The sequence below is a fragment of the Streptomyces sp. NPDC001410 genome (assembly GCF_042895235.1).
Lineage (GTDB): Bacteria > Actinomycetota > Actinomycetes > Streptomycetales > Streptomycetaceae > Streptomyces.
Window position 1 is genome coordinate 223,221 of sequence record NZ_JBIAWE010000009.1, and the last position, 201,386, is coordinate 424,606.

The following is a 201,386-nucleotide window of genomic DNA, read 5'->3' on the forward strand; positions in this document are numbered from 1 at the left end:
CAACGCGGCCGTGTGCTGCACCGAGGGCATCCTGCGCCTGCTCGACGAACGTGAGCTGCGCGGGGTCATCGGCCACGAGCTGAGCCACGTCTACAACCGCGACATCCTGATCTCCTCCGTGGCCGGCGCCCTCGCCTCGGTGATCATGTTCCTGGTGAACTTCGCCTGGCTGATCCCGGTCGGCCGCTCGGACGACGACGACGGCCCGGGCCTGCTCGGCCTGCTGCTGATCATGATCCTGGGCCCCATCGCCGCCTCCCTCATCCAGCTGGCCATCAGCCGCTCCAGGGAGTACGAGGCGGACGCCTCGGGTGCCCAGATCACCGGCGACCCGCTGGCCCTCGCCAGCGCCCTGCGCAAGCTGGAGGTCGGCACGCAGCAGCTCCCGCTGCCCCCTGAGCCCCGCATCGAGACCGCGAGCCACATGATGATCGCGAACCCCTTCCGGGCGGGCCAGGGACTGTCCAAGATGTTCTCCACGCACCCGCCGATGGCGGAACGCATCGCCCGGCTCGAGAAGATGGCAGGTCGCTACCAGTGAAGACCATCCTGAACGTCATTTGGCTCGTCCTGAGCGGCTTCTGGCTGTTCCTCGCCTACCTGCTCGCCGGCGTGCTGCTGTGCATCACGATCATCGGCATCCCGTTCGGAGTCGCAGCGTTCCGCATCGGCGTCTACGCCCTGTGGCCCTTCGGGTACACCACGGTCGAGCGCCGGGACGCGGGCGCGCCCTCGTGCATCGGCAACGTGCTGTGGCTGATCCTGGCCGGCTGGTGGCTGGCCCTCGCCCACATCACCACCGGCATCGCCCTGTGCCTGACGATCATCGGCATCCCGTTCGGCATCGCCAACTTCAAGATGATCCCGGTCTCCCTGCTGCCGCTGGGCCGCGAGATCGTCCCCACGGACCAGCCGTTCGCGACCCGCTGACCTACCGCCCGGAAGCCTCGTCGGCCGCATCGGCCGTGCCGGAGTGGCGCCCCGCCCACCACCGCCGTACGCCGTAGGCCACCACGCCCACGGCCAGCACGCCCGCCCCGACGGCGACCGAGGTCGCCGGGAGGGCGAACGCCAGCGTCGCGCAGCCCAGCAGCCCCACGGCCGGCAGGAGGCGTGCCGACAGGGCCGGACTCAGCGTCCAGGCGGAGGCGTTGGCCACGGCGTAGTAGGCCAGCACGCCGAACGAGGAGAAGCCGATCGCGCCGCGCACGTCCACCGTCGCGGCCAGCACGGCGACCACCGCGCCCACGGCCAGCTCCGCCCGGTGCGGGACCTGGAACCGTGGATGTACGGCGGCCAGCGCCCGGGGCAGATGGCGGTCGCGGGCCATGGCGAGCGTGGTCCGGGACACCCCGAGGATCAGCGCGAGCAGCGACCCCAGCGCGGCCACCGCGGCCCCCACCCGGACCACGGGTGCGAGCCCCGGCGCCCCGGCCGCCCGTACCGCTTCGGCCAGCGGCGCCGCCGCGTGCCCCAGCCGGTCCGCGCCGAGGACGGCGAGTACCGCCACCGCCACGGCCACGTACACGACCAGCGCGATCCCGAGCGCCAGCGGGATGGCGCGCGGAATGGTGCGCGCGGGATCCCGCACCTCCTCGCCCAGGGTCGCGATGCGCGCGTACCCGGCGAACGCGAAGAACAGCAGACCGGCCGCCTGCAGCACCCCGCCCACACCCGACGACACCCCGAGGCCGAGGCGCCCGGCATCGGCCTTTGCGGAGGTCAGGCACACGACCACCACACATGCGAGGACGGCCAGCACCACGGCCACGATCACCCGCGTCAGCCACGCCGACTTCTGGATGCCCCCGTAGTTCACCGCGGTCAGAGCCACCACGGCGGCCACCGCCACCGCATGCGCCTGTCCCGGCCACACGTACGCCCCCACGGTGAGCGCCATGGCCGCGCAGGAGGCCGTCTTGCCGACCACGAACGCCCAGCCGGCGAGATACCCCCAGAACGCGCCCAGCCGCTCCCTGCCGTACACGTACGTGCCGCCGGAGGCCGGATAGAGAGCGGCCAGGCGGGCCGAGGACATGGCGTTGCAGTAGGCCACCACGGCCGCGACGGCCAGCCCGACCAGCAGCCCCGGCCCGGCGGCGCGCGCGGCCGGGCCCAGGGCGGAGAAGACGCCGGCCCCGACCATCGAGCCGAGGCCGACGATCACGGCGTCCCGCACGCCCAGGGTGCGGCGCAGGCCGGTGTCGGCGGATGTCATGACCCGCACCCTACTGATCGCCGCAACCGCGTGGTGGACCGGTGACGTCCTCTTCATCGACACGGCACGAACACGCGCGCGACGGACAGCCGATCCTCACCGGATTCTCAAGGGCCGGACAGTGCGGACACAGCGCGGGAGGGCAGGTTCACGGCATGAGCATCATCGGTTGGATCATCCTGGGGCTTCTGGCCGGAGCCATCGCCAAGGTCCTGCTGCCGGGCCGCGACCCGGGCGGCTTCATCGGCACGACCCTCATCGGCGTCGCGGGCGCGTTCATCGGCGGCTGGATATCGGCGCGCTGGCTGGACCACCCGATCAGCAAGCACTTCTACGACGGCGCGACCTGGGCCGCAGCGATCGGCGGCTCGCTCGTGCTGCTGATCCTCTACCGCATCCTGTTCGGCAACTCGCGCGACTGACGGACGCACACCGCGTGCGAAGGAAGGGTGGGCACCGCACGGTGCCCACCCTTCCTGCTCGTCTCCCGCCGGTGTCCTACCGGTAGTTCACGAACTGCAGCGCGAAGTCGAAGTCCTTGCCCTTGAGCAGCGCGATCACGGCCTGCAGGTCGTCGCGGCTCTTGGAGGTGACCCGCAGCTCGTCGCCCTGGACCTGGGCCTTGATGCCCTTCGGGCCCTCGTCGCGGATGATCTTCGCCACCTTCTTCGCGTTCTCCTGGGAGATGCCCTCCTGGATGGACGCGAAGATCTTGTATTCCTTGCCGGAGAGCTGGGGCTCGCCCGCGTCCAGCGCCTTGAGCGAGATGCCGCGCTTGATCAGCTTGGACTGGAAGACGTCGAGGACAGCGTTGACCCGGTCCTCGGAGTTCGCCTCCATGAGGATCTTGTCACCGGACCACGAGATCGAGGCACCCACGCCCTTGAAGTCGTAGCGCTGCGAGATCTCCTTGGCGGCCTGGTTGAGGGCGTTGTCGACCTCCTGCCGCTCGACCTTCGAGACGATGTCGAAACTGGAGTCGGCCATGTCCTGTGGCTCCTTGTATCGGGTGCGAATCGGGTGCGTGGCGGCGGCCGCCTAGCCCGGTGTGACACCGGGCCGCATCCGCACCAGCCTAGCCACCCCGCGACCTCAGGGGCGCAGATGAATCGAGTGGCGAAGCACCCCTCGGCATCGGGTATTGTTTACGTCGTTGCCAGGGAGCACCGCCGAAAAGCGGTTCGAACGGCAGCAACCCCGGCGGTGTGCCCGAGCGGCCAAAGGGAGCAGACTGTAAATCTGCCGGCTCAGCCTTCCCAGGTTCGAATCCTGGCGCCGCCACGCTGAGTGAAACCCCCTCTGATCAGGTTATTTGCCTGGTCAGAGGGGGTTTCTCGTTGGCTCTCCCTGTTCGATTCGTTGTGGACGGGACGTGGACGTGTCTCACCTCGTATCGCCCGTATCCCACTGTTGATCAGTGCGTGTCCCCCAGGCGTCCCCCGGGGGAGAGCTTGATCACTCCGGCTCGTTCCACTCCCGAAGGGCTGCGTCGATCCGGCTGTTCGCGCGCTCCCGCGTCTGGTCAAGCACCTTGGCGTACACCGTGTGCAGCACCGCGATGCTGTGCCCGGCACGGCGGGCGCACTCCATCGCATCCACCCCGGAACTGAGCCAGAACGACACCCCGGCGTGTCGGAGGTCGTAGGGACGGCGGGCCAGCAGCGAGGCCGTTTCCGCCTCGCTCAGTACCTCCTTCCGGGCCTTGGCCCACACCTCCCCATAGCCGGTCTCCTGTAGCAGGCCATCGCGGTTCGTCCGAAAGAGCCGGCCATCGGGTGCCGTGCCGTGCGTGGCGATGTGCTGCCGCAGCAGACGGACGAAGTGCGGCGGGATCGGCACCGGACGGGAGTCCTTCTTGGCGCGGGCCTTGAGGTGGCGTGTCTCATGCGCCGTTCCGTCGTCGGTCCAGCTCCGTCCGGCCCGGACAACTCCTTGCCGCAGGGTGAGCATCCCCCAACCCGTCTCCGGGAGGTGACACTGGCTCACGCCCAGTCCGGCGGCCTCGGCGGGACGCATGGCCGCGTAGTACAGGCACCCGAAGAACGCTTCCAGGTGCCGCCCACGCGGGCCCTGCTCACGAACCCCTGCCAGCAGCGCGCGGACCTGGCGAGGGTTGGCGACGCTCTCGGGGTCCACCGCTTCCACCGACTTCGGGGCGGTCCACTTCACGGCCGTGATCGGGTTGACCGGCATGGTGAAGTACTGCTCTTCCACGGCGAGTCCGAGAACGTCACTCAGGCAGGCTCGCTTGCGCTTAGCGGTGCGCGGCGCTGCCTCCTTCCCGTCCAGCCGTAGGGACAGTGCGTCCAGGGCCAGACGTACGGTCGCCGGGTCCTCCAGCGCGGAGACCGGCATGGAGTGCTTTGAGATCCAGGCGAGGGCGCGGGCCACATCGTCCGGCGGGGTCTCGTCCCAGCGGTTTCGGTTGTACGCCCAGCCGTACAGCGCGCGCCGCATGAGCGCGGTCTCGGGCATTCCCGTCTTCGTCTTCACGAGCGCGGGGGTGATGGTTGCCAGCGCATCGGCGTAGTTCTTCCGCGACTTCGCCGGGGCCAGCGCCCACTTGCGGTCGATGTACGCGCGGCTGTGCTCGTACCACGTGATGGAGCCCTGCTTGGCGCGCAGTTCGGAGACGGGCAGGCCCGTTTCCTCGTCGAACTGGTCTCCGCGCCGCACGGCAGACATGAGTTCCGAGCGGCGCCCCTCGGCCTGGACCTTGAGCGTGTAGCTCTTGGAGTGCTTGCGCTCCCCGACCAGCCAGCGCAGACGGTAGGGCTTCGGGCGATCCTTGCGGACCTCGATGGAGTAGAGGCGAACGTCGTAGGTCAGTGCCATATGAACTCCAGAGGGGCCCGCCGGAAGCGGGCCCCTCGTGTCTCGTGTGTGCGGGGAGGTGGTCAGGCGGCAGCGTCTTCCATGGACGACCACCACGCGTCGAGGTCGGCGCGCCGGCAGCGGAGCTGACCGTTGGGGAGCTTGATGAGCTTCGGGGCCTTGCCGCGGGCGCGCATGCGGTAGAACGCGGCGCGGCTCATCTCGATCTCTTCGAGGACTTCGGGGAGTTTGAGCATTTTGGGGCGAGCCATCTTTGCTACTCCTCGTTTGGCTTGGCCTTGGGGTGGGGGCGTGTGTCCGAGGTGTGGATTTCTGCGTCACCGCGTCACCTGCGTCATTCAGGCTTTTGACCTGCGGGTTTTGTGTGACGCAGAGGGGTGGGGGTGCGTCACGCGTGACGCAGGCTGTCCGTCACGCGTGACGCAGGTGACGCGGCGTGACGCAGCCGGAGGCCGTCTGCGTCACGCCCCTCTGCGCAGGTCAATCGCCGTTTTCGTGGGCCCCGTGACGCGGTGACGCAGCGTTCCCCTACTTAGGAAAAAGAGGGGTGTCTGTGGTGGTGTGGTGCGGCTCAGGGCGTGAAGAAGGAGCCGCTGCGCGGCGCGTCCATCGCAGGGCGGCGCTGCCGCCGAACAGCAAGAGGAGCACGCCTGGCCGGGGGTGCTCCTCTTGCTCGTACGGGCGGGCGGCGCCGGTCAGAACGCCCGCTGTTCGTGCGAGGGCGCGCCCGGTGAGCGGGTCATCTCGATGTAGCGGCCCTCCCGGGTGCGGCCCGAGTCGATGAGGACGCCGCGGGCGGCAAGGGTCGGCTGAAGCCGCTTGAGACGGTCGGAGAGCACCTTGCCCGTGGTCGGCCAGCCCTTGGGCAGGGGACGGAAGTCCTCCCCGGTGTAGACGCGGCTGAGGCAGTGCAGCCACTCCGTGGAAGTCATCCGCTGCTCTGCGCCCGCTTCGAGATTGGCGGCGTGCTGCAACACGGTCTGTGCCAGGAGGTCGCCTTCGATGACGTCGTCGTTGAGGTCGTCCAGGCTGGCCCGGTAGGCGGTGAGCGCTCCGAGGCCGGTTGCCGCGTCGAGCTGCGCGCACAGGTGCGCGAAGTCCGCCATCCGCAGGTCGGTCGGGGTCTCCGCCTCAACCGCGCGGACCTTGACGGTCAGGTCCAGGAGCGAGCCGAGGACGACGGGCAGCACCTCCGCGTACTCCGTCCACAGCTCATCTTCGGTGCGCCGCACCCGGGGCCGCTCCAGACGCAACGGCAGCAGCCGTTCCGCCAGGTCGGGGCGGATGACGCCCACGTCGATACCGGTCAGGAGCAGGGGGCGGCGGTAGCCGACGCGGAACACGTCCCCGTCGGTGAACAGGGCACGCTTGACGTTCTCGGCTCCGGTGACGATGCAGCACATCGCGTCGGACAGATCCGGGCTCATGTGGGAGAGGTTGTCCAGGGCCGTGACCCATCCGGCCGCCACGGCAGCGAGCAGGTTCTCTTCATCCTTCGGAGCGCGGCGCAGGTCACCGGTCATGCCCTCGATGATCCGCACGAGCATCCGGCCGCCGGTGGACTTGCCGGCGCCCTGCGGTCCGGTGAGGAACGGCGCGGGAACGGGCACGGACGGACCGAGGCAGCCGACCAGCCACGCGATGGCCAGGCACTCGGTCTCCGCGTTGGCGAAGTTGCACAGCCTCAGCAGCAGATCGATGCCCTTGCCGTCCGTGTTCTTGACCGGCAGCGGCAGTTCGCCCGTGAGCTGGGTGCGGCGCCAGCACACCTCACGCGGATCGGGGACGGCGATGTCCCAGCCGGTGGGGTGGATGCGGACGGACTGCCCGTCGGCGCGGCCCAGGTCCAGCCACGTCGCACCGTCGAACCCCGGGGCGACGCGGATGTGTACGGGCTGCACGTCCTCGGTGAGCGCGAGCGCTTCGATCAAGTCGAGCGCCTCCTTGAGCGCGGTCCCGTTGAACACGCCCACTCCGTCCCTGAAGAGGCCGACCATGAGTTCCTGGCGGTGGCTGCCGGTCGTGCCCTGGGAGCGGATCGGGCGAGCCACGGGGTGGCCGTTCCTCTGCGCGTACACGGTGCCGTCGGCGGTGCGGAAGTAGCGGAAGTGCGCCTGTGCGTAGTCGGTGATGACCTTGCGGGCGGGGTTCTGCTCGTCGTCGGCCATGGTCACAGTCCCAACGTGGTCAGGGCGTTGGTCCACGCGTCGGTACAGTGCCTCGGGGATTCGCCCTTGGCCTGCGCGGCGGTGAACAGCCGTGCGATGTGGGCGTCGGTGAGGCAGCCGCACCGGCCGTGCGTCGACAGCACCGCGAGGAACGTGCGGTACACGGTCGCGTGGATGGCGCTACGGGCCTCGCTGATGCGCTGCACGGCCATAGAGATGCCACGGTCCAAATAGGCGGGCGTGCGGTGGCGGCAGTCCCCCTGCCCGCCCCTCAGGGGCACTGTGGGCGTCTGTGGCGCCATGCGAGCCGTGGTGGGCTCCTTTACTGCCAGCGCGCGCACTGCGTCCGGGAGAGCGGCTGTGGAGCCGGTGCCGGGGCCGAGCCAACGGGCATAAGCCATCGTGGACTTGATGTCGACGCCGGGGCGGACGGCGTTCACGGACCGCATCGCGCCCTGGTAGATCCAGTGCTCCCCCCGCGTTGTCGGCACAGTGCGCGTGGTCGGCAGGGTGGCGCGCGCCCAGGCGACTGCCGCCGCGTCGTCCAGGTCGACGACGGTCACGCCGGCGCCACCGGGGTGGTACGCGACGGCGGCGGCCCGACGCCACGCCGTCCCCCATGCCGAGGAGTTGAGGACGTCCGGATCGGTGGTGGCGGCAGCCCACGCGTGGCAGACGCCGGGGCACCGGCAGGGGCCGGGGTTCTTCATGTTCGGCCGTCCCCCGCACGCGTTGCCGGTACAGGCGGGACAGTTGCCGAACGGCACCTTCCCCGCCCGCAGAGGCATGGGCGGGATGCCGTGCGCGGCGAGCATGAGCGCGGTCTCCAGCAGGGCCGTGGCGGCGGTCATGCGGCGGTCCTCCCTTCCAGGGTGAGGAACTGGGTGGCGATCCAGTGGGTGTAGGCGGGGGGTACGGCTTTGCGGGCTTCGAGGTTGGTCATCCAGGTGCAGCCCATGGCGTCGGCGTAGGCACGCTCGCCCTTGTGCTCGAACGCCAGCAGTCCCTTGCGGTGCCAGCACGGCGGGACCAGGTACCCGCCCCCGGCCCACGACGTCTCGAAGACGCGGTGACGGCGGACGTTGAGCCCGAACTGAGTCCCGCAGAGCAGGTAGTCGGGGCGCAGGACGCCCGCGGCTGCGGTCTCGGAGACGTTCTCCATGACCCACGGCCGCCCGGTCGCCTGCATGACCTCACGGCCGGGGCCGATCAGGTCGGGGTGGTCGTCGGGGTTGCCGCGCCACCTGGTCACGGTGGCGTACCGCTCGCAGGGCCAGGACCCGTGGATCAGGTCGAAGGTGTGGCCGTGGGCGGCGGTGTAGTCGATGCCGTCGGCCTGGACGAAGGGGAAGGGGTAGTTGGGCTGGGGGCGGATGTCGACGCCGAGGACGTCGAACCCGGCGAGGTAGTAGCCCATGGACAGTCCGCCGGCGCCGCAGCACACGTCCAGGACCCGCAGGCCGTTCGGCCGCCTCAGCGGCAGCACCCGCGCGTTCACGCGGCGACCTCCAGCGTGAGGGCATGGGAGGCGGTGAGGAACGCGCGGCCGATCCATTCGGTGTAGGCGGGCGGGAGCGCCTCACGGAGCCGAAGGTGATCGGTGGACCAGTCGATGCCCTTGGCCTCGCGGATCTCGTCCACGGTGGCCTTGCCCCCGCCCTTGCCGTAGGCGGCGACGTACGGGCCGTCGTGCCACTCGCCGTGTCGCCACCCGCGCACCCTGCCCCGATGCTGGGGATGGGCCGGCTGCACGGCCGTCCAGCCACCCAACTCGAAGTAGCGGTGCATGAGCACGCCGAGCCCGAACTGTTCCCCGCACAGGCGGACGTCCTTGCGGACCTCGGAGCCAGCCACGTTCTCCATCACATACGGCCGTCCCGTCGCCTCCAGGGCTTCGCGGGTCGGGACGATGAGCCGGGGGTAGATGCGGCCGATGGCCGCGTTGCGGGCGGCGTTCGTGCCCTTGGTCGGGGCGCCCTCGCCCTGGCAGGGAGGAGACGCGTGGATGAAGTCGAACTCATGGCCGTAGGCGCGGATGAACTCCACTGCGTCGCCTTGGTGGAAGGCGTCGCCGCAGTAGTCCGGCTGTGCCTGGATGTCGACGCCGGTGATGTGGCAGTTCTTGAACGCGCGCCGGTAGCCCTTCGTGCCGCCGCCGATGCAGCAGTAGGCGTCCAGTACCCGAAGGGGCTCGATCCGGGAGAGTAAGGCGAGGACTCGCCCGACGGTGATGGGTTGCGTCATGCTGGATGACCTCCAACAGGTCAATTGCTGGCTGGTTGGCAAGGGCGGCCCCGGACTTTGGCGAGACGGGGGCCGCCCTTGGCGTAGCTACTGGTAGAAGCGGTTGCGCTTGATGACGGCCTTGCGGATGTTGACCGTCGTCCCGCCCTCGCCGTGGCCGCGTCCGCCGAAGATCTGCACGGCGATCCATCCGCCGAAGATCACGGCGGCGAGGGTGATGAGCTGGGTGATGAGCGCGGTCAGGGCCGTGATGAAGGTGGTGAGCAGGAGCAGTCCGCCGCACACGGCGAGGAACCCGACGCCCCCGAGGGCGACGTTGACCGCCGCGCGGGACACGGGCGGCTTGGGCGCGACGGGTTCGGGCTGCATGGGGTTGATGGCGTAGCCGGTGACGACGCGGCCGTCGGGCAACACGATGCTCGCGACCGCCGGAACGGTGCCCGGCTGCACTGGCACGACCGGGGCTGGCATGACGGCGGTGGGGGTGATCGGGGTGGGCTGGTGGACGTCGAGGGCCCGTCCGGTGGGCCCGTTGCGGGTGGGTTCGGGGTGCATGCGGAATCCCTTCCGGTGACGGTTCAGGGAGGCGGAACCACCCCCTTGCGGAGTGGCTGTGGAGGGGGTTTCGGGGATGCTGACCAGCGCGCCTCCCTGACTCCCTGGACGATCATTCGTGCAGGTCAGAGCGAGGGAGGCGGGCCAGGGAGGGGTTCAGGGAGTTCTCCCTGCCTCCCTGGCCCGCGCGGGGTGTTCCTCCCTGGTTCAGGAGGTGGAAGCGGAACTGTCGCCGTCGCGGTTGGCGAGAGCGCGGGCGAGGCGGTCGCGGCTGATGACCATGACGCCGTCGGACTTGTACGGCTCGGCTCCGGTGCCGTCCAGGACGCGGGTGAGGTCGAGGAACGACCAGCCGCCGTAGGCGTCGGCGTTGAGCGCGGCGAGTCGGCTGAGGACGTCCTTGGTCCGCACCCGGGCCGCGTTCCCGAGGACGCTCGCGATGTCGGCGAGCGGGTCGCGGTCGGCGCCCCGCTCGATGACGTGCAGGGTGGTGATGCCGTCGCGCAGTGCCTTGGCCCGCTGTGCGATCACCTTCGCGTCGTCAGTGCTGATGTAGTGCGTGCGCACCGTGATGGACGACTGCCCCTTCGGGATCTCGATCCCGTCGGACGCGACGACCAGCGTTCCCTTGTCCAGGCCGGGCCGCAGCAGGTTCGGGGCCGCGCCGCCGTCCACGGCCTTGTCCCCGAGGGCCATACGGGCCTGCGACTCCGTGCCCAGCGCGAGCGAGGCACGGGTGTGGGCGCCCTCGCGCACGAGCTTGGGAAGGTTCTGGTCGGTGGGGTCCTGCGTGCCCTGGAACAGCAGCACGTTGACCGCACGACCCTGGTTGTGGATCTTGCGGGCGGCCATGAAGTACCGGGAGGTGGAGGAGGAGCCGCCGTAGGGGCGCTTGTCCTCGTCCTTGACCGGGCACATGAACGCGACCTGTGCTTCGTCCACGATGACGATCAGCGGCGGGAACTCCGTCCCGGGCGGCGCCTGCAGACGGCGGTTCATCTCCTCGACGGCATCCTCGACCATCTCGGTGACCTGGATGACGTGCTCGTCGGTGGGGCCCTGGATGAGTCGGGTGGCGAGTCCGTCGAACATGTTCCAGTCGCCGGCGCCCTTGAGGTCGCCCAGCCAGAACTCCACCGACCGGTCCAGGGCCAGCCACAGCGCGAGGGAGCGCAGGGCGGCGGTCTTGCCCTGGTTGGACAGACCCGTGATGAGCAGGTGCCGCTGATACACGCTCAGGGCCGCCGCGTCGCCGCGCAGGTCCTGGCCCCACGGCGCCTTGCCCTCGGTGTAGTCGGCGGTCAGCGTCTCGTCCGTGACCAGCGGAGACGGACCGATCGGCTCATCCAGCGCACCAGAGTCGGCGATCCACAGGCGCACGGTCCGTGCGGCCTGCGGGATGGTGATGAACACCTCGTGCTCATGCCGTCCCAGGTTCTCGGCGAGCTTGCGTCGCTTCGTCTGGACTTCGGGTGTCGATACCCCCGACGGCAAGGTGACGTCGACTTCCACGCCGCATCCGGCGATGACGATCGGGGACAGCATGGAGGCGCCGGCATCGCCCATCTCCTGGATGGCCTTGCGCAGCGTGGGCACCCCCAGGTCGCGCAGGGCCTTGACCACGATCGACGGGGTGATGGGTTCGCCCTCACCGTTGCGGACGTTGGCAGGAAGCGCCCACTGCGGCGCGGCCTGCTGCTTGCTGCCGACCGCCCACAGCGCGAGCAGGGCCAGGAACGGGCCGATCGTGATGGCCGGTCCCCAAACCACGCGCACGATGGTGAGCATCAGGTTGATGAACTTGATGACCGCCATCAGCGGGGTGACGACGTCGGTCGCGTCCTTGGTGGCAACGGCCATGGCGATGCCGAGCAGGACCAGTCCGCCGATGCCCATCCCGGTGGTGACGGCCGCGCCCTTGGCCGCGTCGACCGGGGAGTGCAGGAGGTCCATGCGGCGGCGGTGGCGGGCCTCGCGGTAGCGCTGCCCGCGCTCCTCCCACTCGGCCGCAGCCTCGAAGTTCCCCGCGGCTTCCGCAGTGCGCATGTAGCGCTCGTAGCGGGCGGCGGTGCGGCCGTCCCACGCGCGGCGGGCCACGATCCGGGCGCCACCTGCCACGTAGAGGGAGTGCCGGGCGATGGTGCGGGCGGTCGTCTTGGTGGTGTCGTGGGTGGCGGCGGTCTTGATGGCGCGGCCGGAGCGCACCCACAGCGGCACGGGCGGAGCGGTGGGCGGGTCGGGGACCACGGTCAGCCTGGTCACGGCGGACGGTTCGGCCGGGGGGTCGGTGTCCTTGTGCAGGTGAACGACATTGCCGCTCATGGCGGTAAGACTCCTGTCTGCCCCTGGCAGGGCTGGAATGTTGAGGAGGAGTTCGGTGGCCCCGCCCGGCACGAGCGCGGGCGGGGCTTCGCGCGATTCAGCGGTCGTGCCGGGCGCGGTTCTCGGCGTGGCTGAGCTGGGACGGCTCGGTGCGCGGGCCGTCGAACTAGCAGAACGGGCGGATACCGTCGGCGGCCGTGAACACCCGCAGGGCGGCGCCGGCCGGGGCGTCGGGCAGGGCGTAGACGCGTCCGCCGTCGAGGGAGGCCAGCAGCCGGGCGGCGTGGTGCTCACAGCCGTCGGCCCCGGCGTTGATGGTGTCGAGCACGGTCACGGCTACCGGGCCGGTGCAGGGGGTCGGGTCGTCCGGGTGGGCGGCGGGACAGCGGGTCTTCATGCTCACCACCAGCCGGAGGACTTCTTCGCGGCCCGCTCGGCGGCGGCCTCGCGCACGACGCGCTGCCGCTCGGCCCGCAGGGCGGCGAGTTCCGTGATCAGGCGGGTCTCGGCCGACTGCCACGCGGTGTCCAGGTTCCGTTCCGCGCGGGCGGGGCTGTTGCCCCGGACGATGCGGTAGGAGCCGGAGGCCAGCGCGGCCAGCACCGCGCGGCGCTCGCGGCCGTCCAGCGGCCACGTCTCGCGGTTCCTGACGGCGTCGAGCTTGCGGTTGGTCTGCTGTATTGCCTTGTCCAGGCGGCGGGTGTCGGGCTTGCCCATGGTCAGGCACTCCTCGGGGAGTCGGAGGAATGGGGAAGGTGCAGGCCACGTCCATGCCGGTAAAGTTCGGGCATGGGCGGGGAAGCAGATGCCGGGACGGGAACCCGGCCGTGCAAGTGGTGTGGGGCACCGGTCAAGCAGCCCAAGAGCCGTTGGCGCCGGCGTCGTTTCTGCAGCCGGAAGCACCGATGGAAGGCACTGCTTGCTGTGGGCGAGTTTTTCGACGCCCTCCCGTAGCCGGTCAGCCAGCGCGCTGTTAGTCCGGGAAGGCGCAGGGGGCGCAGGTGCCGAGCGAGGCGGGGATGACATAGCCCGCGTCGCGGCGGCACTTCGGGCAGGTGCTGCGGGCGGCATTGGCCTTGGCCAGAGCCGTCCACTTTGCCGGCGTCATGGGTCGTACCGGCTTGGCGCCGTCGATGCGGCAGGCAACCAGCGGCGGCGAGCCGTGGCGTGGCCGTTCGAGCTGGGCGACCACGCCCTGACCGCCGGTCCGCAGGCCGCGAGCCGCGGGCCCGCAACTATCGGTAGGTGGCGTAGCCGTCCGGGGCCAGGCGCCACCGGAACACCGGCAACGCCCCCACTACGCGACCACGCGCTTCCACGCGGCCCGCAGGCGGACCTCGGATGCGGAGTGGCCGGCAGCCCGGAAGCGAGCGGCCATCTCGCGGTAGGACAGGGCGGGGACCTCGCTGTGACGGATCTCGTCGACCAGCGCGTCCAGCGCCTCATCGGTGAGCCCCGGTCCCCCGGGCGGGAGCGCCGCAACCGGCTCCATGGGGCCCCACACCGGCAGCTCCCAACGGGGCGTGACACCGGGCGTGACGCAGGCCGTCACGCTGGTCAGCGCCCTGCTGGTCTCCTCGCCCGCCCGCGCCGTCTCCAGCGTCGACCACGCCCCCGCGAGGGTCTGTGCAGTCTTCGCCTGAACGCGTGCGACGCGGGCCCCGGCCCCCGTCACGGCCTCCAGGCGGGTCTCCTCACTGGAGGCCTGGGCTCGCAGCCGGGCACGCGCCACGGCCGCTTCGTCGCGGGCCTCCTGCTGGATGCCTCGGATGGCGTCCAGCGCCACCGGGGTGAGTGCGGTCCGCTCCCACAGCCCGTGCACCAGCCACAAAGCCTTCGCCGCGATCGGCAGCCACGCCACGGCCAGCCACGCCCCGGCAGAGCCCCCGGTGGTGAGCGCGTGCGTCACCAGAACACCGGCCGCCAGAATGCCAAAGCACCAGCCGACACCGGTCACCACATGACTGCGGTCGCCCTGCGCGGCCAGGCGCCGCTCATAGGCGAGCGTGGCCAGCCATCCGCCGTCGATGCCGAGACCGACGACGAGCGCGATGGGCCACGGCACTGCGGTGCCCAGCCACATCACGACCACGGCCAGCGTGAGGACCATCGACACCGCCGTCATCGCAACGGCGGGCAGGACGGTCTTGGCCTTCATCGGCTGGCCCCCTCGTCGTTGTCGAGGTCCCCCGGCTCCCAGATGAACCCGCCGCCGGACCATTCCTCGTCGTCGCCCCAGTCCGGCCCCATCACGAGCGGGGCGTGCGGCTGGGAGGGGAAGAGGTGGTCGATCAGGCGCCGCAGGGCGCGGCGGATGCGTGTCATGCGGCACCGCCCGGCAGGCTCGCGGCGGCGGTGCGGTTGGCCAGCGCCGCCCGCACGGCGAGCACTCGGGCCAGCGCGCGACGTGTGCGGCGGGTGTCCAGCTCGGTCGGCGTGCGGTCCAGGGTGATGATCTGCGCGTCGAGGAGGTCGACCTCCGCCAGGATCAGCGGCATCTCGTCCTCGATCGCGTCCAGCTCCGCACCGGTCGGCTCCATCCAGTCCTCGAACGCGGTAACAGCGTCCTGAACAGTGACGATGTGCTCCATGGGTCGTGGTCTCCCTAGTAGAGGAAACGGCCCGAACAGCACCCCCCGGATGGCCGTCCGGGGGGTGCGCGCCGTTGTGGGTGAAACCGCGCAACGCGCGGTGCGGCCGCCGTTCTGCGGCCAGAGCGCCCCAACCGGGAGTCGAACCCGGCCTGCGACCATCGGGGCTGTTGCGCTGTACCGCGCGCGGGGCGGAACCCACGCGCGCCGCCCGCTTGCTTGCGGAGGTGGGACGGCTTACCTCAGGCACGCTGTTGAGTTCTCAAGGAACGACTAGCAAGGGGCTCCTGCGGGAGCGAGCTATCCCGAACCGGCGCGGCCTGGAAGCAGCCCAAAGAGGACCCCTTCGGCTCGTTGTCCTAGGACTGCGAGCGGCCTGAGATGACAATGGCACGCAGTCCTAGGACTGTCAACAGTCCTAGGACTGTGCTTCACTGGTGTGCGTCGAGAGGAGTTCTGCGTGGCACCGAAGTGGCGCGACCTGGCGGACAGGCTCGCGGAGCAGATCAGGAACGGTCGGTACGCACCGGGCGCCCAGTTGCCCCAGATCAGAGAGCTGGTCGAGGCAGGGGAAGGCTCGAAGGCCACTGTCCATCAGGCCTACAAAGCACTGGAGGCTGAAGGCCTTGTGACGTCGACGCGCGGACATGGCACGGTCGTGCGTTCGCGCGCTCCCCTCAAGCGGCTCGGCATTCACCGGTACGACAAGGTGAAGTGGCGCGACGGCGACGAGGTCGCATTCATCGCCGACCGCGTTGCCTCGGGCCGTGCCTACAAGCGCGACGAGCAGACTCAGACCGTCAGCCGCGTTCAGGCAAGCGATCTTGTGGCCGAGGGGCTAGGTGTCCCGGTTGGCTCCGAGGTGTACGCACGCGCTCGCCTAGTGAAGGAAGGAACGCAGCCGACCCACACCCTGACCAGCTACTACAGGCCGGAGCACGTCGAGGGAACCCGCATCGTCGATCCGACCCCAGGCCCGGCCGGCCGTGGTGGTGGCTACCGCGTTCTGTACGACGCCGGGTACGAGATCGACCACATGAAAGAGGCTCTGTTCGCCCGTGTCCCAACCGCAGATGAGGCGCAGCTTCTCCAGCTCCCCGTTGGGGAACCCGTGGTGGAACTGCACCGGACGACGTACACGGCGGACGGTACGGTCGTCGAGTTCGCCGTCGGTATCCACTCGGCCTCACGCTTCGCGTGGGAGTACGAGTTCAGGGTCCCCGACTCCGCCAACGACAACGGCGCGGAGGATTCAGCTTGATCTCCGAACAGGACTGGCAAGACACTCAGCTCTTGTGGGACTACCAACAGATGCGCCACGAGCCGCGCCCCTGCTCGGTCGGCATCGGCCTTGGCAGTCACGATCTCGGCGTCGCCGATACCACCGTCGACCTGTACCGGCGCGGCATGATGCCGCTGATCGTCTTCACCGGTGCCACCAGCCGGACCACGCAGGATCGCATGCCGCGCGGTGAGGCTGAGCATTACCGGGATCGCGCCTTGGAGCTGGGCGTGCCGGCAGACGTCATCCTCGTCGAGCCGCACGCCCGCAACACCGGCCAGAACATCACGCTGTCCCGCGCTCTGCTCGAAGAACGCGGGATCGACGTGTCGTCAGTTCTCCTCGTCAGCAAGCCATACGAGGAGCGCCGGGCGTATGCCACCGCTCGGAAGCTTTGGCCGGAAGTTGAGTTCGTCAGCGCATCGACGTCCATGACGCTCTCCGAATACGTGGACTCGATCCAGGACGCGCGGCTGGTCGTCGACATGCTGGTCGGATCCCTTCAGCGGCTGCTCATCTATCCCGAGCAAGGCTTCATGATCGCGCAGGAGGTGACCACGGAAACCGTGCAGGCGTACGAACGTCTGGTTTTCCGTGGCTTCACAAGCCGGCTAATTCCCGAGACCGCTGGAGGGGCTCCCGGCAGGCGAGCGTGACTTTGGTAGGTCGGTGCCGCAGGTTCTGTCCTTGAGGTGGTGGCACACGATGACTGCACTCGTATCTAAGCCTGCGGGAATCTCAGAGTAGGTCCGGAGTGGCCCATACGACCGGCAATTCACTCTTATTTCGTTCGACGAGTGGTTGATTGGCTTTGAATGAGCGCGGCATAGAGATCCGCCATGCAGTATCTCGATCGGCGTACTTCTTGACAGCCCTTGCTACTCCTTCCAGCCTCTCCGAGTACCCTCCTTTCACCTCGTCCAAGAATCTAAGGGAAATGCCTGCGGAGAGTTCTACCTTATCTTTCAAGATTTGGGCGTCGCCATCTCTCAGCAGTCGGGCCGCTCGGCTGGCCAAGAGATCGAACCCGATCGCGATGGCCAGAGCTTTTTCGCAGAATCCCTTCAGGTCGGCAGGCTGAGTATTTGCCGTGGGGCTGTGCGCTGCCGCGTGCCTAAGTTGCGCAGCGGAGTCATATTCCGCCTTTAGGGGAATACCGCCGAACCCCGCCCTCTGGGAGATTGTAGTAATCTGATTCCATGCATTCTTGACGTTGAGACAGCTTAGTATTTCTGCGATCTCATGACTACTCACGTTCGAACCGCTGTAGCCCAGGCTATAGCGACTGATTTGAAGCGCCCCACCCTTGGTACTTGCGATTTCATGTGCCGCGTCCTGCAGTATCGCAAAAGGGTCAGTGCCCGACCTTTGTGCCATGCGTGCCCGGTCTTGCACTGCTTTCATGGCTCCGAATGTTGCAGCCATGCGCAATGAGTCAGGGAAGTCCTCAAATTTCACAATCGATCGGCTCACGCAAGCGAGCACTTCACCTGTCCTTGCCCTGATGAAGTCCTCAAGGCTGGTAAATGCCACTACCATCAGGCCGTTTCGGAGTAGGCGTGCTCTGCCGTTGTGCGCGGTATCGGTTAGTGGCCCATCTACCAACAGCGGCTGATCGGCCGCGTCGGCAATGCTTGCCAATCGATCACACAGATTCTGTCTGGAAACAGCGATTGAGTTCACGCGGCAACCGCCAATAGAGCATTCCTCATCTCCGTAATTCGCAGGGCGATCCGGGACGGGGTGTTGGTTGCTACCCGAACAGCAGCTTCGAAAGACGTGCGCTCGAACAGCTCTCGCGTGGTATTGAGCACGTCATTGCGCCGACGCGCTAGGCGCTTAATCTGTTCATCGGAGAGTTGATCGACAGCGACCATCTGGGCGTCGAACATGCCTGCCAGCATTTGATCTCTCCAGCCGTCACGGTCCGGTCGCTTGAAGGCTTTACTGCCCCATAGAGATTCACAGGCGGCAATGGATCGCTGAAACGCGTGTGAGTATTCATCCAAAGTGGAGCTGTCGGCCTTTGCGTGCCGCTCCATGAAGTGATCCATAGATGATCTAAGATCGCCAGAGAAGCTGTTCCATGTTTCGCGCAGGGTGAGAAATCGCAACACCATCTCAACATCGGCCATAGCCCGGTAGGCCGGAGATCGGGTGTCACGAATCTTCAACTGTGATTCGAGGAATCTATTCGCCGACAAGTCCATGACCAAATCATTGAGAGGTCCTCGATAGATCACATTTCGGATCTCCTGTGCGTTGAGCGGCTGTCCGGCTGAGTTGAGTCGATGAAATACCTCGTATTTGGTATCCGAGTCCGACTGCCTAAGGATGGTGATCGCTCGGATGTACGGACGAACAGCAAGTGCGTTGCGCAAGCTCGCTGGCAGTTCTTTGTAGCGGTAGCCTTCAATGTCCCTGAAGCGCTCGAGCCCTGAAAGGTGATACTGATTTCGCATGAAGTCGCGTACGGCCGTGATTCGCTGCTTGCCGTCGATCACGGAGTAGCTGCCAAATTCCTCCTCAGCCAGGTAGACGGGAGGAACCGGGATGTTCAGGAGGAATGACTCAATCAGTGCAGATTGTCGACTAACATCCCAGCGGTCGCGCCGTTGAAACTGGGGGCCCACGTCGATTGCGGCACTGTCGACCATTGAAGCGATCGTTTCGAGGGACAGGTCTGACGCTTGTAGAACAAGTGCATCCTGTGCTTGCTCGAATTTTTGCACAATGTGCTTTTCGGCGCCCGCCATGACTTCCTTGTCGTTATTGTGTGACTCAAATCTTTTGAGAAGGTTTACCACATCGGACGGGCTTGTGGGCCCGAACGAGTGTGCCGGGGAGCGCAGGGCGCCGACCTTGTGCCGCGCCAGCCAGCCCGCGGCTGGTGTCGCTCGAGCCCGAACGCCGGTTGGGCCTGGCACGGCTTGCTGGCCTAGTGGTGATTCAGAAGCGTCGCAGCGGTTAGCGTGGTCTCACTTCTGGTCTCAGTGTCACGGATGTCCAGGCGAGTCTCTGGCAGTCCACGACTGTCTGTGAGGGACTCTGGCCTGCATGTTCACGGCGTCGCCGGACAACCATGGACACCCCCGGACCAAGATCGCACAACTCGTAATGCGTAGTCCGCCAAGGGCGCGGTGCGTTGAAGCCCCTGCTCACCGAGTGCGGGCAGGGGCTTCAATGGCCGCGTTACCTGGCCAGCATGACGGTAATCGGGACATCCGGGCAGCGACTCATCGTTCCGATCCTCCTCATGGGCCAACAGCCGAGCCCGTACCGATGCTCCCCAAGGCCGGGCTACGGGTCGGCCGGCCAGGTCGTCAACACGGTGCCGGTCTCCTCGTCGGTGAGGGTGATGCGTGCGCCGGGCAGGGTGCCGCGCTCGCCGACCCAGGCGGAGAACTGGCGGCGCGCGGTCGTCTCGCTCCCCCACCAGCCGTGCATCATCGCCCGGCCGTCGGCGGTCAGGGTGAGGTGGTAGCGGCCGGGGTTCACCGCTCCCACCCGGCGATCATGCAGTCGCGGCACGAGTCCTGCCATCGCAGGCCCAAGCCGGGGACCGTCCGGCGGCAGGTTGCGACAGCCGGCGCCCCGCAGGCCGAGCACGGGTAGCGGCCTGGCGGGGTGATGCGGTCGCGGCCACCGGAGAATCGCAGGGGCCCGTCGGGGGCCGGGTCGAGGCGGGTGGGCTCGATGCCGAGGGCTTCGAGGATCTGCAGGTCATCCCGCATATTCGCCTCCCTGCTGCCCGCCCCCTTCTGGTGCCGGAGGGCAGCCTACCTCCTAGAATCGAACACGTGAACGATCCCGCTCTGTCCCGCCTCGACCTGCTCCGCTTCCTTGAGCGCGTGCAGGAGGGCGACCTCGCGCGCACCCGCCGTTGGATCGCCGACGAGGAGCGTAGGGAACGGGAGCGCCAGACAGGCGAGGCGGCGCGGCCGGCGCCACCCGACTGGCTCCTCGAATACGGGCTCAACAAGGACGCGATGCCCAACGCCGTGCACGTCGGCGGCTGTCACATGGCGGGGAAACGATCGAAGGGCGTGGACAGCGACACGGTCAGGCGGGCGCTGGCGGCCGGGGTGAAAGCGTGCACGCACTGCCGGCCGGACTCCGAGCTGGGCATCCTCGACTAGGCGCTGTGAGGGCGGCGCCCAGACGTCTTCCTCGCGGTCGTCTTCTTCGCCGTGGCCTTCTTGGCTGGCTGCTTCTTCGCGGCCGCCTTCTTCTTCGGCTTCGGCATCTCGTGCACCTCGGCCGGCTCGCCGCGGGCGGCCTTCGCCTGCTCGACGCTCGCGTTCAGGGCGGCCATCAGGTCGAGCACCTGGGCGGGCTGTTCCGGCTCCGGTGCCTCGGGGAGCGGCTTGGCCTCTCGCTTCGCCTCGATGATCTGGGCCATGGCCTCGGTGTAGTGGTCCTGGAACTCCTCCCCTTTCAGGGAGTCGGTGGTCATGGTGTCCATGAGGGCGAGCGCGCCCTCGATCTCCTCATCACTCACCTGGACCGGGGGTGGCAGCAGCTCGGCGGGGTCGCGGATCTCGTCCGGCCAGCGCATCGCGTGGAGCACCAGGACGTCGTCCTTCACGCGGAGCAGGCCGAGCCGCTCGCGGCCGGACCATGCGTACTTCGCGACGGCCGCCTTGCTGGAGCGGCCGAGGGCCTGCACGAGCAGCTTGTACGGCTTGGCGGCGACCTGGCTGGACGGCTGCAGGTAGTAGCCCTCGCCGATGCGGATCGGGTCCACCGACTCCAGCGGCACGAACGCGTCGATCTCGATGGCCTTCGCCGTGGGTAGCGGCAGGTTGCTCAGCTCGGCGTCCGTGATGGGTATGACCTGCGTCTTGGTCAGCTCGTAGCCCTTGCCGATCTCGTCCTGGGAGACCTCACGGTCCTCCAGTTCGCACACCTTGCGCACCCGGACGCGGCCCATGTCCTGAAGGTGGTACTGGTGGAAGCGGATGCTGTGATCCTCGGTCGCGCTCACCATGTTGATCGGCACGGTGACCAGCCCGAAGGAGATGGCGCCTGACCAGATGGTTCGGGGCATGGCACACCTCCGTGGTAGCCCCGAGCACCATCAGGCTATGGCTGCCACGCTGCTGGCGCAGCACACCGGGCGCCCCTTCCGGCTCAGCGGGTAGAGGGCGCCCTCGCGCCACAACACCGTTGCCGGGGAGTTATCCAGAAGCCCTCGGCGTCGCCGGGCGCAACGTCGTACGGCGCCCCTTCAAGCTAGGGGTGTCTTTCCCGCCTTCCCCCGCCAGTAGGCGAGGCTGTGCCGGATGACCCTGATGTTGCGGTGGTCTTCGCCCAGCACCCGGACGGCGTGGGGCAGTAGATCGGCCAAGGCGGCTGCGGCACCGGCTGCGTCCCCGGCCTTCCCCCGCGAGTAGGCGAGGTTGTAGCAGGTGCCCAGCGTGTCGGGGTGGTCCTCACCCAGCACCCGAACTCGGTCGGCCAGCAGCTGTTCGAACGCCGCTGCGGCGCCGGCTGCGTCTCCCGCCATCCCCCGCCAATAGGCGAGGTTGTTGCGGGTGGTCAGCGTGGCGGGGTGGTCCTCACCCTGAAGCCGGACTAGGTCGGCCAGCATCTCCTCGAATGCGGCTGCGGCACCGGCCGCGTCCCCGGCGTTCCCCCGCCAGTGGGCGAGGTTGATGCGGGTGGCCAGGGTGTCGGGGTGGTCCTCACCCTTCACCCGCAGCTGGTCGGCCAGCAGCTGCTCGAACGCTTCTGCGGCACCGGCTGCTTCCCCGGCCTCCCCCCGCCAGTGGGCGAGGTTGCTGCGGGTGTTCAGGGTGTGGGGGTGGTCCTCACCCTGAAGCCGGACTAGGTCGGCCAGCAGCTCCTCGCACGCGGCTGCGGCACCGGCCGCGTCTCCCGTCTCCCCCCGCCACCGGGCGAGGTCGTGGCGGGCGGTCAGGGTGGCGGGGTGGTCGGGGCCGAGATGGTGGCCGGTGGTCTCGGTCAGGCGATGGAAGTGGGCTTTGGCGGTGGTGACCTGGCCGGCTTCGCCGAGGCTTCGTCCAGCCACGTACAGCACCCTATGCGCGTCGGGCTGGTACAGGGCGTCTTCGGCGGTGCGGGTGAGGGTGGTGGCATTGGCGCGCAGGGCCTGGGCGAGTTCGGTGTCGCGTTCGATGGCGGGCCAGGCGGCCAGGAGGGCGTCGGCGGTGGTGCGGGCGAGCTGGTCGTACTGGTCGGGGGTGAGCGTGTCACGGACGCTGCGCTGGATGAGCTGGTGGACGCGGATGGCTTGGTGGGAGTTGGCAGGGGTGTGGTCGATGAGGCTTAGCCGATCCAGCGCCCGCAGAGCACCGACCGCCTCATTCGCAGTGACGGATGTGGGAGTCCTGTCCTGTTCTTCTGGCCGCGACATGTGCTGGGGCGTTGCCTGCGAACCGTCTTCGGTGCGGTGCCCGGTCAGGTGGGCGAGGGCGGGAGCGCTGGTCAGGACGGTTTCCGGGATGCCGTTGGGGCTGAGGAAGGCGGCGAGCTGGAGCATCGGGCGGGCCAGGCCTGCAGGGCGCAGAGCGTCGGCGCGGTCGACGGACAGCGACCAGGCTGCCGCCGCGGTCTGGGTCTGGCCGTCGGGCAGGACCTCGGGGGCGGCATCCGCGAGCAGGGTGGCACGGTCGGCCAGCAGCCCTCGGTAGGCGGCGGCGCTGATGCCGGCGTCGATGAGGTAGGCAGCGGCTTGCGACAGTGCGAGCGGCAGGTGCCCTAAATCCTGGGCGAGCGCGGTGAGCTGTTCATCGGGCTCGTGGCGGTTACGGGCGCCGAGCGCGGCGGTGAGGTAGGCGAGGGATTCCGCCTCGGTGAACAGTCCGACCTTGATCAGACGGCCAGCCAGGGCGGCATCCTGACGGCGGGTGGTGACCAGGGTCCGGCCGTGCGGGCCGGCCGGAGGCCACAGACCGTTCAGGTCGGCCGGGTCGGTGACATCGTCGAGGACCACCAGCCACCGGCACGGCGTCGCGTTCGCCTTGGGCTCCAGCCAGGCCAGGAACGCACGGGCGGCAGCTTCCCGGTCCGCGGGGTCGGCGCCCAGGATCTCCACGGCGGCCTGCGCATACACGGAGGCAGCAGCGGTGGCGTTGCTCGCAGTGATCCACACCAACACGTCCAGCTCACCGGCCAGCCAGGCGGTGCGGGCGTAGTCGGCGGCCAGCTGGGTCTTGCCCACCCCACCCATTCCGGCCAGCACCTGACCACGCACCGTGTTCTGCCCCACCAGGACCGCGGCCCGTCCACCCGTGAGTGCTTCACGTAGCCGAACCACCTCGGCGCGGGTCTGGAAGCAGCCCGCCCGCGGCGGGATCACCCCCACCTGATGCGGCCACGCGGCCCTGGCCCGCCGGGCCCCGTAGTAGTGATGGTGGTCGCCCTTGGCCGTGACCGGGCCGTTGAACACGCCGTCACGGAAGTCGACGTGATCCCCGCCCTCAGCGCCGTACTGCGCCTCCCCGCCCGCCACCAAAACCCCCTCGAACACGGTCGGATCCAGCACCCCGACCGTACCCGCGCACCCACCCCGGCCACCGGCTGTTCGCGACACAGAGCAGACCTCGGAACAGACCCCGATTCCCCCAGGCATCCCCCAGCAGCAGCACTCAGCGGCAACCCTGCAGGTCACGGACAGCGGACTTAGCCCGCTGTAAATCTGCCGGCTCAGCCTTCCCAGGTTCGAATCCTGGCGCCGCCACACTGGGGATGACCCCCTCCACTCTGCGGAAACGCAAAGTGGAGGGGGTCTCTTCGTTGTGCGGCGGGCACACTGGCGGCATGGCCTCCCGTCGTAGAACCTGTCCTGTGTGCCGTCGCGAGATCGCCGTAGTCGCGGGGCGCTTCGCGCGGCACGACCCGCCCGGGGCGCGGGAGGGCGGGGAACTCGTCTCGTGTTCCGGATCCCGACGGCAGGCCCAACTCGGGGCGGTCCAGCCGGCGTTGGACGGGTATGCCGTGCCGGACTTTCCCGGGCAGCTGCCGCTGTTCTGACGGTGTGACGGGTGAACGACCGGCGGCCGGCCTCAGTTCCCGGCGACCGACTTCACCGCGACCGACACCGGCGTCGACCCGCCGATCAGCTCCAGCGTCAGGCCGGCCGTCGCCGAGGTGTCCACCAGCTCCGCCAGCACGGCTGCCACGTCGTCCCGGGGGATCGCGCCGCGCCCGGTGTGGGCCTCCAGGCGGACCTGGCCGGTGCCCGCGTCGTTCGTCAGCGCACCAGGGCGCAGGATCGTCCAGTCGAGGGCGTCCTGACGGGTGACGTACGCGTCGGCCATGCCCTTGGCGCGCAGGTACACGTCGAACACGTCGTCGCCCTCGTGCGCGGGGTCCGCGCCCATCGAGGAGACCACGACGAAACGGCGTACGCCCGCGCGTACGGCCGCGTCCGCGAACAGCACCGCCGCACCCTTGTCCACCGTGTCCTTGCGGGTCGTGCCGCTGCCCGGGCCCGCGCCCGCCGCGAACACCGCCGCGTCCGCGCCCTGCAGATGTGCCGCGACCTCCTCGACCGAGGCGGACTCCAGGTCGAGCAGGACGGGTTCGGCGCCGGCCGCCCGCAGATCGTCGCCCTGCTCCACGTTGCGGATGATCCCCGCGACCTCGTCCCCGCGCGCGGAGAGCACTCGCTCCAGCCGCAGCGCGATCTGACCATGACCACCAGCGATGACAATGCGCATGATTCCGACCGTACGCCCGAAGAAGCGCGTCCGCCGCACGGGTTCACACCGGGGCGTGCTGTGGCTCGGGGGCGCGCCGGAGCATGGTCAGGGGCGTACGGCGGCTTGAGAGCGCCTGGGAGCGCGATTCGGGCGCGCAGCCCGGAATGCGCGCCCCTCGATGCGAACATGCGCCCCCGAGTCGTACGGACGACCCGGACGCCGACGGGCGCCCCGACGCGACCAGTGCCACCTCACGACAACTCCTTCCGCCCCTGCCGCGGCAGCCCCAGTTCCGCCGCAGCCGCCGAGTTGCAGTACTCGCGCACCGCGCTCGTGCGCGCCACCACCCGCCCCCGGTGCACCACGATCCGGCTGTAGGCGAGGGAGAGGGCGCCGGACAGGTGGTCGCCGCGCACGGCGAGGAGTTCGGCGGGGAAGCCGGCCTCCACGCGGACCTCGGGCAGGCCCAGGACCGCGCGCGCCGAGGTGCTCACCGCGTCGTAGGCGTCCTTGGGGCGCAGGCCGTGGGCGGAGGCGAGGAGGTAGGCGGCCTCCAGGGGGTCGCCGCGGCCGACGGGGTTCGAGACGTCCCGCAGGGCGCCGCTGCCGGCCGCCACCCGCACCCCGGCCGCGCGCAACAGCCGTACCGGGGCCGTGCCCCGCCGGTCCACGCCCCCGCAACCGCCCTGGGGCAGGCACACCACCGTCACGCCGGCCGCCGCGAGTTGGTCCGCGAGCCGGGAGGCGGCCTCGGTGTCCAGGCGCGCGAGACCGGCGCACGGGCCGATCGTCACGCCGGGGCGCAGACCACCCGCCATGGCCGCGAGCCGGGACAGCCGGGCCGGGTCCGCCGCGTCCGTGTGCAGATCCACCGGGCAGCCGTGCTCCGTGGCCACCTCCAGTACGGCCTCCACGTAGCCCGTGGGATCCGGGTCCAGGTCCGGGCAGCCGCCCACCACGGAGGCGCCCATCTTCAGCGCGTCCCGCAGCATGGCGAGCCCGTCGGCCCCGGCCGCTCCGGTCAGCAGGCGCGGCATCGCCACCGTGGTCAGTTCCGCGAGCCCCCGCAGCGAGCGCCGTGCCTGCAGTACGGCGCCGAGCGAGCCCAGGCCCTGGACGTCGCCCACGCGCACGTGTGCGCGCAACGCGGTCGCCCCGTGGCCGAGTTGGAGCAGGGCCGCCTCCGTGGCCCGGCGCTGGACGTCCTCGGGGGCGTACGAGACCGGTCCCGGATGCTCGGCGGAGAGCGCGGTGTCGCTGTGGGCGTGCGGTTCGGCCGGGGCCGCGAGGAGCAGGTAGCCGCCGAGGTCCACACGCGCGGCGCCCTTCCGGGCCGGCCCCAGGGTCAGGCTGCCGGCCGTGCCGACCGCCTCGATGCGCCCGCCGCCCAGCCGCACGTCCACGGTCCGGCCGTCGGTGAGCCGAGCCCCGCACAGCAGCAGGGCGGCCGGGTCGGGCTGCCCGGAGGACCCGGACGGGTTCGACGACGAGGGTGGCTGCGGCTGACTGTCGGGCATCGGACTCCAGGGGTCGGGCCGGGGGCTCGGGGCAGGGCCGCGACGGACCCAAGATCACGCAGAGTGAGTCGAGCCTAGGGTGGCGAACGGTGCGCGGCGCGGAGGAGCGCAATAGTCGTACCGGCGTGGTCCGCCCCTGGCGGTACGCGCTTCGCCCGCCGGTGTGACCAGCGCTCATGCGTGCGCGCGCCGCGCTTCGCGGCCGTTCGTGACCTGTGTTTCACGCGCGCGTGCCCGCGCCGCCAGGGGACTCGCGAGGTTTCCGGGAGGCCCGGGAACGGCCCGCGAACGAGCCTGTGGCGGACGGCCGGATACGGATTTGGGTGAACGGCGGCGGACCGTGTAATGTCTTCATCGCTCGCCCCAATAGCTCAGTCGGCAGAGCGTCTCCATGGTAAGGAGAAGGTCAACGGTTCGATTCCGTTTTGGGGCTCTGGTGTGAGAGGTTCCCGTCGCGAGGCGGGGGCTGATCTCATCAAAGCGGTGTAGCTCAGTCGGTAGAGCAAGCGGCTCATAATCGCTGTGTCACCGGTTCAAGTCCGGTCACCGCTACTGACAGTAGCCGATTGCGGGGTCGGTCCTTCGATCGGCTACTCTTTATGCGTTAGTTCAGTCCATCCGTTCGTCAAGGAGCACTCACGTGGCTGCCACCGACGTCCGCCCGAAGATCACGCTGGCCTGCGTGGAGTGCAAGGAGCGGAACTACATCACCAAGAAGAACCGGCGTAACAACCCGGACCGTCTTGAGATGAAGAAGCACTGCCCGCGTTGCAACGCGCACACCGCGCACCGCGAGACGCGATAAATCAGGCTCGTACGTAAGGCCGCCCCCGCAAGCATGGGGGGCGGCCTTACGTCGTTTCACACGCTGCCGAGACCAGGAGGTGCCGGGCCATGGCGCTCGACCAGTCCTTCGTGGGACGGACCTATCCGCCCACCGAGCCCTACGAGGTGGGCCGGGAGAAGATCCGCGAGTTCGCCGAGGCGGTCGGGGAGGCCAACCCCGTGTACACGGACCAGGAGGCCGCCAAGGCGTTCGGGCACCCCGATGTGATCGCGCCGCCGACGTTCGTGTTCGCCATCACCTACCGGGCGGCCGGGTCGGTCATCCAGGACCCGCAGCTCGGTCTCGACTACAGCCGCGTGGTGCACGGCAGCCAGAAGTTCGCCTACACGCGCCCGGTGCGCGTCGGCGACCGGCTCACGGTCACCTCCACCATCGAGGCGATCAAGTCCCTCGCGGGCAACGACGTGCTGGACATCCGCGGTGAGGTGCACGACGAGGCGGGCGAGCACGTGGTGACCGCCTGGACCAAGCTCGTGGCCCGTGCGGCCGAGGAGGCGTGAGACAGCGATGACGGCGAAGATCGCGTACGACGACGTCGAGGTCGGCACCGAACTGCCGGCGCAGACCTTCTCCGTGGACCGCGCCACGCTGGTGCGTTACGCGGGTGCCTCCGGGGACTTCAACCCCATCCACTGGAACGAGAAGTTCGCCAAGGAGGTGGGCCTGCCGGACGTCATCGCGCACGGCATGTTCACCATGGCCGAGGCGATCCGCGTGGTCACCGACTGGACCGGCGACCCGGGCGCGGTCGTGGAGTACGGCGTCCGCTTCACCAAGCCGGTCGTCGTGCCGAACGACGACAAGGGCGCGGTGATCGAGGTCAGCGGCAAGGTCGCGGCCAAGCTGGACGACAACACGGTCCGCGTGGACCTGACCGCGACCAGCGGGGGCGAGAAGGTGCTGGGCATGTCCCGGGCGGTCGTACGACTGGCCTGACGGCAGAACCGGGTAAGGGGCGCTGACCATGGGTGGGCGCCCCTTACGCATGGGCCGGGGCGGTCCCCCTTGACTAGTTAGTGATTGAGTACTAACTTTCTCGCATGGTCAGGATGAGCGCAGAGGAGCGACGCGAGAGCGTCATCCGCGCGGCGATCGCGGAGTTCGCGCAGAGGGGCTACTTCGGCACCTCCACCGAGGCGATCGCCAAGCGGGTCGGCGTCTCGCAGCCGTACCTCTTCCGGCTCTTCCCGGGCAAGAAGGCGATCTTCGCCGCCGCATCCCTCCGGTGCATCGAGGACACCTGCCGGACCCTCGAGGAGGCCGCCGAGGGGCTGGAGGGCGACGAAGCCCGGCACGCCATGGCCAACGCCTATGTGCGCCTGCTCACGGAGCACCCCGAGACACTCCAGATGCAGATGCAGACGTACATCACGGTGGCAGCCGCCGAGGCGGAGGGTGACCACGCGTTCGGCGAGGCCGTGCGGGCCGGCTGGATGAAGCTCTGGGACACCGTGCATCTGCCGCTCGGGGCGGACGTGAGCGACACCACGACCTTCCTGGCGTACGGAATGCTCATCAACACCCTTACCGCCATGGGCTTTCCGCCGGAACATCAGGTCTGGCAGGGGATGTACCCGTCGGCCCGGATCACCGGGCGGCTGGAGAAGTAGCGCAACGGAGAGGGGAGTCCTGCCCGTTCTTCATGCCCTCCAAAGTTAGTCAGCAATAACTAATCAATGGCAGTGATCACCCTCTGGGGGAGAGATGTCACAGCAGACCGCACGTCGCGGGGGCGCCGTCTGGGCCCTCGTCATCACCAGCGTCGCCGGGTTCATGGCGGCCCTCGACAACCTCGTCGTCACCACCGCCCTGCCCTCCATCCGGGGGGACCTCGGCGGCGCGCTGGACGACCTGGAATGGACCGTGAGCGCCTACACGCTCACCTTCGCCGTCCTGCTGATGTTCGGAGCCGCGCTCGGCGACCGCTTCGGGCGCCGCCGGCTCTTCCTCGCCGGACTCACCGTCTTCACCGGCGCCTCCGCCGCCGCGGCCATGGCCCCCGGCATCGACTCCCTCATCGCCGCCCGCGCGGTCCAGGGCGTCGGCGCGGCCGTGATGATGCCGCTCACACTGACCCTGCTGACCGCGGCCGTGCCCGCCGCCAAGCGCGGTATGGCGTACGGCATCTGGGGGGCCGTCAACGGCCTCGCCGTCGCCTCCGGGCCGCTCATCGGGGGCAGCCTCACCGAGCACATCTCCTGGCACTGGATCTTCTGGCTGAACGTCCCGCTCGGCGTGGCCCTGCTGCCGCTCGCCCGCCTGCGCCTCGCCGAGTCCCACGGCGCCGGCGCCCGGCTCGATCTCCCCGGCACCCTGCTGGTCAGCGGCGGGCTCTTCGGGATCGTGTACGGACTGGTCCGCGGCCCGGTCGACGGCTGGACCGGCTCCCTCGTGCTGACCGGCCTGATCGCGGGCGCCGCGCTGCTCGCCGGCTTCGTGTACCACGGCAGCCACAACAAGCACCCCATGCTGCCGATGCGGCTGTTCCGCTCCCGCGCCTTCTCCGGGATCAACGCCGCGAGCCTGCTGATGTTCCTCGGGATGTTCGGCTCGATCTTCCTGCTCAGCCAGTACATGCAGGGCGTGCTCGGCTACTCGCCCACCGAGGCGGGCCTCAGGATGCTGCCGTGGACCGGCATGCCGATGCTGGTGGCACCGATCGCCGGCATCCTCTCCGACCGCATCGGCGGCCGCCCGGTCGTCGCCACCGGCCTGTTCCTGCAAGCCGCAGGGCTCGGCTACCTGGCCTCCGTGGCCACCGCCGACGTCTCCTACGCCGCCCAGCTGCCCGGCCTGATCATCAGCGGCATCGGCATGGCCCTGTTCTTCGCGCCCGCCTCCAACCTGGTCATGTCCAGCGTCCTGCCCACGGAGCAGGGCATCGCCTCCGGCGCCAACAACGCCCTGCGCGAGGTGGGCGGCGCGCTCGGCATCGCGGTCATGTCGTCGATCTTCTCGGCCCAGGGCGGCTACGAGAGCGCCCAGGCCTTCGTCGACGGACTGCGGCCCGCGCTGGTCGTCGGTGCCGCCGTGGTCGCCCTCGCCGGGGTCGCGGCCCTGCTGATCCCCACCCGGCGCCGCACGGTCCTCGCCACCGGCACGACCGAGCCCGCGCCGGTCCTGGAGACCACCGCCCACTGAGCGCACGCCGCCCGGCGCCGGCAGCCCGGCTCGGTGCACGAACACCGCCCAGCACGCGCACGCGTACGGCCCCGTCCTCGCCGACGGGGCCGTACGCGTGCGCGTGCCGGGCCGGAGGGACGGTCCCGGCCGGGCCGAGTCCGTGCCGCCTCGCGGCGCTGTCCGTGCCGTCTCGTAGTCTTGGGCGCGTGCAGGAACTCCACGACGCCCCCCTCGCCCCGCTGACCACCTTCCGGCTGGGCGGCCCCGCCACCCGACTGGTCACCGCGACGACCGACGCCGAGGTGATCGCCGCCGTCCGCGAGGCAGACGACACCGGGACGCCACTGCTGGTCATCGGCGGCGGATCCAACCTGGTCATCGGCGACAAGGGCTTCGACGGCTCCGCCCTGCGCATCGCCACGACCGGCTTCGAACTGCGCGGCAGCACGCTGGAGCTGGCGGCCGGCGAGATCTGGACCGACGCCGTCGCCCGCGCCGTCGAGGCCGGGCTCGCCGGCATCGAGTGCCTGGCCGGGATCCCGGGCTCCGCGGGCGCCACCCCCATCCAGAACGTGGGCGCCTACGGCCAGGAGGTCTCCTCGACGATCACCGAGGTGATCGCGTACGACCGCCGGGCCGGCCGGACCGTCACGCTGACGAACGAGGAGTGCGCCTTCTCGTACCGGCACAGCCGCTTCAAGGCCGACCCCGAGCGCTATGTCGTGCTGCGCGTCCGCTTCGAGCTGGAGGACGCGGACGGGCTGTCGGCGCCCCTCAGGTACGCCGAGACGGCCCGGGCACTCGGTGTGGAGCCGGGGGAGCGGGTGCCGCTCGCCGCGGCCCGCGAGACCGTGCTGAAGCTGCGCGCCGGCAAGGGCATGGTCCTCGACCCCGAGGACCACGACACCTGGTCCGCCGGGTCCTTCTTCACCAACCCGATCCTCACCGACGAGCAGTTCGCCGCGTTCCACGCGCGCGTGCGGGAGCGGCTGGGCGAGGGCGTCGAGCCGCCCGCCTACCCGTCGGGTGAGGGCCGTACCAAGACCTCGGCCGCCTGGCTGATCGACAAGGCGGGCTTCACCAAGGGCTACGGCAGCGGACCGGCCCGTATCTCCACCAAGCACACGCTCGCCCTCACCAACCGGGGCGCCGCCACCACCGAGGACCTGCTGGCCCTGGCCCGCGAGGTCGTCGCCGGGGTCCACGAGGCCTTCGGGATCACACTGGTCAACGAGCCGGTGACCGTCGGTGTGAGCCTGTAGCCAGGTTCAGTACGCGACCCCCACCCCCTGCTTCACCGTCCCCATGTCGTCGATCATCGACAGCATCGCGTGGGCGACGTCCGCGCGCGCGATGAAGCGGCCCCTGGGCGGGAAGCCGCCGACGACCGTGCGGTAGCGGCCGGTGAGCGGCTTGTCCTGCAGGCGCGGCGGCCGTACGGACGTCCAGTCCGTGCCGCTGCGCGCCAGCTCGGCCTCCATCTCGCGCAGGTCGGCGTAGACGTCCTTCAGGATCGCCGAGACCAGTCCCCGCATCCCGCGGTCGAGGAAGCCGTCGTTCTCCGGCTCCGGTCCGACCGGGCCGGCGCTGACCACCAGCAGCCGCCGTACCCCCTCGGCCACCATGGCCCCGAGCACCGTACGGGTGAGCCGGGCGGCCACCCCCGCGTCCTTGCGGCTGCGTGCGCCGAGGCCCGACAGGACCGCGTCCCGGCCGGCGACGGCGGCGCGCAGCTCCTGCGGGTCGGTGAGGTCTGCGCGGAACACCTCCAGGGCGTCCCCGGTGACGTCCAGCCGGGCCGGATCGCGGACGACGGCGGTCACCTGGTGACCTGCGCCCAGCGCCTGACGGACGATCTCCCGGCCGATGCCGCCGGTGGCGCCGAAAACGGTGAGTTTCATGGGGACTCCCGCCCTCCCGTAAGGTGGGTGAGCGTTCACTCACCCGGGTTTCTCCTAGAGTGGGTAAGCACTCACCCACCCGTCAACCCCGATTGGACGTCCCATGGAGACGAAGCCGGCGCGTGTCCGCATCCTCGACGCCGCTCACGAGCTGATGCTCACCGTCGGACTCGCCCGCGCCACCACCAAGGAGATCGCCAGGGCGGCCGGCTGCTCCGAGGCGGCGCTCTACAAGTACTTCGACAGCAAGGAGGAGCTGTTCGTCCAGGTGCTCGCCGAGCGCCTGCCCCGGCTCACCCCGCTGCTGAGCAGTCTCGCGGCCGAGCCGGGCCGGGGCACCCTGGAGGAGAACCTCACCGAGATCGCCCGCCAGGCGGCCCTCTTCTACGAGCAGAGCTTCCCGATCGCCGCCTCCCTGTACGCCGAGACGCAGCTCAAGCGGCGGCACTACGAGGCGCTGCGGAAGATCGGCTCCGGCCCGCACACGCCGATCGAGAGCCTGGACGCCTATCTGCGCGCCGAGCAGGCCGCCGGCCGCGTCCGCGCCGACGCCGACACCTTCTCGGCCGCCTCGCTCCTCCTCGGCGCCTGCGCCCAGCGCGCGTTCGCCTACGACGCCACGGAGAGCGGCGAAGGACCGCCCGTGGACGCGTTCGCCGCAGGGCTGGCCCGGACCCTGCTGGGCGGCGTGGCCGCGTAAAACCCCGTTGCGCGGGACGGCGGCCGGTCGCCACGCTGACGCCATGAGGCATCGCACATGCGGCTGAGGCTGCGAGAGTTCCGGTTCAGGACGGGGCCGCACGAGCACCGTGTGGTCCAGCCCTGGCAGCCGCTGCGGCACACGTCACTGCGCGACCCAGCGCCGTACGGCGTCCTGACCGGCGACCACGACGGGCTCAACCGGCTGGCCGGCCTGTTCTCCTTCGCCGCCTACTCGCGGCACACCGTCGTCCACATCCCGCTGCGCGACACCGTCACCGCGCACCACGGAGGCGGCGGCGAGCCCGTCGACCTGGTCCTGGCCCACCACACCTACGGGCTGCGGCCCAGCAGATGGCCCGAGCTGCGCCGCAGGCTGGCCGGGGGCACCCCGTTGACCGTCCGCACCGACGAGGCGCGCACCGCGCGCGACGCGGCCGCCTGGGAGCGGCGCAGCCACGACAGCGGCTTCCGGGACGAACTGCGTCACACCACCCACGCGCGGACGTTCTTCCTCATCGGCAGCCGTGACGTCTTCGCCGGCACGGCCATGGAGTGCGCCTCGGCGGCGGGCTGGGGACCGCGTCAGAAGCGGATCGTGAAGGGCGGCTCCGCCCTCATGGGCTGCATCCGCGGTCTGGAGTCCGAGGCGGACCCGTGGCGCAGCCCCGAGGTGCTGATCTGCTTCCAGGCGTATCCGCCCTACGCCCACTTCAGACGGCCGGGCGAGTCAGCCACTCGTCCACGCCGGCCAGCAGCCGCGCCCTGACGTCCTCGGGCGCCGCCGAACCCCGCACCGACTGCCGGGCCAGCTCCGCCAGCTCCGCGTCCGTGAAGCCGTGGTGCTGGCGGGCGATCTCGTACTGGGCGGCCAGCCGGGAGCCGAAGAGCAGCGGGTCGTCGGCGCCGAGGGCGAGTGGGACGCCCGCCTCGAAGAGCGTGCGCAGCGGCACGTCCTCCGGCTTCTCGTAGACACCGAGCGCCACGTTCGACGCCGGGCAGACCTCGCAGGTCACGCCCCGGTCGGCGAGCCGCTTCAGCAGCCGCGGGTCCTCCGCCGCGCGCACACCGTGCCCGATCCGCGAGGCGTGCAGGTCGTCCAGGCAGTCGCGCACCGACGCCGGACCGGTCAGCTCCCCGCCGTGCGGGGCCGACAGCAGGCCGCCGTCGCGTGCGATGGCGAAGGCGCGGTCGAAGTCCCGCGCCATGCCCCGCCGTTCGTCGTTCGACAGCCCGAAGCCGACCACGCCCCGGTCGGCGTAGCGCACCGCGAGCCGGGCCAGCGTGCGCGCGTCCAGCGGGTGTTTCATACGGTTCGCCGCCACCAGGACCCGCATCCCGAGTCCGGTCTCCCGCACCGTGGTGTCCACCGCGTCCAGGATGATCTCCAGGGCCGGGATCAGACCGCCCAGCCGGGGCGCGTACGACGTCGGGTCCACCTGGATCTCCAGCCAGCCCGAGCCGTCCTTCAGGTCCTCCTCGGCGGCCTCCCGGACCAGCCGCTGGATGTCCTCCGGCTCCCGGAGGCAGGAGCGCGCCGCGTCGTACAGCCGCTGGAAGCGGAACCAGCCGCGCTCGTCGGTCGCGCGCAGCTTCGGGGGCTCGCCGCTGGTCAGTGCCTCGGTCAGGACCTCGGGCAGGCGCACGCCGTACTTGTGGGCCAGCTCCAGGACGGTCCCCGGCCGCATCGAGCCGGTGAAGTGCAGGTGCAGATGGGCTTTCGGCAGCCCCCGGACATCTCGAACTGTCTCCATCAACTCTCCGTATGCGCTAGGCTCCGCTCCGTGCCGAGAGGTGCCGGGCAGGGCTTGTCCGCCGCTGGGCGTCAGCCGAGTGGGAAGCCCGCAAGGGCGGAGTCACCCCAGGATCCTGCCGCAACAATCCTGGCCAGGCAGCGAGTTTCCCGAACGGGCGCGTGCCTGAACGCACAAGCGGGCCCCCGGTCCCACCGGAGGCCCGCTTGTGCGTCGTATGCGTCAGTCCCGCGCCTCCGCGAGCAGCTTCTGCATCCGGCTCACGCCCTCGACGAGGTCCTCGTCACCGAGCGCGTACGACAGCCGCAGGTAGCCCGGGGTGCCGAAGGCCTCACCCGGGACGACCGCGACCTCGGCCTCCTCCAGGATCAGCGCGGCCAGCTCGACGGTGTCCTGCGGGCGCTTGCCGCGGATCTCCTTGCCGAGCAGGCCCTTGACCGACGGGTAGGCGTAGAACGCGCCCTCGGGCTCGGGGCACAGCACGCCGTCGATCTCGTTGAGCATCCGCACGATGGTCTTGCGGCGCCGGTCGAAGGCCTCGCGCATCTTCGCCACGGCCTCCAGGTCGCCGGAGACGGCGGCCAGGGCGGCCACCTGGGCCACGTTGGAGACGTTCGAGGTGGCGTGCGACTGCAGGTTCGTCGCGGCCTTGACGACGTCCTTCGGGCCGATGACCCAGCCTACGCGCCAGCCGGTCATGGCGTACGTCTTCGCCACACCGTTGACCACGATGCACTTGTCGCGCAGCTCGGGCAGGAGCGCCGGCAGCGAGGTGAACTTCGCGTCGCCGTAGACGAGGTGCTCGTAGATCTCGTCCGTGAGGACCCACAGGCCGTGCTCGACGGCCCAGCGGCCGATCGCCTCGGCCTCCTCCTGGGGGTAGACCGCGCCGGTGGGGTTCGACGGGGAGACGAAGAGCACGACCTTCGTCTTCTCCGTGCGGGCTGCCTCCAGCTGCTCCACGCTCACCCGGTAGCCGGTGGTCTCGTCGGCGACGACCTCCACCGGGACACCGCCCGCGAGCCGGATCGACTCGGGGTAGGTCGTCCAGTACGGCGCCGGGACGATGACCTCGTCGCCCGGGTCGAGGATCGCGGCGAACGCCTCGTAGATGGCCTGCTTGCCACCGTTGGTCACCAGGATCTGGGACGCGTCGACCTCGTAGTTCGAGTCGCGCAGCGTCTTCGCGGCGATCGCGGCCTTCAGCTCGGGCAGGCCGCCGGCCGGCGTGTAGCGGTGGTACTTCGGGTTCTTGCAGGCCTCGACGGCCGCCTCGACGATGTAGTCCGGCGTCGGGAAGTCGGGCTCACCGGCGCCGAAGCCGATCACCGGACGCCCGGCGGCCTTCAGGGCCTTGGCCTTGGCGTCCACGGCGAGGGTGGCGGACTCGGAGATCGCGCCGACTCGGGCGGAGACCCGGCGCTCGGTGGGAGGGATTGCAGCGCTCATGGGCCCATCGTTCCAGACCGGAAACGACCCCGGCACGCGGGTTTCACGGACTGAACAGCAAGGGGTCGAGACATGAACAGGGATCCGAATCCGGCCCCCGGCCAGGACGATCTTCGGTCCGGTGACTCCGGACAGGCACTTTCTGTTCGACGCCGGGCCGCGGACCACGTACACTCTCACCTCGTTGGCCTTCAGCAGCCGCTCCGCAACCGGTGCACACCGAGCACCCGTCCGGATGCGGTACGTTGGGGGACACGCAAAGGGTCGTAGCTCAATTGGTAGAGCACCGGTCTCCAAAACCGGCGGTTGGGGGTTCAAGTCCCTCCGGCCCTGCTACACACACCGCAAAGATGTGTGCACATGTACGTACAGCGATGCACCGCCGTGCGGCTCAGACCGGGCGCGGCACGGCCACGACCCGGAATCAGGTGAGGACGAATGACGGACGCCGTGGGCTCCATCGACACGCCTGATGCCCAGGACGAGGCGCTGGAGACCAAGAAGAAGGCCCGCAAGGGTGGTAAGCGCGCCAAGAAGGGCCCGCTGAAGCGCCTCGCCATCTTCTACCGACAGGTCATCGCGGAACTCCGCAAGGTCGTCTGGCCGACGCGCAATCAGCTGACGTCGTACACCACCGTGGTGATCTTCTTCGTCACCATCATGATCGCCCTGGTGACCGTGATTGACTATGGGCTCAACCACGCGGCCAAGTACGTCTTCGGCTGAGCCAAGAGCGAAGGGCGCCGTGGTACCGGCGCCCGTTTTCGCATGTTCTACCCCTATGTATCCAGGAAGAAGCAGCCATCGTGTCTGACCCGAACCTGAACGACGCCATCGAGCCGGACGAGACGGTGGACGACGAGCTCGACATCGTCGAGGGCGCGGACGAGCAGGACGAGTTCGAGGCTGCCGAGGCCGAGGCGGGCGAGCCGGCCGAGGAGGCCGCTGTGCACGTCGAGGACGAGGACGAGGCCGAGGAAACGGTCGAGACCGAGGAAGAGGTCGAGGCGGAGGCCGCCGCCCCGGTCGACCCGGTCGAGGCTCTGCGCGCGGAGCTGCGGTCCCTGCCCGGCGAGTGGTACGTCATCCACACGTACGCCGGCTACGAGAACCGCGTGAAGACGAACCTGGAGCAGCGTGCCGTCTCGCTGAACGTCGAGGACTACATCTTCCAGGCCGAGGTGCCGCAGGAAGAGGTCGTCCAGATCAAGAACGGCGACCGCAAGACGATCAAGCAGAACAAGCTGCCGGGTTACGTCCTGGTCCGCATGGACCTGACCAACGAGTCCTGGGGCGTCGTCCGCAACACCCCCGGCGTCACCGGCTTCGTGGGCAACGCCTACGACCCCTACCCGCTGACCCTGGACGAGATCGTCAAGATGCTCGCCCCGGAGGCGGAGGAGAAGGCCGCCCGCGAGGCCGCCGAGGCCGAGGGCAAGCCCGCCCCGCAGCGCAAGGTCGAGGTCCAGGTGCTGGACTTCGAGGTCGGCGACTCGGTCACCGTCACCGACGGCCCGTTCGCCACGCTCCAGGCGACCATCAACGAGATCAACCCCGACTCGAAGAAGGTCAAGGGCCTGGTGGAGATCTTCGGCCGCGAGACGCCGGTCGAGCTCTCCTTCGACCAGATCCAGAAGAACTAGTTCCTTCTGGAGCAATTGCTTCCGCGCAGGTCAGGCAGGCTCTCGCTGGGGGGTACCCCCGCTTGCGGGGGACAGTCTGACCTGCACGGTTTTTGGCCGCACATCCATACCCGTTATCGTTGTGCGGTATGCCTGCGTCCGGGTGGCCCCCGGATGCCGGCAGGACCCGAATCGAAAGGACCCGGAGAGCTATGCCTCCCAAGAAGAAGAAGGTCACGGGGCTCATCAAGCTCCAGATCAACGCCGGTGCGGCGAACCCGGCCCCGCCGGTCGGCCCCGCGCTCGGCCAGCACGGCGTCAACATCATGGAGTTCTGCAAGGCCTACAACGCCGCGACCGAGTCGCAGCGTGGCTGGGTGATCCCGGTGGAGATCACGGTCTACGAGGACCGCTCCTTCACCTTCGTCACCAAGACCCCGCCGGCCGCGAAGATGATCCTCAAGGCCGCTGGTGTCGAGAAGGGCTCCGGCGAGCCGCACAAGACCAAGGTCGCCAAGATCACCGAGGCGCAGGTCCGCGAGATCGCCCAGACCAAGCTTCCCGACCTGAACGCCAACGACCTGGACGCCGCGTCCAAGATCATCGCTGGCACCGCCCGCTCCATGGGCATCACGGTCGAGGGCTGAAGCCCACCTTCGTAGAACCACCGTGGTAGGGCCTGCTCGGCCCGTACACCACGACTCCTCTCAGAACACACAGGAGCAGTTGTGAGCAAGCGCAGCAAGGCTCTCCGCGCTGCGGACGCCAAGGTCGACCGGGAGAAGCTGTACGCCCCGCTCGAGGCCGTCCGTCTCGCCAAGGAGACCTCCACGACCAAGTTCGACGGCACCGTCGAGGTCGCCTTCCGTCTGGGTGTCGACCCGCGTAAGGCCGACCAGATGGTCCGTGGCACCGTGAACCTCCCGCACGGCACCGGTAAGACCGCCCGGGTCCTGGTCTTCGCGACCGGTGACCGTGCCGAGGCCGCGCGTGCCGCGGGCGCCGACATCGTCGGCGCCGACGAGCTGATCGACGAGGTCTCGAAGGGCCGCCTGGACTTCGACTCCGTCGTCGCCACCCCGGACCTCATGGGCAAGGTCGGCCGCCTCGGCCGCGTGCTCGGTCCGCGTGGTCTGATGCCGAACCCGAAGACCGGCACCGTCACCCCCGACGTGGCCAAGGCCGTCACCGAGATCAAGGGCGGCAAGATCGAGTTCCGCGTCGACAAGCACTCGAACCTGCACTTCATCATCGGCAAGACGTCCTTCGAGGACACCCAGCTGGTGGAGAACTACGCCGCGGCGCTCGAGGAGATCACCCGTCTCAAGCCGTCCGCCGCCAAGGGTCGCTACATCAAGAAGGCCGCCATCAGCACCACGATGGGCCCCGGCATTCCGGTCGACTCGAACCGCACCCGCAACCTCCTCGTCGAGGAGGACCCGGCCGCCGTCTGAGCCCCGCGCTCACCCCGGTAGCCGCGTCAGGTACGCGTAAGCAGAGGGCGGGCCCTGGAACCTGAAAGGTTCGGGGCCCGTCCTTTCTTTGTGCGACTTTTCGTACGACTGTCAGTGGCCTGGGTTACGTTGCAGGCACAGGACTCGCATAGGGGTGGGACTACATGAAGAGCACGACCGTACGCCGGGTGACCCTTTCCGTCGCAGTGGTGACCGCGCTGACCGGTGTGGCCGCCTGCGGCTCGCAATCCGGGAGCGACAAGACGGTCGGCAAGAGCGTCACGCATGTCAGCCCCCTCGCCGCCCTGCTCTCCGCCGAGAAGTCCACGGACAAGGCCGAGTCGGCCAAGGTGCGCTCCAGCACGACCCTCGGCGACACCATGTCGATGACGGCCGACGGCGCCCTCGCCTGGGGCAACGGCCTCAAGGGCAACCTCACCATCACGTACACCGGCGGCAAGATGGCCGAAGCGATGCGCAAGGCCGGCACCACGTCGATGCAGGCCCGCTATCTGCCCGACGCCTACTACGCGAAGATGAGCGAGAAGTTCGCCGCGCAGTTCGGCGGCAAGCACTGGATCAAGTACGCGTACGACGACCTCGCCAAGCTCGGCGGCGGCTCCGGCGCGTACCTCAAGGACCAGATGCAGAACACCACGCCGAACCAGTCGGTGAAGCTGCTGCTGGCCTCCGGTGACGTGAAGAAGGTCGGCCAGGAGAAGGTCTCCGGCGTCGACGCCACGCACTACTCGGGCACGGTCGACGTCGCCGACCTCGCCGGCAAGAACAGCAACCTCACCGCCGACCAGCTGGCCGGCCTGAAGAAGCAGCTCAGCCAGGCGGGCGTCACCACCGAGACCATCGACATCTGGGTCGACGGCCAGGACCTGCTGGTCAAGAAGATCGAGAAGGCGGACATGGCGACCGGCACCATGACCAGCACGGCCTACTACACCGACTACGGCGTGAAGGTCGCCGCCGAGGCGCCCCCGGCCGCCGACACCAAGGACTTCACGGAGCTGATGAAGGCCGGCGGCCCCGGGACCGTGTCGGGCAGCAGCACCAGCACCGCCTCCTGAGGCCTGCACCCAGAAGGACCGGGGCGGCCCCGTAGGGCCCGATTTGCTCGACACCGCCCCGGTCCCGTACTCTCCTACCGAAGCCAAAGACCGCTGGTCGTTGCCGCGCGCTCTAACGAGGGTGCGGTGGCCGAAGGATCCGCTGCAAAGTGGGCGACCCGCGCAGGTGACGTGGAAGAACTCCCGGAGCATACGCGCTCATGCGTGTGCGGCCGGTCGAGTCCGCCCCGAGCGCCTGCGCCGGGGCGTTTGTTTTACCCAGTCCTCCTTCGGGTCCGCGCGGTCCGAATCACCCGGAAGGAGGCCGAGGCTCTATGGCGAGGCCCGACAAGGCTGCCGCGGTTGCCGAGCTGACGGACAAGTTCCGCAGCTCCAACGCCGCCGTGCTGACCGAGTACCGCGGTCTCACCGTGGCGCAGCTCAAGACGCTGCGCCGGTCGCTCGGTGAGAACGCCCAGTACGCCGTGGTGAAGAACACGCTGACCAAGATTGCGGCCAACGAGGCCGGGATCACGCTGGACGACCAGCTCTTCGCTGGTCCGACGGCCGTCGCCTTCGTCACCGGTGACCCGGTGGAGTCGGCGAAGGGTCTGCGTGACTTCGCCAAGGACAACCCGAATCTCATCATCAAGGGCGGTGTCCTTGAGGGTAAGGCGCTGTCCGCCGATGAGATCAAGAAGCTTGCGGACCTCGAGTCCCGCGAGGTTCTGCTCTCCAAGCTGGCGGGTGCCTTCAAGGGCAAGCAGTCGCAGACTGCTCAGCTCTTCCAGGCGCTTCCCTCGAAGCTCGTCCGCACCGTGGACGCGCTTCGTGCCAAGCAGGACGAGCAGGGCGGTGCCGAGTAACTCGGCTCGCTTTCTGATCCTCGCCGCATGAGGTGAGGGTCGATGCGGGCCCGACGTACGCCCGCCTTACCCAGTACACCCGGCACCCGCCGATTTAGTGGAAGGATCGCCCATCATGGCGAAGCTCAGCCAGGAAGACCTGCTCGCCCAGTTCGAGGAGATGACCCTCATCGAGCTCTCCGAGTTCGTGAAGGCCTTCGAGGAGAAGTTCGACGTCACCGCCGCCGCCGCGGTCGCCGTTGCGGGCCCCGCCGTCCCCGGCGCCCCGGTCGAGGCTGCTGAGGAGAAGGACGAGTTCGACGTCATCCTCACCGGCGCCGGCGACAAGAAGATCCAGGTCATCAAGGTCGTGCGTGAGCTGACCTCGCTGGGTCTGAAGGAGGCCAAGGACCTCGTCGACGGTGCCCCGAAGCCCGTCCTCGAGAAGGTCGCCAAGGACGCCGCCGAGAAGGCCGCCGAGTCCCTCAAGGGCGCCGGCGCCTCCGTCGAGGTCAAGTAAGACCTCTCGGAGTCCCCGCGACTCTCTCCGCGCGCTGAGTACGGCCTCCTAGGGCTGTAACGCGAACGCACCGAAGAGCGATCATCCATCCGGGTGGTCGCTCTTCGGTGTATCCGGGGGTCCGGCCTCGGTTGCCTTGCACCCGTGGTGGCGGCGGGTATGGTGATCTTCGTCGTGTCTCCGGACGGTCCCGTTTGGGCTGGGGGGCCTTGACGAACCGCACGCAGCGCGCAATTCTCAGGACGCGTCGTCACAAGGATCCGAATCCGAGGCATGGATCGACGACGAAGAGGGCAGTATCAACGTGCGTTGAGGGCAGCATGCCGAGGGCGTTGACAAGGGTGTTGAGCACAACGAGGGTCTCGAAAAACCCGCACTGGACATCAGTGTGCCAAGTGGCTACACTGACCCTTTGCGCTGCCTGTTAGCTGTCCCCTGCCCGTCACCAGGGGTCTGCCCTCACTCCAGCATCGATGACCGAAGCTCCCTTGACCTGGGGTTTCTGTCTCTGTGTACGGAGAGGGACCGGCACGCGCGTAGTGAGTCCGAGCCCTCGGAAGGACCCCCTCTTGGCCGCCTCGCGCAACGCCTCGACCGCGAATACGAACAACGGCGCCAGCACCGCCCCGCTGCGCATCTCCTTTGCAAAGATCAAGGAGCCTCTTGAGGTTCCGAACCTGCTCGCGCTGCAGACCGAGAGCTTCGACTGGCTGCTCGGCAACACCGCCTGGCAGAGTCGGGTCGAGGAGGCTCTTGAGAACGGTCAGGACGTCCCCACCAAGTCCGGTCTGGAGGAGATCTTCGAGGAGATCTCCCCGATCGAGGACTTCTCCGGGTCGATGTCCCTGACGTTCCGGGACCACCGCTTCGAGCCGCCGAAGAACTCCATCGACGAGTGCAAGGAGCGCGACTTCACGTACGCGGCTCCGCTCTTCGTCACCGCCGAGTTCACCAACAACGAGACCGGCGAGATCAAGTCCCAGACCGTCTTCATGGGCGACTTCCCGCTCATGACGAACAAGGGCACCTTCGTCATCAACGGCACCGAGCGTGTCGTGGTGTCTCAGCTGGTCCGTTCCCCCGGTGTCTACTTCGACTCCAGCATCGACAAGACGTCCGACAAGGACATCTTCTCCGCCAAGATCATCCCGTCCCGGGGTGCCTGGCTGGAGATGGAGATCGACAAGCGCGACATGGTCGGTGTCCGCATCGACCGCAAGCGCAAGCAGTCGGTCACCGTGCTGCTCAAGGCGCTCGGCTGGACGACCGAGCAGATCCTCGAGGAGTTCGGCGACTACGAGTCGATGCGCGCCACCCTGGAGAAGGACCACACCCAGGGCCAGGACGACGCGCTGCTCGACATCTACCGCAAGCTGCGTCCGGGCGAGCCCCCCACGCGTGAGGCCGCGCAGACGCTGCTCGAGAACCTCTACTTCAACCCGAAGCGCTACGACCTCGCCAAGGTCGGCCGCTACAAGGTCAACAAGAAGCTGGGCGCGGACGCTCCGCTCGACGCGGGCATCCTGACCGTCGAGGACATCATCTCGACGATCAAGTACCTGGTGCAGCTGCACGCCGGCGAGACCGAGACCACCGGTGACAACGGCGACACGATCGTCGTCGAGACGGACGACATCGACCACTTCGGCAACCGTCGTCTGCGCAGCGTCGGCGAGCTGATCCAGAACCAGGTCCGTACGGGTCTCGCCCGTATGGAGCGTGTCGTGCGCGAGCGCATGACCACCCAGGACGTCGAGGCGATCACGCCGCAGACCCTGATCAACATCCGGCCGGTCGTCGCCTCCATCAAGGAGTTCTTCGGCACCAGCCAGCTGTCCCAGTTCATGGACCAGAACAACCCGCTGTCGGGTCTCACCCACAAGCGCCGTCTGTCGGCTCTTGGCCCGGGTGGTCTCTCCCGTGAGCGGGCCGGCTTCGAGGTCCGTGACGTGCACCCGTCGCACTACGGCCGCATGTGCCCGATCGAGACCCCTGAAGGCCCGAACATCGGTCTGATCGGCTCGCTCGCCTCCTACGGCCGGGTCAACGCGTTCGGTTTCGTCGAGACCCCGTACCGCAAGGTGAACAACGGCCAGGTCACCGACGAGGTCGACTACCTGACCGCCGACGAGGAGGACCGCTTCGTCATCGCGCAGGCCAACGCCACGCTGAACGACGACCTCCGGTTCGTCGAGGCGCGTGTCCTGGTCCGCCGCCGTGGCGGTGAGGTCGACTACGTCAGCCCCGAGGACGTCGACTACATGGACGTCTCGCCGCGCCAGATGGTGTCGGTCGCGACCGCCATGATCCCCTTCCTCGAGCACGACGACGCCAACCGTGCCCTCATGGGCGCGAACATGATGCGTCAGGCCGTTCCGCTCATCAAGTCGGAGGCCCCGCTCGTCGGTACCGGCATGGAGTACCGCTCCGCCGTCGACGCCGGCGACGTGGTCAAGGCCGAGAAGGCGGGTGTGGTCCAGGAGGTCTCCGCGGACTACATCACCACGGCCAACGACGACGGCACGTACATCACGTACCGCCTGCACAAGTTCGCCCGCTCCAACCAGGGCACCTCGGTCAACCAGAAGGTCGTCGTCAACGAGGGCGACCGGATCATCGAGGGCCAGGTCCTCGCCGACGGTCCGGCCACCGAGAACGGTGAGATGGCCCTCGGCAAGAACCTGCTCGTGGCGTTCATGCCGTGGGAGGGTCACAACTACGAGGACGCGATCATCCTGTCGCAGCGCCTCGTGCAGGACGACGTCCTCTCCTCGATCCACATCGAGGAGCACGAGGTCGACGCCCGTGACACCAAGCTCGGCCCCGAGGAGATCACCCGGGACATCCCGAACGTCTCCGAGGAGGTCCTCGCCGACCTCGACGAGCGCGGCATCATCCGCATCGGTGCCGAGGTCATCGCCGGTGACATCCTCGTCGGCAAGGTGACCCCGAAGGGTGAGACCGAGCTGACCCCCGAGGAGCGCCTGCTGCGCGCGATCTTCGGTGAGAAGGCCCGTGAGGTCCGTGACACCTCGCTGAAGGTGCCGCACGGTGAGACCGGCAAGGTCATCGGCGTGCGCGTCTTCGACCGCGAGGAGGGCGACGAGCTGCCGCCGGGCGTGAACCAGCTGGTCCGCGTCTACGTCGCGCAGAAGCGCAAGATCACCGACGGTGACAAGCTCGCCGGCCGCCACGGCAACAAGGGTGTCATCTCCAAGATCAACCCGATCGAGGACATGCCGTTCCTGGAGGACGGCACCCCGGTCGACATCATCCTCAACCCGCTGGGTGTCCCGTCCCGAATGAACCCGGGACAGGTCCTGGAGATCCACCTCGGCTGGCTCGCCAGCCGCGGCTGGGACGTCTCCGGCCTCGCGGACGAGTGGGCGCAGCGTCTGCAGGCCATCGGCGCCGACCAGGTCGCCCCCGGCACCAACGTCGCCACCCCGGTGTTCGACGGTGCCCGTGAGGACGAGCTGGCGGGTCTGCTGCAGCACACCATCCCGAACCGCGACGGCGAGCGCATGGTGCTCCCGTCCGGCAAGGCGCGGCTGTTCGACGGCCGTAGCGGTGAGCCGTTCCCGGACCCGATCTCGGTCGGCTACATGTACATCCTGAAGCTGCACCACCTGGTCGACGACAAGCTGCACGCCCGTTCGACCGGGCCGTACTCGATGATCACCCAGCAGCCGCTGGGTGGTAAGGCCCAGTTCGGTGGCCAGCGCTTCGGCGAGATGGAGGTGTGGGCCCTCGAGGCCTACGGCGCCGCGTACGCCCTCCAGGAGCTGCTGACCATCAAGTCCGACGACGTCACCGGCCGCGTGAAGGTCTACGAGGCCATCGTCAAGGGCGAGAACATCCCCGAGCCCGGCATCCCCGAGTCCTTCAAGGTGCTCATCAAGGAGATGCAGTCGCTCTGCCTGAACGTGGAGGTGCTGTCCAGCGACGGTATGTCCATCGAGATGCGTGACACCGACGAGGACGTCTTCCGCGCTGCGGAGGAGCTCGGTATCGACCTGTCCCGGCGCGAGCCGAGCAGCGTCGAAGAGGTCTGACGGGAGTCCGGCGGGGCCCTTACCCACAGGGCCCCGCCGACCCCCAGGCCCCCGTTTCAGACCACAGACTTACGACCCTGAGAGGGATTGACGCATAGTGCTCGACGTCAACTTCTTCGACGAGCTCCGGATCGGCCTGGCCACCGCGGACGACATCCGTCAGTGGAGCCACGGCGAGGTCAAGAAGCCCGAGACCATCAACTACCGCACCCTCAAGCCCGAAAAGGACGGACTCTTCTGCGAGAAGATCTTCGGTCCGACCCGGGACTGGGAGTGCTACTGCGGCAAGTACAAGCGCGTCCGCTTCAAGGGCATCATCTGCGAGCGCTGTGGCGTCGAGGTCACGCGCGCCAAGGTGCGCCGTGAGCGGATGGGCCACATCGAGCTGGCCGCGCCCGTCACGCACATCTGGTACTTCAAGGGTGTTCCTTCGCGCCTCGGCTACCTGCTGGACCTGGCGCCCAAGGACCTCGAGAAGGTCATCTACTTCGCGGCGTATATGATCACGTACGTCGACGAGGAGCGCCGCACCCGCGACCTGCCCTCCCTGGAGGCGCACGTCTCGGTCGAGCGCCAGCAGATCGAGAACCGTCGCGACTCCGACCTGGAGGCCCGCGCCAAGAAGCTCGAGGCCGACCTGGCCGAGCTGGAGGCCGAGGGTGCCAAGGCCGACGTGCGCCGCAAGGTGCGCGAGGGTGCCGAGCGCGAGATGAAGCAGCTGCGCGACCGTGCGCAGCGCGAGATCGACCGTCTCGACGAGGTGTGGAACCGGTTCAAGAACCTCAAGGTCCAGGACCTCGAGGGCGACGAGCTGCTCTACCGCGAGCTGCGTGACCGCTTCGGCACGTACTTCGACGGCTCGATGGGTGCCGCGGCGCTGCAGAAGCGCCTGGAGTCCTTCGACCTCGAGGAGGAGGCCGAGCGTCTCCGCGAGATCATCCGTACCGGCAAGGGCCAGAAGAAGACCCGTGCGCTCAAGCGCCTCAAGGTCGTCTCCGCGTTCCTGCAGACCAGCAACAGCCCCAAGGGCATGGTGCTCGACTGCGTGCCGGTCATCCCGCCGGACCTGCGTCCGATGGTGCAGCTGGACGGTGGCCGCTTCGCGACCTCCGACCTGAACGACCTGTACCGCCGTGTGATCAACCGCAACAACCGCCTGAAGCGCCTCCTCGACCTCGGTGCGCCCGAGATCATCGTGAACAACGAGAAGCGCATGCTCCAGGAGGCCGTCGACGCGCTCTTCGACAACGGCCGTCGTGGTCGCCCGGTCACGGGCCCCGGCAACCGTCCGCTGAAGTCCCTCAGCGACATGCTGAAGGGTAAGCAGGGTCGATTCCGTCAGAACCTGCTCGGTAAGCGAGTCGACTACTCGGCGCGTTCCGTCATCGTCGTCGGCCCGCAGCTGAAGCTGCACCAGTGTGGTCTGCCCAAGGCCATGGCGCTGGAGCTGTTCAAGCCGTTCGTGATGAAGCGCCTGGTCGACCTGAACCACGCGCAGAACATCAAGAGCGCCAAGCGCATGGTGGAGCGCGGCCGCACCGTCGTGTACGACGTCCTCGAAGAGGTCATCGCCGAGCACCCGGTGCTGCTGAACCGTGCTCCCACCCTGCACCGCCTCGGCATCCAGGCCTTCGAGCCGCAGCTGGTCGAGGGCAAGGCCATCCAGATCCACCCGCTCGTCTGCACCGCGTTCAACGCGGACTTCGACGGTGACCAGATGGCCGTGCACCTGCCGCTGTCCGCGGAGGCGCAGGCCGAGGCCCGCATCCTGATGCTGTCCTCGAACAACATCCTCAAGCCGGCCGACGGCCGTCCGGTGACGATGCCGACCCAGGACATGGTCCTCGGTCTGTTCTTCCTCACCACCGACGGCGAGCTGCGGGACACCAAGGGCGAGGGTCGGGCGTTCGGTTCCACCGCCGAGGCGACCATGGCGTTCGACGCCGGCGAGCTGGCGCTCCAGTCCGCGGTCGACATCCGCTTCCCGGTGGGCACCATCCCGCCGCGCGGCTGGACCCCGCCGGTGCGCGAGGAGGGCGAGCCCGAGTGGCAGCCGGGTGACACCTTCCGTCTGCGGACGACCCTGGGCCGTGCGCTCTTCAACGAGCTGCTGCCCGAGGACTACCCGTTCGTCGACTACTCGGTGGGCAAGAAGCAGCTCGGCGAGATCGTCAACGACCTCGCGGAGCGCTACCCCAAGGTCATCGTGGCGGCGACGCTCGACAACCTGAAGGCGGCCGGCTTCTACTGGGGCACCCGCTCCGGTGTCACCGTGGCCATCTCCGACGTCGTCGTCCCCGAGGCGAAGAAGGCGATCGTCGCGGGCTACGAGGCGCAGGACGAGAAGGTCCAGAAGCAGTACGAGCGCGGTCTGATCACCAAGGAAGAGCGCACTCAGGAACTCATCGCGATCTGGACCAAGGCGACCAACGAGGTCGCCGAGGCGATGAACGAGAACTTCCCCAAGACGAACCCCATCTTCATGATGGTTGACTCGGGTGCCCGAGGAAACATGATGCAGATGCGGCAGATCGCCGGTATGCGTGGTCTGGTGTCGAACGCGAAGAACGAGACCATCCCGCGTCCGATCAAGGCGTCCTTCCGTGAGGGCCTCTCCGTGCTGGAGTACTTCATCTCCACGCACGGTGCCCGTAAGGGTCTGGCGGACACCGCCCTGCGTACCGCCGACTCGGGTTACCTGACCCGTCGTCTGGTGGACGTCTCGCAGGACGTCATCATCCGCGAGGAGGACTGCGGCACCGAGCGCGGTCTCAAGCTCCGGATCGCGGACCGCGCGGCAGACGGCACGCTGCGCAAGACGGAGAACGTCGAGACGTCCGTGTACGCGCGCTGCCTCGCCGAGGACATCGTGGTCGACGGCCAGGTGCTGGCCCCGGCCGGCACCGACCTGGGCGACGTCCTCATCGAGGAGCTGGTCGGCCGTGGCGTCGAGGAGGTCAAGACCCGCTCGGTCCTGACCTGCGAGTCCGCCGTCGGTACCTGCGCGATGTGCTACGGCCGTTCGCTGGCCACCGGCAAGCTGGTCGACATCGGTGAGGCGGTCGGCATCATCGCCGCCCAGTCCATCGGTGAGCCCGGTACCCAGCTGACGATGCGTACCTTCCACACCGGTGGTGTGGCCGGTGACGACATCACCCAGGGTCTGCCCCGTGTCGTCGAGCTCTTCGAGGCCCGTACCCCGAAGGGTGTCGCCCCGATCTCCGAGGCCTCCGGCCGCATCCGGATCGAGGAGACCGAGAAGACCAAGAAGATCGTCGTCACCCCGGACGACGGCAGCGACGAGACGGCGTTCCCGATCTCGAAGCGTGCCAAGGTCCTGGTCCGCGAGGGCGACCACGTCGAGGTGGGCCAGCAGCTCACCGTGGGTGCCACCAACCCGCACGACGTGCTGCGCATCCTGGGTCAGCGTGCCGTCCAGGTCCACCTGGTCGGCGAGGTCCAGAAGGTCTACAACTCGCAGGGTGTGTCGATCCACGACAAGCACATCGAGATCATCATCCGGCAGATGCTCCGCCGCGTGACGATCATCGAGTCCGGCGACGCCGAGCTGCTGCCCGGTGAGCTGGTCGAGCGCTCGAAGTTCGAGACCGAGAACCGTCGTGTGGTCCAGGAGGGCGGTCACCCGGCCTCCGGTCGTCCGCAGCTGATGGGTATCACCAAGGCCTCGCTGGCGACGGAGTCCTGGCTGTCGGCCGCCTCCTTCCAGGAGACGACCCGAGTTCTGACGGACGCGGCGATCAACGCCAAGTCCGACAGCCTCATCGGCCTCAAGGAGAACGTCATCATCGGTAAGCTCATCCCGGCCGGTACGGGTCTGTCCCGCTACCGCAACATCCGGGTCGAGCCGACCGAGGAGGCCAAGGCCGCGATGTACTCGGCCGTCGGCTACGACGACATCGACTACTCGCCGTTCGGCACCGGCTCCGGCCAGGCCGTTCCGCTGGAGGACTACGACTACGGTCCGTACAACCAGTAAGCGAGCAGCTTGAACTGAAGGGCGGTCACCCCGTGGGGTGACCGCCCTTCGGCGTTGTTCGGGTCTTTCGTTCGAGTGATCGCTCCGTGTCGGCTACGTCCGTCCACGCTTCCCGGCCGGCCGGTGTGCGAGGTTGTGCCGAACCCGGCCGAGCGGAGGCGTAGGTGGCGACGTCATGACTTCAGCGACTGCCCGGCGTCTTGTCGTGGCGGCGGCGCTGGCCGCGCTGGCGACGACGGCTGCCTGCGGGGGCGGCGGGCCGACGCCGCCGGTGCCCATCGAGACCGAGTCCACCGACACGGAGGAGAACGGGTCCGAGACGCCGACCCCGGACGAGACCGTGACGACCTCGAACCCGGCCGAGTCGGACGCGGACGTCTTCCTGGACGGTGACAACGAGGAGTCCACGGCGTCGGACATCAAGCTGTCGAGGACGCAGGTGGGTGAGCCGGTCCAAGGGGAGGTGGAGATCACGGTGTCGCAGGAGCGGCCGCCCCCGCCCCTGCAGGATGTCAGGGGCGAGATCAACGGTGAAGAGGTCGAGATCGCCGAGGGGTGTCAGGGCGAGGTGCCGGCGGACGGCTGCACGGTGACCTTCCGGTACACGCCGACGGAACCGGGGCCGTACGAGGGGGAGTTGACCCTCACGATGGCCGACGGTTCCACCGTCACCGCCCCCATCCACGGCGAGGCGGACGAGGCCTCGACCTCGGACACGGGTCCGACCACCCCGGGTCCCACGACGTCCGAGCCCGTCACCACCGAGCCGGAGACCCCGCCCGAGGACGAGACGCCGGAGCTGCAGACGTAGCGCCCGGCGTTCTCCCGGAGGCGCGGATCTCCAGCCAGGCGGTGCCGTCGTCGGGCAGCACCACCACACCGTCCCTGTAGTGCGCGGTGTGGGAGATCAGATAGAAGCGTGCCGGTGCCTTCGCCAGGAGGCGGAAGCCCCGGTACTCGTACCGGTACGGCCCGTTCGCGCTGCCGTGGTCCTTGAACTCGATGTCCCTCGCGTTGTGGGTGAGGGGCACCCGGGAATGGATCACCACGGCCGGCAGCCGCTTGTACCCCTGCTTCGCGTCCAGCTTGGCGTTGCTGTGGCCGACGACCGCCGCGTACTGCGCCATGTCGAAGAACAGGCTCACCGTCAGGAGCCCGATGAGCAGCGCGCCGATCGCCAGCCACACCCGGTCGCCGTCAGGGGCCCGTCGCCGGGCCCGTAGGCCGGTGCTCTGGTTGAGCCGCAGATGGACCGCGCAGACGGCCAGCGTGGACCCCACGGCCACCAGCACGGCCGGCATGAACACGCGTGGCCAGCCCGCCGGGAAAGGGACCACCGGGTCCGCCACGAGAGCCGGGAGGCCCAGGAACACCATGGCGATGCCGACGGCGAGCAGCAGGATGATCGCCGCACGGCGACGCACGGCATGCTCCGGCCCGGCCAGCGCCTGTTCCAGCCAGCCGAACACCAGGAACATGATCAGCCCGCCGGCCAGCAGGACGCACAGCGGAAGGAAGATCGCGCTCGTGCTGGTGGCCATGACGTTCTGGATGGACATCCCGAGGTCCTCGGGCACCACGCCGAGGGTGGAGTAATACTCCCTGATGTAGATGCTGCCGAAGTAGTAGAGCAGAGCGAGTGCGATGGTCCCCGGTGCCGCGACGAGCGCCGCCTTCTCCACGAACGTCGACACGGGAGAGCGCCCGGGCGGGGGCTGGGGGCCGGCCGGCGGCTCCTGCGGCGCGGTCATGGGTCTCAGTCTGTTCGCGCGCCGTCGGGCCCGCACGCGGAGACCCTCCGCCCGGCTGACCGTTCCCCGCGAACCGGTCGTCCTGACATGCGTCGATCGCCGATTCGAAGATCACGTAGGGTACAGCGGCTTGACATCGCCCGCAGCTCGGGGCCGCCGGACTCCATTTGTTTTGACCACAGCGAATGAGGTAGGTACGCTCAGACCTTGTGCCTGGGGTGTGCCCTGGCTCTCGTGCGTGCCTTCAACCGCATGGCGAGCCGACACCGGCCACCGTAATCTGCGCCCTTTTCGCCTTGCGGCAAAGGTCCGCGAGATTCGACACACCCGACCGCGTGGGTCGGCGACGTTCCAGGTTAGCTTTACCTATCGGCACACAGAAACCGGAGAAGTAGTGCCTACGATCCAGCAGCTGGTCCGCAAGGGCCGGCAGGACAAGGTCGAGAAGAACAAGACGCCCGCACTTGAGGGCTCTCCTCAGCGTCGTGGCGTCTGCACGCGTGTGTTCACGACCACCCCGAAGAAGCCGAACTCGGCCCTGCGTAAGGTCGCGCGTGTGCGTCTGACCAGCGGGATCGAGGTCACCGCTTACATTCCGGGTGAGGGACACAACCTGCAGGAGCACTCCATCGTGCTCGTGCGCGGCGGCCGTGTGAAGGACCTGCCGGGTGTTCGCTACAAGATCATCCGTGGTTCGCTCGACACCCAGGGTGTCAAGAACCGCAAGCAGGCCCGCAGCCGCTACGGCGCCAAGAAGGAGAAGTAAGAATGCCTCGTAAGGGCCCCGCCCCGAAGCGCCCGGTCATCATCGACCCGGTCTACGGTTCTCCTCTGGTGACCTCCCTGATCAACAAGGTGCTGCTGAACGGCAAGCGCTCCACCGCCGAGCGCATCGTCTACGGCGCCATGGAGGGTCTGCGTGAGAAGACGGGCAACGACCCGATCATCACGCTGAAGCGCGCGCTGGAGAACATCAAGCCGACCCTCGAGGTCAAGTCCCGCCGTGTCGGTGGTGCGACGTACCAGGTGCCGATCGAGGTCAAGCCCGGTCGCGCCAACACCCTCGCGCTGCGCTGGCTCGTCGGTTACTCCCGCGCCCGTCGCGAGAAGACCATGACCGAGCGTCTGCTCAACGAGCTCCTCGACGCCTCCAACGGCCTTGGTGCCGCTGTGAAGAAGCGCGAGGACACGCACAAGATGGCCGAGTCCAACAAGGCCTTCGCGCACTACCGCTGGTAGTCGCTACCCACATCGAGACCGAGAGAAGACTGAAGCCTTATGGCTACCACTTCACTTGACCTGGCCAAGGTCCGCAACATCGGGATCATGGCCCACATCGACGCGGGCAAGACGACCACCACTGAGCGGATCCTGTTCTACACCGGTGTGTCGTACAAGATCGGTGAGGTCCACGACGGCGCTGCCACCATGGACTGGATGGAGCAGGAGCAGGAGCGTGGCATCACGATCACCTCTGCTGCCACCACCTGCCACTGGCCGCTGGAAGACGTCGACCACACCATCAACATCATCGACACGCCGGGCCACGTCGACTTCACCGTCGAGGTGGAGCGTTCCCTGCGCGTGCTCGACGGTGCTGTGACGGTGTTCGACGGCGTCGCCGGCGTTGAGCCGCAGTCCGAGACCGTGTGGCGTCAGGCGGACCGTTACGGCGTTCCGCGTATCTGCTTCGTCAACAAGCTCGACCGGACCGGTGCCGAGTTCCACCGCTGCGTCGACATGATCTCTGACCGCCTGGGCGCTCAGCCGATCGTGATGCAGCTCCCGATCGGTGCCGAGGCCGACTTCAAGGGCGTCGTCGACCTCGTGACGATGAAGGCCCTGGTCTGGTCCGCCGAGGCCACCAAGGGCGAGATGTACGACGTCGTCGACATCCCGGACACGCACACCGAGGCTGCCGAGGAGTACCGCGGCAAGCTGCTCGAGGCCGTGGCCGAGAACGACGAAGAGATCATGGAGCTGTACCTGGAGGGCACCGAGCCTTCCGTGGAGCAGCTGTACGCCGCGATCCGTCGCATCACCATCGCGTCCGGCAAGTCCAAGGACACCACGGTCACCCCGGTGTTCTGCGGTACCGCGTTCAAGAACAAGGGTGTTCAGCCCCTGCTCGACGCGGTCGTGCGCTACCTCCCCTCCCCCCTGGACGTCGAGGCCATCGAGGGTCACGACGTCAAGGACCCGGAGACGGTCGTCAAGCGCAAGCCGTCCGACGAGGAGCCGCTGTCGGCTCTGGCGTTCAAGATCATGAGCGACCCGCACCTCGGCAAGCTCACCTTCGTCCGGGTCTACTCGGGCCGCCTGGAGTCCGGCACCGCCGTGCTGAACTCCGTCAAGGGCAAGAAGGAGCGCATCGGCAAGATCTACCGCATGCACGCGAACAAGCGTGAGGAGATCGACTCGGTGGGCGCCGGCGACATCATCGCCGTCATGGGTCTGAAGCAGACCACGACCGGTGAGACGCTGTGCGACGACAAGGCCCCGGTCATCCTGGAGTCCATGGACTTCCCGGCGCCGGTCATCCAGGTCGCCATCGAGCCCAAGTCGAAGGGCGACCAGGAGAAGCTGGGCGTCGCGATCCAGCGCCTGGCCGAGGAGGACCCGTCCTTCCAGGTCCACTCGGACGAGGAGACCGGCCAGACCATCATCGGTGGTATGGGCGAGCTGCACCTCGAGGTGCTGGTCGACCGTATGCGCCGTGAGTTCAAGGTCGAGGCCAACGTCGGCAAGCCGCAGGTGGCGTACCGCGAGACGATCCGCAAGGCCGTCGAGCGCGTCGACTACACGCACAAGAAGCAGACTGGTGGTACCGGCCAGTTCGCCAAGGTGCAGATCGCGATCGAGCCCATCGAGGGCGGCGACGCCTCGTACGAGTTCGTGAACAAGGTGACCGGTGGCCGTATCCCGAAGGAGTACATCCCTTCGGTGGACGCCGGTGCTCAGGAGGCCATGCAGTTCGGCATCCTCGCGGGCTACGAGATGACCGGCGTGCGCGTCATCCTCATCGACGGTGGCTACCACGAGGTCGACTCCTCCGAGCTCGCGTTCAAGATCGCCGGTTCGCAGGCCTTCAAGGAGGCCGCGCGCAAGGCCAGCCCCGTGCTCCTCGAGCCGATGATGGCCGTCGAGGTCACCACGCCCGAGGACTACATGGGTGAGGTCATCGGCGACATCAACTCCCGCCGTGGCCAGATCCAGGCCATGGAGGAGCGGGCCGGTGCCCGCGTCGTGAAGGGCCTCGTGCCCCTCTCGGAGATGTTCGGTTACGTCGGCGACCTGCGCAGCAAGACGTCCGGCCGTGCGAGCTACTCCATGCAGTTCGACTCCTACGCCGAGGTTCCGCGGAACGTCGCCGAGGAGATCATCGCGAAGGCCAAGGGCGAGTAACGCACCGCGTTCACACGCTTTAGGCTTGACTCCGGAGCCTCAAGGGGCAAACACCCGCATTCCTGGATGTTTGCCCCGGGTTCCGGGCTTTCCAGCAAAGATCACCTGGCGCCGATGAAGCAAGGCGTTCAGAACCACTCCACAGGAGGACCCCAGTGGCGAAGGCGAAGTTCGAGCGGACTAAGCCGCACGTCAACATCGGCACCATCGGTCACATCGACCACGGTAAGACGACCCTCACGGCCGCCATTACCAAGGTGCTGCACGACGCGTTCCCGGACCTGAACGAGGCCTCGGCGTTCGACCAGATCGACAAGGCTCCTGAGGAGCGCCAGCGCGGTATCACCATCTCCATCGCGCACGTCGAGTACCAGACGGAGACCCGTCACTACGCCCACGTCGACTGCCCCGGTCACGCGGACTACATCAAGAACATGATCACCGGTGCTGCCCAGATGGACGGCGCCATCCTCGTGGTCGCCGCCACCGACGGCCCGATGCCGCAGACCAAGGAGCACGTGCTCCTGGCCCGTCAGGTCGGCGTTCCGTACATCGTCGTCGCCCTGAACAAGGCCGACATGGTGGACGACGAGGAGATCCTGGAGCTCGTCGAGCTCGAGGTCCGTGAGCTCCTCTCCGAGTACGAGTTCCCGGGCGACGACCTGCCGGTCGTCCGTGTCTCCGCGCTCAAGGCCCTCGAGGGCGACAAGGAGTGGGGCCAGTCCGTCCTCAACCTGATGCAGGCTGTGGACGAGAACATCCCCGAGCCCGAGCGTGACGTCGACAAGCCGTTCCTGATGCCGATCGAGGACGTCTTCACGATCACCGGTCGTGGCACCGTCGTCACCGGTCGTATCGAGCGTGGTGTCCTCAAGGTCAACGAGACCGTCGACATCATCGGCATCAAGACCGAGAAGACCACCACCACGGTCACCGGCATCGAGATGTTCCGCAAGCTGCTCGACGAGGGCCAGGCCGGTGAGAACGTCGGTCTGCTGCTCCGTGGCATCAAGCGCGAGGACGTCGAGCGCGGCCAGGTCATCATCAAGCCGGGCTCGGTCACCCCGCACACCGAGTTCGAGGCGCAGGCCTACATCCTCTCCAAGGACGAGGGTGGCCGCCACACGCCGTTCTTCAACAACTACCGTCCGCAGTTCTACTTCCGTACGACGGACGTGACCGGCGTTGTGACCCTCCCCGAGGGCACCGAGATGGTCATGCCGGGTGACAACACCGAGATGAAGGTGGAGCTCATCCAGCCCGTCGCCATGGAAGAGGGCCTGAAGTTCGCCATCCGTGAGGGTGGCCGGACCGTGGGCGCCGGCCAGGTCACCAAGATCAACAAGTGATCTTGAGCTGATCCGGCCCGGGTCTTCGACCTGGTAGCTGTCGGAGGGGCCCGTACGACTTCGGTCGTACGGGCCTCTTCGCTGTTCAGGTCGTTATGCAGGGGAGATTCACGGACGGGCAGGCGGGTGACACACTCCCGTACGACGCCGAAGTGACCTGGACCACCCATGAAGAAGCGCCACAGACCGAAGCGCCACAGACCCCTGCTGTCGGCTGCTGCGATCCTTTCCGTGGCGGCGCTCGCCGCATGCGGCCCCGCCGAGCACAGCGATGCCGCGGCAGACCCCACCCCGGCCAAGGCGTCCCCGACACCCCGCCGGTCGACTCCGCCGCCCCCGGCGCCTTCTCCCAGCGCATCGGTGTCCTCCTCGCCGAAGCCCGCCCGCACCACCCCGTCCGCGTCTGCGACACCGACCCGCCCCGTGTGGCCGCGCGTGACCTTCGCCCGGCTGTCGTTCGAGAGGCCTCCGGGCTGGACCCTGGTCAGGTACGGCACGGACGCCTGTCTCGAACCCGTGCAGCGGGCCGGACTTCCCGAGATGTTCGGTTGCGCCGGCCTCGACATCAAATCCGGCTACCTCCCCGGCAACGAGAACCGCGCCTACGAGGCCGGCCAGCCCGGCGGCTGGTACTCCGCCACCGACGTGCAGCCCTGCCCCGTCCAGCCGCGTCTGGCGGACGGCTCCCTCAACGGCGTCAGCGGTACGTCGACGCCGCCCGTGGCGTCCGGCCTGCGCGCCGTGGGCACCCACCAGGCCTGGTACGACCGCTGGAACGCCTCCTGTGGGAACGGCTACCGCTTCTCACCCCAGGCCTGGTACCTGCCGGTGTCCAAGCTGCTCTTCCTGGACTACACCGGGCACGCGGAGACGGCGCGGGTACTGCGGTCGGTGCGGTTCCCTTGACGGATATGGCTGTGTCCGTGAGTGGCTGAGATCGAGTTCACCAGCGTGAGCTCATCCCCGTACCGATTCCGTCACGCGTTCCGCACGATCCCCACAGCGCCCTGTGCACGGCCTGTGGTGGCGAGCACGGTGTCTACCGTTGAGTGATCTTGTGCGGTGGGGGCCGTACGCCCTTGCCGTTCTCGTGCTTCCCCGTCAGCAGGACGACCATGTGCGGCTCAAGAAGAAGTCCGAGGGCGGCGGGCGACGGCGGTGGCGCAGGCGGGCGCCGGAGCCGCAGCCCTGGAGTCCGCTGGGGTGGCGGACCGGGCCCGTGTGGCCGGGGAGGTGCTGACCGTCGCGCTCGCCCTGCGCCGCACGAAGGAGTTCCTGGTGGACACCAACCCGGATCCGGCGGTGCTGCGTGGCGGGCTGCCCGACAAGGCCCTGGCACTGCTCGATCCGAAGCAGCCGGCAAGGACGGCCTGGCTGCTGCGGTCGCTGGCCGCGCCGACGAGCAAGCACGATCCCACCGGTGTGGTGAGCCGTTTCGATCCGGACGAGGCGCGCCTGGCCGGCGATGTCGTCAAGGTGCGTGGCCATATGACGGTCGCCGCCGCCCGGCGGGGTGAGGTGCGGGTGCACGCCGATTACACCTTCGTCTACCCGCTGGTGGAGGCCCACGGGCCCAGCGACGTGGTGGCGCGCGCCATCGTCCGCCGCGACCTCACCGTGACCCTGTCGAATCCCCGGCAGTGGATGACCACCGAGGGCAGGCTCTGTTTACCGGAAGCCCGCATCTCCATGTACTCCTCCGTCGGCGGGAAGGTCGGAGCGAAGTGGGCAGCCGTTCCGTCGTGTGGGACGACGATGACCGAAGAGAACGGGGCCGCGGCAGGGGCACCCGTCTCCAAGTGCTCCTTGAAGTCGAAACGCACCGTCCAGCCGTAGATGAATTCGATTGCCGTGTCCGGAAGCATGACCACGGAATCAGCCCGGTCGGGATAGGCGAAGGTTTTCAGGTATGCGGCGGCCGCCGCCACCGCTTCATTCTTGGGCAGCATTATCCAACTCCACTATCGATACGGAATGTAGCCGATACGCGAGACGCCCTGCTCCAGTCTTCCGAGGGCTCCGCTTTGGCCGTTCAGGAAAACTCCGTGCCCTGTGCTCACGGCGCAACTCCGGAACTGGGGGCTCCCGTTGGACGCGGCGCAGCGCATCGTGGCCGAGCTGGCGGCCAATGTACCTGGCGGCCGGCCTGTTCGCCGGACGACCCTGGAGCGGATGGTTGCTGCTCGCATGGCCCGGAAGTCCGTCTTCGAGCGGTCGCCCGCACCGGAGCTGAGTTTCGTCCAGGAAGAGGTGACGCTGCGCCGCCCGATCGGGGACGCAATGGTGTTGCGCCGACAGCTCGAACACATGCTGGAGGTGGCCCGGTTGCCGTTCGTGGAGCTACAGATGATGCCGACCGTCCGCGCGACCATCCCGGGACGGGTGGTGTGATCGAGGTGCTGAAGTTCGTGGATGGGACGGGGGTTGGCCGTACCGATGATGACTTCGCGGGCCGCCCGGTCTCGAACCCGAGCCGGCTCCGGGTCCTCGATCTGCGCCATGGCATCATCCGGGCGCAGGCGCTCACGCCAGAGGAATCTCTGGTCTTCATCGAGCAAGCGCTGGCCGACTTCGTCACGTACGCCTCACGGATCGCCTAACCCGCAGTAAAGGAAACGGCAAGGCTGCAGCTCAACTCCCCGATAACGCAAGGTCAGTTGTTAGCGTGACGGGGACACGCCAGAGTTGCAGACGGGGGTTGGCATCATGGCAGGAAGCAGCGGCGAACACGCCGTGAGTATGCGGCTCAACCAGTACCCGGCCGACCCGGGCGGTGGCGGATCGACGGGTGGCGGCGGGCCCGACCTCGCGTCCTCTCCCGCCGAGAAGAAGGCCGCGGCGGATACCCTCTACAACGAGATCGAGCCGCACACCACGACGGCGGGGGCCTGGGCGGACGACGAGACGAGCGCGGTGGTGAAGGCGTTCGACGCGAAGGACGGGCATGGCTGGCTCACTTCCGGTGCTGTGAGCAAGGCCCACACGACCTGGAGCGAACAGGTTCAGAACCTGGTGAAGCAGCTGGTGCATGACGAATCGGCCCTCCGGAACAACAACACCTTGCTGAGCGGTACGGATTTCGGAGTGGGCGCCGGCGCGCGCAAGGTGTCCGTGCTGGACACGTACTCACTGCCACCTGAGCAGTGACAGAGACAGCCGCGCCCTCTCGCACGCCATCGGAATCAACGGGGACCCCATGCCGACGTACCACGAGATCCTGACGACCGACCTGTCCACGCTCACCACGGCCGCCGAACGCTGGGACGGCATGGCGAAGGAGCTCCACAAGCAGGAGACCGCCTACCGGCGGGACGTGCACGGCATCACCCTGCGCCCGACCTTTGCCGGTGAGAGTCGACAAGCCGCCAACGCGCGCTTCGGAATCAGGCTCACGGAGTTCATGAACGCCCAGACCGAGGCCAAGGCGATCGCCTCCCTCCTGCGCGATGCGCACACCCAGTTCGTGGACCTGCGCAAGAAGCTGGAGTCGGCGCGGGACGACGCCATTGCCAAGGGGATGAAGGTGTCGGACCAGGGCGTGGTCTCGTACGACCACGAGCGGCTCAGCCAGGGAGATCGCCAGGAACTTGCGCATGATCCCGACTACCAGGAGAGCGTACGCAAAGCCGTCGCCTCCTGGCAGGCCCGCATCGACCAGTGCGTGAAGGACGTGGGCGACGCCGACACGGGCGTCGAGGTCGCCTTCACCGCTGTCGTCAAGGGCCCCGACACGGGCCTCGGCAAGGTCCCCGACTTCAACGGCAAGGCCCAGGGCGACATCGAGAAGTACGAGGCCGACGAGGGCAAGGACATCGCGCAGCGCGTCAACGCCGGCAAGGCCACGGCGGCCGACTACCGGGAGCTGCAGCGCCTCTTCCACGACAACTCCGGCGACAAGGCGTTCAGTCAGACCCTGCTGGACGAACTGGGTGCCAAGGGCACGCTGCAGCTCTCCAACAGCCTCGACGGGCTTGCGTACCACGACGACAAGCAGCACAGCGGCCAGTACCTGGACATCCAGAAGGGTCTCGCCACCACGCTGGCGACCGCGACCCAGGACCCGCACTCGGACTTCTACAAGGACTTCCGCGAGGACATGCGCAAGGCCGGAACCGAACAGTTCAAGGTCGACGGCCTCAGCCCCATCCCGGACGAGAAGGTCCGCGGCTACCAGAGCCTCGTCACGCTGATGCAGCAGGGGCACGGCTACAACGGGCAGTTCCTGGAGGACACCGCGGACGACATCCGGCACGCGGAGGAGTCGTACACGTCCAAGGACGGCAACCCGACCGAATCCATCTGGGCCCTACGGGACAAGTTCAGCGGCAAGGACCGGGGCTGGTTCGCCAACGACCCGCTCGACGGCGTGCTCGGCATCATGTCCCACGATCCCAAGACCAGTACCGAGTACCTGGATCCGGCCCACAACGACAACCTGGAGTACCTGCTCCACGGGCGGGACTGGGACACCGTCGTGGACCACTTCGCGACCCCGCCCGGCGGCACGACGACCGGCATACCCGTCCTGGCGGAGGACGGTGACGCCCGCAAGGGGTTCGGTGCGCTCCTGGAGGCCGCCACGACTGGCGACGCGCCGGGCGCCTATCACGCGATCGGACAGCACACCGAGCCGCAGGCCCGCATCCTGCAGCACACGATCAACACCTTGTACACGGACAAGCATGCGGAGCACCTGCCGAAGAACCTCTCCACGCCCCTGGCGCACATCCTGACGTCATACACGGCCGATACGCACGAGATCTACGCGGCCTCCGACTCCAAGTACGACATCGACTGGAACAGCGAGGGCGACGTCTGGAGCGGCAAGGATGGGGCGCACATGGCGGTGGGGCACCAACGCCTGGCCGCGGTCATGCGAGGTGTCGCGGACGATCCGGAAGCCTTCGGCCATCTCTACGGAGCCGAACAGCAGTACTCGCACCACGTTCTGGACGGCATCCCCCAGGACGCCAGTAAGACGACGATCCAGAACCGTATTGTCGAGTCTTCACGCGCCATGGGCGCCTACGACGGCATACGGTCGGACATCATTTTCGACGAGCGGTTCAAGAAGACGCAGTGGGCCGCCGACTTCAACCACGGGCTCGGCACGTCCCTCAGTACAGCGCTGATGTTCAATCCCGTGTCCGATCTCAGCCCCGTCGGAGACCTCACCTCGAAAACGCTCGACGTGTGGTCGTACGAGTCCAACAAGGAGCACGTGGCCGAAGCGAACCTGGAGGCCACCCAGCAGAACGCCGAGTCCTACGATGCCGGACTGCACGACGTGGACCACATGGTCAGGGCATGGGCGGACAGCCGCGGCCACGGCATCGACAGTGACTGGACCAAGTCCTTGGTCCACTCTGGTCAGGACCAGTACGACCTGGGCCGCAACCGTACGCTCGACACTCTTCGCAGCGACCGCTGACGCACCTACCAGAGAACGGCCACGGCAGAATGAGCGCGACGCAGAAGAAGCCCGGTCTCCGAGGCATACACGCAGGCTGGTACGCGGGAGTATTCGTTCTGGTCCTGGGGCTCGTGGCTCTGGCCCTGTACGGCTCCGGAGCGTACGACTCCTGGCGCGACGGCCGCTCGCTGGACGAGGCCTGCGACGGCACGCTCGCGCAGGGTGGGCTGGCATCGGCGATGGGCTCCTCGCACCTGCGGGCCGAACAGGACGACGGCGGAAGCTCCCTGGCCCAGTGCTTCGTGAAGACCGCCCGCTCCGGGACGGGACGCGCCGTGCAGATCACCCTGCGCTGGAGCACCGCAGGACCCCCCTCCGACACCCTGGTCTGGTACAACGCGGACTACAACGGAGTGAGGGCGCAGGCGGCACCGCTCGGAAACGGCTGGTCCGGCGTCGTCCGGTACGACGGCACCTGGCAGATCATGGTGGCCCTCGACTGTGTGAACCAGAAGAACAAGGCGCTGGTCGCCTACGGCGACCTGTTCGGTGCGTCGAACGGCACCGCGCTGACCGGGCTCGGCAGAGTGACCAGCGAGACCGCCCAGAAGGCTGCCGAGAAATACGGGTGCCAGGCGGAGGCCGGCAGGCGGCTCACCAGTGTGTCCACGGCCCTTCTCGGCAAGCCCGGAACGGCGAAGCCGCTGGGGCAGGCGCAGGGATCCTGTGTCGCGCTGCGCGGTACGACGGCGCCGCAGAACAGCACACCCGAGATCATGGAGTACCCGGCGGACACGGACGCTCCTCAGACCAACTGCTATCTGGTCACGAAGGCCCAGAAGCCCGGCTACGGTCTGTACGCGTACTACGGTGCCGCCGCCAAGGACTTCGAGTCGGTCGGGTTCACTCACCCTGACGACGACTACGCATGGGCGACCGCCACGTGCCCCCGGTCCACACAGAAGGCGGTGTTCGTGATCTACCGCCTCTATGACAGGGACGCCGACACCTTCCCGGTCGCGCACTACTCGAACTCTTTCGCCCGCTCGGCCCTGAAGGCATTCGCCGATCACGAGGCGAAGCAGCGCGGCTGCACGGGCGTGCGGCTGGCTGACCGGTCTTGAAGTGATCTGAGCTGCTCCGAGCTGGGAGAGGTGTGGGTCGAACCGCGCACGGCAGCCCGTTGTCTTAGTGCGGTCGCTGTCGGCCTGGCGGTGCCGTCGCAATCGGTGCCGGCTCGGACACCGTCAACGCGACGGCGACGAAACACACCGTGACGAAGATCGGCGTCCACCGGTTGAAGTTCTGGATGGTGGATCCCACGGTGGTGCTGCAACGGCTCGTGATCGAGACGGGAGGGCTGTCGGCGCTGTATCTGGGTCCGCTGGAGAGTCGACGGCTGTAGTACGGCGATACGGCGAGGGGTGGACGGTGGGCGCGCGTCTGGTTGGTGGCCATGGGCCGAAGGGGCTGGTGTCCTCGCCCGCCGAGAAGCGGGCGGCGGCCCGCGCGATCCAGTCCCACATCGAGTCGCAGCCCCGCAAGGCCGGGGACTGGGCGGACGAGGAGACCGCGGCGGCGGTCAAGGCGTCCGGCGCGCGGGACGGGGACGGCTGGCAGACCTCGGCGGCGCTGCGGAAGGCCCACGAGACCTGGGGCGACCAGGTGAAGAACCTGATGGACCGGCTGGGCGCGGAGAAGGACTCCCTGGGTAGCACGAACACGGTACTGACGGGCAGCGACCTGGCCGTCGGATCACGGCTCCGGCAGGTGTCCGCGCTGGACCGGTACTGACGGGGCACGGTCGGGGATGCCGACCTACCACGAGATCATGAGCGCCGACCTCTCCGCGCCCACCTCCGCCGCCGAGCGCTGGGAGGGCATGGCGGGCGAGTTCGCGCAGCAGGAGAGGGCGTACCGCCGGGATGTGTACGGCATCACGGTGGGGCCCGCCTGGACGGGCATGAGCGCGGAGGCGGCGCACGGGCGCTTCGATGTCACGCTCAAGGAGTTCCAGTACGCGCAGACGGAGGCGAGGGCGATCGCCTCCCTGCTGCGGGATGCACACGCCCAGTTCGTGGAGCTGAAGGGCCGGCTGCCGGCGGCGCGGCGGGAGGCGGTGGCGGCGGGGATGCGGGTCTCGGAGCGCGGCCTGGTCAGCGCGGACGGGGAGCATGACGCCGACGCGGAATCCGCACGGGCCTGGCAGGACCGGATCGACAAGGTGGTGCGGGACGTGACGGACGCGGACACCGGCGTCCAGCTCGCGCTGACGGCGGCGGTCGTCGCCTCGGACCCGCTGGTCGGAGGACGGGGCTTCAACGGCAGGGCGATGGGGGACATCGAAGGTACGAGGTGCTGGAGGCGGAGGGGGCGCTGGAGAAACTGGGCCGCGGCGCGCACCTGTCGGGGCGCGAACTGACAGAACTGCAGCGGCTGTTCCGCGACAACTCCGACGACGAGGTGTTCTCCCGCACGCTGCTGGACGACCTGGGTGCGGCGGGCACGATCTGACTCGAAGTACTCCTCGCACTGCTCGGCTGACATTCCGCTGCCGTCGTCCTCGACGCGGATCCGTTCCACGCCTCCGAGGTCGTTGCGCTCCAGCACGACGACGACACAGCCTGCATCGGCATCGAGGGCGTTCCAGACCAGTACCTCGACAGCGCCAACGGGGTCCCGCAACCGGGCCAACTCAGCGATGTGCTCGCGACTGGTCTCGAGCCGTACCTTGACCATGACGAGGGCTCTCCTGCCGTGTCTCTCCCGGGTTGGGGAGGTCAGTCTGCCTTTCCTATGTCGCCTGACGTGCGGAATAGCTCTGAAATCACTCGATGAGGGCGCCCAGCGGCCGGTAGGCAGGGCCCGCGCCCCAGGGCTGGTCAGGCGGCCGAGGTCACCGTCCCGGTCTGCCGTGCCAGGGCGGGCGGCTCGGGCAGGGACGGCCGTTGCCGGTCGTGTGCCGTGATGGCCCGTCGCAGCCGGGTCAGGAGGGCACCGCGGCCCGCGCCGAGTTCGGGGGCCTGGCCGGACGGGGCCTCGGCGATGGCCGACTCGATGGCGATGCGGGTCTTCTCGGGCTCTCGGCGGTAGCGGACGCCGGAGACGTTGATGCGGTTGGTCACCTGCATCCACGTGATGTCCTGGCCCGAGTGCTCGACCCGCAGGAGCTTGGCGTAGAGCCACTCACGTCTGCTCCTGCCGACGAACAGCACCCGCTGGGCGGTGACCACCAGCGTTCCGGAGTCGCGCACGGCGATGTCCTGGCCACCTGCGGCAGGCTCCGCCATCTCGGCGTCGGTCATCCACCACACCGACTCGCCACGCTTCCGCTTGCCCCAGTCCGCCATCCATCCATCGCGGGTTCCCTCGCCTGAACCCAACTCCGCCGCGAATTCCGCGAGTTGGACCAACCTCTCGCGCTCTTGCTCCCATGCTCGCAGCTGGCGTTCGTACTGTTCGGCCGCGAGCCTCGCCCTCCGGGCCTCGCGGGCGGGTCGAGTGCGGCGGTGGATGTACCAGGCCGCCACGAGCAGTGCGAGGACGAGTAGCACCTTCACCAGCAGCACCAGCCACTCGCCCGTGGTCAGCTGGTCGTCCACCGCGACGCTGAGTTGCTTGGTCGTGGTGTTGCCGTACGCGTCCGTGGCGGTGGCCCTGACCCGGTAGGTGCCCGGGGGGAGCGCCCTGGTCACGGTCGCTGCGTGCCCGGTCGAGGTGAAGCCGTCGTGTGCGCCCGAGCCGTACGTCACCGTGACCTTGGCACGCTCCTCGGCGGTCACGGCGAGCGACAGATCCCCGTGGGCCGCGCGATCGCTGTCCGACGTGACCTTCAGTGCCGGAGCGGCGGTGTCGACGACGAGCTTCCGGCCTGTCGTACGGCCGGTCCGTCCGTAAGGGTCGGCGACCGTGACGACCGGCGCCGGGTAGCGTCCGTCCGCCATCCGTGCGTCGATCGAGGCCCGGCCGTCCCTGTCCGTCGTGAAGGTGCGGTCCACTGCGGCACCGATCGTGAGCCGGCCCTTGCTGCGCGGCGGAGCGGTGACGGTGAACCGTACGTGGTCCGAGCCGTGTGTCCGGTCGGCGCTCATCCGTGGGGTGAGGCCATCGAGGTCCACGCGCACGCTCTGCTCCGCGCGACCGACGTTGCCCGCCTCGTCGGTCACCTCCACCCGGACCGTGTAGCTGCCGTTCGGGAGGACCAGACCTTCGTCCAAGACGTCGCCGTCGCTGCCCACGGTGCCGGTGATCCGCTCCTTGCGGCCGGGGACGGTGAGCTCGTACGACGCACCCGCCTCGGTGACGAAGTTGACCCGTGAGGTGGCGGTCGCCGCGTTCGGATCCGCGACGGAGAAGCCACTGATGGTCGGAGCCTCGGCGTCGACGTCGAGTGCGATGTCGTCGGACTCGTCACTGGTGTTGCCAGCAGCGTCGGTGGCCGTGGCGGTGTACCTGTGCGAGCCGCTGGAGGCAGTGAACGTGACCGTCTGGGCGCTTCCGGTCGCCGTGGCCTTCGCGACGGTTCGATCGACGGTGCCGTACTCGTCGGTCTCCGCGACGTCGATCCGCGCCCCCCGCTCGGCGGTGACCGTCAGGCTGACCCGGCCGCCCTTGCCCGCGTGCGGCCGGGAGACCTTGGGCTGCCGGGGCGCGGCGACGTCCACGGACGCCGAGGGCCCGCTCTCGTCCGTCCCGCCGCAATACGTGTAGTAACCCAGATCTCCACACACGTACGAGCCGGTGTCCGAAGGACACGAATGCCAGCGGTGGCATCCATCGCGGTGTGCCTCGGCCGTGACCGGAAGCAGCCCCAGCAGTAGTACGGCGGTGCCGATGACCACGCTGGTACGCGGCAGCCATCTCCCGGATCTGCGCAGCCTCGATGCCATGTTCTACCCCCACCCCAGCGCGTCCCCATGCGCTCCGTGCTCAACAGGTGGCACAGAGTAGACCCGAGATCGATTGGGCGACTACGGCCGAGACATTGTTATCGAGGTGAGAGCGGCTGGTGGGGCCTTCGAGGCTGCTCCGAGCGTCGCGCTCACGCCCCCGGGTTTGACCCACGTCACCCCCCGGGTATTCTCTCCGCCCCGATTGGCCAGCCCCCCGCCCCATATGGCAGACTGTCGGAGTTGCTCGGTCGAGTGTTGATGCTGCGCGCCTCCCGCCGGGAGGACCGGAAGCGAGTCCCACAGTACTCGTCGCCCTAACTGCCTGCGGGCAGCACTGGGGCGGACGTACGGGAATCTTCCGGGAAGTGTGGTGCGGCACCGACCAGGCGCCCGGTGGGCCTTCCGCCCCCGGCTTGCGGTTCCGGAAGGGCCGTGTGCATTCCCCGCAGGGATGTTCGAACAAGGGACATCTGTGTCAGCGGGAGCGCGACACGCCCGACCGCGTGGGTCGGAGAAGGAAGTCAGGAACGCCGGGTTCCAGAGCGTTGAAGAGACAGGACTACTGAGTAGCCATGGCGGGACAGAAGATCCGCATCCGGCTCAAGGCCTACGACCACGAGGTCATCGACTCCTCGGCGAAGAAGATCGTCGAGACGGTGACCCGCACTGGTGCGTCGGTCGCGGGCCCGGTGCCGCTGCCCACTGAGAAGAACGTGTACTGCGTCATCAAGTCGCCGCACAAGTACAAGGACTCGCGCGAGCACTTCGAGATGCGCACGCACAAGCGCCTGATCGACATTCTCGACCCCACCCCCAAGACCGTTGACTCTCTGATGCGACTCGACCTCCCGGCCGGTGTCGACATCGAGATCAAGCTCTGAGGGTCGGTGAGCTGAGAATGGCTAAGCAGATCAAGGGCATCCTGGGCGAGAAGCTCGGCATGACGCAGGTGTGGGACGAGAACAACCGCGTTGTTCCGGTCACCGTCGTCAAGGCCGGCCCCAACGTCGTCACCCAGGTCCGTACGAACGATGTCGACGGCTACGAGTCCGTCCAGATCGCTTTCGGCGAGATCGACCCGCGCAAGGTGAACAAGCCCCTCAAGGGTCACTTCGCCAAGGCCGACGTCACTCCCCGCCGCCACCTCGTCGAGATCCGTACCGCTGACGCCAGCGAGTACACCCTCGGCCAGGAGATCACCGCCGAGGTGTTCGAGGCCGGCATCAAGGTCGACGTGACCGGCAAGAGCAAGGGCAAGGGCTTCGCCGGTGTCATGAAGCGTCACAACTTCAAGGGCCTCGGCGCCGGACACGGCACCCAGCGCAAGCACCGCTCGCCCGGTTCCATCGGTGGCTGCGCCACCCCGGGCCGCGTGTTCAAGGGCCTCCGCATGGCGGGTCGCATGGGCAACGAGCGGGTCACCACCCAGAACCTGACCGTCCACGCCGTTGACGCGGAGAAGGGTCTGCTGCTCATCAAGGGCGCGGTTCCCGGTCCGAACGGCGGCCTCGTCCTGGTCCGCACCGCGGCCAAGGGGGCCTGAGGTAACCGATGAGCACTGTTGACATCCTTTCGCCGGCGGGCGACAAGGCCGGTTCCGTCGAGCTCCCCGCGGAGATCTTCGACGCCAAGGTCAGCGTTCCGCTGATCCACCAGGTCGTCGTCGCGCAGCTGGCCGCTGCCCGTCAGGGCACGCACAAGACGAAGACCCGTGGCGAGGTCCGTGGTGGTGGCAAGAAGCCTTACCGCCAGAAGGGCACCGGTCGCGCCCGTCAGGGTTCGACCCGCGCGCCGCAGTTCGCCGGTGGTGGCGTCGTGCACGGTCCCGTGCCGCGTGACTACTCGCAGCGCACCCCGAAGAAGATGAAGGCCGCCGCCCTGCGCGGTGCCCTCACCGACCGGGCGCGTCACAACCGCATCCACGTCGTCGCCGGCGTGGTCGAGGGTGCGAACCCGTCCACCAAGGCCGCGAAGAGCCTGTTCGGCAAGATCTCGGAGCGCAAGAACCTGCTCCTGGTCGTCGAGCGCGCCGACGAGGCCGCGTGGCTGTCCGCCCGCAACCTGCCCCAGGTCCACATCCTGGAGCCGGGCCAGCTGAACACGTACGACGTTCTCGTCTCGGACGACGTGGTCTTCACCCAGGCCGCTTTCGAGTCCTTCGTGTCTGGCCCCAAGGCCGCTGACACCGAAGGGAGCGAGGCCTGATGGCTACGCGTCACCCGAGCATTGCCTCGAAGGCTGCCAAGGCCGCCAAGGCCGCGCGCGTCGCCAAGGCGCGTCGCCACGCCACCGAGGGCAAGAACACCGTCGAGACCCCGCTGAGCAAGTCGTACACGGACCCCCGTGACGTCCTGCTGAAGCCGGTCGTCTCCGAGAAGAGCTACGCGCTCCTCGACGAGAACAAGTACACGTTCATCGTCGCCCCGAACGCCAACAAGACCCAGATCAAGCAGGCCGTCCAGGCGGTCTTCTCGGTCAAGGTCACCGGGGTCAACACGATCAACCGCCAGGGCAAGCGCAAGCGCACGAAGACCGGTTTCGGTCAGCGTGCCGGCAGCAAGCGCGCGATCGTGACCCTCGCCGAGGGCGACCGTATCGACATCTTCGGCGGTCCGACCGCCTAAGGGCGGTCCGGATCGTCCGATATCGGACGAGGACTGAGAAATGGGAATCCGCAAGTACAAGCCGACTACGCCGGGCCGTCGTGGCGCCAGCGTCGCCGACTTCGTCGAGGTCACGCGGTCCACGCCGGAGAAGTCGCTGGTCCGCCCCCTGCACAGCAAGGGCGGCCGTAACAACGCCGGTCGTGTGACCGTTCGCCACCAGGGTGGCGGACACAAGCGCGCCTACCGTGTGATCGACTTCCGTCGTCACGACAAGGACGGCGTGCCGGCGAAGGTCGCGCACATCGAGTACGACCCCAACCGCACCGCGCGCATCGCGCTGCTGCACTACGCCGACGGCGAGAAGCGCTACATCCTCGCCCCGCGCAACCTGCAGCAGGGTGACCGCATCGAGAACGGTCCCGGGGCCGACATCAAGCCGGGCAACAACCTGGCCCTCCGCAACATCCCGGTCGGTACCACGATCCACGCGATCGAGCTCCGTCCCGGTGGCGGTGCCAAGTTCGCCCGCTCCGCCGGTGCCTCCGTGCAGCTGCTCGCGAAGGAGGGCTCGATGGCCCACCTGCGCATGCCGTCCGGCGAGGTCCGCCTGGTCGACGTCCGCTGCCGCGCCACCATCGGTGAGGTCGGCAACGCCGAGCAGAGCAACATCAACTGGGGTAAGGCCGGCCGTAAGCGGTGGCTGGGCGTTCGCCCGACCGTCCGTGGTGTGGTCATGAACCCGGTTGACCACCCGCACGGTGGTGGTGAGGGCCGGACCTCCGGTGGTCGCCACCCTGTGTCCCCGTGGGGCAAGAAGGAAGGCCGTACTCGTTCGCCCAAGAAGGCGTCGAACAAGTACATCGTCCGCCGCCGCAAGACGAACAAGAAGCGCTAAGGACGGGTTGAGATGCCTCGTAGCCTGAAGAAGGGGCCCTTCGTCGACGACCACCTGATCAAGAAGGTGGACGCCCAGAACGAAGCCGGCACCAAGAACGTCATCAAGACCTGGTCCCGTCGCTCCATGATCGTCCCGGCCATGCTGGGCCACACGCTCGCGGTGCACAACGGCAAGACCCACATCCCGGTGTTCGTCACCGAGTCGATGGTCGGCCACAAGCTCGGCGAGTTCTCGCCGACGCGCACCTTCCGGGGTCACGTCAAGGAAGACCGGAAGTCGAAGCGCCGCTAGTAGCGGATCGCATTCAGACACGTAAGTAACTGAGAGGGACAACCATGGAAGCCAGGGCCCAGGCGCGGTACATCCGCGTTACGCCCATGAAGGCCCGCCGCGTGGTGGACCTTATCCGTGGCATGGATGCCACGGAGGCTCAGGCTGTTCTGCGATTCGCTCCGCAGGCAGCCTCCGTGCCGGTCGGCAAGGTGCTCGACAGCGCCATCGCCAACGCCGCGCACAACTACGACCACACCGACGCCGACAGCCTCTTCATCTCCGAGGCGTACGTCGACGAGGGTCCGACCCTGAAGCGGTTCCGTCCGCGCGCCCAGGGCCGTGCCTACCGGATCCGCAAGCGGACCAGCCACATCACCGTGGTCGTCAGCAGCAAGGAAGGAACCCGGTAATGGGCCAGAAGGTTAACCCGCATGGGTTCCGGCTCGGTGTCACCACGGACTTCAAGTCCCGGTGGTACGCCGACAAGCTGTACAAGGACTACGTCAAGGAAGACGTCGCCATCCGTCGGATGATGACGTCCGGCATGGAGCGCGCCGGTATCTCGAAGGTTGAGATCGAGCGCACCCGTGACCGCGTGCGGGTGGACATCCACACCGCTCGTCCGGGCATCGTCATCGGCCGCCGTGGCGCCGAGGCCGACCGCATCCGCGGCGACCTCGAGAAGCTCACGGGCAAGCAGGTCCAGCTGAACATCCTCGAGGTCAAGAACCCCGAGACCGACGCTCAGCTGGTGGCCCAGGCCGTTGCCGAGCAGCTCTCCTCCCGCGTCTCCTTCCGCCGCGCCATGCGTAAGAGCATGCAGTCGGCGATGAAGGCGGGCGCCAAGGGCATCAAGATCCAGTGCGGTGGCCGCCTCGGCGGCGCCGAGATGTCCCGCTCGGAGTTCTACCGCGAGGGCCGCGTGCCCCTGCACACGCTCCGCGCGAACGTGGACTACGGCTTCTTCGAGGCCAAGACGACCTTCGGCCGCATCGGCGTGAAGGTCTGGATCTACAAGGGCGACGTCAAGAACATCGCCGAGGTCCGCGCCGAGAACGCTGCGGCCCGTGCGGGTAACCGCCCGGCCCGTGGCGGTGCCGACCGCCCGGCCCGTGGTGGCCGCGGTGGCGAGCGGCGCGGTCGCAAGCCGCAGCAGGCTGCCGGCGCCGAGGCCCCCAAGGCCGAGGCCCCCGCCGCTCCGGCTGAGAGCACCGGAACGGAGGCCTGACCGACATGCTGATCCCCCGTAGGGTCAAGCACCGCAAGCAGCACCACCCGAAGCGCCGCGGTATGGCCAAGGGTGGTACGACGGTTGCGTTCGGCGAGTACGGCATCCAGGCCCTCACGCCGGCGTACGTGACCAACCGCCAGATCGAGGCGGCTCGTATCGCGATGACCCGCCACATCAAGCGTGGCGGCAAGGTCTGGATCAACATCTACCCGGACCGTCCGCTCACCAAGAAGCCCGCCGAGACCCGCATGGGTTCCGGTAAGGGTTCGCCGGAGTGGTGGATCGCGAACGTGCACCCGGGCCGGGTCATGTTCGAGCTGTCTTATCCGAACGAGAAGATCGCGCGTGAGGCCCTCACTCGTGCAGCCCACAAGCTGCCGATGAAGTGCCGCATCGTCAAGCGCGAGGCAGGTGAAGCGTGATGTCGGTCGGTACCAAGGCGTCCGAGCTGCGCGAGCTGGGCAACGAGGAGCTTCTGGCGAAGCTCCGCGAGGCCAAGGAAGAGCTGTTCAACCTCCGCTTCCAGGCGGCGACGGGTCAGCTCGAGAACCACGGCCGTCTGAAGGCGGTCCGCAAGGACATCGCGCGGATCTACACCCTGATGCGCGAGCGTGAGCTGGGCATCGAAACGGTGGAGAACGCCTGATGAGCGAGAAGAACGTGACTGAGAACGCAGAGGCGCGCGGCTTCCGCAAGACCCGTGAGGGTCTCGTCGTCAGCGACAAGATGGACAAGACCGTCGTCGTCGCTGTCGAGGACCGCGTCAAGCACGCGCTGTACGGCAAGGTCATCCGCCGTACGAACAAGCTCAAGGCGCACGACGAGCAGAACGCCGCGGGTGTCGGCGACCGCGTCCTCCTCATGGAGACCCGGCCGCTGTCCGCGACGAAGCGCTGGCGCGTCGTCGAGATCCTCGAGAAGGCCAAGTAGGTAATTCCCGCAAGGGAATTCCAATAAGCACGTTCCTGCGGGGCACCCCTCGCAGGACAGTTCCGCCAGGCTCCGGGGGCCGCTCACTGAGCGGCCCCCGGGGAACCGGCAGACACACAGGAGATAGACGTGATCCAGCAGGAGTCGCGACTGCGCGTCGCCGACAACACTGGTGCGAAGGAAATCCTTTGCATCCGTGTGCTCGGTGGCTCCGGTCGCCGCTACGCGGGCATCGGTGACGTCATCGTCGCCACCGTCAAGGACGCGATCCCCGGTGGCAACGTGAAGAAGGGTGACGTCGTCAAGGCGGTCATCGTTCGCACCGTCAAGGAGCGCCGCCGTCCGGACGGCTCGTACATCCGCTTCGACGAGAACGCCGCCGTCATTCTGAAGAACGACGGCGACCCTCGCGGCACCCGTATCTTCGGCCCGGTCGGCCGTGAGCTGCGCGAGAAGAAGTTCATGAAGATCATCTCGCTCGCGCCGGAGGTGCTGTAAGCATGAAGATCAAGAAGGGCGACCTGGTCCAGGTCATCACCGGTAAGGACAAGGGCAAGCAGGGCAAGGTCATTGCCGCTTACCCGCGCGAGGAGCGTGTCCTGGTCGAGGGTGTCAACCGGGTCAAGAAGCACACCAAGGCCGGTCCGACCGCCAGCGGTTCGCAGGCCGGCGGCATCGTCACGACCGAGGCGCCGATCCACGTCTCCAACGTCCAGCTGGTCGTTGAGAAGGACGGCAACAAGGTTGTCACGCGTGTCGGTTACCGCTTCGACGACGAAGGCAACAAGATCCGCGTTGCCAAGCGGACGGGTGAGGACATCTGATGGCTACCACCACCACTCCGCGTCTGAAGCAGAAGTACCGCGAGGAGATCGCGGGCAAGCTGCGTGACGAGTTCAAGTACGAGAACGTCATGCAGATCCCCGGCCTCGTCAAGATCGTGGTCAACATGGGTGTGGGCGACGCCGCCCGCGACTCGAAGCTGATCGAGGGCGCCATCCGCGACCTCTCCACGATCACCGGCCAGAAGCCGCAGGTCACCAAGGCCCGCAAGTCCATCGCGCAGTTCAAGCTGCGTGAGGGCCAGCCGATCGGTGCCCACGTCACGCTCCGTGGCGACCGCATGTGGGAGTTCCTGGACCGCACCCTGTCGCTCGCGCTGCCGCGCATCCGCGACTTCCGCGGCCTGTCCCCGAAGCAGTTCGACGGCCGTGGCAACTACACCTTCGGTCTCACGGAGCAGGTCATGTTCCACGAGATCGACCAGGACAAGATCGACCGTGTCCGGGGTATGGACATCACCGTGGTCACCACGGCGACCAACGACGCTGAGGGCCGCGCGCTCCTTCGTCACCTCGGCTTCCCGTTCAAGGAGGCGTGAGCGAGATGGCGAAGAAGGCTCTGATCGCTAAGGCTGCTCGCAAGCCCAAGTTCGGTGTGCGTGGCTACACCCGCTGCCAGCGCTGCGGCCGTCCGCACTCCGTGTACCGCAAGTTCGGCCTGTGCCGCGTGTGCCTTCGTGAGATGGCTCACCGTGGCGAGCTGCCGGGCGTGACCAAGAGTTCCTGGTAATCCCCGCTTTTAGGGATTCCTGAAGCTCTCGGTAAGCATCTGGGTCGGCAGGGGCCCTTCTCCGCATGCCGTAGGCTTGTGGGGTTGGGCGTCTGCCGCGCCCGTACGACTTACTACGCCGTAGGTCCACCGCGCCGCACCCGTCCCGTCTCGGATCGGGGAGAGGGATGGCGCACCAGGAAACCCCGGCGAGAGAGGCCGAAGGCCAATTCATGACCATGACTGATCCGATCGCAGACATGCTTACGCGTCTGCGGAACGCGAACTCGGCATACCACGACTCCGTGACGATGCCGGCGTCCAAGATCAAGTCTCACATCGCGGAGATCCTCCAGCAGGAGGGCTTCATCACGGGCTGGCGCGTCGAGGACGCCGAGGTGGGCAAGAACCTCACCCTCGAGCTGAAGTTCGGCCCGAACCGTGAGCGCTCCATCGCGGGCATCAAGCGGATCTCCAAGCCCGGTCTCCGGGTGTACGCGAAGTCCACCAACCTGCCCAAGGTGCTGGGCGGCCTCGGCGTGGCGATCATCTCCACGTCGCACGGGCTCCTCACCGACAAGCAGGCCGGCAAGAAGGGCGTGGGTGGGGAAGTCCTCGCCTACGTCTGGTAGCGGAAGGGAACGGAGGAAACAGCTATGTCGCGTATTGGCAAGCTCCCCATCACGGTTCCCGCCGGCGTGGACGTCACCATCGACGGCCGTACGGTCTCGGTCAAGGGCCCCAAGGGCACGCTGACCCACACCGTCGTCGCGCCGATCGACATCGTCAAGGGTGAGGACGGCGTTCTGAACGTCACCCGTCCGAACGACGAGCGTCAGAACAAGGCCCTGCACGGCCTGTCCCGCACGCTGGTGGCGAACATGATCACCGGCGTGACCCAGGGTTACGTGAAGAAGCTCGAGATCAGCGGTGTCGGTTACCGCGTGACGGCCAAGGGCTCGAACCTCGAGTTCGCGCTCGGCTACAGCCACCCGATCACCGTCGAGGCGCCCGAGGGCATCACCTTCAAGGTGGAGACCCCGACCCGCTTCCAGGTCGAGGGCATCGACAAGCAGAAGGTCGGCGAGGTTGCGGCCAACATCCGCAAGCTGCGCAAGCCCGACCCGTACAAGGCCAAGGGCGTCAAGTACGAGGGCGAAGTCATCCGCCGCAAGGTCGGAAAGGCGGGTAAGTAAGCCATGGCATACGGGCAGAAGATCCTCAAGGGCGACGCCTACAAGCGCGCCGCGATCAAGCGCCGTCACATCCGGATCCGCAAGCGGATCGCCGGTACGGCGGAGCGTCCCCGTCTGGTCGTGACCCGCTCCAACCGCCACATCGTGGCGCAGGTGATCGACGACCTCAAGGGCCACACCCTGGCGTCCGCGTCCACCCTGGACGCGTCCGTCCGCGGTGGCGAGGGCGACAAGTCCTCGCAGGCCAAGCAGGTCGGCGCCCTGGTCGCCGAGCGTGCCAAGGCCGCCGGTGTCGAGGCTGTCGTGTTCGACCGTGGTGGCAACCAGTACGCCGGGCGCATCGCCGCCCTGGCGGACGCCGCCCGCGAAGCCGGGCTCAAGTTCTGAGCCTGCCGTAGCTAGCGGAAACAGAGAGAGGTAATTCCAATGGCTGGACCCCAGCGCCGCGGTGGCGGTGCCGGTGGCGGCGAGCGGCGGGACCGGAAGGGCCGTGACGGCGGCGCTGCTGCCGCCGAGAAGACCGCGTACGTTGAGCGCGTTGTCGCGATCAACCGCGTCGCCAAGGTTGTGAAGGGTGGTCGTCGCTTCAGCTTCACCGCGCTGGTCGTGGTGGGCGACGGTGACGGCACCGTGGGTGTCGGTTACGGCAAGGCCAAGGAGGTGCCGGCCGCCATCGCCAAGGGCGTTGAGGAGGCCAAGAAGCACTTCTTCAAGGTCCCCCGTATCCAGGGCACCATCCCGCACCCGATCCAGGGTGAGAAGGCTGCCGGCGTCGTGCTGCTCAAGCCCGCGTCCCCGGGTACCGGTGTTATCGCCGGTGGTCCGGTGCGTGCCGTGCTCGAGTGCGCCGGTATCCACGACATCCTGTCGAAGTCGCTCGGCTCCGACAACGCGATCAACATCGTGCACGCGACCGTGGAGGCCCTGAAGGGCCTGCAGCGTCCCGAGGAGGTCGCGGCCCGCCGTGGCCTGCCCCTCGAGGACGTCGCTCCCGCGGCTCTGCTGCGTGCGCGTGCCGGGGCGGGTGCGTGATGGCTCAGCTCAAGATCACGCAGGTCAAGTCCTACATCGGCAGCAAGCAGAACCACCGCGACACCCTGCGCTCCCTTGGTCTCAAGGGCATCAACACGCAGGTCGTCAAGGAGGACCGCCCCGAGTTCCGCGGCATGGTGCACACCGTCCGCCACCTCGTGACGGTCGAGGAGGTCGACTGATCATGGCGGAGCAGAACCCGCTCAAGATCCACAACCTCCGTCCCGCCCCGGGCGCCAAGACCGCCAAGACCCGTGTCGGTCGTGGTGAGGCGTCGAAGGGTAAGACGGCCGGTCGTGGTACCAAGGGTACGAAGGCCCGTTACCAGGTTCCGGAGCGCTTCGAGGGTGGCCAGATGCCGCTCCACATGCGCCTCCCGAAGCTGAAGGGTTTCAAGAACCCGTTCAAGACCGAGTTCCAGGTCGTGAACCTCGACAAGCTGGCAGCGCTCTACCCCGAGGGTGGCGAGGTCACGGTCGAGGGTCTGGTGGCCAAGGGTGCCGTTCGCAAGAACAGCCTCGTCAAGGTCCTCGGCCAGGGCGAGATCTCCGTGGCGCTGCAGGTGACGGTGGACGCCGTCTCCGGCTCCGCCAAGGAGAAGATCACCGCCGCCGGCGGTACGGTCACCGAGCTCGTCTGATTCCTTCAGGCGCCTCGATGACGTAGACGATCCCGACCGGGGATACCCCACAATGGGGTATCCCCGGTCGGTCGTTCCGGGGGAGGCAGTGTCGCCGGTAAGGTGGCCTGCACTGTTCTTTTTCTGTATCCGTCGTTCAGTATCCGTCGAACCTCAAGACCGTCACCCTTGACGCAGTTGCGCGGGGGTCGCAGGAGGCACCGTGCTCACCGCGTTCGCCCGGGCGTTCAGGACGCCCGACCTGCGCAAGAAGCTGCTGTTCACGCTGGCCATCATCGTGGTCTACCGGGTCGGTACCCACGTTCCGATCCCGGGCGTCAACTACAAGGCCGTCCAGCAGTGCATGGACGAGGCGTCCGCCAACCAGGGCCTCTTCGGTCTGGTCAACATGTTCAGCGGTGGCGCACTGCTGCAGATCACGATCTTCGCGCTCGGGATCATGCCGTACATCACGGCGAGCATCATTCTGCAGCTGCTGACCGTGGTCATCCCGCGCCTGGAAGCCCTGAAGAAGGAGGGCCAGGCGGGTACGGCGAAGATCACCCAGTACACCCGGTACCTGACGGTGGCGCTGGCCATCCTGCAGGGCACGGGTCTGGTGGCCACCGCCCGCAGCGGCGCGCTGTTCAATGGCTGCCAGGTGGCCAGCTCGATCGTCCCTGACCAGGCGATCTTCACCACCATCACCATGGTCATCTGCATGACCGCCGGTACGGCCGTCGTCATGTGGCTCGGTGAGCTGATCACCGACCGCGGCATCGGCAACGGCATGTCGATCCTGATGTTCATCTCGATCGCCGCGACCTTCCCGTCCGCGCTGTGGGCCATCAAGAAGCAGGGCTCCCTGGCCGGCGGCTGGATCGAGTTCGGCACCGTCATCCTGGTCGGCCTGGTCATGGTCGCGCTCGTCGTCTTCGTGGAGCAGGCCCAGCGCCGCATCCCGGTGCAGTACGCGAAGCGCATGATCGGGCGTCGTTCCTACGGCGGTACGTCCACGTACATCCCGCTCAAGGTGAACCAGGCGGGTGTGATTCCCGTCATCTTCGCCTCGTCGCTGCTCTACATTCCCGCGCTGGTGGCCCAGTTCGCCGGGGGCAACTCGGGCTGGAAGCAGTGGGTCGAGGGGCATCTGACCAAGGGCAACCACCCGATTTACATCGTTTCGTACTTCTTGCTCATCGTTTTCTTCGCGTTCTTCTATGTGGCGATCTCCTTCAACCCCGAGGAAGTCGCCGACAACATGAAGAAGTATGGTGGCTTCATCCCGGGCATCCGGGCTGGCCGACCGACCGCTGAGTACCTGAGCTACGTGCTCAACCGGATCACCTGGCCGGGTTCGCTGTATCTGGGAGTGATCGCTCTCGTGCCGACAATGGCGTTGGTGGGCTTCAATGCGAGCGGGAACTTCCCGTTCGGCGGGACCAGCATCCTGATCATTGTGGGTGTCGGTCTCGAGACGGTGAAGCAGATCGAGAGCCAGCTCCAGCAGCGCAATTACGAAGGGTTCCTCCGCTGATGCGTATCGTCCTCGTCGGGCCGCCCGGTGCCGGTAAGGGAACGCAAGCCGTCCGGCTCGCAGAGAAGCTGGCCATCCCGCACATCTCCACCGGTGACCTGTTCCGGGCCAACATCAGCCGACAGACGGAGCTGGGCAAGCTCGCGAAGTCCTACATGGACGCCGGCAACCTCGTACCCGACGAGGTCACCATCGCGATGGCCAAGGACCGCATGGAGCAGGCGGACGCGGAGAACGGCTTCCTGCTGGACGGCTTCCCGCGCAACGTCTCGCAGGCCGAGGCGCTGGACCGGCTGCTGGACGAAGAGGGCATCAAGCTGGACGCCGTCCTGGACCTGGAGGTCCCGGAGGAGGAGGTCGTCAAGCGGATCGCCGGCCGGCGCATCTGCCGCAACGACTCGTCCCACGTGTTCCACGTGACGTACAGCCAGCCGAAGCAGGAGGGCGTGTGCGACGTCTGCGGCGGTGAGCTGTACCAGCGCGACGACGACTCCGAGGAGACCGTCCGGACGCGGCTGGAGGTCTACCACACGCAGACCGAGCCGATCATCGACTACTACAAGTCGCAGGGCCTGGTCGTGACGATCTCCTCCCTGGGCCCGGTGGACGAGATCACGCAGCGGGCGCTGGAGGCGCTCAAGCGCGAGAAGGCCGAGAACAAGTAGATCGCGGTCCTTCCGGCCGCGGTGCCCTCCCCGGGCGCCGCGGCCGTAGTGTTGTGTAGGTAACCCAGTCGACGTGAGTGACGGAGAGCGCAGGCCCCCCATGGTGCAGATCAAGACCCCCGAGCAGATCGCCAAGATGCGTGCGGCGGGCCTGGTCGTAGCCGCCATCCACGCGGCCACTCGCGAAGTCGCCGTCCCCGGCGCCAGCACCAAGGACCTGGACGAGGTCGCCCGCAAGGTGCTCGCCGAGCACGGTGCCAAGTCGAACTTCCTCGGCTACGGCGGCTTCCCCGCGACCATCTGCACCTCGGTCAACGACGTCGTGGTCCACGGCATCCCCTCCGACGACGTCGTCCTGAAGGACGGCGACGTCATCTCCATCGACTGCGGCGCGATCGTCGACGGCTGGCACGGCGACGCCGCGTACACCGCCTTCGTGGGCTCCGGTCACGCTCCGGAGCTGATCGAGCTCTCCCGGGTGACCGAGGAGTCCATGTGGGCCGGCATCGCGGCCATGAAGCAGGGCAACCGCCTGGTCGACGTCTCCCGGGCCATCGAGACGTACATCCGCCGCCAGCCGAAGCCCGGCGGCGGCCGCTACGGCATCATCGAGGACTACGGCGGCCACGGCATCGGCACCGAGATGCACATGGACCCGCACCTGCTGAACTACGTCGACCGCCGCCGCGGCAAGGGCCCCAAGCTGGTCCCCGGCTTCTGCCTCGCGATCGAGCCGATGGTTTCCCTCGGCACCCCGCGGACCGAGGTCCTCGAGGACGACTGGACGGTCATCACGACCGACGGCAGCTGGTCCTCCCACTGGGAACACTCGGTCGCGCTGACCGAACAGGGCCCGCTGGTGCTCACCGCTCCCGACGGCGGCAAGGCGAAGCTGGCCGAGTACGGGGTGACGGCGGCACCGGATCCGATGGGCTGATGACGGCCGCGCCACGAGCCGCCGGTCGGAGGCCGACGCAGCCCCGCGAAGCTTGTGAGGCGCCCCTGGCGCCGAGCCCGCGAGCGGGGCGTCGAGGATCGGTCGACTGGACGGTCATCACGACCGACGGCAGCTGGTCCTCCCACTGGGAACACTCGATCGCGCTGACCGAACAGGGCCCGCTGGTGCTGACGGCCCCGGACGGCGGCAAGGCCAAGCTCGCCGAATACGGCAACACGGCCGCCCCGGACCCGCTGGGCTGATGTCGGCCCCCGCCGGGACCGACGGCAGCTGTTTCCTCCCACCCCTTGCATGGCGATCTTCTGTGTGGGGCAGGTTTCCTCGATTCGTGTTTCCGGGTGCGCTGACGTAGACTGACTCGTCGGCTCTCGTGCACCCGCATGTCCGCATGCGCCCGTAAGGGAAGTAAGAGAGTCGATCAAGGTAGTCGATTCGAAGGGCGAAGCGTGGCCAAGAAGCAAGGTGCCATCGAGATCGAGGGCACTGTCGTCGAGTCTCTGCCGAACGCCATGTTCAAGGTCGAGCTCCAGAACGGCCACCAGGTCCTGGCACACATCAGCGGCAAGATGCGTATGCACTACATCCGCATCCTCCCTGACGACCGGGTCGTGGTGGAGCTGTCTCCGTACGACCTGACGCGTGGCCGGATCGTCTACCGGTACAAGTAGATCTTGCCCGTATCCCGCTCCGGCGGGGTGGTGGCACTGACCCGGAGAACCTCAATCCCATGAAGGTCAAGCCGAGCGTCAAGAAGATCTGCGACAAGTGCAGGGTGATCCGCCGTCACGGTCGGGTCATGGTCATCTGCGAGAACCCGCGCCACAAGCAGCGCCAGGGCTGACGCACGACCGATCCCTCTGCACCCGCAGAGATTCGCGCGACGCAAGCTGAATATGTTCATACGCAGAGCCCGAGCCATCCAGCTCGACACCCCCGGTTCGGAGGCCGGGGACCCGGTTCGTACCTCGTACGGCGGCCGGGAGCCGGCTTTGCGGAAGACCTCCGAAGATCACCAGGAGCCATTGAATGGCACGCGTTTCCGGTGTTGACATCCCGCGCGAAAAGCGTGTGGAAGTCGCCCTCACCTACGTGTTCGGCATCGGCCGGACGCTCTCCCAGCAGACGCTGGCCGAGACCGGTATCGACCCGAACACCCGCGTTCGTGACCTGAGCGAAGAGCAGCTGGTCGCGATCCGCGAGTACGTCGACAACAACATCAAGACCGAGGGTGACCTCCGTCGCGAGATCCAGGCCGACATCCGCCGCAAGGTCGAGATCGGCTGCTACCAGGGTCTGCGGCACCGCCGCGGTCTGCCCGTCCGCGGTCAGCGCACCAGCACCAACGCCCGCACCCGCAAGGGCCCGCGTCGCGCCATCGCCGGCAAGAAGAAGCCGGGCAAGAAGTAGTCCTCAGCGGACAACGCTTCATCAGCGGTCTTCGCTGTAGGACCGACCACCTCCCCGTAGGAGTTACTAGATGCCCCCCAAGGGACGTCAGGGCGCTGCCAAGAAGGTGCGCCGCAAGGAAAAGAAGAACGTCGCTCACGGCCACGCGCACATCAAGAGCACGTTCAACAACACGATCGTGTCGATCACGGACCCGTCCGGCAACGTGATCTCCTGGGCCTCCGCCGGCCACGTCGGCTTCAAGGGCTCCCGGAAGTCCACGCCGTTCGCCGCGCAGATGGCCGCCGAGTCGGCTGCCCGCCGCGCCCAGGAGCACGGCATGCGCAAGGTCGACGTGTTCGTCAAGGGCCCGGGCTCCGGTCGTGAGACCGCGATCCGCTCCCTGCAGGCCACGGGCCTCGAGGTCGGCTCCATCCAGGACGTCACCCCGACCCCGCACAACGGCTGCCGTCCGCCGAAGCGTCGTCGCGTCTGACGCGTCGCCTTCGCGGCCTGCGGTTCCGGGCGGTACCACCCCTTCGGGGTCGTACCGCCCGTACCCTTGCAGTACCCCGTGTTGCGTGAGCGGCACGGTCCGTCGGGCGTCAAATAGCGGGCGTCCACGAATGAAGGATCTGATCCACACATGCTGATCGCTCAGCGTCCCTCGTTGACCGAAGAGGTCGTCGACGAGTTCCGCTCCCGGTTCGTGATCGAGCCGCTGGAGCCGGGCTTCGGCTACACCCTCGGCAACTCGCTCCGCCGCACCCTCCTGTCGTCGATCCCCGGCGCTGCTGTCACCAGCATCCGCATCGACGGCGTCCTGCACGAGTTCACCACCGTGCCGGGCGTCAAGGAGGACGTCACCGACCTGATCCTCAACATCAAGCAGCTGGTCGTCTCCTCGGAGCACGACGAGCCGGTCGTGATGTACCTGCGCAAGCAGGGCCCGGGTCTGGTCACCGCCGCCGACATCGCGCCCCCGGCCGGTGTCGAGGTGCACAACCCCGACCTCGTCCTCGCCACGCTCAACGGCAAGGGCAAGCTGGAGATGGAGCTGACCGTCGAGCGCGGTCGCGGCTACGTCTCCGCCGTGCAGAACAAGCAGGTGGGCCAGGAGATCGGCCGTATCCCGGTCGACTCCATCTACTCGCCGGTTCTGAAGGTCACGTACAAGGTCGAGGCCACGCGTGTCGAGCAGCGCACGGACTTCGACAAGCTGATCGTCGACGTCGAGACCAAGCAGGCGATGCGTCCCCGTGACGCCATGGCCTCCGCCGGTAAGACCCTGGTCGAGCTGTTCGGTCTCGCCCGCGAGCTGAACATCGACGCCGAGGGCATCGACATGGGTCCGTCCCCGACGGACGCCGCGCTGGCGGCCGACCTCGCGCTCCCCATCGAGGAGCTCGAGCTGACCGTCCGCTCGTACAACTGCCTCAAGCGTGAGGGCATCCACTCCGTGGGTGAGCTGGTCGCGCGCTCCGAGGCCGACCTCCTGGACATCCGCAACTTCGGTGCGAAGTCCATCGACGAGGTCAAGGCGAAGCTGGCCGGCATGGGCCTGGCCCTCAAGGACAGCCCGCCCGGATTCGACCCGACCGCCGCTGCCGACGCCTTCGGCGCCGACGACGACGCGGACGCGGGTTTCGTGGAGACCGAGCAGTACTGATCGGTTCCACCTCCGGGGGTCTCACCGAGACCCCCGGATCTCCGACAGACAACCGTCTGCTCGGATACTGACCCCGGTACCTGACACGGCCGGGGCAGACACACAGGAGAAGAACAATGCCGAGGCCCACCAAGGGTGCCCGTCTGGGCGGCAGTGCCGCGCACGAGAAGCTGCTCCTCGCGAACCTCGCGAAGTCGCTGTTCGAGCACGGTCGTATCACCACCACCGAGGCGAAGGCCCGCCGCCTGCGCCCGTACGCCGAGCGTCTGGTCACCAAGGCGAAGAAGGGCGACCTTCACAACCGCCGTCAGGTGCTCCAGGTCATCACGGACAAGAGCGTCGTCCACACGCTCTTCACCGAGATCGGCCCGCGGTACGAGAACCGTCCCGGTGGCTACACCCGCATCACCAAGATCGGTAACCGCCGTGGCGACAACGCGCCCATGGCTGTCATCGAGCTGGTCGAGGCGCTGACGGTTGCCCAGCAGGCGACCGGTGAGGCCGAGGCCGCCACCAAGCGTGCGGTCAAGGAGGCCGAGGAGGCCAAGGAGACCCAGGTCGAGGAGACCGAGGCTCCGGCCGAGGAGTCGAAGGACGCCTGAGGCTCTGCCTGACGCTGGAAGCGGGTTCGCCCTTCGGGGCGGGCCCGCTTTCGCGTTTTTTTGAAAGGGATGTGTCCTGAGAGGATTCCCGCGTGAGTGACGAAGTACAGCCCGGGTACGTCCGTGTCCGCCTCGACCTGTCCTACGACGGCACCGACTTCTCCGGGTGGGCCAAGCAGGCCGGTGGCCGGCGGACCGTACAGGGCGAGATCGAGGACGCACTGCGCACGGTGACGCGGTCGCGGGAGACGTACGAGCTGACCGTCGCGGGACGTACCGACGCCGGGGTGCACGCGCGCGGCCAGGTGGCGCACGTGGACCTGCCCGAGGGGGTGTGGCGCGAGCACCACGAGAAGCTGCTCAAGCGGCTCGCCGGGCGCCTGTCCAAGGATGTGCGGGTGTGGGCTCTCAGAGAGGCGCCCAGCGGCTTCAACGCCCGTTTCTCGGCCGTCTGGCGGCGTTATGCATACCGGGTGACGGACAACCCCGGAGGCGTCGACCCGCTCCTGCGCAACCACGTCCTGTGGCACGACTGGCCGCTCGACGTCGAGGCCATGAACGAGGCCGCGCGGGCGCTGCTCGGCGAGCACGACTTCGCCGCGTACTGCAAGAAACGGGAGGGTGCGACGACGATCCGTACGCTCCAGGAGCTGAGCCTTGCGCGGGGTGCGGACGGGATCATCACCGCGACCGTGCGGGCCGACGCGTTCTGCCACAACATGGTGCGCTCGCTGATCGGCGCGCTGCTGTTCGTCGGCGACGGCCACCGGGGCCCCGAGTGGCCCGGGAAGGTGCTGGCCGCGGGGGTGCGCGACTCCGCCGTGCACGTCGTACGACCGCACGGGTTGACCCTGGAGGAGGTCGGTTACCCCGCCGACGAGCTGCTGGCCGCCCGGAACAAGGAGGCCCGGAACAAGCGCTCGCTTCCGTCGGCGGGGTGCTGCTGAGACCTACTGGTTCGCTGCGGCCGAGGCCTGGACCTCGCCGCGGCGCCAGATCTGGCGGAAGGTGAACTCCTGAAGGTCGTCGCTGACCGCGAAGGCCTTGGTGTCCTTCTTGGTGACGTTCTTGCCGTTCGTGAAGCCGGTGATCGTGAAGTAGCCGTAGCGGCCGACGGCGTTGCGGGTCGAGAAGCAGATCGCGCCGTCGCAGAAGGACTTGACGCCCTTGCCGGACAGCGAGCGCACGATGCTCTTGTCGTCGGTCTGGGACTTGGCCTTCGCGGTCTGAGCCGCGGTGTCGAAGACGGCGACGCCGACGGTGACCGCGATGCCGTCCTTGGTGTAGGTGGCGCGGATCAGGCGGGTGCAGCCGTTCGCGGTGAGGATCTTGGGCAGGGTCGCGTCGGCGGCGGAGGCACAGTTCTTGGTGTCCGCGGTGGCGCCCTTCTTGTACACCGCGCTGCCCATGGTCAGCTGGGTGCCCGGGAACAGCGTCTCGGGGCTCAGCGGCGCGGTGTCCTTCTTCGCGCTGGATATGAAGTCCTTCGGGTCCAGCGGCGGCGGGGCGCTGGTGGGGGCGAAGGACGGTGCCGTGGCCGTGCCGCTCGGCAGCGAGGCGCTGGCGGGCAGGTTGGTGGGGTTGCCCGAGGCCTTGTTGTCGCCGTTCGCGGACACGACGGCCATCGCGACGGCGGTGCCGACCGCGATCGTGGCGAGCGCGCCGCCGCCGATGAACAGCAGCCTGCGACGCTTGTTCCGGGTCTCCGAGGCCTCCGCCAGCGCGGCCCAGTCCGGAGTCCCGTCGTCGCCCCCGCTGCTCCACGGCTGCTGGGAATTAGGTTTCCAGGGATCCCACTGAGACTGGGGTCCCCCCTGCCCGTAACTCATGGGGCGCATCTTAGACGGGGGGCGGGGGGTGCTGGAGTGCCTCGGTCGGCATGCCTTGTTTGTCCGTCGACATGAGGGGGAAGAGCCTCGTTTTGACCCTGCCGGGGGCGCCCAGGTATTCTGCCTCTTCGTTGTGTATTGGCTTGCTCATTCTCACGGGACGGGCCCTTACACCGGTCCACCGGGCCGATGACCAGCGATCAGCACGCGGTTTGCGTCACCGTGGTGCGGTCGAGGCTGTCGTGATCGTTTCGGTGACCTGTTCAGGACCATTCACTCGAAGCGAAGGCTACGAACCGTGCGTACGTACAGCCCCAAGCCCGGCGATGTGACGCGCCAGTGGCACGTCATCGACGCTCAGGACGTTGTCCTGGGTCGTCTCGCCACCACCGCCGCCACCCTTCTGCGGGGCAAGCACAAGCCGATCTACGCGCCGCACGTCGACGCTGGTGACTTCGTCATCATCATCAACGCCGACAAGGTGCACCTGTCCGGCAACAAGCGGACCCAGAAGATGGCGTACCGCCACTCCGGCTACCCGGGTGGTCTGCGCTCCGTCCGTTACGACGAGCTGCTCGACAAGAACCCCGAGAAGGCCATCGAGAAGGCCGTCAAGGGCATGCTCCCGAAGAACACCCTCGGCCGTCAGATGCTGTCGAAGCTGAAGGTCTACAAGGGTGAGCAGCACCCGCACGCTGCCCAGCAGCCGGTGCCGTTCGAGATCACCCAGGTCGCGCAGTAAGTCCGGCCACCCCCTAAGACTGAACAGAATCTGAGGAGAATCGTGGCCGAGACCACTGCCGAGCAGCCGCTCGAAGAGCTTGACATCGACAGCTACACCACCGAGTCCGAGGTTCCGGTGGAGGGCGAGTACACCTCCGAGTCCCTCGCCTCGCGCTTCGGTGAGCCCCAGCCGGCTGCCGGCCTGGGCCGTCGCAAGAACGCCATCGCCCGCGTCCGGATCGTTCCGGGCACCGGCAAGTGGAAGATCAACGGTCGCACCCTCGAGGACTACTTCCCGAACAAGGTGCACCAGCAGGAAGTCAACGAGCCCTTCAAGGTGCTCGAGCTCGAGGGCCGCTACGACGTCATCGCCCGCATCGCGGGTGGCGGTGTCTCCGGTCAGGCCGGTGCGCTCCGTCTCGGTGTCGCCCGTGCGCTGAACGAGGCCGACGTCGACAACAACCGCGGCCCGCTCAAGAAGGCCGGCTTCCTCCGCCGCGACGACCGTGCGGTCGAGCGCAAGAAGGCCGGTCTGAAGAAGGCCCGCAAGGCTCCGCAGTACAGCAAGCGCTAATCAGCAGCTGCCTGCTCGTACTCCGAACGCCCCGGCGGCACGCCACATGTGCCGTCGGGGCGTTCGTTTATCCCGGCCAAGGGCGTATAACGACACAAGACGCTCAAAGGCTGGTGTGATCGGATGTTCAGCCGTCTGCCATCATTCCCGGCAGCAATGACGCTTCCCTTGGAGGACACGTGGGACGACTCTTCGGTACGGACGGCGTGCGCGGTGTCGCCAACGCGGACCTGACGGCCGAGATGGCGCTCGGCCTGTCCGTGGCGGCGGCGCATGTGCTGGCCGAGGCGGGCACCTTCGAGGGCCACAGGCCGACGGCGGTGGTCGGACGGGACCCGCGTGCGTCCGGAGAGTTCCTGCAGGCCGCCGTGGTCGCGGGCCTGGCCAGTGCCGGCGTCGACGTGCTGACCGTGGGCGTCCTGCCGACGCCGGCGGTGGCGTACCTGACCGGCGCGCTCGGCGCGGACCTGGGCGTGATGCTCTCCGCCAGCCACAACGCCATGCCGGACAACGGCATCAAGTTCTTCGCCCGCGGCGGCCACAAACTCGCCGACGACCTCGAGGACCGGATCGAGGCCGTGTACGACTCCCACCGGCACGGCGAGCCCTGGCAGCGGCCCACCGGTGCCGGGGTCGGCCGCGTGCGGTCGTACGACGAGGGCTTCGAGCAGTACATCGACCATCTGCTGGCGGCGCTGCCGAACCGTCTCGACGGCCTGAAGATCGTCCTGGACGAGGCGCACGGTGCGGCCGCGGGGGTCTCGCCGGAGGTGTTCTCGCGGGCCGGCGCCAAGGTCGTCACGATCGGCGCCGAGCCGGACGGGCTCAACATCAACGACGGCTGCGGCTCCACCCACCTGGACGAGCTGAAGGCCGCGGTGCGCGAGCACGGCGCGGACTTCGGCATCGCGCACGACGGTGACGCCGACCGCTGCCTGGCCGTGGACCACACCGGCGAGGAGGTGGACGGCGACCAGATCCTCGCCGTGCTCGCGCTGGCGCTGCAGGAGCGCGCCGAGCTGCGCTCCGACACCGTGGTCGCGACCGTGATGTCCAACCTGGGCTTCAAGCTGGCGATGGAGCGGGCGGGGATCCGCCTGGTGCAGACCGCCGTGGGCGACCGGTACGTGCTGGAGGAGATGAAGGAGCACGGGTACGCCCTGGGCGGTGAGCAGTCCGGGCACGTGATCATCCTCGACCACGCGACCACCGGTGACGGCACGCTGACCGGGCTGCTGCTGGCGGCGCGGGTGGCGCAGACCGGTCGTACGCTGCGGGAGCTGGCCGCCGTCATGGAGCGGCTGCCGCAGGTCCTCATCAACGTGCCGGACGTGGACAGATCCCGCGTGCAGACGTCCGCCGACCTGGCAGCCGCCGTCGCCGAGGCGGAGCGGGAGCTGGGCTCCACCGGGCGGGTGCTGCTGCGTCCCTCGGGCACGGAGCCGCTGGTCCGCGTGATGGTCGAGGCGGCGGACATCGAACAGGCCCGCGCGGTCGCCGGCCGCCTGGCCGATGCCGTGAAGTCGGCCCTCGGCTAAGCGGCTTCCCGCTGCTGCCGCTGTCTGGCCCAGAGCCATTTCTGGGCCAGCAGGGTGAGCATGCCCGCCAGGACGATGCCCAGGAGGTTCAGCAGGAGCTGGACCGTGGAGCCCCAGGCCTGGCGGTACTCGGTGTAGGCGAAGGCCACGGCCGCGTTGGCCGCTGCCGGGACCGTGGTGACCGAGATGGCCACGCCCACCAGGGCACCGGACTTCGCCGAGGTCAGGGAGAGGGTGCCGGCGATCCCGGCCAGGACCGCCACGACGAAGGAGAAGGCGTCGGGGCGGTAGATGAAGTTGGTGTTGGGGCGTTCCGCCTCCAGCCGGACCTTGGTGAACAGGTCGATGCCGTCCATGGCGTAGGTGAAGCCGACCGTCACCAGCATGGCCACCGCGAAGCCCACCAGCAGCGCGGTCAGTGAACGCAGGGCGAGGCGTGGGGTGCGCTGCACCAGGGCCGTGCAGATGCCGGCCAGTGGCCCGAACTCGGGGCCGACGGCCATCGCGCCCACGATCAGGATCGCGTTGTCCAGCACCACACCGCAGGCCGCGATCATGGTGGCGATCGTGAGGAAGGCGACGTAGGTGACCGACAGCGTCGACTCCTCGTGCGTGGCCTCCCGCAGGTGCTCCCACAGCACCGCGTCCGCGCCCTCGCCCGGTGCCTCCTCCTCGGCCTTGTCGGCACGGCGGGACAGGGTGAGGTCGATGTCCTCCACGGCGATCGAGCCGGTCTCGTCCAGCCCCAACCGGCGTAGTCCGCCGATGAGTTCGTCCCCGGCCTCGCGGGCCGCGTCGCACATGACGACGTCCCCGGCGGGGTTGCGGGCGGCCTTCGGCAGTACGACGAGGTGGGTGGTACCGACCGTCTGCTCGATCAGCCGCACCACCTCGTCCGTCTTCTCGGCGGGAGTGATCAGGCGCAGATGCAGCATGGCGCCTTTCTAACAGGCGTCCATGAACGGGTCACAGCTTGCGCAGGCGCAGCCGCTGGACCTTGTGGTCCGGGCCCTTGCGTACGACGAGGGTGGCGCGGCCGCGGGTCGGGGCGATGTTCTCGACCAGGTTGGGCTTGTTGATGGTGCGCCACTGGGTGCGCGCGTAGTCGAGGGCCTCCTCCTCGGAGACCTGGGTCCACTTGCGGAAGTACGAGGACGGGTCCTGGAAGGCCGTCTGGCGCAGCTTCTTGAAGCGGTTGAGGTACCAGCTCTCGACGTCGTCGGCGCTCGCGTCGACGTACACGCTGAAGTCGAAGTAGTCGGCGAGGCCGACGCGGGTGCGGCCGTCCTTGCCGGGGAGGGCGGGCTGCAGGACGTTCAGGCCCTCGACGATCAGGATGTCGGGCCGGCGTACGACGAGCTTCTCGCCCGGGACGATGTCGTAGATGAGGTGGGAGTAGACGGGGGCGGTGACCTCGTCCTTGCCCGCCTTGATGTCGGCGACGAACCGGGTCAGCGCCCGGCGGTCGTACGACTCGGGGAATCCCTTCCGCGACATCAGTCCGCGGGCCTGCAGCTCCTTGGTCGGCAGCAGGAAGCCGTCGGTCGTGACCCGCTCCACGCGCGGGTGCTCGGGCCAGCGGGACAGCAGGGCCTGGAGCAGACGTGCCACGGTCGACTTGCCGCACGCCACGGATCCGGCGATCCCTATCACGAAGGGCGTGCCGGACTGGGAGCCCCCTTCGCCCAGGAACGTGTTCAGGGCGTTTCTGAGCCCGTCCGTGGCGCCGACGTAGAGGTTGAGGAGGCGGGAGAGCGGGAGGTAGATGTCCCGCACCTCGTCGAGGTCGATGACGTCGCCGAGGCCGCGGACCTTCTCGACCTCTTCGGCGGTGAGCGGCAGCGGAGTCTTGTCGCGCAGCGCGCTCCACTCGGTACGGGTGAGGTCGACGTAGGGAGTCGCCTCCGGCTTGGGCCGGTGGGCGCTCCGGGGCATCGAGGAGACCGGTGAGATCACAGTCCATTGTTAACGGAGTTTGAACGGGGGTGCGGGGTGGGGTGCGTCACGTCGCCGCTGGGTCAGCCGGTGAAGGAATGGGGGCCGAAGCGGCCCCACGCCACGAAGGCGGCCAGGGCGAGCAGGACCAGGACCACCGGGAGGGCCTGGGCCTCCTGGCGGCGCAGGTGCGTGATCATCGCGCCGATCATCAGCAGCACCCAGCCGACGGCGGCCAGCGGCACCAGGACCGGCGCGATGTGGAGCGCGCCGGGCAGGATCAGGCCCACCGCGGCCAGCACCTTGAGGGCGCCGATGGCCTTGACGGTGCCGTCGCCGAAGTCCTCGACCCAGGCCCAGCCGGAGGCGGCCAGCTTCTGGCTGGGCTGGATCAGCAGCATGGCGCCGCCGGCCAGGGCGCCCACGGCCAGCAGTCCCGCAGTGATCCACAGAGCGATGTTCATGAGGTTCTCCTCGCGGAGTTGATGTGATCGTCTCAGCGGTACGACGACACGGCCCCTCGGGATGTGAGGTGCCGCGCCGACCTCACAGTCCGGTGCGCTGTCCCGTCGTACTGGTGAGTGCGGACACGACCAAGGGAGTCGGCGACACATGAGCACGCAGTCCGGGCCTGCAGACGGCCCGATCGATCCGGGCCTGAGCGCGATCACCAGCGAGCGGCGTCAGCTGATCAATCTCGGGTACCGGCTCCTGGGCTCCCTGGCCGACGCCGAGGACGTCGTGCAGGAGACGTACGCCCGCTGGTACGCCATGTCCCCGGCGCAGCGGGACGCCATCGACTCCCCGGGCGCCTGGCTGACGAAGGTCGCCGGTCGTATCTGCCTGGATCTGCTGCGCTCGGCACGGGTCCGGCGGGAGCGCTATGTGGGCGAGTGGATCCCGGAGCCGCTGCCCGATCGGACGGAGTGGATCAGCGGGCGGCCGGGCGGCACCGTCGTCGACCCGGCCGACCGCGTCACCCTCGACGAGTCGGTCAACATGGCCTTCCTCGTCGTGCTCGAAGCGATGACCCCGGCCGAGCGCGTCGCGTTCATCCTGCACGACGTCTTCCGCTATCCCTTCGCCGAAGTGGCCGAGATCGTCGGCCGTACCCCGGCGGCATGTCGCCAGCTGGCCACGTCGGCCCGCCGTCGCATGCGTGCCTCGCACGCTCCCGTGACTCCCGCAGCCCGCCGTGCCGACGTCGTCAGGGACTTCAAGCGGGCCTGGGAGGCCCAGGACATCGACGCGCTCATCGGCCTCCTCGACCCCGACGCCACGGCGATCGCCGACGGCGGCGGCCTCGCCCAGGCCGCGCTGCACCCCGTCGACGGCGGCGAGCAGGTCGCGCGCTACCTCGTCGGTCTCTCCGCCCGGGCGGTCGGCATGACGCTCCTGGAGCGCACGGTCAACGGCCAGCCCGGAGTGGTCGTCCAGCAGGACGGTGTCACCGCGGCGGTGCTGGCCTTCGACGTCGTGGGCGACCGGGTCCACCGCATCTGGGCCGTACGGAACCCCGAGAAGCTCCGGCCCTGGACCGCGCAGGACAGCGGGCCTACCTGGTGAGTTCGGACGGTTCGTCCAGTCGCGTCAGCTTCCGCGGGTTGCGCACCACGTAGATACGGGTGATCCGCCCGTTCTCGACCTGGAGGCTCACCGCGGACGGCTCGCCGTCGAACGCGAGTCGGCCCGCGGGGGCTCCGTTGAGCCACACGTCCGTCGCCTCGAACCCGGCCACCCTCTGGTTCACGCCCGCGAGCAACGGTGCCACGAGTTCGGCTCCATGGATCGGCGTCAGCGCGGCGGCCACCAGCCCGCCACCATCGGCGATCATGACCACGTCCGGTGCCATGACCTCCATCAGCTCCTGCAGGTGCCCGGTGCGCAGCGCGGCCAGGAACCGCTCCACCACCGCCTGCTGCTCCGATCGGCTCACCTGCACCCGTGGTCGGCGGGCCGCGACGTGCTCGCGGGCCCGGCGCGCGATCTGCCGCACCGCGGCCGCTGACTTCCCGACGGCCTCGGCGATCTCGCCGTACGGCAGCTCGAAGACCTCGCGGAGCACGAAGACCGCCCGCTCGGTCGGCGCGAGCGTTTCGAGCACGGTCAGCACCGCGATCGAGACGCTCTCCGCGAGTTCGACGTCCTCGGCGACATCGGGGCTGGTCAGCAGCGGTTCCGGCAGCCACTCGCCGACGTAGTCCTCGCGGCTGCGTGACAACGTGCGCAGGCGGTTGAGCGCCTGCCGGGTGACGGTCCGGACGAGGTACGACCGCGGGTCACGCACCTGTGCGTGGTCGACGCCGGCCCACCGCAGCCAGGACTCCTGCAGCACGTCCTCCGCGTCGGCCGCCGACCCGAGCATCTCGTAGGCGACCGTGAACAGCAGGCTGCGATGGGCGACGAACGGGTCCTGCGTCATGCGCCCGACGCCGCGCCGGAGTCGGCGGGCCGCGCGGCCAGGGGAATCTCGCACGCGTCGGAGTAGCCCTGCGACGTGATCCCGTGCGCCGTGTTGGTCCTGGTCGCGAAGTTGGCGAAGGCGATGAACACGGTCAGCTCGACCAGCGCCGCCGGGCCGAGCCGGTCGAGCAGGCTCGCGGACAGCTCGTCGGTGACGGTCGTCGGCGTGTTCGTCATGGCCTCGGCGTACTCCATGACGTCCCGCTCCAGCGGCGTGAACACGTCCGACTCCCGCCAGCGCGGCACCTGGCTCGCCTTGGCCAGGTCCAGGTTCTGGTTCTGCGCCTGGAAGTAGCCGATGTCGAGGCACCAGCTGCAGCCGACCTGTGCCGCGACGGCCATGTGCGCGAACGACTTGAGGCTCGCGTCGGCCGCGTCCCACTCGGCCACCCTGGCCCCGAACTCCAGGTTGGCCAGGGCGAGGGCGGGGTTGTTGAACGCCACCTCGACGGGCTCGGGCACGACACCGAGCTGCTTGATCATGTTCTCCTTCAGCTCGGTGGGAAGCTCCGCCTTCGGAATACGCGGTGTCATGGGGTCTCCTTGTCCCGGTGGTCTGTCGGCCTCTCTGGCATGAAGACACCGCCGGGCCCGCGCGTGTGACACCCGCCGAGTTGATGATCCGGGTCGTCGTAGAGCTTCGTACCCCGGTGGGAATTTCCGAATTCGGGCAAGCTGAGGGCGATTTCGGGGGCGTCGGACCGTAGGCTGCCGCTCATGTGCGGAATCGTGGGATACGTGGGGTCGCAGTCGGCGCTCGAGGTCGTGATGGCCGGGCTGAAGCGGCTGGAGTACCGGGGTTACGACTCGGCGGGTGTCGCCGTGCCGGCGGACGGCGGGCTGGCCGCGGCGAAGAAGGCCGGGAAGCTGGTCAACCTGGAGAAGGAACTGGTCGAGCGGCCGCTTCCGGCGGGCTCGACGGGCATCGGCCATACACGTTGGGCCACCCACGGCGGCCCGACGGACGCGAACGCGCACCCGCATCTCGACAACGCCGGCCGGGTGGCGGTCGTCCACAACGGCATCATCGAGAACTTCGCGTTGCTGCGGGCCGAGTTGGCCGAGCGGGGACACGAGCTGTCGTCCGAGACGGACACCGAGGTGGTCGCGCACCTGCTGGCCGAGGAGTTCTCGTCGTGCGCCGATCTCGCCGAGGCCATGCGGCTGGTGTGCCGGCGTCTGGAGGGCGCGTTCACGCTGGTCGCGGTGCACGCCGACGAGCCGGACGTGGTCGTGGGCGCGCGCCGGAACTCCCCGCTCGTGGTGGGCGTGGGGGAGGGCGAGGCGTTCCTGGCCTCCGACGTCGCCGCGTTCATCGCCCACACCCGCTCGGCGATCGAGCTGGGCCAGGACCAGGTGGTGGAGCTGCGCCGGGACGGCGTGAAGGTGACCGGCTTCGACGGCCGCGACGCGGACGTGCGCTCCTACCACGTCGACTGGGACGCCTCGGCCGCCGAGAAGGGCGGCTACGACTACTTCATGCTCAAGGAGATCGCCGAGCAGCCGAAGGCGGTCGCCGACACGCTCCTGGGCCGTATCGACGCGGCCGGTTCCCTCACCCTGGACGAGGTCCGGATCTCGCCGTCCGAGCTGCGCGAGGTGGACAAGGTCGTCATCGTCGCGTGCGGGACGGCCTTCCACGCCGGCCTGATCGCCAAGTACGCCATCGAGCACTGGACGCGGATCCCGTGCGAGGTGGAACTGGCCAGCGAGTTCCGCTACCGGGACCCGATCCTGGACGGCCGCTCCCTGGTGATCGCCATCTCCCAGTCCGGCGAGACCATGGACACCCTGATGGCGCTCCGGCACGCGCGGGAGCAGGGCTCGAAGGTCCTGGCCATCTGCAACACCAACGGTTCGACGATCCCTCGCGAGTCGGACGCGGTGCTGTACACGCACGCCGGGCCCGAGGTGGCCGTCGCCTCCACCAAGGCGTTCCTGACCCAGCTGGTGGCGTGCTACCTGGTCGCCCTGTACCTGGGCCAGGTGCGGGGCACCAAGTGGGGCGACGAGATCCGTGCCGTGATCCGGGACCTGTCGCAGATCTCGGGCGAGGTCGAGCGCGTGCTGGACACGATGGAGCCGGTACGGGCCCTCGCCCGGTCCCTGGCCGACAAGAACACGGTGCTGTTCCTGGGCCGGCACGTGGGCTATCCGGTCGCCCTCGAAGGAGCCCTCAAGCTCAAGGAACTCGCCTACATGCACGCCGAGGGCTTCGCGGCGGGCGAGTTGAAGCACGGTCCGATCGCGCTGATCGAGGAGGACGTGCCGGTGGTGGTCGTCGTTCCGTCGCCGCGTGGCCGGTCCGTCCTGCACGACAAGATCGTCTCCAACATGCAGGAGATCCGGGCGCGGGGCGCGCGGACGATCGTGATCGCGGAGGAGGGGGACGAGGCGGTGGTTCCGTACGCCGACCACCTGATCCGGATCCCGGCCACGCCGACGCTGCTGCAGCCAATGGTGGCGACGGTGCCGCTGCAGGTGTTCGCGTGCGAGCTGGCCACCGCCCGTGGCAACGAGGTGGACCAGCCCCGCAACCTGGCGAAGTCGGTGACGGTGGAGTAGCAGGCGTTCCCGGGAGTCAGCCGCGCTCGCGCCGGGCGTGGCGGTACGCCTTGCGGGTGTAGGCGATCACCAGGGCGGTCGGCAGCATCGCGCGGGTCAGGTGAATCAACGCCGCGTGGGCCGAGTCGGACGTCTGGAGGATGGCGATCAGGAGGCCCAGGCCGAACACCGCCTCCGCCACCACCAGGAGTACGAACCAGACCGGCAGGTGCCGCAGGCCAGGAGACGCCGACTTCCTGGCCTCGTCGCCCCCGCCCTGCGGCACGGGGGCCGTCTCTCGCATCTCCCGCTCGCGCGGCTGCGGAATCCGTTCCGGGTCACGGGCCGGCAGCGCGACGACCGCGGCGGCGGGGACGGCCGCGTCCAGCACGGCGATCCGCTCGGCCGTGACGTCCCGGAACAGGGTCGGCTCGACAGCCACGCGGAAGCCGTCGAGGCCGGTCAGGAAGCGGGCCCCGTCGGGGCGGGCGGTCATCGCGGCGCAGGCGTCGTACCGCACGGTGACCGGGCCGCCCGGCAGCAGCAGACTCACCCCCTCGGCTCCGATGACGAGCGTGACGCCGTCGTTCTCCAGCGACTGGTGCCGGGTGCCGGTGACCGCGGACGACGAGTACTGCGGGGCGAGCGTGAAGCCCGCCCAGTCGGCGCCGCGGGCGGGCACCTGGAACAGCCCGCCGTCCCACGCCTCGCGGGCGATCTCGCGCAGGTCCGCGACCGTGACCGCCTCCAGTTCAGCCTTGTGCTGTTCCGGGGAGAGGATCTCGTGGCCGAGGAGCAGGCTGAGCGCGTTCGACGGCAGCGTGGCGGCGCCGAGGTCGGGTGTGTCGTACCGCTTGAGCAACTTGCCGCGCACCGAGTCCAGTTCGGCCTGTTCGATGCGGCCCGCGCGCAGCCCGGCGAGCGTGTCGACGAAGGCGCCGACCACCGCGTCCTGCTTCTCGGGCAGCGCGTCGGCGTACGCGGTGAGGGTGGCGAAGTCGGCGTCGCGGGGGGAGTAGTGGGCCTCCGCCGTGTAGGAGTAGCCGCCCTCCTGGCGCAGGTCCCGGAACAGGGCGCGGCCCAGAACGTCGGCGAAGACGGCGGCCGCGGTGGAGCGGCGCAACACGCTGTCGAAGACGACGTGGCCGTCGTCGCCGCGGATGTAGGCGGGGGTGACGGGCAGCGAGCCGGACGCGGCCGGGGCCGGGATGCGGCGGCCTGCGGGCAGGGTGAGGTCCAGGCCGTCCGGTACGTGGTCGCAGGTCATCCACAGCACCGCGTTGTCCCTGGTGAAGCGGGTCTGGGCCCACTGCTGCACCTGATCGGCCGTCAGGCTCCAGGTGCCGAGTTCGTCGTAGCTGGACAGGCCGTAGCCCTGGGCGCCGTAACGCCACAGCGGCATCTGCGAGTTGGGGCCGTTCGCGCGGCCCGCTGCCTCCGTGCGGAGGATCTCCTTCTCCGTCTCCAGACGGTCCAGTGGCAGGTCGCGCAGGGCCGCGCAGAGGTCGTTGAGGTACGTGACGACCTCGTCCTCGTCGCCGGTGACGTGGAAGTGGGTGTACGTGTTCGCCGTGGCGCCGTTGTAATGCACGTCGGACACGCCCAGCCGGTGCAGCGCGAGGTGTTCGACGAGGTGGGTGACGCCGGACGTGGACAGGGTCTCGTCGGCGCGGCCCACGCGGAAGAAGAGACCGGCGGTGATCTGGCCAGGTCGGGGTGCGTGCAGGGTGGGGATGCCGTGGACGGCGGTGTGCGTGATCAGGCCGTCGGGGGCGGTGAGGTCGGTGGTGTCGACGACGTCGTTCAGTCCCGTGGTCATGTGTTCGGCGCCCCTTCAGACCGTCGCCAGTGCGGCCGCGCGGTAGTTCGCGAACCAGGTCTTCCAGTTGTGGAGGTACTCCCAGTACGACTCGGAGGCCGTGTCGCCCAGTGCGGCGAAGTGCCGGGCCGCGTCCTTGGCGTGGCCGCCGATGGAGAAGGCCAGGGCGAAGGCGCTGTGGCCGACGATCCAGTGGAAGTCGCGCCGGTAGTCGGGGTGCAGCACCGAGGCCTCGGCGGCGGACCGCAAGTCGTCACGGACGGACACGTCACGCAGGTACTGGTTCGCCTTGCTGAGGGTCTCGTCCAGACCGTGTTCGAGATGGGCCTCGGCGACCAGGATCCCGGCGTGCGAGCCACCCGGCGCGGCCTGCGTGCACTCCTGGGCGAAGCTGTGCGCGGCCTCCCAGGAACCGCTCCACTTCGGACACAGCTGTTGCAGCAGCTGCGACTGCCCGCGGAACTGGTGCGGGTGGTGGGCCGCCAGCCGGTCGTAGCGCCGCCGCGCCTCGGACTGGCCCAGCTCCAGGCCGCGGGCGGTGAGCAGCCGGGCGGTCCAGGCGGGGGCGTACGACGGGTGCTCCGCGCACACCTCGATGAGCAGGTGCTCGGCCTTGCGCAGCCACGCGTGGAACTGGTCGAACTGCTCCCGTGAGACGTGCTGCGCCCTGGCTCTACTGCGAATCCCCCAGCCGATACGGATGTACCGCTCGGCGAGCAGTGTGCGCGGCAACGGCTCGCCGGGCAGTTCCGCCGCGGCCCGCTCGAGATACCCCTCGGTCCCCTCGATGTCGGCGAGGACACCGACCGCGAAGGAGACCTTGTCGACGGAGTCGAGTGCGGCGAAGAAGGCATCGGTGGCCGTCCAGTCGGCGGCCAGCGCGGCTGTGCGCAGCGGGGCTAGTTCGGGCAGCGCGTCGAACGGGTCGGTCACCGGCCCGTGCGAGCCGACGGGTCTGCCGTCGCCGTCACCCTTGCTGGATTTGCTCATACGTCAACCCCTTTTGGCGCGCCAAACTGGCCCCCAGGACGCGCAGATGGTCAGTTTCCGCAGGCTAGCAGTGGGGTGTGACAGGAGGGCAGTCAGATTTCGCGAGGCAGGGGTGGGGCGCCGCCTGGCCGTAGGGTGCTCACCATGAGCATCATCGGGGTCGGAATCGACGTCGCCGAGATCGACCGGTTCCGGGCGTCGCTGGATCGGACGCCTGGGCTGGCCGATCGGCTGTTCGTCGAGAGTGAGTTGTTGCTGCCCAGCGGGGAGCGCCGGGGCATCGCCTCGCTCGCGGCGCGGTTCGCGGCGAAGGAGGCGCTCGCCAAGGCCCTCGGGGCCCCGCCAGGGCTGCACTGGACCGACGCCGAGGTGTTCGTCGAGGACAGCGGGCAGCCCCGGCTGCGGGTGAAGGGGACCGTGGCCGCGCGGGCCGCGGAACTCGGGGTGCGGTCCTGGCATGTGTCGCTCAGCCATGACGCGGGGATCGCGTCGGCCGTGGTGGTCGCCGAGGGGTGACGCCCCCGGGTGTGGCGGCAGGGGTTTCCGGGGCAGACTCGATGCCATGCGTACTGCGTACAGCGTGGAGACGGTGAGGGCGGCCGAGCGGGAGCTGATGGCGCGGCTTCCGGAGGGTGCGCTGATGCAGCGGGCCGCCGCGGGGCTGGCCGCTGCCTGTGCGGACCTGCTCGGGCGGGTCTACGGCAGCCGGGTGGTGCTGCTCGTCGGGAGCGGGGACAACGGCGGCGACGCGCTGTACGCGGGGGCGCGGCTGGCGCGGCGGGGCGCCGGGGTCACGGCCGTACTGCTGGCGCGGCCCGAGCGGACCCACTCCGAGGGGCTCACGGCGTTGCTCCGGGCGGGTGGGCGCGTGGCGGCCGACGGCGGCGCCGAGGAGGCCGTCGAGCGGGCCGACCTGGTCGTGGACGGCATCGTCGGGATCGGGGGCAAGGGCGGGCTGCGGCCGGACGCGGAGGCGCTGGCCGGTGCCGTCGAGCGGTCGCGGGCCGCTGTCGTAGCCGTGGACCTGCCGAGCGGAGTCGAGGCGGACACGGGAGAGGTGCGGGGTTCGGCGCTGCGGGCCGACCTCACCGTCACCTTCGGGACGCACAAGCCGGGGCTGCTGGTCGACCCCGCGCGGGAGTACGCCGGGTCGGTGCGCCTCGTCGACATCGGGCTCGAACTGCCGCCGGACGCCGAGCTGGAGGCGTTGCAGCACGCGGATGTGGCCCGGCTGCTGCCACGGCCCGCGGCGGAGAGCGACAAGTACCGGCGGGGTGTGGTCGGGATCGCGGCGGGGTCCGCGCGCTATCCGGGAGCCGCCGTGCTGGCCGTCTCCGGGGCGCTGCGGGGTGGGGCGGGGGCCGTGCGGTACGTCGGGCCCGCGGCACAGGCGGTCATCGCCCGCTTCCCGGAGACCCTCGTGTCCGACCAGGGGCCCGCCAAGGCCGGACGGGTGCAGGCCTGGGTGGTCGGGCCGGGTGCCGGGGACGACGCGGCGACCGTGGCGGAGGTGCTGTCCGCCGAGGTGCCGGTGCTGCTCGACGCCGACGGGCTGCGGCTGGCCGAGCGCAACGCCGTGCGCGGGCGTACGGCGCCGACGCTGATGACTCCGCATGCCGGGGAGGCGGCGGCGTTGCTCGGGGTGCCGCGGGAGGAGGTCGAGGGGGCTCGACTGGCCTCGGTGCGGGAGTTGGCGGCGGTGTACCGGGCGACCGTGCTGCTGAAGGGGTCCACCACGTTGGTGGCGGACTCCGGGGGCGGGGCGGTGCGGGTGAACGCCACGGGGACGGGGTGGCTGGCCACGGCCGGGAGCGGTGACGTGCTGTCGGGTCTGGCCGGGTCTTTGCTGGCGGCGGGGTTGTCCGCGTTGGACGCGGGGAGTGTGGCGGCGTATCTGCATGGGCTGGCGGGCCGCTTCGCCGCGGCCGGGGCGCCGGCCGGGGCACACGACGTCGCGGAGAGGATCCCGGAGGCATGGCGGGACGTACGGGGTTGACCCGGTGCCCGGAGCGAGGGCTGAGCGGGGGTGGGTCGCGCAGCCCGGCGCTGGTGGGGTGCCGCTGCGCCCACCCGTGCCGCCCCAAGCGGCTGCCGTCGCGGCCGGCGGGGCTGCAACTCCCCAGGGGCGCGGGCCGTGTCGATCTGCGGCTCCGCCGCGTGGGCGCGACCAGCCCCCACCGGCCCGCAGCCGAAGGACCGTCACTCAGCCCCGCAAGTAGGCCAACACCGCCAACACCCGCCGATTGTCCTCCGGTGACTGCTCTATCCCCAGCTTCGCGAAGATCGACGCGATGTGTTTGGCCACCGCGCTCTCGCTGATGTGGAGGGTGCCGGCGACGGCCGTGTTGGAGCGGCCCTCGGCCATGAGGGTGAGGACCTCGCGCTCGCGGGGGGTCAGCGAGTCCGTGCGGCCCCGTTTCTCGCTGCGCGTCAGGAGCTTGGCGATGACCTGGGGGTCCATCACCGTGCCGCCGGCGGCGACCGTGTGCAGGGCGTCGACGAACTGCGCCGTGTGGGTGACACGGTCCTTGAGGAGATAGCCGACGGCGCCCTCGCCGGAGGCGAGGAGTTCCTGGGCGTAGAGCTGGTCGACGTACTGGGAGAGGATCAGGACCGGCAGCCGCGGGCGGGTGCGACGGGCCTCCAGAGCCGCCTTCAGGCCCTCGTCCGTGTGCGTGGGCGGCAGGCGGATGTCGATCACCGCGACGTCCAGGTCCGTCTCGCGCAGCGCTCGTACCAGCGCGGGGCCGTTGTCCACCGAGGCCACGACCTCGCAGCCGTGCTCGCGCAGGGTGCGGGTCAGGCCGTCGCGGAGGAGGAAGAGGTCTTCGGCGAGGACGACGCGCACGGGATCTCCAGGGTCGCGGTGGTCGGTCCGCCCGGCGGGCTGTGCAGGGCGAGCGTGCCGTCGAAGGTATCCAACCGGCGCCGTACGCCGAGCAGTCCGGTCCCGTTCGACGGGTCGGCACCGCCGTGGCCGTCGTCGGTCACCGTCACCCGCAGGTGGGTGCCGTCGTGGGCGAGGGTGATGTCGACCCGGGTCGCCGCCGCGTGCTTGGCCGCGTTCGTGAGGAGTTCGGACACCGCGAAGTAGGCCGCCGACTCGACGGGCGCGGGCACGCGTTCCGGGGGCAGGTGCACGGCCACGTCGACGTCCAGGTGGCTGTCCAGGGCCAGGGAGCGGACCGCGTCGCCGAGACCCCGGTCCGCCAGGATCGGCGGGTGGATGCCGTGGACCAGGTCGCGCAGGTCCTGCAACGCCCGTGCGGAGAGGGCGCGGACGTTCAGGAGGAGGGTGCGCGCGGTCCCGGGGTCGGTCTCCAGCAGGCCGGCCGCCTCGTCCAGGGTGAGGCCAAGGGCCACCAGGCGTGCCTGGGCGCCGTCGTGCAGATCCCGTTCGATACGGGTGAGTTCGGCCGCGTGCACGTCCAGGGCGGCGGCCCGGGTGTCCGTCAGCCGGGTCACGCGGCGGGCCAGTTCGGTGGTGCGCGGGGCGGAGAGGAGACGGTGGGTGAGAAGGGCGTGCAGGGTCGCCATGACCGGCGCGAGGCGCAGGCCCGCCACGATGAAGGCCAGGCCGAGCAGCAGGGCCATGAGCATGGTGGCCGTGGAGGTGACCGGTACGAAGGCGTACCAGTTGCCGTCGCCCAGCAGGCGCCAGACGAAGGGCTGGACCAGCGCGCCGAACACCCCGTACTCGACCAGTGCGAGCGGAACCGCCGCGAGCACCCCGCCCGTCCACGGCTCCAGCCAGGCCCAGCGCAGGTCGTACCAGAATCCGTCGTCCCCGAGGATCGCGGCGCTGCTGCGGCGGGCCGACGTGCCGCAGGGGAGGGGGTCGGGAGCGCTGAGGGGACGGCCCGTCCAGCGGGCCGCGCGGGCCCGGTACGTGTCGGAGACGCGGCGCAGCAGCCCGGCGGTCGCGGGCAGCACCTGGAAGCCGATCCCGAGCGGCAGCAGCGTCAACGCCCCGCCGGCCAACAGCCCGGCCCCGACCGCGAGAAACCCGGCCAGCCCGACCGACTGGCACCGCCAGAGCGCGACCCAGTCCGCGCGCCGCAAACCCCCCACCCCACGCCCCCTCACCCCACGGCCGCCGGGATCGTAACCTCCCGCCTGCGCCACACCCACGGCACCACCGTCACCGCGCAGGCCAGCCCGAACAGGACCATCGGCAGCGCGCTGCCCGTCTCCTCGTCCATGAACAGCAGCATTCCGAGGTTGACCAGGGCGTGGAAGCCGCCCGCGAGGAGCAGGCGCCGCAGGCCCCCGACCTCCTCCAGGGCCAGACCCAGGACGACGGACATCGCGATCGTGGCGAGCAGGAAGCCCGCCGCGTAGGCCGGGCCCTGCGCCAGCGCCTGGACGTGCCACAGGCCCCACACCGCCCCGACCGCCACCGACGCGGTGAGCGGGCCGAAGCGGGTGCGCAGCAGGGGCTGCAGGAAGCAGCGCCAGCCGATCTCCTCGCCGCAGGCGCCGACCAGTTGGGCGAGGGCGATGAGAAGGAAGGGGTGGTGCAGGCTGCGTGGGTCGGTGGTGTGGGCGGTGCCGGTGAGGAGGGCGTACGGGCCTGCCGCGAGGAGGGTGATCAGGAGGGGCGTGACCAGCAACTGCCGCCAGGGGGAGGCCGGGTGCCCCGGGGGACCGGCGAGCAGTCCGCGCGTCCGGGACGGCCACAGCAGAGCCGCCAGGGCCACGCCCAGCGCCGGGCCGAACTGGGTCAGTTGGACGACCTCCGTGGGAATCCCGGTGGCCGGCTGCACGGCTCCCAGCGCCCCGGCCGCCAGGAAGGCGACCACCAGATAGACCCCCGACCGGACCTTCCACCGCTGTCTCGTCTGTGTCATCTCTGTCGTCTGTGTCGTCTGCATGACCTCGACGATGCCGGGGCGACGGCGCGCGCGGACTGCACCTGCTTGCCGAACCGGGGTGTACCCAGGTGCACCTCCCGGGTGACCCGGCCGCGCGGCATCCGGGATCCGCCGGGGCCGCACGTTTGGCTGATCGCATGATCAGCAGACGAATCGCGCACAGAGGCGTCGCGGTGCCGCTCGCCACCGCGAGCCCCGCAAGGCGGAGGAGGCCGGGGAAACGGGGCGGCGGCCCGGTACCTGATGCTGCACCCGGGGCCCGCACGGGCCTCTGAGACACTGGGGGCGCCATGAGTGAGACTGCAGCTGTGCCGACCGCGCCCCTGCGCGCCCGGGCCGAGATCGATCTGGCCGCCCTGCGCGCCAACGTGCGGGCCCTGCGTGCCCGGGCGAAGGGCGCTGCCCTGATGGCCGTCGTCAAGTCCGACGCCTACGGCCACGGGGCCGTGCCGTGCGCCCGCGCGGCCGTCGAGGCGGGGGCCACCTGGCTCGGCACGGCCACGCCCGAGGAGGCACTCGCCCTGCGCGCCGCCGGCCTGGACACGCGTGTCCTGTGCTGGCTGTGGGTGCCGGGCGGGCCCTGGCGGCAGGCCGTCGAGGCCGACATCGACGTCTCGCTCAGCGGGATGTGGGCGCTGCGGGAGGTGACGGAGGCCGCCCGGCAGGCGGGACGGCCCGCGCGGGTGCAGCTGAAGGCCGACACCGGGCTCGGCCGCAACGGCTGCCAGCCCGCCGACTGGCCCGAGCTGGTCCGCGAGGCCCTGCGCGCCGAGCGCGAGGGGCTGGTCCGGGTGACCGGTCTGTGGTCCCACTTCGCGTGCGCCGACGAACCCGGGCACCCGTCCATCGCCGCCCAGCTCGCCCTGTTCCGGGAGATGGTGACGTACGCCGAGGAGCAGGGCGTGCGCCCCGAGGTGCGGCACCTCGCCAACTCCCCGGCCACGCTGACCCTCCCGGAGACCCACTTCGACCTGGTCCGGCCGGGTATCGCCATGTACGGCGTCTCGCCCAGCCCGGAGATCGGCACCCCGGCCGACTTCGGCCTGCGGCCGGTGATGACGCTGAGCGCGTCGCTGGCGCTGGTCAAGCACGTGCCCGGCGAGCATGGCGTCAGTTACGGCCACCACTACGTCACCGCCGGCGAGACCACCCTCGGCCTCGTGCCCGTCGGCTACGCGGACGGCATTCCCCGGCACGCCTCCGGCACCGGTCCGGTGCTGGTCGACGGCAAGTGGCGGACGGTCGCCGGGCGGGTCGCGATGGACCAGTTCGTGGTCGACCTCGGCGGGGACGAGCCCCCGGTGGGCGCGGAGGCGGTGCTGTTCGGGCCCGGCGACCGGGGCGAGCCGACCGCCGAGGACTGGGCGCAGGCCTGCGGCACGATCGCGTACGAAATCGTCACGCGGATCGGAACGCGCGTTCCTCGCGTCTATGTGAACGGGGAAGAAGAGGGGTAGCCCCTTCTGAGGCGGGCGCCACGCGCCCGGTTGCTCCTGTCACGACCGGCACCACGCACCATACCTGCACCACACGAGCCACCCCGGCACCACCAGTTTCATTCACCCAGCGAACTGCAGTACGGCGAAGAGGAGCGGTACGTGAGCGAGAGCAGTGCGGAGGCCGTGGCGGACGTCGTCGTCGCCGCGGCGACCGCCGCCTCCGCCGCGGAGGCGGCCGGCAGCTGGCGCAGGGCGACCGGCATCGCCGGTGCCGCGATAGGCGTGATCGCCGCGGGCGCGGCCGCCGGTGTCGCCATCGAGCGGATGACCGTCGGCCGCGGGATGCGCCGCAAGGCCCGGCTGGCGCTGGACTCGGCGGGCCCCTACGGCACCCTGCGCGGCACCCCGGGCAAGGCGTACGCCGACGACGGCACCGAGCTGTACTACGAGGTCGACGACGTCGAACCCGACCCCGGCCCCAACGTCTCCCCGCGCCGCCGCCGGCTCTTCGGCCGCAAGGCACCCGCCCCGGTCACCGTCGTCTTCAGCCACGGCTACTGCCTCAACCAGGACTCCTGGCACTTCCAGCGCGCGGCCCTGCGCGGGGTCGTGCGCACCGTGCACTGGGACCAGCGCAGCCACGGGCGGTCCTCGCGAGGCGTCGTCCAGACCCAGGACGGCGTTCCCGTCGCCATCGAGCAGCTCGGCCGCGATCTGAAGGCGGTCCTGGACGCGGCCGTGCCGAACGGGCCGATCGTGCTGGTCGGCCACTCCATGGGCGGGATGACGATGATGGCGCTGGCCGACCAGTTCCCGGAGCTGATCCGGGACCGGGTGGTCGCCACCGCCTTCGTCGGTACGTCGTCCGGGCGGCTCGGCGAGGTCAACTTCGGGCTGCCCCTGGCCGGCGTCAATGCGGTGCGCCGGATCCTCCCCGGAGTGCTGAAGGCGCTCGGCCAGCAGGCGGAACTGGTGGAGAAGGGCCGCCGGGCCACCGCCGACCTGTTCGCCGGGATCATCAAGCGGTACTCGTTCGCGACCCGGGACGTCGACCCGGCCGTCGAGCGGTTCGCCGAGCGGATGATCGAGTCCACGCCGATCGACGTGGTCGCCGAGTTCTACCCGGCCTTCACCGACCACGACAAGACCGAGGCGCTCGCCTGCTTCCGGGACTTCCCGGTGCTGGTGCTGGCCGGAGTACAGGACCTGATCACGCCCAGTGAGCACAGCGAGGCCATCGCCGACCTGCTGCCGGAGGCCGAGCTGGTGCTCGTGCCGGACGCCGGGCACCTGGTCATGCTGGAACACCCGGAAGTGGTCACCGACCGGCTCGCCGACCTGCTCACCCGCGCGGGTGCCGTGCCCGCAGGAGCTACCGTAAGTGGCTATGGAAGCACCAGCAGCACCGCACAACCCCGCTGAGACCCGGCTGACCATCACGTCCCCCGAGCAGATGCGGGAGCTGGGCCGCCGGCTGGCCAAGCTGCTGCGCGCGGGCGACCTGGTGATGCTCTCCGGGGAGCTGGGCGCAGGCAAGACGACGCTGACCCGAGGGCTCGGCGAGGGGCTGGGGGTCCGTGGCGCGGTCACCTCGCCGACCTTCGTGATCGCCCGGGTGCACCCCTCCCTCGGCGGCGGCCCGCCGCTCGTCCACGTCGACGCCTACCGGCTCGGCGGCGGCCTCGACGAGATGGAGGACCTGGACCTCGACGTCTCGCTGACCGACTCGGTGATCGTCGTGGAGTGGGGCGAGGGCAAGGTCGAGGACCTGACCGAGGACCGGTTGCAGGTCGTCATCCACCGGGCCGTCGGTGACACCAAGGACGAGGTACGGCACGTGACGCTGACCGGGCTCGGCCGGCGGTGGACCGAGGCCGGTCTGGACGCGCTCGACGCCTGATCCGCGGTACTTCCCGACAAGCCGTCGGCAACCTGTTGCGCCGGACGTCCCGGGCATGGTCACATGGTAGCCAGCCCGTGGTTAGGTGTGCCTAACTGCGCCCCGCCCCCGCACGTCAGGAGGCGTCCATGCCCGCTTCTCGACCCACGGCACAGCCGGCCGAGCCGGCCGCGGTCTCCGGGGTGTCCATGCGCGACCTGCTGGCGTCGTGCGCGGCCGCGGACGCGATCTCCAGACCACCGCGCCGGCCCGAGCCCGAGAAGACCGACCGGAGCCAGGGGCACCGCCGGGCCGCGTAGCCGCTGCTGCCGCGTGGCCGCCGCTAAGGGCCTGTCCGACAATTCCCGCCTGCCTCCGGGCGGACGACCGGAATTGTCAGACAGGCCCTTAGCGGATGACGACGACCGGTACGCCGATCGTCGCGAACTTCCACATCGCGTCGCCGTCCTCGCGCCGCTCCCGGATGCCGCCCGTCTTCACACCGTCGGTGGTCGTGCCCACGCTGCTGCCCACCGCCGCGCTGAAGCCGATCACCACCCCGTCCACGCTGGTGAAGCGCACCACGTGCTCGATGGGCACGCCGTCGGTGCCGGTGACCGCGTTGGAGCGGGACGTGACCCAGTACCTGCCCACCGGCGGGTCGACGGCGCCCGGGCGCACCCCGAAGCCGCGTTGCACCACGTTCTTCTCGTCGACCAGCCAGACCCGGTCGTCGTCCACCGAGTACACGACCCGTTCACCCGTGCCGGAGTCGCCCGGCAGGGCGCCCGGGTTGCGCAGGTCGCGCGGCGCCTTGCTGGCGCTCACCGAGGGCGACGCGCCCGCGCCGGCCACGCCCCCGAGGCTCGCCGGTACGGTCGCCTGTGCCTGGTAGGCGAGGAAGCCGACGGTGCCCACGGCGGCCGCGGTGAGGCCGGCCACGATCCCCGAGCTGGTCCCTGCCACGTCCGCCACCTCTGCCTCGCGTCATATGTCGTACTTCGTACAGACCGTAGCAGTCAGTCACCGTCTGCCCCGGACGGCCATGCACGCGGCGCAGGCGCCGTAGGCTGTTCGCGTGCTCTTGCTCGCTCTGGATACCGCCACTCCCGCCGTCACCGTCGCACTGCACGACGGGGCGGACGTCATCGCCTCGTCGAGTCAGGTGGACGCGCGCCGGCACGGGGAGCTGCTGCTGCCGGCCGTCGACCGTGTGCTCGCCGAGGCGGGGCTCGAACTGGAGGCCGTCACCGGGGTCGTCGTCGGCATCGGCCCCGGCCCCTACACCGGCCTGCGCGTCGGCCTGATGACGGCCGACACCTTCGGCCTCGCGCTCGGCGTCCCCGTGTACGGCCTGTGCACGCTGGACGCCCTCGCCTACGCCGCCGACATCGAGAAGGGCCCCTTCGTCGTGGCGACCGACGCCCGGCGCAAGGAGGTCTACTGGGCGAAGTACGCCGACTCCCGCACCCGCCTGACCGGCCCGGCCGTCGACCGCCCCGCCGACATCGCCGAGCAGGTCGCCGGACTCCCCGCGGTCGGAGCGGGCGCGCTGCTCTACCCGGACACGTTCCCGAGCGCCCACGAGCCCGAGCACGTGTCCGCCGCCGCCCTGGCCTCGCTGGCCGCCGAGAAGCTGGCCGCGGGCGAGGAACTCCCGGCACCGCGCCCGCTGTACCTGCGGCGTCCCGACGCCCAGGTCCCCAAGAACTACAAGGTGGTCACGCCCAAGTGATCGCACAGTTGCGCGAGATGCGCTGGTGGGACATCGACCCGGTCCTCGAGCTGGAGAAGGACCTCTTCCCCGAGGACGCCTGGTCCCGCGGCATGTTCTGGTCCGAGCTGGCCCACTCCCGGGGTGACGAGGCGACCCGGCGCTACCTCGTGGCCGAGGACGCCGGCCGCATCGTCGGCTACGCGGGCCTGGCCTCCGCCGGCGAGCTGGCCGACGTCCAGACCATCGCGGTGGCCCGCGACCAGCAGGGCACCGGGCTCGGCGCCCGCCTGCTCACCGAGCTGCTGAAGGCGGCCACCGCTTTCGAGTGCTCCGAGGTCATGCTCGAGTGCCGGGTCGACAACGTCCGCGCCCAGAAGTTGTACGAGCGCTTCGGCTTCGAGCCCATCGGCTTCAGGCGCGGCTACTACCAGCCGGGGAACGTCGACGCCCTGGTGATGCGCCTGACCACGGAATCCGGCGGCGGCTCCGCCACGGGTTCCCCCTCCGCACGAGAAACCGAGACCAATGACTGACGAACCTCTCGTCCTCGGCATCGAGACCTCCTGTGACGAGACCGGCGTCGGCATCGTCCGCGGCACCACCCTGCTGGCCGACGCCGTCGCCTCCAGCGTCGACGAGCACGCCCGCTTCGGCGGTGTCGTGCCCGAGGTGGCGTCCCGGGCCCACCTGGAGGCGATGGTCCCGACCATCGACCGCGCCCTGAAGGAGGCCGGTGTCTCGGCGAAGGACCTCGACGGCATCGCGGTCACCGCCGGGCCCGGTCTCGCCGGCGCCCTGCTGGTCGGCGTCTCGGCCGCCAAGGCGTACGCCTACGCGCTCGGCAAGCCTCTCTACGGCGTCAACCACCTGGCCTCCCACATCTGCGTGGACCAGCTGGAGCACGGCCCGCTGCCCGAGCCGACCATGGCCCTGCTGGTGTCCGGCGGCCACTCCTCGCTGCTGCTGTCCGAGGACATCACCTCCGACGTACGGCCGATGGGCGCGACCATCGACGACGCGGCCGGCGAGGCCTTCGACAAGATCGCCCGCGTGCTCAACCTGGGCTTCCCCGGCGGCCCGGTCATCGACCGCTACGCCCGCGAGGGCGACCCGGAGGCGATCGCCTTCCCGCGCGGTCTGACCGGCCCGCGCGACCCGGCGTACGACTTCTCCTTCTCCGGTCTGAAGACGGCCGTGGCCCGCTGGATCGAGGCCAAGCGCGCGGCCGGCGAGGAGGTCCCGGTCCGTGACGTGGCCGCCTCCTTCCAGGAGGCCGTGGTGGACGTCCTCACCCGCAAGGCCGTCCGCGCCTGCAAGGACGAGGGCGTCGACCACCTGATGATCGGCGGCGGTGTCGCGGCCAACTCCCGGCTGCGCGCCCTCGCCCAGGAGCGCTGCGAGGCCGCCGGCATCCGGCTGCGCGTCCCGCGCCCCAAGCTGTGCACGGACAACGGCGCGATGGTCGCGGCCCTCGGCGCCGAGATGGTCGCCCGCAACCGGGCCGCCTCCGACTGGGACCTGTCCGCCGACTCCTCCCTGCCGGTGACGGACCCGCACGTCCCGGGCCGCGGGCACGACCACGACCATGTGCACGAGGTCAGCAAGGAGAACCTGTACTCGTGACGGTCGCGCTGATGTGGGAGGCCCGGGCGGCCGAAGGGCGGGGGGCTGAGCTCCTCGCCTGGGTACGCGAACAACGCCTGGCGGAAGAGCCGCTGCGCCGCGAGACCTTCCGTGCCCCGCAGGACCGGGTGCTGGTCATCACCTGGTGGGACGCGCCGTACGACGCCTCGCTGCCCGAACTCCCGGAGCCGGGAGCGGAGTTGGTGACCCGGGCGGTGCACCGGTGGCGATTCGAGTCGGTGGACGGGGAGCGGTCGGACCGCTGACTGGCGCGCGGGTCCGTTCACGCGCTATGATCATCACACGCGAACGGCCGGAACACCGGTCCGGACGCAGTGCGTTGGTGGTCCAAGGAAAGACGCCCCGCTTCCTGCGGGGAAATGCAGGTGCAAGGCCTGCCCGGCGCTCCACAGACACCCCGCTCCCGGTTCTCCGGGGCGGGGTGTTCTCGTTCCGGGCGGCCTCAGTCCGCCGGCCACACCTCCGTCTCGCACCGCAGCATCCGGTCCGGTCCCAGCACGCGCACGGGTCCCGTCAGCCGCAGGCCGGCCCGGTGCCGCACCTCCGTGCTGGAGGCGGCAAGGCGCAGCTCCAGCGCCCCCGGCTCCACCACCCGCGCGCCCGTGCGGTCGGTGAAGGACGACAGGTCCGCGTGGAAGCGGAAGGTCACCCGGCGGGCCTCGCCGGGGGCCAGTTCCACCCGCTGGTAGCCGATCAGCCGGACGTCCGGGCGGGTCACCGACGCCACCGGATCGTGCAGGTACAGCTGGACGACCTCCGCGCCCGCGCTCCCGCCCGTGTTCCGGACGGTCAGCGAGAGGTCGTACGAGCCGTCCGTGCCGATCTCGGTGACCTCGCTGCCCGTGCCGTCCTCCCAGGCGAACGACGTGTACGAGCGGCCGTGGCCGAACGGGTACAGCGGGGTCGGGTCCAGGCTGCTGACCTCGCCGGCCAGGCCCAGCGGGGGCTGGAGATAGGTCCAGGGCTGCCCGCCGGGCACGCGCGGGATGCTCACCGGGAGACGGCCGGAGGGGTTCACGCGGCCGGAGAGAACCCCGGCGAGTGCCGGGCCGCCCTCCTCGCCGGGGAAGAAGGCCTGCACGACCGCGCCGAGCCGGCCGTGCCAGCGGCCCAGGGCGTACGGGCGGCCGGTCAGCAGCACGAGGACGACCGGGACACCCGTGGCGAGCAGCGCGTCCAGCAACTCGCCCTGCACGCCCGGCAGTCGCAGGTCCGCCACATCGCAGCCCTCGCCCGACGTGCCCCGGCCGAACAGGCCCGCGCGGTCCCCGAGGACCGCCACGCACACGTCCGCCTCGGCAGCCCGGGCGACCGCCTCCGCGAAGCCCGCGGTGTCCGGGTCCGAGACCCCGCAGCCCTCGGCGAACGTGACCTTGGCGTCCGGCAGTTCGGCACGCAGGGCGTCCAGGACGGTCGGGACGGAGATGCCGAGGGGGACCTCGGGGTGGTGGGTGAGGACGTGGGACGGGAAGGAGTAGCAGCCGAGCATCGCGAGCGCGTCCGCCGCCCGGGGGCCCACGACCGCGACCCGGGCGTCGGGGGCCAGGGGGAGCAGACCGTCGGGGTTGTCCAGCAGGACCACCGACTCCTGGGCCAGTTGCCGGGCCAGCGCCCGGTTGTCCGCCGAGTCGAGGTCGACCGGGCCGTCCGGTTCCGGCTGCCAGTCCGCGTCCAGCAGGCCCAGTTCGCACTTCTGGAGCAGGACGCGGCGGGCCGCCCGGTCCACCAGGGACTCCGGGACGCGGCCCTCTCGTACGGCGGTCACGAGCGGGGTGCCGTAGCACTTTAGGGTCGGCAGCTCGACGTCGACGCCCGCCGCGAGGGCCAGGTGCGCCGCGCCCGCCTCGTCCTCGGCGACCCGGTGCTGGGTCTGCAGGAAGCCGATGCCGAAGTAGTCGGCGACCACCGTGCCGGTGAAGCCCCACTCGTCGCGCAGGAGGCCGGTGAGCAGGTGGGGGTCGGCGGAGACCGGCACGCCGTCCGTCTCGGTGTACGAGGCCATCACCGCGCGCGCCCCGCCCTCGCGCAGCGCCATCTCGAACGGCGGCAGGGTCACGTCCGCGAACTCGCGAACCCCCGCCCGGACGGGCGCGAGGTTGCGGGCTCCGGCCGAGGACGCGTACCCGGCGAAGTGCTTGAGCGTGGCGACGACCCCGGCCGACTCCAGGCCCCGCACATAGGCCGCGCCGATGGTGCCGACCAGGTACGGGTCCTCGCCGATCGTCTCCTCCACCCGGCCCCAGCGCGGGTCGCGGACCACGTCCAGGACGGGGGCGAGACCCTGGTGGACACCGACCGAGCGCAGATCGTGGCCGATGTGCCGGCCCAGCTCCTCGGCCAGCGCCGGATCGAAGGCCGCGCCCCAGGCCAGCGGCACCGGGTACGCCGTCGCGCCCCAGGCCGTGAAGCCCGCCAGACACTCCTCGTGGGCGACGGCCGGAATCCCGAAGCGGCCCGCCGCCGCGATCCGCCGCTGGGCACGGGCCAGGGCCCGGGCGCCGAGCGCCGGGTCCACGGGTGCGGTGCCGAAGGAGCGGGTCAGCTGGCCGAGGCCGCGGGTGATCAGCTCGTCCCATGCATCGGCGGAGGGGCCGGCGGCCATCTCGCGCTGCAGCGGGGCGACGCCGTCGCCGTCCGTGACGGCGCCCACCCACACGCCGTACAGCTGGGCGGTCTTCTCCTCCAGGGTCATCCGGGAGAGGAGGTCGTCGACGCGGTCGGCGGCGGGCAGGGCGGCGTCGCGCCAAGGAGCGGTGGTCATGGAACTCCCGTCGGATGGGGTCGGGATGCTCACGAATGTTTCGGTCAATACTTCGAATGTTCCGGGAACCTATGGCGCGCGAAGGCCTTCGTCAAGAGGGCCCACAGGGATACGATCCCGGGCATGAAGCCTTCGAAGCCCGCAGAAACGCAGACGGCGACCCTCGCCGAAATCGCCCGGGAAGCCGGGGTGTCCGCTCCGACTGTTTCGAAGGTCCTCAACGGCCGCGCCGATGTCGCCCCGGCGACCCGCACCCGGGTCGAGGAGCTGCTGCGCGCCTACGGCTACCGGCGCCGCCGCGCCGAGGCATCCCGTTCGCCGCTGATCGACCTGGTCTTCCACGAGCTGGAGAGCGCCTGGGCGATGGAGGTCATCCGGGGCGTGGAGAACGTGGCCCGGGACGCGGGCCTGAGCGTCGTGCTGTCCGAGTCCGCCGGGCGGCTCACCCCGGGCCGGACCTGGGCCGACCAGGTCGCCGCCCGCCGCCCGCATGGGGTCGTCCTTGTGCTGTCCGGCCTTGACGAGTCCCAGCGGGCGCTGCTGACCAGCCGTTCCATCCCGTTCGTGGTGATGGACCCGGCCGGCGACCCCGGCCCGGACGTCCCCTCCATCGGCGCCACCAACTGGCAGGGCGGCCTCGCCGCCACCCGTCACCTGGTGGAGCTCGGCCACACCCGCATCGGCGCGATCAGTGGACCCTCCCGGATGATGTGCAGCCGCGCCCGCCTCGACGGCTACCGCGCCGCCCTGGAGACCGCCGGGCTCCCCGTCGATGCGGGCCTGATCAAAAGCGGCGACTTCCACCACGACTCCGGCTACCGCCTGGGCCTGGAGCTGCTGCGCGGCCCCGACCGGCCCACCGCGGTCTTCGCGGGCAACGACCTGCAGGCGCTCGGTCTGTACGAGGCCGCGCGCGAGCTGGGGCTGCGCATCCCGGAGGACCTGAGCGTGGTCGGCTTCGACGATCTGCCGGTGGCCCGCTGGGTGGGCCCGCCGCTGACGACCGTACGGCAGCCGCTGACCGAGATGGCCGAGGCCGCGGCCCGGCTGGTGCTGGAGCTGGGCCGCGCCGAGGACGAACGGGCGGCGACCCGGGTGGAGCTGGCGACCAGCCTGGTCGTGCGTTCCAGTACGGGAGTGCCTCCGGCGGTTCAGCGGTTCGTGTATTGACGGGTGCCGAGGGCCACCCCACACTGCTCCGAAGTCAGTCGGTAGTCCAACCGAAACTTTCGGAGGCACCCGCGATGAGATCTCTGAGAACCGGCTTATCCCTCGCGTCCCTGATGACCGGTGCCGCGCTCCTGCTCACGGCGCCCGCGGCGCACGCCGCCGACACCCCGCTGCGCGACCTCGCCGCGGCGAAGAACAAGGTCATCGGCACCGCCGTCACCGGCTCCAAGCTCACCGGCACCTACGGCGACCTGGCGGGGGCGCAGTTCAGCTCGCTGACCCCGGGCAACGCCATGAAGTGGGGCACGGTCGAGCCCACCCAGGGCAGCTTCAACTGGAGCGAGGCCGACCAGATCGTGGCCTTCGCCCAGGCCCACCACCAGCAGGTGCGTGGCCACACCCTGGTCTGGCACAGCCAGAACCCCAGTTGGCTGACCAACGGCAGCTGGACCGCCGCCCGGTTGAGCAGCCTGCTGCAGAACCACATCGGCACCGAGGTCGGCCGCTACAAGGGAAAGATCGCCGCCTGGGACGTGGTCAACGAGCCGTTCAACGAGGACGGCAGCTACCGTTCGACGCTCTGGTACAACGGCCTCGGCTCCGGCTACATCGCGAACGCCCTGACCTGGGCACACGCGGCCGACCCGGACGCCAAGCTGTACATCAACGACTACAACGTCGAGGGCGTCAACGCGAAGTCCACCGCCCTGTACAACCTGGTCAAATCCCTCAAGCAGCAGGGCGTCCCGATCGACGGCGTCGGCCTGCAGGCCCACCTGATCCTCGGCCAGGTGCCGGCCACGCTCCAGCAGAACATCCAGCGCTTCGCCGACCTCGGCGTGGACGTGGCGATCACCGAGCTGGACATACGGATGGCGCTGCCCGCCGACAGTGCCGAACTCGCCCAGCAGGCGGCCGACTTCAAGTCCGTGGTGGCCGCCTGCGCGGCCGTGACCCGCTGCGTCAACGTCACCGTGTGGGGCTTCACCGACTCCGACTCCTGGGTGCCGAGCACGTTCCCGGGGTACGGGGCGGCGACGCCGTACGACGAGAACTACGCGCCGAAACCGGCGTACTACGGCATCGCCGAGGCCCTCGGCGGTTCCACCACCACCCCGCCCCCGACCGGCGCCTGTACCGCGGCCTACAGCGTGACCAGCCAGTGGAGCACCGGCTTCACGGGCCAGGTGACGATCTCCTGCTCCGGGGCCTCGCTGTCCTCGTGGAAGGCGAACTGGACGTTCGGCGCGGGCCAGCAGATCACGCAGGCCTGGAACGCCGGCTGCACCCAGTCGGGCGCTGCGGTGTCCTGCGCGAACGCCTCGTACAACGGGTCGGTGCCGGACGGCGGTTCGGTGACGTTCGGTTTCAACGCGTCGTGGAGCGGGAGCAATCCGCTGCCCACGGTGACGGTGGGATGAGAATTTCCCGAGAAAACCGTCTCTCAAAGCTTCCGCTAACAGTCTGCTAATAATTCCGACTTACGTTCCTGTCCGTGACGCGACACGAGGAGCAGGGCGACGCGGGCAGACGGGTGGGCCGGCGGTCGAGAGTGCTGAAGACCGCGGGCCTCAGTCTGGCGGGATTCCTGGTGCTGGGCGTGGCCACGGCCGGCTACGCGTACTGGCACCTCAACAACAACATCAAGAGCGTCGACATCAACAGCGCGCTCGGTGACAACCGCCCGGCGAAGGCGGTGGTCACCCCGGCCGCGACCGCCTCGGCCACCGCCTCCCCGCTGCCCACCGAGGCCCTGAACATCCTGGTCCTCGGCTCCGACTCGCGCAGCGGCAAGGCCAACCAGGAGCTGGGCGGCGGCGACAGCTCCGGCGCCCGCTCCGACACGGCGATGGTCGTGCACATCGACGCCGGCCGCACGAAGGCGACCGTCGTCAACATCCCGCGCGACACCCTCGTCACCCGCCCGTCCTGCCCGCTGTCCTCCGGCGGCTCCACGGCGCCGGCGTACAACGCGATGTTCAACAGCGCCTACTCGGTGGGCGGTCCGGTGTGCGCGGTCAAGACCGTCGAGTCGATCACCGGCGTCCGCATGGACCACTACATCGAGATCGACTTCTCCGGCTTCGCCAAGCTCGTGGACGCGCTCGGCGGGGTCACGGTCACGACCGACCAGGACATAGACGACGACCGGAGCCATCTGCACCTCGCATCCGGCACCCACCACCTGAACGGCACCCGGGCTCTGGCCCTCGCCCGCACCCGGCACGGCATAGGCGACGGCAGCGACCTCGGCCGTATAGGCCTGCAACAGAAGCTGGTGAAGGCCCTGCTGGAGCAGATGGCCGGCACCGACCTCCTCTCCGACCCGGCCAAGCTCTACCAGGTCGCCGACGCGGTCACCGCCAGCCTCACCACGGACACCGGCCTCGACTCCCTGGGCGAGCTGACGAAGCTCGGCCAGAGCCTGAAGGGCCTGACGGCCGACCGGGTGAAGACGGTGACGATGCCGGTCGTCACGGCACCCTCCGACGCCAACCGGGTGGTGGCGAAGGAACCGGCGGCGAGCGAACTGTGGGCCTCGCTGCGCTGAGCAGCACAACCATCGGTGTGACCCGCGAGTCTCCTGCGGTGATCTGGTCGCCGTACATCTGGGGGTCCTCCCGTGTTCTCGCTGCGTTCGCACGCCCGCTGGGCGCTTCCGCTGACCCTGGGCCTCACCGCCCTCGGGGTCGCCGTACCGCAGGCGTCCGCGACGAAGACGGCCGCGCCCGTCCGCGACGACTTCAACGGCGACGGGTACGCGGACCTGGTCGTCGGCGCCCCGCACGCCACGGTCGGCGGGCAGTCCAGGGCGGGCTACGTGGCCGTGATGTACGGCGGTCCGCACGGCCTGTCCACCACCCACCGCACGATCATCAGCCGTGCCACGACCGGCGTCCCGGGCAGCCCGGCCAAGGACCAGCGCTTCGGCCTCCAGGTCTCCAAGGGCGACCTGGACGGCGACGGCTACGCCGACCTCGTCATCGGCACCGGTTCCATGTCGGCCTCCGCGGTCGTGGTCTGGGGCGGCCCGCGCGGCCTGTCCGGCGGCACGTCGATCCCCGCCACCGACACCCAGACCGGCGACTTCGACGGCGACGGACGCCTCGACCTCGCCGCGTTCCGCACCGGCTTCTCCACCGGCGACGACCCGACCGGCACCACCGCCACCCTCTGGAAGGGCCCGCTCAAGCGCTCCGGCACCCCGGCCGCCAAGACCCCGCTCGACCCCGACTACCTCCAGTGGATCGACATCCACGACGGCGGCACCGGCGACATCAACGGCGACGGCCGTGCCGACCTGCTGCTGACCGGCTACTGCGGCGACGGCGGCTACTGCAGCCGCCTCTACCTGAGCGGCCCCTCCGGCCTCACCCGCGTCACCGACTGGTACCCGGGCGGCGACGGCGCCGCCGCGCTCGGCGACGTCAACGGCGACGGCTACGACGACCTGATCACGGGAGTCAAGGACGACGAGACGATCTGGGTGGACTACGGCTCGCCCTCCGGCCTCAGCGCCCAGGACACCTGGAAGTCGTACTCGCAGGACACCCCCGGCGTCCCGGGCGCCATGGAGCTGAGCGACAGGTTCGGCAGCTCCGTCGCCGCCGGCGACATCACCGGTGACGGCATCGACGACGTGGTGGTCGGCGCGCCCGGCGAGAACGACGGCGAGGGCGTGGTCGACGTGCTGCGTGGCAGCCACTCCGGCCTGACGGGCACCGGCGCGCAGGTCTTCAGCCAGAACACCAAGGGCGTCCCCGGCGCCGCCGAGCGGAACGACTCCTTCGGTGCCACGGTCGCCCTGCTCGACATCAACCGCGACCGCCACGCCGACCTGGCCGCCACCGCCCTGTTCGAGGACGCGGGCAACGGTGCGGTCTGGTCCCTGCGCGGCCGCTCCACGGGGCTGGTCACGGACGCGGCCCTCGCCTTCGGCGGCAAGGGTGTAGGGGCGCCGTACACGAAGGCTGCGTTCGGGGCCGAGCTGAAGTAGCGGCGCCGCACGCCCCCGGAAAAATTTCTTCGAGGAATTTCCGCGAGCGTGTCGATCCAGGTGTCTCCCGATCGACGCATGGGTGAGCGGCGGGGACGGACCCCGCCGCACCGACCGAAGGAGTCACCATGCCCCGCTACCTGTCGATCGTGCACATCGACGAGTCCTCCGCCCCCGCCGAGGGCCCCAGCGAGGAGCTGATGCAGCGGATGGGCCGGCTGATCGAGGAGGTCACCAAGGCCGGGGTCATGCTCGACACCGCCGGCCTGACCCCCTCCGCTCAGGGCACCACCGTGCGCTGGGAGGGCGGGAAGATCTCGGTCATCGACGGGCCCTTCACCGAGTCCAAGGAGGTCGTCGGCGGCTACGCGATCATGCAGTGCAAGGACAAGGCCGAGGCCCTGGAGTGGGCCAAGCGGTTCCTGCAGGTCCACGAGGACTACTGGACCGTCAGCTGCGAGGTCCGGGAGATCGCGGAGGGCTGAGCCTTTCTTGGCCTCGGACCGCCCGGGGGTGTTGCATGGTGGGCTGTGGAAGCACAGCCCACCGCGGCGCACGCGATCGAGACCGTCTTCAGGCTGGAGTCCCCGCGGGTCGTCGCCGGCGTGGCGCGCATCGTGCGGGACGTCGGCATCGCCGAGGAACTGGCGCAGGACGCGCTGGTCGCGGCGCTTGAGCGATGGCCCCGTGACGGCGTGCCCGACAACCCCGGCGCCTGGCTCATGGCCACCGCCCGGCACCGCGCCGTCGACCTGGTCCGGCGGCGTGAGACCTACGCCCGCAAGCTCGCCGAGATCGGCCGGGATCTGGAGACCACGACCCCGCCTTCCTGCGACGAGCCTGCCGACCCGGACGACATCGACGACGACCTGCTGCGGCTCGTCTTCACCACCTGCCACCCGGTGCTGTCAACGGAGGCCCGCACCGCGCTGACCCTGCGCCTGCTCGGCGGCCTGACCACCGCCGAGATCGCCCGTGCCTACCTCGTACCGGAGCCGACGATCGCCCAGCGCATCGTCCGCGCCAAGCGCACCCTGGCCACGAAGAACGTCGCCTTCGAGGTGCCGTACGGCCCCGACCGCGAGGCCCGCCTCGGCTCCGTCCTGGACGTCATCTACCTGATCTTCAACGAGGGATATGCGGCCACCGCCGGGGACGACCTGCTGCGTCCCGGGCTGTGCGAGGACGCCCTCCGGCTGGCCCGCGTGCTCTCGGCCCTGATGCCCAAGGAGCCCGAGGTGCACGCCCTGACCTCGCTCCTGGAGTTCCAGGCCTCCCGCACCGCCGCCCGCACAGGGCCCGACGGCACCCCGGTGCTGCTGAAGGACCAGAACCGCCGCCGCTGGAGCCGCATGCTCATCGCCCGCGGCATCCGGGCCCTCGGCCGCGCCGACGCCACAGCCACCGGCGCCCCCGGCCCGTACGCCCTCCAGGCCGCCATCGCCGCCTGCCACGCGCACGCGTACACCTACGAGGAGACCGACTGGCGGACCATCGCCACCCTGTACGGCCTGCTCGCGGCCCGCGCCCCGTCCCCGGTCGTCGAGCTGAACCGGGCCGTCGCCGTGTCGATGGCCGAGGGCCCGGCCGAGGGGCTGAAGCTGGTCGACGCCCTGACCGCCGAACCCGCACTGCGGGACTACCACCTGCTGCCCAGCGTGCGCGGCGACCTGCTGGCACGGCTCGGGCGCACCGCGGAGGCCCACGAGGAGTTCGCCCGCGCGGCCGAGCTGACGCGCAACGAGCGCGAGCGCGCGCTGCTGCTGGGCCGGGCTGCGGAGTGCCTCTCGTAACTCTGTTCCCACCGACCCGCACCTGGACTCGACCCGCACCTGGACCCGCTCAAGACGGTCCACCGGCAGTAGCCGCCGGCTGCGCGGGGGCGCCGATCAGCATGGTCGGGGCCCCCGCGACCCGGGTGAGGAACACCGTTGCCGAGCCCGGCCCCTGCGGCTTGACCTTCCTGCGCAGCTCCTCCGGCTCCACCGCCGACCCCCGCTTCTTCACGGTCAGCGTGCCGACCTCCCGCTCGCGCAGCAGGGTCTTCAACTTCTTGACGTTGAAGGGGAGCTGATCGGTGATCTCGTAGACGGAGGCGTACGGGGTGGGGCGCAACTCGTCGGCGGTGACGTACGCGATGGTCGCGTCGACGAGCCCGCCGCCGACCTCCTCGGCCATCTCCGCGACCAGATGGGCGCGGATGACGGCGCCGTCGGGTTCGTACAGGTACCGCCCGACGGGGCGCACCTGGGGATCGGGCAGACCCCGGCCCAGGAGTGCGCGCGGGCCCGGCAGCAGCGTGGCCCGTACGGCCCCCGGCGCCCCGGTGCCGAACCACAGCACCGCCTCCTTCACGTCCCCGCCGTCCGAGATCCACTCGGCCTCGGCCTCGGCGGGAATCGCCTCGTGCGGGATGCCGGGGGCGATCTTCAGGGCGGCGCGGGGCGCCCCGAGGGCCGTGGCGACCGCCCAGGACAGGGGCGGCGAGTACGCCTCCGGGTCGAAGATCCTGCCCCGCCCTCCTCGGCGCGCCGGGTCCACGAACACGGCGTCGTAGTCCGCCGTGTCCACCTCGGTGACGTCCGCCTCCCGGACCTCGATCAGCCCGGCGAGCCCCAGCGCCTCGGCGTTCGCCCGTGCCGTGGCCGCCGTCTGCGGATCCCGGTCCACGGCCAGCACCCGGATCCCGGCCCGGGCCAGCGCGATCGCGTCGCCGCCGATCCCGCAGCACAGGTCGGCGACCGAGGTCACGCCCAGCTCCCGCATGCGGCCCGCCCGGTACGCGGCCACGCTCGCCCGGGTCGACTGCTCGACCCCGTTCGGCGTGAAGAACATCCGCAGGGCGTCATCCGCCCCGAACTTCGCCACCGCCCGCTGCCGCAACCGTGCCTGGCCCAGCGCCGCCGACACCAGCTCGGCGGGGTGCTCGCGGCGCAGCCGGGTGGCCACGGCCAGCTCCTGTGCGGGGTCGGTGTCGCGCACCTCGTCGAGGAGGGCGCGGCCTTCGGGGGTGAGGAGAAGGGCGAGGTCGTTCACCGGGTCATTGTGGGCCAGTCGGTGGACGGTGCGCCTCCGGCGGCGGTGTCGGCCCGGGTTCGGGGCCCGGGGCTGGAAGGATCCGACGCCATGCGAGTAGTAGTACAAAATGACAAAAGTCGGGCGCGGATCCCGAAGGTCGCCCTCCGCTACGCGGCGGCCGTGCTGGCCTCGACCGCCCTCGTCTCCGGCTGCTCCGCCCTCGGTTCGGACTCCGCGGCCCGGCCCGCCCCCGGCCACGGCGGCCCGGCGGACCCGCAGGCCCGCCTCGCCGCCGAACACGCCCGCATGGTCACCGCCGCCCGGCACTGGAACCTCGACGAGGTCCCCCTGAGACCCCCGGCGCCACCGACCGTGAAACCGAAGATCACCGCGCGCGCGGGCTTCGAGGTGGACGGCCAGGAGGAGGAGAACCTCCCACCGGTCTTCACCACCGTCCCCACCAGGCAGAAGGTCGTCTTCCTCACCCTCGACGACGGCGCCGAGAAGGACCCGGCGTTCCTGCGCATGATGAGCGACCTGAAGATCCCCTACACGGCCTTCCTCAGCAACTACCTCGTCAAGGACGACTACGGCTACTTCCGCCGGATGCAGTCCGAGGGCCACACCCTCAACAACCACACCCTCACCCACCCTTACCTGCCCGGACTGTCCTACGAGGAGCAGAAGGACGAGATCTGCGGCATGCAGGCCGTCATGAAGCGGCAGTTCGGAAAGGCGCCGACCGTCTTCCGCCCGCCCTACGGCAACTACAACGGCGACACCCTGCGCGCCGCCAAGTCCTGCGGGATCAAGTACGCGCCGATCTGGGACGAGGAGGTCTTCGTCGACCACTGGGAGTACCGCGAGGACGACAAGAGCCTGCACCCCGGCGACATCGTGCTCACCCACTTCCGCGGCCGCGACGACTGGGACGGCACGATGGTCGACGACATGCGCCGGTTCCTGAACAAGGTCACGCGCGAGGGGTACGCCGTGGCACGCCTGGAGGACTACCTGTGAGGCGCCGGGGGCGACCGGGGCGCGGCCCGGGAGGAGCACGGTCCGGGCCGGCCGTCGTGCTCGCGTCGGCCCTCCTCCTCACGGGCTGCGCCCAGTCGGTCGACCCCATCGAACGCCTCGGCAAACGGGCGGCCCAGGGCGTACGACAGCCCAGCCCCGCCGTCAGTCAGGCGTACCGCCGCTGGGGCCTGGCCGCCCCGCTCGCCGCCCCGCCCCGCCACCGTGCCCAACCCCTGACGGCCCACGGGGCGGGTGCCTCCCCGCCCCGCGTCGTGGACCATGTCGCCACCACCGACAAGGTCGTCTTCCTCACCTACGACGACGGCGCCGAGCGCGACCCGCGCTTCGTCGACATGGTCCGCGAACTCAGGCTGCCGGTCAGCTTCTTCCTCACCGACAGCGTCGTCGGCCCCGGCTACGGCCACTTCGCCCGCCTGCGCGCGGTCGGCGCCGACATCGAGAACCACACCCTCGACCACCCGGCTATGTCCGGACTGCCGTACGCCGGCCAGCGCGCCGAGATCTGCGGCCAGCAGGACAAACTCAAGTCCCGCTTCGGCATCCGCCCCCGTCTCTTCCGCCCGCCCTACGGCACGTACGACACCACGACGCTGCGCGCCGCCGCCGACTGCGGCATCTCCTCGCTCGTCCTGTGGCGCGCCGCCATGACCCCCGACGGCATCGCCTACACACACGGAGAGCGCCACCTGCGCCCGGGCGACATCGTCCTCGTCGGCCCCGACGAGGCGACGGGCCCGACGCTGAAGGAACGCACGGCACGCTTGCTGCGCATGGTGCAGGCAAGTGGGCTGACGGTGGGCCGCCTTGAGGACTACCTGTAACGGCTCTTTCGGCAACGGTTCCTGTCAGCGCCGGCCGCACCGATCCAGCCCGTCCGGCGCTTGAGGACGAGGCCGTTCAGGCCGATCTTCCCCGCGACGCGCCGCAGGCATTGGCACTCCGCTTGACCGAGTGCTAATCCCGGTCATAGTCTCGGCTCTGGCACTCGGCAGATGAGAGTGCCAACAAACGCGACGGGCAGGTCCGGCACCCGCGACGACGGATCGACCTGGTCGCCACCTCAGACAGTTAACCCCGTGAGATCTCCGAAGGGGGAGGTCGGATCGTGACGACCGCCAGCTCCAAGGTTGCCATCAAGCCGCTTGAGGACCGCATCGTGGTCCAGCCGCTCGACGCCGAGCAGACCACGGCCTCTGGCCTGGTCATCCCGGACACCGCGAAGGAGAAGCCCCAGGAGGGCGCCGTCCTCGCCGTGGGCCCGGGCCGCTTCGAGAACGGCGAGCGCCTTCCGCTCGACGTCAAGGTCGGCGACGTCGTTCTGTACAGCAAGTACGGCGGCACCGAGGTGAAGTACAACGGCGAGGAGTACCTCGTCCTCTCGGCTCGCGACGTTCTCGCGATCATCGAGAAGTAATCGCCTCCAGCACTCAGTTGCTTCCAGCTGCGCCCCTGGCCCCCGCGACCACATAAGAAGCCGGGCGCCGGGGCGCAGTTCTTTTTTCACCCACAGATTTCCGAGAGGGCTCCCGCTGTCATGGCGAAGATCCTGAAGTTCGACGAGGACGCCCGTCGCGCCCTCGAGCGCGGCGTCAACAAGCTGGCCGACACGGTGAAGGTGACGATCGGCCCCAAGGGCCGCAACGTCGTCATCGACAAGAAGTTCGGCGCCCCCACCATCACCAACGACGGTGTCACCATCGCCCGCGAGGTCGAGGTCGAGGACCCGTACGAGAACCTCGGCGCCCAGCTGGTGAAGGAGGTGGCGACCAAGACCAACGACATCGCTGGTGACGGCACCACCACCGCCACCGTGCTCGCCCAGGCGCTGGTGCGCGAGGGCCTGAAGAACGTCGCCGCGGGCGCCTCCCCGGCCGCCCTGAAGAAGGGCATCGACGCGGCCGTCGCCGCCGTCTCCGAGGACCTCCTCGCCTCGGCCCGCCCGATCGAGGAGAAGTCCGACATCGCCGCCGTGGCTGCGCTGTCCGCCCAGGACCAGCAGGTCGGCGAGCTGATCGCCGAGGCGATGGACAAGGTCGGCAAGGACGGTGTCATCACCGTCGAGGAGTCCAACACCTTCGGTCTGGAGCTGGACTTCACCGAGGGCATGGCCTTCGACAAGGGCTACCTGTCGCCGTACTTCGTGACGGACCAGGAGCGCATGGAGGCCGTCCTGGAGGACCCGTACATCCTCATCAACCAGGGCAAGATCGCCTCGATCCAGGACCTGCTGCCGCTGCTGGAGAAGGTCATCCAGGCGGGTGCCTCCAAGCCGCTGCTGATCATCGCCGAGGACGTCGAGGGCGAGGCCCTGTCGACCCTGGTCGTCAACAAGATCCGTGGCACCTTCAACGCCGTCGCGGTGAAGGCCCCCGGCTTCGGCGACCGCCGCAAGGCGATGCTGCAGGACATGGCCGTCCTCACCGGCGCCACCGTCATCTCCGAGGAGGTCGGCCTCAAGCTCGACCAGGCCGGTCTGGACGTGCTGGGCTCCGCCCGCCGCGTGACGGTCACCAAGGACGACACGACCATCGTCGACGGTGCCGGCAACTCCGAGGACGTCCTCGGCCGGGTCAACCAGATCAAGGCCGAGATCGAGAACACCGACTCCGACTGGGACCGCGAGAAGCTCCAGGAGCGCCTCGCGAAGCTGGCCGGCGGCGTGTGCGTCATCAAGGTCGGCGCCGCCACCGAGGTGGAGCTGAAGGAGAAGAAGCACCGTCTGGAGGACGCCATCTCCGCGACCCGCGCCGCGGTCGAGGAGGGCATCGTCTCCGGTGGTGGCTCCGCGCTGGTCCACGCCGTCAAGGTGCTGGAGGGCGACCTCGGCAAGTCCGGCGACGAGGCCACGGGTGTCTCGGTCGTCCGCCGCGCCGCCGTCGAGCCGCTGCGCTGGATCGCCGAGAACGCCGGCCTCGAGGGCTACGTCATCGTCTCCAAGGTGGCGGAGCTGGAGAAGGGCAACGGCTACAACGCCGCCTCCGGCGAGTACGGCGACCTGGTCAAGGCCGGTGTCATCGACCCGGTCAAGGTCACCCGCTCTGCCCTGGAGAACGCCGCCTCCATCGCCTCCCTGCTGCTCACGACCGAGACCCTGGTCGTCGAGAAGAAGGAAGAGGAGCCGGCCGAGGCGGGCCACGGCCACGGTCACGGCCACGCCCACTGAGGCACCTCAGCACTGAGGCCCGGCACCCCTCGGGGTGCCGGGCCTCCGCTGTGTGCCCTGCGGCCGCGCGCCCTACTTCTCCAGCTCGTCCAGCGCGCCCAACTGGTCCAGCAGCCCGAGCCGGTCGTACTGCCACCAGGCCTCGCAGATCTTCCCGTCGTGGTCGAACCGGAAGACCGTCGTACCGGTCATCGACACCTGCCGGCCGGTGTTGGGCAGGCCCATGAACTCGCCGGTCTGGATGCCGTTCCAGCTCCAGCGGGTGCAGACCCGGTCCGTCTGGGTGATCTGGTCCTCGATCGTGAACGTGAAGTCGAAGGCGTTCCGCCACATCTCGATCTCACGCCGCATGTTGTCCAGCCCGAGCTGGTCCTGCTCGTTGGCCGGGTCGTGGTCGTGGTAGTGCTCCGCGATCAGGTCGTTCAGCGCGGGCAACGGCCCCTGGATCGCGACGGTGTCGAAGAACCGGCGCGCCTGGGCCGCGTACAACGGCTCGTCGCGCACCACGTCCAGGTCCGTGAACGTGGGCATCTCGTCGCACAGGGCGACCAGGTTCCGGAAGATCCGGTCGGTCTCCGGCAGGTTCGAGTTCCGCATCGCCTCCTCGTACGACGGGAACTCCACGATCTCGATGACGTGTGACGCGTCCGAGCGGTCCTTGCCGACCACCGCGTGCGTCGCGGTCCGCTTCCCCTTGGTCTGTTCGACCCACTGGTCCATCAGCCGGTTCATCTCGTCGATCCGGCTGGTCTTGCAGTCGATGAGCTGTACGAACGTCATGGCGCCGCCTCCCGGCCCCCTGGGTCCGGATCCGTCAGGCCCATTTTCCCACCGGAACGCGGCCGCCACCCGTCCTACTGGGGGCCGTACTTGCGCCCCGTCTTCGAGCTGATGCCGCCCATCAGCCCGCGTGGGGCGACCTTCACCAGTCCCATCAGCGCTTTGTACCGGGGGTCCGGGATGGACAGCGTCTTGCCGCGCGCGAGGTCGGCCAGGGCCGCCGCGACCAGCTTGTCCGCGTCCAGCCACATCCAGCCCGGGATGTTGTCCGTGCCCATCCCGGCCCGCTGGTGGAACTCCGTGCGCACGAAGCCGGGGCACAGCGCCATCAGCCGCACGCCGCTGCCCGCCAGGTCCTTCGCCGCGCCCTGGGTGAACTGCACGACCCAGGCCTTCGAGGCGCCGTAGGTGCCCCGGGGCACGAAGGCGGCCACCGAGGCGACGTTCACCACGCCGCCGCGGCCGCGCTCGCGCATCGCCTCGGACGCCGCCGACGTCAGCCGCAGCACCGCCTCGCAGTGCACCTTGAGCATCTTCAGCTCGTCGGCCATGGGCACTTCGAGATAGCGGCCCTTGTTGCCGAAGCCGGCGTTGTTGACCAGCAGGTCGACCGGGTTCTTCCGGTCGCTCAGGCGCTCGGCCACCACGTCGATGCCCTTGTCCTCGGCGAGGTCGGCGGTCAGCACCTCCGCCTCGATGCCGTGCCGGTCGTGCAGCTCGGTCGCCTGCTCGCGCAGCCGTTTGGCGTCCCGGGCCACCAGGACGAGGTCATGCCCGTCAGCCGCCAGCCGCCGCGCGAACGCGGCACCGATTCCCGCGGTCGATCCCGTAATCAGAGCCGTTGTCATGGCCCAAGGGTAGTGACCCGGAGCGACGGCGTCCGCTGCGGTGACGGCCTCTCAGCGGCTCTGTCCGGCGACGTACTTGCGGGCCGCGGCCAGCGTCTCGGAATGCAGCGCCTCGCCCGCCACGAGCAGCTGCGGCAGCAGTTCCCGCTCGGTGGTGACCGCACGGAACTGCATCGCAGCCGTCACCGCGTGGTCCGGCCGGTGCACGATCTCGATCGGATCGCCCGCCCGGATCTCACCCGGTTCGATCACTCTCAGGTAGGCACCCGTCGCGCCCTTCTGGGTGAACCTCTTCACCCAGCCCCGCTCGCCCAAATGGCCCTGGAACGTACGGCACGGAATCCGGCCCGACGTCACCTCCAGCACCACCTCGGACCCGATCCGCCAGCGCTCGCCGATCAGCGCCCCGGACACGTCCAGGCCCTGCGTCGTGAGGTTCTCGCCGAAGCAGCCGTTCGCCAGCGATCTGTCCAGCTCCCGCTCCCAGGCGTCGAGGTCCTCGCGCGCGAAGGCGTACACCGCCTGGTCGTAGCCGCCGTGGTGGCGCAGCTCGCACACCGCGTCCCCGGCCAGCCCGCTCCCGCCGACGCCCTTGGGCCCCGGGGCCGCCACCCGCACCGGCCCGTCCGTCGGCTGCTTGTCGATGCCGGTCACACCTTCCGCCTGGTCCGTGTACGGCACCGGCGTCGGGCGACCCAGATTGACCGAGAGAAGCTTCATGCTTCGCACGGTACGGGACCGCACCCCAAAGCGTCGACGCAATATGCGGCGCCATGTCCAAGTCAGGCTTATGCTCGGAGGGTGATCGAGGCTCGTCATCTCCGCGTCCTGCGCGCAGTCGCCACCACCGGTTCCTTCTCGGCGGCCGGGCGCGAGCTGGGCTGCACCCAGCCCGCCGTCAGCCAGCAGATGAAGGCCCTGGAGTCCTCGGTCGGCACCCCGCTGCTGGTCCGCAGCGGCCGCGAGATGCGTCTGACCCAGGCCGGCGAGGCCCTCGTCCGGCACGCCTCCGGGATCCTCGCCGGGCTCACCGCGGCCGAGGAGGAGGTCGCCGCGATCGCGGGCCTGAGGGCCGGCCGGGTCCGGCTGGTCTCCTTCCCGAGCGGCAGCTCCACCCTGGTCCCCACCGCCCTGGCCGCCCTGCGCGCCGCCCACCCCGGCACCCGCGTCTCGCTGGAGGAGGCCGAGCCCCCGAAGTCCGTCGAGTTGCTGCGCGAGGGCGACTGCGACCTGGCGCTCGCCTTCCGCTACGAGGGAGCGGCGGTCGCCGAGGAGTGGGACGACCTCGTCGTACGGCCCCTGCTGACCGACCGTCTGGTCGCCCTGGTGCCCGAACGGCACCGGCTCGCGCGCGCGGAGTCCGTCGCCATCGGGGAGTTGGCCGGGGAGCCCTGGATCGCGGGCTGCCCGCGCTGCCGCGGCCAGCTGGTGGAGGTGTGCGAGAGCGCGGGCTTCACGCCCCGCATCGACTTCGCCACCGACGACTATCCGGCGGTGGTCGGCCTGGTCGGCGCGGGTCTCGGCGTTGCCGTACTGCCGCAGCTCGCGGTGGAGTCGGTGCGGCCCCGGGGAGTGCGTACGGTGGCGCTGGAACCCGTGGTGCAACGGCAGATCGTCGCTCTCACCCTCCCCGACCTGGCACACGTGCCGGCCGTGGCGGCGACGCTGGAGCAGCTCGCCCGGGCGGCCGTGCGTCAGTGACGCCGGTGAGGGGATCCACTCAAGGATGACGGGCACGCATGCGCGTGCCCGGGTGCCGAGTTATCGCAGAAACGTTCCTTCAAGCGTGCGGTGCGGAGCCCCCGCTGGCCGTCGACGCCGAGACCAGTCGGTTGCGCGCCCGCCCCATCAACTCCTCGCGCTCATCCTCGGTCAGGCCGCCCCAGACGCCGTACGGCTCGCGCACCGCCAGCGCGTGTGCCGCGCACTCCGCGCGGACCGGGCACCTCATGCAGACCTCCTTGGCCGAGTTCTCGCGAGCGCTCCGAGCCGCCCCGCGCTCGCCCTCGGGGTGAAAGAAGAGCGAGCTGTCCACCCCGCGGCAGGCAGCGAGCAACTGCCAGTCCCACAGGTCCGCGTTCGGTCCGGGAAGGCGGGAGAAATCTGCCATTACGTGACCCCTTGTAGCCGTGCTGGGCGGATACGGTGCCATCGACCGTACATCTCCGGTCTAAGGAGATGAAAATATGACTCATTGCGAATCTAGCTCCAGACACCGAGAAACGGGAGCAAAAACGGCTAAATGGGGCATTAGCTGTGATGAAAACTTGAGGGTCCGTTGGGCATGTCTGCACCGTGTCGATGCCCTCACGTAGAGTGCCGAAGAGGGCACGCAGCCCCGTAACTCTTTCGAGTGACCGTCGTTGAGAGTGCGGAGGCGGTTGAAAACACAAGCGCTCGGGCAGGCGTCCGAGACGGTCGACCGCACAGGTGACGATTCCGTACCAGCCTGGAGGCTCAAGGTGACGCGCATCAGCTGCGGAGGGCGGTCATGACATCCGTCCTCGTCTGCGACGACTCCCCGCTTGCCCGAGAGGCGCTCCGCCGCGCGGTCGCGACCGTGCCCGGCGTCGAGCGTGTGACGACGGCGGCCAACGGCGAGGAAGTCCTCCGCCGCTGGGGCGCCGACCGCTCCGACCTCATCCTGATGGACGTACGCATGCCCGGCCTGGGCGGCGTCGAGACCGTGCGCAGGCTGCTGTCCGCCGACCCGGGCGCGCGCATCATCATGCTCACGGTCGCCGAGGACCTGGACGGAGTGGCCCTCGCGGTCGCCGCCGGCGCCCGCGGCTACCTGCACAAGGACGCTTCGCGCGCGGAGCTGCGGGCCACGGTCACCCAGGCCCTCGCCGACCCGACGTGGCGTCTCGCCCCGCGTCGTCTCCGCTCGGCCGAGATGGGCGCCGCGCCCACCCTCACCGCGCGTGAGATCCAGGTGCTGGAGGGCATGAGCCACGGCCGCTCGAACGCCGAGATCGGCCGCGAGCTGTTCCTCTCCGAGGACACGGTCAAGACCCACGCCCGTCGGCTCTTCAAGAAGCTCGGCGCCTCGGACCGCGCCCACGCGGTGGCCCTGGGCTTCCGCTGGGGTCTGGTCCGCTAGGCCCGGGCCGGATGAGCCGGCCGGCCGGGGGCGCGCGCCCCCGGCCCGGCTCACCCGCGGGTGTGGGTGTGGTCGGCGGCGAGAGGTGGATCCGTCTCACCCGGATTTGGTGGGCATCTGTCTGACCTGCTGCTTTGCTCTGTGCCCGTGGGGACTGATCCACCAATCACGCCTATGTGGGGGGCAGCGGAGGGCGTGCGGTGCTCGTTTCGCCGCGGATGCCGCATCCTTGAGATGTGGAGTCTCTCGGGGACGAGTCGGTCGAGCGGAAGGGGAGGGCGCAGGGGATGAGTGCCGGCGCACCTGCTCATAACGCTTCGGTGCACAACCACGAACGCGATGCGACGGACCGGACGGCCGCAGGGCACCATGGACCGATGCGCGACGACGATGCGGGCACGGCCCCAGGGGCGATCGGTGCGCTCGTGCATCGTGCCGTCGACGGGGACGAGCAGGCCACGCACGATCTGCTCGCCCATGTGCACCCCCTGGCCCTGCGCTACTGCCGCACCCGGCTGTCCCGGCTGCCCGGCGACGCCCGCCACTTCGTGGAGGACCTCGCCCAGGAGGTCTGTGTCGCCGTTCTCCTCGCGCTACCGCGCTACCGCGACACCGGCCGCCCCTTCGAGGCCTTCGTCTTCGCCATCGCCTCGCACAAGGTCGCCGACCTCCAGCGCGCCGCGATGCGCCACCCGGGCTCCACGGTCGTCCCCTCGGACGAGATGCCGGAACGCCCCGACGACTCCCTCGGCCCCGAGGAGCGCGCCCTGCTCAGCAGCGACGCCGAGTGGGCCAAGAAGCTGCTGGCCAACCTTCCGGAGAACCAGCGCGAGCTGCTCCTGCTGCGCATCGCCGTGGGCTTGACCGCGGAGGAGACGGGGCAGATGTTGGGAATGTCACCCGGCGCCGTGCGGGTGGCCCAGCATCGGGCGCTGAGCCGGCTGCGCGCGCTCGCCGAGCAGTAACTGCCCTGGGCGGAGCCTTCGTAGCTCCCTTTCTTGAACAGGCGCGGGTTCGTTTCCGTACGAACATACGAAGCCTGAAGTCACCTCGGACCGTGGAATTTGCTAGCCGTGCTTCCCGTTAGCATGGACATCCGCACCGATCAAGGCCATTTGGGGAAGGTGTCATGACTGCCAACGTCGACGGAGTGCCCGGAAAATTCGCGACACTCGGGCTGACCTACGACGACGTGCTGCTGCTGCCGGGTGCATCCGAGGTGCTCCCCAACGCGGTCGACACCTCGTCCCGCATCTCCCGCAATGTCCGGGTCAACATCCCGCTGCTGTCGGCGGCGATGGACAAGGTGACCGAGTCCCGCATGGCGATCGCGATGGCCCGGCTGGGCGGCGTCGGCGTGCTGCACCGCAACCTCTCCGTCGAGGACCAGGTCAACCAGGTCGACCTGGTGAAGCGGTCCGAGTCCGGCATGGTCACCGACCCGATCACGGTGCACCCGGAGGCCACGCTCGCCGAGGCCGACGCCCTGTGCGCCAAGTTCCGCATCAGCGGTGTCCCGGTCACCGACCCGGCCGGCAAGCTGCTGGGCATCGTCACCAACCGCGACATGGCTTTCGAGAGCGACCGCACGCGTCAGGTGCGCGAGGTCATGACCCCGATGCCGCTGGTCACCGGCAAGGTCGGCATCTCCGGGCCCGAGGCCATGGAGCTGCTGCGCAAGCACAAGATCGAGAAGCTGCCGCTGGTCGACGGTGAGGGCGTCCTCAAGGGCCTGATCACGGTCAAGGACTTCGTCAAGGCCGAGAAGTACCCCAACGCCGCCAAGGACGCCGAGGGCCGCCTGCTCGTCGGTGCCGCCGTCGGTGCCAGCCCCGAGGCGCTGGAGCGCGCCCAGGCGCTCGCCGAGGCCGGTGTGGACTTCCTGGTCGTCGACACCTCGCACGGCCACAACAGCAACGCCCTCAGCTGGATGGCGAAGATCAAGTCCAGCGTGAACGTCGACGTGATCGGCGGCAACGTCGCCACCCGCGACGGCGCCCAGGCGCTCATCGACGCCGGTGTCGACGGCATCAAGGTGGGTGTCGGCCCGGGCTCGATCTGCACCACCCGCGTGGTCGCCGGCATCGGCGTCCCGCAGGTCACCGCCATCTACGAGGCCTCCCTCGCCGCCCGTCCGGCGGGCATTCCGCTGATCGGCGACGGCGGTCTGCAGTACTCCGGCGACATCGGCAAGGCGCTCGCCGCCGGTGCGGACACGGTCATGCTGGGCAGCCTCCTCGCCGGCTGCGAGGAGTCGCCGGGCGAGCTGATGTTCATCAACGGCAAGCAGTTCAAGTCGTACCGCGGCATGGGCTCGCTGGGTGCCATGCAGTCCCGCGGCCAGGGCAAGTCGTACTCGAAGGACCGCTACTTCCAGGCCGAAGTGACCTCCGACGAGAAGCTCGTGCCCGAGGGCGTCGAGGGCCAGGTGCCCTACCGCGGCCCGCTGTCCAACGTGCTGCACCAGCTCGTCGGCGGCCTGCGCCAGACCATGGGCTACGTGGGCGCCGCCACCATCGAGGAGATGGAGTCCAAGGGCCGCTTCGTGCGGATCACCTCGGCGGGCCTCAAGGAGAGCCACCCGCACGACATCCAGATGACGGTCGAGGCGCCGAACTACAGCAACAAGAAGTGACGCACGCGCACGCGTGAGGGCCGTACAGGCCGTGCAAGGGCGGTCCCGGAGCATCCGGGGCCGCCCTTGTCGTACCTGTCGGCGATACTGGAAGACGCTGCAATGCATCAGGGAAAGGCCAAGACGTGACTGAGATCGAGATCGGGCGCGGCAAGCGCGGCCGCCGGGCGTACGCCTTCGACGACATCGCCGTCGTCCCCAGCCGCCGTACGCGGGACCCGAAGGAGGTCTCGATCGCCTGGCAGATCGATGCCTACCGCTTCGAGCTGCCCTTCCTGGCCGCCCCCATGGACTCGGTCGTCTCCCCGGCCACCGCGATCCGGATCGGCGAGCTGGGCGGCCTCGGCGTGCTGAACCTCGAGGGCCTGTGGACGCGGTACGAGGACCCGCAGCCGCTGCTCGACGAGATCGCCGAGCTGCCCGCCGAGCAGGCCACCCGCCGCCTCCAGGAGATCTACGCGGCTCCCATCAAGGAGGAGCTGATCGGCGCCCGCATCAAGGAGGTGCGCGACTCCGGCGTGGTCACGGCGGCCGCGCTCTCCCCACAGCGCACCGCCCAGTTCTCCAAGGCGGTCGTGGACGCGGGCGTGGACATCTTCGTCATCCGCGGTACGACGGTCTCGGCGGAGCACGTCTCCGGCGCGCACGAGCCGCTGAACCTGAAGCAGTTCATCTACGAGCTGGACGTCCCGGTGATCGTCGGCGGCTGCGCCACCTACACCGCCGCCCTGCACCTGATGCGCACCGGCGCGGCCGGTGTCCTGGTCGGCTTCGGCGGCGGCGCCGCGCACACCACGCGCAACGTGCTCGGCATCCAGGTCCCGATGGCCACCGCGGTCGCCGACGTGGCCGCGGCCCGCCGCGACTACATGGACGAGTCCGGCGGCCGGTACGTGCACGTGATCGCGGACGGCGGCGTCGGCTGGTCCGGCGACCTCCCGAAGGCGATCGCCTGCGGCGCCGACTCCGTGATGATGGGCTCCCCGCTGGCCCGTGCCACGGACGCGCCCGGCAAGGGCCACCACTGGGGCATGGAGGCGGTCAACGAGGAGCTGCCCCGCGGCAAGAAGGTCGACCTGGGCACGGTCGGCACGATCGAGGAGATCCTCACCGGCCCGTCCCACACCCCGGACGGCTCGATGAACTTCTTCGGCGCCCTGCGCCGCGCCATGGCCACGACGGGCTACAGCGAGCTCAAGGAGTTCCAGCGGGTGGAGGTTACGGTGGCGGACTCGCAGCACCGGCGGTAGTCCGTGTGACGTGATGGGGGCTGGTCGCCTGGTGGGGTGACCGGCCCCCTTTCGCATGCACGAGGTGGGCCTGTGGGGGCGCGTGGCGTGGTGTGGGGGCGCGCGGTTGTCTTCGGGGTGAATACGGGCTGGTAAGCAGGGCCGAGAGCGATAACGTCCGTGTCGGCGCCCATGGGACGTCACCGCAAGCCCACCCGCTGGGATCGAATCCGTCTTCGGACGGTGAAGTTCCGGAGGAGGTGTGTCTTGTGGATTTGCAGCTGGTGAGCGGCCGCCCCCAAGGAGACTAGGGGCGGACACCCGTGAATCAGCTCGGAGCCCGCTGCAGCACCCACTGCGGTGGGCTCCACCTGTTTCCGTAAGGTACCCGCGCCGCGCGCAGTGTGCCACCAGCCCCGGAGCCCGGTCCGCCCACGCGCCCCCCGCTCACAACCGATGCGCCGCCCCCGTAGGCGTAGCCCCCCGCGTGTCCAGCAGCAACTGGGCCTTTACCGAGAGCCCCTGCAAGTCGTACGTCCGATGCTGCTGCAACAAGATCGTCAGGTCGGCGTCGGCGGCAGCCTCGTACAGCGAGTCCGCGCGCGGGACAGGTCGCTCCAGGACGCTCCACGCGGGCACGTACGGGTCGTGGTAGCTGACCGAGGCGCCCAGTTCCATCAGGCGGACGGCGATCTCCCGGGCGGGGGTGCCCTGCAGGTCGGCGAGGTCGGGCTTGTAGGTGACGCCGAGGAGCAGGACGCGGGCACCGCGCGCGGACTTGCCGTGCTCGTTCAGGAGCGTGGCGGCGCGCTGGACGACGTAGCGGGGCATGCGGTTGTTGACCTGCTGGGCCAGCTCCACCATGCGCAGCGTGCGGCTCGCGTGGCCGGTGAGGTCCTGCGGGACGCCGTGCCCGCCGACGCCCGGGCCCGGCCGGAACGCCTGGAAGCCGAACGGCTTGGTCTCCGCGCAGCGGATGACGTCCCACAGGTCGACGCCCAGCTCGTTGCAGAGGACGGCCATCTCGTTGACCAGCGCGATGTTGACGTGCCGGTAGTTGGTCTCCAGGACCTGTACGGCCTCCGCCTCGCGCAGCCCGCGCGCGCGTACGACCTTGTCGGTGAGCCGTCCGTAGAAGGCCGCGGCCGACTCGGTGCAGGCGGGGGTGAGGCCCCCGATGACCTTGGGCGTGCCGGCGGGGGTGCGGTCGCGGTTGCCGGGGTCGACGCGGCTGGGTGAGTAGGCGAGGTGGAAGTCGCGGCCGGCGCGCAGTCCGGAGCCCTTCTCCAGCAGGGGGCGCAGGAACTTCTCGGTGGTCCCGGGGAGCACCGGCGACTCCAGGATGACCGTGGTGTGCGGGCGCAGCCGCTCGGCCAGGGTGCGGGCGGCCGCCTCCACCTGGCCGAGGTCGACGGCGCCGTCGGCGCCGCGCGGGGTGGGCGCGCAGATCACGGCGGTGCGCACCCGGCCGAGCTGGGCCGGTTCGGTGGCGGGCCGGAAGCCCGCCGCGTGCATCCGCCGCAGCTCGGCGGGGCTGAGCGAACCCGCCTCGGGGCCGGTGGCGTACCCGATGGTCGGGATGCCTGCGGCGACGGCGGCCTGGGCGAGCGGGAGGCCGTAGGGACCGAGTCCGATGACGGCGAGATCTGCGGGCATGGCGTGGGCCCGTCCTTCCCAGTAACCGAAGCGGGACAGATGCGCAACCGCTGTGGACTGCCAGAGCGGGCGCACTGTCACACTAGGAGTAAATATGACCGTTATGTGGGATTGTGTTCGTGTGTCTTCCGGGGGTTGCGTTCGTGTTGTCCACAGGTTGGGAGCCTGTGGTGGCTGAAGTCGGGCAAGCCGGTCAGAATTTGGGCATGAGAAGGGGATGAACCGGGCTTCGCCCGCCGGGTGCGGCCGACGCGAGCGAGTTGTTCGACAGCGGGAGGCAGCGGTGAGGACAGCGACTCTGGGTCCGGTGCAGCGCGCCGAGGCACTGGCGGCGATGGCGGAGCGCGAGCTGGACGTGCTGGTGGTCGGCGGCGGAGTGGTCGGCGCCGGGACCGCGCTGGACGCCGTGACCCGCGGCCTGTCCACCGGCCTGGTCGAAGCCCGCGACTGGGCGTCCGGCACCTCCAGCAGGTCCAGCAAGCTCGTTCACGGCGGCCTGCGCTATCTGGAGATGCTCGACTTCGCCCTGGTCCGCGAGGCACTGAAGGAGCGCGGCCTGCTCCTGGAGCGGCTCGCCCCGCACCTGGTCAAACCGGTGCCCTTCCTCTACCCGCTGCAGCACAAGGGCTGGGAGCGCCTGTACGCGGGCTCGGGCGTGGCCCTGTACGACGCGATGTCCATGGCCCGCGGACACGGCCGGGGCCTGCCCCTGCACCGGCACCTGACCCGCCGTCACGCCCTGCGCGTCGCCCCCTGCCTGAAGAAGGACGCCCTGGTCGGCGCCCTGCAGTACTACGACGCGCAGATGGACGACGCCCGGTATGTGGCGACCCTGGTGCGCACGGCGGCGTCGTACGGCGCGAAGGTGGCCAACCGCGCCCGCGTGACCGGGTTCCTGCGCGAGGGCGGGCGGGTCGTCGGCGCCCGGGTGCAGGACGTGGAGGGCGGCGGGGAGTACGAGATCCGCGCCCAGCAGATCGTCAACGCCACCGGTGTGTGGACCGACGACACGCAGGCCATGGTGGGGGAGCGGGGCCAGTTCCACGTCCGCGCCTCCAAGGGCATCCACCTGGTCGTGCCCAAGGACCGCATCCACTCCACCACCGGTCTGATCCTGCGCACGGAGAAGTCGGTCCTGTTCGTCATCCCCTGGGGCCGGCACTGGATCGTCGGCACCACCGACACCGGCTGGGACCTCGACAAGGCCCACCCGGCGGCCTCCAGCGCCGACATCGACTACCTGCTGGAACACGTCAACTCGGTGCTCGCCGTCCCGCTCAGCCGCGACGACGTGCAGGGGGTGTACGCGGGCCTGCGTCCGCTGCTGGCCGGCGAGTCCGACGCCACCAGCAAGCTCTCCCGCGAGCACACCGTGGCGCATCCGGCGCCCGGTCTCGTGGTCGTGGCGGGCGGCAAGTACACGACGTACCGGGTGATGGCGAAGGACGCCGTCGACGAGGCGGTGCACGGCCTCGACATGCGCGTCGCCGACTGCGTCACCGAGGAGATCCCGCTGCTGGGCGCGGAGGGCTACCGGGCGATGTGGAACGCGCGGGCGCGGATCGCGGCCCGCACCGGACTGCACGTGGTCCGGGTGGAGCACCTGCTGAACCGGTACGGCTCGATGGCCGAGGAGATCCTGGACCTCATCGCCGCCGACCCCGCCCTCGGCGAGCCGCTGCAGGCCGCCGACGACTATCTGCGCGCCGAGGTCGTGTACGCGGCCTCGCACGAGGGCGCCCGGCACCTGGACGACGTGCTCACCCGCCGCACCCGCATCTCCATCGAGACCTTCGACCGGGGCACCCGCAGCGCCCGTGAGGCCGCCGAGCTGATGGCACCCGTGCTCGGCTGGGACAAGGACCAGATCGAGCGCGAGGTGGAGCACTACGAGAAGCGGGTCGAGGCCGAGCGGGAGTCCCAGCTCCAGCCGGACGACCAGACGGCGGACGCGGCGAGGCTCGGGGCGCCGGACATCGTGCCGCTGAGCTGAGGCGGGCCTGCCTCCGACTTTCACTCGAACGAGTGTCGCGAACTGGGATCTTCGTTCGGAACCGGTGCGTTCTACCAGGTGCGAGGGCAGAACTCGGCGGCGAGCAAGGCCGGTTCGAGCCTGGGATCTGCGATCGCGTCCGTGTTCACACGGAAGGTGAGGACATGTCGGCCGTCGGCGGTGGCCGCGGTGCGCACGTAGCTCCCGGATATCCGGCCGTTGTGTCCCCACACCGTGATGCCGCACGGGAGCTTTGCCGGAAAGATTCCCATGCCGTACGAGCCATGTGCGGCACGGGTGTTGAGCATCTCGCGCAGCCAGCGCGAGGGCAGCAGCCGGCCGCCGAGCAGGGCCGCGTAGAAGCGGTCCAGGTCGGCGAGCGTGGTCACCAGCTCACCCGCCGCGCCGGCCACGCGCGGGTCGAGCCGGGTGACGTCGGAGCCGTCGGCGGCGTAGGCGCGGCCGTGCGGCAGCGGAAGTGAGCTGCGGAATCCGGGAAGAGAGGTGCCCGCAAGACTGAGCGGAGCGATGATCCGGCGCCGGACCTCGGTGGCGTACGAGTGGCCGGTGACCTGACGGACGACCATGCCGAGCAGGACGTAGTTGGTACTGGAGTAGGCGTAGCGGCCCGGGTGGGCCGGAGGGAGGGTGAGGGCGATGCGCACGGCCTGAAGCGGGGTCAGGGGGACGATCCCCCGGGTGGCCCGGGTGAAGTCGGCGAGCCCGCTGGTGTGGGTGAGCAGGGCGCGCAGGGTGATGTGCCGTCCGTCGGTGCCGCGTCCGCGGAGCAGCCCCGGCAGGTACCGCTCCACGGTGTCGGACAGGGACAGCCGGTGTTCCGCGGCCAGTTGCAGCACGACCGTGGCGACGAAGGTCTTGGTGACGCTGCCGGCGCGGAAGTGGTCGGCGCGCGCCATGCCCGGACCGGCGGCGGTGTAGCGGGAGCGGTTTCCGTCCAGAGCCAGCAGGGCCGCGGCGGGTGCCCCGCCCCGGGTGACCAGCAGCGGGAGGACCGTGTCCGTGGCGGCGGCGGTCGAGTCCGGAGAGGAAGCGGTGGGGGCGAGCAGCAGGGTCAGCAACACCGGTATGGACAGGACTGTCCGAAGCGTCGGCATCCGGACTCCTCTCTGCTCGGGTCCATCATCCCGGTAAGCGGAACCTCGGCTTCAGTGGGTGTTCCGGTGTGCGGAGCCCGGGACGGGGCCAGAGGCACCCTGGGCGTCGGCCACTTGTCGGGTGAGAGACAATGGAGGCTCTGTCAGGGCGGGTTGCATGAGGGGACGCATGTCGGAGGCGGAGCGGGCGGGCACATCCCGTCAGGAGACTCGTCAGGACAAGAGCGAGCGTCGTCTCCTCGCCGGGCGGTACCGGCTGGGAGACGTGCTGGGCCGCGGCGGTATGGGCACGGTGTGGCGCGCCGAGGACGAGACCCTCGGCCGGACGGTCGCCGTCAAGGAGTTGCGGTTCCCGTCGAACATCGACGAGGAGGAGAAGCGGCGCCTGATCACGCGCACCCTGCGCGAGGCCAAGGCGATCGCCCGGATCCGCAACAACAGCGCGGTGACGGTCTTCGACGTGGTCGACGAGGACGACCGGCCCTGGATCGTCATGGAGTTGGTCGAGGGCAAGTCCCTCGCCGAGGCCATCCGCGAGGACGGCCTGCTGGAGCCCAGGCGCGCTGCCGAGGTCGGGCTGGCCATCCTCGACGTGCTGCGCTCCGCGCACCGCGAGGGCATCCTGCACCGTGACGTGAAGCCGTCCAACGTGCTCATCGCCGACGACGGCCGGGTCGTGCTCACCGACTTCGGTATCGCGCAGGTCGAGGGCGACCCGTCCATCACCTCCACCGGCATGCTCGTCGGCGCCCCCTCCTACATCTCCCCGGAGCGCGCCCGCGGGCACAAGCCGGGACCCGCGGCCGATCTGTGGTCGCTCGGTGGCCTGCTGTACGCGGCGGTCGAGGGTCTGCCGCCGTACGACAAGGGTTCCGCGATCGCCACGCTGACCGCGGTGATGACCGAGCCCCTGGAGGAGCCCAAGAACGCGGGTCCGCTCCGGGACGTCATCTACGGCCTGCTCACCAAGGACCCGGCCCAGCGGCTCGACGACGCCGGCGCCCGGGCGATGCTCAACAAGGTGATCCACGCGCCGGCGCCGGAGGCGATGGACGCCACCCGGGTGGTTCCGCTGCCGGCGCAGCCCGACGGGCCTGAGGGCAAGCGGGGCGAGGAGGCCGGGGAGAAGCTGCGCGGGGCGCTGCGTTCGGTCCGCAAGGCGGCCGGCGCGGCGGGGTCGTCGCCGTCCGCGCGTGCGAAGAGCGGTGGCGGTACGGCGGCTCCGGGTACCGGCGGCAAGCCGGCCGCGAAGAGCGGTTCGGGCACGGGTGCCGGGACGCCCGGGCGGCCGGCCGGTCCGGCCCAGGGTTCTGTCACGCCGAACTCCAGCGCGAACAAGCCGAGTTCGGGGTGGCCCGTGGTGCCGCCGCCGGACCTGGACCTGTCGCCACGGCCGGTGCCGAGAGCGCCGCTCACCGACGTGGTGCCCAAGCGGACGCTGGTGATCATCGCGGTGGTGGTCGTACTCGCCGTGATCGGCACCGTGCTGGCCATCGTGTTCAACGGGGGCGACGACAAGGGCAGCAAGAACGGCAGCGGTGCCAAGGCCGGGGCCAGTGCCAGCGCCTCCACCAAGCAGGACAAGGGCGCGGGCAGCAAGGACGGCACCGACGGCGACGCCAAGACGGACGGGAACACCTCGGCGTCCGCCACGACCGGCTCGGCGACGCAGACGAGCGCCGGCCCGGCCGGCGACGACGACTCCGACTCGTCCGGCTCGAAGAGCGACGGCAGCGCACCGGTGGCGTCGACCCGCAAGGGCGCCCAGGGGTACTCGATCGGGCTGCCCAAGGGGTGGAAGTACAAGTCCACCGGGCAGGCCGGAGACCGCTACACCGGGCCGAACGGGCAGATGCTGCTCGTCGGCTGGACCAGCACGCCCAAGGACGACCCGGTGGCGGACTGGAAGAACCAGGAGCGGTACATGTACCGCGCCCAGTACCGGAAGATCCGCATAGAACAGGTGGACTACCGCGGCTGGAACACGGCCGACTGGGAGTTCACTTACGTGGAGGGCGGTACCAAGTACCGTTCGATCGACCGGGGGTTCGTCGTCAACGGCCATCAAGGGTACGGGCTGATGTACACGGCCAAGGCCGCGGAGTGGAACAGCGCGCTGCGCAAGGACACCTGGAAGACGCTGACGACGTCCTTCGAGCCCAAGCCGTGATGTGAACGAGCCCTGTTTGGGGCCGTGAGAATCCGTCATCCCCTCAATGCGACTTGCCTCCGGCACGTATCGTGAATGGTTGCGGACCGTACGGAGCCGGATTGTGGATGCGCAACGGGCCGTATGGGAACGGATGTGAACGACCAGGCGGCCGGGGGAGGCAACGTGGACGACTATGCGGGCCGGGTGCTCGCCGACCGCTACCGCCTGCCGCTGCCGCCCTCCGACGAGTACGAACTGACCGAGACCCGGGCCTTCGACACCTACAGCGGTCAGGAAGTGCTGGTCCGTCAGGTGCCGTTGCCGGAAGTCGTCGAGGCCGAGGTGCTCGACGCCGAGGGGCTGCCCGAGGGGTTCACCGCCCGTGAGCGCGGGACGCGTCGTACCCCGGCGGCCCGGACCGCCACCCGCCGGCCCTCGGACCCGGCGGTGCGGCGCGCCGTCGAGGCGGCGCAGGCTGCGGCGAGCATCCCCGACCATCCGCGACTGGACCAGGTCTTCGACGTGTTCGCCGAGGGCGGCTCACTGTGGATCGTGAGCGAGTGGGTGGCCGCGCGTCCGCTGTCCGCGCTGCTGGCCGAGCAGCCGCTGACGCCGTACCGGGCGGCCGAGGTCGCCTCCGACGTCCTCATGGCGCTGCGCGTCCTGCACGGCCACGGCTGGGTGCACCGCAACATCACCGCCCGCACGGTCCTCGTCTGCGACGACGGCCGCGTGATGCTGACCGGCCTCGCGGTCGGCGCGGCGGAGGAGGCACTGTGCGGGTACGACCCGGTGCCGGTCCCGGACGGGCAGCAGGGCCGGGAAGGGGCGGCGGGAGCCACCGGGCCGGGCGGCGGTGCCGGTGACGGCGTCGGCACGGGTGGGCAGAGCCTGCGCGGGCAGGGGCTGGCCGGCTCCGGTGGACAGTGGCCCGGCGGAACCGGTGACCAGGGCTTCGGCGGCTCCGGTGGTCAGGGTCTCGGTGGCGACGGCGGGCGCGGTGCCGCAGGTGGCGGTGTTCCGGCCGGTGCGGTGAGTGGCCCGGCGGACGGTTCGGGACCCGTGCCGTCCCCCGATGTGGATCCCGAGGCGGCGCGGCGGGCCGCGATCCAGGCGCGGGCGGCCGGTGGGCTGCCGGTGCCGGGCGCGAACGGGGCTTCGGGTGGAGCCACCGTCCCCGGACCTGCGGGCCGACGGGCCCTGGAGAGCGGCGACGACATCCGTGCCGCGCGGGCCGGGGCCATCGCCGCCTACCGTGCGGGAGCCCGGGCCGCAGCCCGAGTGCAGGAAACCCAGCAGAACGGCCGCGCCGCCCTGCCCGGAGCCCGCCCACCCGCCGAGGGCGAGGCCACGGGCAACGGCACAGTGCAGCCGCCGTACTCCTCCGGCCAGGCCGCCTCGCCGCCCGGCCGTATCGCCGACCCCTACGGGGTGCACGGCTCCGCCTGGCACGGCGCCTCACCGCGCACGGGCCCCGCAGGCACGCCGACCGCGCCGGTCTCGCCGACCGAGCCGGGCGGCGACGGACAGCGCCCCGGCCTGCCTCCCGGGGAGTGGCGCCCCGACGCAGCACCCGGCTCGGGCCGGCTGCCCGTACCCGGTCAGGGGTCTGCCGGTCAGCGGGGCGGCTCAGGTCACGGTGCTCCCGCTTCAGGTCAGCCGGGCGCAGCATCCGGCTCCGATCACCTGCCCGTGCCCGGTCAGGGGCACGCGGGTCAGTCGCGCGGCTCAGGTCACGGTGCTCCCGTTTCCGGGCAGCCCCCCGTCCTTCCCGCAGGTGCGGGCCTCACCCCGGTCGCCGGTGGCGGCCGCTGGGACGAGCCCGGTGGCGGGGCCGTACGCCGTGGTCCCGGCACCGCGCTCGCCGCCGAGCGGGCGCGGCAGGTGCGGATGACCGTCGTGGGGCCGGTGACCGAGCGGTGGGCGCCCGAGCAGGCCGGGCCCGTGCACGAGAACTGGCAGCTGGCGGCGCCGATCGGGCCTGCCACCGACCTGTGGGCCCTCGGGGCGTTGCTGTTCCGGGCCGTGCAGGGGCACGCGCCCTACCCCGAGGAGTCCACGGCCGAGCTGGTGCAGCTGGTGTGCGCGGAGCCGCCCGCCTTCGCCGAGGAGTGCGGGCCGCTGCGCCCGGTCGTGGAGTCGCTGCTGCGCCAGGACCCCACCGACCGGCTGGACTTCGAGGAGCTGAGCGGCTGGCTGCGCTCGCTGGTGCGCTCGGCGCCCGAGCCGGACGCCGGCGCCCATGTCGTCCCCGTCCCGCCCGCCGACCCGAGGCGGCTGCCGATCGTCCGGCGCCGCGGTGAGCTGGTGCGGCGGCGGCGCGCCGGGATGCCCGCGCCCCATCCGCACGGTCGGCACAAGCGGGCCCGGGAGGAGGCGGCCCGTTCCCCGCGCAGCCTCGGCCGGACGCTGCTCCTGCTGATACTGCTCCTGCTGGCCGGGGCGGTGGCGTACGCGATGCTCTTCATGCCGAAGCAGGGCGAGAGCGGCGCGGCGGGCAGCGACCGTACCGGCAGCGCCGGGGAGGCGAGTCCCGCGCCCTCCCACACCCAGCAGCCGTCCTCCGGGCAGTCCGCGAGCGGCAGTCCCTCGGCGTCCGAGCCCGCCACCGAGACACAGACGGGCGGCGACCCCTCCGTCGCCGACGGGTTCACCCTGCGCACCGACCCGGAGGGCTTCAAGGTCGCCGTCGCCAAGGGCTGGGACCGCACGCCCAAGAACGGCAGCGGCCAGGTGGTCTACTCGCACGGGAACTTCGAGCTGCTCCTCGTACCGGGACGGGACAGCGCCTCCGCGGGCGGCAGCGATCCGATGGTCTACCAGCGGGACAAGGAACGCGAACTGCAGCCGTACCGGGACTCCAGCTGGGCCACGGCCACCGGCCTGAGAACCATCGAGGTGGGCGGACGGACCATGGCCGAGGGCCAGTTCACCTGGACCGACGGGCAGGGGCGCGACCTGTACGTGCGCAACATGGCGATCCTGCTGAACGGCCGTTACCACATCGTCCAGGTGCGGGGCCCTGAGGCCGAGCGGGACGAGGTGACGCGGCTTTACGAGCAGGCCACGGCGACGTACCGCTACACGCGTTGAGCGCGCTGTATACCGGTCGAGCGACCGAGGATTCGGTTCCCGTTCGTGAAGAGAAGCGACAACCGTCACAGTGCGGTTTCCTTGACCCCCCGCGTGTTCCCAGCGGGCAGGCCGGTCCTTAGTCTGACCCTGTCAAGAGCATTGCGGGGCAACGTGAATCAGATGCAGGGCCTGCTGATAGCGGGCCGCTACCGGCTTGCCGAATCCATCGGCAGCGGCGGCATGGGCCGGGTGTGGCGCGCCCACGACGAGGTGCTCCACCGGACGGTGGCCGTCAAGGAGTTGACCGCCGCGCTCTACGTTTCCGAGAGCGACCGGGCCGTTCTGCTCGCCCGCACCCGGGCGGAGGCTCGCGCCGCCGCGCGTATCAACCACTCCGCCGTCGTCACCGTCCATGACGTGCTCGAACACGACGGCCGCCCGTGGATCGTGATGGAGCTGGTCGAGGGCCGCTCGCTGGCCGACGCGGTCAAGGACCGCGGCCGCCTCGACGCGCGCGAGGCCGCCCGGATCGGCCTGTGGGTGCTGCGGGCGCTGCGCGCCGCGCACTCCGCCGGCGTGCTGCACCGGGACGTCAAGCCCGGCAACGTGCTGCTCGGCCGGGACGGCCGGGTGCTGCTCACCGACTTCGGCATCGCCCAGATCGAGGGCGACACCACCATCACCCGCACCGGCGAGGTCGTCGGCTCGGTCGACTACCTCGCGCCCGAGCGGGTGCGCGGTCACGACCCCGGCCCGTCCTCGGACCTGTGGGCGCTCGGCGCCACGCTGTACACGGCGGTCGAGGGCCGCTCGCCGTTCCGCCGCACCTCGCCGCTGAGCACCATGCAGGCGGTCGTCGAGGAGGAGGCGGAGGACCTCCGCCACGCGGATGCGCTCGGCCCCGTCATCACCGCCCTACTGCGCAAGGAGCCGGCCCAGCGGCCGAACGCGGAGGAGACGGAGCAACTGCTCGCCGAGGCGGTGGAGGGCCGTCGGCCGAACGCCGCACAGGCCTTCGTACCGACCCAGGGCCGGGGCGTGGACACCGGCGGGTCGTACACCAGTGGGTCGTACGGCAGTGGGTCGTACGGCAGTGAGTCGTACGCCTCCGGGGCCGGCGCCTCGGGCCACGGCTCCGGGCCGGGTGCCGCGGGGCGTTCCGTGACCGGTCCGACGGCGGTGGGCCCGCAGGGGATGGGCCCGACCACGGTGGGGCCCACCGCACCGGCTCGCCCCCGCCCCCGGCGCCGTCTGCGCACGCTCGCGCTGGTCGTCGCCGTCGCGGCCGTGCTCGGCGGCGGTGCCGCGGTGGCCTTCAAACAGTGGGACACGAAGCCGCAGGACACCGAGACGGGCGGCGGGGCGACCCCGGCGCCCGCGACCTCGGCCAAGAGCAGCCCGGGTCCGGAGGGCGCGGTCCCCGACGGCTGGGTGCGCCAGGACGACCCGTTGGGCTTCAGCCTCCTCCTGCCCAAGGGCTGGACGCGCAAGGTGTACCAGAACGGCGGCGAGCTCAAGCAGGTCGACTACTCGCCCGACGGCGGCTTGCACTTCGTCCGCATCGCCATCGACACCAACCCGGACTTCGCCGACGCCTACCAGCACCAGAAGGACCTGGAACAGCAGCTCCAGCGGCTGATCGGCTACAGGACCGTGACCATGAAGGAGAACACCTACCGCGACTGCAAGGGCTCGCTGTGGGAGTACACCTGGACCGCGCTGAAGAAGGACCCGCCCTACGTGGCCGGCCCGCGACACGCCATCGAGGAGACGTACTACTCGCGCGAGGGCGTCGAGTACGCCATCTACATGTCGACGCCCGCCGCCGACTGGGCGACGACGAGCAAGCAGTTCAAGTGGGTCCTGCAGGGCTGGCAGCCGAACGCCGGCTGAGTCCCCGATGCTTGGCCGATGACCGCCCCGGAAGGCGTGCGGCCGGTGCGGCATGATGGGGCTCATGGGATCCGAGGGGGACGACTTCCGTGTGATCGCGGGCCGTTACCGCCTACTGGCGCGGATCGGGCGCGGCGGAATGGGCGTCGTATGGCGGGCGAGCGACGAGTTGCTGGGCCGTCAGGTGGCGGTCAAGGAGCTGGCCCCGGACGACTCCCTCACGGACGACGACGCCCGTCGCCGCCGGGAGCGCACCTTCCGTGAGGCGCGGGCGGTGGCGCAGCTGCGGCACCCGCACATCATCGTCGTGCACGACGTGGTCGAGCAGGACGAACGGCCGTACATCGTCATGGAGCTGATCGACGGCGGCTCGCTCGCCGACCGCATCGCCACCGGCGGGCCGGTCGACGCCGCCGAGGCCGCCCGGATCGCCATCGACCTGCTGAGCGCGCTGCGCACCGCGCACGCGGCCGGGGTGCTGCACCGGGACATCAAACCGGCGAACGTGCTGATCGAGTCCGACACCGGCCGGGTCGTGCTCACCGACTTCGGCATCGCACAGGTCGCGGGTGCCACCACGCTCACCGAGACCGGCTCCTTCGTCGGCTCGCCCGAGTACACCTCCCCGGAACGGATGTCCGGCGTCCGTACCGGGCCGGAGTCCGACCTGTGGTCGGTGGGTGCGCTGCTGTGCACGGCGCTCAGCGGCGAGTCGCCGTTCCGGCGCGACTCGCTCGGCGGCATCCTGCACGCCGTCGTCGCCGCCGACATCCGGCCACCCGCGCAGGCCGAGCCGCTGCTGCCCGTCGTACTCGGCCTGCTGGAGCGCGACCCCGACCGCCGGCTGGGCGCGGCGGAGGCCGAGCAGATGCTGCGGACGTACCTGGAGACGGGCCGCACCCCGGCCGGGCCGGGCGGCACACCGGGCTCGGTCCGCACGCCCCGGACCGGGGACACGAGGCGTCGTACACCCGGGACCGGTGACACGAGAGGCCGTACGCCCCGGCTCGGTGACTCCAGAAGCCGTGCGCCCGCGACCCCCTACACGCCCACCGAGCACGACGTGCCGCGCGGGCCGCTCACCCCGCCCGCGCCCACCGCCGAACAGCCCCCGGCCGCACGCCAGTCCGCGCGCGGAGTGCTGGTCGCCGCGCTGCTCGTGGCCGCGGTGGCCGGCGCGGGCGTCTCGGCGACGGCGCTGCTGCTGAACCAGGACGGCGACGGAAGAGGCGGCACCCCGAGCGGTACGGCGACCAGCCCGACGGCGCCCACCGGCAACTCCCCTTCCACCGGCAACTCCCCGTCCACCGGCGCCCCGAAGTCCCCGACGCCCACCGCGAGCAGCGCACCGACGGCCTCCACCACGCACACCGCACCCTCCGGCTACCGCACCGCCCGGGACCCGGCCGGCTTCTCCCTCGCCGTGCCGGAGGACTTCACCCGCGAACGCCAGGGCGAGCGGGTCTTCTACCTCTCCCCGGGGCAGACCTTCCGCCTCGGCATCAAGGTCGCCGCGCCCGAACCCGGCGGCCCCACCGCGGTGATGAACCGGTCGGCGGCCGACGGGCCCAGCACCAACCCCGGTTACCACGACGGCCGGGTCACCACGACCACGCACGCCGGACACCCCGCCGCGCTCTGGGAGTTCACCTGGAACGGCTTCAGCGCGGCGGAGGGCGCGCGCCACACCTACGACGTGTGCTGGGAGGAGGGCGGCCGGATGTACGACGTGTGGGTGTCGGCGCCGGTCGGGCAGGTCAAGGAGGCCCGGGAGTACTTCGACGTGGCCGTGGACACCTTCTCGGTCACGGGTTCGTGACCGGTTCGCGTTCCTTGTGGCTGGGACGCTCATGGCGCGATATGGATGAACCATGAGCAGTGACGGGGGAGCCGGCCGCACGGCCGACGACACGACGAGTTTTGTTCTGCAACCGCCGAGCCCGAACCCGGGTCCTCGGCCTCCGGTGGTGCCCGACCAGGGCGCCGGGCGGCTGATCGCCGGGCGGTACCGGCTGCTTGCCAAGCTCGGGCACGGCGGGATGGGCACCGTGTGGCGGGCCAAGGACGAGATGGTGGACCGCGAGGTCGCCGTCAAGGAGCCGAGGATCCCGGAGCACCTTCCGGAGCGGGAACGCGCCAACGCCTTCGAGCGGATGCGCCGCGAGGCGCGCGCGGCGGCCCGGCTCGACCACCCCGCGGTGGTCGACGTGTACGACGTCGCGGTCGTCGACGACCGCCCGTGGATCGTGATGGAGCTGGTGCGCGGGCGTTCGCTGGGCGACGCGCTCCAGGAGGGCACGCTGGACGCGCGCGAGGCGGCCCGGATCGGACTGCAGGTGCTCGGCGCGCTGGAGGCCGCGCACGCGGCGGGCGTCCTGCACCGGGACGTGAAACCGGACAACGTGCTGCTCGGCCGGTACGACCGGGTCGTCCTCACGGACTTCGGCATCGCGCAGATCGAGGGCGAGACGAACCTGACCGACACCGGCGGCTTCGTCGGCTCGCCCGAGTACATCGCGCCGGAACGGGTGCTGGGGCAGCGCCCCGGCCCGGCGAGCGACCTGTGGTCCCTGGGCGTGGTCCTCTACACGGCCACCGAGGGCGTCTCCCCGTTCCGCCGCAGCAACACCCCGGCCACCCTGCAGTCCGTCCTCAACGCCGCCCCGGCCGCGCCCGCCACCGCGCGGGGCCCGCTGGCCGAGGCCATCAACGGCCTGCTCCAGAAGGACCCCGCGCGCCGCCCGACGGCGGCGCAGGTCCGCGCCCTGCTGGAGGCGGCCGCCGACCCGCCGGCGCCGGAACCCACCCAGCAGGTCCGGGTCACCGAGCCCGCCGCCCGCTCCGCGCGGCCGGGCCGCAAGGTCTGGCTGGGCGTGGGCGCCGCCGTGGTCGCGGCCGCGACGGCCGGATACCTCGTCCTCGCCGACCCCTTCGCCGGCCCGCTCCCCGACGGCTGGACGAAGCGGGCGCACCCCAGGCTGGGGGCCACCCTCGCCGTCCCCGCGACCTACCAGGTGGGCCGCCCGGACAAGAACGCCACCGACAAGAGCTGGGTGTCGTACACGGACTGGAGCGGCGGCATCTCGGTCGTCCTGGACCTGACCAGGAAGTCGGAGGACTCCGGCGACCAGATCAAGAGCAACGCCGTGGCCCAGATGTGGGACGACGACGAGAAGTTCAAGAACGCGGGCGACTACGACCTCGACATGCCCAAGGGCGCGAGGACGGACCCGGACGACAACGCCAAGTACCGCGGCAGGCAGGCCGCCACGAACACCGTCGCCTACACGACCGACGACAGCGCGAACCCGCTCCCGCGGGAGATCCAGATCTTCTACTACCGCACCAAGTCCGGCGACCTCTACCGGCTCACCATCGGCTACCCGGGCAAGGGCGACTTCACCGCCCGGGGCCGGGAGGTGGCGAAGGCGGCGATCGCGAACCTGGACCTCACGACGCCGTGAGGGCGGGCTCCGCGGCCCGGACCCGCTCCCGGTACCGCCCCGGTGTGATCCCGAACTCCCGGCTGAACGCGTGCGAGAGGGCGTACGGGCTGCCGTAGCCGGTCTCCCGGGCCACCGTCGCCAGGGGCACGTCCGAGTCGCGCAGCCGGGTCGCCGCCATGGTCAGGCGCCACCAGGTGAGGTACGCCATCGGCGGGCGGCCGACCAGGGAGGTGAAGCGGCGGGACAGGGTGGCGCGGGAGACGCCCGCCTCCGCGGCCAGCCGGTCGGCCGTCCAGGGAGCAGCCGGATCGGAGTGCAGGGCCCGCAGCGCGGCCGTCGTCACCGGGTCGTTCAGCACCGCCGGCCACGCGCCCGTCTCCGCCCCTGCCATCCAGGCGCGGACCATGTAGATCAGCAGAAGGTCCAGCAGACTCGGCAGGGCCAGGCAGGAGCCCGGTCGGCGCTCGTCCAGCTCCCGCGCCAACAGGTCGACGGCGGTGCGCAGTTCGGGATGGTCGTGGTCGCCGACCCGGTGCGGCAGGTGCACCACCTGCGGCAGCTCCGCCAGCAGCGGGTGCGTGCGACTGCGGTCGAGACGGTACTTGCCGCACAGCAGCTCGACGCCGGTGCCGGACCCGGGAAGCCGTACGTCCGTGTCCCGCACCTCCTCGAACGGCACCGCCCGCCGCACCTCGGCGGCTCCCGCCGCCCGGTCCGCCAGCACGTGCCCCGCCCCGTGCGGCAGCAGCACCACGTCCCCCGTGCCCAGGGACACCGGGTCGCCGCCCCCGTCCGGGACGAGCCGGCACGCGCCGCTCAGGACGACATGGAAGCCCGCCCCCTCGTACGGCGCGAGCCGGACGCTCCAGCTGCCGCGCACCCGCAGCCGGTTCGAGGACGGCCGGCCCGCCCGGACCGCCGAGATCGCATCGCTCACCACATCCATGAGACAACAGCGTATGAGACAACGGCGTATTCGACAGAGCCGAATGAGCATTGGAACGTTCAGTCCAGGCTCCTAGGGTCATCGGTATGGCTGATGACAATGTGCAGAGCTTCAGGGTCGGCGACGTCGAGGTGCTCCGTATCGTCGAGTGGCGGGGGCCGTACGTGCCCGCCGGAGCCCTCGTCCCGGACTGCGGCCCCGAGGTGTGGAGCGCCCACGAGGAGGAACTCGTCCCCGACCACCGGGAGCCCGGTGGCGACCGTGCCGTGGTGGCGCTCCAGACCTGGGTGGTGCGCTCCGGCGGGCGCACGGTGCTGGTCGACACCGGCGTCGGCAACGGCCGCGAGCGTCCCGGCAACCCGCTCTTCCACCAACGGCAGGGGGACTTCCTGGACCGCCTGGAGCGGGCCGGCGTCCGCCCGCAGGACGTCGACGTCGTCGTCAACACGCATCTGCACGGCGACCATGTCGGCTGGAACACCCGCAACGCCGACGGCGTGTGGGTGCCGTCCTTCCCCGGCGCCCGGTACCTTCTGCCGGCCGCCGACGACCACCACTTCGGGCCCGAGGGCGGCTACGCGGGCGGCGTGCGCGTGGACGACCGGCTCGTCTACGAGGACAGTGTCGCGCCCGTGCACCGGGCCGGGCAGGCCGTGGTGTGGGACGGCGAGTACCGCATCGACGAGCATCTGGTCCTGGAGGCCGCCCCCGGCCACACCCCGGGATCCTCCGTGCTGCGCCTCGCCTCGCGCGGCGAGCGGGCCGTGTTCGTCGGGGACCTGCTGCACAGTCCGGTGCAGATCCTGCACCCCGAGTGCAGCAGCTGCTTCTGCCTCGACCCGCGGCAGGCGGCCGCGACCCGGCACCGGGTGCTCGAACGCGCCTCCGACGAACGGGCGTTGGTCGTCCCCGCGCACTTCGGTGGCGCCGGTGCCGTCGAAGTGCGCAAGGAGAAGGGGGAGTTCACCCTGCACCGGTGGGCCGCCTGACCGCCCGCTTCGACAAGGGCGTGGTGCGCACGGTACTCATGTGACATGACTGGAGACGGCGAACGCTCGCCCGACGGACAGTTGATCGGTGGGCGCTACCGGCTCCTGGAGCGCCTCGGCGCCGGTCCGTCCGGGACCGTCTGGCGGGCGCGGGACGAGCAGGACCAGCGGGACGTCGCCGTCAAGGAGCCCGTCCTGCCCGGGGATCCGGCCGACGGCGAGGAGAGCCGGCGGATCGCGCACCGCCTCCACACGGAAGCGCGCGCCGCCGCCCGGGTACGGCATCCCTCGGCCGTCACGCTGTACGACGTCGTCACCGAGGACGGACTCCCCTGGATCGTCATGGAGTTGGTCCAGGGGGAGTCACTGCGGGAGGCCGTCGGGCGCGGGCCGCTGGAGCCCGCCGAGGCCGCCCGGGTCGGGCTCGCCGTCCTCGGGGCGCTCCGGGCCGCGCATGCCGTCGGGATCGTGCACCGTGACCTCAAGCCCGCCAACGTCCTGATCGAGTCCGGCACCGGACGGGTCGTCGTCACGGACTTCGGGATCGGGGACGGGCACGCCGGAGAAGGGCCCGCCGAGTTCGTCGCGCCGGAGCGGGCGTCGGGGCGCGGTGCCGGTCCCGCCTCCGACCTGTGGTCCCTCGGGGCGCTGCTCGCCGCCGCCGTCGAGGGCGGGGACGCCGGCCCGCTCGGCCCCCTGCTGACCCGGCTGCACGCACCGGAGCCGGAGGCGCGGCCGGGTGCGGAGGAGGTCGCGGCGGTGCTGGAGGCGGCGCTGGAGGCGTGCGGGGGCGTGCTGCCCCAGGCGGAGACGACACCCGAGCCGGAGTCGGAGCCGGAACCCCGGCCCGCGCCTCCCGTTCCGGTCCCCGTGTCACCCACCCCCACCCCCACCCCCGACGCCCGCCGCCGCACCCCCCTCGCCGCCCTCGGTCTCCTCCTCGCGAAAAAACCCGGAGCCGAGTGATCGTCACCCCGACAACGCCCTGATCAGCACATTTGCTGCCAGTGATCACTGGCGTTGTGTGTGCACTCCGTGAATCCCCGTTACCGACGGGTACCCAAAGCCTTCGCCTCGGCATACCCTGCGCGTCATGACGGACTCGCAGGCCCCGGGCATCACCGGTACCAACCCCCTCGCGCCCGCCCCCGAGGGCGCCCGCACCGCCGCCGACGTGGTCACCCCCGAACTGGTGGCCCAGCTGACCAAGGGCGTCGTCGGCTCGGGCCGTACCGCCAACCACACGCCGTTCACCGGCGAGAAGCTGACCGACCTGCCCGAGTCCACCCCCGAGGACGTGCTCAAGGCCTTCGAGGCCGCCCGTGCCGCACAGGCGGTGTGGGAGAGGACGCCCGTGCGGCAGCGGGCCGCCGTGCTGCTCCGCTTCCACGACCTGGTGCTGGAGCGCCAGGCAGAGGTCCTCGACCTCATCCAGCTGGAGACCGGCAAGGCCCGCCTGCACGCGCACGAGGAGGTCCAGGCCGTCGCGGTGGCCGCCCGCCACTACGGCCGCAAGGCCCCCGCCTACCTGCGGCCCAAGCGGCACGCGGGCGCCATGCCGACCCTGACGAAGGTCACCGAACTCCGTCACCCGCGCGGCGTCGTCGGCCAGATCGCCCCCTGGAACTACCCCCTGGAGCTGTCGGTCGGCGACGCGCTGCCCGCCTTCGTCGCCGGCAACGCGGTCGTGATGAAGCCGGACACCGAGACCTGCCTCACCGCGCTCTGGGCGCGTGACCTGCTCATCGAGGCCGGACTGCCCGCCGACGTCTTCCAGGTCGTGCTCGGCGAGGGCCCGGTCGTCGGCCCGGAGGTCGTCCGGCACGCCGACTACGTCTCCTTCACCGGCTCCACCCGCACAGGGCGCGAGGTCGCGCAAGGTGCGGCGGCCCGCCTGGTCGGCGTCTCCCTCGAACTCGGCGGCAAGAACGCCATGCTGGTGCTCGACGACGCCGACATCGAGAAGGCCGCCGCCGGCGCCGTACGCGCCTGCTTCTCCTCCGCCGGCCAACTCTGCATCTCCATCGAGCGGCTGTACGTCCACGAGTCCGTCGCCGACGCCTTCCTGGAGCGCTTCGCCGCCCGCACCAGGGGCATGCGGCTCGGCAACTCCCTCGCCTACGGAGCCGACATGGGCTCGCTGGTCGGGGAACGGCAGCTGAAGACCGTCGAACGGCACGTGGAGGAGGCCGTCGCCAAGGGCGCGAAGCTGGTCGCGGGTGGCGCGGCCCGCCCGGACATCGGCCCGTACTTCTTCGAGCCGACCATCCTCGACGGTGTCGAGGACTCCATGTCCGTGTGCGAGGAGGAGACCTTCGGGCCGGTCGTGTCGATCTACCGCTTCAAGACCGACGACGAGGCGGTCGAGCGCGCCAACTCCACGCCGTACGGCCTGAACGCGTCCGTGTGGACCAGGAGCGCCCGCCGCGGCCAGGACATCGCCTCCCGGCTGCGCACCGGCACCGTCAACGTCAACGACGGCTACGCACCCGCCTACGGCAGCGTCCAGTCCCCGATGGGCGGCATGAAGGACTCCGGTCTCGGCCGCCGCCACGGCTCCGAGGGCATCCTCAAGTACACCGAGGCCCAGACGGTGGCCGAGCAGCGGCTGCTGCCGATGGCGCCGTCGCTGGGGATGGACGACGAGAAGTACGCGGCGTTCATGAGCCGCAGCCTCCGCCTCATGAAGGCGTTCCGTTTCCGCTAGAGCAAGACAACCCGTTCTCGACGAGGAGAGCACGTGTCGCAGGAGAAGTCTGTCCAGACCCGGGACGAGGACGGGTACGAGTACGACGTCATCGTCGTGGGTTCGGGGTTCGGCGGCTCGGTGACCGCCCTGCGCCTGACGGAGAAGGGCTACAAGGTGGGCGTCCTGGAGGCCGGCCGCCGCTTCGCCCGCGACACCCTCCCGAAGAACTCCTGGGACCTGAAGAACTACCTGTGGGCCCCCAAGTTCGGCATGTACGGCATCCAGCGCATCCACCTGCTGGGCAACGTGATGGTGCTGGCGGGCGCCGGGGTGGGCGGCGGCTCGCTCAACTACGCCAACACCCTCTACGTACCGCCGAAGGCCTTCTTCGACGACCCGCAGTGGAAGGACATCACCGACTGGCAGGAGGAGCTGAAGCCGTACTACGACCAGGCGCAGCGCATGCTCGGCGTCCGGCTCAACCCCACCATGACCCCCTCCGACGTGCATCTGAAGGCGGCGGCACAGCGGATGGGCGTCGGCGACACCTTCCACATGGCGCCGGTCGGCGTGTTCTTCGGTGACGGCAAGGACTCCGACGGGACGGCGAAGGCGCGGCCGGGCGGGCAGGTCGACGACCCGTACTTCGGCGGGGCCGGCCCGTCCCGCAAGGCCTGCACCGAGTGCGGCGAGTGCATGACCGGCTGCCGGCACGGCGCGAAGAACACCCTGAACGAGAACTACCTGTACCTCGCCGAGAAGGCGGGTGCGGTGGTCCACCCCATGACGACGGTCGTGTCGGTCACCGACGACTCGCGGGGCGGCTACGCGGTGGCGACGCTGCCGACGGACCGGAAGAAGAAGGGCGAGGGCCGGCTCTTCACCGCGCGGCGGGTCGTGATCGCGGCCGGTACGTACGGCACCCAGACCCTGCTGCACCGCATGAAGTCCGGCGGCCAGCTGCCCTACCTCTCCGCCCGGCTCGGCGACCTGACCCGCACCAACTCCGAGGCGCTGGTCGGCGCGCAGACGGACAACCGCCGCTACCGCAGGGCGACCGGAGAGGCGAGGGCCGACTTCACCCGCGGGGTCGCCATCACGTCCTCCATCCACCCCGACGAGAACACCCACATCGAGCCCGTCCGCTACGGCAAGGGCTCCAACTCGATGGGCGGCCTGTCGATCCTCCAGGTCCCCTATGCCGAGGGCTCCTCGCGCGTCCTGGCCTGGCTGGCCAACGCGGCCCGCCACCCCGTGCTGGTCGCCCGCTCCCTGTCCAACCGGCGCTGGTCGGAGCGGACCATCATCGGCCTCGTGATGCAGTCCCTGGACAACTCGCTGACGACGTACCTGAAGCCGGACGGCGTCGGCAAGGGCCTGCTCACCGCCCGGCAGGGCCACGGCGCGCCGAACCCCAAGCAGATCAAGGCCGCCTCGGAGGCAGCTTCGGCCCTCGCCACCGAGATCAACGGCTTCGCGGGCAGCAACGTCGGCGAGCTGATGGGCACCCCGCTGACCGCGCACTTCCTGGGCGGCTGCCCCATCGGCGCCTCCCCGGAGACGGGCGTGATCGACCCGTACCACCGGCTGTACGGCCACCCCGGCATCTCGGTCGTGGACGGCGCGGCGGTCTCGGCGAACCTGGGCGTCAACCCGTCGCTGACGATCACCGCGCAGGCCGAGCGGGCCATGTCGTACTGGCCGAACAAGGGCGAGGAGGATCCGCGCCCGGCGCAGGGAGCGGCGTACGAACGCTTGAAGCCGGTGGAGCCGCGCACCCCGGCGGTCCCGGCGGACGCGTTCGGCGCGCTGAAGCTGCCGTTCCTGGGGATTCCGGCGGTGCCGCCGAAGAAGTAGCCGGTGCGGCCGGAAGAGCACCGAGGGACCTGCATCCCCCTCCGAACGCAGGTCCCTCGCTCTTACCGTCTTCTTGATCCGGCAGCAGGTTTGATCAGCGAGGGGCCTGAACGGTTGCGCCGCCTCACGCGATTTTTATGTGACGTGAGTCACGCGTGAGGGGCGTGTGGCGGGGATGGCGAAAGGGCCCCGCGGGCTTGAGCCGCGGGGCCCTCTTTCGTCAGCACCGACGTCAGGGCGGCGCCGGTGCCTGGGAGCGGCGCCGGGGGGGTTGCGCCGCCTCTCCTGTGGTCTCGACCCCGGGCGGACAGGCGGGGATGGGCAATGCCGTTGTCTGCGAGGGGACTTGGGGGCTTTCTACGCATCGTGCTGGATGAGCGAGGCATCCGCAACCGTTTGACCCGGCACTGGTGCATTTTTGCAATTTTCCGCCGGTCGGCCCCGGGCGTCCCCGGAGCCGACCGTTCTCTTGGGTGACCGGGCTGCTGTCCCCTGCCGTCCGGTCACTTCTCTGGAGCGAGGTCCCACGGCGCACGGCACGACCCGTACGCCTCATCGCTCCAGCGAGCCACGCGTGGTTCTGTCGGGCCCGCCCCTGGCTGGCACGGACACCGGGATCAACGAAGCGGTCCGTGGGCTGGTCACGCGCCGTACGGGTGAGAGCGGGACCGAACTCAGATGCGACCCCGGCACAGCTCCAGCAGCGTCATCGCGAGGCTGGTGCCCGGCTTGCCGAGGGCCTCGCGGTAGCGGCCGAGGATCTCCATCTCGCGGGAGAGGTTCACCCGCCGGCCGCCGGAGGCGATGCGGGTCTGCTGGACGACGGTGGACACGGCCATCCGCTCCTGGATGAGCCCGATGATCCGGTCGTCGAGCGCGTCGATGCGCTCGCGGGCGTCTGCGATGGTCTGTTCCGGACTGGTCGTGGCCGCGGTGCTCATGCTGAGGGGCTCCTAGTGAGGTGACTGGTGGATGCCCCGGAACGACAGAACCCGGAAAACGACAGGCGCCCCGGGCCTTGTCGGCCCGGGGCGCCTGGGAAGTCGCTTGGCGTCAGCTCAAGCAGCACGACCATGGCAGCCGGCGGGCCGGGTGCCATAGGTAAAGACGAAGGTCGAGTGCTTGCGCATGGGGGCCAGTATGCCACGGCGTTCTTCTGCATCGCCGATCTGCCCGTGGGTCTGGGCGCGGAGCCCCCGGCCGACGGGAGCTGTCCCACGCGCACCCCAGTTAGAATCGGAAACACAGACCCCCGCCCAACCGCCGGAAGGCACCCCGTGTCATCAGCGACTCCCGCTGCCGCCACCCCCGACACCGTCCTGGTCGTCGACTTCGGCGCGCAGTACGCCCAGCTCATCGCCCGCCGTGTCCGCGAGGCGCGGGTCTACAGCGAGATCGTGCCGAGCACCATGCCGGTCCAGGAGATGCTCGCCAAGAAGCCCGCGGCGATCATCCTCTCCGGCGGCCCCTCGTCCGTGTACGAGGAGGGCGCCCCCCGCCTCGGCCGCGAGCTCTTCGAGGCCGGCGTCCCCGTCTTCGGCATGTGCTACGGCTTCCAGCTCATGGCAGAGGTCCTCGGCGGCACCGTCGACAACACCGGCGCCCGCGAGTACGGCCGTACCGACCTGCACGTCTCCCGCACGTCCTCCACCCTCTTCGAGGGCACCCCGGCCGAGCAGCACGTGTGGATGTCGCACGGCGACGCCTGCTCCGCCGCCCCCGAGGGCTTCACCGTGACCGCGTCCACGGACGTCGTCCCGGTCGCCGCCTTCGAGAACGACGAGCTGAAGCTCTACGGCGTCCAGTACCACCCCGAGGTCATGCACTCCACGCACGGCCAGCAGGTGCTGGAGCACTTCCTGTACCGCGGCGCGGGTCTGACCCCGTCCTGGACCACGGGCAACGTGATCGAGGAGCAGGTCGCCGCGATCCGCGAGCAGGTCGGCGACAAGCGCGCGATCTGCGGTCTGTCCGGCGGCGTGGACTCCGCCGTCGCCGCCGCCCTCGTAGCCCGCGCCATCGGTGACCAGCTGACCTGCGTGTACGTCGACCACGGTCTGATGCGCAAGGGCGAGACCGAGCAGGTCGAGAAGGACTTCGTGGCCGCGACCGGCGTCAAGCTGGTCGTCGTGGACGCCGAGGAGCGCTTCCTGACCGCGCTCAAGGGTGTCAGCGAGCCCGAGGAGAAGCGGAAGATCATCGGCCGCGAGTTCATCCGCGTCTTCGAGCAGGCGCAGGCCGAGATCATCGCCGACGAGGGCCCGGCCGTGGAGTTCCTGGTCCAGGGCACCCTGTACCCGGACGTGGTCGAGTCCGGCGGCGGCACCGGCACCGCCAACATCAAGTCGCACCACAACGTCGGCGGCCTCCCCGAGGACCTGGAGTTCAAGCTCATCGAGCCGCTCCGCAAGCTCTTCAAGGACGAGGTCCGGATGGTCGGCCAGGAGCTGGGCCTGCCGGAGGAGATCGTCCAGCGCCAGCCCTTCCCGGGCCCCGGCCTCGGCATCCGGATCGTCGGCGAGGTCACCAAGGAGCGCCTGGACCTGCTCCGGGACGCCGACGCCATCGCCCGCGAGGAGCTGACCGCCGCCGGCCTGGACCGGGACATCTGGCAGTGCCCGGTGGTGCTGCTCGCGGACGTCCGCTCGGTCGGCGTCCAGGGCGACGGCCGCACCTACGGCCACCCGATCGTCCTGCGCCCGGTCTCCTCCGAGGACGCCATGACCGCCGACTGGTCGCGTCTGCCGTACGACGTCCTCGCCCGTATCTCGACCCGGATCACCAACGAGGTCCGGGACGTCAACCGGGTCGTCCTCGACGTGACGTCGAAGCCGCCGGGCACCATCGAGTGGGAGTAGTCCCCCTCCTGAGGATCACGTCCGCTTGAGAGCGCGCACCGGCTCTCCGGGCTTCCAGACCTGGGCGACCAGGTACTTCTCGTCCTCGACGTAGGTCCGTACGACCTCCGTCAGCTCGGTGCGGAAGAGGTGGAACGGCTGCGGCGGTTCCACCTCTTCGACGTATGCCGCCTTGGCCACGCCGTCCTCGACCTCGAACGCCCGGCCGCTGATCCGCACGTCCCCGCTGCCCACGTCGGCGCCCGGGTTCGCCTGGAGCGCGAAGCGCGGGTCGCGCAGCAGGTCGAGGGCCTTCAGGGAGCGCGGCATCATGCCGAGCCACAGCTCACCACCCAGGAAGCGGACCTCCAGGCCGGACGTGCGGGGGGACCCGTCCCTGCGCAGGGTCGCGAGGACGGGGTGCCGGTAGGTGCCGAAGCGCTCCTCGGCGAGCGCTGCCAGATCGGGTGCTGCGGTGGTGAAGGCTGCCCAGTTCATACGTGCCAGTCTCACCGGCAAACCGGACATCCACTGTCGTGTATTCGCTGCGTACGTCATCTTTACAAAACAGCTCTGCCCTTTTGCGCTGACCGGCGGTAACTTCCGGCCCGTACAGCACTCCCCACGCTGGAGGACCTATGCACGGGCCCACCCCGCCCCTGCCGCTGCCCACCGACCAGCTGCAGTTCGCCATGCCGCCGATGCACGACTCGGTCGAGGACGAGCGCCGGCACCGCAAGGAGCGGCTCGCGGGCGCCCTGCGGATCTTCGGGCGCGCCGGATTCGAGGACGGGGTGTCGGGCCACATCACCGCGCGCGACCCCGAGTTCAGCGACTGCTTCTGGGTCAACCCGTTCGGGATGCCGTTCAAGCACGTCACCGTCAGCGACCTCGTCCTCGCCAACCAGGACGGACAGGTCGTCGAGGGCCGCTACCACGTCAACCAGGCCGCGTTCACCGTGCACGCCCAGGTCCACGCCGCCCGCCCCGACGTCGTCGCCGTCGCCCACTGCCACTCCGTGCACGGCCGGGCCGTCGCCGCGCTCGGCGACCTGATCGACCCGATCACCCAGGAGAGCTGCGCCTTCTACGAGGACGTGGCGCTCTACGACGCCTACACCGGCGTCACCGTCGACGCCGACGAAGGCCGCCGTATCGCCACGGCCCTCGGCTCCCGCAAGGCGCTCGTGCTGCGCAACCACGGGCTGCTGACCGTCGGGGACTCGGTGGACGCGGCGGCCTGGTGGTTCATGTCGCTGGAGCGGTCCTGCCAGGTCCAGCTGATGGCGAAGGCGGCCGGCCGGCCCGTCCTCATCGACCACAAGCAGGCCGTGGCCACCCGCGAACAGCTCGGCGGCGACCTGGTGGGCTGGATCAACTACCAGCCGCTGTGGCAGGACATCAGCCGCAGCGAACCGGACCTGCTCAGCTAGAAGCCCCGCAGGATGGTGGCCTTCGTCTGCGCGAACTCCTCGTCCGTGAGCACCCCGTCGCGGTGCAGCTCGCCCAGCTCCCGCAGCCGGCGCAGCAGTACGTCGTGGTGGTCGGCCTGCGCCGGAACGGTGGCCGGCGGCCGGTCCCGGTCCGTGAACGTGCCGCCGGTGCGGGTGGAGGGATGCGGCAGCCGGGCGGTGACAGCCGCCGCGACCAGCGCGGTCAGCAGGTCGCGCCGGACGCTGCCCCACAGGTCGAGGGTGTAGGGGTCCCGCTCGGGCGGCAGCTTGGTGAACGCCGTCTCCCGGGTCACGAACCTGAGGAAGCCGTCCTCGTAGCCGGAGTTGGGCAGCCACTCGACCTGGACCAGGTCGCCGAGGCCGATGATCCGCGGGCCGGTCGCGCGCTTGACCCGGTCGGAGGTGTCGGCCCAGTCGATGCGCACCTGCGCGCCGTCGAAGCAGACCGTGCCGTCGGAGGAGCGCACCGAGACCGGTACCGGCGGCCCCGGCAGGAGGTAGGCCGCCGTGGGCTCCTTGGGGACCTGGTCGAGCAGCAGCGCGTGCCGGATCTCCTCGGCGACGAACTCGGCGACCCCGCCGCGGTCCGCGTCCACGGCCAGCCGGTAGGGGTCGGCCGCCTCCGGGAGTCGCCCGCCCGTGGCCTGCAGCAGCGGGTCGGCGCCCTCGCGCAGCCGCATCCGCAGCAGGCCCCGCTTGCGCTGGGGTTCGTAACCGACGCCCGACACCGCTTCCAGCGGCACGGCGATCTCCCCGTACGTCTGCCGGAACAGCGGTACGGAACGGTGGAGTCCGGGGGTGATCCGGATCGTGCTGCCGTCGAACGCCCAGGTGCCGTCCCGCTGGATGATCTCGGCCATGGGGAGATTCTCGCAGCCGGGTCAACACAGCGGCCCGAACTTCACCCTCCGGGACCCGGACACAGGGGCCGGAACGGCCCTGCGTAGGGCACAATTCGCTCTCGACACAGGGGAGTTGCACGGCGGCGGGACGGCCCGCAGAGGGGGTCGCCGGTCGTGTCTCGGGCCGAGGGGAAGGCGGGCGTCGGGCGTGGCGGTGCAGGAGGCGAGGCAGGGCGCGGCAACGGGTGCCGAAGGGGCGCACGGAGGCGGCTGCGCCTGTGGGGACTGTCCGCACGGGGCCCGCGAGGGGCATCGGCGGGCCGTCGCCGCGTTCCTGCGTGCCCGTGACGAGTTCGCGGCCGGGCAGGGCCTGCCGGCGGGCGTGGCGCACTCGGCGTCCGCCTCCCGCCAGTGGGTCTCCGCGGAGCTGACCGAGCAGGCGGAGGCCGTCGCCGAACGGGGCCGGGCGGAGGGCGAGGCCTGGCTCGCCCGGCTGTGGCTGCGCACGGCGTGCGCGGTGTGGGGCGCGGTCGTCGCCCTGCTGCTCGCCGAGTCGCTCACCGCGGTCGGCGCGGACTGGACCGGCGCCCGTACGGCCGCACTGCTCGCCGCGCTCGTCGTCGCGGCGGCCCTGACCGCCGCCTCCTGGTTCCACCGGGCACGCGGCGGAGTCCTGGCCCCCGTCATCGGCGAGGACAACCGGATGTCCACCTCCCGTACGGTGGCCGCCTGCTGGGTGCTGTTCGTCGCCTACGCGGTGCTGCTGCTGGCGGGCCGCCTGGCCGCCGCCTCCGACCACGCCGGACGCGACGCGCTGCTCTCCGGCCTCGACCTCGCGCGCGGGGCGGGCGTGGTGACCGTCCTCGCCGTGGTGTGCGGCATCGCCGTGCTGGTCCGCCGGGTGGTCGGCCTGCGCATCCTCGGTCTGCGGCTGCAGAAGGTGCCGGCCCACCGGCCGCGCGCCGCCGACCTGCTGAGCGACGACTCCGGCCGGGGCGCCTTCGCCGACATCCAGTACGTCGTCATCAGCGCCGTCGCCCTGACCTTCGCCGCGGTACGGCTGGCCCGCCGCCCCGACCAACTGCCCGACCTGCCCTGGGGCCTCGCCGTCGTCGTGCTGATCTCGGCCGCGACCTACCTGGCCGGCAAGTACGCCGAGGGCGGACGCCCGGTGATCCTCTCCGTGGTCCGCGCCCGTGAGCCCGGTGACCTGGACGGACCGATCCGCACCGGCGACGACATCGAGATCCGCGGCACCGGCTTCGTCCCGCCCGGCGCCCGCAGCGCCGACCGCCTCTCCCGCATGGTCGTGCGCATCGGCGCGGTCGACGTCCGCGTTCCCCTGGTGCCCGTCGCCGGCGGCTTCCGCAACCCCACGGACACCGTCCTGACCGTCCCGGTCCCGGCCGAGGTGGAGCCCGGCTCGGTGGAGGTACAGGTGGTCACGGCGGCCGGCGTGGCGACCAACCGGTGCATAGTCCAGGTGACGGAGTAAGGGGAGGGGAGCGGTGAGCGAAGGCCGTGCGGCAGAACCTGGCCCGGATCTGGACTCGTGCGGCCGGCCCGAGTACGGGGATCCGAAATCCGGAAAAACGTCCGGGAGAGGATTGAACCGTTCCCGTTTGTCATACGTATGGTCAAGTGAGGGGTCGGCACGGCGGGTGAGAGGCGGCTAATGCGATGACTCACGGCATGCGGACGGACACGCAGACGTCCTACCTGAACCGCGGCGGCGACTGGCGGGACACGGCCACCCGCTACGCCCTCCTTCCGCTCCGGATCTTCCTCGGGGTCACCTTCATCTACGCCGGCCTGGACAAGCTCACCGACAGCGCGTTCCTGAAGTCCGGCGGTGCCGGTTCCATCGGCGACACGATGCGCGCCGCACGCGACTCCGCAGCCATCCCCGCCCTGATCGACATGGCCCTGAAGAACCCGGTCGGCTTCGGTTACGCCATCGCCCTCGGTGAGCTGGCCGTCGGCATCGGCACCCTGCTCGGCCTGCTCGGCCGGCTGGCCGCCCTCGGCGGCGCGCTGATCTCGCTCAGCCTGTGGTTGACCGTCAGCTGGGCCACGACGCCCTACTACTACGGCAACGACCTCGCCTACCTGATGGCCTGGCTGCCCCTCGTCCTCGCCGGAGCGCCCTACCTCTCCCTGGACGCGGCCTGGCGCTCCCGCCGACGGCAACGGATGGGCGGCCACCGCTAGGCCCCGCGGCCGTTTTCGGTGCCGCGCCGTCTGCGTATGCCCTGGGTCACCGCCGCCGTGACGCCGGCCAGGACGAGGCCGCCCGCCACCAGCGGGACGGCCATGAACGGGGGCGTGTGCCACAGGCCGGCCGCGTCACCGGCGTAGACGGCGCCGACGGCGGTGAGGAAGAGACCGGCGACCAGCTTCCCGGGCTGGAACTCATGACGCAGCACGGCTGACCTCCACCTCTCCGACGCCCACCCGCAGATCGAGCCGCAGTGTCCCGGCGTCCTTGCCGCCCTTGACCGACGACAGCGTCACGGCCTTGTGCCTACCGGGCTGCACGTCCACGTCCTTCCCGTTCTCGCCGGGCAACCGGATGTCGCCCACCCCCACGTCGATACTCATCCGCACGGTCGCGTCCGCCGGCACGATCACCTTCAGCTGACCCGCTCCCACCTCGGCGTCCGTGGCCACCGTCTGCCCCTTCGCCGGGTGCACCCGGGTCAGGTCCAGCGTGCCGACACCGGTGCCGAGGCCGTACGCGGACCGCACGTCCGCCGTCGCGGTCGGCTTCCAGGACGTCTGCCTCCAGTGGGTCGTGATGTCCTTGGGCAGGGCAGTGGCCCCGGCGAGCAGCGCCGCCGTGACGATCGCGAGGAACACCGACCCGGCCCCGGTCCGCCCCAGGAAGGCGCTGAGCGTGATGCCCAGGCCGAAGACCACGAGCGCGCAGGCAAGGCCGGCCTGCAGGCTGATGCCCAGCGGGTGCGTGTCCCAGGTCAGCCCGGTGCCCACGCCCCCGGCCAGAAGGGCGAGCAGGAATATCCAGCCGCCGATCCAGCGCGGGCCGCGTGGTCTCGGGGGTGCGGTGCGCGGCGGGTGTGCCGAGCCGCTGTGGGGCCAGGGGGTGGCGATGCCGACGTCCACGGACGAGGTCAGGTCGCGGGCGTCCCCGGGGCCCCAGAGGTAGCCGGTGCCGCCGACATGGGTGCCGTCCTTGACGATCGGGTCCCGCCACCAGGACGGGTAGGTGGTGACGACCGGCGGCGCCTGGGCCTCCGGCGGGGCGTCGGCGGCGGCCTGCGCGGCGAGCGGATCGGGGTCGGCGGCACCGCGCCGCCGCGACCAGTACCCGGCGCCGGCCAGCAGCAGGGAGAGCACCACGGCGAAGGTCAGCACCCCGCCGTTCTTCAGCATGGTCAGGAAGATCCCGCAGCCGACCAGGGCGAACAGCACGGCGGCCAGCGCCTGGCCGTCGACCCGGCCGGTCAGCAGCCTGCGGACCTCGTTCTCCTCTTCCCCCTCGTACGGCACCAGCAGCCAGGCGAAGCCGTAGAAGATGAGGCCGATGCCTCCGGTCGCGGACAGCACGGCCAGGGTGATCCGGAAGATCACCGGGTCCATGTCCGTCTGCCGCCCGAGCCCGGCACACACCCCGGCGATCATCTTGTGCCGGCGGTCGCGCCGGAACTGGAGGACACCGTCGGTGGTCTCCGGCTCCCCGGCGGTGTCCTGCTCCCGCGTCGCTCCCGACCCTTTCCTCTCTTTCTTCTCTTCCCTCTCTCCTGCGGTTCCCGTCCCTCCCGTCGCGGCGGGCGCGGCATCCGGCGGTCCGGTGCCCGAGGCCGGGCGCGGGCCGGGGCCGGGTCCCGGACCCGTCGCGGCGTGCTCGTGATCCGTCATGCGTCCATGGTGACGGCCCGGCCGCCGCGACGGCAGTCGGGATGACCCTGGGCGAACCCTGAGATCGGCCCTGAGAGGCGGCGGGGAGGCGTTCGACACCGGGCCGGCGGGCCGATTCGAACGCCCGGCTCGAAGATCAGGGGAGTCTAGGGGGCCGACCCTGATGCTCCGCGCCCGCGGCCATGTGACCATCGATGGCATGCCGGAAGCCGCAGCCCTGCCCCTCGACGACCCGCGGCCGCCGCGCAAGCTCTACCGCAGCAGCGACGGCCGCTGGCTCGGCGGAGTGGCGCGGGGCCTCGCCGGGCACCTCGGGCTGCCCGTGATCTGGGTCCGGCTCGCCTTCGTCGGCCTGTTCATGGCGAACGGACTCGGAGCGCTGCTGTACGCCGCGTTCTGGTTCTTCGTGCCGCTCGGCGTCGGCGGCGTCGGCGACCAGAAGCCGCAGCCGCCGGTGGGCACCGCGACCTCGCCGGAGGGCCGCCGCAGACTGCTGGCCCGCAAGCCGGACAAGGGCCAGATCGTCGCCCTGCTCCTCATGGTCATCGTGTCCATGGTCTTCGTGGGCAGCATCAACCTGACCAGCGCGGCCAAGGCCTATCTGCTGCCCGCCGTCCTGGTCGCGGCCGGTGTCGCCCTCGTCTGGCGCCAGGCGGACAACGCCCGCCGCGCCCGCTGGGTCGAGGTCGGCAGCCGGCGCCGCACGCTCACCCTGCTGCGCGCGGGCGCCGGCGTCCTGCTGGTCACCGTCGGCGTCTCCGCCATCTTCGTCATGCAGGGCTCGGCCGCCCACCTCGGCGCGGTCCTCCAGGCCGCCCTCGTCGTCCTCGTCGGCATCACGCTGCTTGCCGGCCCCTACCTGGTCCGCATGACCCAGGACCTGTCCGAGGAACGCCTGATGCGCATCCGCGCCCAGGAGCGCGCCGAGGTCGCCGCCCACGTCCACGACTCCGTGCTGCACACCCTCACCCTGATCCAGCGCAACGCCGACAATGCGGGCGAGGTCCGGCGCCTGGCCCGCGCCCAGGAGCGGGACCTGCGCACCTGGCTGTACAAGCCGGAGGGCACCGGCAAGGACGAGGCCGACGAGCCGGACACGGTCGCCGAGGCGGTGCGGCACAACGCGGCCGATGTCGAGGACAAGCACGGCGTGCCCATCGAGGTGGTCGTGGTCGGCGACTGCCCGCTGGACGAGAGGACCTCCGCGCAGATGCAGGCCGCGCGCGAGGCGATGGTCAACGCCGCCAAGTACGGTGGCGACGGCGGTGCCGTGCAGGTCTATGCCGAAGTCGAGGGGAGGACGGTCTTCGTGTCCGTCCGTGACCGCGGCCCGGGCTTCGACCTCGACTCGATACCCGCCGACCGCATGGGCGTCAGAGAATCGATCATCGGCCGCATGGAGCGCAACGGCGGCACGGCCCGGCTGCGGGCGGTGCCGGGCGGCGGCACGGAGGTCGAGCTGGAGATGGAGAGGGCGGAGAAGACGTCATGAGCGACGCGACCGAGGCGAACGGTACGGCGGGAGCGGCGGAGCCGGCCGGGTCCGGCACCGCCGGGAAGCGGCACGTGCGCGTGGTGCTCGTCGATGACCACCGCATGTTCCGCACCGGGGTGCAGGCCGAGATCGGGCAGACCGCCGAGACCGGCGTGGAGGTGGTCGGCGAGGCCGCGGACGTCGACCAGGCGGTCACGGTCATCACCGCGACCCGGCCCGAGGTGGTCCTCCTGGACGTTCACCTGCCGGGCGGCGGCGGGGTCGAAGTGCTGCGCCGGTGCGCCGGGTTGATGGCTGACGCCGAGCAGCCGGTGCGCTTCCTCGCGCTGTCCGTGTCGGACGCGGCGGAGGACGTGATCGGTGTGATCCGCGGCGGCGCCCGCGGCTATGTCACCAAGACCATCACCGGCACCGACCTGGTCGACTCGATCTTCCGGGTCCAGGAGGGCGACGCCGTCTTCTCCCCCCGTCTGGCCGGGTTCGTCCTGGACGCCTTCGCCTCCACCGACGCCCCGCCGGTCGACGAGGACCTGGACCGCCTCACCCAGCGCGAGCGGGAGGTGCTGCGCCTGATCGCCCGGGGCTACGCCTACAAGGAGATCGCCAAGCAGCTGTTCATCTCGGTGAAGACGGTCGAGTCCCATGTCTCGGCGGTCCTGCGCAAGCTCCAGCTGTCCAACCGCCACGAGCTGACCCGCTGGGCCACGGCCCGCCGCCTGGTCTGACCCCGCCGGGCAGCCGCCCTCACGCCACCCGGGTGGCCCCCGCGAACGGCATCTGGTCGATGGGGGCCACCCGGACCGGTGCCGAGGGGTTCGGGGCGTGGATCATCTGGCCGTTGCCGATGTAGAGGCCCACGTGGCTGATGCCGGAGTAGAAGAACACCAGGTCGCCGGGCTGGAGTTCCGAGCGGGAGACCCGTCGGCCCGCGTTGATCTGGGTGTAGGTGGTGCGGGGCAGGGAGACGCCGGCGGAGCGGTAGGCGGCCTGGACCAGGCCCGAGCAGTCGAAGGCGTCCGGGCCGGTCGCGCCCCACACATAGGGGCTGCCGAGCTTCTGGTAGGCGTAGGCGATGGCCGCCGCCGCGCGGGAGTTCGGGGCGGCGGGGGAGTCCGTCGGCTCCAGGTCCGGCCGGGCGTCCGGGGCCGAGCGCGAGGCGTGCCCCGCCACGGTGCCGTCGCCGGTGACCTGCGCCAGCTGTGCCGGAGTGAGCCTAGCCAGCAGGTCGCGCGCCTGAGCCAGCTTCCCGGTGATGGTCTTCTTCTGCCGCTTCAGCTCCGCCTGCCGTGACCGCAGTGCGTTCAGCTCGGTCCGGGCGGCGCCGCGCAACTGCTCGATCTCCCGCAGCTGTTCGCGTACCCGCGCCACCGCCCCGGCCTGCCGGTCGCCGGCCCGCTCCGCGAGGGCGGCCCCGTCCAGGTACCGGTCGGGGTCGCTGGACAGCGCGAGCTGCCAGGCGGGGGCGATCCCGCCCTCGCGGTACTGCGCCGCCGCGTACGAACCCAGCGCGTTCCGGGCCGCGTTGAGCTTGTCCTGCTTCCGGGCGGTCTCGTCCCGCAGCGAGTTCAGCCGCCGCTGGGCCGTGTTCGCCTTCTCCTTGGCGCCGTTGTACTTCTCGGTGGCGGTCTCCGCCTCCTGGTACAGCTTGTCCACCCTGGACTTCACCTGCGTCGGTGTCAGCTGCGGCTCGGCGTGGCCGGTTCCGTCGAAGGCCGTGGCGGTGGCCGCGCCCGCCAGGGCGAAGGTGACGGCCGTGCGGGCCGTGGTTCCGCCGAGCGAGCGCTGTCGGGGCTTGCGGTGCGCTGCCACCTGGACCGTCACGTCCTTCCGTAGGACTCCTGCGACCGAACGAGCGGTGCGTCCGGCGACGGCCCGCACAGGGGAAGCGGGCCGCCGCCGGACCTTTCTCGGCGGTGGTGCCCGACTGCCGCCCCTGGCCCGGGCGGCGGTGGGGAGCCGGTCACCTGGGGGAGGACGCTAAACCCGAGTGTGACGGGCTGGTAACGCGGAGTGCGGAACTGACTTCGAGCGATCGAAGGGCGACCGCATATGACCGGATTGCCGGTATGGAGTCGTCGCCTTCACATAGCGTGGTGACCGATGCGCGGAATGTGGGACACACGGGAGCCATGTGCTGCTATGGGGCGCATATATGCAGGATGCACCGGTGCTCCTGGCGGGCCCGGTGACAGAGGGCTCCCGGGCCCCTGATTAGGCTCCGGGCTCATGGACGTACTCATCCATCTCTTCGTCGGTCTGCACATCATCGGCATCGCCGCGCTGCTCGGCGGTTTCCTCACCCAGATGAAGGCGATGGGCCAGGGCACGGCCCGCTTCGTCCCCGGGATGCTGCACGGCGCGTTCACCATGCTGGTCACCGGTGTGGCCCTGGTCGGCCTCAACCAGGCCCAAGGCGCTCACCTCAACACCGTCAAGATCGGCGTGAAGCTCGCCCTGCTGATCGTGATCCTCGGGCTGGTCTACGTGAAGCGCGACGAGGAGAAGGTGGACAAGAGCCTCTTCGGGCTGGTCGGCCTGCTGACCACGGCGAACATCTTCATCGCCGTGCTGTGGACGTGACGCTCAGCGCCGTCCGCTGATCCCGGCGCGGGCCGCGAGGGCCGCGCCGGCCGCGACCGCGACCCAGGCCGCCACCGCCACCCACACCAGCACCCGCCCCGGCCCCTTCAGCCACCCGATGCCCACGGCGGCCGCCACCGACAGCGTGGCCGCCCCGGTCATCCCCATGGGGAACACCGTCGCCCAGCGCCGCATGTCGTAGCGCAGCCGCGGCCGGGCCACCTCGGCGGCCAGCAGGACCACGTACCAGGTCAGGTCCAGGAAGACCAGCGCCACCGTCACGTTCCGCAGCACGCCCCGGTCGTCGTCGTTCCACAGGTACAGCCGCGGACTGTCGGCAGAGAGCAGCTTCGCCCCGGCCAGCCCCGAGATGGCGAGCGCCCCGCCCGCGATCCAGTGGTCCCCGGCCCCCTCGAGGATCTGCCGCGGATCGAAGCGCGGCAGGGCGAGGCCGTAGAGCACCAGGCCCAGCCAGAACAGCACCAGCGCGGCGTGCGCGAGCCAGGCCGTCGTCTCGGCCGCGGCCGGCGTGGCCGCCAGCACCGCAAGCCCCTGTGTGGCGACACAACACAGGAACACCGCTCCCGGCATGTGCCGCTCCCAGTGCTGTATGACCAGGTACAGCAGCACCGGCCAGAGCACCACGGCCAGCGCCAGCGCCGCCTCGGCCGGCGTCTGCCGGCCGAGCGCCGAGAACCGGGTGCCGAGCACGGCCGTGGCGGCGACGGCGGTGAGTGAGCCCGGGCTGTGCGCCTCGGCCACCCAGCGCTCCCGCTGCGCCACCAGCCGTACGAGGAAGTCGGCGGCCAGCGCCACCCAGGCGACGCAGGCCAGCCACAGGAAGACCCGGGACACCGTCTCGGGGCCCGTCAGATGCAGGCCCACCGAGACGATGCCGGTCGCCATGACGGCGGCACCCGCTGCCGGCGGACGCCCCGCCCACCACGTACGCAGAGCTGAGATGCCGGGCATGGGCCCGATGCTAGGCAGCCGCGCGGGCGGGGCGCGGAGGCCACGCGCGCGCGTGGCGCTCGGAACTTCGAATAAGGGGACGGTCGGGCTGGACGAAGGGGGTGGTGGTCAGGCGGGTCGGACAAAGCTGTGGATGATCGATTCGCCGCCGTAGTAGATCGACTCCTCGCGGACGTACGCGCCCGGCTTGGGGGCGTGGATCATCATGCCGTTGCCTATGTAGATGCCGACGTGGCTGATGTCGTCGTAGAAGAAGATCAGGTCGCCGGGCTGCGCATTGGCCAGGGAGACCGTGGTGCCGGCGTTCACCTGGTCGTAGGTGGTGCGCGGGAGCGAGACGCCGGCGGCCTTCCAGGCGGCCTGGGTGAGGCCCGAGCAGTCGTACGAGCCGGGTCCGGTGGCGCCCCACACGTAGGGCTTCCCGATCTGGGCGCGGGCGAAGGCGATCGCCTTCTCGGCCTTGGTGGCGTACGTCCCGGAGGACGTCGACGAGCCGCCGGAGGTCGACGAGCCGCTGGACGTGGACGAGCCGCTGGACGTGGACGAACCGCTCGCCTGCGCCTGGGCCTCCTCCTTGGCCTTGGCCGCTGCCGCCTGCTGCTTGGCCAGCTCCGCGGCCTTGCGCGCGGCCTCCTCCTGCTTCTGCCGCTCGATCGCCGCCAGCCGGGCCTTCTCCTCGGCCGTCAGCTGGGACAGCAGCTCGCGCGCGGAGGCGAGCTTCTTCTGGACGGTGGCCTTGGCGGTCTGCAGTTCGTTCTGCGACTCGGACAGCGTCTGGAGGCTCTTGGCGGCCTCCTGCCGCTTCTTCATGGTCGCGGCCTGCTCGGTGACGTAGTCGTCGACGGCGCTCTTCTGCCGCGAGGTCAGCCGGTTCATCAGCTGGCTCTCGTCGAAGTAGTCCTGGGGACTGTCCGCGAGCAGGAAGGTGGCGGTGTCGGTCGAGGCGGTCCCGGTCCGGTACTGGGCGGCGGCGAACGTGCCCAGCTCCTCGCGGGCCTTGTTCATCCGGGCGGTCCGCCGGGCGACCTCGTCGCGCAGGCTGTCGATGTGGGTGCGCTGCTTGCCGGTCTGCTCCTTGGCGGCGTTGTACTTCTCGGTCGCCGACTCCGCCTGGCGGTAGAGGTCGTCGACCTTCTTCTCGACCTCCTCCAGGCTCGGCTTTCCATCGGCCGCGGGAGCGGCGTCGGCCGTCTGGGACAGCACGGCCACGGAGGTGAGGGCGGCGGTGGCGAGGACCGGGGTGCGGAAACCTGCTCCGAGTGTGCCCGCGGGGCGCGACTTGCGGTGCGACGCCAAGGGAGGCGACTCCTTCCATGTGCCGCCTACCGGGTTAGCTGTCGGGTTCGGGCGGGTGGTCGGAAGGTTTGCCCTACGGCCCTCGTCCCGGGACGGGACGTGTGCCGATTCACCCCAGGTTCGGTGGGTCCCCGGCTCCGGGCACCGTGCGGGGGCGCGCCGGACTCGGCGGAGGCCGCGCGGATCGGCGACGTTCGCCGGAAGGGGGCGTGCGGCCCGCCCCGCAACCTAGCCAACTGGTGTGTCTCGTGTGAAGGTTGGTGCACGATATGTCCGATACATTTTCGTGACCTGGGTGTGGGATCGCTCCCGTGTCACGGGGTGATTCCGCTGTGTGAGGGGCTGTTCGACCGTCCTGGGGCGCGAAGGACCCGCCTTTTCCGAACCGGCCATGTTCCCGGGACGGCAGTCGGTTGTCGGTGCGGCGCCCTAGACTCGGAGAGCGATGAGCAGCCTCTTTGACGACAGCTTCCTGGCGGACCTCCAGGCCCCTCGCGGGCGCGAGGAGGAGCCCCCGCCGCCGCCCGAGGACGATCACGCTCCGGAGCCGCTTCCGGACGATCTGTTCGGCGGGAAGTTCGATGTGCCGCCGGACCGGGACGCGTACTACCGCGACGGCGCACCTCGCCCCGCGCTCGACGCGGCGGCGCTCCTGGAGGGGCTGAACGAGAACCAGCGCGCCGCGGTCGTCCACGCCGGCTCCCCGCTGCTCATCGTCGCCGGCGCAGGCTCCGGCAAGACCCGTGTGCTCACCCACCGCATCGCCCACCTGCTCGCCGAGCGGAACGTGCACCCGGGCCAGATCCTCGCGATCACCTTCACCAACAAGGCCGCGGGCGAGATGAAGGAGCGCGTCGAGCAGCTCGTCGGCCCGCGCGCGAACGCGATGTGGGTCATGACCTTCCACAGCGCGTGCGTACGGATCCTGCGGCGCGAGTCGAAGAAGCTCGGCTTCACGTCGAGCTTCTCCATCTACGACGCCGCCGACAGCAAGCGCCTGATGGCCCTGGTCTGCCGCGATCTGGACCTCGACCCCAAGCGCTTCCCGCCCAAGTCCTTCAGCGCCAAGATCAGCAACCTCAAGAACGAGCTGATCGACGAGGAGGACTTCGCCGCCCAGGCCGCCGACGGCTTCGAGAAGACCCTCGCCCAGGCCTACGCGCTCTACCAGTCGCGGCTGCGCGAGGCCAACGCGCTCGACTTCGACGACCTGATCATGACGACGGTCAACCTGCTGCGCGCCTTCCCGGACGTCGCCGAGCACTACCGCCGCCGCTTCCGGCACGTCCTGGTCGACGAGTACCAGGACACCAACCACGCCCAGTACGCGCTGGTGCGCGAGCTGGTCGGCACCGGCGAGCATGCCCCCGAGGACGTCGACACCCCGCCGAACGAGTACGACCTCCCGCCCGCCGAACTCTGCGTCGTGGGTGACGCGGACCAGTCGATCTACGCCTTCCGGGGCGCGACCATCCGCAACATCCTCCAGTTCGAGGAGGACTACCCGAACGCGACGACGATCCTGCTGGAGCAGAACTACCGCTCCACGCAGACCATCCTGTCCGCCGCCAACGCGGTCATCGAGCGCAACGAGTCCCGCCGCCCGAAGAACCTGTGGACCAACGCCGGCCAGGGCGCCCGGATCACCGGCTACGTCGCCGACACCGAGCACGACGAGGCCCAGTTCGTCGCCGACGAGATAGACCGCCTCACGGACGCGGGCGAGGCGAAGTCCGGTGACGTCGCCGTCTTCTACCGCACCAACGCCCAGTCCCGTGTCTTCGAAGAGGTCTTCATCCGCGTCGGCCTGCCCTACAAGGTCGTCGGCGGCGTCCGCTTCTACGAGCGCAAGGAGGTCCGGGACGTCCTGGCCTACCTGCGCGTCCTCGCCAACCCCGAGGACTCGGTGCCGCTGCGCCGCATCCTCAACGTCCCCAAGCGGGGCATCGGCGAGCGCGCCGAGGCGATGATCGACGCCCTCTCCCAGCGCGAGAAGATCAGCTTCCCGCAGGCCCTGAAGCGCGTGGACGAGGCGTACGGCATGGCCGCGCGGTCCACCAACGCGGTCAAGCGGTTCAACACGCTGATGGAGGACCTGCGCACGATCGTGGAGTCCGGCGCGGGACCGGCGACCGTCCTGGAGGCGGTGCTCGAACGCACCGGCTACCTGGCCGAGTTGCAGGCCTCGACCGACCCGCAGGACGAGACCCGCATCGAGAACCTCCAGGAACTCGCGGCCGTGGCCCTGGAGTTCGAGCAGGAGCGCGGCGAGGGCGAGTCGGTGGCGCTGTCCGACTTCCTGGAGCAGGTCGCGCTGGTCGCCGACTCCGACCAGATCCCCGACGAGGACGAGGAAGGCTCCGGCGTCATCACCCTGATGACCCTGCACACCGCCAAGGGCCTGGAGTTCCCGGTCGTCTTCCTGACCGGCATGGAGGACGGCGTCTTCCCGCACATGCGCGCCCTCGGCCAGACCAAGGAGCTGGAGGAGGAGCGGCGGCTGGCGTACGTCGGCATCACACGCGCGCGGGAGCGGCTCTACCTCACCCGGTCCACGCTGCGCAGCGCCTGGGGCCAGCCGTCGTACAACCCGCCCTCCCGCTTCCTGGAGGAGATCCCGGCCACCCATGTGGAGTGGAAGCGGACGGGAGCCGCCGCCCCGGTGTCCTCCGGGCCGGCCTCCGGGATCGCGGCCTCGCTGTCCTCGTCCCGCTCCCGCTCGTCGGCGGCGGGCGCGTCCGGGTTCGCCACCCGGCGGGCCTCCGAGAAGCCGGTCGTGTCCCTGGCCGTCGGCGACCGGGTCACCCACGACCAGTTCGGGCTCGGCACGGTCGTCGCGGTGTCGGGCGTGGAGGACAAGGCCCAGGCGACGATCGACTTCGGGGACGGGAAGCCGAAGCGGCTGCTGCTGCGGTACGCGCCGGTGGAGAAGCTGTAGGGAGACGAGTGAGCCCCGCCGGATCGGCGGGGCTCGGTTCGTCAAAGGCTCAGGTCGGGTCCAGGCCGTGGCTGCGCAGCCACGGCAGGGGGTCTATGGCCGCCCCGCCCGCCGGCCGTACCTCGAAGTGCAGGTGCGGGCCGGTGGAGTTGCCCGAGTTGCCGGAGTAGGCGATCGCGTCTCCGGCCTTGACGGTCGTACCGGAGGCGACGCGGTAGCTGGAGAGGTGGCAGTACCAGGTCTCCGTGCCGTCCTTCGCCGTCACGATCATCATGTTGCCGTAGGCGCTGTTCCACTTCGTGGAGACGACGCCGTCGGTGGCGGACATGACCGTGGTGCCGTACGAGACCGGGAAGTCGATGCCCGTGTGCACGGACATCCAGTTCACGCCGGCCTGGCCGAAGTAGGCGCTGAGCCCGTGCTGCGAGACCGGCAGCGCGAACTTGGGACGCAGCCGCTCCTTGAGCGCGGCCTCCGCGGCCGCCTTCTTCTGCTGCAGTTCCTGCTGCGCCTTGAGGTCGATGCGCTCCTGCGTCCGGCTGGCCCGGTCGGCGAAGTCGTCGGCGCCGGCGGAGAGGGTCCGCAGCTGGGAGTCCAGCTTGCTGTTGGCGACGGACGGCTTCACCGCGTGCGCGTCCGAGGCGGTGGCGGTGGTGTCCTTGTTGCCGTCGGTCAGGCTGCCGACGGAGGCGGCGGCGATCCCGGCGACGCCCATCACACAGACCGAGGGCACGGCGACGGTCAGCAGCGCGGAGCGTTTGGGGGGCGTACGGCGCCGGGAACGCGCCGCACTGCGGGAGCCCGCGCGGGTCGCCGGGGCCGGGGTGCCCTCTTCCTGGTCGTCGAGCAGGGACGGTACGGCGGGCAGCTCGCCCGTGTCGCCGAACTCGCCGTCCTCGGAGGGCATTTCGGTGAACTCGCCGACGTGCTCGAACGTGGTGGTGGCCTGCTGGTCGAACGGTTCGCCGACCTGCTCGAAGGTGGCCGTGGCCTGGTGGTCGAATGGTTCGCCGACCTGCTCGAAGGTGGCCGTGGCCTGGTGGTCGAATGGTTCGGCAAGCTGCTCGTGCGGCGCGGCCGCGCCGTCGGAGTTCCACTGGGTGGCGTCGTACGTGCCCGTCTCGAACGACTGCGTGCCCCACTCCCACTGCTGGGTGGGGTCGGCGGCGGCGGACTGGTCGGGCTGGAGCCAGGCGCTCGCGTCCCACTGGCCGCTGATGTCGTTCCCGGTGGGCTGTGCGGGGACCGACCAGGCGGTGTTGTCGTACACGCCCGAGTCGTAGGCGGCGTGATGCTGGGCCGCGTACGGGTCGTAGTTCAGGGTCTGGCCGGTGCCGGTCTGCCACTGCGTGGTGCCGTACGTGCCGGTGTGCTGCTCGTTGCCCGGGAGGCCGCCGAAGAGCGGGTCGGTGGCGAAGGATCCGGTGCCGGTGGTGCAGCCCGCAAAACCTGTGGCGTCGTAGCCGCCGTACGTGGTGAGGTCGTCGTACTGGGCTTCCTGAACCCCGTAGTACTGCGCGTACTGCGCGGTGGAGGCGTCGGAAGCCGGGGCCGGGGTGGTCATGGTCCCCGACGGGTGACGATCGTTCACCAACTTCTCTTTCGCCTCGACAACAGGGGCTGCCAGAGCAGTGCGGCGACTGTACCCGGCGGTACGCGGGCGCGACAATCTTCGGCCGGTTTCACGTGGGCCGGAAACGGGCAATCAGCCGTGTTTTGGCGGACGACGGACACGAGTTTGGCCTTGTGTTCGAAGAGTGTTCGATGTCAGATGGCCGTGCGTCATCTGTGGACCGGCTGTGCCGCGCCCATGCCGTCGCCCCGACCGCCCGTCGGCCGCCGCCCTCAGGCCACCGTCACGCCGTCGCTGAGCGGTTCCTCGGGCAGGGTGTTGTCGAGCGCGTCGCGTATTCCGGCCGCCACCGCGGGGTGCACCGGCAGCGCGAGGTGGCCGATCCCGGTCACCCGGACGTTCAGGGCGTCCAGGTCGGGGTGGTCGATGCAGGCCGTCTCCGGCGGGTCCATCACGGAGTCGAGGTCGCTCCAGAAGCTGACGAACCGCGTCCGGCAGCCCGGCGCGGGCCGGGTCAGCTCCTCGATCACCTCCGAGCCGGGCCGCATCTGCCGCACGATCGGATGGGCGCTGGCCAGCGGTACGGCGCGGGTGCCGGAGTGCGGGGTGCCCAGCGTGACCAGGGTGCGCACCCGCAGGTCACCGCCCAGGCGCTGTACGTAATAACGGGCGATCAACCCGCCGAGGCTGTGCCCCACGATGTCGACCTGGCCGTTTCCGGTGCGCTCGCAGATCTCCTCGACGTGCCGCCCCAGCAGTTCGGCAGCGGTGCGAATGTCGCAGGTCAGCGGGGAGTAGTTGAGCGATTCGACGCGCTGCCTGCCGTTCCGGGCGAGATTGCGGCGCAGCAGGACGAAGACCGAGCGGTTGTCGATGAAGCCGTGCAGCAGGACGACCGGGGGTCCGGCCCGGTCGGGCAGCCGGGTGGCACCGTCCCCGGCGGGGAGCGCGGGGGAGCGGCGCTCCTGGGTGAGGCCGGTCGGATACAGCAGCAGGTGGCCGGCCAGGATCGCGGCCTCGAGCGCGGTCGCCTTGAGGAGGGCCATGGACAGTTCGACCAGTCTGCCGGGCCACAGGCGCCGGTAGAGCGGGAGGAAGAGTGGCAGTACCCCGGTGACCTTCATGGGCCGACCTCCTGTCGGCACACGGAGAGACGGCTCGATCCCCCGTGCGCCCTCATGTCCCACCGTGTGATTTCCCCCTCGCTGCGCACCGTAAAACCGCCGGTTGCGGGATGCTGGAGATAACGTTCGTTCACTTCCCGACGGGTGGCGGAACGTGCCAGATATGCGGTACTTGTCGGTACGGACGGAAGCGGCCGCTTCCGTGGTCGCTTGATGGAGGCAGTGATGGGTGTGGCAGCCGGTCCGATCCGCGTGGTGGTCGCCAAGCCGGGGCTCGACGGCCACGATCGTGGGGCCAAGGTCATCGCGCGGGCGCTGCGCGACGCCGGTATGGAGGTCATCTACACCGGGCTTCACCAGACGCCGGAACAGATCGTCGACACCGCCATCCAGGAGGACGCCGACGCGATCGGCCTGTCCATCCTCTCGGGCGCTCACAACACCCTCTTCGCCGCCGTCATCGACCTCCTCAAGGAGCGCGACGCCGCGGACATCCTCGTCTTCGGCGGCGGCATCGTCCCGGAGGAGGACATTCCGCCGCTGAAGGAGAAAGGGGTCGCGGCGATCTTCACGCCCGGCGCGACCACCACGGCGATCGTGGAGTGGGTCCGGGAGAACGTGCGTGTGCCTCCGGCGGTTGGGCCGACGGTGCGCTGAGTTGTTGTTGCGGTCGCTGGGGGCTGCCGCCCCCAGACCCCCGCTTCGGCCTGAACGGCCTCGTCCTCAAGCGCCGGACGGGCTGGATTTCGCGGCGGCTCGTCCTCAAGTGCCGGAAGTTTCGCTCAACTCCGCGGCCATCGCCGCCCGCAACCGCAGCGTGCTCACCAGCCGTTGGAACGCCTCCGCCCAGTAACCCCCGGCGCCGGGCGAGGCGTCCTCGCGCTCGTCGGGTATCGCCAGCAGGCCGTCCAGGCGGGCGGCCTCGGCCGGGTCCAGGCAGCGCTCGGCCAGTCCCATCACCCCGCTGAAGCTCCAGGGGTAACTGCCCGCGTCCCGGGCGATATTGAGGGCGTCCACCACGGCCCGGCCGAGCAGGGCGCCCCAGGGGATGTCGCACACCCCGAGCAGCTGGAACGCCTCGGACAGGCCGTGGGTCGCGATGAATCCCGCCACCCACTCGGCCCGCTCCCCGTCCTCCATCGTGGCCAGCAGCTTCGCCCGCTCCGCCAGGGACACCGCCCCGGGCCCGCCGGCCTCCGGCGCCGATGGCACCCCGAGCAGCGCCCTCGACCACGCGGCGTCCCGCTGCCGCACCGCCGCCCGGCACCAGGCCGCGTGCAGTTCGCCCTGCCAGCCGTCGGCCACCGGCAGCGCCACGATCTGCTCCGGGGTACGTCCGCCCAGCCGGCCCGGCCAGGTGCCGAGCGGCGCCGCCTCCACCAACTGGCCCAGCCACCACGACCGTTCACCTCGGCCTGTCGGGGGCTTGGCCGCCACGCCGTCCCGCTCCATGTCCGGGTCGCATTCGAGGGGTGCCTCCACGACGATCGTGGGCCTGTTCCCCATGTGGTCGACGGCCACGCAGGCGGTGGCCCGCACCGCCATCCGCCCGGCGAGCGCCGAGCCCGGCAGCGCGGACAGCAGCTCCGCCGCAGTCGCCCGGACGTTGCGGCTGCGATCGCCCAGGGCCTGCTCGAGGAACGGCTCGTCCTCGGCGGACAGGCCCGTGCGCAGCGCGTCGAGGAACATCAGCCGGTCCTCGGCCCGCTCCGTCGCCCAGGTCGTGGTCAGCAGCTCCCGGGCGGGGCCGGGCGTGCGGGCGCGCAGGGCGGACAGCAGGGCGACCCGCTCGGCGAACAGGCCCTCCTGCCACAGCCGTTGCACCGCCTCGTCGTCCTCGGGGTCGGGCAGCGTCGCTCCGCCGCCCGGTGCCGAGCGCAGGGCGAACCGCCAGTCCGGGTTCAGCCGGGCCAGCCACAGCGCCCGCGGCCCAGCGAACGCCAGCGCCGCCGGCCGCAGATCCGTGCGGCCCCGGGCGGCGTCCAGCAGTGCGGGCAGCGCCTGCGGGGGCGCCGCGTACCCGTGGGCGTTGGCCGCCGCGAGCCACTGCGGGAGCAGCTCCATGAGGTCCGGTGCGCTGCCCCGCCTGCCACCGCCCTGGCCGCCGGAGCGGTCGGCCAGCAGCAGCGCGAGCCTGCGCGCGGCGGCGGCCGGCAGCGCCGGACGCGGATCCTCGGGAGCGGGCTCCGGCCGCGGCGCGGCCGGTCCGGGCCGCAGCCCCGCCCGCCGGCGCAGGGTGGCCACGGCGGCGGCGTCCAGCAGGGCCACGGGCGCTTCCCGCCCGGGCACGGCCGGCGCCGCAGGGCGCCGGTCGGTGCCGAGGAGAGCGGTGGTGACGAGGTCCTCCCAGGAGGGTGGGGTCAGGGCCTGGCCGGCCGTCGCGGCCGGGGTTGCGTGCATCACGATCCCTTCTCTTCGTGTCCCTCGGTGGTCGGGCAGGTCAGCACAGCGTCACCGGGGCGCCCGGGCCCTCGGGCCAGGCCGTCAGCGGGGTGAAGCCGCGATGGCCGCACTCGCCGAAGACCTTGACGGGGGCGCCGCCGGAGAGGGCGACCAGGCGCCACAGGCCCGGGCGGGAGCGGGCGGACGGGGTGAGCGGGAGCGCCGAGTCCCCTTCGGCGTCGGCCAGTTGCCAGGAGCCCGGCTGGGTGTCCGGCGTCGGTATGACGCGGTCCAGCGTGACCGGGACCGACTCCAGCCAGGGGTCCTCGCACAGGGCGTCGCCGTAGCGGGCCGCCGCCTGGGCCGTGCTCACGCCCGGCGGGCGCAGGGCGACGGGCGCGGGCGGGGCGTGCTGCTCGCCCAGGGCCGCCCGCAGCTGTCCGGCGCCGGGGAACACGGACAGGTCGGCCTCCAGCGCCAGACCGACCGGCAGTGACAGTTCCGGCGCCCGTCCGGCCGCGCCGTAGGAGAGGAGCAGCCGGGTGTGGCCCGACTCGGCGCCGTGGAGCCATATCCGGCGCGTCGTCAGTTTCGGGTCGACCGTGTCGTACTGGGCGAGGACCAGCCAGCGGTCGCGCACCGGCGGGCCGTCCGCCGAAGCGGGCAGGCCGAGCCGGGAGCGGACCGTGTCCGCGAGGGCGTCCGGCAGCCGGACGCGGCCCAGCCAGCCCTGGTCGAGGAGATGCAGCAGAGCGCACTCCTCCAGCAGGCGCGCCGGCCAGCCCGGACCGGAGGCGGGCACCGCCCCCAACTCCCGCACTCGGGACGCCAGTCCGGGGGCCTGCGCGTCGACCATGCGGGCCGCCGTCTCGTCCCACATCCCGTATCCCGCCTGTTCGGCCGAGGCCAGGCCGCCGCGCAGCAGGTCCGCGAGGCGCTGCTCCAGCTCCGTCGCGCCCGCCGTGACCCGCTCGGCCCGGCGCTCCGCCCGGCGCCGCACCGCCTCCGGGTCAGTGGACCCGGTCGCGGAACTCCCGCCGCTCTCCGTCCGTTTGCTCTCCGCGCGCTTACGTCTGCCCGAGAGCCACTGCTCGGCCCACTCCGGCGGCTCGGCCACCGCCGGCACCGCGCCGTCCCCCTCCGCCCACAGCAGCAGCAGCCCGAGCGCGTGCTTGCACGGGAACTTCCGGCTCGGGCAACTGCACTTGTACGCGGGCCCGGCGACGTCCGCCAGGTCCACCACCGTCTGGTACGGCCTGCTGCCACTGCCCTTGCACAGCCCCCACACCGTCCCCTCTCCGCTGCCCGACTCGGACCACGGTCCGGCCGTGCCCAGCTTGCTTCCCGCCTTGCGTGACGCGGCGTCAGGCGCCAGCGCCAGCACCTGCTCCGCGGTCCAGCGCACCCCCTGCTCAGTCATGCCACCGACCGTAGATCCCGCCACTGACAATCGGCCCTGCGAGCGCGTTTGCGCAGGTCGGAGCGATTGTCAGTGGCGTGGTGCACGGTGGATGCCAGATCCGAACCGGCCGAGCTGGAGGGGGCCTCAGCCATGACTGTGTCCGTGGAACCGACGTCCGTCGAAGCGAGCGGGAGCAAGGGTTCGCAGGCGTTGCGACCGCACGCCGAGCACGCCTTCGCCGCCGAACTCGCGGCGCTGGCCGCGCAGGACGACCGCCCGCGCCCGGAGCGCTGGCAACTGTCGCCGTGGGCGGTGGCGACGTATCTGCTCGGAGGCACCCTGCCGGACGGCACCGTGATCACACCGAAGTACGTGGGCCCGCGCCGTCTAGTCGAGGTCGCCGTCACCACTCTCGCCACCGACCGCGCGCTGCTGCTGCTCGGCGTGCCCGGCACGGCCAAGACCTGGGTGTCGGAGCACCTGGCGGCCGCGGTCAGCGGCGACTCGACCCTGCTGGTGCAGGGCACGGCGGGCACGCCGGAGGAGGCGATCCGCTACGGCTGGAACTACGCGCAGTTGCTCGCGCACGGCCCCAGCCGCGACGCCCTGGTGCCCAGCCCCGTCATGCGGGCCATGGCCGACGGCATGACGGCCCGGGTGGAGGAGCTGACCCGCATCCCGGCCGACGTGCAGGACACGCTGATCACGATCCTGTCCGAGAAGACCCTGCCGATACCGGAGCTGGGCCAGGAGGTGCAGGCGGTCCGCGGCTTCAACCTCATCGCCACCGCCAACGACCGCGACCGGGGCGTCAACGACCTCTCCAGCGCGCTGCGCCGCCGCTTCAACACCGTGGTGCTGCCGCTGCCGGAGAGCGCCGACGCCGAGGTCGACATCGTCACGCGCCGCGTCGAGCAGATCGGCCGCTCCCTCGATCTGCCGGCCGTGCCCGACGGCATCGAGGAGATCCACCGGGTCGTGACGGTCTTCCGTGAGCTGCGCGACGGGATGACCGCCGACGGCCGGACGAAGCTGAAGTCGCCGAGCGGCACGCTGTCCACCGCCGAGGCGATCTCCGTCGTCACCAACGGCCTCGCACTGGCCGCCCACTTCGGTGACGGCGTGCTGCGCCCGGGCGACGTCGCCGCCGGCATCCTCGGCGCCGTCGTCCGCGACCCGGCGGCCGACCGCGTCATCTGGCAGGAGTACCTGGAGACGGTCGTCCGCGAGCGCGACGGCTGGAAGGACTTCTACCGGGCCTGCCGGGAGGTGAGCGTGTGAGCGACGACTCCACGTGGGGCAGGGCCCGTGCCTCCGGGCCGCTGCTGCTCGGTGTGCGGCACCACGGGCCCGGCTCCGCGCGTGCGGTGCGGGCCGCCCTGGAGGCCGCCCGGCCCGGTGTCGTACTGATCGAGGGGCCGCCGGAGGCCGACGCGCTGATCCCGCTCGCCGCCGACCCGGACATGCGGCCGCCGGTCGCCCTGCTCGGCCACGCCGTGGACGAGCCCGGCCGCTCGGCGTTCTGGCCGCTGGCCGAGTTCAGCCCCGAGTGGGTCGCGATCCGCTGGGCCCTCGAACAGGGCGTCCCGGCCCGCTTCATCGACCTGCCCGCCACACACACGCTGGCCTGGGAGCCCGAGCCGGTGGCGCTGTCCGACGAGGACGACAAGGGTGACGGGGACGACGGGAACGACAAGGGCGACGGGAACCACAAGGGCGCCGGGGACGACAGGGGCGACAAGTGCGGCGAGGGCGGTGAGGACGACGCGGACACCGAGGGCGACCCGGGTGCTGTGCGGGACCTGCGCGTCGACCCCCTCGCCGTGCTCGCCGAGGCCGCCGGGTACGACGATCCCGAGCGCTGGTGGGAGGACGTCGTCGAGCACCGGGGCCCGGGGCAGTCGGACCCCTTCGCGCCGTTCGCCGCACTGGAGGAGGCCATGACGGCGCTGCGGGAGCGCTACGGCGCCGGCGGGCGCCCCCGCGACCTGGTGCGGGAGGCTCACATGAGGCTCCAAGTGCGTGCCGCCCGCAAGGAGTTCGGGGATGCGGTGGCCGTGGTGTGTGGGGCGTGGCACGTGCCCGCACTGCGGGAGAAGACCGCCGTCACCGCGGACCGGGCGCTGCTGAAGGGGCTGCCCAAGGTCAAGGCCGACCTGACCTGGGTGCCGTGGACGCACCGCAGGCTGGCCCGGTCGAGCGGGTACGGCGCCGGGATCGACTCGCCGGGCTGGTACGGGCATCTGTTCCGGGCGCCGGACCGGCCGGTCGAGCGGTGGCTGACCAAGGTGGCGGGGCTGCTGCGCGAGGAGGACCGGATCGTCTCCTCCGCGCACGTCATCGAGGCGGTGCGGCTCGCCGGGACGCTCGCGGCCATGCGCGGCCGGCCGCTGCCCGGCCTGAGTGAGACCACCGACGCCGTGCGCGCGGTGATGTGCGACGGCTCGGACGTACCGCTGGCGCTGGTGCACGACCGGCTGGTGGTCGGGGACGTGCTGGGGGAGGTGCCGGAGGCGGCGCCCGCGGTGCCGTTGCAGCGCGACCTGGCCCGGGAGCAGCGCCGGCTGCGGCTCAAGCCGGAGGCGCTGGAGCGCGAGCTGGAGCTGGACCTGCGCAAGGAGACCGACGCCGGCCGCAGCAGGCTGCTGCACCGCCTGCGGCTGCTCGGCGTCGGCTGGGGCGAGCCGGCCGAGTCGCGGGGGAGTACGGGCACCTTCCGGGAGACCTGGCGGCTGCGCTGGGAGCCGGAGCTGTCGGTGCGGGTCGCCGAGGCGGGGGTGTGGGGGACGACCGTGCTCGCCGCGGCCACGGCGAGGGCGGAGGCGGAGGCGACCACCGCGGAAGCCCTCGCGGAGGTCACCGCGCTCGCCGAGCGCTGCCTGCTGGCCGGGCTGCCGGACGCGCTGCCGGTGGTGATGCGGGTGCTCGCCGACCGGGCGGCCCTCGACTCGGACGTCGGCCACCTCGCCCAGGCGCTGCCCGCCCTGGTCCGCTCGCTGCGCTACGGCGATGTGCGCGGCACCGACACCGGCGCGCTGGCCGGTGTCGCGGCGGGCCTCGCCGAGCGGGTCTTCGTCGGCCTCCCGCCGGCCTGCACCGCCCTGGACGCGGACGCGGCGGAGGAGATGCGCGGCCATGTCGACGCCGTGCACGGCGCCGTGGGACTCCTGGCGGAGACCCTGACCGGCACCTCGGACACCGGCCAGGGGGACCTGCGCGGCCGCTGGCGCTCCGTGCTGCGCACCCTGGCCCTGCGGGACACCGTGCCCGGTGTCGTACGGGGGCGGGCCGTCCGGCTGCTGCTGGACGACGGCGAACTGCGGCCCGAGGAGGCGGCCCGGCTGATGGGCCTGGTGCTCTCGCCGGGAACGCCGCCCGCCGACGCGGCCGCCTGGATCGATGGCTTCGTCGGCGGCGGGGGCGGCATGCTGCTGGTGCACGACGAGCGGCTGCTCGGCCTGGTCGATGACTGGCTGACAGGGGTGCCGGCGGAGGCGTTCACGGACGTACTGCCGCTGCTGCGGCGGACGTTCTCGGCGTACGAGTCCGGAGTGCGCAGAACCCTCGGCGAACTGGTGCGGCGCGGGCCCGGAGGGACCACCGGCCCGACGGCCCCGGCGGCCGGACCGCCCGGCTTCGCCGCCGAACCGGACACCGAGCGCGCGGACGCCGTGCTGCCGGTGGTGCGGCTGCTGCTCGGTCTGGACGCGGAGCAGGAGCACGCGGCACCTCACGACAACAGCCTTGCGGGGGTGGGCACATGACAGCCGAACCGATGACAGCCGAACCGATGGCGGCCGGGGCACCGGCCGAGTACGCCGACCCTGCGCGCGAACGGCTGCGGCGCTGGCGGCTGGTGCTCGGCGGCGACCAGGCCGACGGCACCGGATGCGCCCTGTCCGGCCGGGACGCGGCGATGGACGGCACGCTCACCGCGCTGTACGGCAAGGGGGACAAGCCGCAGACGGGGCGGGACCGTTCGGCGGGACTCGGTGCCTCGGCGCCGTCCGTGGCGCGCTGGCTCGGGGACATCCGCACCTACTTCCCGTCCTCCGTCGTCCAGGTCATGCAGCGCGACGCCATCGACCGGCTCGGGCTGGCCGCGCTGCTGCTGGAGCCGGAGATGCTGGAGGCGGTGGAGGCCGACGTGCACCTGGTCGGCACGCTGCTCTCGCTCAACAAGGCGATGCCGGAGACGACGAAGGAGACGGCACGGGCGGTCGTGCGCAAGGTGGTCGAGGACCTGGAGAAGCGCCTCGCCACCCGTACCCGGGCCACCCTCACCGGCGCCCTGGACCGCAGCGCGCGCATCAGCCGGCCGCGCCACCACGACATCGACTGGAACCGCACCATCGCGGCCAACCTCAAGCACTACCTGCCCGAGTACCGCACGATCGTGCCGGAGCGGCTCATCGGGTACGGGCGGGCCGCGCAGTCGGTGAAGAAGGAGGTCATCCTCTGCATCGACCAGTCGGGCTCGATGGCTGCGTCCGTGGTCTACGCGTCGGTGTTCGGGGCGGTGCTCGCCTCCATGCGGTCGATCGACACCCGGCTGGTCGTGTTCGACACGGCGGTCGTGGACCTCACCGACCAGCTGGACGACCCGGTCGACGTCCTCTTCGGCACCCAGCTCGGCGGCGGCACGGACATCAACCGGGCGCTCGCCTACTGCCAGTCGCAGATCACCCGGCCCGCCGAGACGGTGGTCGTGCTGATCAGTGACCTCTACGAGGGCGGCATCCGCAACGAGATGCTCAAGCGGGTCGCGGCGATGAAGGCGTCCGGGGTGCAGTTCGTGGCCCTGCTCGCACTGTCGGACGAGGGAGCGCCCGCCTACGACCGTGAGCACGCGGCCGCGCTCGGGGCGCTCGGCGCACCCGCCTTCGCCTGCACGCCCGACCTGTTCCCGGAGGTGATGGCGGCGGCGATCGAGAAGCGCCCGCTGCCCATACCGGACACCGCGTGACGGCGGGCCGGAAAAGGGACATGACTACCCATCGGTAATAGGGGGGTTGCGCTACCTCGGGCCGACCGTGCGAGGATCGAAGCCGCCGCCACCCCCCGCCGCGCCGACCGGAAGTCTCTCCTCTTGACCCTGCCAGCCACTGTGTTCGGTACCGCTGTGCGCGTGCTGCGTACGGCGGCCGGGCGGCGTGCGCTGCAACTGGCACTGCTGGTCGGCGGTTTGTTCCTGCTCGGGTTCCTCTGCGGCGAGCAGGCCCAGGCGGCCGAGCGGACTCCGGTGACCTCAGTGGTCCCGGTGACCGGGCACGAGGACACGGTACGAACCGTCACCGAACGGGTCGTCACCCCCGTACGGAAGGTCGTGCGGACGACCTCCCAGGCCCTCGAAGAGACGCGGGCCCAGGCGCGCGCGCTGCCCGCCGCGCCCTCCGTGCCGCTGCCGAAGCTTCCGGAGGTCCCGGAGGTCTCCGTGCCGCCCGTGTACCCGCTGCCCGCGCCGGTCACCCCGGAACCCGGGGCGGACGGGCACGACAGCGCGGCACCGGCGGCGGGCAAGGCCGACCGACCCGGCGCCGAGGCCCGTACCGCCGTCTCCGCACCGTCGCAGACCGCCATGTACGGACCGGACTTCACGCTCCCGGCGCAAGCCCCCCAGGCCCTGACGCACACCCCCGTGCACCGCGCCGCCGCGGCCGTCGACGCCCCCGCCCAGCCCGCGCCGACCGGAGACCCGGACGGCGTGCTCGGCAAGCAGGCGGCCGACGGCACCGCAACCCGCCACGGTGACGCGTACGCCGTCACCCGCGACGGCCGGGCGCCCCTGCGGCTCCTGCCCGGCACCACCGCGCGCGTCGACGCGCCCGGGACCCGGGAACGGCACCGGGACATCCCGGTCTTCCCCGGCTAGGCCAAGGGCCGACCTCCCCGCCACGGACCTGTCGCGCGGGGGCGGAACAGGTCTGCCCACTCCGCCGGACCCGCCGGCCTCCCCGGCGCCCTCCGGACGGAACCCCCTAGCCGTTTCCGAAGGACTTGACGCACGCATGAACAAGAACATCCGCCGCTCCATCGTGATAGCCGCCGGAGTCACCGGCGCCTGGGCCCTCGGCTCGGCCGTGGCCAGCGCCGACGAGCTGTCCACCCCTGCGGTCTCCGTACCCGACACCGAGAGCACCACCGGCACCCTCGGCGACACCGTCGACGGCGTCCTCACCGACGTCCACGACACCGTCTCCGGCGTGACCGGCACGGCCACCACGGCCGTCTCCGGCGCCGCGGCCAAGGCGCAGCAGCCGGCCCGGACCGTCACCGGCACCGCCGACCAGGCCCGCCGCTACGTCGACGCGAAGGTCCCGACCGCCGAGAAGATCAGGGGCGGCCAGGCCATCCAGGGCGCCCGGGCCGCCCGCGCCGCCCAGGCACAGACCGAGGCGCACGCGCAGGCGGCGGGCGCCCGGGCCACCACCGAGGCCGCCGCGGCGACCCACACGGCCACCCACCTGTCCGCGCCCGCCACGCCCGACACGCCCTCGGCTCCCACCCCGCAGGACGAGATCGACTACCTCTTCGGCCCCCTCGCCTCCTTCGCCCCCGAGGTGGAGCAGGCCCTGGCGGCCGCCCAGACCAAGCTGCAGGCCACCCAGGCCGCCGCGCGCCTGCGGGCCGCGGGGGTCCAGGGCACCGTGCGGACGACGGCACAGCAGACCGTGGCCGGGGCGCAGGGCCGTACCGCCGGTGCGGCCGCCCTCGCGGACGGCGAGGCGGCGCGGGTGACCGGCGCCGCCGAGGCCTCCGTCGCCGCCGTGCCCGCGCACGTCACCGGCACGGTCGCCGGTGTCGAGCAGCGGGTCGTCGGCACGGTGCGGGCGGTGCCGGGCACCGTCGCGCCCGTCGTGGACGAGACGACCGCCGCCGCCGTCCCGCCGGTGGCCTCCGCCGCCGTGGCCGGGGTGCTGCCGGTCGCCGACGAGGCGGTGGCGGGCGTCCTGCCGACCGCGGGGCATGCGGTCGGCGGCGTCCACGGCACCGCCTCGGGCGCCGTGACGGGCGCCCAGGGGACCGCCACCGGCACGGTGTCGGGCGTCCTGCCCACCGCCGGGTACGCGGTCGCGGGCGTGCAGGGCACCGCCGGGTACGCGGTGACCAGCGCGCAGGGCACCACCACGAGCGCTGTCGGGGGCGTGTACCGCACCGCCACGGACGCCGTGACCCAGGTGCACGGAGTCGCGACGGACGCCGTGTACGGCGTGGACGGGCTCGGTACGGGTGCCGTCGCCGATGTGCACGGGGTCGGTACGGGCGCCGTGGCAGGCGTCCACGGCGTTGCCACCGGCACCGTGGGCGATGTGCACGGGGTCGGTACGGGCGCCGTCGCCGACGTGCACGGCGTCGCCACCGGCGCCCTCGCCGACGCGCTGCCCCTCGCCGGCGGGGTCCTCGCGGACGTGCCGCCGTACGCCACCGGGCTGGGCGGCCAGGTGTCCCACGACGCCGTGGACACCGTGCTGCCGCCCGTCGCCGGGACCGCCGTGCACGGGGTCGTGCCGGTCGCCGGGCAGGCCGTGGCGGACGCGGGGACGCTCGCGTACGGCGTGGTGGGCGACGTGCACCCCTTCGCCGGCGGTGTCGTGGGCGCCGCACCGCCGCTCGCCCACGGGGTCACCGGGCAGACCGGTGCCTTCGCGGAGGGAGTGACCGGACAGGTGCCGCCGTTCACGGCGGGAGTCACCGGTGCCGTGCAGCCGTTCGCAGACATGATCACGGGGATCGTGTCGCCGGTCGTGGACGGTGTCGGCGGCAGCGCGAGCGGGCTGGCGTACGGCGTGGCGGGCGAGGCCGGCCCCTACGCGGGCGGTGTCGTCGGCGAGACCGCGCCCCTCACGCAGCAGGTCGGGCCGTTCGCGCAGGACCTCGCCGGGACCGCGCAGGTCACCGGCGGCCCGCTGGCCGGGCACGCCACCGCAGGGGCCGAGGGCGTCGCCCACTCCGTCACCCCGGGTTACGTCCAGGGTCTGGCGCACGGCCACGGCGTGCAGTAGGGCTGAGCGCCCACGCAAGCTCCGCGGGGGGCCGGGCACCCGGACGGCCGAACACCGACGGCCCGTCCGGCCGTATCCCCGCGGTACGGGGCGGGTGGTCCCCATTGGGGTGGGGATCAACCGCCCCGGGCCTCTCGGGGCCCGTCCAGAGGCCTCACCGGGTCAACCCCAGCCCGGTGAGGCCGCGCACATCACCCCGATCGCGGCACGCCGTGTCAGCAAACCCGGCATCATGTGACAGGTATCACCGCTCACGTGTGACCCTCGATTTAGGGAGCCCACGCAAGCGGCGATAACCTGCGAGACGGACATGCCGCGCGCTCGGACACCGTGTGCGCTTCCCTAGTGACAGCGGACGTCACGTTGCCCTTCGCGGCACGCCCACGCATCCAACGAACCGCGAGATCACTGATAGGGACGGAAGCGCGTGGACCTGTTCGAGTACCAGGCGAGGGACCTCTTCGCCAAGCACGATGTACCGGTGCTGGCCGGTGAAGTCATCGACACGCCTGAGGCGGCGCGCGAGATCACCGAGCGGCTGGGCGGCAAGTCCGTCGTCAAGGCGCAGGTGAAGGTCGGTGGTCGCGGCAAGGCCGGTGGCGTCAAGCTGGCCGCCTCCGCGGACGAGGCCGTCGCCCGGGCGACGGACATTCTCGGCATGGACATCAAGGGCCACACGGTCCACAAGGTCATGATCGCCGAGACCGCTCCGGAGATCGTCGAGGAGTACTACGTCTCCTTCCTCCTCGACCGTGCCAACCGCACCTTCCTCTCCATCGCCTCCGTCGAGGGCGGCGTGGAGATCGAGGAGGTGGCGGCCACCCGTCCGGAGGCCGTCGCCAAGACCGCGATCGACCCGATCGACGGCGTGGACGAGGCCAAGGCCCGCGAGATCGTCGCGGCCGCCAAGTTCCCGGCCGAGGTCGCCGACAAGGTGGCGAACGTCCTCGTCAAGCTGTGGGACACCTTCATCAAGTCGGACGCCCTCCTGGTCGAGGTCAACCCGCTCGCGAAGGTCGCCTCCGGCGAGGTCATCGCCCTCGACGGCAAGGTGTCGCTCGACGAGAACGCCGAGTTCCGCCACCCCGAGTACGAGGAACTGCACGACAAGGACGCGGCCAACCCGCTCGAGGCCGCCGCCAAGGCGAAGGGCCTCAACTACGTCAAGCTCGACGGCGAGGTCGGCATCATCGGCAACGGCGCGGGTCTCGTCATGAGCACCCTGGACGTCGTCGCCTACGCCGGTGAGAACCACGGTGGCGTCAAGCCCGCCAACTTCCTGGACATCGGCGGTGGCGCCTCCGCCCAGGTCATGGCGAACGGCCTGGAGATCATCCTGGGCGACCCGGACGTCAAGTCCGTGTTCGTCAACGTCTTCGGTGGCATCACCGCGTGTGACGAGGTCGCCAACGGCATCGTCCAGGCCCTGAAGCTCCTGGAGGACAAGGGCGAGGCGGTCACCAAGCCGCTCGTCGTCCGTCTCGACGGCAACAACGCCGAGCTGGGCCGCAAGATCCTCTCCGACGCCGACCACCCGCTGGTGCAGCGCGTCGACACCATGGACGGCGCGGCCGCGAAGGCCGCCGAGCTGGCCGCCGCCAAGTAAGCACCGAGGACGAGGACATCAAGACACCATGGCTATCTGGCTCAACAAGGACAGCAAGGTCATCGTCCAGGGCATGACCGGCTCGACGGGCATGAAGCACACCAAGCTCATGCTCGGCGACGGCACGCACGTCGTCGGTGGCGTGAACCCGCGCAAGGCGGGTACGACCGTGGACTTCGACGGCACCGAGGTACCCGTGTTCGGCACGGTCGCCGAGGCCATCGAGAAGACCGGCGCCAACGTCTCCGTCATCTTCGTGCCGGAGAAGTTCACCAAGGACGCGGTCGTCGAGGCCATCGACGCCGAGATCCCGCTGGCCGTCGTGATCACCGAGGGCATCGCCGTGCACGACACGGCCGCCTTCTGGGCGTACGCCGGCAAGAAGGGCAACAAGACTCGCATCATCGGCCCGAACTGCCCCGGCATCATCACCCCGGGCCAGTCGAACGTCGGCATCATCCCGGGCGACATCACGAAGCCGGGCCGCATCGGCCTGGTCTCGAAGTCCGGCACGCTGACGTACCAGATGATGTACGAGCTGCGTGACATCGGCTTCTCGACGGCCGTCGGCATCGGTGGCGACCCGATCATCGGCACCACGCACATCGACGCCCTGGCCGCGTTCCAGGACGACCCCGACACCGACCTGATCGTCATGATCGGTGAGATCGGTGGCGACGCCGAGGAGCGCGCGGCCGCGTTCATCAAGGAGAACGTGACCAAGCCGGTCGTCGGCTACGTCGCGGGCTTCACCGCGCCCGAGGGCAAGACCATGGGCCACGCCGGCGCCATCGTCTCCGGTTCGTCCGGCACCGCCCAGGCGAAGAAGGAGGCCCTCGAGGCCGCGGGCGTCAAGGTCGGCAAGACCCCGACCGAGACGGCGAAGCTGGCCCGGGAGATCCTGAGCGCCTGAGCCTCTCGGCTGCACGCAGGCAGGCCCGCCCCGTTCGCCGGGGCGGGCCTGCCTGCGTTTTCGCTCGCCGCGCCGGGTGCGGCCACGCGGCTCAACGTGCCGTCGGCGCGAGGCGCTCCGGGCCGTTGGACTCCGCCCGGTGCAGCTTCGCTCGCAGAGCCTGTTCCTCCCATGACAGCGGGCCCATGGCCGGCAGCGGCGGAACCCCCTGTACCGCCTGGGCCGGGGCGATCGGTGGCTCGTAGTGGGTGGGCGCCGTGCGCAGGGTCAGGGCCGTCGAGCCGATGATCGCGACCGTGAAGGCGATGGCCGCCCGTGTCCAGAACACGTTCCGGCGTTCGCCGACCGTGCGCACCTTGGGCGGCTTGGCGGCGCGCAGGTGCTCTCTCGAGGCCAGTTCCAGGAGCCGTCGGTGCAGTGCGGCGGGGTCGGCCAGTTCCGGGACGTGCTCGGCCACGGCTGCCCGGGCGCGGGTCAGCCGGCCGGCCGCGGCCGGGGTGCTCGCCTCCGTCTCCGCCGCCGTCTCCGGCAGGTCGAGGCCGACACCGTCGTACAGGATGAGCGTGCGCCGGTACGACGGCGGGAGCTTGAGCAGCGCGTGCAGCAGTGCCCGGTCGGCCGGGTCGGCGGGCGGGGGTTCGGGGGACCGGTAGCGCGGGCGGAAGGAGTGCCAGGGGGAGAGGGCGTACTCGTAGGCCATCGCCCGGACCCAGCCGCCCGGGTCCCGGTCCTGGGCCACCTCGGGCCAGCGCTGCCAGGCGAGTTGGAAGGCCCGCTCCACGGCCTCTCCGGCCAGCTCCCGGCGCCCGGTGAGCAGGTACGTCTGGCGTACGAGGGCGGGGGCGCAGAACGCGTAGAGCGCGTCGAAGGTCTGAGTGGGAGTCAGTGCGTCACCGGTCAGCAGGCGGGCGTACGCCTCGCCCTCCTGGCCGCTCGGGGTGCTGCGCCCGCTCTCCCACGAGCGGACCGTGGCCCGGCTGACGCCTACGTGTGTGGCGACCTGAGCCTGCGTCAGCGAGCGGGATTCGCGCAGCTGTCGGCGTTCCTTCGGTGGTGGCAGCGAGCCGGCGGGGATCTCCGTCACAGTACCTCACCCCTTCATACGAAAAAGTACATAAACATATATTGAGCGACACATCGGTGGATCGGCTGTTACGACGGGAAAGCGCGTGTCGTTGGGAGCATGGCGGGCGTGACGCTGATGACCGCTCGCCGACCGTCGTTGTCGCTGCTGCTGCACCGGATGCGCGACCGCTCGCCCGGGCTGGGCGCGAGCCTGCTGGGTGGTGCGGTCGCCGCCGGGCTCGGGCTCGGCTCGCTCGCCGTGCTCGTCCTGGCGCTGTGGGTCAGCTCGCCGTACCCCGACAGCGGCCCGGCCGGCGCGCTGCACATCGCCGCCGCGCTGTGGCTGCTGGGGCACGGTGTCGAACTGGTCCGCACCGACACGCTCTCCGGCGCGCCCCAGCCGGTCGGCGTGACCCCGCTGCTGCTGCTCGCACTGCCGGTGTGGCTGCTGTACCGGGCGGCGCGGGACGCGGCGGACGCGTCCGCCGAACCCGACGCCCCGCCACCGGTCCCGGCGCACACGGTGTGGACGGGGGCGGTCCTCGGCTACCTCGGCGTCGGCGTCGCGGCCGCGCTGTACTGCTCGGGCGGCGAACTGCGTCCCGTGTGGGGCGGGGTGACGGTATGTCTGCCGCTCGTCGCGGCGAGCGCGGCGGGAGCCGGGGTGTGGTCGGCGTACGGCCGTCCGCGCGAGCCCGTGCTCGGTGTGCTGCTGATGCTGCCGGGGTCGGTGCGGCGGCTGCTGTTCGGGTCGGACGTGCGGGCGCGGCTGGGTACGGCCGTACGGGCCGCCCTGGCCGGGACGACGGTGCTCTTCGGGGGCGGGTCGCTGCTGCTCGGCGTCTCGCTGGTCCTGCACGGCACGGCCGCCCGGACGTCCTTTCTGCAGCTGACGGACGGCTGGACCGGTCGGTTCGCCGTCCTGCTGCTCGGCATCGCGCTGATCCCCAACGCGGCGGTGTGGTCGGCGTCCTACGCCCTCGGCCCCGGCTTCGCCCTCGGCACCGGGCACCTCGTGCACCCGCTCGCCTCGGACCCCGCCCCGCTGCTGCCCCCGTTCCCGCTGCTCGCGGCGGTACCGGACGCGGGCGCCGGAACGCCGCTGAACTGGACGGTGGGAGTGGTGCCGGTGGCGGCCGGGGTGACGGTCGCCTGGTTCGTGGGGCGGGGGGCAGTGGGGCGTGTGGAGCCTGCGGCGCAGGGGGAGCCGAGGGCACCCTGGCGGGTCAGACGGACCGCCGGAGTGCTCGTGCTGTCGGCGCTCCTCTGCGGGGCGATCCTCGCCCTTCTCGCCCTCCTGGCCGGCGGCCCGCTGGGCGTGGCCGCGCTGGCCGACTTCGGCCCGCTGTGGTGGCAGAGCGGGGGAGCGGCCGCGCTCTGGCTGACGGCGGCGGGGATGCCAGTGGCACTGCCGGTACAGGCGTGGCGGCTGTGGGCTGCGCGGCGGACGCGGGGCACGATTCCGGCGCAGGGGACGGAGCCGGGGCGCAAGCGGCCGACGGACACGGGGAAGAGGGCGACGGGGGAGGAAGCGAAGGCGACGGCCAAGGAGTCTGTGAAGGAAGCTCTGAAGGAGGTGGCCGAGGAGTCCGCAAAGGCTTCTTCAAAGGCCGCCGCGAAGGAGCAGACGAAGGAAACGCGGGGGAAGACGACCAAGGCCGGGAAGGCGCCGAAGACCCGCGACCACCAGGAAGACCCCCCGTCCCCCCTCACCCAGCCCGACGAGGACGAGAGGTACGACGTCCTGCCCGCCGCCGACCCGTTCCCCTCGGCCTGGCACGACGACGTGGCCCGAGCCACCCGCTGGGCAGCCCTGCGAGCAGCGTCGACCCCCATGGACTCCCCCGACTCCCCCACCGACCAGCCCGCCACACCCAGCTGGCCACCCCTGCAAGAACCGTCACCCCCGCCGACCGCCCCCACACCCATGCCGGAGCCCTTGCCACCGCTGACCGACCACGCACCCGCACCGGATCCGTCGCCCGCACGGGTCGCCCCCGCCCCCATGCCGGAGCCTTTGCCGCCGCTGGTCGACCGCTCACCCGCACTGGATCCGTCGCCCGCGCCGGTCGCCCCTTCACCCGTACCGGAGCCCCCGCCCCCCACGGACGCCCATCACCAGCCCACCGAACCCCCCGACACGGAATCCGCCCGCTGAGCCCGCGACCGGGAAAGCCACCCGCTGAGCCCCCGCCAGGGAGCCGCCTGCCGAGCCCCCGGCTGGGAAAGTCGCCCGCTGAGCCCTGGCTCGCGAGCGGCGCCAAGCCCCCGCTCGGAAGCCGCCTGCCGAACCCGGCTGGGAAAGACACTGCCTCAGCCCTGGTTCGGTAGCCGCGCGCCAAGCCCCCGCAAGGAAGCCACCCGCCGAACCACTGGGAAAGCTGCCCGCCCCCGCAAGGAAGCCGCCCGCCGAACCCCCGACCGGGAAAGCCGCCCGCTGAGCCCTGGCTCAGAAGCCGCCCGCCAAGCCCCGCTCCGAAGCCGCCCGCAGAACCCCGACCGGGAAAGCCACCCGCCAAGCCCCCGCAAGGAAGCCCCCCGTCAAACCCCCGGAGGGCCTACTCGTTGCCGACCCCCAGTACGCCCCGCAGCTCCTTGGGCAGTAGTTGCTCGCAGGACTGCTTGGCCTCGTGGGTCAGGGCGTCGCCGACGCAGGTGTAGTAGTCGCGGTAGACCAGCTGGACCGCGAAGGTCGTGGCCACCAGGGCGAGGGCCAGGGAGGCCGTGACCAGGCCGCCGATCGCCGCCGTGGTCTGCGGACGGGGGCCCGGGGCGGGCGCCGGGGCGTTCGGGTCGGCGGGGCGGGGCTTGGCGCGCAGGGCGCTGATGCCCCAGTACAGGGCCAGCGCGCCCAGCAGCAGGGCCACGTAGGGCCAGCTGAAGAGGGCGAAGAAGACGGCCCATATGCCGGACAGGAGTGCGTAGCGCGCGCGGCGCTGGGCCGGGTCCGTCGGGTCCCAGCGCATGCCGGGGCCGGCCGGGCCGCCCGGGCCCTCGGGGCCGCGGCCGGGCCGCTCGCCGAAGCCGCCCGGGGAGCGGCCGGGCTGGCGGTCGCTCCACTGGGTGCCCGAGGGGCCCTCGGGGTGGCGCGGCTGCCACGGCTTGTCGGGGGTGCCCTCCGGCGGCGGCGCGAACGGGTTGTCGTCCTGCTGCTCGCCGCCGCGTCCGTCGCCGTCCCGCCCGCCCTGGGGCGCCTGGGGCGGCGAGGCCGGCCGCTCCCGCAGCAGCACGGCGCCACGCTCGCCTCCCTGGGCCGGGCGCGGCGGGAACGTGAGGAGTCGCAGGCTGCGATCGGGCATCAAAAGAACGTCTTCCCCTAGGCGAATACGGCGGTCCGACGTGAGCTTCCACCCCGTGAAACGCACCGCACGACGACCGCGTTCCCGAGGCTGCTCCTTCGTGATTCCTACCGAACGCTACCTTCCGGCCACGCCCCCGTCCCGAGGGGGCCTTCCGGAGTGCCGGTATCGTTGCTGACGGCCGGCCGCTTCGTAGACTTCCCCGTATCCGGGGGTGCGAAGCATTCGTACGACTGTACAAACGCCGGCCGGACACAACGCTTCCCCGAGAAAGGGCCCCACCGTGGCCGCCACCCCCGCTGGCCGAGCGGTCAAGCGCCTTGTCGTGCTGGTCTCCGGATCCGGCACCAACCTGCAGGCGCTGCTGGACGAGATCGAGCGCACCGGAGCCGAGTCGTACGGCGCGCGGATCGTCGCCGTCGGGGCCGACCGCACCGGCATCGAGGGGCTCGCCCGAGCCGAGCGGGCCGGGCTGCCGACCTTCGTGTGCCGGGTGAAGGACTTCGGGACGCGCGAGGAGTGGGACGCCGCCCTGGCCGAGTCCGTGGCCGCGCACGAACCCGACCTCGTGGTCTCCGCCGGGTTCATGAAGATCGTCGGGAAGGAATTCCTCGCGCGGTTCGGCGGGCGGTTCGTCAACACGCACCCCGCCCTGCTGCCCAGTTTTCCCGGGGCCCACGGCGCGCGGGACGCACTCGCGTACGGCGTCAAGGTCACCGGCTGCACCGTCCACTTCGTCGACGACGGCGTCGACACCGGGCCGATCATCGCTCAGGGCGTGGTCGAGGTCCGGGACGAGGACGACGAGAGCGCGCTGCACGAGCGCATCAAGGAAGTCGAGCGAAGGCTGCTCGTCGAGGTCGTGGGGCGGCTCGCCCGCAACGGCTATCGCATTGAGGGACGAAAGGTAGTTATCCAGTGACCGCCACCGCCGAGAGCACCAAGCGGCCCATTCGCCGGGCGCTCGTCAGCGTCTACGACAAGACCGGGCTCGAAGACCTCGCGCGCGGGCTGCACGAGGCCGGTGTCGAGCTCGTCTCCACCGGGTCCACGGCCGGCCGTATCGCCGCCGCCGGTGTCCCCGTGACCAAGGTCGAGGAGCTGACCGGCTTCCCCGAGTGCCTGGACGGCCGGGTCAAGACCCTGCACCCCAGGGTGCACGCGGGCATCCTCGCCGACCTGCGTCTGGACAGCCACCGCGAGCAGCTCGCCGAGCTGGGTGTCGAGCCGTTCGACCTGGTCGTGGTGAACCTCTACCCGTTCCGGGAGACCGTCGCCTCCGGCGCCTCGCCCGACGAGTGCGTGGAGCAGATCGACATCGGCGGCCCGTCGATGGTCCGTGCCGCCGCCAAGAACCACCCCTCCGTCGCCGTGGTCACCAGCCCGGAGCGGTACGCCGACGTCCTCGCCGCGGTCGCGGCCGGCGGCTTCGACCTCGCCACCCGCAAGCGGCTGGCCGCCGAGGCCTTCCAGCACACGGCCGCCTACGACGTGGCCGTGGCCTCCTGGTTCGCGTCCGCATACGCGCCCGTCGACGACTCTCCGTTCCCCGACTTCCTGGGCGCCACCTGGGAGCGCGAGAACACTCTGCGCTACGGCGAGAACCCGCACCAGCCCGCCGCCCTGTACGTCGACGCCGCCGGCGCCGGTCTGGCCCAGGCCGAGCAGCTGCACGGCAAGGAGATGTCGTACAACAACTACACGGACACGGACGCCGCCCGCCGTGCCGCGTACGACCACGACGAGCCGTGTGTCGCGATCATCAAGCACGCCAACCCCTGCGGCATCGCGGTCGGCGCGGACGTCGCCGAGGCGCACCGCAAGGCGCACGCCTGTGACCCGCTGTCCGCGTTCGGCGGCGTCATCGCCGTGAACCGCCCGGTCAGCAAGGAGATGGCCGAGCAGGTCGCGGAGATCTTCACCGAGGTGATCGTCGCGCCCGGCTACGAGGACGGGGCCCTGGAGGCCCTCACCAAGAAGAAGAACATCCGGGTCCTGAAGGCCGCGACCGGCCCGGCCAACCCGGTCGAGGTCAAGCCGATCGACGGCGGCGTGCTGCTGCAGGAGACCGACCGGCTCCAGGCCGAGGGCGACGACCCGGCCAACTGGACGCTGGCGAGCGGTGCGGCGCTCTCCGCCGACGAGCTGGCCGAGCTGGCCTTCGCCTGGCGGGCCTGCCGCGCGGTGAAGTCCAACGCGATCCTGCTCGCCAAGGACGGCGCCTCCGTCGGCGTGGGCATGGGCCAGGTCAACCGGGTCGACTCCGCGAAGCTGGCGGTCGAGCGGGCCGGTGCCGAGCGCGCCGAGGGCTCGTACGCCGCTTCGGACGCGTTCTTCCCGTTCCCGGACGGCCTGGAGGTCCTGACCGCGGCGGGCGTCAAGGCCGTGGTCCAGCCGGGCGGTTCGGTCCGTGACGAGCTGGTCGTGGAGGCCGCGAAGAAGGCGGGCGTCACCATGTACTTCACGGGCACGCGCCACTTCTTCCACTGATCCCGCAGGGCCACGCAAAGCGGCCTCCGGTTCCCTTCGCAGGGGGCCGGAGGCCGCTTTCCGTTCAGGCGCTCAGCTCAGTTGGAGCGGATGACGATCGAGCCGCAGACCTTGTCGGCGAACGTCTGGCGCTTGGCGTCCCAGGCCGGCCACAGGTAGCCGAGGTAGCAGGGCAGGCCGTCCAGGATGTGGGCCAGCTGGCGCACGAACGCCATGCCACCGCCGAGCGGCTGCCCGGTCTCCTCCTTGAGCGTGCGGATGCCCAGCGCCTTCTTGCCGACGGTCTGGCCGGTCTTGCCCTCCATGATGACCTGCCAGACGAACAGGCCGATCAGGGCGAGGAAGCCGATGATGGAGAGGATCGGGGCGTTCTTGGCACCCGCGACCGTGATGCCGTAGGGCACCGCGTACAGCAGGCTGTCGAGCAGCCGGGCCAGGAAGCGCTGTCCCCAGTTCGCGTACGTCGGCTGCATGCCGTAGCCGGCCTGCTGCGGGTAGCCCGGGTAGCCGCCCTGGGGCGCCTGCGGGTAGCCGTAGCTCTGCTGCTGCGGGACGCCCTGCGGGGCCTGCGGGTAGCCGGGCTGCTGCTGCGGGTAGCCGTAGCCCTGCTGCTGCGGATCCTGCGGCTGACCGTACGGGTTGGGCGAGCCGAAACTCATGGCGGATTTCCTCCGTTGACACTGCGGGGACTACGCGGAAGGAACGGAGGAACGTCAGGATTTGAGCGGCTTGCCCCCCAACCGGACCGCGATACTGCGCCGCTCATGGTTGTAGGAAAGGCCGATTGTTGTCCAGCCGGATTCGCAAGGTGTTGTGCAAGTGCAACATCATCGATCAAGCGGGGGACGCGGGGAACCGGCCCAGGCGGCCCCGGATTGGAACCGGGACCGGGTCATCCGCGAGGATGGTGTCATGACCGCCCAGATTCTCGATGGCAAGGCCACCGCAGCCGCGATCAAGTCCGATCTGACCGCCCGCGTGGCGGCGCTGAAGGAGAAGGGCTTCACGCCCGGCCTCGGCACGATCCTGGTCGGGGACGACCCCGGCAGCCAGAAGTACGTCGCCGGCAAGCACCGCGACTGCGCCCAGGTCGGCCTCGCCTCCATCCAGCGCAAGCTGCCCGCCACGGCCACCCAGGAGGAGATCGAGGCGGTCGTCCGCGAGCTGAACGAGGACCCGGCCTGCACCGGCTACATCGTCCAACTCCCGCTGCCCAAGGGCATCGACGAGAACCGCATCCTGGAGATGATGGACCCGGCCAAGGACGCCGACGGCCTGCACCCGATGAACCTCGGCCGTCTCGTCCTGAACGAGTCGGCGCCGCTGCCCTGCACCCCCAACGGCATCCTGACCCTGCTGCGCCGCCACGGCGTGGAGATCAAGGGCGCCGAGGTCGTGGTGGTCGGCCGGGGCGTGACGATCGGCCGCCCGATGCCGCTGCTGCTCACCCGGCGCAGCGAGAACGCCACCGTGACCCAGTGCCACACCGGCACCCGTGATCTGTCCGCCCACCTCAAGCGGGCCGACATCATCATCGCCGCGGCCGGTGTCCCGCACCTGATCCGCGCCGAGGACGTCAAGCCGGGCGCGGCCGTCCTGGACGTCGGCGTCTCCCGCAACGCCGAAGGCAAGATCGTCGGTGACGTCCACCCGGACGTGGCCGAGGTGGCCGCCTGGATCTCCCCGAACCCGGGCGGTGTGGGCCCGATGACCCGGGCGCAGCTGCTGGTCAACGTGGTCGAGGCGGCGGAGCGCAGTGCCGGCTGAGGACACCCACTCCAGCACCGGGCCGGCCGCCTCCGACGCCGGCGGGGACCCGAAGCGGACCACGCGTCGCTTCCCGCGGTTCACCAGGGACACCGCACGCCCGGAGGGCGGCGGCCGGGCCGCGCCCGGCAACGCTCCGGCGCCCGCCCGGCAGTGGCCGATGCTCGCCGTCGTCGGCCTGGTGGCCATCGGCCTGCTGGTGATCACGCTGGACACGCTCCGCCCGGGGACGCTGCTCATCGGCGTCGCGCTGCTGGGCGGCGCGGTGCTGCGCTGGCTGCTGCCGGACGTCGGCATGCTCGCGGTGCGCTCCCGCTTCACGGACGTCGTCACCTACGGCGTCCTGGGTCTGGTGATCGTCCTGCTGGCGTTGATGATCCAGCCCGCCCCGCTGCTGAAGCTCTCGTTCCTGAAGGACATCCTGCACTTCACGCTCAAGTAGCGGCTCCGGTACGGCCGCAGGCCCGCGCCTCCCTTGGGGGCGCGGGCGGAACGGCGGCCCGTCCCCTCCCCCGAGCAAGGACGAACCGCCGTCGGGATCCAGCCTTCCCTCCATGAACTGCCTGTTCAACGGCTGTCCGTGCGCTGTGGCACGGAAGTGACCGTTCCGCTACGGTGTCCGCGCACTGCCACATGTGTGCCCGCCGTGTCGATGTGTTGACAGTTCGGAGACACGTCACGAGAGCTCCGCGGAACCGGGCTAACGTGTCCAAGGCGTCCAATCGGGACGGTCCGGTGGACTGTGGGGCGGTCGGCGTGCGACGGTGCACAACCGGCGGGAGCGATGCTCCTGTGCGCCCCCACTCCTGGAACTGGGATCCTTAGTCAGCGCATCCCTGTGGGTAGTCAGAGGGGGCCGCGCCGGGGGGACCGGACCGGCGCGAGGGTCACGTGCGGGGAACGGCGCGGGGAACCATCAGCACCAACCGGGGGGAATGAGGGGGAAGCAATGCCTCGATGGAAAGCCTTGCCGGACGAGCTGGATCCGCAGATCAAGGAGTTCACCAGCCAGGTACGGCGCCTCGTGGACCGCAGCGGTCTGAGCATCGCGGCGCTGGCCGACCGGACCGGCTACAGCAAGACGTCCTGGGAGCGTTACCTGGGTGGCCGGCTGCTCGCGCCCAAGGGCGCGGTCGTCGCGCTCGCCGAGGTCACCGGCACCAACCCGGTCCATCTCACCACCATGTGGGAGCTGGCCGAACGCGCCTGGAGCCGCGCGGAGATGCGGCACGACCGGACCATGGAGCAGATTCGTATCGCCCAGGCACGTGCCGCTCTCGGGGAGTTCGGGGCGGCCGAGGCCGAGGGTGCGAGCGGCACCAGGACGGCCGGCAGAGGCACCGGCACCGCCGTTACCCCGGGCATCGCCGGCCCGGCGGGCGTCTCACCGACGATCCCGCCGCAGCCGACGGCTTCGGACGCCGACGAGCGGGAGAACGCGGACCGCGGTGCGGCCCCCGAGGTCAACTCCTGGGGGCTGGCGGGCTATGAGGGTCCGTCGAAGGCGAGTCGCCAGCCCAGTGCCGCAGCTGATGTCGGTGCCGGTTCCGATGCGCGTCCCGCCACCTCGCCGGAGGGCCCGGGCCGGACCCCGGGCACCCCGAACCCGTACGACGGGCAGCCACAGGGGGCGCGGCCCGGCGGCGGCACCCCCGCCAAGGGGGCCGGGCGCAAGGGGCGGCTGACGATGTTCCTCGCGGGTGTCGTCGGTGTCCTCGTCGTCGTCGCGGCCGTCTACTTCTTCATCAACCCGGGCAAGGGCACCAAGCACGAGGGTGCCGCCAAGTCGCCGTCCCCGACGGCCAGCAGCAACCCCAGCCTGCCCGCCGGGGTCAAGTGCAGTGGCACCGCCTGCAACGGCAAGGACGCGGAGGCGATGGGCTGCAGCGGCGACCTGGTGACCACCGCCAAGACCGCCACCGTCGGCACCACCACCCTGGAGGTCCGCTACAGCAAGACCTGCGGCGCCGCCTGGGGACGGATCACCGGCGCCGCCCAGGGCGACCAGGTTCAGCTCTCCGTGGGCAAGCTCCGCCAGACGGGTGACATCACCGACGTAGGCGACGCCATCGCCTACACGCCGATGGTCGCCGTGAAGGACGCGGCCGAGGCCAAGGCCTGCGCGACCCTCGCCTCCGGGCGGAAGGGGTGCACGAACTAGGTGTATTGACCCGCAGCGTTGTTCACGCGGCTGATCGGTGGCTGGCCGCCGAGTGCGGTGTGGCAGCGGTGGTGGTTGTAGGTGTGGAGGAATTCT

At 70.5% G+C, this 201,386-nt stretch carries 194 protein-coding genes, 4 tRNA genes, 6 pseudogenes and 1 riboswitch (1 of these 205 only partly in view); of the genes and pseudogenes, 136 read left to right on the forward strand and 68 right to left on the reverse strand.

The window, feature by feature from the left end:
* Together htpX and ACFY3C_RS21505 are read left to right on the forward strand one after the other, a co-directional pair.
* Positions 1–541, forward strand: partial view of a zinc metalloprotease HtpX gene (htpX, locus tag ACFY3C_RS21500; protein ID WP_389187511.1) — the 3' portion only. It extends 323 nt beyond the left edge of the window; the window shows 541 of its 864 coding nt (coding positions 324–864); its start codon lies off the left edge, out of view; the stop codon is at positions 539–541.
* Complete coding sequence (locus ACFY3C_RS21505) at positions 538–930, forward strand: YccF domain-containing protein (RefSeq protein ID WP_386577156.1); 393 nt, start codon at positions 538–540, stop codon at positions 928–930. The genes htpX and ACFY3C_RS21505 overlap by 4 nt, the downstream gene beginning before the upstream one ends.
* Before the next feature lies 1 nt (position 931).
* Here ACFY3C_RS21505 and ACFY3C_RS21510 read toward each other — a convergent pair whose 3' ends face one another.
* Positions 932–2,218, reverse strand: coding sequence for an APC family permease (locus tag ACFY3C_RS21510; protein WP_390771888.1), 1,287 nt, complete (start codon positions 2,216–2,218; stop codon positions 932–934).
* A 155-nt stretch (positions 2,219–2,373) separates the two neighbouring features.
* Between ACFY3C_RS21510 and ACFY3C_RS21515 the strand changes: the two genes are divergently transcribed.
* On the forward strand, positions 2,374–2,640 hold the full coding sequence (locus ACFY3C_RS21515; RefSeq protein WP_386577158.1) for a GlsB/YeaQ/YmgE family stress response membrane protein: 267 nt from the start codon (positions 2,374–2,376) through the stop codon (positions 2,638–2,640).
* Between the two features lie 76 nt (positions 2,641–2,716).
* Here ACFY3C_RS21515 and ACFY3C_RS21520 read toward each other — a convergent pair whose 3' ends face one another.
* The gene (locus tag ACFY3C_RS21520; RefSeq protein ID WP_389187520.1) at positions 2,717–3,205 is read right to left on the reverse strand and encodes a YajQ family cyclic di-GMP-binding protein; all 489 of its coding nucleotides are present in this window, start codon (positions 3,203–3,205) and stop codon (positions 2,717–2,719) included.
* Between the two features lie 212 nt (positions 3,206–3,417).
* Between ACFY3C_RS21520 and ACFY3C_RS21525 the strand changes: the two genes are divergently transcribed.
* Positions 3,418–3,499, forward strand: a tRNA-Tyr gene (locus ACFY3C_RS21525).
* Positions 3,500–3,673: 174 nt separating this feature from the next.
* On the opposite strand, the gene ACFY3C_RS21530 is transcribed toward ACFY3C_RS21525, so the two are convergent.
* The 14 genes and pseudogenes from ACFY3C_RS21530 to ACFY3C_RS21595 form a co-directional block, all read right to left on the reverse strand.
* Positions 3,674–5,053: a tyrosine-type recombinase/integrase gene (locus tag ACFY3C_RS21530; protein WP_390771889.1), complete on the reverse strand. Its 1,380-nt coding sequence runs from the start codon at positions 5,051–5,053 to the stop codon at positions 3,674–3,676.
* Between the two features lie 62 nt (positions 5,054–5,115).
* Positions 5,116–5,304, reverse strand: a complete 189-nt coding sequence (locus tag ACFY3C_RS21535) for an AlpA family transcriptional regulator (protein WP_142160637.1) — start codon at positions 5,302–5,304, stop codon at positions 5,116–5,118.
* Between the two features lie 444 nt (positions 5,305–5,748).
* Positions 5,749–7,221 carry an ATP-binding protein gene (locus tag ACFY3C_RS21540; RefSeq protein WP_390771994.1) on the reverse strand — a complete coding sequence of 491 codons (1,473 nt, stop codon included), beginning with the start codon at positions 7,219–7,221 and terminating at the stop codon, positions 5,749–5,751.
* Positions 7,222–7,223: 2 nt separating this feature from the next.
* Positions 7,224–8,072: a DNA primase gene (locus ACFY3C_RS21545; RefSeq protein WP_390771890.1), complete on the reverse strand. Its 849-nt coding sequence runs from the start codon at positions 8,070–8,072 to the stop codon at positions 7,224–7,226.
* Positions 8,069–8,719: a DNA cytosine methyltransferase gene (locus tag ACFY3C_RS21550; RefSeq protein WP_390771891.1), complete on the reverse strand. Its 651-nt coding sequence runs from the start codon at positions 8,717–8,719 to the stop codon at positions 8,069–8,071. Before ACFY3C_RS21550 ends, ACFY3C_RS21545 begins: the two co-directional genes overlap by 4 nt.
* On the reverse strand, positions 8,716–9,465 hold the full coding sequence (locus ACFY3C_RS21555; protein ID WP_390771892.1) for a DNA methylase: 750 nt from the start codon (positions 9,463–9,465) through the stop codon (positions 8,716–8,718). The genes ACFY3C_RS21550 and ACFY3C_RS21555 overlap by 4 nt, the downstream gene beginning before the upstream one ends.
* 87 nt (positions 9,466–9,552) lie before the next feature.
* Entirely contained in the window at positions 9,553–10,020 is a 468-nt protein-coding gene (locus ACFY3C_RS21560; protein ID WP_390771893.1) for a hypothetical protein, read from the reverse strand.
* Positions 10,021–10,227: 207 nt separating this feature from the next.
* A complete protein-coding gene (locus ACFY3C_RS21565; RefSeq protein WP_390771894.1) occupies positions 10,228–12,342 on the reverse strand; it encodes an ATP-binding protein in 2,115 nt (704 codons plus the stop codon).
* A gap of 166 nt (positions 12,343–12,508) precedes the next feature.
* Positions 12,509–12,745, reverse strand: a complete 237-nt coding sequence (locus ACFY3C_RS21570) for a hypothetical protein (RefSeq protein ID WP_390771895.1) — start codon at positions 12,743–12,745, stop codon at positions 12,509–12,511.
* Positions 12,742–13,059: a hypothetical protein gene (locus tag ACFY3C_RS21575; RefSeq protein ID WP_390771896.1), complete on the reverse strand. Its 318-nt coding sequence runs from the start codon at positions 13,057–13,059 to the stop codon at positions 12,742–12,744. Before ACFY3C_RS21575 ends, ACFY3C_RS21570 begins: the two co-directional genes overlap by 4 nt.
* Before the next feature lie 256 nt (positions 13,060–13,315).
* A pseudogene (locus ACFY3C_RS21580) lies at positions 13,316–13,640 on the reverse strand (RRQRL motif-containing zinc-binding protein).
* Entirely contained in the window at positions 13,640–14,500 is an 861-nt protein-coding gene (locus ACFY3C_RS21585) for a protein spdB (RefSeq protein ID WP_390771897.1), read from the reverse strand. The pseudogene ACFY3C_RS21580 and the gene ACFY3C_RS21585 overlap by 1 nt, the downstream one beginning before the upstream one ends.
* Positions 14,497–14,667: a hypothetical protein gene (locus tag ACFY3C_RS21590; protein ID WP_390771898.1), complete on the reverse strand. Its 171-nt coding sequence runs from the start codon at positions 14,665–14,667 to the stop codon at positions 14,497–14,499. Before ACFY3C_RS21590 ends, ACFY3C_RS21585 begins: the two co-directional genes overlap by 4 nt.
* Positions 14,664–14,933, reverse strand: coding sequence for a DUF6284 family protein (locus ACFY3C_RS21595; protein WP_390771899.1), 270 nt, complete (start codon positions 14,931–14,933; stop codon positions 14,664–14,666). The genes ACFY3C_RS21590 and ACFY3C_RS21595 overlap by 4 nt, the downstream gene beginning before the upstream one ends.
* 460 nt (positions 14,934–15,393) lie before the next feature.
* Between ACFY3C_RS21595 and ACFY3C_RS21600 the strand changes: the two genes are divergently transcribed.
* Both ACFY3C_RS21600 and ACFY3C_RS21605 read left to right on the forward strand, forming a co-directional pair.
* Positions 15,394–16,194 carry a GntR family transcriptional regulator gene (locus ACFY3C_RS21600; RefSeq protein ID WP_390771900.1) on the forward strand — a complete coding sequence of 267 codons (801 nt, stop codon included), beginning with the start codon at positions 15,394–15,396 and terminating at the stop codon, positions 16,192–16,194.
* The gene (locus ACFY3C_RS21605; RefSeq protein WP_390771901.1) at positions 16,191–16,871 is read left to right on the forward strand and encodes a YdcF family protein; all 681 of its coding nucleotides are present in this window, start codon (positions 16,191–16,193) and stop codon (positions 16,869–16,871) included. Before ACFY3C_RS21600 ends, ACFY3C_RS21605 begins: the two co-directional genes overlap by 4 nt.
* Positions 16,872–16,953: 82 nt before the next feature.
* On the opposite strand, the gene ACFY3C_RS21610 is transcribed toward ACFY3C_RS21605, so the two are convergent.
* The 4 genes from ACFY3C_RS21610 to ACFY3C_RS21625 form a co-directional block, all read right to left on the reverse strand.
* The gene (locus tag ACFY3C_RS21610) at positions 16,954–17,898 is read right to left on the reverse strand and encodes a hypothetical protein (protein ID WP_390771902.1); all 945 of its coding nucleotides are present in this window, start codon (positions 17,896–17,898) and stop codon (positions 16,954–16,956) included.
* Complete coding sequence (locus ACFY3C_RS21615) at positions 17,895–18,971, reverse strand: DUF262 domain-containing protein (RefSeq protein ID WP_390771903.1); 1,077 nt, start codon at positions 18,969–18,971, stop codon at positions 17,895–17,897. The genes ACFY3C_RS21610 and ACFY3C_RS21615 overlap by 4 nt, the downstream gene beginning before the upstream one ends.
* A gap of 544 nt (positions 18,972–19,515) precedes the next feature.
* A complete protein-coding gene (locus ACFY3C_RS21620) occupies positions 19,516–19,722 on the reverse strand; it encodes a hypothetical protein (protein WP_390771904.1) in 207 nt (68 codons plus the stop codon).
* Complete coding sequence (locus ACFY3C_RS21625; RefSeq protein WP_390771905.1) at positions 19,710–19,949, reverse strand: hypothetical protein; 240 nt, start codon at positions 19,947–19,949, stop codon at positions 19,710–19,712. The genes ACFY3C_RS21620 and ACFY3C_RS21625 overlap by 13 nt, the downstream gene beginning before the upstream one ends.
* A gap of 66 nt (positions 19,950–20,015) precedes the next feature.
* Between ACFY3C_RS21625 and ACFY3C_RS21630 the strand changes: the two genes are divergently transcribed.
* Entirely contained in the window at positions 20,016–20,354 is a 339-nt protein-coding gene (locus ACFY3C_RS21630; RefSeq protein ID WP_390771906.1) for a DUF6233 domain-containing protein, read from the forward strand.
* Here ACFY3C_RS21630 and ACFY3C_RS21635 read toward each other — a convergent pair.
* Complete coding sequence (locus ACFY3C_RS21635) at positions 20,351–21,265, reverse strand: Ku protein (RefSeq protein ID WP_390771907.1); 915 nt, start codon at positions 21,263–21,265, stop codon at positions 20,351–20,353. The genes ACFY3C_RS21630 and ACFY3C_RS21635 overlap by 4 nt on opposite strands.
* Before the next feature lie 180 nt (positions 21,266–21,445).
* On the reverse strand, positions 21,446–23,725 hold the full coding sequence (locus tag ACFY3C_RS21640) for a tetratricopeptide repeat protein (protein WP_390771908.1): 2,280 nt from the start codon (positions 23,723–23,725) through the stop codon (positions 21,446–21,448).
* A gap of 275 nt (positions 23,726–24,000) precedes the next feature.
* On the opposite strand from ACFY3C_RS21640, the gene ACFY3C_RS21645 reads away from it, so the two are divergent.
* Positions 24,001–24,213, forward strand: coding sequence for a hypothetical protein (locus ACFY3C_RS21645; RefSeq protein WP_386577160.1), 213 nt, complete (start codon positions 24,001–24,003; stop codon positions 24,211–24,213).
* Positions 24,214–24,245: 32 nt separating this feature from the next.
* Here ACFY3C_RS21645 and ACFY3C_RS21650 read toward each other — a convergent pair whose 3' ends face one another.
* Both ACFY3C_RS21650 and ACFY3C_RS21655 read right to left on the reverse strand, forming a co-directional pair.
* On the reverse strand, positions 24,246–24,902 hold the full coding sequence (locus tag ACFY3C_RS21650) for an SDR family oxidoreductase (RefSeq protein ID WP_390771909.1): 657 nt from the start codon (positions 24,900–24,902) through the stop codon (positions 24,246–24,248).
* A gap of 233 nt (positions 24,903–25,135) precedes the next feature.
* On the reverse strand, positions 25,136–26,401 hold the full coding sequence (locus tag ACFY3C_RS21655; protein WP_386577162.1) for an amidohydrolase family protein: 1,266 nt from the start codon (positions 26,399–26,401) through the stop codon (positions 25,136–25,138).
* Positions 26,402–26,761: 360 nt separating this feature from the next.
* Here ACFY3C_RS21655 and ACFY3C_RS21660 point away from each other — a divergent pair.
* The 8 genes from ACFY3C_RS21660 to ACFY3C_RS21695 all read left to right on the forward strand — a co-directional run bounded on the left by ACFY3C_RS21660 (position 26,762) and on the right by ACFY3C_RS21695 (position 31,633).
* Positions 26,762–26,834, forward strand: a tRNA-Thr gene (locus ACFY3C_RS21660).
* A 46-nt stretch (positions 26,835–26,880) separates the two neighbouring features.
* Positions 26,881–26,953 (forward strand) — tRNA-Met (locus ACFY3C_RS21665).
* Between the two features lie 88 nt (positions 26,954–27,041).
* Positions 27,042–27,206, forward strand: coding sequence for a 50S ribosomal protein L33 (gene rpmG / locus ACFY3C_RS21670; RefSeq protein ID WP_003948671.1), 165 nt, complete (start codon positions 27,042–27,044; stop codon positions 27,204–27,206).
* An 89-nt stretch (positions 27,207–27,295) separates the two neighbouring features.
* A complete protein-coding gene (locus tag ACFY3C_RS21675) occupies positions 27,296–27,748 on the forward strand; it encodes a MaoC family dehydratase N-terminal domain-containing protein (RefSeq protein ID WP_386577163.1) in 453 nt (150 codons plus the stop codon).
* 7 nt (positions 27,749–27,755) lie between these two features.
* Complete coding sequence (locus ACFY3C_RS21680; RefSeq protein WP_386577164.1) at positions 27,756–28,184, forward strand: MaoC family dehydratase; 429 nt, start codon at positions 27,756–27,758, stop codon at positions 28,182–28,184.
* A gap of 104 nt (positions 28,185–28,288) precedes the next feature.
* Positions 28,289–28,858, forward strand: coding sequence for a TetR/AcrR family transcriptional regulator (locus ACFY3C_RS21685; RefSeq protein WP_390771910.1), 570 nt, complete (start codon positions 28,289–28,291; stop codon positions 28,856–28,858).
* A gap of 94 nt (positions 28,859–28,952) precedes the next feature.
* On the forward strand, positions 28,953–30,389 hold the full coding sequence (locus ACFY3C_RS21690; protein WP_390771911.1) for a DHA2 family efflux MFS transporter permease subunit: 1,437 nt from the start codon (positions 28,953–28,955) through the stop codon (positions 30,387–30,389).
* A gap of 188 nt (positions 30,390–30,577) precedes the next feature.
* Entirely contained in the window at positions 30,578–31,633 is a 1,056-nt protein-coding gene (locus ACFY3C_RS21695; protein ID WP_386577167.1) for a UDP-N-acetylmuramate dehydrogenase, read from the forward strand.
* A gap of 6 nt (positions 31,634–31,639) precedes the next feature.
* Here the strand turns inward: ACFY3C_RS21695 and ACFY3C_RS21700 are convergent, their stop codons facing one another.
* Positions 31,640–32,272, reverse strand: a complete 633-nt coding sequence (locus tag ACFY3C_RS21700) for an NAD(P)-dependent oxidoreductase (RefSeq protein WP_390771912.1) — start codon at positions 32,270–32,272, stop codon at positions 31,640–31,642.
* 103 nt (positions 32,273–32,375) lie between these two features.
* Between ACFY3C_RS21700 and ACFY3C_RS21705 the strand changes: the two genes are divergently transcribed.
* Complete coding sequence (locus tag ACFY3C_RS21705; protein WP_390771913.1) at positions 32,376–32,972, forward strand: TetR/AcrR family transcriptional regulator; 597 nt, start codon at positions 32,376–32,378, stop codon at positions 32,970–32,972.
* A gap of 57 nt (positions 32,973–33,029) precedes the next feature.
* Positions 33,030–33,740, forward strand: a complete 711-nt coding sequence (locus tag ACFY3C_RS21710; RefSeq protein WP_386577170.1) for a hypothetical protein — start codon at positions 33,030–33,032, stop codon at positions 33,738–33,740.
* On the opposite strand, the gene ACFY3C_RS21715 is transcribed toward ACFY3C_RS21710, so the two are convergent.
* Both ACFY3C_RS21715 and ACFY3C_RS21720 read right to left on the reverse strand, forming a co-directional pair.
* Entirely contained in the window at positions 33,685–34,725 is a 1,041-nt protein-coding gene (locus tag ACFY3C_RS21715; RefSeq protein ID WP_390771914.1) for an adenosine deaminase, read from the reverse strand. The two genes, ACFY3C_RS21710 and ACFY3C_RS21715, sit on opposite strands and share 56 nt — an antisense overlap.
* Before the next feature lie 222 nt (positions 34,726–34,947).
* Entirely contained in the window at positions 34,948–36,174 is a 1,227-nt protein-coding gene (locus ACFY3C_RS21720; protein WP_386577172.1) for a pyridoxal phosphate-dependent aminotransferase, read from the reverse strand.
* 260 nt (positions 36,175–36,434) lie between these two features.
* On the opposite strand from ACFY3C_RS21720, the gene ACFY3C_RS21725 reads away from it, so the two are divergent.
* The 11 genes from ACFY3C_RS21725 (at position 36,435) to ACFY3C_RS21775 (ending at position 50,536) form a co-directional block, all read left to right on the forward strand.
* A tRNA-Trp gene (locus ACFY3C_RS21725) sits at positions 36,435–36,507 on the forward strand.
* Positions 36,508–36,612: 105 nt separating this feature from the next.
* Positions 36,613–36,900 carry a preprotein translocase subunit SecE gene (gene secE, locus ACFY3C_RS21730; RefSeq protein ID WP_386577173.1) on the forward strand — a complete coding sequence of 96 codons (288 nt, stop codon included), beginning with the start codon at positions 36,613–36,615 and terminating at the stop codon, positions 36,898–36,900.
* 80 nt (positions 36,901–36,980) lie between these two features.
* Positions 36,981–37,817, forward strand: a complete 837-nt coding sequence (gene nusG / locus ACFY3C_RS21735) for a transcription termination/antitermination protein NusG (RefSeq protein WP_386577174.1) — start codon at positions 36,981–36,983, stop codon at positions 37,815–37,817.
* A 191-nt stretch (positions 37,818–38,008) separates the two neighbouring features.
* A complete protein-coding gene (gene rplK / locus ACFY3C_RS21740) occupies positions 38,009–38,443 on the forward strand; it encodes a 50S ribosomal protein L11 (RefSeq protein ID WP_037858373.1) in 435 nt (144 codons plus the stop codon).
* Between the two features lie 81 nt (positions 38,444–38,524).
* Complete coding sequence (gene rplA, locus ACFY3C_RS21745) at positions 38,525–39,250, forward strand: 50S ribosomal protein L1 (RefSeq protein ID WP_145886696.1); 726 nt, start codon at positions 38,525–38,527, stop codon at positions 39,248–39,250.
* 164 nt (positions 39,251–39,414) lie between these two features.
* Positions 39,415–40,329, forward strand: a complete 915-nt coding sequence (locus ACFY3C_RS21750; RefSeq protein WP_390771915.1) for a hypothetical protein — start codon at positions 39,415–39,417, stop codon at positions 40,327–40,329.
* Between the two features lie 314 nt (positions 40,330–40,643).
* A complete protein-coding gene (gene rplJ / locus ACFY3C_RS21755; RefSeq protein WP_390771916.1) occupies positions 40,644–41,174 on the forward strand; it encodes a 50S ribosomal protein L10 in 531 nt (176 codons plus the stop codon).
* Between the two features lie 115 nt (positions 41,175–41,289).
* Positions 41,290–41,673: a 50S ribosomal protein L7/L12 gene (gene rplL, locus ACFY3C_RS21760; protein WP_389187562.1), complete on the forward strand. Its 384-nt coding sequence runs from the start codon at positions 41,290–41,292 to the stop codon at positions 41,671–41,673.
* A 569-nt stretch (positions 41,674–42,242) separates the two neighbouring features.
* Positions 42,243–45,728: a DNA-directed RNA polymerase subunit beta gene (gene rpoB / locus ACFY3C_RS21765; protein WP_386577178.1), complete on the forward strand. Its 3,486-nt coding sequence runs from the start codon at positions 42,243–42,245 to the stop codon at positions 45,726–45,728.
* Positions 45,729–45,825: 97 nt separating this feature from the next.
* Positions 45,826–49,725 carry a DNA-directed RNA polymerase subunit beta' gene (locus tag ACFY3C_RS21770; RefSeq protein WP_386577179.1) on the forward strand — a complete coding sequence of 1,300 codons (3,900 nt, stop codon included), beginning with the start codon at positions 45,826–45,828 and terminating at the stop codon, positions 49,723–49,725.
* A 175-nt stretch (positions 49,726–49,900) separates the two neighbouring features.
* Positions 49,901–50,536 carry a hypothetical protein gene (locus ACFY3C_RS21775; RefSeq protein ID WP_390771917.1) on the forward strand — a complete coding sequence of 212 codons (636 nt, stop codon included), beginning with the start codon at positions 49,901–49,903 and terminating at the stop codon, positions 50,534–50,536.
* Here ACFY3C_RS21775 and ACFY3C_RS21780 read toward each other — a convergent pair.
* Positions 50,481–51,476: a hypothetical protein gene (locus ACFY3C_RS21780; RefSeq protein ID WP_390771918.1), complete on the reverse strand. Its 996-nt coding sequence runs from the start codon at positions 51,474–51,476 to the stop codon at positions 50,481–50,483. The genes ACFY3C_RS21775 and ACFY3C_RS21780 overlap by 56 nt on opposite strands.
* Positions 51,477–51,870: 394 nt before the next feature.
* On the opposite strand from ACFY3C_RS21780, the gene rpsL reads away from it, so the two are divergent.
* The 5 genes from rpsL (at position 51,871) to ACFY3C_RS21805 (ending at position 57,136) form a co-directional block, all read left to right on the forward strand.
* Positions 51,871–52,242: a 30S ribosomal protein S12 gene (rpsL, locus tag ACFY3C_RS21785; protein ID WP_003948652.1), complete on the forward strand. Its 372-nt coding sequence runs from the start codon at positions 51,871–51,873 to the stop codon at positions 52,240–52,242.
* A gap of 2 nt (positions 52,243–52,244) precedes the next feature.
* Positions 52,245–52,715, forward strand: coding sequence for a 30S ribosomal protein S7 (gene rpsG, locus ACFY3C_RS21790; RefSeq protein ID WP_003992340.1), 471 nt, complete (start codon positions 52,245–52,247; stop codon positions 52,713–52,715).
* 39 nt (positions 52,716–52,754) lie between these two features.
* Entirely contained in the window at positions 52,755–54,881 is a 2,127-nt protein-coding gene (fusA, locus tag ACFY3C_RS21795; RefSeq protein WP_386577182.1) for an elongation factor G, read from the forward strand.
* A 155-nt stretch (positions 54,882–55,036) separates the two neighbouring features.
* The gene (gene tuf, locus ACFY3C_RS21800) at positions 55,037–56,230 is read left to right on the forward strand and encodes an elongation factor Tu (RefSeq protein ID WP_020941664.1); all 1,194 of its coding nucleotides are present in this window, start codon (positions 55,037–55,039) and stop codon (positions 56,228–56,230) included.
* Positions 56,231–56,590: 360 nt separating this feature from the next.
* Positions 56,591–57,136, forward strand: a complete 546-nt coding sequence (locus ACFY3C_RS21805) for a hypothetical protein (RefSeq protein WP_386577183.1) — start codon at positions 56,591–56,593, stop codon at positions 57,134–57,136.
* Between the two features lie 641 nt (positions 57,137–57,777).
* Here the strand turns inward: ACFY3C_RS21805 and ACFY3C_RS21810 are convergent.
* Complete coding sequence (locus ACFY3C_RS21810) at positions 57,778–58,179, reverse strand: YrhB domain-containing protein (RefSeq protein WP_390771919.1); 402 nt, start codon at positions 58,177–58,179, stop codon at positions 57,778–57,780.
* A 183-nt stretch (positions 58,180–58,362) separates the two neighbouring features.
* Here ACFY3C_RS21810 and ACFY3C_RS21815 point away from each other — a divergent pair.
* The 8 genes and pseudogenes from ACFY3C_RS21815 to ACFY3C_RS21850 all read left to right on the forward strand — a co-directional run.
* A pseudogene (locus tag ACFY3C_RS21815) lies at positions 58,363–58,830 on the forward strand (DUF5753 domain-containing protein); the annotation flags it as partial.
* Positions 58,831–58,936: 106 nt separating this feature from the next.
* Complete coding sequence (locus ACFY3C_RS21820) at positions 58,937–59,377, forward strand: hypothetical protein (protein WP_390771920.1); 441 nt, start codon at positions 58,937–58,939, stop codon at positions 59,375–59,377.
* Between the two features lie 49 nt (positions 59,378–59,426).
* On the forward strand, positions 59,427–61,661 hold the full coding sequence (locus ACFY3C_RS21825) for a hypothetical protein (RefSeq protein WP_386577186.1): 2,235 nt from the start codon (positions 59,427–59,429) through the stop codon (positions 61,659–61,661).
* 29 nt (positions 61,662–61,690) lie between these two features.
* Positions 61,691–62,767: a hypothetical protein gene (locus ACFY3C_RS21830; RefSeq protein ID WP_390771921.1), complete on the forward strand. Its 1,077-nt coding sequence runs from the start codon at positions 61,691–61,693 to the stop codon at positions 62,765–62,767.
* A 113-nt stretch (positions 62,768–62,880) separates the two neighbouring features.
* Positions 62,881–63,048, forward strand: a pseudogene (locus ACFY3C_RS21835) (hypothetical protein); the annotation flags it as partial.
* 26 nt (positions 63,049–63,074) lie between these two features.
* Positions 63,075–63,437 carry a hypothetical protein gene (locus ACFY3C_RS21840; protein WP_390771922.1) on the forward strand — a complete coding sequence of 121 codons (363 nt, stop codon included), beginning with the start codon at positions 63,075–63,077 and terminating at the stop codon, positions 63,435–63,437.
* A 16-nt stretch (positions 63,438–63,453) separates the two neighbouring features.
* Complete coding sequence (locus ACFY3C_RS21845; protein ID WP_390772000.1) at positions 63,454–64,065, forward strand: hypothetical protein; 612 nt, start codon at positions 63,454–63,456, stop codon at positions 64,063–64,065.
* Positions 63,999–64,157: a hypothetical protein gene (locus ACFY3C_RS21850; protein WP_390772001.1), complete on the forward strand. Its 159-nt coding sequence runs from the start codon at positions 63,999–64,001 to the stop codon at positions 64,155–64,157. Before ACFY3C_RS21845 ends, ACFY3C_RS21850 begins: the two co-directional genes overlap by 67 nt.
* A 54-nt stretch (positions 64,158–64,211) precedes the next feature.
* On the opposite strand, the pseudogene ACFY3C_RS21855 reads toward ACFY3C_RS21850, so the two are convergent.
* Together ACFY3C_RS21855 and ACFY3C_RS21860 are read right to left on the reverse strand one after the other, a co-directional pair.
* A pseudogene (locus ACFY3C_RS21855) lies at positions 64,212–64,382 on the reverse strand (hypothetical protein); the annotation flags it as partial.
* Between the two features lie 143 nt (positions 64,383–64,525).
* Positions 64,526–66,532, reverse strand: coding sequence for an Ig-like domain repeat protein (locus tag ACFY3C_RS21860; protein WP_390771923.1), 2,007 nt, complete (start codon positions 66,530–66,532; stop codon positions 64,526–64,528).
* A 575-nt stretch (positions 66,533–67,107) separates the two neighbouring features.
* Between ACFY3C_RS21860 and rpsJ the strand changes: the two genes are divergently transcribed.
* The 32 genes and pseudogenes from rpsJ (at position 67,108) to truA (ending at position 84,635) form a co-directional block, all read left to right on the forward strand.
* Positions 67,108–67,416, forward strand: a complete 309-nt coding sequence (rpsJ, locus tag ACFY3C_RS21865; protein WP_003948644.1) for a 30S ribosomal protein S10 — start codon at positions 67,108–67,110, stop codon at positions 67,414–67,416.
* A gap of 17 nt (positions 67,417–67,433) precedes the next feature.
* Positions 67,434–68,078: a 50S ribosomal protein L3 gene (gene rplC / locus ACFY3C_RS21870; protein WP_020135811.1), complete on the forward strand. Its 645-nt coding sequence runs from the start codon at positions 67,434–67,436 to the stop codon at positions 68,076–68,078.
* A gap of 8 nt (positions 68,079–68,086) precedes the next feature.
* Positions 68,087–68,740 carry a 50S ribosomal protein L4 gene (gene rplD, locus ACFY3C_RS21875; protein WP_355995361.1) on the forward strand — a complete coding sequence of 218 codons (654 nt, stop codon included), beginning with the start codon at positions 68,087–68,089 and terminating at the stop codon, positions 68,738–68,740.
* Positions 68,740–69,159, forward strand: a complete 420-nt coding sequence (rplW, locus tag ACFY3C_RS21880) for a 50S ribosomal protein L23 (RefSeq protein WP_386577193.1) — start codon at positions 68,740–68,742, stop codon at positions 69,157–69,159. The genes rplD and rplW overlap by 1 nt, the downstream gene beginning before the upstream one ends.
* 40 nt (positions 69,160–69,199) lie before the next feature.
* Entirely contained in the window at positions 69,200–70,036 is an 837-nt protein-coding gene (gene rplB, locus ACFY3C_RS21885) for a 50S ribosomal protein L2 (protein WP_386577194.1), read from the forward strand.
* A 12-nt stretch (positions 70,037–70,048) separates the two neighbouring features.
* The gene (gene rpsS / locus ACFY3C_RS21890; protein WP_023547380.1) at positions 70,049–70,330 is read left to right on the forward strand and encodes a 30S ribosomal protein S19; all 282 of its coding nucleotides are present in this window, start codon (positions 70,049–70,051) and stop codon (positions 70,328–70,330) included.
* 44 nt (positions 70,331–70,374) lie between these two features.
* Positions 70,375–70,722: a 50S ribosomal protein L22 gene (gene rplV, locus ACFY3C_RS21895; RefSeq protein ID WP_003974262.1), complete on the forward strand. Its 348-nt coding sequence runs from the start codon at positions 70,375–70,377 to the stop codon at positions 70,720–70,722.
* The gene (rpsC, locus tag ACFY3C_RS21900) at positions 70,722–71,540 is read left to right on the forward strand and encodes a 30S ribosomal protein S3 (protein ID WP_055706471.1); all 819 of its coding nucleotides are present in this window, start codon (positions 70,722–70,724) and stop codon (positions 71,538–71,540) included. The genes rplV and rpsC overlap by 1 nt, the downstream gene beginning before the upstream one ends.
* Positions 71,541–71,545: 5 nt before the next feature.
* A complete protein-coding gene (rplP, locus tag ACFY3C_RS21905) occupies positions 71,546–71,965 on the forward strand; it encodes a 50S ribosomal protein L16 (RefSeq protein WP_007443989.1) in 420 nt (139 codons plus the stop codon).
* On the forward strand, positions 71,965–72,189 hold the full coding sequence (gene rpmC, locus ACFY3C_RS21910; protein WP_023547377.1) for a 50S ribosomal protein L29: 225 nt from the start codon (positions 71,965–71,967) through the stop codon (positions 72,187–72,189). Before rplP ends, rpmC begins: the two co-directional genes overlap by 1 nt.
* Positions 72,189–72,473, forward strand: a complete 285-nt coding sequence (gene rpsQ / locus ACFY3C_RS21915) for a 30S ribosomal protein S17 (RefSeq protein WP_018543912.1) — start codon at positions 72,189–72,191, stop codon at positions 72,471–72,473. The genes rpmC and rpsQ overlap by 1 nt, the downstream gene beginning before the upstream one ends.
* A 129-nt stretch (positions 72,474–72,602) precedes the next feature.
* The gene (gene rplN / locus ACFY3C_RS21920; protein WP_003998823.1) at positions 72,603–72,971 is read left to right on the forward strand and encodes a 50S ribosomal protein L14; all 369 of its coding nucleotides are present in this window, start codon (positions 72,603–72,605) and stop codon (positions 72,969–72,971) included.
* Between the two features lie 2 nt (positions 72,972–72,973).
* Complete coding sequence (gene rplX / locus ACFY3C_RS21925; protein WP_030930498.1) at positions 72,974–73,297, forward strand: 50S ribosomal protein L24; 324 nt, start codon at positions 72,974–72,976, stop codon at positions 73,295–73,297.
* Positions 73,297–73,854 carry a 50S ribosomal protein L5 gene (gene rplE / locus ACFY3C_RS21930; RefSeq protein WP_389187601.1) on the forward strand — a complete coding sequence of 186 codons (558 nt, stop codon included), beginning with the start codon at positions 73,297–73,299 and terminating at the stop codon, positions 73,852–73,854. Before rplX ends, rplE begins: the two co-directional genes overlap by 1 nt.
* 5 nt (positions 73,855–73,859) lie before the next feature.
* On the forward strand, positions 73,860–74,045 hold the full coding sequence (locus ACFY3C_RS21935; protein WP_003948630.1) for a type Z 30S ribosomal protein S14: 186 nt from the start codon (positions 73,860–73,862) through the stop codon (positions 74,043–74,045).
* Positions 74,046–74,257: 212 nt separating this feature from the next.
* A complete protein-coding gene (rpsH, locus tag ACFY3C_RS21940; RefSeq protein ID WP_116148541.1) occupies positions 74,258–74,656 on the forward strand; it encodes a 30S ribosomal protein S8 in 399 nt (132 codons plus the stop codon).
* A gap of 24 nt (positions 74,657–74,680) precedes the next feature.
* On the forward strand, positions 74,681–75,220 hold the full coding sequence (gene rplF, locus ACFY3C_RS21945) for a 50S ribosomal protein L6 (protein ID WP_020941678.1): 540 nt from the start codon (positions 74,681–74,683) through the stop codon (positions 75,218–75,220).
* 3 nt (positions 75,221–75,223) lie between these two features.
* Positions 75,224–75,607 (forward strand): 50S ribosomal protein L18, encoded by a 384-nt coding sequence (rplR, locus tag ACFY3C_RS21950; RefSeq protein WP_067299854.1) that lies wholly within the window; start codon positions 75,224–75,226, stop codon positions 75,605–75,607.
* A gap of 39 nt (positions 75,608–75,646) precedes the next feature.
* Entirely contained in the window at positions 75,647–76,252 is a 606-nt protein-coding gene (gene rpsE / locus ACFY3C_RS21955) for a 30S ribosomal protein S5 (protein WP_015658456.1), read from the forward strand.
* Entirely contained in the window at positions 76,252–76,434 is a 183-nt protein-coding gene (gene rpmD / locus ACFY3C_RS21960) for a 50S ribosomal protein L30 (protein ID WP_003974250.1), read from the forward strand. Before rpsE ends, rpmD begins: the two co-directional genes overlap by 1 nt.
* Positions 76,435–76,436: 2 nt before the next feature.
* A complete protein-coding gene (gene rplO, locus ACFY3C_RS21965) occupies positions 76,437–76,892 on the forward strand; it encodes a 50S ribosomal protein L15 (protein WP_023547373.1) in 456 nt (151 codons plus the stop codon).
* A gap of 202 nt (positions 76,893–77,094) precedes the next feature.
* A complete protein-coding gene (gene secY / locus ACFY3C_RS21970; protein WP_386577196.1) occupies positions 77,095–78,408 on the forward strand; it encodes a preprotein translocase subunit SecY in 1,314 nt (437 codons plus the stop codon).
* Positions 78,408–79,073, forward strand: a complete 666-nt coding sequence (locus ACFY3C_RS21975; RefSeq protein WP_389187609.1) for an adenylate kinase — start codon at positions 78,408–78,410, stop codon at positions 79,071–79,073. The genes secY and ACFY3C_RS21975 overlap by 1 nt, the downstream gene beginning before the upstream one ends.
* A 100-nt stretch (positions 79,074–79,173) precedes the next feature.
* Positions 79,174–80,010 carry a type I methionyl aminopeptidase gene (gene map / locus ACFY3C_RS21980; protein WP_390771995.1) on the forward strand — a complete coding sequence of 279 codons (837 nt, stop codon included), beginning with the start codon at positions 79,174–79,176 and terminating at the stop codon, positions 80,008–80,010.
* Between the two features lie 119 nt (positions 80,011–80,129).
* Positions 80,130–80,273 (forward strand): annotated as a pseudogene (locus ACFY3C_RS21985) (type I methionyl aminopeptidase); the annotation flags it as partial.
* A 204-nt stretch (positions 80,274–80,477) separates the two neighbouring features.
* The gene (gene infA / locus ACFY3C_RS21990; RefSeq protein WP_003948620.1) at positions 80,478–80,699 is read left to right on the forward strand and encodes a translation initiation factor IF-1; all 222 of its coding nucleotides are present in this window, start codon (positions 80,478–80,480) and stop codon (positions 80,697–80,699) included.
* Between the two features lie 59 nt (positions 80,700–80,758).
* Positions 80,759–80,872, forward strand: a complete 114-nt coding sequence (rpmJ, locus tag ACFY3C_RS21995) for a 50S ribosomal protein L36 (RefSeq protein WP_003998809.1) — start codon at positions 80,759–80,761, stop codon at positions 80,870–80,872.
* Positions 80,873–81,057: 185 nt separating this feature from the next.
* On the forward strand, positions 81,058–81,438 hold the full coding sequence (gene rpsM, locus ACFY3C_RS22000) for a 30S ribosomal protein S13 (protein WP_020135802.1): 381 nt from the start codon (positions 81,058–81,060) through the stop codon (positions 81,436–81,438).
* 70 nt (positions 81,439–81,508) lie between these two features.
* The gene (gene rpsK / locus ACFY3C_RS22005; RefSeq protein WP_003956432.1) at positions 81,509–81,913 is read left to right on the forward strand and encodes a 30S ribosomal protein S11; all 405 of its coding nucleotides are present in this window, start codon (positions 81,509–81,511) and stop codon (positions 81,911–81,913) included.
* 150 nt (positions 81,914–82,063) lie between these two features.
* Positions 82,064–83,086 carry a DNA-directed RNA polymerase subunit alpha gene (locus tag ACFY3C_RS22010; RefSeq protein ID WP_003966937.1) on the forward strand — a complete coding sequence of 341 codons (1,023 nt, stop codon included), beginning with the start codon at positions 82,064–82,066 and terminating at the stop codon, positions 83,084–83,086.
* A 116-nt stretch (positions 83,087–83,202) separates the two neighbouring features.
* Positions 83,203–83,688: a 50S ribosomal protein L17 gene (gene rplQ, locus ACFY3C_RS22015; protein ID WP_386578316.1), complete on the forward strand. Its 486-nt coding sequence runs from the start codon at positions 83,203–83,205 to the stop codon at positions 83,686–83,688.
* A gap of 92 nt (positions 83,689–83,780) precedes the next feature.
* On the forward strand, positions 83,781–84,635 hold the full coding sequence (truA, locus tag ACFY3C_RS22020) for a tRNA pseudouridine(38-40) synthase TruA (RefSeq protein WP_386578318.1): 855 nt from the start codon (positions 83,781–83,783) through the stop codon (positions 84,633–84,635).
* Positions 84,636–84,638: 3 nt separating this feature from the next.
* Here the strand turns inward: truA and ACFY3C_RS22025 are convergent, their stop codons facing one another.
* On the reverse strand, positions 84,639–85,517 hold the full coding sequence (locus tag ACFY3C_RS22025; RefSeq protein WP_386578319.1) for a hypothetical protein: 879 nt from the start codon (positions 85,515–85,517) through the stop codon (positions 84,639–84,641).
* Positions 85,518–85,815: 298 nt separating this feature from the next.
* Here ACFY3C_RS22025 and rplM point away from each other — a divergent pair, with 298 nt between their 5' ends.
* From rplM to glmM, 3 genes are all read left to right on the forward strand, one after another.
* Positions 85,816–86,259, forward strand: coding sequence for a 50S ribosomal protein L13 (rplM, locus tag ACFY3C_RS22030; protein ID WP_386578320.1), 444 nt, complete (start codon positions 85,816–85,818; stop codon positions 86,257–86,259).
* A gap of 42 nt (positions 86,260–86,301) precedes the next feature.
* The gene (rpsI, locus tag ACFY3C_RS22035; RefSeq protein WP_003998795.1) at positions 86,302–86,814 is read left to right on the forward strand and encodes a 30S ribosomal protein S9; all 513 of its coding nucleotides are present in this window, start codon (positions 86,302–86,304) and stop codon (positions 86,812–86,814) included.
* 179 nt (positions 86,815–86,993) lie between these two features.
* Positions 86,994–88,352, forward strand: coding sequence for a phosphoglucosamine mutase (gene glmM / locus ACFY3C_RS22040; RefSeq protein ID WP_390771924.1), 1,359 nt, complete (start codon positions 86,994–86,996; stop codon positions 88,350–88,352).
* Here the strand turns inward: glmM and ACFY3C_RS22045 are convergent.
* The 3 genes from ACFY3C_RS22045 to ACFY3C_RS22055 form a co-directional block, all read right to left on the reverse strand.
* Positions 88,349–89,287 carry a DUF389 domain-containing protein gene (locus tag ACFY3C_RS22045; RefSeq protein ID WP_390771925.1) on the reverse strand — a complete coding sequence of 313 codons (939 nt, stop codon included), beginning with the start codon at positions 89,285–89,287 and terminating at the stop codon, positions 88,349–88,351. The two genes, glmM and ACFY3C_RS22045, sit on opposite strands and share 4 nt — an antisense overlap.
* Before the next feature lie 31 nt (positions 89,288–89,318).
* Positions 89,319–90,287 carry a type I pantothenate kinase gene (gene coaA / locus ACFY3C_RS22050; RefSeq protein WP_386578490.1) on the reverse strand — a complete coding sequence of 323 codons (969 nt, stop codon included), beginning with the start codon at positions 90,285–90,287 and terminating at the stop codon, positions 89,319–89,321.
* An 83-nt stretch (positions 90,288–90,370) separates the two neighbouring features.
* Positions 90,371–90,751: a DoxX family protein gene (locus tag ACFY3C_RS22055; protein WP_390771926.1), complete on the reverse strand. Its 381-nt coding sequence runs from the start codon at positions 90,749–90,751 to the stop codon at positions 90,371–90,373.
* 148 nt (positions 90,752–90,899) lie between these two features.
* Between ACFY3C_RS22055 and sigJ the strand changes: the two genes are divergently transcribed.
* Positions 90,900–91,853 carry an RNA polymerase sigma factor SigJ gene (gene sigJ / locus ACFY3C_RS22060; protein ID WP_390771927.1) on the forward strand — a complete coding sequence of 318 codons (954 nt, stop codon included), beginning with the start codon at positions 90,900–90,902 and terminating at the stop codon, positions 91,851–91,853.
* Here sigJ and ACFY3C_RS22065 read toward each other — a convergent pair.
* Complete coding sequence (locus tag ACFY3C_RS22065; protein ID WP_390771928.1) at positions 91,843–92,709, reverse strand: RNA polymerase sigma-70 factor; 867 nt, start codon at positions 92,707–92,709, stop codon at positions 91,843–91,845. The genes sigJ and ACFY3C_RS22065 overlap by 11 nt on opposite strands.
* On the reverse strand, positions 92,706–93,284 hold the full coding sequence (locus tag ACFY3C_RS22070) for a carboxymuconolactone decarboxylase family protein (RefSeq protein WP_390771929.1): 579 nt from the start codon (positions 93,282–93,284) through the stop codon (positions 92,706–92,708). Before ACFY3C_RS22070 ends, ACFY3C_RS22065 begins: the two co-directional genes overlap by 4 nt.
* 183 nt (positions 93,285–93,467) lie before the next feature.
* Here ACFY3C_RS22070 and glmS point away from each other — a divergent pair, with 183 nt between their 5' ends.
* A complete protein-coding gene (gene glmS / locus ACFY3C_RS22075) occupies positions 93,468–95,315 on the forward strand; it encodes a glutamine--fructose-6-phosphate transaminase (isomerizing) (protein ID WP_390771930.1) in 1,848 nt (615 codons plus the stop codon).
* Positions 95,316–95,331: 16 nt separating this feature from the next.
* On the opposite strand, the gene ACFY3C_RS22080 is transcribed toward glmS, so the two are convergent.
* On the reverse strand, positions 95,332–97,113 hold the full coding sequence (locus ACFY3C_RS22080; protein WP_390771931.1) for a M16 family metallopeptidase: 1,782 nt from the start codon (positions 97,111–97,113) through the stop codon (positions 95,332–95,334).
* 15 nt (positions 97,114–97,128) lie between these two features.
* Positions 97,129–98,103, reverse strand: coding sequence for a hypothetical protein (locus tag ACFY3C_RS22085; protein ID WP_390771932.1), 975 nt, complete (start codon positions 98,101–98,103; stop codon positions 97,129–97,131).
* Between the two features lie 144 nt (positions 98,104–98,247).
* On the opposite strand from ACFY3C_RS22085, the gene ACFY3C_RS22090 reads away from it, so the two are divergent.
* On the forward strand, positions 98,248–98,619 hold the full coding sequence (locus ACFY3C_RS22090) for a holo-ACP synthase (RefSeq protein ID WP_145879508.1): 372 nt from the start codon (positions 98,248–98,250) through the stop codon (positions 98,617–98,619).
* A 46-nt stretch (positions 98,620–98,665) separates the two neighbouring features.
* On the forward strand, positions 98,666–100,099 hold the full coding sequence (locus tag ACFY3C_RS22095) for an NAD(P)H-hydrate dehydratase (protein WP_390771933.1): 1,434 nt from the start codon (positions 98,666–98,668) through the stop codon (positions 100,097–100,099).
* A gap of 207 nt (positions 100,100–100,306) precedes the next feature.
* On the opposite strand, the gene ACFY3C_RS22100 is transcribed toward ACFY3C_RS22095, so the two are convergent.
* The 3 genes from ACFY3C_RS22100 to ACFY3C_RS22110 are packed head-to-tail and all read right to left on the reverse strand — an operon-like array spanning position 100,307 to position 102,977.
* Positions 100,307–100,951: a response regulator gene (locus tag ACFY3C_RS22100; RefSeq protein ID WP_390771934.1), complete on the reverse strand. Its 645-nt coding sequence runs from the start codon at positions 100,949–100,951 to the stop codon at positions 100,307–100,309.
* Complete coding sequence (locus ACFY3C_RS22105) at positions 100,903–102,174, reverse strand: sensor histidine kinase (RefSeq protein WP_390771935.1); 1,272 nt, start codon at positions 102,172–102,174, stop codon at positions 100,903–100,905. The genes ACFY3C_RS22100 and ACFY3C_RS22105 overlap by 49 nt, the downstream gene beginning before the upstream one ends.
* An 11-nt stretch (positions 102,175–102,185) precedes the next feature.
* Positions 102,186–102,977: a CPBP family intramembrane glutamic endopeptidase gene (locus tag ACFY3C_RS22110; RefSeq protein WP_390771936.1), complete on the reverse strand. Its 792-nt coding sequence runs from the start codon at positions 102,975–102,977 to the stop codon at positions 102,186–102,188.
* Positions 102,978–103,267: 290 nt separating this feature from the next.
* Here ACFY3C_RS22110 and alr point away from each other — a divergent pair, with 290 nt between their 5' ends.
* From alr to ACFY3C_RS22130, 4 genes are all read left to right on the forward strand, one after another.
* Positions 103,268–104,434 carry an alanine racemase gene (gene alr / locus ACFY3C_RS22115; protein ID WP_390771937.1) on the forward strand — a complete coding sequence of 389 codons (1,167 nt, stop codon included), beginning with the start codon at positions 103,268–103,270 and terminating at the stop codon, positions 104,432–104,434.
* A gap of 141 nt (positions 104,435–104,575) precedes the next feature.
* A complete protein-coding gene (locus tag ACFY3C_RS22120; protein ID WP_390771938.1) occupies positions 104,576–105,838 on the forward strand; it encodes an alpha/beta fold hydrolase in 1,263 nt (420 codons plus the stop codon).
* A complete protein-coding gene (gene tsaE, locus ACFY3C_RS22125) occupies positions 105,804–106,316 on the forward strand; it encodes a tRNA (adenosine(37)-N6)-threonylcarbamoyltransferase complex ATPase subunit type 1 TsaE (protein WP_386578337.1) in 513 nt (170 codons plus the stop codon). The genes ACFY3C_RS22120 and tsaE overlap by 35 nt, the downstream gene beginning before the upstream one ends.
* A gap of 128 nt (positions 106,317–106,444) precedes the next feature.
* On the forward strand, positions 106,445–106,615 hold the full coding sequence (locus tag ACFY3C_RS22130) for a hypothetical protein (protein ID WP_390771939.1): 171 nt from the start codon (positions 106,445–106,447) through the stop codon (positions 106,613–106,615).
* Between the two features lie 88 nt (positions 106,616–106,703).
* On the opposite strand, the gene ACFY3C_RS22135 is transcribed toward ACFY3C_RS22130, so the two are convergent.
* A complete protein-coding gene (locus ACFY3C_RS22135; protein WP_386578339.1) occupies positions 106,704–107,261 on the reverse strand; it encodes a hypothetical protein in 558 nt (185 codons plus the stop codon).
* A gap of 112 nt (positions 107,262–107,373) precedes the next feature.
* Between ACFY3C_RS22135 and tsaB the strand changes: the two genes are divergently transcribed.
* Genes tsaB through ACFY3C_RS22155 form a run of 4 tightly spaced genes read left to right on the forward strand, consistent with a single transcriptional unit; the run spans position 107,374 to position 109,901 of the window.
* Entirely contained in the window at positions 107,374–108,030 is a 657-nt protein-coding gene (gene tsaB / locus ACFY3C_RS22140; protein ID WP_386578340.1) for a tRNA (adenosine(37)-N6)-threonylcarbamoyltransferase complex dimerization subunit type 1 TsaB, read from the forward strand.
* 17 nt (positions 108,031–108,047) lie between these two features.
* Complete coding sequence (gene rimI / locus ACFY3C_RS22145) at positions 108,048–108,545, forward strand: ribosomal protein S18-alanine N-acetyltransferase (RefSeq protein WP_386578491.1); 498 nt, start codon at positions 108,048–108,050, stop codon at positions 108,543–108,545.
* Positions 108,538–109,635, forward strand: a complete 1,098-nt coding sequence (gene tsaD, locus ACFY3C_RS22150; RefSeq protein ID WP_386578341.1) for a tRNA (adenosine(37)-N6)-threonylcarbamoyltransferase complex transferase subunit TsaD — start codon at positions 108,538–108,540, stop codon at positions 109,633–109,635. The genes rimI and tsaD overlap by 8 nt, the downstream gene beginning before the upstream one ends.
* Complete coding sequence (locus tag ACFY3C_RS22155) at positions 109,632–109,901, forward strand: hypothetical protein (RefSeq protein WP_390771940.1); 270 nt, start codon at positions 109,632–109,634, stop codon at positions 109,899–109,901. Before tsaD ends, ACFY3C_RS22155 begins: the two co-directional genes overlap by 4 nt.
* 197 nt (positions 109,902–110,098) lie before the next feature.
* On the opposite strand, the gene ACFY3C_RS22160 is transcribed toward ACFY3C_RS22155, so the two are convergent.
* Positions 110,099–112,417: a glycoside hydrolase family 3 N-terminal domain-containing protein gene (locus ACFY3C_RS22160; protein WP_390771941.1), complete on the reverse strand. Its 2,319-nt coding sequence runs from the start codon at positions 112,415–112,417 to the stop codon at positions 110,099–110,101.
* Positions 112,418–112,540: 123 nt separating this feature from the next.
* On the opposite strand from ACFY3C_RS22160, the gene ACFY3C_RS22165 reads away from it, so the two are divergent.
* The 6 genes from ACFY3C_RS22165 to ACFY3C_RS22190 all read left to right on the forward strand — a co-directional run bounded on the left by ACFY3C_RS22165 (position 112,541) and on the right by ACFY3C_RS22190 (position 119,377).
* Entirely contained in the window at positions 112,541–113,587 is a 1,047-nt protein-coding gene (locus ACFY3C_RS22165; protein ID WP_390771942.1) for a LacI family DNA-binding transcriptional regulator, read from the forward strand.
* A gap of 74 nt (positions 113,588–113,661) precedes the next feature.
* A complete protein-coding gene (locus ACFY3C_RS22170; RefSeq protein WP_390771943.1) occupies positions 113,662–115,008 on the forward strand; it encodes an endo-1,4-beta-xylanase in 1,347 nt (448 codons plus the stop codon).
* 74 nt (positions 115,009–115,082) lie between these two features.
* The gene (locus ACFY3C_RS22175; protein ID WP_390771944.1) at positions 115,083–116,138 is read left to right on the forward strand and encodes an LCP family protein; all 1,056 of its coding nucleotides are present in this window, start codon (positions 115,083–115,085) and stop codon (positions 116,136–116,138) included.
* A 72-nt stretch (positions 116,139–116,210) separates the two neighbouring features.
* Positions 116,211–117,584: an FG-GAP-like repeat-containing protein gene (locus ACFY3C_RS22180; RefSeq protein ID WP_386578347.1), complete on the forward strand. Its 1,374-nt coding sequence runs from the start codon at positions 116,211–116,213 to the stop codon at positions 117,582–117,584.
* 128 nt (positions 117,585–117,712) lie between these two features.
* Positions 117,713–118,069, forward strand: a complete 357-nt coding sequence (locus ACFY3C_RS22185; RefSeq protein WP_386578348.1) for a YciI family protein — start codon at positions 117,713–117,715, stop codon at positions 118,067–118,069.
* A 45-nt stretch (positions 118,070–118,114) separates the two neighbouring features.
* Complete coding sequence (locus ACFY3C_RS22190) at positions 118,115–119,377, forward strand: RNA polymerase sigma factor (protein WP_390771945.1); 1,263 nt, start codon at positions 118,115–118,117, stop codon at positions 119,375–119,377.
* A gap of 49 nt (positions 119,378–119,426) precedes the next feature.
* On the opposite strand, the gene ACFY3C_RS22195 is transcribed toward ACFY3C_RS22190, so the two are convergent.
* Positions 119,427–120,620 (reverse strand): methyltransferase domain-containing protein, encoded by a 1,194-nt coding sequence (locus ACFY3C_RS22195; protein ID WP_390771946.1) that lies wholly within the window; start codon positions 120,618–120,620, stop codon positions 119,427–119,429.
* A gap of 90 nt (positions 120,621–120,710) precedes the next feature.
* On the opposite strand from ACFY3C_RS22195, the gene ACFY3C_RS22200 reads away from it, so the two are divergent.
* The 4 genes from ACFY3C_RS22200 to groL all read left to right on the forward strand — a co-directional run bounded on the left by ACFY3C_RS22200 (position 120,711) and on the right by groL (position 124,806).
* A complete protein-coding gene (locus ACFY3C_RS22200; protein ID WP_390771947.1) occupies positions 120,711–121,622 on the forward strand; it encodes a polysaccharide deacetylase family protein in 912 nt (303 codons plus the stop codon).
* Positions 121,623–121,678: 56 nt separating this feature from the next.
* On the forward strand, positions 121,679–122,464 hold the full coding sequence (locus ACFY3C_RS22205; protein ID WP_390771948.1) for a polysaccharide deacetylase family protein: 786 nt from the start codon (positions 121,679–121,681) through the stop codon (positions 122,462–122,464).
* 284 nt (positions 122,465–122,748) lie between these two features.
* Positions 122,749–123,057 (forward strand): co-chaperone GroES, encoded by a 309-nt coding sequence (groES, locus tag ACFY3C_RS22210; protein ID WP_039652762.1) that lies wholly within the window; start codon positions 122,749–122,751, stop codon positions 123,055–123,057.
* A 120-nt stretch (positions 123,058–123,177) separates the two neighbouring features.
* Positions 123,178–124,806, forward strand: a complete 1,629-nt coding sequence (gene groL, locus ACFY3C_RS22215) for a chaperonin GroEL (RefSeq protein ID WP_390771949.1) — start codon at positions 123,178–123,180, stop codon at positions 124,804–124,806.
* Between the two features lie 72 nt (positions 124,807–124,878).
* On the opposite strand, the gene ACFY3C_RS22220 is transcribed toward groL, so the two are convergent.
* The 3 genes from ACFY3C_RS22220 to ACFY3C_RS22230 all read right to left on the reverse strand — a co-directional run bounded on the left by ACFY3C_RS22220 (position 124,879) and on the right by ACFY3C_RS22230 (position 127,154).
* Positions 124,879–125,586 (reverse strand): ester cyclase, encoded by a 708-nt coding sequence (locus ACFY3C_RS22220; protein ID WP_390771950.1) that lies wholly within the window; start codon positions 125,584–125,586, stop codon positions 124,879–124,881.
* 74 nt (positions 125,587–125,660) lie between these two features.
* Complete coding sequence (locus ACFY3C_RS22225) at positions 125,661–126,434, reverse strand: SDR family NAD(P)-dependent oxidoreductase (protein WP_390771951.1); 774 nt, start codon at positions 126,432–126,434, stop codon at positions 125,661–125,663.
* A gap of 51 nt (positions 126,435–126,485) precedes the next feature.
* A complete protein-coding gene (locus ACFY3C_RS22230) occupies positions 126,486–127,154 on the reverse strand; it encodes an MOSC domain-containing protein (protein WP_386578356.1) in 669 nt (222 codons plus the stop codon).
* Positions 127,155–127,235: 81 nt separating this feature from the next.
* Here ACFY3C_RS22230 and ACFY3C_RS22235 point away from each other — a divergent pair, with 81 nt between their 5' ends.
* Positions 127,236–128,135, forward strand: coding sequence for a LysR family transcriptional regulator (locus ACFY3C_RS22235; protein ID WP_390771952.1), 900 nt, complete (start codon positions 127,236–127,238; stop codon positions 128,133–128,135).
* A gap of 79 nt (positions 128,136–128,214) precedes the next feature.
* Here the strand turns inward: ACFY3C_RS22235 and ACFY3C_RS22240 are convergent, their stop codons facing one another.
* Positions 128,215–128,544, reverse strand: a complete 330-nt coding sequence (locus ACFY3C_RS22240; protein ID WP_386578358.1) for a WhiB family transcriptional regulator — start codon at positions 128,542–128,544, stop codon at positions 128,215–128,217.
* A gap of 381 nt (positions 128,545–128,925) precedes the next feature.
* Between ACFY3C_RS22240 and ACFY3C_RS22245 the strand changes: the two genes are divergently transcribed.
* The 4 genes from ACFY3C_RS22245 to ACFY3C_RS22260 all read left to right on the forward strand — a co-directional run bounded on the left by ACFY3C_RS22245 (position 128,926) and on the right by ACFY3C_RS22260 (position 133,422).
* Complete coding sequence (locus tag ACFY3C_RS22245; protein ID WP_003948568.1) at positions 128,926–129,537, forward strand: response regulator transcription factor; 612 nt, start codon at positions 128,926–128,928, stop codon at positions 129,535–129,537.
* 377 nt (positions 129,538–129,914) lie between these two features.
* On the forward strand, positions 129,915–130,502 hold the full coding sequence (locus tag ACFY3C_RS22250) for a sigma-70 family RNA polymerase sigma factor (RefSeq protein WP_386578359.1): 588 nt from the start codon (positions 129,915–129,917) through the stop codon (positions 130,500–130,502).
* Positions 130,503–130,666: 164 nt separating this feature from the next.
* A complete protein-coding gene (gene guaB, locus ACFY3C_RS22255; RefSeq protein WP_386578360.1) occupies positions 130,667–132,172 on the forward strand; it encodes an IMP dehydrogenase in 1,506 nt (501 codons plus the stop codon).
* A 125-nt stretch (positions 132,173–132,297) separates the two neighbouring features.
* The gene (locus ACFY3C_RS22260; protein ID WP_386578361.1) at positions 132,298–133,422 is read left to right on the forward strand and encodes a GuaB3 family IMP dehydrogenase-related protein; all 1,125 of its coding nucleotides are present in this window, start codon (positions 132,298–132,300) and stop codon (positions 133,420–133,422) included.
* 426 nt (positions 133,423–133,848) lie between these two features.
* Here ACFY3C_RS22260 and ACFY3C_RS22265 read toward each other — a convergent pair whose 3' ends face one another.
* A complete protein-coding gene (locus tag ACFY3C_RS22265; RefSeq protein WP_390771953.1) occupies positions 133,849–135,057 on the reverse strand; it encodes a nucleotide sugar dehydrogenase in 1,209 nt (402 codons plus the stop codon).
* 283 nt (positions 135,058–135,340) lie between these two features.
* Here ACFY3C_RS22265 and ACFY3C_RS22270 point away from each other — a divergent pair, with 283 nt between their 5' ends.
* Positions 135,341–137,050 (forward strand): glycerol-3-phosphate dehydrogenase/oxidase, encoded by a 1,710-nt coding sequence (locus ACFY3C_RS22270; protein WP_390771954.1) that lies wholly within the window; start codon positions 135,341–135,343, stop codon positions 137,048–137,050.
* A 71-nt stretch (positions 137,051–137,121) separates the two neighbouring features.
* Here the strand turns inward: ACFY3C_RS22270 and ACFY3C_RS22275 are convergent, their stop codons facing one another.
* Positions 137,122–138,165 carry a serine hydrolase domain-containing protein gene (locus ACFY3C_RS22275; RefSeq protein WP_390771955.1) on the reverse strand — a complete coding sequence of 348 codons (1,044 nt, stop codon included), beginning with the start codon at positions 138,163–138,165 and terminating at the stop codon, positions 137,122–137,124.
* A gap of 169 nt (positions 138,166–138,334) precedes the next feature.
* On the opposite strand from ACFY3C_RS22275, the gene ACFY3C_RS22280 reads away from it, so the two are divergent.
* The 5 genes from ACFY3C_RS22280 (at position 138,335) to ACFY3C_RS22300 (ending at position 148,749) form a co-directional block, all read left to right on the forward strand.
* On the forward strand, positions 138,335–140,335 hold the full coding sequence (locus tag ACFY3C_RS22280; RefSeq protein WP_390771996.1) for a protein kinase: 2,001 nt from the start codon (positions 138,335–138,337) through the stop codon (positions 140,333–140,335).
* Between the two features lie 165 nt (positions 140,336–140,500).
* A complete protein-coding gene (locus ACFY3C_RS22285; RefSeq protein WP_390771956.1) occupies positions 140,501–143,410 on the forward strand; it encodes a protein kinase in 2,910 nt (969 codons plus the stop codon).
* A gap of 162 nt (positions 143,411–143,572) precedes the next feature.
* Positions 143,573–145,285: a serine/threonine-protein kinase gene (locus ACFY3C_RS22290; RefSeq protein ID WP_386578365.1), complete on the forward strand. Its 1,713-nt coding sequence runs from the start codon at positions 143,573–143,575 to the stop codon at positions 145,283–145,285.
* A gap of 64 nt (positions 145,286–145,349) precedes the next feature.
* Positions 145,350–147,104: a protein kinase gene (locus ACFY3C_RS22295; RefSeq protein ID WP_390771957.1), complete on the forward strand. Its 1,755-nt coding sequence runs from the start codon at positions 145,350–145,352 to the stop codon at positions 147,102–147,104.
* A gap of 52 nt (positions 147,105–147,156) precedes the next feature.
* Positions 147,157–148,749, forward strand: a complete 1,593-nt coding sequence (locus ACFY3C_RS22300; protein WP_390771958.1) for a serine/threonine-protein kinase — start codon at positions 147,157–147,159, stop codon at positions 148,747–148,749.
* Here the strand turns inward: ACFY3C_RS22300 and ACFY3C_RS22305 are convergent.
* Positions 148,736–149,677, reverse strand: coding sequence for an AraC family transcriptional regulator (locus tag ACFY3C_RS22305; RefSeq protein ID WP_390771959.1), 942 nt, complete (start codon positions 149,675–149,677; stop codon positions 148,736–148,738). The genes ACFY3C_RS22300 and ACFY3C_RS22305 overlap by 14 nt on opposite strands.
* Before the next feature lie 86 nt (positions 149,678–149,763).
* Between ACFY3C_RS22305 and ACFY3C_RS22310 the strand changes: the two genes are divergently transcribed.
* The 4 genes from ACFY3C_RS22310 (at position 149,764) to ACFY3C_RS22325 (ending at position 155,212) form a co-directional block, all read left to right on the forward strand.
* Positions 149,764–150,666, forward strand: a complete 903-nt coding sequence (locus ACFY3C_RS22310; RefSeq protein ID WP_390771960.1) for an MBL fold metallo-hydrolase — start codon at positions 149,764–149,766, stop codon at positions 150,664–150,666.
* Positions 150,667–150,711: 45 nt separating this feature from the next.
* On the forward strand, positions 150,712–151,632 hold the full coding sequence (locus ACFY3C_RS22315; RefSeq protein WP_390771961.1) for a serine/threonine-protein kinase: 921 nt from the start codon (positions 150,712–150,714) through the stop codon (positions 151,630–151,632).
* Between the two features lie 127 nt (positions 151,633–151,759).
* Positions 151,760–153,373 (forward strand): succinic semialdehyde dehydrogenase, encoded by a 1,614-nt coding sequence (locus tag ACFY3C_RS22320; protein ID WP_390771962.1) that lies wholly within the window; start codon positions 151,760–151,762, stop codon positions 153,371–153,373.
* 33 nt (positions 153,374–153,406) lie between these two features.
* Positions 153,407–155,212 (forward strand): GMC oxidoreductase, encoded by a 1,806-nt coding sequence (locus ACFY3C_RS22325; protein ID WP_386578371.1) that lies wholly within the window; start codon positions 153,407–153,409, stop codon positions 155,210–155,212.
* A gap of 674 nt (positions 155,213–155,886) precedes the next feature.
* Here the strand turns inward: ACFY3C_RS22325 and ACFY3C_RS22330 are convergent.
* Positions 155,887–156,153 (reverse strand): chorismate mutase, encoded by a 267-nt coding sequence (locus tag ACFY3C_RS22330; protein ID WP_390771963.1) that lies wholly within the window; start codon positions 156,151–156,153, stop codon positions 155,887–155,889.
* Between the two features lie 336 nt (positions 156,154–156,489).
* Here ACFY3C_RS22330 and guaA point away from each other — a divergent pair, with 336 nt between their 5' ends.
* Positions 156,490–158,070 carry a glutamine-hydrolyzing GMP synthase gene (gene guaA, locus ACFY3C_RS22335; protein ID WP_386578373.1) on the forward strand — a complete coding sequence of 527 codons (1,581 nt, stop codon included), beginning with the start codon at positions 156,490–156,492 and terminating at the stop codon, positions 158,068–158,070.
* A gap of 15 nt (positions 158,071–158,085) precedes the next feature.
* Here the strand turns inward: guaA and ACFY3C_RS22340 are convergent, their stop codons facing one another.
* Positions 158,086–158,547 (reverse strand): pyridoxamine 5'-phosphate oxidase family protein, encoded by a 462-nt coding sequence (locus tag ACFY3C_RS22340; protein ID WP_390771964.1) that lies wholly within the window; start codon positions 158,545–158,547, stop codon positions 158,086–158,088.
* 140 nt (positions 158,548–158,687) lie between these two features.
* Here ACFY3C_RS22340 and ACFY3C_RS22345 point away from each other — a divergent pair, with 140 nt between their 5' ends.
* Positions 158,688–159,482, forward strand: a complete 795-nt coding sequence (locus ACFY3C_RS22345) for a class II aldolase/adducin family protein (RefSeq protein WP_145879589.1) — start codon at positions 158,688–158,690, stop codon at positions 159,480–159,482.
* Here ACFY3C_RS22345 and ACFY3C_RS22350 read toward each other — a convergent pair.
* The gene (locus ACFY3C_RS22350) at positions 159,479–160,363 is read right to left on the reverse strand and encodes a DUF4429 domain-containing protein (RefSeq protein ID WP_390771965.1); all 885 of its coding nucleotides are present in this window, start codon (positions 160,361–160,363) and stop codon (positions 159,479–159,481) included. The genes ACFY3C_RS22345 and ACFY3C_RS22350 overlap by 4 nt on opposite strands.
* Before the next feature lie 190 nt (positions 160,364–160,553).
* Between ACFY3C_RS22350 and ACFY3C_RS22355 the strand changes: the two genes are divergently transcribed.
* Both ACFY3C_RS22355 and ACFY3C_RS22360 read left to right on the forward strand, forming a co-directional pair.
* A complete protein-coding gene (locus ACFY3C_RS22355; protein ID WP_390771966.1) occupies positions 160,554–161,840 on the forward strand; it encodes a hypothetical protein in 1,287 nt (428 codons plus the stop codon).
* A 197-nt stretch (positions 161,841–162,037) separates the two neighbouring features.
* Positions 162,038–162,556 carry a DoxX family membrane protein gene (locus ACFY3C_RS22360; RefSeq protein ID WP_390771967.1) on the forward strand — a complete coding sequence of 173 codons (519 nt, stop codon included), beginning with the start codon at positions 162,038–162,040 and terminating at the stop codon, positions 162,554–162,556.
* Here ACFY3C_RS22360 and ACFY3C_RS22365 read toward each other — a convergent pair.
* Positions 162,553–162,771, reverse strand: a complete 219-nt coding sequence (locus ACFY3C_RS22365; RefSeq protein WP_390771968.1) for a hypothetical protein — start codon at positions 162,769–162,771, stop codon at positions 162,553–162,555. The two genes, ACFY3C_RS22360 and ACFY3C_RS22365, sit on opposite strands and share 4 nt — an antisense overlap.
* On the reverse strand, positions 162,758–164,224 hold the full coding sequence (locus tag ACFY3C_RS22370) for a PspC domain-containing protein (protein ID WP_390771969.1): 1,467 nt from the start codon (positions 164,222–164,224) through the stop codon (positions 162,758–162,760). The genes ACFY3C_RS22365 and ACFY3C_RS22370 overlap by 14 nt, the downstream gene beginning before the upstream one ends.
* A gap of 199 nt (positions 164,225–164,423) precedes the next feature.
* On the opposite strand from ACFY3C_RS22370, the gene ACFY3C_RS22375 reads away from it, so the two are divergent.
* Complete coding sequence (locus tag ACFY3C_RS22375) at positions 164,424–165,716, forward strand: PspC domain-containing protein (protein ID WP_390771970.1); 1,293 nt, start codon at positions 164,424–164,426, stop codon at positions 165,714–165,716.
* Positions 165,713–166,444 (forward strand): LuxR C-terminal-related transcriptional regulator, encoded by a 732-nt coding sequence (locus ACFY3C_RS22380; protein ID WP_386578382.1) that lies wholly within the window; start codon positions 165,713–165,715, stop codon positions 166,442–166,444. Before ACFY3C_RS22375 ends, ACFY3C_RS22380 begins: the two co-directional genes overlap by 4 nt.
* Before the next feature lie 19 nt (positions 166,445–166,463).
* On the opposite strand, the gene ACFY3C_RS22385 is transcribed toward ACFY3C_RS22380, so the two are convergent.
* Positions 166,464–167,528, reverse strand: a complete 1,065-nt coding sequence (locus ACFY3C_RS22385; protein ID WP_390771997.1) for an NlpC/P60 family protein — start codon at positions 167,526–167,528, stop codon at positions 166,464–166,466.
* Between the two features lie 417 nt (positions 167,529–167,945).
* On the opposite strand from ACFY3C_RS22385, the gene ACFY3C_RS22390 reads away from it, so the two are divergent.
* Positions 167,946–168,299 (forward strand): hypothetical protein, encoded by a 354-nt coding sequence (locus ACFY3C_RS22390; RefSeq protein ID WP_390771971.1) that lies wholly within the window; start codon positions 167,946–167,948, stop codon positions 168,297–168,299.
* Positions 168,300–168,302: 3 nt separating this feature from the next.
* Here the strand turns inward: ACFY3C_RS22390 and ACFY3C_RS22395 are convergent, their stop codons facing one another.
* Together ACFY3C_RS22395 and ACFY3C_RS22400 are read right to left on the reverse strand one after the other, a co-directional pair.
* Positions 168,303–169,271 (reverse strand): tellurite resistance/C4-dicarboxylate transporter family protein, encoded by a 969-nt coding sequence (locus ACFY3C_RS22395; RefSeq protein ID WP_390771972.1) that lies wholly within the window; start codon positions 169,269–169,271, stop codon positions 168,303–168,305.
* A gap of 108 nt (positions 169,272–169,379) precedes the next feature.
* Complete coding sequence (locus tag ACFY3C_RS22400; RefSeq protein ID WP_390771973.1) at positions 169,380–170,567, reverse strand: NlpC/P60 family protein; 1,188 nt, start codon at positions 170,565–170,567, stop codon at positions 169,380–169,382.
* 8 nt (positions 170,568–170,575) lie between these two features.
* Positions 170,576–170,748, reverse strand: a riboswitch (cyclic di-AMP (ydaO/yuaA leader).
* Between the two features lie 264 nt (positions 170,749–171,012).
* On the opposite strand from ACFY3C_RS22400, the gene pcrA reads away from it, so the two are divergent.
* The gene (pcrA, locus tag ACFY3C_RS22405; RefSeq protein WP_390771974.1) at positions 171,013–173,505 is read left to right on the forward strand and encodes a DNA helicase PcrA; all 2,493 of its coding nucleotides are present in this window, start codon (positions 171,013–171,015) and stop codon (positions 173,503–173,505) included.
* Positions 173,506–173,554: 49 nt separating this feature from the next.
* Here pcrA and ACFY3C_RS22410 read toward each other — a convergent pair whose 3' ends face one another.
* On the reverse strand, positions 173,555–175,096 hold the full coding sequence (locus ACFY3C_RS22410; RefSeq protein WP_390771975.1) for a peptidoglycan DD-metalloendopeptidase family protein: 1,542 nt from the start codon (positions 175,094–175,096) through the stop codon (positions 173,555–173,557).
* A 254-nt stretch (positions 175,097–175,350) separates the two neighbouring features.
* Positions 175,351–176,202 carry an esterase/lipase family protein gene (locus ACFY3C_RS22415; RefSeq protein ID WP_390771976.1) on the reverse strand — a complete coding sequence of 284 codons (852 nt, stop codon included), beginning with the start codon at positions 176,200–176,202 and terminating at the stop codon, positions 175,351–175,353.
* 225 nt (positions 176,203–176,427) lie between these two features.
* Between ACFY3C_RS22415 and ACFY3C_RS22420 the strand changes: the two genes are divergently transcribed.
* Positions 176,428–176,859 (forward strand): cobalamin B12-binding domain-containing protein, encoded by a 432-nt coding sequence (locus tag ACFY3C_RS22420; RefSeq protein WP_386578389.1) that lies wholly within the window; start codon positions 176,428–176,430, stop codon positions 176,857–176,859.
* Between the two features lie 105 nt (positions 176,860–176,964).
* Here ACFY3C_RS22420 and ACFY3C_RS22425 read toward each other — a convergent pair whose 3' ends face one another.
* Together ACFY3C_RS22425 and ACFY3C_RS22430 are read right to left on the reverse strand one after the other, a co-directional pair.
* The gene (locus ACFY3C_RS22425) at positions 176,965–178,602 is read right to left on the reverse strand and encodes a DUF5691 domain-containing protein (protein ID WP_390771998.1); all 1,638 of its coding nucleotides are present in this window, start codon (positions 178,600–178,602) and stop codon (positions 176,965–176,967) included.
* 40 nt (positions 178,603–178,642) lie between these two features.
* Positions 178,643–180,004 (reverse strand): SWIM zinc finger domain-containing protein, encoded by a 1,362-nt coding sequence (locus ACFY3C_RS22430; RefSeq protein ID WP_390771977.1) that lies wholly within the window; start codon positions 180,002–180,004, stop codon positions 178,643–178,645.
* A gap of 132 nt (positions 180,005–180,136) precedes the next feature.
* On the opposite strand from ACFY3C_RS22430, the gene ACFY3C_RS22435 reads away from it, so the two are divergent.
* From ACFY3C_RS22435 to sucD, 7 genes are all read left to right on the forward strand, one after another.
* On the forward strand, positions 180,137–181,267 hold the full coding sequence (locus ACFY3C_RS22435; RefSeq protein WP_390771978.1) for an AAA family ATPase: 1,131 nt from the start codon (positions 180,137–180,139) through the stop codon (positions 181,265–181,267).
* Positions 181,264–183,750, forward strand: a complete 2,487-nt coding sequence (locus ACFY3C_RS22440; RefSeq protein ID WP_390771979.1) for a DUF5682 family protein — start codon at positions 181,264–181,266, stop codon at positions 183,748–183,750. The genes ACFY3C_RS22435 and ACFY3C_RS22440 overlap by 4 nt, the downstream gene beginning before the upstream one ends.
* 11 nt (positions 183,751–183,761) lie before the next feature.
* Complete coding sequence (locus ACFY3C_RS22445) at positions 183,762–184,952, forward strand: VWA domain-containing protein (RefSeq protein WP_390771999.1); 1,191 nt, start codon at positions 183,762–183,764, stop codon at positions 184,950–184,952.
* 141 nt (positions 184,953–185,093) lie between these two features.
* The gene (locus ACFY3C_RS22450) at positions 185,094–185,858 is read left to right on the forward strand and encodes a hypothetical protein (protein ID WP_390771980.1); all 765 of its coding nucleotides are present in this window, start codon (positions 185,094–185,096) and stop codon (positions 185,856–185,858) included.
* Positions 185,859–185,994: 136 nt separating this feature from the next.
* On the forward strand, positions 185,995–187,989 hold the full coding sequence (locus ACFY3C_RS22455; protein ID WP_390771981.1) for a hypothetical protein: 1,995 nt from the start codon (positions 185,995–185,997) through the stop codon (positions 187,987–187,989).
* 427 nt (positions 187,990–188,416) lie between these two features.
* Positions 188,417–189,595 carry an ADP-forming succinate--CoA ligase subunit beta gene (gene sucC, locus ACFY3C_RS22460; RefSeq protein ID WP_386578396.1) on the forward strand — a complete coding sequence of 393 codons (1,179 nt, stop codon included), beginning with the start codon at positions 188,417–188,419 and terminating at the stop codon, positions 189,593–189,595.
* Positions 189,596–189,623: 28 nt separating this feature from the next.
* Positions 189,624–190,508: a succinate--CoA ligase subunit alpha gene (gene sucD / locus ACFY3C_RS22465; protein ID WP_386578397.1), complete on the forward strand. Its 885-nt coding sequence runs from the start codon at positions 189,624–189,626 to the stop codon at positions 190,506–190,508.
* Between the two features lie 91 nt (positions 190,509–190,599).
* On the opposite strand, the gene ACFY3C_RS22470 is transcribed toward sucD, so the two are convergent.
* On the reverse strand, positions 190,600–191,592 hold the full coding sequence (locus ACFY3C_RS22470; protein WP_386578398.1) for a helix-turn-helix domain-containing protein: 993 nt from the start codon (positions 191,590–191,592) through the stop codon (positions 190,600–190,602).
* Between the two features lie 99 nt (positions 191,593–191,691).
* On the opposite strand from ACFY3C_RS22470, the gene ACFY3C_RS22475 reads away from it, so the two are divergent.
* Positions 191,692–193,731 carry a DUF6350 family protein gene (locus ACFY3C_RS22475; protein ID WP_390771982.1) on the forward strand — a complete coding sequence of 680 codons (2,040 nt, stop codon included), beginning with the start codon at positions 191,692–191,694 and terminating at the stop codon, positions 193,729–193,731.
* 400 nt (positions 193,732–194,131) lie between these two features.
* Here ACFY3C_RS22475 and ACFY3C_RS22480 read toward each other — a convergent pair whose 3' ends face one another.
* A complete protein-coding gene (locus tag ACFY3C_RS22480; protein WP_390771983.1) occupies positions 194,132–194,872 on the reverse strand; it encodes a hypothetical protein in 741 nt (246 codons plus the stop codon).
* A 283-nt stretch (positions 194,873–195,155) separates the two neighbouring features.
* Here ACFY3C_RS22480 and purN point away from each other — a divergent pair, with 283 nt between their 5' ends.
* Both purN and purH read left to right on the forward strand, forming a co-directional pair.
* Positions 195,156–195,794 carry a phosphoribosylglycinamide formyltransferase gene (purN, locus tag ACFY3C_RS22485; RefSeq protein WP_390771984.1) on the forward strand — a complete coding sequence of 213 codons (639 nt, stop codon included), beginning with the start codon at positions 195,156–195,158 and terminating at the stop codon, positions 195,792–195,794.
* Positions 195,791–197,362, forward strand: a complete 1,572-nt coding sequence (gene purH / locus ACFY3C_RS22490; RefSeq protein ID WP_390771985.1) for a bifunctional phosphoribosylaminoimidazolecarboxamide formyltransferase/IMP cyclohydrolase — start codon at positions 195,791–195,793, stop codon at positions 197,360–197,362. Before purN ends, purH begins: the two co-directional genes overlap by 4 nt.
* A gap of 77 nt (positions 197,363–197,439) precedes the next feature.
* On the opposite strand, the gene ACFY3C_RS22495 is transcribed toward purH, so the two are convergent.
* Positions 197,440–198,021 (reverse strand): RDD family protein, encoded by a 582-nt coding sequence (locus ACFY3C_RS22495; protein WP_390771986.1) that lies wholly within the window; start codon positions 198,019–198,021, stop codon positions 197,440–197,442.
* Positions 198,022–198,274: 253 nt separating this feature from the next.
* Between ACFY3C_RS22495 and ACFY3C_RS22500 the strand changes: the two genes are divergently transcribed.
* The 3 genes from ACFY3C_RS22500 to ACFY3C_RS22510 all read left to right on the forward strand — a co-directional run bounded on the left by ACFY3C_RS22500 (position 198,275) and on the right by ACFY3C_RS22510 (position 201,290).
* Positions 198,275–199,129 (forward strand): bifunctional methylenetetrahydrofolate dehydrogenase/methenyltetrahydrofolate cyclohydrolase, encoded by an 855-nt coding sequence (locus ACFY3C_RS22500; RefSeq protein ID WP_390771987.1) that lies wholly within the window; start codon positions 198,275–198,277, stop codon positions 199,127–199,129.
* Positions 199,119–199,571, forward strand: a complete 453-nt coding sequence (locus ACFY3C_RS22505; protein ID WP_390771988.1) for a DUF3017 domain-containing protein — start codon at positions 199,119–199,121, stop codon at positions 199,569–199,571. The genes ACFY3C_RS22500 and ACFY3C_RS22505 overlap by 11 nt, the downstream gene beginning before the upstream one ends.
* A 525-nt stretch (positions 199,572–200,096) precedes the next feature.
* Complete coding sequence (locus tag ACFY3C_RS22510) at positions 200,097–201,290, forward strand: DUF2690 domain-containing protein (protein WP_386578406.1); 1,194 nt, start codon at positions 200,097–200,099, stop codon at positions 201,288–201,290.
* Here ACFY3C_RS22510 and ACFY3C_RS22515 read toward each other — a convergent pair.
* Positions 201,287–201,386: pseudogene (locus tag ACFY3C_RS22515) on the reverse strand (IS481 family transposase); the annotation flags it as partial. The gene ACFY3C_RS22510 and the pseudogene ACFY3C_RS22515 sit on opposite strands and share 4 nt — an antisense overlap.

Bases quoted from the DNA above. Each gene is read 5' to 3' on its own strand.
- glmS (WP_390771930.1), top strand. From the start codon at position 93,468: ATGTGCGGAATCGTGGGATACGTGGGGTCGCAGTCGGCGCTCGAGGTC.
- ACFY3C_RS22095 (WP_390771933.1), top strand. From the start codon at position 98,666: ATGCGTACTGCGTACAGCGTGGAGACGGTGAGGGCGGCCGAGCGGGAG.
- rplK (WP_037858373.1), top strand. From the start codon at position 38,009: ATGCCTCCCAAGAAGAAGAAGGTCACGGGGCTCATCAAGCTCCAGATC.
- ACFY3C_RS21775 (WP_390771917.1), top strand. From the start codon at position 49,901: ATGACTTCAGCGACTGCCCGGCGTCTTGTCGTGGCGGCGGCGCTGGCC.
- ACFY3C_RS22045 (WP_390771925.1), bottom strand. From the start codon at position 89,287: ATGCTGCATCTGCGCCTGATCACTCCCGCCGAGAAGACGGACGAGGTG.
- ACFY3C_RS21690 (WP_390771911.1), top strand. From the start codon at position 28,953: ATGTCACAGCAGACCGCACGTCGCGGGGGCGCCGTCTGGGCCCTCGTC.
- ACFY3C_RS22185 (WP_386578348.1), top strand. From the start codon at position 117,713: ATGCCCCGCTACCTGTCGATCGTGCACATCGACGAGTCCTCCGCCCCC.
- ACFY3C_RS22500 (WP_390771987.1), top strand. From the start codon at position 198,275: ATGACCGCCCAGATTCTCGATGGCAAGGCCACCGCAGCCGCGATCAAG.
- ACFY3C_RS21625 (WP_390771905.1), bottom strand. From the start codon at position 19,949: ATGCGGGATGACCTGCAGATCCTCGAAGCCCTCGGCATCGAGCCCACC.
- ACFY3C_RS21675 (WP_386577163.1), top strand. From the start codon at position 27,296: ATGGCGCTCGACCAGTCCTTCGTGGGACGGACCTATCCGCCCACCGAG.
- tsaE (WP_386578337.1), top strand. From the start codon at position 105,804: ATGGAAGCACCAGCAGCACCGCACAACCCCGCTGAGACCCGGCTGACC.
- ACFY3C_RS21655 (WP_386577162.1), bottom strand. From the start codon at position 26,401: ATGCCCGACAGTCAGCCGCAGCCACCCTCGTCGTCGAACCCGTCCGGG.
- coaA (WP_386578490.1), bottom strand. From the start codon at position 90,287: ATGCCCCGGAGCGCCCACCGGCCCAAGCCGGAGGCGACTCCCTACGTC.
- ACFY3C_RS22280 (WP_390771996.1), top strand. From the start codon at position 138,335: ATGTCGGAGGCGGAGCGGGCGGGCACATCCCGTCAGGAGACTCGTCAG.
- ACFY3C_RS22290 (WP_386578365.1), top strand. From the start codon at position 143,573: ATGCAGGGCCTGCTGATAGCGGGCCGCTACCGGCTTGCCGAATCCATC.
- ACFY3C_RS22110 (WP_390771936.1), bottom strand. From the start codon at position 102,977: ATGCAGACGACACAGACGACAGAGATGACACAGACGAGACAGCGGTGG.
- rpsS (WP_023547380.1), top strand. From the start codon at position 70,049: ATGCCTCGTAGCCTGAAGAAGGGGCCCTTCGTCGACGACCACCTGATC.
- ACFY3C_RS22220 (WP_390771950.1), bottom strand. From the start codon at position 125,586: ATGACGTTCGTACAGCTCATCGACTGCAAGACCAGCCGGATCGACGAG.
- rpmD (WP_003974250.1), top strand. From the start codon at position 76,252: ATGGCTCAGCTCAAGATCACGCAGGTCAAGTCCTACATCGGCAGCAAG.
- ACFY3C_RS22445 (WP_390771999.1), top strand. From the start codon at position 183,762: ATGACAGCCGAACCGATGGCGGCCGGGGCACCGGCCGAGTACGCCGAC.
- ACFY3C_RS22065 (WP_390771928.1), bottom strand. From the start codon at position 92,709: ATGACGCAGGACCCGTTCGTCGCCCATCGCAGCCTGCTGTTCACGGTC.
- ACFY3C_RS21810 (WP_390771919.1), bottom strand. From the start codon at position 58,179: ATGCTGCCCAAGAATGAAGCGGTGGCGGCGGCCGCCGCATACCTGAAA.
- ACFY3C_RS22430 (WP_390771977.1), bottom strand. From the start codon at position 180,004: ATGACTGAGCAGGGGGTGCGCTGGACCGCGGAGCAGGTGCTGGCGCTG.
- ACFY3C_RS21975 (WP_389187609.1), top strand. From the start codon at position 78,408: ATGCGTATCGTCCTCGTCGGGCCGCCCGGTGCCGGTAAGGGAACGCAA.
- rplC (WP_020135811.1), top strand. From the start codon at position 67,434: ATGGCTAAGCAGATCAAGGGCATCCTGGGCGAGAAGCTCGGCATGACG.
- alr (WP_390771937.1), top strand. From the start codon at position 103,268: ATGAGTGAGACTGCAGCTGTGCCGACCGCGCCCCTGCGCGCCCGGGCC.
- ACFY3C_RS21520 (WP_389187520.1), bottom strand. From the start codon at position 3,205: ATGGCCGACTCCAGTTTCGACATCGTCTCGAAGGTCGAGCGGCAGGAG.
- ACFY3C_RS21680 (WP_386577164.1), top strand. From the start codon at position 27,756: ATGACGGCGAAGATCGCGTACGACGACGTCGAGGTCGGCACCGAACTG.
- ACFY3C_RS21820 (WP_390771920.1), top strand. From the start codon at position 58,937: ATGGCAGGAAGCAGCGGCGAACACGCCGTGAGTATGCGGCTCAACCAG.
- ACFY3C_RS22425 (WP_390771998.1), bottom strand. From the start codon at position 178,602: ATGCACGCAACCCCGGCCGCGACGGCCGGCCAGGCCCTGACCCCACCC.
- ACFY3C_RS22130 (WP_390771939.1), top strand. From the start codon at position 106,445: ATGCCCGCTTCTCGACCCACGGCACAGCCGGCCGAGCCGGCCGCGGTC.
- rpsE (WP_015658456.1), top strand. From the start codon at position 75,647: ATGGCTGGACCCCAGCGCCGCGGTGGCGGTGCCGGTGGCGGCGAGCGG.
- secE (WP_386577173.1), top strand. From the start codon at position 36,613: ATGACGGACGCCGTGGGCTCCATCGACACGCCTGATGCCCAGGACGAG.
- ACFY3C_RS22055 (WP_390771926.1), bottom strand. From the start codon at position 90,751: ATGAACATCGCTCTGTGGATCACTGCGGGACTGCTGGCCGTGGGCGCC.
- ACFY3C_RS22495 (WP_390771986.1), bottom strand. From the start codon at position 198,021: ATGAGTTTCGGCTCGCCCAACCCGTACGGTCAGCCGCAGGATCCGCAG.
- ACFY3C_RS22225 (WP_390771951.1), bottom strand. From the start codon at position 126,434: ATGACAACGGCTCTGATTACGGGATCGACCGCGGGAATCGGTGCCGCG.
- ACFY3C_RS22165 (WP_390771942.1), top strand. From the start codon at position 112,541: ATGAAGCCTTCGAAGCCCGCAGAAACGCAGACGGCGACCCTCGCCGAA.
- rimI (WP_386578491.1), top strand. From the start codon at position 108,048: ATGCGCTGGTGGGACATCGACCCGGTCCTCGAGCTGGAGAAGGACCTC.
- ACFY3C_RS21860 (WP_390771923.1), bottom strand. From the start codon at position 66,532: ATGGCATCGAGGCTGCGCAGATCCGGGAGATGGCTGCCGCGTACCAGC.
- ACFY3C_RS22420 (WP_386578389.1), top strand. From the start codon at position 176,428: ATGGGTGTGGCAGCCGGTCCGATCCGCGTGGTGGTCGCCAAGCCGGGG.
- ACFY3C_RS21565 (WP_390771894.1), bottom strand. From the start codon at position 12,342: ATGAGCGGCAATGTCGTTCACCTGCACAAGGACACCGACCCCCCGGCC.
- ACFY3C_RS22455 (WP_390771981.1), top strand. From the start codon at position 185,995: ATGAACAAGAACATCCGCCGCTCCATCGTGATAGCCGCCGGAGTCACC.
- ACFY3C_RS22415 (WP_390771976.1), bottom strand. From the start codon at position 176,202: ATGAAGGTCACCGGGGTACTGCCACTCTTCCTCCCGCTCTACCGGCGC.
- sucD (WP_386578397.1), top strand. From the start codon at position 189,624: ATGGCTATCTGGCTCAACAAGGACAGCAAGGTCATCGTCCAGGGCATG.
- fusA (WP_386577182.1), top strand. From the start codon at position 52,755: ATGGCTACCACTTCACTTGACCTGGCCAAGGTCCGCAACATCGGGATC.
- rpmC (WP_023547377.1), top strand. From the start codon at position 71,965: ATGTCGGTCGGTACCAAGGCGTCCGAGCTGCGCGAGCTGGGCAACGAG.
- ACFY3C_RS21535 (WP_142160637.1), bottom strand. From the start codon at position 5,304: ATGGCTCGCCCCAAAATGCTCAAACTCCCCGAAGTCCTCGAAGAGATC.
- ACFY3C_RS22375 (WP_390771970.1), top strand. From the start codon at position 164,424: ATGCCGGAAGCCGCAGCCCTGCCCCTCGACGACCCGCGGCCGCCGCGC.
- ACFY3C_RS22300 (WP_390771958.1), top strand. From the start codon at position 147,157: ATGAGCAGTGACGGGGGAGCCGGCCGCACGGCCGACGACACGACGAGT.
- ACFY3C_RS22265 (WP_390771953.1), bottom strand. From the start codon at position 135,057: ATGCCCGCAGATCTCGCCGTCATCGGACTCGGTCCCTACGGCCTCCCG.
- ACFY3C_RS21645 (WP_386577160.1), top strand. From the start codon at position 24,001: ATGGCCTCCCGTCGTAGAACCTGTCCTGTGTGCCGTCGCGAGATCGCC.
- tsaD (WP_386578341.1), top strand. From the start codon at position 108,538: ATGACTGACGAACCTCTCGTCCTCGGCATCGAGACCTCCTGTGACGAG.
- ACFY3C_RS22080 (WP_390771931.1), bottom strand. From the start codon at position 97,113: ATGACCACGGGACTGAACGACGTCGTCGACACCACCGACCTCACCGCC.
- ACFY3C_RS22435 (WP_390771978.1), top strand. From the start codon at position 180,137: ATGACTGTGTCCGTGGAACCGACGTCCGTCGAAGCGAGCGGGAGCAAG.
- ACFY3C_RS21545 (WP_390771890.1), bottom strand. From the start codon at position 8,072: ATGACCGCCGCCACGGCCCTGCTGGAGACCGCGCTCATGCTCGCCGCG.
- ACFY3C_RS21635 (WP_390771907.1), bottom strand. From the start codon at position 21,265: ATGCCCCGAACCATCTGGTCAGGCGCCATCTCCTTCGGGCTGGTCACC.
- ACFY3C_RS21540 (WP_390771994.1), bottom strand. From the start codon at position 7,221: ATGGCCGACGACGAGCAGAACCCCGCCCGCAAGGTCATCACCGACTAC.
- ACFY3C_RS22315 (WP_390771961.1), top strand. From the start codon at position 150,712: ATGACTGGAGACGGCGAACGCTCGCCCGACGGACAGTTGATCGGTGGG.
- ACFY3C_RS22360 (WP_390771967.1), top strand. From the start codon at position 162,038: ATGCGGACGGACACGCAGACGTCCTACCTGAACCGCGGCGGCGACTGG.
- ACFY3C_RS21650 (WP_390771909.1), bottom strand. From the start codon at position 24,902: ATGCGCATTGTCATCGCTGGTGGTCATGGTCAGATCGCGCTGCGGCTG.
- ACFY3C_RS22025 (WP_386578319.1), bottom strand. From the start codon at position 85,517: ATGAGTTACGGGCAGGGGGGACCCCAGTCTCAGTGGGATCCCTGGAAA.
- ACFY3C_RS22085 (WP_390771932.1), bottom strand. From the start codon at position 98,103: ATGAGCAAATCCAGCAAGGGTGACGGCGACGGCAGACCCGTCGGCTCG.
- ACFY3C_RS21935 (WP_003948630.1), top strand. From the start codon at position 73,860: ATGGCGAAGAAGGCTCTGATCGCTAAGGCTGCTCGCAAGCCCAAGTTC.
- ACFY3C_RS22070 (WP_390771929.1), bottom strand. From the start codon at position 93,284: ATGACACCGCGTATTCCGAAGGCGGAGCTTCCCACCGAGCTGAAGGAG.
- ACFY3C_RS21615 (WP_390771903.1), bottom strand. From the start codon at position 18,971: ATGGCGGGCGCCGAAAAGCACATTGTGCAAAAATTCGAGCAAGCACAG.
- ACFY3C_RS21575 (WP_390771896.1), bottom strand. From the start codon at position 13,059: ATGGGCAAGCCCGACACCCGCCGCCTGGACAAGGCAATACAGCAGACC.
- ACFY3C_RS21595 (WP_390771899.1), bottom strand. From the start codon at position 14,933: ATGGAGCACATCGTCACTGTTCAGGACGCTGTTACCGCGTTCGAGGAC.
- rplV (WP_003974262.1), top strand. From the start codon at position 70,375: ATGGAAGCCAGGGCCCAGGCGCGGTACATCCGCGTTACGCCCATGAAG.
- ACFY3C_RS22340 (WP_390771964.1), bottom strand. From the start codon at position 158,547: ATGAACTGGGCAGCCTTCACCACCGCAGCACCCGATCTGGCAGCGCTC.
- ACFY3C_RS22310 (WP_390771960.1), top strand. From the start codon at position 149,764: ATGGCTGATGACAATGTGCAGAGCTTCAGGGTCGGCGACGTCGAGGTG.
- rpsJ (WP_003948644.1), top strand. From the start codon at position 67,108: ATGGCGGGACAGAAGATCCGCATCCGGCTCAAGGCCTACGACCACGAG.
- ACFY3C_RS21530 (WP_390771889.1), bottom strand. From the start codon at position 5,053: ATGGCACTGACCTACGACGTTCGCCTCTACTCCATCGAGGTCCGCAAG.
- ACFY3C_RS22250 (WP_386578359.1), top strand. From the start codon at position 129,915: ATGCGCGACGACGATGCGGGCACGGCCCCAGGGGCGATCGGTGCGCTC.
- ACFY3C_RS22330 (WP_390771963.1), bottom strand. From the start codon at position 156,153: ATGAGCACCGCGGCCACGACCAGTCCGGAACAGACCATCGCAGACGCC.
- ACFY3C_RS22475 (WP_390771982.1), top strand. From the start codon at position 191,692: ATGGCGGGCGTGACGCTGATGACCGCTCGCCGACCGTCGTTGTCGCTG.
- ACFY3C_RS21555 (WP_390771892.1), bottom strand. From the start codon at position 9,465: ATGACGCAACCCATCACCGTCGGGCGAGTCCTCGCCTTACTCTCCCGG.
- ACFY3C_RS22305 (WP_390771959.1), bottom strand. From the start codon at position 149,677: ATGGATGTGGTGAGCGATGCGATCTCGGCGGTCCGGGCGGGCCGGCCG.
- rpsC (WP_055706471.1), top strand. From the start codon at position 70,722: ATGGGCCAGAAGGTTAACCCGCATGGGTTCCGGCTCGGTGTCACCACG.
- ACFY3C_RS22320 (WP_390771962.1), top strand. From the start codon at position 151,760: ATGACGGACTCGCAGGCCCCGGGCATCACCGGTACCAACCCCCTCGCG.
- rpsG (WP_003992340.1), top strand. From the start codon at position 52,245: ATGCCTCGTAAGGGCCCCGCCCCGAAGCGCCCGGTCATCATCGACCCG.
- ACFY3C_RS21685 (WP_390771910.1), top strand. From the start codon at position 28,289: ATGGTCAGGATGAGCGCAGAGGAGCGACGCGAGAGCGTCATCCGCGCG.
- rpsM (WP_020135802.1), top strand. From the start codon at position 81,058: ATGGCACGCGTTTCCGGTGTTGACATCCCGCGCGAAAAGCGTGTGGAA.
- ACFY3C_RS22245 (WP_003948568.1), top strand. From the start codon at position 128,926: ATGACATCCGTCCTCGTCTGCGACGACTCCCCGCTTGCCCGAGAGGCG.
- rplP (WP_007443989.1), top strand. From the start codon at position 71,546: ATGCTGATCCCCCGTAGGGTCAAGCACCGCAAGCAGCACCACCCGAAG.
- ACFY3C_RS22160 (WP_390771941.1), bottom strand. From the start codon at position 112,417: ATGACCACCGCTCCTTGGCGCGACGCCGCCCTGCCCGCCGCCGACCGC.
- ACFY3C_RS21590 (WP_390771898.1), bottom strand. From the start codon at position 14,667: ATGACACGCATCCGCCGCGCCCTGCGGCGCCTGATCGACCACCTCTTC.
- ACFY3C_RS21825 (WP_386577186.1), top strand. From the start codon at position 59,427: ATGCCGACGTACCACGAGATCCTGACGACCGACCTGTCCACGCTCACC.
- ACFY3C_RS22350 (WP_390771965.1), bottom strand. From the start codon at position 160,363: ATGGCCGAGATCATCCAGCGGGACGGCACCTGGGCGTTCGACGGCAGC.
- rpsK (WP_003956432.1), top strand. From the start codon at position 81,509: ATGCCCCCCAAGGGACGTCAGGGCGCTGCCAAGAAGGTGCGCCGCAAG.
- sigJ (WP_390771927.1), top strand. From the start codon at position 90,900: ATGAGCACGCAGTCCGGGCCTGCAGACGGCCCGATCGATCCGGGCCTG.
- ACFY3C_RS21510 (WP_390771888.1), bottom strand. From the start codon at position 2,218: ATGACATCCGCCGACACCGGCCTGCGCCGCACCCTGGGCGTGCGGGAC.
- rpmJ (WP_003998809.1), top strand. From the start codon at position 80,759: ATGAAGGTCAAGCCGAGCGTCAAGAAGATCTGCGACAAGTGCAGGGTG.
- rplD (WP_355995361.1), top strand. From the start codon at position 68,087: ATGAGCACTGTTGACATCCTTTCGCCGGCGGGCGACAAGGCCGGTTCC.
- rplW (WP_386577193.1), top strand. From the start codon at position 68,740: ATGGCTACGCGTCACCCGAGCATTGCCTCGAAGGCTGCCAAGGCCGCC.
- rplR (WP_067299854.1), top strand. From the start codon at position 75,224: ATGGCATACGGGCAGAAGATCCTCAAGGGCGACGCCTACAAGCGCGCC.
- ACFY3C_RS21715 (WP_390771914.1), bottom strand. From the start codon at position 34,725: ATGGAGACAGTTCGAGATGTCCGGGGGCTGCCGAAAGCCCATCTGCAC.
- ACFY3C_RS22010 (WP_003966937.1), top strand. From the start codon at position 82,064: ATGCTGATCGCTCAGCGTCCCTCGTTGACCGAAGAGGTCGTCGACGAG.
- ACFY3C_RS21515 (WP_386577158.1), top strand. From the start codon at position 2,374: ATGAGCATCATCGGTTGGATCATCCTGGGGCTTCTGGCCGGAGCCATC.
- ACFY3C_RS22480 (WP_390771983.1), bottom strand. From the start codon at position 194,872: ATGCCCGATCGCAGCCTGCGACTCCTCACGTTCCCGCCGCGCCCGGCC.
- groL (WP_390771949.1), top strand. From the start codon at position 123,178: ATGGCGAAGATCCTGAAGTTCGACGAGGACGCCCGTCGCGCCCTCGAG.
- ACFY3C_RS22090 (WP_145879508.1), top strand. From the start codon at position 98,248: ATGAGCATCATCGGGGTCGGAATCGACGTCGCCGAGATCGACCGGTTC.
- ACFY3C_RS21845 (WP_390772000.1), top strand. From the start codon at position 63,454: ATGCCGACCTACCACGAGATCATGAGCGCCGACCTCTCCGCGCCCACC.
- rplO (WP_023547373.1), top strand. From the start codon at position 76,437: ATGGCGGAGCAGAACCCGCTCAAGATCCACAACCTCCGTCCCGCCCCG.
- ACFY3C_RS21560 (WP_390771893.1), bottom strand. From the start codon at position 10,020: ATGCACCCCGAACCCACCCGCAACGGGCCCACCGGACGGGCCCTCGAC.
- rpsH (WP_116148541.1), top strand. From the start codon at position 74,258: ATGACCATGACTGATCCGATCGCAGACATGCTTACGCGTCTGCGGAAC.
- ACFY3C_RS22170 (WP_390771943.1), top strand. From the start codon at position 113,662: ATGAGATCTCTGAGAACCGGCTTATCCCTCGCGTCCCTGATGACCGGT.
- ACFY3C_RS22230 (WP_386578356.1), bottom strand. From the start codon at position 127,154: ATGAAGCTTCTCTCGGTCAATCTGGGTCGCCCGACGCCGGTGCCGTAC.
- ACFY3C_RS22380 (WP_386578382.1), top strand. From the start codon at position 165,713: ATGAGCGACGCGACCGAGGCGAACGGTACGGCGGGAGCGGCGGAGCCG.
- rplF (WP_020941678.1), top strand. From the start codon at position 74,681: ATGTCGCGTATTGGCAAGCTCCCCATCACGGTTCCCGCCGGCGTGGAC.
- ACFY3C_RS21720 (WP_386577172.1), bottom strand. From the start codon at position 36,174: ATGAGCGCTGCAATCCCTCCCACCGAGCGCCGGGTCTCCGCCCGAGTC.
- ACFY3C_RS22200 (WP_390771947.1), top strand. From the start codon at position 120,711: ATGCGAGTAGTAGTACAAAATGACAAAAGTCGGGCGCGGATCCCGAAG.
- ACFY3C_RS22295 (WP_390771957.1), top strand. From the start codon at position 145,350: ATGGGATCCGAGGGGGACGACTTCCGTGTGATCGCGGGCCGTTACCGC.
- rplB (WP_386577194.1), top strand. From the start codon at position 69,200: ATGGGAATCCGCAAGTACAAGCCGACTACGCCGGGCCGTCGTGGCGCC.
- rpsQ (WP_018543912.1), top strand. From the start codon at position 72,189: ATGAGCGAGAAGAACGTGACTGAGAACGCAGAGGCGCGCGGCTTCCGC.
- ACFY3C_RS21700 (WP_390771912.1), bottom strand. From the start codon at position 32,272: ATGAAACTCACCGTTTTCGGCGCCACCGGCGGCATCGGCCGGGAGATC.
- rplJ (WP_390771916.1), top strand. From the start codon at position 40,644: ATGGCGAGGCCCGACAAGGCTGCCGCGGTTGCCGAGCTGACGGACAAG.
- rplE (WP_389187601.1), top strand. From the start codon at position 73,297: ATGGCTACCACCACCACTCCGCGTCTGAAGCAGAAGTACCGCGAGGAG.
- ACFY3C_RS21585 (WP_390771897.1), bottom strand. From the start codon at position 14,500: ATGAAGGCCAAGACCGTCCTGCCCGCCGTTGCGATGACGGCGGTGTCG.
- ACFY3C_RS21780 (WP_390771918.1), bottom strand. From the start codon at position 51,476: ATGACCGCGCCGCAGGAGCCGCCGGCCGGCCCCCAGCCCCCGCCCGGG.
- map (WP_390771995.1), top strand. From the start codon at position 79,174: ATGGTGCAGATCAAGACCCCCGAGCAGATCGCCAAGATGCGTGCGGCG.
- ACFY3C_RS22345 (WP_145879589.1), top strand. From the start codon at position 158,688: ATGCACGGGCCCACCCCGCCCCTGCCGCTGCCCACCGACCAGCTGCAG.
- ACFY3C_RS22370 (WP_390771969.1), bottom strand. From the start codon at position 164,224: ATGACGGATCACGAGCACGCCGCGACGGGTCCGGGACCCGGCCCCGGC.
- ACFY3C_RS21710 (WP_386577170.1), top strand. From the start codon at position 33,030: ATGCGGCTGAGGCTGCGAGAGTTCCGGTTCAGGACGGGGCCGCACGAG.
- ACFY3C_RS21750 (WP_390771915.1), top strand. From the start codon at position 39,415: ATGAAGAGCACGACCGTACGCCGGGTGACCCTTTCCGTCGCAGTGGTG.
- rplL (WP_389187562.1), top strand. From the start codon at position 41,290: ATGGCGAAGCTCAGCCAGGAAGACCTGCTCGCCCAGTTCGAGGAGATG.
- ACFY3C_RS22275 (WP_390771955.1), bottom strand. From the start codon at position 138,165: ATGCCGACGCTTCGGACAGTCCTGTCCATACCGGTGTTGCTGACCCTG.
- pcrA (WP_390771974.1), top strand. From the start codon at position 171,013: ATGAGCAGCCTCTTTGACGACAGCTTCCTGGCGGACCTCCAGGCCCCT.
- ACFY3C_RS22240 (WP_386578358.1), bottom strand. From the start codon at position 128,544: ATGGCAGATTTCTCCCGCCTTCCCGGACCGAACGCGGACCTGTGGGAC.
- ACFY3C_RS21830 (WP_390771921.1), top strand. From the start codon at position 61,691: ATGAGCGCGACGCAGAAGAAGCCCGGTCTCCGAGGCATACACGCAGGC.
- ACFY3C_RS21705 (WP_390771913.1), top strand. From the start codon at position 32,376: ATGGAGACGAAGCCGGCGCGTGTCCGCATCCTCGACGCCGCTCACGAG.
- ACFY3C_RS22395 (WP_390771972.1), bottom strand. From the start codon at position 169,271: ATGCCCGGCATCTCAGCTCTGCGTACGTGGTGGGCGGGGCGTCCGCCG.
- guaB (WP_386578360.1), top strand. From the start codon at position 130,667: ATGACTGCCAACGTCGACGGAGTGCCCGGAAAATTCGCGACACTCGGG.
- rplX (WP_030930498.1), top strand. From the start codon at position 72,974: ATGAAGATCAAGAAGGGCGACCTGGTCCAGGTCATCACCGGTAAGGAC.
- ACFY3C_RS22390 (WP_390771971.1), top strand. From the start codon at position 167,946: ATGGACGTACTCATCCATCTCTTCGTCGGTCTGCACATCATCGGCATC.
- rplQ (WP_386578316.1), top strand. From the start codon at position 83,203: ATGCCGAGGCCCACCAAGGGTGCCCGTCTGGGCGGCAGTGCCGCGCAC.